This is a genomic window from Nonomuraea sp. NPDC048881 (assembly GCF_040649795.1).
In the GTDB taxonomy this organism is placed as follows: Bacteria; Actinomycetota; Actinomycetes; order Streptosporangiales; family Streptosporangiaceae; genus Nonomuraea.
Genome location: NZ_JBEZGC010000004.1, coordinates 229,342 through 449,488 on the forward strand (window position 1 = coordinate 229,342; position 220,147 = coordinate 449,488).

The 220,147-nt window shown below is 71.8% G+C and carries 211 protein-coding genes, 3 tRNA genes, 2 pseudogenes and 1 riboswitch (1 of these 217 cut by a window edge); of the genes and pseudogenes, 81 read left to right on the forward strand and 135 right to left on the reverse strand.

Features of this window, described 5'->3' with window-relative positions; genetic code table 11:
* The 4 genes from AB0C33_RS16125 to AB0C33_RS16140 form a co-directional block, all read left to right on the forward strand.
* Positions 1-981, forward strand: the 3' portion of a protein-coding gene (locus tag AB0C33_RS16125; protein ID WP_358288061.1) for a DUF2510 domain-containing protein. Its footprint begins 204 nt before the window's first position; only the last 981 of its 1,185 coding nucleotides appear in the window; the start codon falls outside the window, past its left edge; its stop codon occupies positions 979-981.
* 68 nt (positions 982-1,049) lie between these two features.
* Positions 1,050-1,643 (forward strand): oligoribonuclease, encoded by a 594-nt coding sequence (gene orn, locus AB0C33_RS16130; RefSeq protein WP_357978410.1) that lies wholly within the window; start codon positions 1,050-1,052, stop codon positions 1,641-1,643.
* Between the two features lie 68 nt (positions 1,644-1,711).
* Positions 1,712-1,787: transfer RNA gene (locus tag AB0C33_RS16135), tRNA-His, on the forward strand.
* A gap of 197 nt (positions 1,788-1,984) precedes the next feature.
* Positions 1,985-2,176, forward strand: a complete 192-nt coding sequence (locus AB0C33_RS16140; RefSeq protein WP_358288064.1) for a LuxR C-terminal-related transcriptional regulator — start codon at positions 1,985-1,987, stop codon at positions 2,174-2,176.
* Between the two features lie 12 nt (positions 2,177-2,188).
* On the opposite strand, the gene AB0C33_RS16145 is transcribed toward AB0C33_RS16140, so the two are convergent.
* The gene (locus tag AB0C33_RS16145) at positions 2,189-2,857 is read right to left on the reverse strand and encodes a pyridoxamine 5'-phosphate oxidase family protein (protein WP_358288067.1); all 669 of its coding nucleotides are present in this window, start codon (positions 2,855-2,857) and stop codon (positions 2,189-2,191) included.
* A gap of 87 nt (positions 2,858-2,944) precedes the next feature.
* Between AB0C33_RS16145 and AB0C33_RS16150 the strand changes: the two genes are divergently transcribed.
* Positions 2,945-4,201: an NAD(P)/FAD-dependent oxidoreductase gene (locus tag AB0C33_RS16150; protein WP_358288070.1), complete on the forward strand. Its 1,257-nt coding sequence runs from the start codon at positions 2,945-2,947 to the stop codon at positions 4,199-4,201.
* 18 nt (positions 4,202-4,219) lie between these two features.
* On the opposite strand, the gene lat is transcribed toward AB0C33_RS16150, so the two are convergent.
* From lat to AB0C33_RS16170, 4 genes are all read right to left on the reverse strand, one after another.
* Positions 4,220-5,488 carry an L-lysine 6-transaminase gene (lat, locus tag AB0C33_RS16155; protein WP_358288073.1) on the reverse strand — a complete coding sequence of 423 codons (1,269 nt, stop codon included), beginning with the start codon at positions 5,486-5,488 and terminating at the stop codon, positions 4,220-4,222.
* Between the two features lie 66 nt (positions 5,489-5,554).
* On the reverse strand, positions 5,555-6,097 hold the full coding sequence (locus AB0C33_RS16160; RefSeq protein WP_358288076.1) for an HdeD family acid-resistance protein: 543 nt from the start codon (positions 6,095-6,097) through the stop codon (positions 5,555-5,557).
* A gap of 58 nt (positions 6,098-6,155) precedes the next feature.
* Positions 6,156-6,803 carry a hemolysin III family protein gene (locus AB0C33_RS16165; protein ID WP_352325192.1) on the reverse strand — a complete coding sequence of 216 codons (648 nt, stop codon included), beginning with the start codon at positions 6,801-6,803 and terminating at the stop codon, positions 6,156-6,158.
* Between the two features lie 75 nt (positions 6,804-6,878).
* Positions 6,879-8,411 carry a penicillin-binding transpeptidase domain-containing protein gene (locus tag AB0C33_RS16170; protein WP_358288080.1) on the reverse strand — a complete coding sequence of 511 codons (1,533 nt, stop codon included), beginning with the start codon at positions 8,409-8,411 and terminating at the stop codon, positions 6,879-6,881.
* A gap of 67 nt (positions 8,412-8,478) precedes the next feature.
* Between AB0C33_RS16170 and AB0C33_RS16175 the strand changes: the two genes are divergently transcribed.
* Positions 8,479-9,282 (forward strand): fused MFS/spermidine synthase, encoded by an 804-nt coding sequence (locus AB0C33_RS16175; protein ID WP_358288083.1) that lies wholly within the window; start codon positions 8,479-8,481, stop codon positions 9,280-9,282.
* Between the two features lies 1 nt (position 9,283).
* Here the strand turns inward: AB0C33_RS16175 and AB0C33_RS16180 are convergent, their stop codons facing one another.
* Together AB0C33_RS16180 and AB0C33_RS16185 are read right to left on the reverse strand one after the other, a co-directional pair.
* Positions 9,284-9,961, reverse strand: coding sequence for a response regulator transcription factor (locus AB0C33_RS16180; protein ID WP_358288086.1), 678 nt, complete (start codon positions 9,959-9,961; stop codon positions 9,284-9,286).
* Positions 9,954-11,696 carry an ATP-binding protein gene (locus AB0C33_RS16185; protein WP_358288089.1) on the reverse strand — a complete coding sequence of 581 codons (1,743 nt, stop codon included), beginning with the start codon at positions 11,694-11,696 and terminating at the stop codon, positions 9,954-9,956. The genes AB0C33_RS16180 and AB0C33_RS16185 overlap by 8 nt, the downstream gene beginning before the upstream one ends.
* Positions 11,697-11,829: 133 nt before the next feature.
* Here AB0C33_RS16185 and AB0C33_RS16190 point away from each other — a divergent pair, with 133 nt between their 5' ends.
* Positions 11,830-13,197, forward strand: a complete 1,368-nt coding sequence (locus AB0C33_RS16190) for a serine hydrolase (protein ID WP_358288092.1) — start codon at positions 11,830-11,832, stop codon at positions 13,195-13,197.
* On the opposite strand, the gene AB0C33_RS16195 is transcribed toward AB0C33_RS16190, so the two are convergent.
* From AB0C33_RS16195 to AB0C33_RS16235, 9 genes are read right to left on the reverse strand one after another with little or no spacing between them, the layout of a single operon-like run.
* Positions 13,192-14,730 carry a glycogen debranching protein gene (locus AB0C33_RS16195; RefSeq protein WP_358288095.1) on the reverse strand — a complete coding sequence of 513 codons (1,539 nt, stop codon included), beginning with the start codon at positions 14,728-14,730 and terminating at the stop codon, positions 13,192-13,194. The two genes, AB0C33_RS16190 and AB0C33_RS16195, sit on opposite strands and share 6 nt — an antisense overlap.
* Positions 14,731-15,552: a carbohydrate ABC transporter permease gene (locus AB0C33_RS16200; protein ID WP_358288097.1), complete on the reverse strand. Its 822-nt coding sequence runs from the start codon at positions 15,550-15,552 to the stop codon at positions 14,731-14,733. It lies immediately after the preceding gene.
* Positions 15,553-15,562: 10 nt separating this feature from the next.
* Complete coding sequence (locus AB0C33_RS16205) at positions 15,563-16,492, reverse strand: sugar ABC transporter permease (RefSeq protein ID WP_358288100.1); 930 nt, start codon at positions 16,490-16,492, stop codon at positions 15,563-15,565.
* A gap of 3 nt (positions 16,493-16,495) precedes the next feature.
* Positions 16,496-17,785: a sugar ABC transporter substrate-binding protein gene (locus AB0C33_RS16210; RefSeq protein WP_358288103.1), complete on the reverse strand. Its 1,290-nt coding sequence runs from the start codon at positions 17,783-17,785 to the stop codon at positions 16,496-16,498.
* 34 nt (positions 17,786-17,819) lie between these two features.
* Complete coding sequence (locus AB0C33_RS16215; protein WP_358288106.1) at positions 17,820-18,575, reverse strand: SDR family NAD(P)-dependent oxidoreductase; 756 nt, start codon at positions 18,573-18,575, stop codon at positions 17,820-17,822.
* Entirely contained in the window at positions 18,572-19,768 is a 1,197-nt protein-coding gene (locus tag AB0C33_RS16220; RefSeq protein WP_358288107.1) for an NAD(+)/NADH kinase, read from the reverse strand. The genes AB0C33_RS16215 and AB0C33_RS16220 overlap by 4 nt, the downstream gene beginning before the upstream one ends.
* Positions 19,769-19,771: 3 nt before the next feature.
* Positions 19,772-21,328 carry an aminomethyl-transferring glycine dehydrogenase subunit GcvPB gene (gene gcvPB, locus AB0C33_RS16225; protein ID WP_358288109.1) on the reverse strand — a complete coding sequence of 519 codons (1,557 nt, stop codon included), beginning with the start codon at positions 21,326-21,328 and terminating at the stop codon, positions 19,772-19,774.
* The gene (gcvPA, locus tag AB0C33_RS16230) at positions 21,325-22,656 is read right to left on the reverse strand and encodes an aminomethyl-transferring glycine dehydrogenase subunit GcvPA (protein WP_358288112.1); all 1,332 of its coding nucleotides are present in this window, start codon (positions 22,654-22,656) and stop codon (positions 21,325-21,327) included. Before gcvPA ends, gcvPB begins: the two co-directional genes overlap by 4 nt.
* On the reverse strand, positions 22,653-24,599 hold the full coding sequence (locus AB0C33_RS16235; protein ID WP_358288115.1) for a beta-galactosidase: 1,947 nt from the start codon (positions 24,597-24,599) through the stop codon (positions 22,653-22,655). Before AB0C33_RS16235 ends, gcvPA begins: the two co-directional genes overlap by 4 nt.
* 112 nt (positions 24,600-24,711) lie before the next feature.
* Between AB0C33_RS16235 and AB0C33_RS16240 the strand changes: the two genes are divergently transcribed.
* The 4 genes from AB0C33_RS16240 (at position 24,712) to AB0C33_RS16255 (ending at position 27,362) form a co-directional block, all read left to right on the forward strand.
* Positions 24,712-25,350: a GntR family transcriptional regulator gene (locus AB0C33_RS16240; RefSeq protein WP_352326109.1), complete on the forward strand. Its 639-nt coding sequence runs from the start codon at positions 24,712-24,714 to the stop codon at positions 25,348-25,350.
* Between the two features lie 65 nt (positions 25,351-25,415).
* Positions 25,416-26,387, forward strand: coding sequence for a pirin family protein (locus AB0C33_RS16245; protein WP_358288118.1), 972 nt, complete (start codon positions 25,416-25,418; stop codon positions 26,385-26,387).
* 64 nt (positions 26,388-26,451) lie between these two features.
* Positions 26,452-27,000 carry a MarR family transcriptional regulator gene (locus AB0C33_RS16250; protein ID WP_358288121.1) on the forward strand — a complete coding sequence of 183 codons (549 nt, stop codon included), beginning with the start codon at positions 26,452-26,454 and terminating at the stop codon, positions 26,998-27,000.
* Positions 26,997-27,362 carry a hypothetical protein gene (locus tag AB0C33_RS16255; RefSeq protein WP_358288124.1) on the forward strand — a complete coding sequence of 122 codons (366 nt, stop codon included), beginning with the start codon at positions 26,997-26,999 and terminating at the stop codon, positions 27,360-27,362. The genes AB0C33_RS16250 and AB0C33_RS16255 overlap by 4 nt, the downstream gene beginning before the upstream one ends.
* On the opposite strand, the gene AB0C33_RS16260 is transcribed toward AB0C33_RS16255, so the two are convergent.
* The 6 genes from AB0C33_RS16260 to ngcE form a co-directional block, all read right to left on the reverse strand.
* Positions 27,355-27,693 carry a nuclear transport factor 2 family protein gene (locus tag AB0C33_RS16260; protein ID WP_358288127.1) on the reverse strand — a complete coding sequence of 113 codons (339 nt, stop codon included), beginning with the start codon at positions 27,691-27,693 and terminating at the stop codon, positions 27,355-27,357. The genes AB0C33_RS16255 and AB0C33_RS16260 overlap by 8 nt on opposite strands.
* Positions 27,690-28,760, reverse strand: a complete 1,071-nt coding sequence (locus AB0C33_RS16265) for a low temperature requirement protein A (protein ID WP_358288130.1) — start codon at positions 28,758-28,760, stop codon at positions 27,690-27,692. Before AB0C33_RS16265 ends, AB0C33_RS16260 begins: the two co-directional genes overlap by 4 nt.
* 84 nt (positions 28,761-28,844) lie before the next feature.
* A complete protein-coding gene (locus tag AB0C33_RS16270) occupies positions 28,845-29,384 on the reverse strand; it encodes a superoxide dismutase family protein (protein ID WP_358288133.1) in 540 nt (179 codons plus the stop codon).
* A gap of 87 nt (positions 29,385-29,471) precedes the next feature.
* Positions 29,472-30,326 (reverse strand): carbohydrate ABC transporter permease, encoded by an 855-nt coding sequence (locus AB0C33_RS16275; RefSeq protein WP_358288136.1) that lies wholly within the window; start codon positions 30,324-30,326, stop codon positions 29,472-29,474.
* Complete coding sequence (locus AB0C33_RS16280) at positions 30,326-31,243, reverse strand: sugar ABC transporter permease (protein ID WP_352352001.1); 918 nt, start codon at positions 31,241-31,243, stop codon at positions 30,326-30,328. The genes AB0C33_RS16275 and AB0C33_RS16280 overlap by 1 nt, the downstream gene beginning before the upstream one ends.
* A gap of 4 nt (positions 31,244-31,247) precedes the next feature.
* Positions 31,248-32,696, reverse strand: coding sequence for an N-acetylglucosamine/diacetylchitobiose ABC transporter substrate-binding protein (gene ngcE / locus AB0C33_RS16285; protein ID WP_358288139.1), 1,449 nt, complete (start codon positions 32,694-32,696; stop codon positions 31,248-31,250).
* 154 nt (positions 32,697-32,850) lie between these two features.
* On the opposite strand from ngcE, the gene AB0C33_RS16290 reads away from it, so the two are divergent.
* On the forward strand, positions 32,851-34,116 hold the full coding sequence (locus tag AB0C33_RS16290) for an alkyl sulfatase dimerization domain-containing protein (protein ID WP_358288142.1): 1,266 nt from the start codon (positions 32,851-32,853) through the stop codon (positions 34,114-34,116).
* A gap of 74 nt (positions 34,117-34,190) precedes the next feature.
* On the opposite strand, the gene AB0C33_RS16295 is transcribed toward AB0C33_RS16290, so the two are convergent.
* Together AB0C33_RS16295 and AB0C33_RS16300 are read right to left on the reverse strand one after the other, a co-directional pair.
* Positions 34,191-35,186 carry a hypothetical protein gene (locus tag AB0C33_RS16295; protein WP_358288145.1) on the reverse strand — a complete coding sequence of 332 codons (996 nt, stop codon included), beginning with the start codon at positions 35,184-35,186 and terminating at the stop codon, positions 34,191-34,193.
* A gap of 86 nt (positions 35,187-35,272) precedes the next feature.
* Positions 35,273-35,815, reverse strand: coding sequence for a sigma-70 family RNA polymerase sigma factor (locus tag AB0C33_RS16300; protein WP_358288148.1), 543 nt, complete (start codon positions 35,813-35,815; stop codon positions 35,273-35,275).
* Between the two features lie 91 nt (positions 35,816-35,906).
* Between AB0C33_RS16300 and AB0C33_RS16305 the strand changes: the two genes are divergently transcribed.
* The gene (locus tag AB0C33_RS16305) at positions 35,907-36,350 is read left to right on the forward strand and encodes an NUDIX domain-containing protein (RefSeq protein WP_358288151.1); all 444 of its coding nucleotides are present in this window, start codon (positions 35,907-35,909) and stop codon (positions 36,348-36,350) included.
* 100 nt (positions 36,351-36,450) lie between these two features.
* Here AB0C33_RS16305 and AB0C33_RS16310 read toward each other — a convergent pair whose 3' ends face one another.
* The 3 genes from AB0C33_RS16310 to AB0C33_RS16320 form a co-directional block, all read right to left on the reverse strand.
* Complete coding sequence (locus AB0C33_RS16310) at positions 36,451-37,086, reverse strand: hypothetical protein (protein WP_358288154.1); 636 nt, start codon at positions 37,084-37,086, stop codon at positions 36,451-36,453.
* A 161-nt stretch (positions 37,087-37,247) separates the two neighbouring features.
* The gene (locus AB0C33_RS16315) at positions 37,248-38,462 is read right to left on the reverse strand and encodes an aminotransferase class III-fold pyridoxal phosphate-dependent enzyme (protein ID WP_358288157.1); all 1,215 of its coding nucleotides are present in this window, start codon (positions 38,460-38,462) and stop codon (positions 37,248-37,250) included.
* Entirely contained in the window at positions 38,459-39,379 is a 921-nt protein-coding gene (locus AB0C33_RS16320) for a carbohydrate kinase family protein (protein ID WP_358288159.1), read from the reverse strand. The genes AB0C33_RS16315 and AB0C33_RS16320 overlap by 4 nt, the downstream gene beginning before the upstream one ends.
* 71 nt (positions 39,380-39,450) lie before the next feature.
* On the opposite strand from AB0C33_RS16320, the gene AB0C33_RS16325 reads away from it, so the two are divergent.
* Positions 39,451-40,035, forward strand: coding sequence for a TetR/AcrR family transcriptional regulator (locus AB0C33_RS16325; RefSeq protein WP_358288162.1), 585 nt, complete (start codon positions 39,451-39,453; stop codon positions 40,033-40,035).
* 50 nt (positions 40,036-40,085) lie between these two features.
* Positions 40,086-40,724, forward strand: a complete 639-nt coding sequence (locus tag AB0C33_RS16330) for a class II aldolase/adducin family protein (RefSeq protein WP_358288165.1) — start codon at positions 40,086-40,088, stop codon at positions 40,722-40,724.
* 23 nt (positions 40,725-40,747) lie between these two features.
* Here AB0C33_RS16330 and AB0C33_RS16335 read toward each other — a convergent pair whose 3' ends face one another.
* The gene (locus tag AB0C33_RS16335) at positions 40,748-42,316 is read right to left on the reverse strand and encodes a DUF885 domain-containing protein (RefSeq protein WP_358288168.1); all 1,569 of its coding nucleotides are present in this window, start codon (positions 42,314-42,316) and stop codon (positions 40,748-40,750) included.
* 23 nt (positions 42,317-42,339) lie between these two features.
* Between AB0C33_RS16335 and AB0C33_RS16340 the strand changes: the two genes are divergently transcribed.
* The gene (locus AB0C33_RS16340; protein WP_358288171.1) at positions 42,340-43,557 is read left to right on the forward strand and encodes a DUF4032 domain-containing protein; all 1,218 of its coding nucleotides are present in this window, start codon (positions 42,340-42,342) and stop codon (positions 43,555-43,557) included.
* On the opposite strand, the gene AB0C33_RS16345 is transcribed toward AB0C33_RS16340, so the two are convergent.
* Positions 43,551-44,153 (reverse strand): NAD(P)H-binding protein, encoded by a 603-nt coding sequence (locus AB0C33_RS16345; protein WP_358288173.1) that lies wholly within the window; start codon positions 44,151-44,153, stop codon positions 43,551-43,553. The two genes, AB0C33_RS16340 and AB0C33_RS16345, sit on opposite strands and share 7 nt — an antisense overlap.
* A gap of 54 nt (positions 44,154-44,207) precedes the next feature.
* Here AB0C33_RS16345 and AB0C33_RS16350 point away from each other — a divergent pair, with 54 nt between their 5' ends.
* The 5 genes from AB0C33_RS16350 (at position 44,208) to AB0C33_RS16370 (ending at position 46,700) form a co-directional block, all read left to right on the forward strand.
* On the forward strand, positions 44,208-44,558 hold the full coding sequence (locus AB0C33_RS16350) for a helix-turn-helix domain-containing protein (protein ID WP_358288175.1): 351 nt from the start codon (positions 44,208-44,210) through the stop codon (positions 44,556-44,558).
* A gap of 137 nt (positions 44,559-44,695) precedes the next feature.
* Complete coding sequence (locus AB0C33_RS16355) at positions 44,696-45,070, forward strand: roadblock/LC7 domain-containing protein (RefSeq protein ID WP_352352017.1); 375 nt, start codon at positions 44,696-44,698, stop codon at positions 45,068-45,070.
* Between the two features lie 3 nt (positions 45,071-45,073).
* Entirely contained in the window at positions 45,074-45,898 is an 825-nt protein-coding gene (locus AB0C33_RS16360) for a DUF4388 domain-containing protein (protein WP_358288178.1), read from the forward strand.
* Between the two features lie 32 nt (positions 45,899-45,930).
* Positions 45,931-46,302, forward strand: coding sequence for a roadblock/LC7 domain-containing protein (locus AB0C33_RS16365; protein WP_358288181.1), 372 nt, complete (start codon positions 45,931-45,933; stop codon positions 46,300-46,302).
* A gap of 26 nt (positions 46,303-46,328) precedes the next feature.
* Entirely contained in the window at positions 46,329-46,700 is a 372-nt protein-coding gene (locus AB0C33_RS16370) for a hypothetical protein (protein ID WP_352352019.1), read from the forward strand.
* Between the two features lie 42 nt (positions 46,701-46,742).
* Here the strand turns inward: AB0C33_RS16370 and AB0C33_RS16375 are convergent, their stop codons facing one another.
* The 4 genes and pseudogenes from AB0C33_RS16375 to AB0C33_RS16390 all read right to left on the reverse strand — a co-directional run bounded on the left by AB0C33_RS16375 (position 46,743) and on the right by AB0C33_RS16390 (position 50,558).
* Positions 46,743-47,618 carry an alpha/beta hydrolase gene (locus AB0C33_RS16375; RefSeq protein ID WP_358288184.1) on the reverse strand — a complete coding sequence of 292 codons (876 nt, stop codon included), beginning with the start codon at positions 47,616-47,618 and terminating at the stop codon, positions 46,743-46,745.
* A 285-nt stretch (positions 47,619-47,903) separates the two neighbouring features.
* Positions 47,904-48,332 (reverse strand): annotated as a pseudogene (locus tag AB0C33_RS16380) (hypothetical protein); the annotation flags it as partial.
* Between the two features lie 223 nt (positions 48,333-48,555).
* Positions 48,556-48,690: riboswitch (cyclic di-AMP (ydaO/yuaA leader) on the reverse strand.
* 165 nt (positions 48,691-48,855) lie between these two features.
* Positions 48,856-49,056, reverse strand: coding sequence for a DUF5302 domain-containing protein (locus tag AB0C33_RS16385; protein ID WP_352323331.1), 201 nt, complete (start codon positions 49,054-49,056; stop codon positions 48,856-48,858).
* A gap of 47 nt (positions 49,057-49,103) precedes the next feature.
* The gene (locus tag AB0C33_RS16390) at positions 49,104-50,558 is read right to left on the reverse strand and encodes an MDR family MFS transporter (RefSeq protein ID WP_358288186.1); all 1,455 of its coding nucleotides are present in this window, start codon (positions 50,556-50,558) and stop codon (positions 49,104-49,106) included.
* Between the two features lie 56 nt (positions 50,559-50,614).
* On the opposite strand from AB0C33_RS16390, the gene AB0C33_RS16395 reads away from it, so the two are divergent.
* The 4 genes from AB0C33_RS16395 to AB0C33_RS16410 all read left to right on the forward strand — a co-directional run bounded on the left by AB0C33_RS16395 (position 50,615) and on the right by AB0C33_RS16410 (position 53,303).
* A complete protein-coding gene (locus tag AB0C33_RS16395; protein WP_358288189.1) occupies positions 50,615-51,112 on the forward strand; it encodes a PadR family transcriptional regulator in 498 nt (165 codons plus the stop codon).
* 84 nt (positions 51,113-51,196) lie between these two features.
* Positions 51,197-52,183 carry a rod shape-determining protein gene (locus tag AB0C33_RS16400; RefSeq protein ID WP_358288192.1) on the forward strand — a complete coding sequence of 329 codons (987 nt, stop codon included), beginning with the start codon at positions 51,197-51,199 and terminating at the stop codon, positions 52,181-52,183.
* Positions 52,180-52,749, forward strand: a complete 570-nt coding sequence (locus tag AB0C33_RS16405; RefSeq protein ID WP_358288195.1) for a YetF domain-containing protein — start codon at positions 52,180-52,182, stop codon at positions 52,747-52,749. Before AB0C33_RS16400 ends, AB0C33_RS16405 begins: the two co-directional genes overlap by 4 nt.
* Before the next feature lie 89 nt (positions 52,750-52,838).
* The gene (locus tag AB0C33_RS16410; RefSeq protein WP_358288197.1) at positions 52,839-53,303 is read left to right on the forward strand and encodes a hypothetical protein; all 465 of its coding nucleotides are present in this window, start codon (positions 52,839-52,841) and stop codon (positions 53,301-53,303) included.
* 15 nt (positions 53,304-53,318) lie between these two features.
* Here AB0C33_RS16410 and AB0C33_RS16415 read toward each other — a convergent pair whose 3' ends face one another.
* From AB0C33_RS16415 to AB0C33_RS16430, 4 genes are read right to left on the reverse strand one after another with little or no spacing between them, the layout of a single operon-like run.
* Positions 53,319-54,533, reverse strand: a complete 1,215-nt coding sequence (locus AB0C33_RS16415; RefSeq protein ID WP_358288200.1) for an ABC transporter permease — start codon at positions 54,531-54,533, stop codon at positions 53,319-53,321.
* Complete coding sequence (locus AB0C33_RS16420) at positions 54,533-55,279, reverse strand: ABC transporter ATP-binding protein (protein ID WP_358288202.1); 747 nt, start codon at positions 55,277-55,279, stop codon at positions 54,533-54,535. The genes AB0C33_RS16415 and AB0C33_RS16420 overlap by 1 nt, the downstream gene beginning before the upstream one ends.
* A 59-nt stretch (positions 55,280-55,338) precedes the next feature.
* Positions 55,339-56,469, reverse strand: a complete 1,131-nt coding sequence (locus tag AB0C33_RS16425) for a peptidoglycan-binding protein (protein WP_358288204.1) — start codon at positions 56,467-56,469, stop codon at positions 55,339-55,341.
* The gene (locus AB0C33_RS16430) at positions 56,469-56,984 is read right to left on the reverse strand and encodes a hypothetical protein (RefSeq protein ID WP_358288207.1); all 516 of its coding nucleotides are present in this window, start codon (positions 56,982-56,984) and stop codon (positions 56,469-56,471) included. Before AB0C33_RS16430 ends, AB0C33_RS16425 begins: the two co-directional genes overlap by 1 nt.
* Positions 56,985-57,119: 135 nt before the next feature.
* On the opposite strand from AB0C33_RS16430, the gene AB0C33_RS16435 reads away from it, so the two are divergent.
* Positions 57,120-57,776, forward strand: a complete 657-nt coding sequence (locus AB0C33_RS16435) for a response regulator transcription factor (RefSeq protein WP_352352030.1) — start codon at positions 57,120-57,122, stop codon at positions 57,774-57,776.
* Positions 57,773-58,963: a HAMP domain-containing sensor histidine kinase gene (locus AB0C33_RS16440; RefSeq protein ID WP_358288209.1), complete on the forward strand. Its 1,191-nt coding sequence runs from the start codon at positions 57,773-57,775 to the stop codon at positions 58,961-58,963. Before AB0C33_RS16435 ends, AB0C33_RS16440 begins: the two co-directional genes overlap by 4 nt.
* 5 nt (positions 58,964-58,968) lie before the next feature.
* Here AB0C33_RS16440 and AB0C33_RS16445 read toward each other — a convergent pair whose 3' ends face one another.
* The 5 genes from AB0C33_RS16445 to AB0C33_RS16465 form a co-directional block, all read right to left on the reverse strand.
* Positions 58,969-59,916 (reverse strand): hypothetical protein, encoded by a 948-nt coding sequence (locus AB0C33_RS16445; protein WP_358288212.1) that lies wholly within the window; start codon positions 59,914-59,916, stop codon positions 58,969-58,971.
* Positions 59,913-62,333, reverse strand: a complete 2,421-nt coding sequence (locus tag AB0C33_RS16450; RefSeq protein ID WP_358288215.1) for an SMC family ATPase — start codon at positions 62,331-62,333, stop codon at positions 59,913-59,915. The genes AB0C33_RS16445 and AB0C33_RS16450 overlap by 4 nt, the downstream gene beginning before the upstream one ends.
* A complete protein-coding gene (locus AB0C33_RS16455) occupies positions 62,333-63,472 on the reverse strand; it encodes an exonuclease SbcCD subunit D (protein ID WP_352352034.1) in 1,140 nt (379 codons plus the stop codon). The genes AB0C33_RS16450 and AB0C33_RS16455 overlap by 1 nt, the downstream gene beginning before the upstream one ends.
* A gap of 10 nt (positions 63,473-63,482) precedes the next feature.
* Positions 63,483-65,237, reverse strand: coding sequence for an ATP-binding protein (locus AB0C33_RS16460; protein WP_358288218.1), 1,755 nt, complete (start codon positions 65,235-65,237; stop codon positions 63,483-63,485).
* Between the two features lie 91 nt (positions 65,238-65,328).
* Positions 65,329-65,955 carry a hypothetical protein gene (locus AB0C33_RS16465; protein ID WP_358288221.1) on the reverse strand — a complete coding sequence of 209 codons (627 nt, stop codon included), beginning with the start codon at positions 65,953-65,955 and terminating at the stop codon, positions 65,329-65,331.
* 225 nt (positions 65,956-66,180) lie between these two features.
* Between AB0C33_RS16465 and AB0C33_RS16470 the strand changes: the two genes are divergently transcribed.
* Together AB0C33_RS16470 and AB0C33_RS16475 are read left to right on the forward strand one after the other, a co-directional pair.
* Positions 66,181-66,960, forward strand: coding sequence for a hypothetical protein (locus AB0C33_RS16470; RefSeq protein ID WP_358288224.1), 780 nt, complete (start codon positions 66,181-66,183; stop codon positions 66,958-66,960).
* Between the two features lie 62 nt (positions 66,961-67,022).
* Positions 67,023-67,655: an L-threonylcarbamoyladenylate synthase gene (locus AB0C33_RS16475; RefSeq protein ID WP_358288226.1), complete on the forward strand. Its 633-nt coding sequence runs from the start codon at positions 67,023-67,025 to the stop codon at positions 67,653-67,655.
* A gap of 50 nt (positions 67,656-67,705) precedes the next feature.
* On the opposite strand, the gene AB0C33_RS16480 is transcribed toward AB0C33_RS16475, so the two are convergent.
* The 8 genes from AB0C33_RS16480 to AB0C33_RS16515 all read right to left on the reverse strand — a co-directional run bounded on the left by AB0C33_RS16480 (position 67,706) and on the right by AB0C33_RS16515 (position 76,120).
* Entirely contained in the window at positions 67,706-69,046 is a 1,341-nt protein-coding gene (locus AB0C33_RS16480; RefSeq protein ID WP_358288229.1) for a hypothetical protein, read from the reverse strand.
* Positions 69,043-70,059, reverse strand: a complete 1,017-nt coding sequence (locus AB0C33_RS16485; protein ID WP_358288231.1) for a LacI family DNA-binding transcriptional regulator — start codon at positions 70,057-70,059, stop codon at positions 69,043-69,045. Before AB0C33_RS16485 ends, AB0C33_RS16480 begins: the two co-directional genes overlap by 4 nt.
* The gene (locus AB0C33_RS16490) at positions 70,060-71,703 is read right to left on the reverse strand and encodes a glycoside hydrolase family 36 protein (protein WP_358288234.1); all 1,644 of its coding nucleotides are present in this window, start codon (positions 71,701-71,703) and stop codon (positions 70,060-70,062) included. It abuts the gene before it with no gap.
* 2 nt (positions 71,704-71,705) lie between these two features.
* Complete coding sequence (locus AB0C33_RS16495; RefSeq protein ID WP_358288237.1) at positions 71,706-72,515, reverse strand: carbohydrate ABC transporter permease; 810 nt, start codon at positions 72,513-72,515, stop codon at positions 71,706-71,708.
* Positions 72,512-73,381, reverse strand: a complete 870-nt coding sequence (locus AB0C33_RS16500; protein ID WP_358288240.1) for a sugar ABC transporter permease — start codon at positions 73,379-73,381, stop codon at positions 72,512-72,514. The genes AB0C33_RS16495 and AB0C33_RS16500 overlap by 4 nt, the downstream gene beginning before the upstream one ends.
* Complete coding sequence (locus AB0C33_RS16505) at positions 73,378-74,688, reverse strand: sugar ABC transporter substrate-binding protein (protein ID WP_358288242.1); 1,311 nt, start codon at positions 74,686-74,688, stop codon at positions 73,378-73,380. The genes AB0C33_RS16500 and AB0C33_RS16505 overlap by 4 nt, the downstream gene beginning before the upstream one ends.
* Positions 74,685-75,824, reverse strand: coding sequence for an aminotransferase class V-fold PLP-dependent enzyme (locus tag AB0C33_RS16510; protein WP_358288244.1), 1,140 nt, complete (start codon positions 75,822-75,824; stop codon positions 74,685-74,687). The genes AB0C33_RS16505 and AB0C33_RS16510 overlap by 4 nt, the downstream gene beginning before the upstream one ends.
* Before the next feature lie 222 nt (positions 75,825-76,046).
* A tRNA-Lys gene (locus AB0C33_RS16515) sits at positions 76,047-76,120 on the reverse strand.
* A gap of 101 nt (positions 76,121-76,221) precedes the next feature.
* On the opposite strand from AB0C33_RS16515, the gene AB0C33_RS16520 reads away from it, so the two are divergent.
* Together AB0C33_RS16520 and AB0C33_RS16525 are read left to right on the forward strand one after the other, a co-directional pair.
* Positions 76,222-77,061 carry a MoxR family ATPase gene (locus tag AB0C33_RS16520; RefSeq protein ID WP_358288247.1) on the forward strand — a complete coding sequence of 280 codons (840 nt, stop codon included), beginning with the start codon at positions 76,222-76,224 and terminating at the stop codon, positions 77,059-77,061.
* The gene (locus AB0C33_RS16525) at positions 77,054-78,433 is read left to right on the forward strand and encodes a VWA domain-containing protein (protein WP_358288249.1); all 1,380 of its coding nucleotides are present in this window, start codon (positions 77,054-77,056) and stop codon (positions 78,431-78,433) included. The genes AB0C33_RS16520 and AB0C33_RS16525 overlap by 8 nt, the downstream gene beginning before the upstream one ends.
* 6 nt (positions 78,434-78,439) lie before the next feature.
* Here the strand turns inward: AB0C33_RS16525 and AB0C33_RS16530 are convergent, their stop codons facing one another.
* Entirely contained in the window at positions 78,440-79,204 is a 765-nt protein-coding gene (locus AB0C33_RS16530) for a nuclease-related domain-containing protein (protein ID WP_358288252.1), read from the reverse strand.
* Positions 79,205-79,377: 173 nt separating this feature from the next.
* On the opposite strand from AB0C33_RS16530, the gene AB0C33_RS16535 reads away from it, so the two are divergent.
* Positions 79,378-79,968 carry a TetR/AcrR family transcriptional regulator gene (locus tag AB0C33_RS16535; protein WP_358288255.1) on the forward strand — a complete coding sequence of 197 codons (591 nt, stop codon included), beginning with the start codon at positions 79,378-79,380 and terminating at the stop codon, positions 79,966-79,968.
* On the opposite strand, the gene AB0C33_RS16540 is transcribed toward AB0C33_RS16535, so the two are convergent.
* The 3 genes from AB0C33_RS16540 to AB0C33_RS16550 are packed head-to-tail and all read right to left on the reverse strand — an operon-like array spanning position 79,927 to position 83,341.
* Positions 79,927-80,982: an acyl-CoA dehydrogenase family protein gene (locus tag AB0C33_RS16540; RefSeq protein ID WP_358288260.1), complete on the reverse strand. Its 1,056-nt coding sequence runs from the start codon at positions 80,980-80,982 to the stop codon at positions 79,927-79,929. The genes AB0C33_RS16535 and AB0C33_RS16540 overlap by 42 nt on opposite strands.
* The gene (locus AB0C33_RS16545) at positions 80,979-82,142 is read right to left on the reverse strand and encodes an acyl-CoA dehydrogenase family protein (protein ID WP_358288263.1); all 1,164 of its coding nucleotides are present in this window, start codon (positions 82,140-82,142) and stop codon (positions 80,979-80,981) included. Before AB0C33_RS16545 ends, AB0C33_RS16540 begins: the two co-directional genes overlap by 4 nt.
* Positions 82,139-83,341, reverse strand: coding sequence for an acyl-CoA dehydrogenase family protein (locus AB0C33_RS16550; protein WP_358288265.1), 1,203 nt, complete (start codon positions 83,339-83,341; stop codon positions 82,139-82,141). Before AB0C33_RS16550 ends, AB0C33_RS16545 begins: the two co-directional genes overlap by 4 nt.
* Positions 83,342-83,448: 107 nt before the next feature.
* Between AB0C33_RS16550 and AB0C33_RS16555 the strand changes: the two genes are divergently transcribed.
* The 3 genes from AB0C33_RS16555 (at position 83,449) to AB0C33_RS16565 (ending at position 86,740) form a co-directional block, all read left to right on the forward strand.
* Positions 83,449-84,024 (forward strand): GNAT family protein, encoded by a 576-nt coding sequence (locus tag AB0C33_RS16555; RefSeq protein ID WP_358288267.1) that lies wholly within the window; start codon positions 83,449-83,451, stop codon positions 84,022-84,024.
* A gap of 24 nt (positions 84,025-84,048) precedes the next feature.
* Positions 84,049-86,445: a hypothetical protein gene (locus tag AB0C33_RS16560; RefSeq protein ID WP_358288270.1), complete on the forward strand. Its 2,397-nt coding sequence runs from the start codon at positions 84,049-84,051 to the stop codon at positions 86,443-86,445.
* Between the two features lie 169 nt (positions 86,446-86,614).
* Positions 86,615-86,740: a hypothetical protein gene (locus tag AB0C33_RS16565; RefSeq protein WP_358288272.1), complete on the forward strand. Its 126-nt coding sequence runs from the start codon at positions 86,615-86,617 to the stop codon at positions 86,738-86,740.
* 42 nt (positions 86,741-86,782) lie between these two features.
* On the opposite strand, the gene AB0C33_RS16570 is transcribed toward AB0C33_RS16565, so the two are convergent.
* Complete coding sequence (locus AB0C33_RS16570) at positions 86,783-87,355, reverse strand: TetR/AcrR family transcriptional regulator (protein WP_358288274.1); 573 nt, start codon at positions 87,353-87,355, stop codon at positions 86,783-86,785.
* An 82-nt stretch (positions 87,356-87,437) separates the two neighbouring features.
* On the opposite strand from AB0C33_RS16570, the gene AB0C33_RS16575 reads away from it, so the two are divergent.
* Positions 87,438-88,598 carry an FAD-dependent monooxygenase gene (locus AB0C33_RS16575; protein ID WP_358288277.1) on the forward strand — a complete coding sequence of 387 codons (1,161 nt, stop codon included), beginning with the start codon at positions 87,438-87,440 and terminating at the stop codon, positions 88,596-88,598.
* On the opposite strand, the gene AB0C33_RS16580 is transcribed toward AB0C33_RS16575, so the two are convergent.
* The 5 genes from AB0C33_RS16580 to AB0C33_RS16600 form a co-directional block, all read right to left on the reverse strand.
* On the reverse strand, positions 88,567-89,511 hold the full coding sequence (locus AB0C33_RS16580; RefSeq protein ID WP_358288279.1) for a DMT family transporter: 945 nt from the start codon (positions 89,509-89,511) through the stop codon (positions 88,567-88,569). The genes AB0C33_RS16575 and AB0C33_RS16580 overlap by 32 nt on opposite strands.
* Positions 89,512-89,675: 164 nt before the next feature.
* On the reverse strand, positions 89,676-90,050 hold the full coding sequence (locus AB0C33_RS16585) for a VOC family protein (RefSeq protein WP_352319548.1): 375 nt from the start codon (positions 90,048-90,050) through the stop codon (positions 89,676-89,678).
* Positions 90,051-90,104: 54 nt separating this feature from the next.
* Positions 90,105-92,255 carry an accessory Sec system translocase SecA2 gene (gene secA2 / locus AB0C33_RS16590; protein ID WP_358288282.1) on the reverse strand — a complete coding sequence of 717 codons (2,151 nt, stop codon included), beginning with the start codon at positions 92,253-92,255 and terminating at the stop codon, positions 90,105-90,107.
* 167 nt (positions 92,256-92,422) lie between these two features.
* Positions 92,423-93,292, reverse strand: coding sequence for an EamA family transporter (locus AB0C33_RS16595; protein WP_358288285.1), 870 nt, complete (start codon positions 93,290-93,292; stop codon positions 92,423-92,425).
* A gap of 191 nt (positions 93,293-93,483) precedes the next feature.
* Positions 93,484-94,299, reverse strand: a complete 816-nt coding sequence (locus tag AB0C33_RS16600; RefSeq protein WP_358288288.1) for an SAM-dependent methyltransferase — start codon at positions 94,297-94,299, stop codon at positions 93,484-93,486.
* Positions 94,300-94,432: 133 nt separating this feature from the next.
* On the opposite strand from AB0C33_RS16600, the gene AB0C33_RS16605 reads away from it, so the two are divergent.
* Positions 94,433-94,777 carry a PRC-barrel domain containing protein gene (locus tag AB0C33_RS16605; RefSeq protein WP_358288290.1) on the forward strand — a complete coding sequence of 115 codons (345 nt, stop codon included), beginning with the start codon at positions 94,433-94,435 and terminating at the stop codon, positions 94,775-94,777.
* Positions 94,778-94,880: 103 nt separating this feature from the next.
* On the opposite strand, the gene AB0C33_RS16610 is transcribed toward AB0C33_RS16605, so the two are convergent.
* Entirely contained in the window at positions 94,881-95,432 is a 552-nt protein-coding gene (locus AB0C33_RS16610; protein ID WP_352319540.1) for a nucleotidyltransferase, read from the reverse strand.
* Between the two features lie 151 nt (positions 95,433-95,583).
* On the opposite strand from AB0C33_RS16610, the gene AB0C33_RS16615 reads away from it, so the two are divergent.
* A complete protein-coding gene (locus AB0C33_RS16615) occupies positions 95,584-96,069 on the forward strand; it encodes a DUF1360 domain-containing protein (protein ID WP_358288293.1) in 486 nt (161 codons plus the stop codon).
* Here AB0C33_RS16615 and AB0C33_RS16620 read toward each other — a convergent pair.
* On the reverse strand, positions 96,066-97,019 hold the full coding sequence (locus tag AB0C33_RS16620; protein ID WP_358288296.1) for a TIGR03557 family F420-dependent LLM class oxidoreductase: 954 nt from the start codon (positions 97,017-97,019) through the stop codon (positions 96,066-96,068). The genes AB0C33_RS16615 and AB0C33_RS16620 overlap by 4 nt on opposite strands.
* A 71-nt stretch (positions 97,020-97,090) precedes the next feature.
* Here AB0C33_RS16620 and AB0C33_RS16625 point away from each other — a divergent pair, with 71 nt between their 5' ends.
* Positions 97,091-97,240, forward strand: a complete 150-nt coding sequence (locus AB0C33_RS16625) for a GPGG-motif small membrane protein (protein WP_165959640.1) — start codon at positions 97,091-97,093, stop codon at positions 97,238-97,240.
* Positions 97,241-97,376: 136 nt separating this feature from the next.
* Entirely contained in the window at positions 97,377-99,158 is a 1,782-nt protein-coding gene (locus tag AB0C33_RS16630) for a SpoIIE family protein phosphatase (RefSeq protein ID WP_358288299.1), read from the forward strand.
* 28 nt (positions 99,159-99,186) lie between these two features.
* Here AB0C33_RS16630 and AB0C33_RS16635 read toward each other — a convergent pair whose 3' ends face one another.
* Genes AB0C33_RS16635 through AB0C33_RS16645 form a run of 3 tightly spaced genes read right to left on the reverse strand, consistent with a single transcriptional unit; the run spans position 99,187 to position 101,221 of the window.
* The gene (locus AB0C33_RS16635; RefSeq protein WP_358288302.1) at positions 99,187-99,927 is read right to left on the reverse strand and encodes a metallophosphoesterase; all 741 of its coding nucleotides are present in this window, start codon (positions 99,925-99,927) and stop codon (positions 99,187-99,189) included.
* Entirely contained in the window at positions 99,920-100,168 is a 249-nt protein-coding gene (locus AB0C33_RS16640; RefSeq protein ID WP_352352068.1) for a BON domain-containing protein, read from the reverse strand. Before AB0C33_RS16640 ends, AB0C33_RS16635 begins: the two co-directional genes overlap by 8 nt.
* 45 nt (positions 100,169-100,213) lie before the next feature.
* Positions 100,214-101,221, reverse strand: coding sequence for a DNA topoisomerase IB (locus AB0C33_RS16645; RefSeq protein ID WP_358288305.1), 1,008 nt, complete (start codon positions 101,219-101,221; stop codon positions 100,214-100,216).
* Positions 101,222-101,275: 54 nt separating this feature from the next.
* On the opposite strand from AB0C33_RS16645, the gene AB0C33_RS16650 reads away from it, so the two are divergent.
* Both AB0C33_RS16650 and AB0C33_RS16655 read left to right on the forward strand, forming a co-directional pair.
* Positions 101,276-101,542, forward strand: coding sequence for a hypothetical protein (locus AB0C33_RS16650; protein WP_352319527.1), 267 nt, complete (start codon positions 101,276-101,278; stop codon positions 101,540-101,542).
* A gap of 8 nt (positions 101,543-101,550) precedes the next feature.
* Positions 101,551-102,555, forward strand: coding sequence for an SDR family oxidoreductase (locus AB0C33_RS16655; RefSeq protein WP_358288308.1), 1,005 nt, complete (start codon positions 101,551-101,553; stop codon positions 102,553-102,555).
* 249 nt (positions 102,556-102,804) lie between these two features.
* On the opposite strand, the gene AB0C33_RS16660 is transcribed toward AB0C33_RS16655, so the two are convergent.
* The 3 genes from AB0C33_RS16660 to AB0C33_RS16670 all read right to left on the reverse strand — a co-directional run bounded on the left by AB0C33_RS16660 (position 102,805) and on the right by AB0C33_RS16670 (position 105,697).
* A complete protein-coding gene (locus AB0C33_RS16660) occupies positions 102,805-103,332 on the reverse strand; it encodes a GNAT family N-acetyltransferase (protein ID WP_358288311.1) in 528 nt (175 codons plus the stop codon).
* A 170-nt stretch (positions 103,333-103,502) separates the two neighbouring features.
* Entirely contained in the window at positions 103,503-105,218 is a 1,716-nt protein-coding gene (locus tag AB0C33_RS16665) for an ATP-binding protein (RefSeq protein WP_358288314.1), read from the reverse strand.
* Between the two features lie 71 nt (positions 105,219-105,289).
* Complete coding sequence (locus AB0C33_RS16670; protein ID WP_358288317.1) at positions 105,290-105,697, reverse strand: RidA family protein; 408 nt, start codon at positions 105,695-105,697, stop codon at positions 105,290-105,292.
* Positions 105,698-105,826: 129 nt separating this feature from the next.
* On the opposite strand from AB0C33_RS16670, the gene AB0C33_RS16675 reads away from it, so the two are divergent.
* Both AB0C33_RS16675 and AB0C33_RS16680 read left to right on the forward strand, forming a co-directional pair.
* Positions 105,827-106,207, forward strand: coding sequence for a helix-turn-helix domain-containing protein (locus AB0C33_RS16675; protein ID WP_358288320.1), 381 nt, complete (start codon positions 105,827-105,829; stop codon positions 106,205-106,207).
* Between the two features lie 208 nt (positions 106,208-106,415).
* On the forward strand, positions 106,416-108,242 hold the full coding sequence (locus AB0C33_RS16680; protein ID WP_358288323.1) for a transketolase: 1,827 nt from the start codon (positions 106,416-106,418) through the stop codon (positions 108,240-108,242).
* A 5-nt stretch (positions 108,243-108,247) separates the two neighbouring features.
* Here AB0C33_RS16680 and AB0C33_RS16685 read toward each other — a convergent pair whose 3' ends face one another.
* A complete protein-coding gene (locus tag AB0C33_RS16685; RefSeq protein WP_358288326.1) occupies positions 108,248-108,631 on the reverse strand; it encodes a ChaB family protein in 384 nt (127 codons plus the stop codon).
* 13 nt (positions 108,632-108,644) lie between these two features.
* Positions 108,645-108,926, reverse strand: coding sequence for a hypothetical protein (locus tag AB0C33_RS16690; protein ID WP_352319513.1), 282 nt, complete (start codon positions 108,924-108,926; stop codon positions 108,645-108,647).
* 38 nt (positions 108,927-108,964) lie between these two features.
* Between AB0C33_RS16690 and AB0C33_RS16695 the strand changes: the two genes are divergently transcribed.
* From AB0C33_RS16695 to AB0C33_RS16705, 3 genes are all read left to right on the forward strand, one after another.
* On the forward strand, positions 108,965-109,474 hold the full coding sequence (locus tag AB0C33_RS16695) for a shikimate kinase (RefSeq protein WP_358288329.1): 510 nt from the start codon (positions 108,965-108,967) through the stop codon (positions 109,472-109,474).
* Between the two features lie 12 nt (positions 109,475-109,486).
* Entirely contained in the window at positions 109,487-110,041 is a 555-nt protein-coding gene (locus tag AB0C33_RS16700; protein ID WP_358288332.1) for a GNAT family protein, read from the forward strand.
* Positions 110,042-110,146: 105 nt separating this feature from the next.
* Complete coding sequence (locus AB0C33_RS16705; protein WP_358288335.1) at positions 110,147-113,377, forward strand: serine/threonine-protein kinase; 3,231 nt, start codon at positions 110,147-110,149, stop codon at positions 113,375-113,377.
* 13 nt (positions 113,378-113,390) lie between these two features.
* On the opposite strand, the gene AB0C33_RS16710 is transcribed toward AB0C33_RS16705, so the two are convergent.
* The gene (locus AB0C33_RS16710; RefSeq protein WP_358288338.1) at positions 113,391-115,100 is read right to left on the reverse strand and encodes a protein kinase; all 1,710 of its coding nucleotides are present in this window, start codon (positions 115,098-115,100) and stop codon (positions 113,391-113,393) included.
* Between the two features lie 124 nt (positions 115,101-115,224).
* On the opposite strand from AB0C33_RS16710, the pseudogene AB0C33_RS16715 reads away from it, so the two are divergent.
* Positions 115,225-116,276 (forward strand): annotated as a pseudogene (locus AB0C33_RS16715) (alpha-hydroxy-acid oxidizing protein).
* A 50-nt stretch (positions 116,277-116,326) separates the two neighbouring features.
* Positions 116,327-117,433 (forward strand): winged helix DNA-binding domain-containing protein, encoded by a 1,107-nt coding sequence (locus AB0C33_RS16720; protein WP_358288341.1) that lies wholly within the window; start codon positions 116,327-116,329, stop codon positions 117,431-117,433.
* On the opposite strand, the gene AB0C33_RS16725 is transcribed toward AB0C33_RS16720, so the two are convergent.
* Genes AB0C33_RS16725 through AB0C33_RS16735 form a run of 3 tightly spaced genes read right to left on the reverse strand, consistent with a single transcriptional unit; the run spans position 117,404 to position 120,359 of the window.
* Positions 117,404-118,225 (reverse strand): carbohydrate ABC transporter permease, encoded by an 822-nt coding sequence (locus AB0C33_RS16725; RefSeq protein WP_358288344.1) that lies wholly within the window; start codon positions 118,223-118,225, stop codon positions 117,404-117,406. The genes AB0C33_RS16720 and AB0C33_RS16725 overlap by 30 nt on opposite strands.
* A complete protein-coding gene (locus tag AB0C33_RS16730) occupies positions 118,222-119,112 on the reverse strand; it encodes a sugar ABC transporter permease (RefSeq protein ID WP_358288347.1) in 891 nt (296 codons plus the stop codon). The genes AB0C33_RS16725 and AB0C33_RS16730 overlap by 4 nt, the downstream gene beginning before the upstream one ends.
* A complete protein-coding gene (locus AB0C33_RS16735; RefSeq protein WP_358288350.1) occupies positions 119,109-120,359 on the reverse strand; it encodes an extracellular solute-binding protein in 1,251 nt (416 codons plus the stop codon). Before AB0C33_RS16735 ends, AB0C33_RS16730 begins: the two co-directional genes overlap by 4 nt.
* A gap of 122 nt (positions 120,360-120,481) precedes the next feature.
* On the opposite strand from AB0C33_RS16735, the gene AB0C33_RS16740 reads away from it, so the two are divergent.
* The 3 genes from AB0C33_RS16740 to AB0C33_RS16750 all read left to right on the forward strand — a co-directional run bounded on the left by AB0C33_RS16740 (position 120,482) and on the right by AB0C33_RS16750 (position 123,928).
* Positions 120,482-121,237 carry an IclR family transcriptional regulator gene (locus tag AB0C33_RS16740; protein WP_352352086.1) on the forward strand — a complete coding sequence of 252 codons (756 nt, stop codon included), beginning with the start codon at positions 120,482-120,484 and terminating at the stop codon, positions 121,235-121,237.
* Entirely contained in the window at positions 121,234-122,178 is a 945-nt protein-coding gene (locus AB0C33_RS16745) for a sugar kinase (protein ID WP_358288353.1), read from the forward strand. The genes AB0C33_RS16740 and AB0C33_RS16745 overlap by 4 nt, the downstream gene beginning before the upstream one ends.
* A gap of 85 nt (positions 122,179-122,263) precedes the next feature.
* Entirely contained in the window at positions 122,264-123,928 is a 1,665-nt protein-coding gene (locus AB0C33_RS16750; protein ID WP_358288356.1) for a catalase, read from the forward strand.
* A gap of 35 nt (positions 123,929-123,963) precedes the next feature.
* Here AB0C33_RS16750 and AB0C33_RS16755 read toward each other — a convergent pair whose 3' ends face one another.
* From AB0C33_RS16755 to AB0C33_RS16775, 5 genes are read right to left on the reverse strand one after another with little or no spacing between them, the layout of a single operon-like run.
* Entirely contained in the window at positions 123,964-124,896 is a 933-nt protein-coding gene (locus AB0C33_RS16755) for a dihydrodipicolinate synthase family protein (RefSeq protein ID WP_358288359.1), read from the reverse strand.
* Positions 124,893-125,885, reverse strand: a complete 993-nt coding sequence (locus tag AB0C33_RS16760; RefSeq protein ID WP_358288362.1) for an ABC transporter ATP-binding protein — start codon at positions 125,883-125,885, stop codon at positions 124,893-124,895. The genes AB0C33_RS16755 and AB0C33_RS16760 overlap by 4 nt, the downstream gene beginning before the upstream one ends.
* Complete coding sequence (locus AB0C33_RS16765) at positions 125,878-127,821, reverse strand: dipeptide/oligopeptide/nickel ABC transporter permease/ATP-binding protein (protein WP_358288365.1); 1,944 nt, start codon at positions 127,819-127,821, stop codon at positions 125,878-125,880. The genes AB0C33_RS16760 and AB0C33_RS16765 overlap by 8 nt, the downstream gene beginning before the upstream one ends.
* Complete coding sequence (locus AB0C33_RS16770; RefSeq protein ID WP_357996617.1) at positions 127,821-128,780, reverse strand: ABC transporter permease; 960 nt, start codon at positions 128,778-128,780, stop codon at positions 127,821-127,823. Before AB0C33_RS16770 ends, AB0C33_RS16765 begins: the two co-directional genes overlap by 1 nt.
* The gene (locus tag AB0C33_RS16775) at positions 128,777-130,381 is read right to left on the reverse strand and encodes an ABC transporter substrate-binding protein (protein WP_358288368.1); all 1,605 of its coding nucleotides are present in this window, start codon (positions 130,379-130,381) and stop codon (positions 128,777-128,779) included. Before AB0C33_RS16775 ends, AB0C33_RS16770 begins: the two co-directional genes overlap by 4 nt.
* A gap of 138 nt (positions 130,382-130,519) precedes the next feature.
* On the opposite strand from AB0C33_RS16775, the gene AB0C33_RS16780 reads away from it, so the two are divergent.
* Complete coding sequence (locus AB0C33_RS16780) at positions 130,520-131,230, forward strand: FadR/GntR family transcriptional regulator (protein ID WP_358288371.1); 711 nt, start codon at positions 130,520-130,522, stop codon at positions 131,228-131,230.
* Here the strand turns inward: AB0C33_RS16780 and AB0C33_RS16785 are convergent.
* Entirely contained in the window at positions 131,227-131,811 is a 585-nt protein-coding gene (locus AB0C33_RS16785; protein ID WP_358288374.1) for an HD domain-containing protein, read from the reverse strand. The genes AB0C33_RS16780 and AB0C33_RS16785 overlap by 4 nt on opposite strands.
* Before the next feature lie 31 nt (positions 131,812-131,842).
* Here AB0C33_RS16785 and AB0C33_RS16790 point away from each other — a divergent pair, with 31 nt between their 5' ends.
* A complete protein-coding gene (locus AB0C33_RS16790; protein WP_358288377.1) occupies positions 131,843-132,691 on the forward strand; it encodes a DUF4429 domain-containing protein in 849 nt (282 codons plus the stop codon).
* Between the two features lie 66 nt (positions 132,692-132,757).
* Here the strand turns inward: AB0C33_RS16790 and AB0C33_RS16795 are convergent, their stop codons facing one another.
* Positions 132,758-133,018: a hypothetical protein gene (locus tag AB0C33_RS16795; protein WP_358288379.1), complete on the reverse strand. Its 261-nt coding sequence runs from the start codon at positions 133,016-133,018 to the stop codon at positions 132,758-132,760.
* Positions 133,019-133,145: 127 nt separating this feature from the next.
* On the opposite strand from AB0C33_RS16795, the gene AB0C33_RS16800 reads away from it, so the two are divergent.
* The gene (locus tag AB0C33_RS16800; protein ID WP_358288382.1) at positions 133,146-133,706 is read left to right on the forward strand and encodes an NADAR family protein; all 561 of its coding nucleotides are present in this window, start codon (positions 133,146-133,148) and stop codon (positions 133,704-133,706) included.
* Here the strand turns inward: AB0C33_RS16800 and AB0C33_RS16805 are convergent, their stop codons facing one another.
* The 4 genes from AB0C33_RS16805 to AB0C33_RS16820 all read right to left on the reverse strand — a co-directional run bounded on the left by AB0C33_RS16805 (position 133,707) and on the right by AB0C33_RS16820 (position 137,871).
* The gene (locus AB0C33_RS16805) at positions 133,707-136,046 is read right to left on the reverse strand and encodes a helicase-associated domain-containing protein (protein WP_358288386.1); all 2,340 of its coding nucleotides are present in this window, start codon (positions 136,044-136,046) and stop codon (positions 133,707-133,709) included. It abuts the gene before it with no gap.
* A 104-nt stretch (positions 136,047-136,150) separates the two neighbouring features.
* Positions 136,151-136,227: transfer RNA gene (locus AB0C33_RS16810), tRNA-Lys, on the reverse strand.
* Positions 136,228-136,268: 41 nt separating this feature from the next.
* Complete coding sequence (locus AB0C33_RS16815) at positions 136,269-137,192, reverse strand: nucleoside hydrolase (RefSeq protein WP_352352100.1); 924 nt, start codon at positions 137,190-137,192, stop codon at positions 136,269-136,271.
* A gap of 286 nt (positions 137,193-137,478) precedes the next feature.
* Positions 137,479-137,871, reverse strand: coding sequence for an OsmC family protein (locus tag AB0C33_RS16820; RefSeq protein ID WP_358288389.1), 393 nt, complete (start codon positions 137,869-137,871; stop codon positions 137,479-137,481).
* Positions 137,872-137,923: 52 nt separating this feature from the next.
* Here AB0C33_RS16820 and AB0C33_RS16825 point away from each other — a divergent pair, with 52 nt between their 5' ends.
* Positions 137,924-138,634, forward strand: a complete 711-nt coding sequence (locus AB0C33_RS16825; RefSeq protein WP_358288391.1) for a hypothetical protein — start codon at positions 137,924-137,926, stop codon at positions 138,632-138,634.
* Positions 138,635-138,684: 50 nt separating this feature from the next.
* Positions 138,685-139,458: an FAD:protein FMN transferase gene (locus tag AB0C33_RS16830; protein WP_358288394.1), complete on the forward strand. Its 774-nt coding sequence runs from the start codon at positions 138,685-138,687 to the stop codon at positions 139,456-139,458.
* 43 nt (positions 139,459-139,501) lie between these two features.
* Here the strand turns inward: AB0C33_RS16830 and AB0C33_RS16835 are convergent, their stop codons facing one another.
* On the reverse strand, positions 139,502-139,777 hold the full coding sequence (locus AB0C33_RS16835; RefSeq protein WP_352319467.1) for a hypothetical protein: 276 nt from the start codon (positions 139,775-139,777) through the stop codon (positions 139,502-139,504).
* A gap of 115 nt (positions 139,778-139,892) precedes the next feature.
* Between AB0C33_RS16835 and AB0C33_RS16840 the strand changes: the two genes are divergently transcribed.
* A complete protein-coding gene (locus AB0C33_RS16840; protein WP_352319465.1) occupies positions 139,893-140,273 on the forward strand; it encodes a phage holin family protein in 381 nt (126 codons plus the stop codon).
* A 10-nt stretch (positions 140,274-140,283) separates the two neighbouring features.
* The gene (locus AB0C33_RS16845; protein WP_358288397.1) at positions 140,284-141,615 is read left to right on the forward strand and encodes an aromatic amino acid ammonia-lyase; all 1,332 of its coding nucleotides are present in this window, start codon (positions 140,284-140,286) and stop codon (positions 141,613-141,615) included.
* Here the strand turns inward: AB0C33_RS16845 and AB0C33_RS16850 are convergent.
* A complete protein-coding gene (locus AB0C33_RS16850) occupies positions 141,557-142,540 on the reverse strand; it encodes a LacI family DNA-binding transcriptional regulator (RefSeq protein ID WP_358288400.1) in 984 nt (327 codons plus the stop codon). The two genes, AB0C33_RS16845 and AB0C33_RS16850, sit on opposite strands and share 59 nt — an antisense overlap.
* 241 nt (positions 142,541-142,781) lie before the next feature.
* On the opposite strand from AB0C33_RS16850, the gene AB0C33_RS16855 reads away from it, so the two are divergent.
* Positions 142,782-143,642, forward strand: a complete 861-nt coding sequence (locus AB0C33_RS16855; RefSeq protein ID WP_358288403.1) for an amidohydrolase — start codon at positions 142,782-142,784, stop codon at positions 143,640-143,642.
* A 193-nt stretch (positions 143,643-143,835) separates the two neighbouring features.
* The gene (locus AB0C33_RS16860) at positions 143,836-144,372 is read left to right on the forward strand and encodes a cysteine dioxygenase family protein (protein ID WP_352323951.1); all 537 of its coding nucleotides are present in this window, start codon (positions 143,836-143,838) and stop codon (positions 144,370-144,372) included.
* On the opposite strand, the gene AB0C33_RS16865 is transcribed toward AB0C33_RS16860, so the two are convergent.
* Together AB0C33_RS16865 and AB0C33_RS16870 are read right to left on the reverse strand one after the other, a co-directional pair.
* Positions 144,344-145,009 (reverse strand): hypothetical protein, encoded by a 666-nt coding sequence (locus AB0C33_RS16865; RefSeq protein ID WP_358288406.1) that lies wholly within the window; start codon positions 145,007-145,009, stop codon positions 144,344-144,346. The two genes, AB0C33_RS16860 and AB0C33_RS16865, sit on opposite strands and share 29 nt — an antisense overlap.
* Before the next feature lie 14 nt (positions 145,010-145,023).
* Complete coding sequence (locus tag AB0C33_RS16870; protein WP_358288409.1) at positions 145,024-146,196, reverse strand: MFS transporter; 1,173 nt, start codon at positions 146,194-146,196, stop codon at positions 145,024-145,026.
* A gap of 81 nt (positions 146,197-146,277) precedes the next feature.
* Here AB0C33_RS16870 and AB0C33_RS16875 point away from each other — a divergent pair, with 81 nt between their 5' ends.
* Entirely contained in the window at positions 146,278-147,249 is a 972-nt protein-coding gene (locus AB0C33_RS16875; protein ID WP_358289063.1) for a LacI family DNA-binding transcriptional regulator, read from the forward strand.
* On the opposite strand, the gene AB0C33_RS16880 is transcribed toward AB0C33_RS16875, so the two are convergent.
* Positions 147,212-148,462 carry an MFS transporter gene (locus tag AB0C33_RS16880; protein ID WP_358288412.1) on the reverse strand — a complete coding sequence of 417 codons (1,251 nt, stop codon included), beginning with the start codon at positions 148,460-148,462 and terminating at the stop codon, positions 147,212-147,214. The two genes, AB0C33_RS16875 and AB0C33_RS16880, sit on opposite strands and share 38 nt — an antisense overlap.
* Positions 148,463-148,521: 59 nt before the next feature.
* Between AB0C33_RS16880 and AB0C33_RS16885 the strand changes: the two genes are divergently transcribed.
* Positions 148,522-149,508, forward strand: a complete 987-nt coding sequence (locus AB0C33_RS16885) for an ArsR family transcriptional regulator (RefSeq protein ID WP_358288415.1) — start codon at positions 148,522-148,524, stop codon at positions 149,506-149,508.
* An 11-nt stretch (positions 149,509-149,519) separates the two neighbouring features.
* Here AB0C33_RS16885 and AB0C33_RS16890 read toward each other — a convergent pair whose 3' ends face one another.
* The 8 genes from AB0C33_RS16890 to AB0C33_RS16925 form a co-directional block, all read right to left on the reverse strand.
* Positions 149,520-150,380: a carbohydrate ABC transporter permease gene (locus AB0C33_RS16890; RefSeq protein ID WP_358288417.1), complete on the reverse strand. Its 861-nt coding sequence runs from the start codon at positions 150,378-150,380 to the stop codon at positions 149,520-149,522.
* Positions 150,377-151,258 (reverse strand): sugar ABC transporter permease, encoded by an 882-nt coding sequence (locus tag AB0C33_RS16895; RefSeq protein ID WP_357972963.1) that lies wholly within the window; start codon positions 151,256-151,258, stop codon positions 150,377-150,379. The genes AB0C33_RS16890 and AB0C33_RS16895 overlap by 4 nt, the downstream gene beginning before the upstream one ends.
* Before the next feature lie 54 nt (positions 151,259-151,312).
* The gene (locus tag AB0C33_RS16900) at positions 151,313-152,605 is read right to left on the reverse strand and encodes an ABC transporter substrate-binding protein (RefSeq protein ID WP_358288420.1); all 1,293 of its coding nucleotides are present in this window, start codon (positions 152,603-152,605) and stop codon (positions 151,313-151,315) included.
* A 123-nt stretch (positions 152,606-152,728) separates the two neighbouring features.
* Positions 152,729-153,502 (reverse strand): AMP-binding protein, encoded by a 774-nt coding sequence (locus AB0C33_RS16905; RefSeq protein ID WP_358288421.1) that lies wholly within the window; start codon positions 153,500-153,502, stop codon positions 152,729-152,731.
* Positions 153,503-153,860: 358 nt separating this feature from the next.
* Positions 153,861-156,215 carry a LuxR C-terminal-related transcriptional regulator gene (locus AB0C33_RS16910; RefSeq protein WP_358288423.1) on the reverse strand — a complete coding sequence of 785 codons (2,355 nt, stop codon included), beginning with the start codon at positions 156,213-156,215 and terminating at the stop codon, positions 153,861-153,863.
* A gap of 69 nt (positions 156,216-156,284) precedes the next feature.
* On the reverse strand, positions 156,285-157,709 hold the full coding sequence (locus tag AB0C33_RS16915) for a penicillin-binding transpeptidase domain-containing protein (protein ID WP_358288425.1): 1,425 nt from the start codon (positions 157,707-157,709) through the stop codon (positions 156,285-156,287).
* Between the two features lie 36 nt (positions 157,710-157,745).
* Positions 157,746-158,105 carry a MerR family transcriptional regulator gene (locus AB0C33_RS16920; RefSeq protein ID WP_352352118.1) on the reverse strand — a complete coding sequence of 120 codons (360 nt, stop codon included), beginning with the start codon at positions 158,103-158,105 and terminating at the stop codon, positions 157,746-157,748.
* 208 nt (positions 158,106-158,313) lie between these two features.
* Positions 158,314-158,952 (reverse strand): TetR family transcriptional regulator, encoded by a 639-nt coding sequence (locus tag AB0C33_RS16925; RefSeq protein WP_358288428.1) that lies wholly within the window; start codon positions 158,950-158,952, stop codon positions 158,314-158,316.
* A gap of 88 nt (positions 158,953-159,040) precedes the next feature.
* Between AB0C33_RS16925 and AB0C33_RS16930 the strand changes: the two genes are divergently transcribed.
* Positions 159,041-160,354, forward strand: coding sequence for a GH1 family beta-glucosidase (locus AB0C33_RS16930; protein ID WP_358288431.1), 1,314 nt, complete (start codon positions 159,041-159,043; stop codon positions 160,352-160,354).
* Here the strand turns inward: AB0C33_RS16930 and AB0C33_RS16935 are convergent.
* Complete coding sequence (locus tag AB0C33_RS16935; RefSeq protein ID WP_358288434.1) at positions 160,336-161,232, reverse strand: hypothetical protein; 897 nt, start codon at positions 161,230-161,232, stop codon at positions 160,336-160,338. The two genes, AB0C33_RS16930 and AB0C33_RS16935, sit on opposite strands and share 19 nt — an antisense overlap.
* 203 nt (positions 161,233-161,435) lie before the next feature.
* Here AB0C33_RS16935 and AB0C33_RS16940 point away from each other — a divergent pair, with 203 nt between their 5' ends.
* The gene (locus AB0C33_RS16940; RefSeq protein WP_358288437.1) at positions 161,436-164,459 is read left to right on the forward strand and encodes a M14 family zinc carboxypeptidase; all 3,024 of its coding nucleotides are present in this window, start codon (positions 161,436-161,438) and stop codon (positions 164,457-164,459) included.
* A gap of 126 nt (positions 164,460-164,585) precedes the next feature.
* Entirely contained in the window at positions 164,586-166,019 is a 1,434-nt protein-coding gene (locus AB0C33_RS16945; protein ID WP_358288440.1) for an aldehyde dehydrogenase, read from the forward strand.
* Positions 166,020-166,241: 222 nt separating this feature from the next.
* On the opposite strand, the gene AB0C33_RS16950 is transcribed toward AB0C33_RS16945, so the two are convergent.
* The 6 genes from AB0C33_RS16950 to AB0C33_RS16975 are packed head-to-tail and all read right to left on the reverse strand — an operon-like array spanning position 166,242 to position 173,501.
* Positions 166,242-166,994 carry an alpha/beta fold hydrolase gene (locus AB0C33_RS16950; RefSeq protein WP_358288443.1) on the reverse strand — a complete coding sequence of 251 codons (753 nt, stop codon included), beginning with the start codon at positions 166,992-166,994 and terminating at the stop codon, positions 166,242-166,244.
* A gap of 10 nt (positions 166,995-167,004) precedes the next feature.
* Complete coding sequence (locus AB0C33_RS16955; RefSeq protein ID WP_358288446.1) at positions 167,005-169,428, reverse strand: LuxR C-terminal-related transcriptional regulator; 2,424 nt, start codon at positions 169,426-169,428, stop codon at positions 167,005-167,007.
* A 37-nt stretch (positions 169,429-169,465) separates the two neighbouring features.
* Positions 169,466-169,894 carry an AMP-binding protein gene (locus AB0C33_RS16960; protein WP_358288449.1) on the reverse strand — a complete coding sequence of 143 codons (429 nt, stop codon included), beginning with the start codon at positions 169,892-169,894 and terminating at the stop codon, positions 169,466-169,468.
* Positions 169,895-169,950: 56 nt separating this feature from the next.
* Positions 169,951-172,365: a LuxR C-terminal-related transcriptional regulator gene (locus AB0C33_RS16965; protein ID WP_358288451.1), complete on the reverse strand. Its 2,415-nt coding sequence runs from the start codon at positions 172,363-172,365 to the stop codon at positions 169,951-169,953.
* 52 nt (positions 172,366-172,417) lie between these two features.
* The gene (locus AB0C33_RS16970; protein WP_352352129.1) at positions 172,418-173,164 is read right to left on the reverse strand and encodes an AMP-binding protein; all 747 of its coding nucleotides are present in this window, start codon (positions 173,162-173,164) and stop codon (positions 172,418-172,420) included.
* A 55-nt stretch (positions 173,165-173,219) separates the two neighbouring features.
* Positions 173,220-173,501 (reverse strand): hypothetical protein, encoded by a 282-nt coding sequence (locus AB0C33_RS16975; RefSeq protein ID WP_358288454.1) that lies wholly within the window; start codon positions 173,499-173,501, stop codon positions 173,220-173,222.
* A gap of 186 nt (positions 173,502-173,687) precedes the next feature.
* On the opposite strand from AB0C33_RS16975, the gene typA reads away from it, so the two are divergent.
* Together typA and AB0C33_RS16985 are read left to right on the forward strand one after the other, a co-directional pair.
* Positions 173,688-175,538, forward strand: coding sequence for a translational GTPase TypA (gene typA / locus AB0C33_RS16980; protein WP_358288457.1), 1,851 nt, complete (start codon positions 173,688-173,690; stop codon positions 175,536-175,538).
* A 332-nt stretch (positions 175,539-175,870) separates the two neighbouring features.
* The gene (locus tag AB0C33_RS16985) at positions 175,871-178,276 is read left to right on the forward strand and encodes a hypothetical protein (protein WP_358288459.1); all 2,406 of its coding nucleotides are present in this window, start codon (positions 175,871-175,873) and stop codon (positions 178,274-178,276) included.
* A gap of 3 nt (positions 178,277-178,279) precedes the next feature.
* On the opposite strand, the gene AB0C33_RS16990 is transcribed toward AB0C33_RS16985, so the two are convergent.
* From AB0C33_RS16990 to AB0C33_RS17000, 3 genes are all read right to left on the reverse strand, one after another.
* Positions 178,280-178,930 carry a DUF2461 domain-containing protein gene (locus tag AB0C33_RS16990; protein WP_358288462.1) on the reverse strand — a complete coding sequence of 217 codons (651 nt, stop codon included), beginning with the start codon at positions 178,928-178,930 and terminating at the stop codon, positions 178,280-178,282.
* Between the two features lie 21 nt (positions 178,931-178,951).
* Positions 178,952-179,644, reverse strand: coding sequence for a polysaccharide deacetylase family protein (locus tag AB0C33_RS16995; protein ID WP_358288465.1), 693 nt, complete (start codon positions 179,642-179,644; stop codon positions 178,952-178,954).
* A 112-nt stretch (positions 179,645-179,756) separates the two neighbouring features.
* Positions 179,757-180,062 (reverse strand): hypothetical protein, encoded by a 306-nt coding sequence (locus tag AB0C33_RS17000; protein ID WP_352324847.1) that lies wholly within the window; start codon positions 180,060-180,062, stop codon positions 179,757-179,759.
* A 172-nt stretch (positions 180,063-180,234) separates the two neighbouring features.
* Here AB0C33_RS17000 and AB0C33_RS17005 point away from each other — a divergent pair, with 172 nt between their 5' ends.
* Positions 180,235-181,170, forward strand: coding sequence for a sensor histidine kinase (locus tag AB0C33_RS17005; RefSeq protein WP_358288468.1), 936 nt, complete (start codon positions 180,235-180,237; stop codon positions 181,168-181,170).
* On the opposite strand, the gene AB0C33_RS17010 is transcribed toward AB0C33_RS17005, so the two are convergent.
* A complete protein-coding gene (locus tag AB0C33_RS17010; protein ID WP_352324845.1) occupies positions 181,167-181,754 on the reverse strand; it encodes a sigma-70 family RNA polymerase sigma factor in 588 nt (195 codons plus the stop codon). The genes AB0C33_RS17005 and AB0C33_RS17010 overlap by 4 nt on opposite strands.
* 248 nt (positions 181,755-182,002) lie before the next feature.
* On the opposite strand from AB0C33_RS17010, the gene AB0C33_RS17015 reads away from it, so the two are divergent.
* Positions 182,003-183,076 carry a PLP-dependent cysteine synthase family protein gene (locus tag AB0C33_RS17015; RefSeq protein WP_358288471.1) on the forward strand — a complete coding sequence of 358 codons (1,074 nt, stop codon included), beginning with the start codon at positions 182,003-182,005 and terminating at the stop codon, positions 183,074-183,076.
* Positions 183,077-183,086: 10 nt separating this feature from the next.
* Here AB0C33_RS17015 and AB0C33_RS17020 read toward each other — a convergent pair whose 3' ends face one another.
* A complete protein-coding gene (locus tag AB0C33_RS17020) occupies positions 183,087-184,055 on the reverse strand; it encodes an iron-siderophore ABC transporter substrate-binding protein (RefSeq protein ID WP_358288474.1) in 969 nt (322 codons plus the stop codon).
* A 97-nt stretch (positions 184,056-184,152) separates the two neighbouring features.
* Here AB0C33_RS17020 and AB0C33_RS17025 point away from each other — a divergent pair, with 97 nt between their 5' ends.
* The 3 genes from AB0C33_RS17025 to AB0C33_RS17035 are packed head-to-tail and all read left to right on the forward strand — an operon-like array spanning position 184,153 to position 187,012.
* Positions 184,153-185,181, forward strand: coding sequence for an iron ABC transporter permease (locus AB0C33_RS17025; RefSeq protein WP_358288477.1), 1,029 nt, complete (start codon positions 184,153-184,155; stop codon positions 185,179-185,181).
* Positions 185,178-186,221: an iron chelate uptake ABC transporter family permease subunit gene (locus AB0C33_RS17030; RefSeq protein WP_358288480.1), complete on the forward strand. Its 1,044-nt coding sequence runs from the start codon at positions 185,178-185,180 to the stop codon at positions 186,219-186,221. Before AB0C33_RS17025 ends, AB0C33_RS17030 begins: the two co-directional genes overlap by 4 nt.
* Entirely contained in the window at positions 186,218-187,012 is a 795-nt protein-coding gene (locus tag AB0C33_RS17035) for an ABC transporter ATP-binding protein (protein ID WP_358288482.1), read from the forward strand. Before AB0C33_RS17030 ends, AB0C33_RS17035 begins: the two co-directional genes overlap by 4 nt.
* Here AB0C33_RS17035 and AB0C33_RS17040 read toward each other — a convergent pair.
* The 7 genes from AB0C33_RS17040 to AB0C33_RS17070 all read right to left on the reverse strand — a co-directional run bounded on the left by AB0C33_RS17040 (position 186,942) and on the right by AB0C33_RS17070 (position 196,825).
* Positions 186,942-188,192 carry an MFS transporter gene (locus tag AB0C33_RS17040; protein ID WP_358288485.1) on the reverse strand — a complete coding sequence of 417 codons (1,251 nt, stop codon included), beginning with the start codon at positions 188,190-188,192 and terminating at the stop codon, positions 186,942-186,944. The two genes, AB0C33_RS17035 and AB0C33_RS17040, sit on opposite strands and share 71 nt — an antisense overlap.
* A 4-nt stretch (positions 188,193-188,196) precedes the next feature.
* Entirely contained in the window at positions 188,197-189,873 is a 1,677-nt protein-coding gene (locus AB0C33_RS17045; RefSeq protein ID WP_358288488.1) for a tetratricopeptide repeat protein, read from the reverse strand.
* Positions 189,874-190,126: 253 nt separating this feature from the next.
* Entirely contained in the window at positions 190,127-191,302 is a 1,176-nt protein-coding gene (gene ftsY / locus AB0C33_RS17050) for a signal recognition particle-docking protein FtsY (protein WP_358288490.1), read from the reverse strand.
* Positions 191,303-191,369: 67 nt separating this feature from the next.
* Entirely contained in the window at positions 191,370-195,071 is a 3,702-nt protein-coding gene (locus AB0C33_RS17055; protein WP_358288492.1) for an AAA family ATPase, read from the reverse strand.
* A 161-nt stretch (positions 195,072-195,232) separates the two neighbouring features.
* Entirely contained in the window at positions 195,233-195,427 is a 195-nt protein-coding gene (locus tag AB0C33_RS17060) for a hypothetical protein (protein WP_026214481.1), read from the reverse strand.
* Between the two features lie 190 nt (positions 195,428-195,617).
* Positions 195,618-195,926, reverse strand: a complete 309-nt coding sequence (locus AB0C33_RS17065; RefSeq protein WP_352324815.1) for an acylphosphatase — start codon at positions 195,924-195,926, stop codon at positions 195,618-195,620.
* Positions 195,923-196,825: a LysR family transcriptional regulator gene (locus tag AB0C33_RS17070; RefSeq protein ID WP_358288494.1), complete on the reverse strand. Its 903-nt coding sequence runs from the start codon at positions 196,823-196,825 to the stop codon at positions 195,923-195,925. Before AB0C33_RS17070 ends, AB0C33_RS17065 begins: the two co-directional genes overlap by 4 nt.
* 93 nt (positions 196,826-196,918) lie before the next feature.
* On the opposite strand from AB0C33_RS17070, the gene AB0C33_RS17075 reads away from it, so the two are divergent.
* Complete coding sequence (locus tag AB0C33_RS17075) at positions 196,919-198,073, forward strand: MFS transporter (protein WP_358288497.1); 1,155 nt, start codon at positions 196,919-196,921, stop codon at positions 198,071-198,073.
* Here AB0C33_RS17075 and mutM read toward each other — a convergent pair.
* The 8 genes from mutM to AB0C33_RS17115 form a co-directional block, all read right to left on the reverse strand.
* A complete protein-coding gene (gene mutM / locus AB0C33_RS17080; RefSeq protein ID WP_357973056.1) occupies positions 198,021-198,866 on the reverse strand; it encodes a bifunctional DNA-formamidopyrimidine glycosylase/DNA-(apurinic or apyrimidinic site) lyase in 846 nt (281 codons plus the stop codon). The genes AB0C33_RS17075 and mutM overlap by 53 nt on opposite strands.
* 108 nt (positions 198,867-198,974) lie before the next feature.
* Positions 198,975-199,694, reverse strand: coding sequence for a ribonuclease III (gene rnc / locus AB0C33_RS17085; protein ID WP_352324836.1), 720 nt, complete (start codon positions 199,692-199,694; stop codon positions 198,975-198,977).
* A gap of 256 nt (positions 199,695-199,950) precedes the next feature.
* Positions 199,951-200,130, reverse strand: coding sequence for a 50S ribosomal protein L32 (rpmF, locus tag AB0C33_RS17090; RefSeq protein ID WP_033409409.1), 180 nt, complete (start codon positions 200,128-200,130; stop codon positions 199,951-199,953).
* Position 200,131: 1 nt separating this feature from the next.
* The gene (locus AB0C33_RS17095; RefSeq protein WP_358288500.1) at positions 200,132-200,683 is read right to left on the reverse strand and encodes a YceD family protein; all 552 of its coding nucleotides are present in this window, start codon (positions 200,681-200,683) and stop codon (positions 200,132-200,134) included.
* Between the two features lie 72 nt (positions 200,684-200,755).
* Positions 200,756-201,232, reverse strand: a complete 477-nt coding sequence (gene coaD, locus AB0C33_RS17100; RefSeq protein WP_352324821.1) for a pantetheine-phosphate adenylyltransferase — start codon at positions 201,230-201,232, stop codon at positions 200,756-200,758.
* 14 nt (positions 201,233-201,246) lie between these two features.
* Positions 201,247-201,813, reverse strand: a complete 567-nt coding sequence (rsmD, locus tag AB0C33_RS17105) for a 16S rRNA (guanine(966)-N(2))-methyltransferase RsmD (RefSeq protein ID WP_358288503.1) — start codon at positions 201,811-201,813, stop codon at positions 201,247-201,249.
* A gap of 397 nt (positions 201,814-202,210) precedes the next feature.
* Complete coding sequence (gene recG, locus AB0C33_RS17110; protein ID WP_358288506.1) at positions 202,211-204,391, reverse strand: ATP-dependent DNA helicase RecG; 2,181 nt, start codon at positions 204,389-204,391, stop codon at positions 202,211-202,213.
* Between the two features lie 113 nt (positions 204,392-204,504).
* Positions 204,505-206,049 carry a DAK2 domain-containing protein gene (locus AB0C33_RS17115; RefSeq protein ID WP_358288509.1) on the reverse strand — a complete coding sequence of 515 codons (1,545 nt, stop codon included), beginning with the start codon at positions 206,047-206,049 and terminating at the stop codon, positions 204,505-204,507.
* Between the two features lie 199 nt (positions 206,050-206,248).
* Here AB0C33_RS17115 and rpmB point away from each other — a divergent pair, with 199 nt between their 5' ends.
* Entirely contained in the window at positions 206,249-206,434 is a 186-nt protein-coding gene (rpmB, locus tag AB0C33_RS17120; protein WP_043618345.1) for a 50S ribosomal protein L28, read from the forward strand.
* A 100-nt stretch (positions 206,435-206,534) separates the two neighbouring features.
* Here rpmB and thiD read toward each other — a convergent pair whose 3' ends face one another.
* The 3 genes from thiD to AB0C33_RS17135 all read right to left on the reverse strand — a co-directional run bounded on the left by thiD (position 206,535) and on the right by AB0C33_RS17135 (position 210,229).
* Positions 206,535-207,332, reverse strand: coding sequence for a bifunctional hydroxymethylpyrimidine kinase/phosphomethylpyrimidine kinase (gene thiD, locus AB0C33_RS17125; protein ID WP_358288512.1), 798 nt, complete (start codon positions 207,330-207,332; stop codon positions 206,535-206,537).
* A 30-nt stretch (positions 207,333-207,362) separates the two neighbouring features.
* Entirely contained in the window at positions 207,363-209,135 is a 1,773-nt protein-coding gene (locus tag AB0C33_RS17130; protein WP_358288515.1) for a hypothetical protein, read from the reverse strand.
* A 125-nt stretch (positions 209,136-209,260) separates the two neighbouring features.
* Positions 209,261-210,229 carry a thiamine-phosphate kinase gene (locus AB0C33_RS17135; RefSeq protein WP_358288518.1) on the reverse strand — a complete coding sequence of 323 codons (969 nt, stop codon included), beginning with the start codon at positions 210,227-210,229 and terminating at the stop codon, positions 209,261-209,263.
* A gap of 47 nt (positions 210,230-210,276) precedes the next feature.
* On the opposite strand from AB0C33_RS17135, the gene AB0C33_RS17140 reads away from it, so the two are divergent.
* Positions 210,277-210,510 carry an Lrp/AsnC ligand binding domain-containing protein gene (locus AB0C33_RS17140; RefSeq protein ID WP_125637145.1) on the forward strand — a complete coding sequence of 78 codons (234 nt, stop codon included), beginning with the start codon at positions 210,277-210,279 and terminating at the stop codon, positions 210,508-210,510.
* A gap of 75 nt (positions 210,511-210,585) precedes the next feature.
* Entirely contained in the window at positions 210,586-210,966 is a 381-nt protein-coding gene (locus tag AB0C33_RS17145) for a DUF3515 domain-containing protein (RefSeq protein WP_358288521.1), read from the forward strand.
* On the opposite strand, the gene AB0C33_RS17150 is transcribed toward AB0C33_RS17145, so the two are convergent.
* The 3 genes from AB0C33_RS17150 to AB0C33_RS17160 all read right to left on the reverse strand — a co-directional run bounded on the left by AB0C33_RS17150 (position 210,949) and on the right by AB0C33_RS17160 (position 213,831).
* Entirely contained in the window at positions 210,949-212,043 is a 1,095-nt protein-coding gene (locus tag AB0C33_RS17150) for a D-alanine--D-alanine ligase family protein (RefSeq protein ID WP_358288524.1), read from the reverse strand. The two genes, AB0C33_RS17145 and AB0C33_RS17150, sit on opposite strands and share 18 nt — an antisense overlap.
* 62 nt (positions 212,044-212,105) lie before the next feature.
* Positions 212,106-213,116 carry an NAD(P)H-dependent glycerol-3-phosphate dehydrogenase gene (locus AB0C33_RS17155; RefSeq protein ID WP_358288527.1) on the reverse strand — a complete coding sequence of 337 codons (1,011 nt, stop codon included), beginning with the start codon at positions 213,114-213,116 and terminating at the stop codon, positions 212,106-212,108.
* A 4-nt stretch (positions 213,117-213,120) separates the two neighbouring features.
* Positions 213,121-213,831: a lysophospholipid acyltransferase family protein gene (locus AB0C33_RS17160; RefSeq protein WP_358288530.1), complete on the reverse strand. Its 711-nt coding sequence runs from the start codon at positions 213,829-213,831 to the stop codon at positions 213,121-213,123.
* 80 nt (positions 213,832-213,911) lie between these two features.
* On the opposite strand from AB0C33_RS17160, the gene cofC reads away from it, so the two are divergent.
* Entirely contained in the window at positions 213,912-214,547 is a 636-nt protein-coding gene (gene cofC / locus AB0C33_RS17165) for a 2-phospho-L-lactate guanylyltransferase (RefSeq protein WP_358288533.1), read from the forward strand.
* Between the two features lie 53 nt (positions 214,548-214,600).
* Complete coding sequence (locus tag AB0C33_RS17170; protein ID WP_352324833.1) at positions 214,601-214,810, forward strand: hypothetical protein; 210 nt, start codon at positions 214,601-214,603, stop codon at positions 214,808-214,810.
* A gap of 65 nt (positions 214,811-214,875) precedes the next feature.
* Here the strand turns inward: AB0C33_RS17170 and AB0C33_RS17175 are convergent, their stop codons facing one another.
* From AB0C33_RS17175 to leuC, 4 genes are all read right to left on the reverse strand, one after another.
* Positions 214,876-215,175, reverse strand: a complete 300-nt coding sequence (locus tag AB0C33_RS17175) for an HU family DNA-binding protein (protein ID WP_352352161.1) — start codon at positions 215,173-215,175, stop codon at positions 214,876-214,878.
* 99 nt (positions 215,176-215,274) lie between these two features.
* Positions 215,275-215,502: a hypothetical protein gene (locus AB0C33_RS17180; protein WP_352352162.1), complete on the reverse strand. Its 228-nt coding sequence runs from the start codon at positions 215,500-215,502 to the stop codon at positions 215,275-215,277.
* Positions 215,481-216,068, reverse strand: a complete 588-nt coding sequence (gene leuD / locus AB0C33_RS17185; RefSeq protein ID WP_358288536.1) for a 3-isopropylmalate dehydratase small subunit — start codon at positions 216,066-216,068, stop codon at positions 215,481-215,483. Before leuD ends, AB0C33_RS17180 begins: the two co-directional genes overlap by 22 nt.
* Positions 216,069-216,083: 15 nt before the next feature.
* Entirely contained in the window at positions 216,084-217,469 is a 1,386-nt protein-coding gene (gene leuC / locus AB0C33_RS17190) for a 3-isopropylmalate dehydratase large subunit (protein WP_352319072.1), read from the reverse strand.
* Positions 217,470-217,532: 63 nt separating this feature from the next.
* Between leuC and AB0C33_RS17195 the strand changes: the two genes are divergently transcribed.
* Together AB0C33_RS17195 and AB0C33_RS17200 are read left to right on the forward strand one after the other, a co-directional pair.
* Positions 217,533-218,249, forward strand: coding sequence for an IclR family transcriptional regulator (locus AB0C33_RS17195; protein WP_352319070.1), 717 nt, complete (start codon positions 217,533-217,535; stop codon positions 218,247-218,249).
* A 58-nt stretch (positions 218,250-218,307) separates the two neighbouring features.
* Entirely contained in the window at positions 218,308-220,020 is a 1,713-nt protein-coding gene (locus AB0C33_RS17200; RefSeq protein WP_358288539.1) for a hypothetical protein, read from the forward strand.
* Positions 220,021-220,147: the final 127 nt, after the last annotated feature.

The following is a 220,147-nucleotide window of genomic DNA, read 5'->3' on the forward strand; positions in this document are numbered from 1 at the left end:
ACGCTCCAGTACGGCCGGCCCTCCTCCGGCCAGCCGCCCTACGGACAGCCCGCCGACCAGCAGCCCGCGCAGGGTCAGCCCCCCTACGGCGGTCAGCCCGCCCAGGGCCTGCCCGCCTACGGGCAGCCCACCCACCAGCAGTCCGCCTTCGGCCAGCAGCCCACGCAGCAGCCCACCCAGTGGGCCGGCGGTCCGCTGCCCGGCCCCGGCCAGGCGCCGCCGCCCAAGCAGGGCAACCCGCTGCCGTGGGTGTTCGGCGGCCTGGCCGCGCTGGTGGTGGTCGCGCTGATCGTGGTCGCCGGGATCTTCTTCCTCAACCGGGGCAGCAGTACCCCGGTCGCCTCGCCCACCACCGAGGAGCCGCAGCCGTTCCCGACGGCCGAACCGCCCTCCGCCGGGCCGCCGACCGAGCTGCCCCCGCAGGGCGGCGAGCTGCCGCAGCCGCAGGACGGTCGCATCACCGACCCGCGGAGCGGCCTGTCCTACCAGGCGCCCGACGGCTGGAAGGTGCCCGCGTACGGCGACGTCAACGGCGCCGACCCCTCCCAGCAGATGTGGACGAGCGGCGTGCAGGCCAGCTCGCAGGAGAACTACGAGGGCGACAAGGACTGGATCGGCAACGCCTACGCCGGCCCGCTGGCCGCGCTCATCCCCTACACCGGCGCCTCGGCGCTGGAGGACACCGCCAAGGCGCTGTTCATGCAGTTCAGCACCCAGTTCTACGAGCCGCAGCACACGACCAAGCTGATCGAGAACAAGGCCACGAAGATCGGCGACCATGACGCGTGGGTCATGCAGTTCCAGCTCGACTTCACCGCCGTCGCGGAGAAGAACGGCTACAAGTGGAAGAAGGAGAACGCCGCGATCGTGCTCATGGACCGCGGGGCCGGGCAGCGTCCGACGTTGTTGTACATCTCCGTTCCCGACAATCTGGGCACAGACGTGGTGGCGAAGGTTCTCGGCTCGCTCAAGCCCGCGTAAGCGGGGGCACTAGGCTGGTGGGGTAACAAGCGGGCGGATTGCTCCGAGCCGCTGGGCGAGGAGATCGAATGAGTGACGTGCTGGTCTGGATCGACTGCGAGATGACCGGGCTCGACCTGGGGCGCGACGCGCTGGTCGAGGTGGCCTGTGTCATCACCGACAGCGAGCTCAATCAGCTCGACGAAGGCGTCGACGTGGTCATCAAGCCGCCGCCGGAGTCGCTGGAGCAGATGTCGCAGGTCGTGCGCGAGATGCACACCGCCTCGGGCCTGCTGCCCGAGCTGCCGGGCGGCGTCACGCTGGCCGAGGCGGAGTCGCTCGTGCTCGACTACATCCGGCGGCACGTGCCGGAGCCGAAGAAGGCGCCGCTGTGCGGCAACTCGATCGGCACCGACCGCACGTTCATCGCCAGGGACATGCCCGGGGTCGACGCCTGGCTGCACTACCGCATGGTCGACGTGTCGTCGATCAAGGAGCTGGTGCGCCGCTGGTACCCGCGGGTCTACTTCGCGGCCCCCGAGAAGCAGGGCGGCCACCGCGCTCTCGCCGACATCAAGGAGAGCATCAGGGAGCTGCGCTACTACCGCGCGGCGATCTTCGTGGCGCAGCCCGGCCCCGACTCGGCGACCGCCCGGCAACTCGCCGAGCGGGTCAGCGGCTAATTGGATGGCGTAAAGACTCCCGAACCCCGCTACACTTTTCCTGTGCCGTCACGGAGCGGGCGGCCATGGTGGGTGTAGCTCAGTTGGCAGAGCGCCAGGTTGTGGTCCTGGATGTCGAGGGTTCAAGTCCCTTCACTCACCCCAAGCACACAGCCGGTCCCTCGGGACCGGCTGTTGTCGTTTTCTCCCGCCAACGCCCCCAAATCAGGACAATGCGAGTTATGCTCGCTGTCTACCGCTAACGCCGGAAGCACGGGGGCCATCGGCGATCAGACCGTCTGCGCGCCCCCGGAGGCCGGATGAGAGTCGACGACGCAGCGTTCGACAGTGTGATCACCTCCTTGAGCAAACGCGAGGCCGAGGTCATGGACCTGATCGCCTCGGGCCGGTCCAACGGCCAGATCGCCCAATGCCTGTTCCTCAGCGAGAAGACCGTGAAGAACCACGTCAACCGGATCTACGCCAAGCTCGGCGTCGACTCCCGGGTCACGGCCATCGGACTGTGGTTGTCGCTCAGGAAGGACGGCTCCTGACCCGGCGGGGGTTCAGGCGGTCGTGATCCGGCGACCGGTCAGGCGGGTGGGCCTGATCTTCAGGTAGTGCTGGCGCCGCCCGCCGGCCCACGGCTCGACGCCCGTGCTCGCCGCCTCGGCCTGCTCGTCCTCGGTCGTGACGTGGTGCAGCGAGCCGTGGACGAGCACGCTCCAGCCGCCCCGCGTCAGCTCCTCTATGCGATCGACCTCGAACGCGACCTCGTACTCGACGTCCTCCACACCCGTGCTCAGGTCCTCGTCGGTGCTGCCGCCCGCCGCGGTGCGGAACACGATCGCCCCCTCCGACATCCGGAAGTTCACCGGCAGCACGGTCAGGCCGTAGCGGCCCTCGAAGGCGATCCGGCCCACTCCCCCGGGCCGCAGCAGGCGCAGGCACTCCTCCTCCGCCAGCGGCACCAGCGTGGGGTGCGCCGAGGCCGGCCCCGCGCCGGCGGGCTCGGTCACCTCCCCGAGCAGGCCCTCCACGGTGGTCTCCAGCGCCTCGGCCAGGCGGGCCAGGGCCTCGCGCACCGAGATGCCGGACTGGTCCTCCAGATAGGCGACGTAGCCGACCGCCACGCCGGACCTCTCGGCCAGCTCCTGCCGGCTCAGGTTCAGCGATTCGCGACGTTCGGCTATCCGGCGGCCCAGGCGTTCCATCGTGGTCACTTGCTCAGACATACCGGTGCCCTACCCCGGATCTCCCCACCTCCCGGTGGTGTCTGTGGCTGAAATGGTTTAACCGATGCTCTGGGTGCCATATGGACCATGGAACGCAATCCGGGAAGGGACGTGGTCATGGTGCGGAGAGCGCGCGTCGTCGTCGTGGGGGCGGGCTTCGCCGGCCTGGCCGCGACGCGGGAACTGGCCAAGGGCGGCGCCCTGGTCACGCTCGTGGACCGGAACCCCTACTCGACCTTCCAGCCCCTGCTCTACCAGGTGGCCACGGCGGGGATGGGCACGTCCGACGTCTCCTACCCGATCCGTACGTTCGCCGCGAAGTGGCCGAACGTCCGCGCCCACCGGGCCGCGCTGAGCAAGGTGCACCCGGCCGACCGGCGGGTGGAGTTCGCGGACGGCTCCACCCTCGACTACGACTACCTGGTGATCGCCACCGGCGTCACCACCAACTGGGTCCACGTGACCGGCGCCGAGGAGAACGCGCTGCCGATCTACTCGCTGCGCGACGCGGCCGACCTGCGGCGGCATCTCCAGCACTGCCTGGAGGACACCGCGGCGGGCCGGCGCGAGAGCGCCCACGTCGTGGTGGTGGGCGGCGGCGCGACCGGCGTGGAGACCGCGGGCACGCTGGCCGAGCTGCGCCGCCGTACGGTGCCGCTGACGCATCCCGAGATCCGGCCCGACCAGACGAGCGTCACCCTGGTCGAGCGGTTCGACTACGTGCTGGCGCCGTACAAGCCGCGGCTGCGGGACGCGGCGGCCGAGGCGCTGCGCAGGAGAGGCGTCCGGATGCGCCTGGGAGCCACGGTGGCGGGCGTGCAGCCGGACGCCGTCATCCTGGAGGACGGGACGCGCCTGCCGAGCGACGTGACCGTCTGGGCCCTCGGCGTCACCGCGCCCAAGGAGGTGACCGACTGGGGGCTGCCGCAGGGCAAGGGCGGCCGGATCACGCTCACCGACGCGCTCAGCGTGCCCGGCCATCCGGAGATCTTCGTGGCCGGCGACCTGGCCGGACAGCCGGACCCGCTGCCCCAGCTCGCCCAGCCGGCCATCCAGATGGGCAAGCACGTGGGCAGGCAGATCCTGGCCGCGGCGCACGGGCGGCCGATCAGCCGCTTCTCCTACCGCGACCCCGGGATCATGGCCACGGTCGGCAAGGCCGAGGCGGTGCTCCAGCTGCGCAACGGGCTGACCATGCGCGGCCTGCCCGCCTGGCTGGCCTGGATCTTCGTGCACGTGGCGTACCTGCTGGGCGGGCGCAACCGGGTCAGCGTGCTGCTGAACTTCTTCTGGCGCTACGGCGGGCCGCGCCGCAGCGCCACCAGCATCGCCTCCACCGAGTGAGTGCCGAGCGAGCGGCGCTCAGAGCGCGGCCGACAGCGCGCCGAGGCCGTGTTCGAGGTCGGCCTCGGGGATGTTCAGCGCCGGGCGCAGGCGGACGGACCGGGGCCCGCAGGGCAGCGCCAGCACGCCGTGCTCCTCCCTGAGCCGGGTCACGTAGCCGTCCCTGGCGGCCTGGTCGGGCAGGTCGAAGGCGCACATCAGGCCCCTGCCGCGCACGCCCGAGACCGTGTCGGGGTGCTCGGCCTCCAGCTTGGTGAGCCGTTCGAGCAGGACGCCGCCGAGCGTGCCGGCCCGCGCGATCAGGCCGTCGCGCTCGATGATCTCCAGCAGGCCGCGGCTGCGGACCATGTCCACCAGGCCGCCGCCCCACGTGGAGTTGATCCGGCCGCTGAGCTGGAAGACGTTGTCGGCCACCAGATCGACCCTGCGACCGGCCATGATCCCGCCGACCTGCACCTTCTTGGCGAAGGCCACCACGTCGGGGGCCAGGCCGAGCTGCTGGTAGGCCCAGGGCGTGCCGGTGGTGCCGCCGCCGGTCTGGACCTCGTCCAGGACGAACAGGGCGTCGTGCTCGTGGCACAGGGCCTGCATGGCGCGCAGGAACTCGCCGCGCATGTGGTTGTCGCCGCCCTCGCCCTGGATCGGCTCGGCGATGAAGCAGGCGATGTCGTGCGGGTGACGCTCGAAGGCCGCCCTGGCCTGGGCCAGCGCGCGTTCCTCGGCGGCCTCGACGTCGCCGAGGTGGATGGCCGGCACGTCGATGCGCGGCCAGTCGAACTTGGGGAAGCGGTCGGTCTTGCCCGGCTCGGTGTTGGTCAGGCTCAGCGTGTAGCCGCTGCGGCCGTGGAAGGCGCGGGTCAGGTGCATGACCTTGGTGCCGAGGTCGCGGGGGCGGCCGGCGGCCTCGTTGCGCCGGCTCTTCCAGTCGAAGGCGGTCTTGAGCGCGTTCTCCACGGCCAGGGCGCCGCCCTCGACGAAGAACAGGTGGGGCAGCTCGGGGTCGCCGAGCACGCGGACGAACGTGTCGACGAAGTCGGCCAGGTGCTCGGTGTAGATGTCGGGGTTGGCGGGCTTGTTCCGGGCGACCTGGCCGAGCAGGGCGGCGAAGTCGGGGTCGAAGGGCGGGTTCACACCGAGCGGGGCGGACGCGAAGAAGGTGTAGAAGTCCAGGTAGCGGCGGCCGTTGCGGGCGTCCACCAACCAGGAGCCACGGCTGAGTTCGAGATCGAGGACGAGACGGTAGCCATCGACGAGCAGGTGACGGGCAAGGCGGGTGTGTACGTCCATGCCTTCTCCAATGTCGTGAGACAGGCCGGAGGTTCCATACAGGGAACCCGGTCGTATCCGTAAAATTTACGGTATTCCTGCCCCGCGAGTGAACTTCTTCAAACGAAGTGACAGCACAATCATCGCGATTCCATACAGGATCGCGAAAATGCCGATCAGCCAGACGAGGCTCAGCATTCCGGCGCCGGGCCAGATGATGAGCAGCACACCGAAGATCACCGACAGGATGCCGGCGATGATGAACATCCACTCGTTCTCGATGGACTTGCGCAGCCGCACGCCCGCCACGATCTCGGAGATACCGGAGACGATGGCCCAGAAGGCGATGAGGTAGAGCAGCGCGAGCGAGGTGATCCCGGGCCAGGCGAAGGCCATGATGCCGGCCACGATGCCGACGATGCCGGAGAAGATCAGCCAGGCCCGCGACCGGGCGCCGTGCCGGAAGGCGGCGAAGAGCTCGAAGACGCCGGAGACGATGGCGTACGCACCGAAGAAGATCACCAGCACCAGCAGAGTGATCCCCGGCCAGATCAACGCCAGCACACCGAAGATGATCGCGGCGATGCCACGGACGAGCAGCAGCCACCACGAACGCGAAAGTTCCTGCATACTGGTCTGCTTTCCGTGATTCGTGCGAAAAGAGACCAGTGCCGGGTCAAATGTCGACCTACATGTGGGAATAGACCACGATCGACACCGCGATGTACTGCACCAGGTACGCGGCGATCGTGCAGGCGTGGAAGACCTCGTGGAAGCCGAACCAGCGCGGCGACGGATCGGGACGGCGCAGCCCGTAGACGATCGCGCCCGCCGAGTAGAACACCCCGCCCACGGCCACCAGCACGACGGCGGCCACCCCGGCCCCTTCGAGCAGCTGCGGCATCACGAAGATCGCCGTCCAGCCCAGCGCCAGGTACAGGACGGTGTAGAGCCAGCGCGGCGCGTTCATCCAGCACACCCGGAACAGCACCCCGGCCAGCGCGCCGCCCCACACCACCGAGAGCACGGCGACCCTGGCCGCGCCGTCGAGGGCGAGCAGCCCGAACGGCGTGTACGTGCCCGCGATGATCAGGTAGATGTTGGCGTGGTCGAACCTGCGCAGCACCTCGGCCAGGCGCGGCCCCAGCGTGCCCCGGTGGTAGGTCGCCGAGATGCCGAACAGCAGCCCCGAGGTGATCGCGTAGACGCCGGCCGCCAGCCGGGCCTGCAGGGTCGGGCCGAGCGCAACGAGCACGAACCCGGCCACCAGCGTCACCGGCAGCGCCCCGGTGTGCAACCAGCCACGCAGCCTCGGCTTCACGGTGATGGTCGTCATGTAACCTACGGTACCGTAGGTTACGGATTGAGCTGAAGTGCCAAAGGTCACAAGCCTGTCCAGCGGGTCGAGCCGTCACAGGCCGTTCAGGAAGCGCACGGCGATCGGCACCGCGGCCGAGCGCCCCGATCCGCCGTTCCTGACGAACACGCAGAAGGCCAGGTCGCCCCGGTAGCCGATGAACCAGCCGTGCGACGTCTGGTCCTGCACCTCGGCGGTGCCCGTCTTGCCCGCCACGCCCTCCGGCAGGCCCGCCTGGCTCGCCGTCCCGTGGTCCACGACGGCGGCCATCATCTCCCGCAACGCCCCGACCACCCCCTCGTCCAGCTTGACGTCGGGGAACGGCTCGCCGTCCACGCGGCGCACGTCGTCCTCCGACAGCAGGCGGGGCGAGCGCCACGTTCCGCTCTGCACGGCGGCGGCCACGGTGGCCATGCACAGCGGGGTGGCCACCACCGTGCCCTGGCCGATGACGTCCAGGGAGAACATGTCCGTGTCGTCGCTCTGTTGCATCGTGCCGCACCGGCCGCCCACGCCGGTCGCCATCGGCCGGTCGAACCCCCAGCGGGCGGCGGTCCTGCGCAGGTCCTCCATGGACAGCCGGCTGGTGGCCTGCTCGACGAACGTGGTGTTGCAGGAGTAGGCGTAGGCGTCGGCGAAGGTCACGGTCCCCCGGTCCACGTCGCCGTCGTTGCTGATCGCCGCCGCGAAGTCCGGCGCGTACGAGGCCGGGCAGCCCATCTCGTCGCCCGTGGCGACCCCCTTCTCCAGCAGCGCGGCGGCGACGATCGTCTTGAACGTGGAGCCGGGCGGGAAGGCGTCGCGCACCGCGCTGAAGTTGTCCTCCAGCCGGTCGGCCAGGGCCAGGATCTCGCCCGTGCTCGGCCTGAGCACCACGATCGAGGAGTTCGCCACGCCGTCCAGGGCCCGCGCGGCGGCGGCCTGGACCGGCTGCGACAGGGTGGTGCGCTCGACGTTCGCCTTCGGCAGGCGGGTCAGCAGCGTCTTGTCGGGCCGTCCCGGCATCCGCGACACCAGCTCCAGCCCGTGGTTGGCCTTGGCGAACTCGGGCTTGAGCGGATTGAGGTAGGCGTCGGCGTAGCTGTCGTTGGGGATCTTGGCGCCCTCGCTGGTCACCAGCTCGGCCGCCGGGGCCTCGACCTCCTCCACCTCCAGCGTGCCGCCGTCCTTGAGCAGCGGGTGCAGCGTCTCGGGCGTCCACAGCACCCGCCAGGCCCGGTCGCGCACGCCCAGCCGCAGCGTGCTGTCGAACGGCCACGACCCGAGGTCCGTCAGCTCCCGCACGCCCGTGAAGCGCACCTCGGCCGACTCCTCCCCCGTGCCGCGCACCGGCCCCGGCGTGAGCCGGATCGACTCGACGTGCAGGTTCTGCGACAGCTCGCGGTGCCGGTCGAAGAAGTCGGCCGGCGGCCGGTCGACCAGCAGGGCCATGCCCGCGACGTCCCCCTTCCGCCAGGCGTCGAAGTAGGCGGCGGCGGTCTTGGCGGCGCTGCCCTTGACCTGCCCGGCGGCCAGAACGGCGAAGGAGCCCGCCCCCAATACCGCGACAACCGCGATGACGAGCACAATCAGCCTCTTGCGTCGCATACGGTTCTCCCAGGGAGGGATCAGCGTGGCACGTGGACAGCGGGAACCGATGCCTGGCCTTTATCCGGTGACGTTCGGCGAGGTCGAGCTTCTCCGGGACCTGGACAGGCAGGACGGCTGGGTGCTGTCCAAGGATGGCGTACCTCAGTCGTACGTTGACCTACAAGACCCGACATTTCTGGATTTCGAGTACGTCCGGCTCATGGCCGACGTCATCGACCTCCTGCAGGAGGGGCCGCTGAGCTGCGTCCACGTCGGGGGCGGCGCGTGCACGATCCCGCGTTACGTCTCGGCCACCCGCCCCGGCTCCCGGCACATCGTGATCGAGCCCGACGGCCTGCTGGTCAACCTGGTCCGCGAGCAGCTCGACCTGCGCTCGGTCCCCCGGCTGAAGGTCATCGTGGCCGGCGGCCGCGAGGGCACGGCCAAGGTGTGGGACGACTCGGCCGACCTGGTCGTGCTCGACGCGTTCACCGGCGCCACGATGCCGGTGGAGCTGGCCACCGCGGAGTACATGGGCGACCTGGCCCGCGTGCTGCGCCCCGACGGCACGCTGCTGATCAACATGGCCGACGGCAAGGGCCTGGCGTTCGCCAAGCGGCTGCTGGCCACGGTGTGCGACGCGTTCCGGCACGTGGCGCTGCTGGCCGAGCCGGGGATCATGCGGGGCCGCCGGTTCGGCAACCTGATCGTCGCGGCCTCACGCACCGAGCTGCCGCTCGACCTGCTGTCCCGGCGCGCGGCCGGCGGCCTCACCCAGGCGCGCTGCGTGCACGGGGAGACGCTGAAGAACTTCATCGGCGGCGCCCACCCCATCAAGGACGGCGACGCCGTGCTCGCCCCGGTCCCGCCCCCGGCCGTCTTCGGCTGAGTCAGCGCTCGGCCGGGCCGAGGTAGGCCAGGACGGCGGCCACCCGCCGGTGCACGTCGCCGCTGTTCTCCAGCCCCAGCTTGGTGAAGATGGCGTTCACGTTCTTCTCCACCGACGAGATCGACAGGTGCAGGGCACGGGCGATGCCGGCGTTGGAGCGGCCGTGGGCCATCTCGCGCAGCACGTCCCGCTCCCTCGGGGTCAGCGACTCCCCCTGCCCGCGGACCTCGCGCCTGGCCAGCAGGCCCTCGACCACCTTGGGGTCGATGACCGAGCCGCCCCCGGCGACCGCCCGGATCGCGCCGAGCAGCTCGTCGAGGTCGCCCACGCGGTCCTTCAGCAGGTAGGCGAACCCGGCCGTCCCGTGCTTGAACAGCTCGAAGGCGAACAGGGCGTCGGAGAACTGCGACAGCACCACCACTCCGGTGCCGGGGTGGCCGGCCCTGATGCGGTGGGCCGCGTCGATGCCCTCGAAGCCCGGCCGCCACTCGCCGCCGGGCATGCGGATGTCGGTGACGACGACCTGCGGCTCCAGCCGGCGCACGGCGTCCAGCAGCTCGTCGGCGTCGCCGACCGCGCCGACGACGGTCACCTCGCCGGACAGTTCGAGCAGCTGCCGGGTGCCCTCGCGCACCAGGTAGTGGTCGTCGGCGACGACCGTGCGGACGGGCTCAGGCATCGGCCGGCACCCACGCGTGCATGCGTGTCCCCTTTCCGGGCTCGCTGTGGAGTTCCATGCCGCCGCCCAGCGCGTCCAGGCGGTCGGCGAGCGTGGCCAGGCCGCGGCGGGCGGCGGTGGCCGGGTCGAAGCCCCTGCCGTCGTCGGCGACGGTGGCCCGTACCCGGCCCGGCGCCAGGGTCAGGCGTACCTCGATCCTGGCGGCGGCGGCGTGCTTGAGCGCGTTGGCGACGGCCTCGCTGACGGTGAAGTACATCGCGCCCTCGACCTCGTCGGCGAAACGGCGGGCCCGCAGCCCGGGGTCGGCGGTGACGGTCGTGGGCACCGGCAGCCCGGAGCAGCGTTCCTCCACGGCCTCCACCAGGCCGCCCTGGCTGAGGGCCGACGGGTGGATGCCGGCGGCCAGCTCGCGCAGGTCGGTGAGCGTCTGGCGGGCCTGCTCGCGCAGGCGGGCCAGCGCGTCGGGGCCGGCGCCGGTGACGCGGGCCAGCTCCAGCCCGGCGATGAGCGCGACGAGCTGCTGCTGCACGCCGTCGTGGATGTTGCGCTCGATCCGCCGCCGCTCGGCCTCCTGGGCGTTGACCAGGCGGGCGACCAGCCCGGCGCTCTGGATGGCCAGCCCGGCGGGCACGGCCAGGGCCTCCAGGAGGCGCCGGTCCTCCCGGTCGTACCGGCCGGCGCGGCGCGGGCCGAGCTCGATGCGTCCGAGGCCGCCGCGCACCGGCACGGCCAGCGCCGTCCCGCCCTCCTCCTCGCCCGCGGCCACCCGGGTGCCGTCGGCCAGCGTCACGGCCGCCCACCTGGCCTCCAGCCCGTCGCGGACGGCGGCGGCGAGCCTGCCGAGCTGCTCGACCGGCTCGGGCGTGGCCGCCAGCGCGGTGCCGAGGCCGGACAGCACCTCGTCCACGGTGGGCCGCAGGTCGAAGATCAGGTGCAGGCGGGAGCCCCGCAGGCCGAACCGGATGTCGAGCAGCCGGTGCCGCACGATCCCCACCAGGACGGCGACCGGCAGCGCCGCCATCACCGTGAGCAGGCCGATCACCACGGCGCCCCACAACCGGGCGTCCAGCAGGAACAGCAGCAGCACGCCCGCGAAGAGCTGGACGGCGGTGCCGGCGACCATCCAGGCGTACTGTCCGCGCTCGGCCCGCTCGCTGCGCCGCCAGCGGACCACGAGGCCGGCGAGGACGACGACGGCCGTCAGGAAGGTGAGGAGCTGGCCCAGCGCGCTGGCCAGGGCCGCCCAGATCGCCCCGGTCGTCAGCACGGCCGGCAGCTCGCCGGGCCGGGCCGGGTCGACGCCGAACAGCCCGTTTCCCACCGTGTGCATGGCGATCGCGACCCCGCCGATCCAGGCCACGGGCCGCCAGCGCCGGGACGGCAGGCGACCGTCGGGGAAGAGCAGCGGGACGAAGATCCAGGTCAGGCCGTAGAACGTGGCATAGAGCGCGGACAGCCAGACGACGACCGGCCCGCTGTAGTGGAACCTGACGGCCAGGCCGGTGCCCAGCGCGGCGAGTCCGAAGCAGGCGGCCGCGGCCAGGAACAGCCACCCGTACCGCAGATCGGGACGGCGGACGGTGAGCAGCCAGCCCAGCGCGGGCAGCACCAGGCCGAGGACGCCGAAGGCCCATTCCTGCGGCGGCGCGGGCAGCCCGGACCCCAGCAGCGCACCCGCCAAGGCGCCCCCGGCGCCGATGGTCGCCAGCGACCCGGCGAGCAGCCTGGAACTCATGAACCACCATCGTCAGGGGGAACCGAATGGGCGTCTATGAGGTTATCCGCACATTCGGTACGGACAGCCTCACCTGCGAGGACGGCGGCCCATATGGTGGGCGCGGGCCCGGCCGCGGCTGTTGGCTGGGCACATGTCTCACTACAGGTTCCCCGCACTGGCCACCGCCGTCATGGCCGCGGCGGTCACGGCGGTCACGGCCTGCGCGACGCAGCCCGTGCCAGCCCTGGCCACCATCACCGAGTCCGCCACCGCCACCGCCACGCCGACGACGAGCGCCGCGGTCGAGATCCCCGACACCCCCGTCGGCCGGCAGCTCCGCTGGCTGCTGGAGGCCGTCACCCGGCTGCCCGTCGGCGACGCCGAGCTGGCCGGGCACTTCGCGCCGAGCTTCCTCGACCACATCCCGCCGGCGCAGCTCAACCAGGCGCTGGCCGGGTTCGAGGACATGCGGCTGGACCGGCTGGACCAGGCCCAGGAGCGGACGTTGTCGGCGACCGTCACGGCGGGCGGCAAGGCGTTCACCCTCGCGCTCGGGGTGGACGGCACCGGGAAGGTCGACTACATCCAGTTCACCGGCGTCGCGCCGGCCAGTTGGCCGGAGCTGGACCAGCGGCTGCGCCAGGCCGCGCCGCGGGCCGGCTTCCTGGCCGCCGAGCTGACCGGCGACGGCCGCTGCCGCCCGGTCCACGCGGTGGCCGGCGAGAAGAGCTTCCCGCTCGGCTCGATGTTCAAGCTGTACGTGCTGGGCGCGGTGGCCGAGCGCATCAGGAGCGGCGCGTTCGGCTGGGACACCGAGTTGACGATCAGGCCCGAGCTGAAGAGCCTGCCGAGCGGCGAGCTCCAGGACCGCCCGGACAACAGCAAGGTGACGGTGCTGGAGGCGGCCCGGCTGATGATCTCCATCAGCGACAACACCGCCACCGACCTGCTGATCCACCAGGCCGGTCGCAAGGCGGTCGAGCGGGTCGTGCGCTCGTGGGGCGGCGACCGGCGCAACGTGCCGTTCCTGACGACCCGGGAGCTGTTCGTGCTCAAGGGCGCCGACTACCCCCGGCACGCCGAGCGGTACCTGTCGCTCGGCACGTCGGCGCGCCGCGGCTACCTGGCCGGGGTCGTGGACAAGGTGCCGCTGTCGAAGGTGCGGCCGTGGGCCGAGCCGCGCGACCTGGACCGGCTGGAGTGGTTCGCCACGCCCGCCCAGGTCTGCCGCGCCTACGCCGGGCTGGCCCGGCTGAAGGACGCCCGCGTCGGCGAGGTGTTGTCGATCACCGACGCGGGGCTGCGGCTGGACAAGAACCAGTGGCCCGTCGTGTGGCACAAGGGCGGCTCGGAGCCGGGCCTGCTGGCCATGAGCTTCCTCGCCCGTACGGCCGCCGGCCGGACCTACGTGGTGTCCACGACGGCCGTGAACCCGGACGCCCCCTTCCAGCAGGGCCCGGTGGCCCAGGAGCTGCTGGTGCTGACGCGGGGGGCGTTCGGGCTCGTCAAGTCCTCATAGGGCGGCGTGGGCGAGGTCGACGAACAGGGCCGAGGACCAGCCGAAGCCGGTCGTGGCGCGGCCCGCCCGCCGTCCTGTGAGGGGGTTCCAGTACTCGTACAGGCCGCCGCCGTCGCGCACCATGGCCAGGGTGCGGGCGGCGAGCTCGGCGGCGACGTCCGGGTGGCCGGAGCGGCGCAGGCCGTCGATCAGCAGGTAGTTGACGTTCAGCCAGACCGGGCCGCGCCACATGGCGTCGGGGTCGAAGCGCGGGTCGTCGAAGGCCACCGTGGGGACCGGCCGCTCGCCCCAGAAGGCGGGCGAGGAGAGGTCCTGGACCAGCCGGTCGGCGATCTCGGCCGGGAGGCGGCCAGTGAGCAGCGGCATGAGGTCGAGCGGCGTCCGCACGTCGGCGTCGGCCGCGCCGGCGACCTTGGTGACGAAGCGGCGGCCGTTCCAGCGGCGTTCGACCATGCGGTCCACGAGCGCCTGGGCCCTGGCCCGCCACTCGCCGGCGTCCTTGCCGAGCGCGGCGGCGATGTCGCCCAGGCGGTCGTACTGGAGGGCCAAGTAGGAGTTGAGGTCCGGGGGCTCGGCGCGCGGGCCGCCGTCCCAGATGGGGCTGTCGTCCAGGCCCGAGGAGTACGGGTGCAGGTACTCGGCCAGGCCGTCGCCGTCCGGGTCGGAGTGGGCGAACCACCACTGCTGCGACCTGACCAGCGGCTCGTAGACCTCGGCCAGGAAGCCCGGGTCGGGGTCCACCTCGTGGATCTTCCACACCGCCCAGGCGGTCAGCGGCGGCTTGGTGACGGGCACGACGTGCGCGATCGGCTCGCCGCCGACGTGCTGGGCCAGCCGGGCCAGGTCGGAGCGGGGCAGGTCGGTGGTCTCGGCGAGCACGCCGTGGTCGTGCACCACGTCGGGGATCAGTCCGTCGGGACGCTGGTTGTCGAGCAGGATGCGGATCTGCTCCCTGGCCAGGGCGGGGTCGGCGTGCCGCAGAGCGATGGCGTGGAAGTAGGAGTCCCAGTTCCACAGGCCGACGTAGCCGTACTTGGAGGGGATGAGGGATTCCCTGCCCTGGATGCGCACCAGGTTGACGGCCAGCGTCCACCAGGCCTGCTCGGCGCGTTCGCGCAGCTCGCCGGGGACGGCGGGCATCCGGGCGAACCACGCGGCCCAGCGTTCGGCGGCCTCGGCCAGCACCTTCGCGCCGTCGGTGACGGTCCGCTCGCCGGCCAGGGTGACGCAGCCGTCCACGGCGGCCTCGCCGCCGTCCCAGACGGCCCTGGCGCCCTCGCCGACCGCGACGAGGGTGTCGGGGTCGGCGAAGGCCAGGGTCACGTCACCGTCGAACTCCACCCGGTGGGGCAGGGCCCGGCGCACGCGCAGCTCCCGGGAACCGGCGTAGAACCGCAGTCCGGCGCGGACGGTCGTGTCGTCGAGCCGGGTCTCGTAGAGCGCCTCGGCGACGCGCAGCGAGCCGTCGTCGGCCGCCATGACGAGCAGCCGCGAGCCGCGCTCGGTGAAGGGACGTTCGCGCAGGTCCAGCACTTACTTTCCTCCCAGGCCGGAGGCGGCCATCGAGTTGATGATCTTCCGCTGCCCGATCAGGAACGCGATCAGCGTCGGCACCACGGCGATCGCCGAGGCCGCCAGGATCTGCCCGTAGTCGGTCGCGCCGTGCTGCTGGGCGAACTGGCTGAGCAGCAGCGGGACGGTGGCCAGCTCCGGCGTGTTCAGGAAGATCAGCGGGAACAGGAACGAGTTCCAGGACGCCAGGAACACGATGATGCCGAGTGCGCCCAGCCCCGGCCGGATGTTGGGCAGGACGATGCTCCAGAAGCACCGCCACCGGCCCGCGCCGTCGATCCTGGCCGCCTCCTCCAGCTCGATCGGCACCGCCCTGATGAACTGACGCAGCAGGAACACCGCGAACGGGTTCGCGATCGTCGGGATGATCAGCGACAGGTGCGAGTCGATCCAGCCGAACTTGGCCAGCATCAGGTAGAGCGGCACGATCGTCACCTGCGCCGGCACCATCTGCGTGGCCAGGAACAGCACGAACAGCACGCCCGAGCCCCTGAACCTGATCCGGGCGAAGGCGTAGGCGGCCATGGCCGAGGTGAGCAGGGTGAGCACCACGTTGAGCGCGGCGATGTAGAAGCTGTTCCAGTACGCCAGCCCGAACGGCATGGTCGACAGCGCGTCGGGATAGTTCTGCCAGGTCCAGGGGTTGGGCAGCCAGGCGGTCGGATCGTTGATCATCTGCCGCACGCCCTTGGCGGAGGTGAACAACATCCACACGAACGGGAACAGCATCAGCAGCCCGCCGACCGTGAGCGCGGCGTGCAGACCGATCTGCCGTGATCTCATGCGTACCGCCTCACGAGTCGTAGTGGACGAAGCGCTTCTGCGCGGCGAACTGGACCAGCGTCACGAGCAGCGTCAGCACCAGCAGGATCAGGGCGGCCGCGCTGCTCGGCCCGAACTCGAACTTCTTGAAGCCGAGATCGAAGATGTGGTACACGATCGTGCGCGCGCCCTCGTTGTCTTTGGGGTCCACCAGCACGTAGATCTGGTCGAACGCCTGGAACGAGCTGATCACCGCGACCACGCTGGAGAAGAAGATCGTGGGCGACAGCAGCGGCAGCGTGACCGACCGGAAGATCCGGAAGGAGCTCGCGCCGTCGATCCGGGCGGCCTCGACGACCTGCGGCGGGATGGTCTGCAGCCCGGCCATGAAGATCACCACGTTGAGGCCGAGCGAGGACCAGATCGTCACCACGGCGATCGCCACGATGACCCAGCCGGGGTCGAGCAGCCAGTCGGGGCCGCTGACGCCGAACCAGCTCCTGAGCGAGGTGTTCAGCACGCCGTTCTCGTCGCCGGCCAGGATGACCTGCCACATCAGGGCGACGGCCACCGAACTGGTGACGACCGGCATGAAGTACACGACCCGGTAGACGTTGCTGCCCTTGATGCTGTTCAGGGCGACCGCGATCAGCACCGCCAGGGCGAGCCCGAACGGCACGGTCAGCAGCGCCAGCTTGACCGTGTTCCACACCGCGCGGCCGAACAGCGGGTCGGTGAGCTGGGCGGCGAAGTTGGACAGCCCGGCCCACGACTTCTCGCCGAGCCCGTCCCAGTTCATGAAGGCCAGCACCACGGCGAACCCGAGCGGGATCACCAGGAACACCACCAGCGCGCCGACCTGCGGCGCGAGGAAGATCGCGGCCCACCAGCCGTCGCGGTCGCGCAGCTTCTTGGCGGGCCGCGCGGCGGTCTTGCCGCGCGGCCCGGCGAGCACGGCCATCCGCTAGCCCAGCTTGCCGTCGACGAGGGTCTGCAGCTCGGTCATGCCCTGCTCGAAGCCGAGCTTGCCCTGCCAGACCTTCATCAGGTGATCGTTGATCGAGGCGGTCAGGCCGGGCACCGCGACCTCTTCGGGGTAGTTCGCGAAGCCGGTGTCCCGCACGTCGAGGAACGTCTGGGCGTGCGCGGGGTAGTTGCCGGCCAGCACGACCTGCTCGGCGCCCTTGATCGAGGGCACCGCGCCGCCGTCCTTGAGCCGCAGGAGCTGGCCCTCCTTGCTGACGAACTCCGTCAGGAAGGTGAAGGCCTCCTTGGGCTGCTTGGTGCCCTTGTTGAGCGACAGGTAGGAGGCCGCCACGGCGCCGGGCATCGGCTCGCCGGTCTCGGACGGGAACGGGACGATGTCGTAGTTGTCCAGCTCGCCGCCCTTCTTGACGATGTCGATCACCCAGCGGCCGCCGGCGTAGAAGCCGACCTTGTGCTTGATGAGCTGGGTGTTGCCACTGTTGCTCGCGGGCTGCAGGTCCGCGCTCAGGAACGTCTTGTCCTGGTAGCCCTTGGCCAGCGTCTCCAGCGCCTTGCGGGACTTGGGGTCGGTGGTGGCGACGAACTTGCCGCCGTCCCAGACCTTGCCGCCGAAGCCGGAGATGACCGAGTACGTGGATCCGTACCAGTTCCAGTAGACGGACCCGCCCAGGCCCGCGGCCTTGAGCTTGGCGTTCATGTCCAGGTACTTGGCCATGGTCCACTGCTTGGACGCGTTGAGGGTGGCCGGGTCCTCGGTGATGCCGGCGGCCTTCAGGGCCTTCTTGTCGTACCAGAGGACCTCGGGGTTGGTGTCGTTCGGGACGCCGTAGATCTTGCCGTCCTTCTTGGCGCCGCCGTACACGCCCTCGAAGAAGTCCTCGGGCTTGCTCTTGGAGTCCGGGCCCGCGAGCTGGTCGTTGAGCGGCGAGACGACACCGGCGGAGACGAACTTGCCGATGTTGTCGTCGCCCACGAAGAACACGTCGGGAGCCGTGCCGCTGGTGAGCTGGGCGAGCAGTTTGGGGTGGTAGTCCTCGTACTTGGCGACGGACTCCAGCTTGAGCTTGATGTTGGGGTGACGCTGCTCGAAGTCCTTGGTGAAGGACTCGTAGAGCTTGACGTCCTCCGCCGATCCCCACGTGGACCAGCGGATGGTGACCTGCCCTGCGGCGGCGTTCCCGCTCACGCCTGGAACGTTCCCTCCACCGCCGCTGCAGGCGGTGGCGGCGGTGGCGAGCAGACCCAGTACGGCCAGCGCACGCTTCATGATGGGCTCCTTCGGGGGGGTGGTGCTGTTGGGGCTACGCGAGCCCGCCGCCGTCGACGACGAGAGCGGAACCGGTGATGTAACTGGCGGCGTCGCTCGCCAGGAAGAGGACGGCCTGGGCGATCTCCTCGGGGCTGCCCGAGCGGCCCATCGGCCGGTCGGCGGCGTCGGCCTCGAAGGCGGCCCAGTCCTCGTTGAGCTGACGGGCCTCGTCCCGCAGCATCGGGGTGTTCGTGTCGCCGGGGTTGACGGAGTTCACCCGGATCCCGGCCTTGGCGTGGTCGATCGCCAGCGCCCTGGTCATGTTGACGACGGCCGCCTTGGAGGCGCAGTAGGAGATCGCGTTCCCGCCGCCCTTGAGGCCCCAGCCGGAGCCCGTGTTGACGATCGAGCCGCCCTCGGTCATGAGCGGGATGGCGTGCTTGCACATCAGGAACACCGAGCGCACGTTGACCGCCATCACGCGGTCCCACTCGTCGGCGTCGAGGTCGAGCGCGGTGGTGCGGCGGATGATGCCCGCGTTGTTGAACAGGACGTGCAGGCCGCCGTAGGTGTCCACGGCCGTGCGGGTGACGCGCCGGCAGTCCTCCTCCGCGGACACGTCCCCCTGGACGGCCACCGCGGCCGCCCCCGTCCGCGTGATCTCCTTGGCCGTCGCCTCGGCCCCGGCGCCGTCGATGTCGGCGACGACGACCTGGGCGCCCGCCTCGGCGAAGAGCAACGCCGTCGCCCGGCCGATGCCGGAGGCACCGCCGGTGACGATCGCGACCTTGCCATCGAGCCTGTTCATCCGTAGAACTCCTCACTTGCCGCATAAATGCGATAAATCGTGCTTTCGCGGTACCCGGTGATCACCCGTACGTGCCCGGCCAGCTTCCGGTCCAGTTCCTGGTCCCCGCTGTCGGCCAGCAGCGGCCGTCCGCCGAGCCCGGCCAGCTTCTGCTGGGTGGCCAGCACGACCAGCCGGTCGCCGGACCCGTCACCGAGCACCTCGTCGAGCACCCGCGGCGAGACCTGCTGGTTGCCGCGGCCGAGCACGAAGCCCTGTCCGCCGATCACCGACAGCACGATGACCGTCTCCCGGCCGCGTACCAGCTCGAACAGCTCCCCCTCGGTCACGTCGGCGGCCACCAGGTCGGCGCCACCGCCCGCGCGGGCCTCGACCACGTCCACGCCGAGCAGCGTGGTGGCGAGCCCGAGCTCCCTGCCCACGGCCGCCGTGGTGGCGCCGGGGCCGAGCACGTAGCGCGCCCCCGGCCGCAGCCGGGCCGCGACCTCCCGGGCGATGCCCTCGACCGTGGCCGGAGCCGCGTCCGAGGAGCCCGCCTTGCGTCCCGACAGGGCCGCGCGGCCTGCCGGGACGCGCAGGCTACCGTAGAGCCGGGGGCTGACGAGCCCGCGGCGGTAGCGCTCCTCGTCCAGGTCGACCACCTCGGCCTCGACGCTGTCCGGCCGGGCCAGGAAGTCGGCGGCCACGAACCCGGCGGTGGCCGGGCTGAGCGCGAAGCACCCCGAGTACACCTTGACCCCGGCCGGGATCCCGAGCACGGGCGGCGCCTGGCCGCCCAGCTGCCGCACGGCGTCGAGCACGTCGCGCGCCGTGCCGTCGCCGCCGGCGAACAGCAGCAGGTCCACGCCGGCGAGCGCGGCGACGGCCGCCCGGGTGTCCGCGGCCGTGGTCGCGGCCGTGCTCATGCCATCGTCCTGGACGCCGGAGGGCGCCAGCTCGTACGGGACCGCGGCGGCGCGGGCGCTGTCCTCGCCCATCGCCCCCGCCACGGTCACCAGCCGGGCCCCGGGACGGCGGGCGAGCAGCGTGGCGACGGCCTGCGCGGCCCGCCGCCCTGCCTTGGGCTCGGCGCCCTTGGCCAGGGCCGCGCGCTGCACGTCGGCGCCGTCGCTGCCCTTGAGCCCCACGGACCCGCCCAGCCCGGCGACCGGGTTGACGACCAGCCCGATCACGCCGTTCCCTCCGGACGTCACGGCTCAGCCGCCCGCGGCCAGGTGCTTGCGCACGTACGCCCGCCAGGTCGGCGCCCACTGCTTGGGGTCGTCGAGCGGCGTCGGGTCGATCTTGTGGATCGTCTGGTTGTACGGCGCGCCCTTGACGAACTCCGGATCCCGCCGCGCCTCCGAGGCGACGTGCTCCAGGATCGCCGCGTACTCGTCCAGGTCCTCCCGCGAGTACGACTCCGTCGGCTCCAGCGTGAACGGCTCCGGCACCAGGTACGGGTGGTGGCTGGTCCAGTAGTGGACGCCGAAGTCGGCGGCGCGCACCCCGATCTCCTCCGAGTGCACCCCCGTCTCCTCCGACAGCTCCTGCCAGGAGTAGCGGACCTGCTCGATCCGGCGCTGGTTCCACGGCGCCGAGGCCCCGGGGATCTGCAGCACCTTGTGCATCAGGTAGTTGTTGTTCAGCGCCGATGTCTCGGCCACCTCGCGCAGCCCCTTCGCGCCCAGGGTCATGATCCAGGCGTAGGCGCGCACGATGTTCGGGGTGACGCCGAGGAACGGCCGGATCTTGCCGACGCTCTGCGCGGGCGTCTCCAGCCCGTAGGACTCGCCGTCGAAGGAGACGACCGGGCCGGGCAGGAACGGCTCCAGCTCCGGCGAGACGCCGCAGGCGCCGGCCGCCGGGCCGCCGCAGGCGTGCGGCGTGGAGAACGTCTTGTGCAGGTTGAAGTGGCACAGGTCGAACCCGGCGTCGCGGGCCCGGGTGATGCCGAGGATGCCGTTGGCGTTGGCCTGGTCGTAGCAGGCCAGGCCGCCGACCTCGTGCACCAGGTCCACGAACTCCTTGATCCGGGAGTTGTAGATGCCGGTGTCCTCGGGGTTGGTGATCATCAGAGCGGCCGTGCGCGGGCCGACGGCGGCGCGCAGGGCCTCGATGTCGGGCAGGCCGTTGGCGTCCGGCATGAGGGTGATGACCTCGTACCCGGCGACCTTGGCGCAGGCCGCGTTCGAGGGGTGCGAGAACATCGTGGTGATGACCTGGTCCCGGTGGCTCTCGCCGCGGGCGGCGTGGTAGGCCCTGATCATGGCGATGTTGGCGTAGATGGCCGCCGAGCCCGAGCCGGGCTGGAGCGACACCCGCGACATGCCGGAGATCTCGGCCAGCATGCGCTCCAGCCGCCAGTAGATCTCCAGCACGCCCTGCACGGTGTCCTCGTGCTGCAGCGGGTGCAGCTCGGCGATCGCGTTGGCGAACTGGTCGTTGACCTTGGGGCTGTACTTCATCGTGCAGGTGCCCTGGCCGATGTCGATGTTGAGGTCGACGCCCAGGTTCTCCTGCGACAGCCGCAGGTAGTGCCGCACCACGTGCGGCTGCGACATCTCGGGAAGCCTCGGCGGGGTGGCCCGGCCGACGCCCTCGGGCAGCTCGACCTTCGGCGCGCCCGGCTCGGGCACGGCTATGCCGCGGCGGCCGGGGCTGGACAGCTCGAAGATGATCGGCTCGTCCCAGCGTGCCTGGTGGAAGCGGCGCAGCGGCGGCTTGGGCGCCACCGGCAGTTCGGCGAAGGACTCGGCTCCGTGCCCGCTCATGCCTGCACAACCTCCTGTACGGCTGCCGCGAGCCGGTCGATGTCGTCGATGGTGTGGCGTTCGGTCACGCAGACCAGCACCGTGCGCTCGTCCAGCGGGACGCCGCCGTAGATGCCGCGCTCGCGCAGCCCGGCGAGCAGCGACGCGGAGTCGGCCACCTCGATCGCGAACTCGCGGAAGTGCACCGAGCCCGCGTGCCGGACGGTGACCGACCGGCCCAGGGCGTCCATCGCGTACCGGGTGCGGGCCAGGACGGTCTCGCCGAGCTCCTTCATGCCCTGCGGGCCCATGAGCGCGAGGTAGACCCCGGCCGTGATGCCCCACAGGGCCGCGGCCGTGCCCACCCATTCCTTGCCCTCTTCGCGCAGGGCGAAGGAGGTGCGGTCGTAGAAGACGTCGCCGAAGCCGTACTCGCCGGGGACCTTCGTCGGGGCGATGCCGAACAGGCGCGAGGGGAACTCGGCGACCAGCGGCTCGTGGTCCTGGGTGGCGATGTAGCCGGCGTGGCCGCCGCCGTAGTTCTGGTGGATGCCGAGCGACTGGATGTCGCCGCAGACGATGTCGGCGCCGTAGGAGGCGGGCGGGGCCAGCACGCCCAGGGAGATGGGGTCGGCGCTGACGACCAGCAGCGCGCCGGCGGCGTGCGCGTGGTCGGCCAGCTCCCGGCCACGGGTCTCGACGACGCCGTAGACGTTCGGGGTCTCCAGGTACAGGGCGGCGTAGGAGTCGTCCAGCGCGACCTCGCCGATCTGCCCGTCCTCGGCCACCGGGGCGAGCTCGATGGTGATGTCGGGGGCCAGGAAGTCACGCAGCTTGCTCAGCTTGTCGGCGCCGATCGCCCCGGTGACCAGCACCTTCGACCGCTTGGTGTAGCGGCAGGCCATGCGCAGCGCGGTGCCCGAGGCCTGGAAGCCGTCGTAGGTGGGGACGTTGACGACGTCCATCTCCAGCAGCTCGCCCATCATGCTGACGTACTCGAACAGGGCCTGGAAGCGGCCGTGGTCCTCGTACGGCTCGCCCGCGTACGCGGTCAGGAACTCGCTCCTGGAGTTGACCTCGTCGCAGACGGCGGGCACGTGGTGCGGGTAGCAGCCGTGGCCGAGGAAGCTGAGCGCCTCCTCGGTGTCGGTGTTCCGGGCGAACAGCCCCTTCATGTGGCGCACCAGGTCGCGCTCGGCGGTGAACGGCGCCGGCAGGTCGAGCGGCCGGTCGAGCCGCAGCTCCGCGGGGATGTCGGCGTAGAACTCGTCGACGCTCGACGCGCCGACCGCCGCGAGCATCTCGGCTCGTACGCCCGGCTCGGCGTTGGGTATGTACGGGTGCGTCACTTGTCTCCTTCGATCCTGAGCACGACGGCGTCGCGCGGGGCCAGCTCGATGCCGCCCCGCAGTTCGGCCCCGGTGAGCAGGTCCGTCCCCGGGTGCGGGAGCGTGACCGGCTGCGGGGCGGTGGTGTGGTTGAGGAGGAACAGGTGGCCGCCCCTCCTGACGGCCTCCACGCCCTGCGGCACGTCGATGCGGTCGATGCCGTCCAGCAGCGGCTCCAGCACCGGCGTCACGTCGTCGAGCAGGCAGCCGACGTAGGTGGCCGTGCCCTTGCGGGTGACGGCGGGCAGGCCGTCCAGGTCGCCGCCCTCGAACAGGGCGACGGGCTCGGCGCCCTCCAGCCTGATCCACTCGGCCCAGGTGCGGGCCTCGCCGAGGCCGGTGCGCTGGACGTCCCCGTCGGCGAGCGGCCAGAACTCCTCCACGGCGATGCCGAGCAGGTCGCCCAGCGGGCCGGGCGCGCCGCCCTCGTGCACCTGGTCGCTCTCGTCCACGACGCCGCTGAACGGGCCCACGACGAGCCTGCCCTGGTACGCCTCCAGCGCCTTGGCCTGCTCGGCGGTGCACATGTACAGGTTCGGGGCGATGACCAGCTCGTACGGCGACAGGTCCCGGCCGGGCGGCACCAGGTCGACCGCGATGCCCCTGGCGTGCAGCGGGGCGTACCAGGCGAGCAGCAGCTCCTTGAGCCTGAGCCGGTTGGACGGCATGGACTCGGGGGCCTCCAGGGCCCACCAGCTCGGCCAGTCGAGCACCAGCGCGACCTGGGCGCGGGTGTCGCTGCCCGCGACCTCCGACAACCGCCGCAGGTCGGCACCGAGCGCCAGGGTGTCCCGCCAGCCGCGGGTACGCGTCCCGCCGTGCGGCAGCATCGCCGAGTGGAACTTCTCGGGGCCGTACTTGGCCTGCCGCCACTGGAAGAACATCACGCCGTCGGAGCCGTGGGCGAGCGCCTGGAGGCTGTGCAGGCGCATCATGCCGGGCGGCTTGGGGACGTTCACCTCGCGCCAGGACACCGCGGACGGCGCGGACTCCAGCAGCAGCCAGGGCCCCTGCCGCAGCGAGCGCATGAGGTCGTAGCTGAGCGCCACCTGCACGTGCGAGGTCGGGTCGGCCGGGTCGGGGTAGGCGTCGTCGCTCACCAGGTCCTCGGCCGCGGCCCACTTCCAGTAGTCGAGGCCGTGCAGGATGCTCATGAAGTTCGTGGTGACCGGGACGTCCGGCGTGATCGCGCGCAGCGCCGCCTTCTCGGCCAGGAACAGCTCCAGGAGGGCGTCGCTGCAGAAGCGCCGCCAGTCGAGCACCTGGGCGGGGTTGACCGGGCCCGGGGCCGTCCTGGGCGGCTCGACCTGGCCGAAGGAGGTGTAGTGCTGGCCCCAGCAGGAGGTGCCCCAGGCGGCGTTGAGGCCGCCCACGGTCGCGTACCGCTCTTCCAGCCAGCGGCGGAAGTGGGCGGCGGACTCGGGGCAGAAGCACTCCAGCGTGTGGTCGGCGTACTCGTTGCCGATGTGCCACATGGCCAGCGCCGGGTGGTCGCCGTAGCGCTCGGCCATCGCGGTGGCCATCCGCACGGCGTGCTCGCGGTAGACCGGCGAGCTCGGGCAGTAGCCCTGCCGGGAGCCGAACTCCAGCCGCACGCCGTCGGCGTTGACCGGCAGCATCTCGGGGTGCTCGCGCACCAGCCAGGGCGGCGGCGTGGCGGTGGCGGTGGCCAGGTCGGCGGCGATGCCGTGCTCGTGCAGCAGGTCGATGACCCGGTCGAGCCACCCGAAGTCGTAGACCCCGCGCTCGGGCTCCAGGCGCGACCAGGAGAACACCGCGACGGTCGCCATGTTGACCCCGGCCTCGGCCATGAGCCGCGCGTCCTCGGCCCACACCTCCTCCGGCCACTGCTCGGGGTTGTAGTCTCCGCCGAACAGCAGCCCCGGTATCCGGGTCAGCCCCACTCGAACTCCTCGATCATGCAATGTAATATTTTGTATGCCGAATTCATAGTGCAGTATTTTGCATCACGTCAAGGGTTAAGATTCGGTTGTCCTGAACGAGAGGGAGTCCCCCATGCCGATCGAGCGGCGACCGTTGCGTGAGCAGATCAGGGAAGAGCTGCTGAGCCGGCTCGACCGGGGCGACTTCGCCGCCGGCACCGACATCAACGAGGCCTCCCTCGCCGCCGACCTGGGCGTCAGCCGTACTCCCCTGCGCGAGGCGCTGATCACGCTGGCGGGCGAGGGCGTGCTGGAGAGCAACCAGGGGCGCGGTTTCCGGTTCGCCCCGGTGAGCCGGCGCGAGTTCCGCGAGCTGTGCGAGATCGTGGCCGCCCTGGAGTCGCTGGCCCTCGACTGCTCCGACCCGGCCCACCTGCGCTCGATCGCCCCCGACCTGCTCAAGCTGGCCCAGGACTTCCCCGACAACGTGGCCGAGCAGCAGGTCATCGAGCGCCACGACGACGAGTGGCACGACCTGCTGCTGAGCGGCTGCCGCAACGAACGCCTGCTCGACCTCATCACCAGCGTCAAGGCCGGCATGCGCCGCTACGCGCACCTGATCGCCGGCGACGACGCGCCCCTGGAGCGCGAGGCCGCCGAGCACCGCCGCATCGCCGAGTTCCTGCTGGCCGACGAGCCGGCCAAGGCCGTCCAGGCGCTGCGCGACAATTGGATCAACGGCATGGAACGGATGATGTCCCGCATCCCGTGACGCGACGGAATAGTTGAAATCTCAACTTGGTTGCATGGGGCAGATCCCGCTGGAAGGAGCGCGACATGCCCGCCGTAACCGTTGAGAACCCGCTCACCCTCCCCCGCGTGCCCGCGCCCGTGGCGGGGGTCCCCGAGCGGAAGGTGCTCGCCGTCGAGACCGCGCCCAGCGGGTTCGAGGGCGAGGGCTTCCCCGTGCGCCGCGCCCTGGCGGCGATCAAGCTCGAATACCTCGACCCGTTCGTGATGATGGACCAGATGGGCGAGATCGACTACGCCGCCGGCGAGCCCAAGGGCACGCCCTGGCATCCGCACCGCGGCTTCGAGACCGTCACGTACATGATCGACGGCGTCATGGAGCACCTCGACTCCAACGGCGGCGGCGGCACGATCAGCAACGGCGACACCCAGTGGATGACGGCCGCCTCCGGCATCCTGCACAAGGAGGCGCCGCCGGAGTGGCTCGTGCAGAAGGGCGGGCTGTTCCACGGCATCCAGCTCTGGGTCAACCTGCCGGGCGCCAAGAAGATGATCGCGCCGAAGTACCAGGACATCGGGCGGTCCAGCGTCGCGCTGCTGAGCAGCCACGACGGCGGCGCGCTGATCCGGCTGATCGCCGGCGAGCTGGCCGGGAACAGCGGTCCGGGCAGCACGCAGACGCCGATCACGCTGCTGCACGCCACCATCACCCCGGGCGCGCGACTGACCCTGCCCTGGCGCAAGGACTACAACGCCCTGGCCTACGCCCTCTCCGGCCGCGGCACGGTCGGCGCCGAGCGGCGTCCGCTGCACGGCGGCCAGCTCGCGGTCTTCGACGGCTTCGGCAACCGGCCGGGCCTGACCACCCTGGGCGAGACCATCACGATCGAGGCCAAGGACACCCTCGACGTGATCGTGCTGGGCGGCGAGCCGATCGGCGAGCCGGTGGCCCACCACGGCCCGTTCGTCATGAACACCCGCGCCGAGCTGGTCCAGGCGTTCGAGGACTTCCAGGCGGGCCGCCTCGGCACGATCCCGGCCGAGCACGCCCACTCCTGACCGTCCTGTCGCGAAGGCCCGTGCGTTCCGCACGGGCCTTCGCTTTTTCTGGTAGACATTCATTGTGAAGGACGTACATAAATTTGACCAGGAGCCGGACGGCTCCCTCTTCGACCCACGGGCCAGGGCGGCCATGAGCGAGTTCGCCGGCGGCGGCGACACCGCGGCCTTCGAGGCGGCCGCCGCCGTGCGGACGGCGTACCAGGCGGTCGAGCGCATGCGCGCGCACGGCAGCGAGGGGCGCGGGCTCAGCTCGGGCGCGATGGACGTCCTGCTGCGCCTCGGCGCGGCGGGCGCCGGCGCCGGCATCAGCATCGGCGACCTGGCCCAGGCCGCCGGGGTCAGCTCGCGCAACGTGACCGGCCTGGTGGACACCCTTGAGCGCGACGGCCTGGCGCGGCGGGTCCAGGACAGCCGCGACCGGCGCTCGGTGCTGGCCGTGATCACCGACGAGGGCCGGGCGTGGATCGAGGCGTTCCGCACGCCGTCGCAGATGGCGATGCGGGCGATGTTCCAGGGCTTCTCGGCCGCGGACCTGACCACGTTGCGGCACCTGTGCCTGCGGCTGGCCGACAACGAGCAGCGGCTCGCGGCACACCTGGAGGGGCGATGACGGGCGCCCGCGAGGTCGTCAGGGCCTACCACGAGGCCAGGCTCCGCGGCGACGTGCCGGCCGCGGCGGCGTTGATCGGCGAGGACTTCTCCTTCAGGAGCCCGTTCGTCTCCTCCGCCGACCCCGCCGGTCACCTGGCCGGCATCGAGGCCCTGGTGAGCGTGGTGACCGGGATCGACCTGATCAGCGAGCTGTACGGCGAGTCGGAGGCGACCCTCGTCTACGACCTGCACACCGCCACGCCGGCCGGCACGCAGCGCACGGCCGAGCACTTCCGGCTGGGCCCGGACGGGCGGATCCGGACCATCATGCTGATCTTCGACGCCGCGGCCTGGCAGCCGATGGCGGCGGCGATCAGGTGAGCGGCAGAGCGGCGGCGGTCTGGCGCCAGATCCTGCCGTCCTTGACGACCAGCGTCCCGAACGTCGTGACCCGGTTCCCGCCCACGGTCATGACCGCGTTGTAGAAGATCACGTCGTCCTCGACGCGCAGTGACGTGATCTCCTCCACCCGCGGCCCGGCCGCCAGGTAGCCGGTGAACAGCTCGCGGATCTCCGCGGCGCCCCTGGCCGCACGGTCGAACCGGACGACCACCGCCTCGTCGTGGTACTGGGCGAGCAGCGCCGCCAGGTCGCCGTCGGCGATGGCCGCGAGCTGGCGGTCGAACACTTCCTGGGTCACTTCCTGGGTCACGGTGTGCCTTCCGGGGAGGGGCGCAGCAGGTCGTAGCCCACCTGCGCGGCGCCGTACAACAGCAGGAGCGGGAGCGCCGCCGCGACGGGCAGCGCCGAGGAGGCGAGGGCGAGCACGGCGGCGGCCAGCCGGACGGCACCCGCCCGGCGGTCGGCCGAGCACAGGTGCTGAAGGCCGAGCACGGCGAAGACCACGGCGGCCGGCACCCCGACGGCCCAGCTCGCCCCCGACGGGTGCATGATCGCGTGCTCGATCCCGATGCCGAACGCCACCAGGCCCATCGACAGCGGCAGGTGCGAGTACACCCACACCTGCCCGGCCAGCTTGGTGCGCAGCACGACGGACTCGTCGACGTGGTCGAAGTACAACCACCAGAAGGCCATCGCGATGGCCACCCCGGCCAGCGCGACCAGCAGCACGGACGGGGTGACCTCGTGCCCCTTGAGCCCGGTGACCACGGCGGCGACCACCTCGCCGAGCACGATCACGACGAACAGCCCGAACCGCTCCGGCAGGTGCTCGCTCTGCGGCGGGAGCCGGCTCTGGTGGCCGCGGCTGAGCAGCGGGGTGGCCAGGTCGATCACCAGCGCCACGGCCCACAAGGCGTACCGCTGCGGCGGATCGACGGCGAGGGAGGCCACCCAGATGACCGCGGCGACGCTGAACCCGGCCGCGTACCGCACGGTGAGCGGCCTGGCCTCGGGGACGTGCCGGCCGGCTCTGAGGTAGGCGACGACCAGCAGGATCCGGGCCGCGGCGTAGGAGATCGCGAACAGGGCCGAACGTTGCTCGATGTCGCTGACGCTGGCCGCCATCGTGGCCACCGCGAGGATCTGCGGCAGCGCGAGCAGGCGGTGGCTGACGTCGTCGGTGTCGAACCGGTTGGCGTAGAAGACGTAACCCGCCCAGGACCACCAGACCGGCACGAACAGGCCGACGAAGGTGAGGACGCGACCGGCGTCGGCCCCGCCGGCGAGCACGTCGGCCAGCTCGGCGACCGCGACGACGAAGACGAGGTCGTAGAGTAGCTCCAGCCAGGTGGCCCGGCGGTGCACCTGCTCGAACAACCGTAAACGGGGCGGCTGCCACTGGCGGCTAGTCAACGCGGGACCTCCACAATATGTAATTGTGTAATTATGCACGCCTTTCGGCTAGTGCAGCGTCAGGCAGGCCACCCGAGGGCCCGCCTCGCCCGCGTGGGCGCCGCTCTTCTTCGTGGCCTTGGCGTGGATGACCAGCGACTTCGGCAGGGCGGCGGGGTCGAGGCTCCAGGGATGGCGGGCCGTCGAACGGCCCGCGCCCGACCCGTCGGTGGTGACGTCGAGCCAGATCTCGCTGGCCGGGTCGGCGTGGCCGGGGTTGTGCTGGTAATGGCCGCCCGCGGCGTCGGGGTCGGCGCCGCAGGGCGCGGTGTGCAGGTGGGCGCCGTAGTGGTGGCGGGGCAGGAAGCCCTCCACGACCAGCGAGGTGCGGGTCTCGCCGCCGGTGGACTCGGCCGTGAGGCTGGCCTGCGCGCCCTCGGGGGCCAGGCGGCGGTCGTAGGCGATCGCCGCGGTGTCGCCGGAGGTGAACTCACCGCCGCCGCTCAGCTCGGGCGCGCCCGGCGGGCTCGGCTTGGTGACCTCCTGGAGCGGCGCCGGCGGCCCGGCGCAGGCGGCGGCCGTGAACAGGACGAGCAAGAGTGCGGGCACGCGCATGAGGGACCCTCCGGGTGTGCTGGCGGAAGGTCCCTCACTCTAACGAGTAGCCGTACGGCTACACGCCGTGTTCGGTGAAACTCACTTCAGCGCCCCCGAGCTGAGCCCGGACTGGATCTGCCGCTGGAAGATGATGTAGACCACCATCACCGGCAGGATCGTCATGCTCAGCGCGGCGAACAGGCCCGGCCAGTCCGCCTCGTAGCCGGCCCTGGTGGAGATCCGGGCGATGCCGAGCGTGAGCGGCCACTTGTCCGGCGCGCCGCCCATGAGCGCCAGGGGCAGCAGGTACTGGTTCCACTGCCCCAGCACGTTGAAGATGGTGATGCTGACCAGGCCGGGCTTGGCCATCGGCACCATGATCTGAAAGAACGTCCTGGTGTGCGAGGCGCCGTCGATCAGCGCCGCCTCGGCGACCGCCTCGGGCAGGGTGCGGAAGAACGCGGCCAGGAAGAAGATCGTGAAGGGCAGCGAGTACGCGATGTAGACGATGATCAGGCCGATGTGCGAGTCGAGCAGCCCGAACTGCTTGACGACGAAGAACAGCGGCCCGAGCGCCAGGAAGATGGGGAAGGCGAGCCCGGCGACGAAGTAGTAGTAGATCAGCTTGCCGCCGAGGAACTTGTAGCGGGCCAGCACGTACGCCGCCATCGAGCCGAACAGCATCGTGCCCGCCGTGCCGAAGAACACGACGATGACCGTGTTGAACATGTACTGCCCGACGTGCGCCTTGTCCCAGGCCCGGCCCCAGGCGTCCAGCCGCAGCGCCCCCGGGAGCTGGAGCGGGTCGCCGAAGATCTCGGTGTTGCTCTTGAACGAGGCCAGGAACGTCCACAACAGCGGCAGGATGATCAGCAGGGCCCAGACGGCCAGGGCGACATGGGAGAGCCCGCTCAGCACGCCGGGCCGCGGCCTGCCCGCTCCACGCGAAGCCATCAGAGCTCAACCCTTTCACGCCTGGTCGTGCGGAGCGTCAGCACGGCGAACGTCACGGTCAGGAAGAACAGCACCACGCCCATCGCCGAGGCGTAGCCGACCTTGTGGTAGTCGAAGGCGGTCTTGTAGATGGTGATGGGCAGGATGGTGGTGGCCCCGTCGGGCTCGCCCCGGTCGCCCGCCAGCACCTGGATCAGCGCGAAGCCGTCGAAGGCGGCGATCCCCAGGTAGATCCAGCCGACCTGGAGGGTGTCGCGCAGCAGCGGCAGCGTGATGGAGAAGAACAGCCGCACCCGGCCGGCCCCGTCGATCGAGGCGGCCTCGAAGTAGTCCTTGGGGATGGCGGCCATGCCCGCGGAGAACAGCACCACGTAGAAGCCGACCGCCTGCCAGACCATCACCGCGATGATCGACCAGAGCGCGAGGCCCGGCTCGGTGAGCCAGCCGATCGGCTCGGACAGCCCGAGCCTGGCCAGCGTGCCGTTGATCACACCGTCCTCGTCGGGACGGTAGATGGCCTGGAACAGCACGCCGACCACGGCCACGGCGAGAACCTGGGGGAAGAAGAACACCACCCGGTAGAAATTCGACCCCCACACCCCGCGCATTCCCGCGCCGCGGGTGCCGCCGCCGAGATTCAGCAGGAACGACAGGAACAAGGCGATGACGATCGTCAGGAGCGGCAGCACCAGCAGGAGAATTCCGTGATTGCGCAGGGCCTGCCAGAAATTGTCGTCCTCGAACAACCGGCCGAAATTGTCCAGCCCCACGTATCGGACGACCGAGCTGACGCCGTTCCAGCTCGTCAGCGAGAGCTGAAAAGCCTGCACATATGGGCTGATCACGAAGACCGTGTAAAGCGTGACCGGGACGGCCAGGAACCCGATGACGAATCCGTACTTGCGCAACCGCTCCATGTGCTCAGGCGCTCCGCGTCTGCTTGGTGACGGAGTCGTCCTTCTTGACGTCGTCGGCCTTCTTCTGCATGCGCTCGCAGAACTCGTCGGGGGTGATGCGGCCGGACATCAGGACGTTGGTCTGCTCCCAGCCGTAGTCGAACAGCTCCTTGTACCAGCCCTCGAACCGGGCGTCGGTGATGATGTTCTCGCCGGCCGCCTCCTGCGCCTTGGCGGCGCTGACCAGGCCGGGCGGGAACTCGGAGCTGTCGGCGGCGCCGGTCACCACCGTGAGGTTGTTGGTCTTCTTGGTGAAGCCCGCCGCGCCCTCCTTCGACAACATGATCCGCAGGTACTCCAGGCCGCCCTGCGGGTTCTTGCCCTTCGCCGCGACGACGAAGTTCTCGCCCACGCCGACCTGGATCGCGCCGTACGGCATCTTGTCGGAGGCGGTGACGTCGGGGATGGGGGCCAGGGCGTACTCGAAGTCGAGCGGGATGTCCTTGGTCATCTCGTTCTCCAGCCAGGAGCCGCAGGGGTAGAACAGCACCTTGTTCTGCAACTGCTTGACCTGGGTCTGGGTGTGGTCGAGGCCCAGGTACGCCTTGTCGCCGTACTTCTGCTGGACGTCCAGCCAGGCGGTGACCGCCTGCTTGACCGCCTCGCTCTTCCAGGCGTTGTCGACGAGGTTGTCGATGTCGATGATGACCTGGTTGCCACCGATCTTGGCGGCCGTGTAGAGGACGTTCCAGAGCTGGTAGTACGGGCCCTTCTTGCCGGGATAGGCGAAGAGCACGACGCCTTCCTTCTTGGCCGTCTCGCCGAGCGCGGTGAACTCGGCCCAGGTCTTCGGCACGCTCCAGCCCTTGGCGGCGAACAGCTTGGCGTTGTACCACAGCGCCCGGTGGGAGACGGTGTAGTTGAGCACCAGGTCCTTGCCGTCGAGCTTGCCGTTCTGCAGCACGAGGGGCGTGATCGTGTCGCGGACCTTCTTGGACGGGTCGTCGAAGGAGGGCGCGTCGTAGAGCGGGGTCAGGTCGGCCAGGTGACCTTCGGCGGCCAGCGCGGCCAGGTCGAGCGCCTCGGGACCGGAGTTGTTGATCACGTCGGGCATGTCGTTGCCGACGATGCGCGGCCGGAGCTGGGTGCCGATCTGCTGGGTGGCGGTGTGCTTGACCGTGACGCCGGCGTGGGCCTTCTTGTACAGCTCTTCGTGCAGGTCCTTGGCGTAGGAGTCGCCGTAGCCGCCGCTGAAGATGACCACTTCGAGCGGCTTCTTGACGTCGACGCCGAAGGGGTTCTTGGGGTCCGCCGACGCCGCGATCGACGTGGCGGGCGCCGCCGAGGGCTGGTCGCCGCCACCGCCGCTGGTCGCGCAGGCGCTCAGCAGGCTCGCGCCGGGCCCGGCCACGAGCGCGGTCAGGCCGATGCGGCGGAGCAGCTGACGCCGAGTGATCTCGCCCGGGTGGGTCATGGGGGCTCCCGAAGAGGATTCAGTTAGGAAAGTTTCCTAAACGTTTGCCCGAACGTACGAATGCCCGCCGACACGCGTCAAGGGGGCGCAATCGAGACGTGACCTTGCCGTGATCCCTTGCCTAGAACGACGTTCTAGAAGCAGGGTGGGTCACATGATTATCGAGTACGCGGACCGGGTATGGCGCGGCGAGTCTGACGACAGCATCGTGGACACCGGCATGGAGGGCAAGGGCGTCCAGACCGTGACGGAAGGCGTGGGCTGGTGGGCCGGGTTCGGCAACGCGATCGCCTTCGAGACCGAGGGCGAGCTGCTGCTCTTCGACACCGGCGGGCCGTGGGCCGCCGGACGCCTGCACGAGGACGTCCGCCGCTGGTCCCGGGCGCCCCTGACCACCGCGTTCTACTCACACGGGCACATCGACCACGTCTTCGGCACGGGACCGTTCGAGGAGTCGGGCCCTCGGGCCACGGTTTACGCCCATCAGGCGGTGATCGATCGGTTCGACCGCTACCTGCTGACAAATGGTTACAACACGGTGATCAACCAGCGGCAGTTCCAGAACACCCGCCTGCGCTGGCCCGCCGACTACCGGCGGCCCGACGTCACCTACACCGACGCGCTGACCGTACGGCGCGGCGGGCTGACCTTCGACCTGCTGCACGCCAAGGGCGAGACCGACGACGCCACCGTCGGCTACGTGCGCGAGCACCGGCTGCTGCTGCCCGGCGACCTGTTCATCTGGGTGACGCCCAACTGCGGCAACCCCCAGAAGGTGCAGCGTTACCCGCGCGAGTGGGTGCACGCGCTGCGCCGGATGGCGGCCCTCGACGCCGAGATCATGCTGCCCAGCCACGGCGCGCCCGTCTTCGGCGCCGACCGCGTGCGGCAGGCGCTGCTGGAGACGGCCGAATGGCTGGAGTCGATCATCACGCAGACGCTCGACCTGCTCAACGCGGGCGCCCGGCTCGACGAGATCGTGCATTCGGTGAAACCTTCCGAGCGCCATTCCGACCGGCCCTATCTGCGGGCCCGCTATGACGAGCCGGAATTCGTCGTACGCAATCTGTGGCGCCTTTACGGCGGCTGGTACGACGGCAATCCGGCCAATCTCAAACCGGCCCCCGAGGCGGCGCTGGCCAAAGCCGTGGCGGAACTCGTGGGCGGGCCGCACGCGCTCGCCGACGCGGCGCTCAAAGCCCTTTCCGAGGGCGACGAGCGGCTCGCCGGACATCTCGCGGAAATGGCCGCGCTGGCCGCTCCTGACGACTCGGGAGTACACGGGGTCAGGGCCCAGGTTTTCGCCGCCCGAGCGGCCGGTGAACAGTCGTTGATGGCGAAGGGCATTTTCACCTGGGCGGCCGCGGAATCCGCGGCCCGGACGGACGGGGAAACCCCGGCGCCCCTCGAAGGCGCATAGACGCCGCCGAGGCCGGTGCCGGGGTTCGCCGGACTCAGCCGGGGTTCGCCGGAGTCAGTCGGGGTTCGCCGGAGTCAGGGACGGGCCCAGCCCTTCTGCGGGCGGGCGGCCCGCGGAAGGGAGTCCTTGGGGACGTCGGCGGAGGCCACGGCGGTCACCTGGACCGTGTCCGAGGCGACCTTGATCGCGCTGTCGACGATCCAGTCGTCCTTGACGTGCTCCGCGGCCACTTCGTAACCGCTGCCGCTGCCGTCGGGGTTCGACCACATCACCTCGTACTCGATCTTGAGACCGCGGCGCGACAGCTCGGCCCTGGCGTGCGAGACGGGCTTGCCCACGAGCTTGACGCCCGCCACGCCGTCAGCGGCGATGCCCACCGTGCTCGGCGCGCCGGCGGCGTACCGTTCACCGGGCTCGGCCGGGCGGCCGATCGCGAAGATGACCTTGCCCCGGTACCCGGTCGGCATGGAGATCGTGCCGCACCACACCGACGCGCAGTTCTCGACGCTGCGAACGGTCACGCCGGTCCCCGGCGGGAAGTTCCCGGGGGTGGCGGGGCCGAACAGCATGCCCGCGTACTCGGGCGCGACCGGGATCTTCTCCACCGTGGCGTCCAGGCCGACGGCCCTGAACGCCTCGGTGTAGGCCGCCGCCTCCGCCTCGGGGTCGGTGATGACGACGTCGATGTAGTCGTCGCCGGTCTTGACGGTGACGGCGGCGTTGGCGTATTCGGTGACCGGGCCGAAGATCGGCAGCGTGACGGCGAGCACGGCGGCCAGCCCGGCCGCCACCGCCCCCAGCAGGAACATCTTGCGCGGCGCCCTGCGGCGCGGGCGCGCGACGGGCTCGCGCCCCTCGGCGGTGATCGGCTCGGACGTGATCGGCTCGGACGTGATCGGCTCGGACGTGATCGGCTCGGACGTGATCGACTTCATGAGCGCCCGCGCCCCCGCGCCGGACGCCTGCCCGGCGGGCACGCCCGCCAGCTCCTCGTCGCGCACCCGGGCGAGATCGGCGATGTTCACAACGAGCTCCTTGCCGCGCCTGCGCGCGGGATCGGCGACGTTCACAACGGGCTCCTTGTCGCGCCCCCTCGCGGGATCTGGGATGTTCACAACGGGCTCCTTGTCGCGCCCCCTCGCGGGATCTGGGACGTTCACAACGGGCTCCCTTCGAGGGCGACGGCCTGTGTGCGCTCGACCCCGGCCTCGGTCAGGCGGCGGGCGAAGCGCCGGCGGGCCCGGTACAGGCGGACCCGTACGGCGTTGCGGGTGATGCCGAGGGCGGTGGCGATCTGGCCCGTGTCCAGCTTCTCCCAGGCGACCAGGGCGAGCAGCTCCCGGTCGTCGTCGGAGAGCGTCTTGAACGCCCGGGCCAGCGGCGACAGGTCCTCGACGGACGGCCCGGCGACCACGGGTGCGGCTGCCAGTTCCGCCCGTAACGCCTCGGTGCGCCGCTCGTGGCGGCGCTCACCGCGCCGGTGGTTGGCCAGCACCTTCCTGGCCACGCCGTACAGCCAGAGCCGGGCCTCCTCCCCGCTCGGCACCTCCTCGATGCGCCGCCACGCGATCATGAACGTCTCGGCCACCACGTCGGCCGCGTCGTCGGGGTCGGGGCAGCGGCGCAGCGCGTAGCCGAGCAGGGGTCTGTAGGAGAATGCATAGATCTCCTCGAACCGGCTCTCGGGATCGGCTCCCATCCGGTCTCCTTACGTGAGCATCAACAACACTCACCCCATGTCCGGATTTTTGGCAGCATTACAGCTCTTGGCGGGAGGAGTCGGTTTGACGGTGAATCGCATCGTAGGCGTCGGCGTGCTGCTCACGGACCCGGACGGGCGCGTGCTGCTCGGCGAGCGGGTGAAGGCGGGCGAGCCCCTGTCGTGGTGCCTGCCCGGCGGGGCGGTGGAGCCTGGCGAGACCTTCGAGGCGGCGGCCGTCCGCGAACTGGCCGAGGAGACCGGCATCCGCGACGCCGGACCGCCGGTCGTCACCGGCATGGCCCTGGACCACCCGGAGGGAGCCGTACGGGTGACGGCGGCGGTCGCCATGCTCCGGGGCGCCGACGCTCCGGCGGTGACCGAGCCGCACGTCTTCCGTTCATGGCAGTGGTTCCCGTACGACGGGCTGCCGTCCCCGCTGTTCCCGGCGACCGCCCTCGTCCTGGCCGTCCCGGCCTCCGGCTCCGGCGACGGGCTCTACAGGATCACGCCGCCGTCCGTCGCCCGGCCGTGATCCCGGTCGTCAGGAGAAGACCTGCTGGAGAGATCGTCCGGCGTTCGCGCGGACGGTCCAGGCCACGAGGTGGTCGACCTCAGTACAGGCATCGATCCGCTCACGGACGTCGTCCGGCACCTCGATCCCACGCGCGTCCAGCAGATACAGCACGATTCTCCGTGCGGTCTCGTGACTGCCCTCTGCGTGGCCCACTGCGTGGCCCCTGCCGAAGTGTTGGTGGGCGAAGCGGCTGTGGCCCGGCCAGTCGGTGGACGCCATGATCTCCTCCAAGATGCGACGCGAACGCCTCGATGACCTTCCGCTCACGCCCGTGGATCATGACGGACATGACCGCGAGTTCGAGGTGGGCGGCGGCCTCTTGCGGGTCGGTGATCGCCGGTACGTCGTCGGGGCCCAGCACGTACGCCTGGAGGCGGTAGCCGGTAAGCCCGGTGTCGATCGGCTGGGAGTAGGAGGCGGCGGCTCCCCGGTCCGGACAGACGACCAGGACTGTCACGTCGCAGCGCAGCATCAGCCACTGCGCGGCGGCGTAACGGGCCAGTTGCCGGGGGTCTTTGGACTTGTCCTGCTGGATCTCCACGATGATGGCGTGCGCGGGGCTCTGAGGCGGGCCGAGCACGATGCCGAGGTCCGGCTCGATGTCGTCGGAAGGCCGGGTGTTGAACAGGCGGTCCTCCTGCCGGACCAGCCGCCACTTGAGGCCGGTCGGCGAACATCTGTCTGAGAGCGTCATGTCGGGGGGACGACATGACACTTATTGTCACACGGCGAGCGCTTAGTGTGACCATCTTCCAGAGCCGAAAGCGCCGTTCGCGGCGAGGTGAAGGCGCCGTCCGGGGGGTTCCGCAGGCCCACCCGGTGACCGGGCGAACGGGTGGGCCGTTCGGGTGAGGGTCAGGCGAAGTGGGTGCGGGTTTCGGTGAAGGCTTGGTCGGTGGCTTCCAGGGCGCGGGCCACGTCCTGCTCCGTCAGGGCCGCCGACATGAACCAGTTGTGCCACGGGTGCAGGTACACCCCGTGCCGCAGGCAGGCGTCGCTCCAGTACAGGGCCGTGGACAGGTCGGCGTCGCCGTCGAAGCTGAGCCACGGGATGGTCACCGGGCCGGTCTGGTTCACGACGAAGCCGTTGGACTTGGCCTGGGCGTACAGGCCCTCCCTGAGCTGGGTGCCGGCGCGTTCCATGGCGGCGATGCCGTCCGTGTCGCGCAGGGTCTCGATGGTGGCCTTGGCGGCGGCCATCGCCACGGCCGAGAACCAGAAGGAACCGGTCGTGTAGAGGGTCTGGGCGGCGCCGCGCAGGGCGTCGGTGCCGGTGACGGCGGCGATCGGGTAGCCGTTGGCCATGGCCTTGGACCAGGCGGTCAGGTCGGGACGCACCCCGTACGGCTCCCACGACCCGCGCAGGTCGATCCGGAACCCGGCCCGCACGTCGTCGATCACCAGGGCCGCTCCGATGCGGTCGGCCAGGGCGCGCGCGCCGCGCGCGAAGGCGGGCTCGACCAGCTCCTGGTCCTCGAAGGAGTCGTGCTTGAAGGGGGTGCAGATGATCGCCGCGACGTCGCCCTCGACGGTGGCGGCGGCGGCCTCCAGGGACTCCAGCGAGTTGTAGGTGAACTCGACCAGGTCGGCGCGCTCATTCGGGGTGGTGCCGGCGGTCGAGGGCGTGCACCAGGGGTCGGCGCCGTGGTACGCGCCGTGCGCCATCAGCACCTTCGTGCGCCCGGTGGCGGCGCGGGCGACCATGAGCGCCTGGGTGGTGGCGTCGGTGCCGTTCTTGGAGAACATCGCCCAGTCGGCGCTCGGCACGGTGTCGACCAGCAGCTCGGCCAGCTCCACCATGATCGGCCCTGGGCCGTTGAGGCAGTCTCCGAGCGCGAGCTGGCGCGCGGCGGCCTCCTCCACGCGCGGGTGCCGGTGCCCGAGCACAACCGGTCCCCAGCTGCACATGAGGTCGATGTACTCGCGTCCGTCCACGTCCCACTGGCGGCAGCCCTCGCCGCGCTGGAAGAACTGGGGGTAGCCGGGGGCGAAGATGGCCGCGTTGAGGTGCCCGTACATGCCGCCGGGGACGACCTTCAGCGCGCGCTCGCGGAGTTCGGCGTCAGTCATGCGAGAGTCCTTAGGGTGGATTCGAGGTCGGTGAGGCCGGCGTCGGAGCCGAGCCCGGTGGCCACGCGGGCCGCCGCGGCGGTGCCCCAGCGGGCGGCCTCGACGACGTCGCGGCCGTGCAGCAGGCCGGTCAGGAAGCCGGCGCAGTACGCGTCGCCGCACCCGGTCGTGTCGGCGACCTCCGTCTCCAGCGCCGGCACCCGCTCGGGCCCGCCGCCGGAGGTCAGCACGAGGCTGCCGGCCGCGCCGAGGGTGACGAGCACACCCTTGGGGCCGTCGGCGAGCAGGGTCGCGGCGGCGGTGGCCACGTCGGGGTCGCCGGTCATGAGCAGCGCCTGCGACTCGTTGGGCAGCACGTAGTCCACGTGGGGCAGGAACGCGCGGGCCATCGCCAGCAGGTCGGGCAGCTCCGACAGCAGGTCCATCGTGACGATCGTGCCGGCCGCGCGCACCTCGTCGAGGAGGGCGAAGAAGGCGGGGTCGCCCAGGCCGAAGGTGACGTCCATGCCGCCCAGGTGGATCGCGCGGGCGCGGCGCAGGACGTCGGGGTCCAGGTCGGCGAGGGTGACGCCGAGGTTGGCGCCGGGCACGTGGAAGCTGGGCCGGCCGCCGTCGGGACGGATGGGCAGGATCGAGGCGGCGGTCTGCTCGCCGGCCCTGCGGACCAGGCGGGAGGCGTCCACACCGCGTTTGGTGAGGACGGCCACCAGGAAGTCGCCGAGCTCGTCGTCCCCGATCGCGCCCATGGTGATCACGTCGTTGCCGAGTTTGACCAGGTCCACGGCCGTTCCGGCGGCGGCGCCGGCGGCGGTGAGGCGGATCTGCTCGACGAGTACGGTGTCCTGGCCCTCGGGGATGTGCTCGACGGGCCTGGCGAGGATGTCGACGATGTGCACGCCGACAGTGGCGACGGTCATGGACTAAATAGACAGACGTCCGAATAAAAAGTCAATATGGTGGGAGTCGCCGCGAGAAGAGGGGGATCCCGATGCCGAAGATCGTCGATCACGATGAGCGCAGGGCCGAGGTCCTGTCGGCGGCCCGCAGGGTGATCGTCAGGGACGGCATCGACGCCGCCACCACCAGGGCCATTGCCAAGGAGGCCGGCTACTCCAACGGCGTGCTCGCGCACTACTTCGCCGACAAGGACGAGATCCTGCTGTCGGCGCTGAGCCAGTCGCACCAGCGCATCAGGGAGCGGCTGACGCGCAAGGTCGAGGGCGTGACGGGCCTGGCCGCCCTGCGCGAGCTGCTGCTGGACAACCTGCCGCTGGACGCCGAGCGCACCCAGGAGAGCCGGCTGGAGGTCAGCTTCTGGAGCCGCAGCCTGGCCTCGGACCGGCTGGCGGAGGTTCAACGGGCCGAGGCCGACGAGCTGCGCGCCGCCGTACGGGAGCTGCTGGGCCAGGGCCGCGCGGCCGGCGAGGTGCGCGCGGACGGCAGCCTCGACGACCTCGCCGAACACCTGCTCGCCCTGGTCGACGGCCTCAGCCTGCACCTGCTCCTCTACCCGGGCCGGCTCACCCGCGTCGACCTCGAACGGCTCATGCTCCAGGCGCTCGACCGCCTCTGACAAGGGGAGGCACTGGAAGTATTTCGGACGACCGACTACTGTGCCCACCCATGAGCCTCCGCGAGCAGTTGTGCGAGTACGGCAGGCGCGCCGTCGAGCTCGGCCTGGTCATCGGCACCTCGGGCAACCTGAGCGTGCGTCAGGGCGACCAGGTGGCGGTCACCCCGTCCGGGGTGGCGCTCGACCGGCTGACCCCGGAGGCGTGCCCGATCGTCGACCTGGCCGGCCACCTGGTCGAGGGCGAGCTCCAGCCGTCGTCGGAGACCCCCATGCACCTGGCCGTCTACCAGGCGACGGGCACTCAGGCGATCGTGCACACGCATTCGGTGTTCGGGACGGTCGTGGCCACGACGATGACCGAGCTGCCGCCGGTCCACTACAACGCGCTGCTGCTGGGCGGCGTGGTCAAGGTCGCCGAGTACGCCACCTACGGCACGCCCGAGCTGGCCGCCAACGTGCGGGCGGCGCTGGCGGGCAAGCAGGCCGCCCTGATGGCCAACCACGGCGGGGTGACCATCGGGGCGACGATGGAGCAGGCGTTCGAGGCCACCCGCCTGCTGGAGTGGCTGTGCGAGGTCTACGTGCGCGGGCTGGCCGTGGGCAGGCCGGCGGTCCTGACCGACGAGCAGCTCGCCGCCGTCGTGGACCGCGCGGCCAACCCGCCGGCGTTCCCGCGCCGCCCGAGCTAGCCCGGGGAGCGCGAGCGGGCCGGTCAGGCCAGGGCGGCCTGTTCGGCCAGGCCCAGCGGCAGGCCGCCGGAGCCGGCGATCCGGTCGTGGAACTCGCGCAGCGACCCGGTGAACGACTCCCGGATGCGGTCGATCTCGATGGCCCCCGTCAGGTACGACGGCGCCTGCGTCGGCCAGGCGCAGTAGCGGTTCACCTCGCCCCGGGCGGTGCCGGGCGACAGCGACGCCTTGGTGGCCATGAACGTCTCGGCCTCCTCGATCGACATGTCCTCGCAGTGCAGCGCGGTGTCCACGATGATCCGGGCGGCGCGGAAGAGGCGGAAGTCCAGGTGGGCCAGCTCGGTGGCGGGGGTGTCGAAGTAGCCCTGCTCGTGCAGCACCTTCTCGACGTACAGGGCCCAGCCCTCGGTGAAGTACGGCGTCCTGAAGACCTTGCGGACGGTACGCGGGTTGTCCGCCATGTACGACAGGTGCCAGTGATGCCCGGGATAGGCCTCGTGCACGGCGATCGAGGGCATCTGGGCGCGCGCGTTGGTGCGCAGGCGCTGGCGTACCTGCTCCTCGGTGAAGTCGTCGGGGGTGTAGGGGACGAAGAAGATGCCCGTGCGCGAGCTGCTGAGCGGCGGCGGCGCCAGGTAGTGGGCGACGTACAGCACCGGGCGGGCGTACTCGGCCGAGGGCAGGACCTCGCACTCCTCCCCCTCGGGGAAGGTGACCAGCCCGCGCTCGCGGACGAACTCGCGGGCCCGCCTGGTCTCGGCCTCGTACTCGGCCCGCATGTCCGCCAGGGTCGGCGGGTGGTCGTCCATGAGGGACTCCATGGCGGCCCGCCAGTCCTCGGCGCCGGTCATGCCGAGGGCGACCCGGCGCATCCGGGCGTCCAGGTCGGCCCAGGCGGCCCTGCCCTTCTGGTGCAGTTCGGCGGCGCCGTACGTGAGCATCTCGCGCTCGCGCAGCAGGGTGGAGTAGAGCTTCTCCCCCATCCGCCAGGTGCCGCCGCACTGGAAGCCTTCGAGGAAGGACACCAGCGCGTCGAACGCGTCGGCGGCGGGTTCGGCGGCCTCGGCCAGCCGGGCGCGCAGCGTCTCGTCGCCGACCATCGCCGGGAGCGTGCGGGTGAGGAAGTTGCGGCCCGTACGGGCCTGGTTGAGCCCGCGCGTGACCAGCAGCGGCGCGGCGAGGTCGGGGTCCAGGTTGGCCTGGCAGGCGGCCAGCACGCCGGGCACCTCGGCCAGGCGGGAGATCGCGGCGGCGACCAGTTCGGGCTCCGGCTTGAGCCGCTGCTGGAAGGCGTTGAACAGCGACCCGAAGACGGCCGAGAGGTACAGGCCCGGGTTGCGCCGCCACTCGGGCCAGGATTCGAGCGCGACCGAGCCCCTCAGCTGGGACAGGACCAGGTCTCTGTCGATGGCGTCGTCGAGCGAGCCGGCCGGGGCGTCGGAGAGGCGGTCGATCCAGCGGATCTCTTCCCGGGCTCTGTTCTCCCAGGCGGAGGCGGTGAAATCGCCGAGGGTGTGGTCGTAGCCGTCGGCTCCCAATTGGCTGGCGACGACGGGACGGTCGGAAAAGTACCAGTTGAGAAACTCGTCCACCTACGCACCATATCCTGACGTTCATGCCCCTGCAGATCACTGGCGCGCTAGGCGACCCCGACCTCATCCGGCTCCCCTGGGACGTCCCGCTGGCCGACTGGCCCAAGCATCATCTGGTCGATCTGCCGCGCGGCATCTCCCGCCACGTCGTGCGGTTCGCCCGGCTCTCCGGCAAGGTCTACGCGATCAAGGAGATCAGCGAGCGGTACGCCAGGCGCGAGTACCAGCTCCTGTGGGACCTGGCCAGGCTGGACGCCCCGGCCGTCGAGCCCGTGGCGTACGTGACCGGCCGCGACGAGGGCCTGGACGCCGCGCTGATCACCCGGCACCTGCAGTTCTCGCTCCCCTACCGGGCCGTGATGTCCGGCACCCTGCGCCCCGACACGCTCACCCGCCTGCTCGACGCGCTCGCCGTGCTGCTGGTGCGCCTGCACCTGAACGGCTTCTACTGGGGTGACTGCTCGCTGTCCAACACGCTCTTCCGCCGGGACGCCGGCGCCTTCGCGGCCTACCTGGTGGACGCCGAGACCGGCGAGATGCACCCGATGATCAGCGAGGGCCAGCGGCTGACCGACATCGACGTCGCCCACACCAACATCTTCGGCGAGATGCTGGACCTGGAGGCCGGCGGGCTGCTGCACCCGTCGATCGACCCCATGGAGACCGCCGAGGACATCGTCACCCGCTACCACCGCCTGTGGGCCGAGATCACCGACAGCGAGATCATCGACGAGGTCGACTGGCACCGCGTGGAGCAGCGCATCCGCCGCCTGAACCTGCTCGGCTTCGACGTCGCCGAGATGATGGTGCGGCGCAAGGTCGGCACCGGCCGCCTGATCGTCCGGCCGAAGGTGGTGGACGCCGGCCACCACCAGCGCCGGCTGATCAGGCTGACCGGGCTCGACGTGGAGGAGAACCAGGCGCGGCGGCTGCTCAACGACCTGGACGGCTACCGGGTCGCCAAGGGCCTGCGCCACGAGGACGAGGCCATCGTCGCCCACCGCTGGCTGGCCGAGGTGTTCCACCCGACGGTCGACGACATCCCCGCGGAGCTGCGCGGCAAGCTGGAGCCCGCGCAGCTCTTCCACGAGATTCTCGACCACCGCTGGTACCTGTCGGAGACGGCGGGCGGCGACGTCGGGCTGGCCACGGCGGTGAAGTCGTACGTGGACAACGTGCTGGTGCACAAGCCCGACGAGAAGGCGCTGCTGCCCGACGACCCGGACGAGGACGATCAGTAGGCGACCGTGATGCGGGTGCGCGGGTGGGCGTGCTCCTCCAGCTCGTCGGCGATCGCCACCGCGTAGTCCTCGGCGGTGATGAAGCTGCGGCCGTCGGCGTCGCTGAGCAGGTCGTCGCGGCCGATCCGGTAGACGCCGGTGCGCTCGCCGGGCGCGATCTCGGCGGCCGGTGAGACGTAGGTCCAGTCGAGGTCGGTCACCTCCCGGTAGAGCCCGAGCGCGGCCCGCGCGGCCCTGGCCTCCTTCTTGTAGATCTCCGGGAAGCCGGGCGTGTCGACCAGGTCGAGGCCGGGGCCGGCCTTGAGGCTGCCCGCGCCGCCCACGACCAGCACCCGGCTCACCCCGGCGGCGCGCAGGCCGTCGATGAGGGCGCGGTTGGCGGCCAGGAACGGCGGCTCGGGCTCGGTGCCGTCACGCGGCGGGGCGATGGCGCAGACGACGGCGTCGTAGCCCTCGGCGAGCGTGGCGGCGTCGTGGACGTCGCCCTTGACGGGACCGCGGCGGCTGACACCGGTGACGTCGTGGCCGCGGCCGGTGAGTTCGGTGACGATGCGCTGACCGATCATTCCGGTCGCGCCGAACACGAGGATCTTCATGAGAAGCACAGTATCCAATGGATACTGGTTACTTCATCGTGCTATAAGTACCTTATGGATACCGGTGATGCCTTCGACCCGAACTGCCCGACTCGGCTGGTGCTCGACCGGATCGGCGACAAGTGGTCGGTGCTGGTGCTGCTCAGCCTCAGCGACGGGCCGATGCGCTTCACCGTGCTGCGCGGGCGGATCGGCGGGGTGACGCCGAAGGTGCTCACCCAGACGCTGCGGGCCATGGAGCTGGACGGGCTGATCACCCGCGAGGTCTTCGCCGAGGTGCCGCCGCGGGTGGAGTACGCGCTGACCGACCTGGGCCGCTCGCTGCACGCGCCGATCTCGGTGGTCGCGCGGTGGGCCGAGGAGAACGTGCACGAAATGCTCCGCCATCGTGAAAAAACCTCGTGAATTGATCATATTTCCGCACGAGTGATGCTTTTCTTCGTCCTGGCCGTATAAAAACGTATCCCTCGGTAAATCGCCTGCCTTCTGGTCTCTTGTGGCCCCCTACGCTTTCCCCGTCCCACGACGGAGGGAGGCTCGCGGTGCTGGGAGTGGACACCTGCCTGGCGGAGGTCATGTCGATACCGGGCGCGCTCGACGCCATGCTGGTCGACGGCACGAGCGGCATGGCGGTCGCCTTCAGCAGCGCGTCCGGCGTGGACGCCGACAGGTCCGCCGCCGCGCTGACCGAGGCGCTGCGCGCCACGACCGACGGGCTGACCCGGACGTGTCCCGGCGAGATCGTGCGCATCGACGACATGCTCGTCACCACCGACCGGGGGCACCACCTGCTCCGGCTGCTGGAGACGGTCTTCGAGGGGCCGCTGGTCATCTACGTCCGCCTCGACCCGGAACGGTCGAACCTGGCCCTGGCCCGTTACCGCCTGCGGGCCATCTCCGACCTGCTGACCACCTGAGCCATGGCCGCGCTCGACTCACTCCTCGCCGGACTCGCCCGCGAACGCGCGTCGGGGGCGCTCCGCGTGGGCCGGAACGGCACGATCTACCTGTCGGACGGGCGCGTGACGTACATGGAGTGCGCCCAGACGCCGGGCGTCGAGCGGCTGTTCGCGGCCAGGGGGCGGGTCCCGGAGTCGGCCCTGCGCGCCCTGCAGGCCGACGGCGGCCGCGCCCGGCTGCTCCAGGACGGCCCCGTCACGCTGGCCGAGCTCCAGTACGCCGTGCTCGGCGTGGTCCAGGACGCCGCCTTCTTCCTGCTGCCGGTGACCGGCGTGCGGCCGAAGTTCCGGCCCGGCGAGGAGCACTGGCTGGGCGGGCAGTGGTTCTTCGACGTCCAGGAGCTGGTGCGGGAGTCCGCCCGCCGCCGGGAGCAGCTGGCCGGCATCTGGCCCTCGCCGGAGGTGGACACCCAGCCCGTGCGGCCGGTCCCGCGCCTGCCCGGACACGGGGTGGCGCTCAGCCAGGTGCAGTGGGAGGTCGTCGTACGGGCCGACCACAAGGCGACCCCGCTGGAGCTGGCCCGGCACCTGGGCCGGTCGGGCTACTCGGTGCTGGTGGCCGTCAGGAGGCTGGCCGCCGCCGGCCTCCTCGTCCCGCCGGACCCGGCACGGCCCGCGCAACCCCGTCCGGACGACGGGGAGGCGCTGCCCAAGCGGGTGCCGGGCGCGGTGGCAGCTCCCGCCGGGAACGGGCGGGCGGGGGCCGCCGGGCCGGTGCCGACGGGCGATCCGACCGATCTGACGCTGCTGCTGCGGCTGAAGAAGGCGCTGGAGGAGATGCCGTGAGGTTCCCCTCACGACGCGGGAGGAGGCCACCCGTGGAGCTACGGCAAGAGGTCCTGGCGGAGATGGAGCTCCTGCGCGGCCGCACGCCGGACGTCACCGGCAGCGTCGCGTGCACCGTCGACGGCCTGCGGATCGCCTGCGACCTGCAAGGAGACACCGGCGAGCAGGTGGCGGCGCTGTCGGCGGCGCTGCTCGCGATGAGCGGCCGGATGCTGACCATGGCGGGCCGCGGGGCGTTCGAGGAGACCCTCGTGTCCGGCACCGCCGGGTTCGTGGCCTTCTACGCCGCGGGCCCCACGATCGTCCTCACGGTTCTGGCGGGACCCGGCGCCAACGTCGGGCTCCTCCGGCTGGAGGGCAGGAAGACGGCGGCCTCCGTGGCCGCCGTGGCACGCAAGCACTGACCATCCCCACCGAAGCGGAGGAAAGCATGGCAGGCATGGACGTCTCCCTCAAAGAGATGATGAGCATCGACGGCACGATCGGGGCGGCGATCGTCGACCACGGCAGCGGCATGGCGCTCGGCACGCTCGGCGGCTCGAAGGAGCTGGACCTACAGGTCGCGGCGGCGGGCAACACCGAGGTCATCAAGGCCAAACTGCGCACGATGGACTCGCTGGGCCTCAAGGACGGCATCGAGGACATCCTGATCACGCTGACCGCCCAGTACCACATCATCCGCCCGCTGACCGGTCGCAGCGGCAAGGGCCTGTTCCTCTACCTCGCCCTCGACCGCAACCGGGCCAACCTGGCCCTGGCCCGGCACATGCTCAAGGTCATCGAGGAGAAGCTGGAGCTCTGACCGGCCCGCGCAGCGAGGCTCCGCGGCGGGTCATGCGGCGGGTCACGCGGCGGGCTCGGGCCGGGCGGGCGTCGCGGAGCCGGTGTGGGCGGTGATCTCGGCGACGATCGCGGGCCAGAGGGCGCGGGGCAGGTCGTGGCCCATGCCGGGGTAGGTGACCAGGCGGGCACCCGGGATGGCGGCGGCCGTGGCCCGCCCGCCGGCGAGCGGCACGAGCTGGTCGTCCTCGCCGTGGATGACCAGCGCGGGCACCTTCAGCCCGCCCAGCGCGGACGTGCGGTCGCCGGAGGCCATGATGGCGGCGAGCTGGCGGGCCGTGCCGGCCGGGTCGTGGCAGCGGTCGAAGGCGAGCCCGGCCAGCCTGGTGACGCGTTCGCGGTCCAGCTCCCAGCCGGGGGACCCGAGCACGGCCCAGGTCGTCAGCGCGCCGGCGACGACCCCCTCGCGGTCGGTCGCGGGCTTGGCGAAGAGCACCGCGGCGGCCGCCTCGGTCGGCGGGGCCGCCTGCGGGCCGGGCGTGGACATGATCGAGGTCAGGCTCAGCACGCGAGCGGGGTGCCGGATGGCCAGCGCCTGGGCGATCATCCCGCCCATCGAGGCGCCGACGACGTGCGCCGCGGGCAGGCCCAGGACGTCCATGAGCCCGGCGCTGTCGTCGGCCAGGTCGTCCAGCACGTACGGCGAGGGCGCGCCCCATGCGGGCACGCCCTCGTCGTGGAGATGGGTGGACAGGCCCGCGTCGCGGTTGTCGAACCTGACGACGTGGTGGCCCTGCTCGGCCAGGAGTTCGCAGAACTCGTCGTCCCAGTGGATGAGCTGGGCGCCGAGTCCCATGATGAGCAGCAGGGGCCTGCCCGCGGGTGAGCCGAAGCTCTCGTAGGCGATCTCGATGCCGTTGGCGGCTGCGCGCTGGATCACAGCGACCAGAATGTCATTCTAGTCGCGAGGCGTAAAGAGCGGTCTGTCCGGAGATCAGTCGTTGAGGAGCTTGCGCAGGCGCTCGCCGCCGAGCACCACGCCGCCGCCGGCCAGCACGAGCACGCCGGCCATGACGGTGCCGCCCATCGCGACGGTCTTCCCGACCTGGCCGCCGGCGGAACCGGCCGCGTCCTCGGCGGGCTTGTCGGCCAGCACCTTGGGAGGCTCGGCCGGGTTGTCGTCGAACCTGCCCCACGCGCCGGTGGAGAAGGCCACGGGGTAGTTCTTCTTGCCCTTGCCGTCGCCCCACTTGGTGATGACGTAGTCGATCTTGATGTGGCCCTGGCCGCCGTTGCCGTCCACGCCGAGCGTGTCGGGGTTGAAGGTGCCGCCGGTCAGCTCGGCGAAGGTCTTGGCGTCGAGGTCGAGCATGACGCCACGGCTGGAGGGCTCGCCGGGGCCGCGGTCGCCCACGAAGAACGGCATCTTCTTGCCGTTGTAGGTCACGTAGCCCTCGGTCATGAGGGGCCAGCTCGGGCTGGCGGCCAGGCCCTTCTGCATGGGCTTGCCGCTGGCGGGGAGGCCGGTGTCGCCGGCCCGGCCGGAGGAGTCGTCCCAGAAGTAGGAGGCCTTCGTGGAACCCTTGAGCAGGATCTTCTGGTCGTCGCCGGTGTCGGCGTGGGCGCCGGTGGCGGAGATCGTCAGCGCGCCCATGGCGGACACGGACAGCAGGGCGAGAGAGCGCAGGCCAAATCGAGACATGAAGCAGTGAAGTCCTTCGCGAGGGGACAGGGGGAACGCGCGTGACTACGGTGCGTAACCGGGCAGAGCGCCGAAAGGGTGGTTACGCGGCGCGTGGGGGAAGTCAGGGAAGAGACCGCTCAGCAGGCGGTCGTCACTACACTGTCCGGGGGTACGACGAGGTGGTACATGCGTGAAGTCCTCTCCATCTCGCCTACCGGGTTAGCTGACGGGTTCGGGCGTGGAGATGCCCTACCGGCACATGGCCGGATTCACCCCAATGAGATGGGTCCCCGGTTCCCGACAAGTCGGGATTCGGCGCCAGCTGTCGTCCCTCTCCTGGTAGGGACTACGCCACCAGCTGGTAATTGGTTAAGACGGTACCCAGAGATTCGGACAAATACAAACGAATCGTCATGAACCGGGTAAAGATCTACCTATCGAGGTAAAGAGAAAGGGGGCACGGCATGCCGTACCCCCTGCTAAATCGGACCTTTCAGCCGCCGCTCTTGCGCCTGAAGGATCTTTTACTCGCTGCCGGACCGTGCGCCCCGTGGATCTTCGACGGGTCCACGCCCCTGCCACCCGCGGCCGAGTCGGCCTGCTGCCCGCGCTTGCGTTCCAACGCCTCGCGGAACTTGCGCTTCATCTCGTCCTCGGGAGTCTCGCTGACTTCCGGCTCCGGTGTTTCCGCCATGAGGACCTCCTGGTTCTGGGGACATCCACAGCTTCGCACGACGTCGCTTACGACGCGAAACCGGCCTCCACTCTGCTTTCCGCCGCGGGCGCCTGCTCCAGCCGCCTGCCAGGCATCATGACCAGCGCGACCAGGGCGATCACCGCGCCCGCCACGCCCAGCGACGGGATGACCACGGCCGCCGCCGAGGCGTGCGCGGCCGCGAGCCCGTGGACCGGCGCGTCCGTGGTGATGACCGACGTGTACGCGGTGCCGGCCAGCGCCAGCGCCACCGAGCCGCCGATCTGCCGGAAGAAGGTGAGGTTGGCCGAGGCCGTGCCGATGTACCGCGGCGCGACGGCCTGCTGCACGGCCACGGTCAGCCCCGACAACATCGGCCCCATGCCGAGCCCGAGCAGCGCCATCCACCCGGCCAGCAGCAGGCCGTCGGTGCGCACGGTGAGGTTCAGGCAGAGCAGGCTGCCGGCCACCAGCAGGAACGGCGCCCCGACCAGCCACGGCTTGTACGTGCGCGTCCTGGACATCAGCGTGCCCATGAGCGCGCTGCCCGCCACCATCGCCAGCGTCATCGGGTAGATCCTCAGCCCGGACTCGGTGGCGCTGACGCCCAGCGCCTGCTGGAAGTAGCGCGGCAGGAACACCACGCCGGCGTACATGCAGAAGGCGGTGAAGAACGAGGTCGCGTTGACCAGCGTGTACGTACGGTCCCGGAACAGGTGCATCGGCATGACCGGGTTCGCCGCCCGCAGCTCGACCAGCACGAACGCGGCCAGCAGGACCAGCGCCAGCAGGATCGGCCCGGCCACGGGCGGGGAGGTCCAGGAGTTGCCGTCCAGGCCCTTCTCGGTCAGGCCGAGCAGCAGGGCGCTGATGGCCACGCTGAACACCGCGATGCCCGCGTAGTCCGGCCGGCCCCCGCCGCCGGTGCCCGGACGGAACGGCAGCCGCAGCACCACGATCGCGATCAGCACGATCCCGAGCGGCACGTTCACGTAGAAGGCCCACCGCCAGCTCGCGTGGTCGGTGAACAACCCGCCCAGGAAGGGCCCGGCCAGGTACGTCAACGCCATCACGCCGCCGAGCGCGCCCTGCACGCGGGCGCCGTTGCGTCCGGGCGGGAACATCTCCATCACCAGGGCCAGCGACAGCGGCAGCAACGCGCCCGCGCCCAGCCCCTGCACGGCGCGGAAGGCGATGAGCTGGGTCATGTCCTGGGCGAGCCCGCACAACGCCGATCCGACGACGAACACCGACATCCCGACGAGCAGCAGCGGCTTCCTGCCGTGCTGGTCGGACAGCCTGCCGTACAGCGGCACGGTGACGGTGGAGGTGAGCAGATAGGCCGTGACCACCCAGGTGTAGAGCCGGGTGCCGCCCAGCTCGCCGGTGATGCGGGGCAGCGCGGTGCCGACGATCGTCTGGTCGAGCATCGCCAGGAACATCCCGCCGAGCACCGCCAGCAACACCAGCCCGTTGCCCTTGGTCTTCATGTCATTAGTCACAGGTGAAGATTGATATGTAAGAGCTGACATGTCAAGCCTTCGCTATGCTGGCGGGCATGTCCCTGCGGATCGCGCTCCTCGGCCTGCTCGCCACCAAAGGCCCGGCCAGCGGCTACGACCTGGCCAAGAAGTTCGAGCACTCGCTCAACCACGTCTGGCAGGCGGGGCACACGCAGATCTATCCGGAACTGGTCAAGATGGCCGCCGACGGCCTGGTGACGGTCGAGCACGAGGGCGCCCGGGGCCGCAAGATCTACGCCATCACCGCCGAGGGCCGCGCGCTGGTCACCGAGTGGCTGGTCGGCCACGACCCGTCGGCGACCGTGCGCAGCGAGACCGCCCTCCAGGCGTTCCTGCTGGCCCTGCTCGACACCGGGCAGGCCGTCGCCGTGGTCGAGCGCATCAAGGCCCACTTCCAGGCCCGCCTCGCGACGCTCGACTGCCGGCCCGGGGGCCTGTTCGGCCAGTACGCGCTGTCCCTCGGCCTGCACCAGGCGCGCTCCGGCATCGAGTGGGCCGACGAGACCCTGGCCGCCCTGCGGCGCGAAGGGTAAAACGGAACTCTGCGGTTCCTGGTGTTGCGTTGGAGAAGCGCCGGATATACACCCAGGCATGATGCTCAACCTCCCAGTGCGGCGATGAGCCTCCTGGGTCGTGACCTGGCGATCGACCTCGGCGCGGCCGGCACGAGGATCTACGCCAAGGGCAGGGGCATCGTGCTGGACGAGCCGTCGGTCGTCCTGCGCGACAGGCAGACGGGCAGGGTCGTCGGCTTCGGCGCCGAGGCCCTGGACGGCGCGGACGGCGCGGACGGCGAGACGTACTGGCCGATCAGCGACGGCCTGCCCCAGGACGGCGAGCTCGCCCGGCGCATGATCAGGCACTTCCTGCGCAAGGTGCACCGGCACCCGTTCCCCCGGCCGCGCCTGGTGATGGCCGTGCCCGACGAGTTCACGCCGATCGAGCGGGTGGCGCTGCGCGACGCCGGCTTCGAGGCGGAGGCCCGCGGGATCCTGCTGGTCAAACACGCGATCGCGGCCGCGCTCGGCGCGGGCCTGCCGGTCCGCGACGGCGCCGGGCACATGGTCGTCGACATCGGCCGGGACGCCACCAGGGTCGCCGTGCTCTCCTGCGGGGCCGTGGTCGCCGCCGGAACCGTGCGCGGCGGCGGGAACGCCGTGACCCGCGCGGTCGCCCGCCTGGTCGAGGACGAGCACGGCCTGCTGGCCGACGAGCGGGAGGCCGAGTCGGCCAAGCTGCGCGCGACGCGGGAGCCGACCGGGAACGTGCTGATCCGCGGCAGGGACGCCGGCACCGGCGAGGAGCGCGCGGTGGCGCTGCCCGCGGCGCGCGTCCGCGAGGCGGCCGTCCAGCCGGTCGAGCACATCGTGCGGGCCGCGGAGTACACCATGGAACGCTGCCCTCCCGAGCTGACCGCCGACCTGGGCGAGCGCGGAATGGTGCTGGTCGGCGGCGGCGCGCTGCTGCCCGGCCTGCGCCGGCGGTTGCAGGAGGGGCTGTCCATGCCGGTGCGGCGCGCGGAGCGGCCCAGCGACTCGGTGGCCCTGGGGCTCGGACGCTGCGTGGAGGACCTGGGGCTGATCGCCAAGCTGAGGCGCCGGTGAGCGACCTGTTCGACCTGGGGGTCTCCGTCGCCGACAAGACCGTCAGGACGATCGCCGTCTACGTGACGATCGCCGTGCTGCTCCGCATCGCCGGCAAACGCGGCATCGCGCAGCTCAACAACTTCGACTTCGTGGTCATGCTGCTGATGAGCAACGTCGTGCAGAACGCGATCATCGGTCCGGACAACTCGCTGATCGGCGGCCTGGTGGGCGTGGTGATCCTGGTGGCGGTCAACTCGGTCGTGGTGCGGCTGGCGGCGACCGTGCCCTCGGTCGGCAGGGTGTTCGAGGGCACGCCGGTCGTCCTGGCCCGCGACGGGCACTTCATCCCCTCGGCGCTGCGCCGGATGGGCGTCCGGCAGGCCGACCTCAACGTGATGCTCCAGCTCCGGGGGGCCGAGAGCGTCACCGACACCGACCTGGTACGCCTGGAGCCCGGCGGCTCGCTCCTGGTTCACCTGCGCCCCGAGGAGGAGGGAGCCGAACGCGGTGACCTGGAGGACCTGTGCCGGCGCCTCGACCGCATCGAACGCAAGCTGGACGAGCTGAGAACCGGCCCCTCCTGAGAATGCGCGGCCGGATTGCCTTTTGATATCGGCCATTAATATGGCGTTAATCCCCTGCGCCCGGAATTGATCTCCGATATCGTCCCAACGTGCGCCTGGCTGGTCGCTCGGTCGTGATGTCCGCGGTGCTTGTATGCGTCGCGGTCGCGGCAGCCTGTACCTCCGGCCGCCAGTCCTCCTTCGAGGAGGCGGCCAGGCAGCTCACCGCCGACACCGACACCCTGCTCACCAGCGCCGCGCTGCATGTGTCGCCGGCCGACCGCTCCGACGAGACCGAAGACCGCTCGTGCGTGCCCGGCCAGGTGCGCCGGCTCGTCCGGGCCGAGGGCGAGGCCGCCGACGCCCCCGACGGCCTGCTGCACACCCTCCAGGACATGGGCTACGACCAGATCGTCGAGGATCTCGACCTGCGTGACGAGACCCCTGTCGTCTCCGTCGTGCGCAACCCCCGGACGAACCTGACGTTCGAGCTCACCGTGCTCGACGGGCCGAACGTCAGGATCGTCGGCAGGACGACCTGCTACTCCCCCGCCCCCGAGGCCACTCTGTCCTGACCCGAGGCGCTTGTCTCAGGGCGCCGACAGCGCCTCCGTCGGCGACAGCCGGGAGGCGCGCACGGCCGGGTAGAGCCCGGCCACCGCGCCGATGAGCAGCGTGGCCGCCAGGCCCCCGACGGTCGCCCACGCGGGCACCACGGCCGGCCACCCGCGGGAGAAGGCGTAGGCGACGGTGACGCCGGCCCCCAGCAGGATCCCGCCCGCGCCGCCCAGCGCGGACAGCAGCAGCGACTCGGCGAGGAACTGGGTGCGGATCTGGCCGCGCGTCGCGCCGAGCGAACGGCGCAGGCCGATCTCCGCGCGGCGCTCCAGCACCGAGATGACCATCGTGTTGGCCACGCCGACGCCGCCGACGAGCAGCGCCACCGCCCCGACGCCGAGCAGCAGCCCGGCGAAGGCCTGGCTGGTCGCCTGCTTGGCGGCCAGCGCGTCGGACGGGCGGGAGACGTCCACCTCGTTGGGCGCCTCGGGGTTGGCCGTGCCGGCCAGGACCGACCGCACGTCCTCCAGCCTCGCCTCCTGCGAGCGGGTGTAGAGCGTGGTCGGATGCCCGTCGAAGTCCAGCCTGGACTCCGCGACCGGCCAGCCGACCAGGGCCGCGCTGTCCAGTTCTTCGGCCAGGGGCACCGGGTCGAGCAGCCCGACCACCGTGAACCGGATGCCGCCGATCACCACCTGCGTGTCGGGGGTGACCGTGCCGATGCCGAGCCGCTGGGCGGCGGCCGAGCCGAGCACCACGGCCGGGTAGCGTTCGGTGGCCGCGTTGAGCCAGGCGCCGCGGCGGACCGTCGCGCCCACGGTCGGCAGCAGGTCGAGGCGGGCGGCGATCGTGACCAGGCCGTTGGTCTGGGGCGTCGGGATCTCCTCGCTCCGGTAGACCTTGGCCTCGGGCACCTTGCCCGTGGACGAGACCGACTCCACCGGGCCGATGCGCTCGATCATCGCCTCGGCGTCCGTCGGCATCTGGGCCGCCTCGCCCAGGAGCGTGGTGCCGGAGGAGACGGTGAGCAGGTTCGTGCCCAGCGCGGACAGCGTACGGTCCAGCTCGGCGCTGGAGGAGGACGAGATGCCCACCACGCCGATCATCGCGGCGATGCCGATCGCGATGCCGAGCGCCGACAGGAACGCCCGCAGCGGGCGCGTACGCAGGCCGACCGCGCCCACCCGCATCACGTCGCGCGGGCGCATCCTGGCCGGGGAGAGCCGGGGACGCTCCAGGGTCGCCATCACGCCACCTCGGATTCGACGGGCTCGCGCACGCACCGGCCACCGCCCTCTTCGCCGCGCCCGCGCCGCTCCGCACCGGGTTCAGATGCCGAGTCGGAGACGATCCGGCCGTCTCGCATGCTCACCTGGCGGGGGAGGCCGGCGGCGATCTCCCGGTCATGGGTGATGATCACGATGGTGGTGCCGCTCCCGTTCAGCTCGTGCAGCAGGTCCATCACGCCGGCGCCCGACACCGAGTCCAGCGCGCCGGTGGGCTCGTCGGCCAGCAGCAGCGGCGGGTCGCCGGCCACCGCCCTGGCGATGGCCACGCGCTGCCGCTCGCCGCCCGACAGCTCGTGCGGCTCGTGGTCGACGCGGTGCCCGAGGCCGACGCGGCGCAGCGCCGTCCCGGCCCGGCGGCGGCGTTCGGCCGGCGGCAGGCCGGTGTAGATCAGGCCGTCGGCCACGTTGTCCAGGGCGGTGACCTTGGCGGCCAGGTGGAAGTGCTGGAAGACGAAGCCGATCGTGGTCGCGCGCAGCGCCGAGAGCTGGTTGTCCGACAGCTTGGAGACGTCGTGGCCGTCGATCTCGACGCGGCCCGCCGACGGACGGTCGAGGGTGCCGACGACGTTGAGCATCGTGGACTTGCCCGAGCCCGACGGGCCGACGATGGCGACCAGCTCGCCGTGCCGGACCTCCAGCGACACCGAGTCCAGCGCGGCCACCCCGCCCGGATAGGTCCTGGACACGTCGGTGAGCACGATCATGCTCCGCCCCGCACCCGCAGGGGACGGGGGGGTGGGTTCGGAGGGAGTCGGGGTGGGGGTCATTTCGGGATTCCCACTGTCATGCCGTCGGTGAGCCCGTCGCCGGAGATCTCGACGCGGCCACCGGCGAACAACCCGGTCCGCACGGCGACGTACCGCGACCTGCCGCCCTCCACCGCCTCCACCCCGAACCCGCCCTCCCGCAACGCGACCAGCGCCGACACCGGCACGGTCAGCACGCCCTTCCGCCGGTCGGCGGTGAACGTCACCTTCACCGCCGCCCGGTCCAGCCCCTTGGCGGCCTTGGCGTTCCCCAGCGAGACCTGCACCTCCAGGCGGGTCTCCGGGTCGGCGTTCTGCCCGTCACCGGGGTCGATGATCGTGGCCACCTCGGTGATCCGGCCGGTCACGTCCTTGCCGTCCGGCATGGTGACCGAGACCTTGGTGCCCTTCCTGGCCATCCGCTGGTCCTCGGCGGCCAGTTCGGCGGTGACGACCTTCTTCGTGCCCGTGTAGGTGAGGATCTTCTGGCCGGGGCCGGTGGGCTGGCCCTGCTCGGCCTCCAGGCTCTCCACCCGGACCTTGCCGGGGGCGAAGACGACCCGTCCCAGCTCCACCACGCCGGTCTCGTCGAGGCCGCGGTCCTCCTGCCACTCCCGCACCGCCTGGGCGGTGTCGTAGGTGTACTCGTCGTCCACGGTGAAGCCGTCGTAGCCGAGCTTGCGCAGGTTGCGCTCCAGGTTCTCGACGTCCTTGCCCTCGCTGCCGATCCGCAGGTCGCGGTAGGCGGGGGTGGTGCCGTACAGGAGCATGACCGGCTTGTTGTCCAGGCGGTACAGGGACCGGCCGCGGGTGATCAGGTCGCCGCTGTCCGGGAGCCAGGTGACGGTGCCGGCCTTCCTGGCCATGGCCGTGGTGACCGGGCCGTAGCCGAGCTCGCCGTCGGCGTCCCTGGTGTCGTTCAGCGTCTGGCGGGTGACCGGGGTGGTGGCCGGCGGCAGCGCGCCGGCCGACGCGGACGGGGCGGCGCCGCCGTCCAGCACCCCGCCTGGATTGACCGCCAGGACCGCCGCCCCCGCGACGGCGGCCACCCCGACGAGAGCGAGGACCGCCCGCCCGCCGCGGCGGCGGCGGGCGCGGGGGGAAGGGGCGTCCGGCTCGGCCTTTCCGTCGATGGTGGCCGTGTCCATCAAGAGCCCCCCTGTCCCCCGCCGATGTTCATCCGGCACTTCTCCTGCGCGGCCTTGAAGTCGGGGTCCTCGCCGACCTCGGGCGTGATGCGCATCATGCCGCCCTCAGGGTCGGGGAACGCCTCCACGCCGTTGTCCCGCATGCACTGCGCCTGCTTGCGCATGTTCTCGGCCTGCTTGGGGTCGCCGCCCTTGCCCAGGTTCATGCCCGCGGGCTGGAGCGCCTTGCAGGCGTCCATCGCCTTCTGGACCTTCTCCGGGCCGCCGGAGCCCTTGTCGAACTTCATCTGGATCCGGCCGTCCGGGCCGGGGTCGGCGATGTCCAGGCCCTGTTCACGCAGGCAGGTGGTGTACTTCACGGCCTGCGCGTTGCGGTCGGCGGTGGCCGGGGCGCCGGCCGTCGGCTTGGCGCCGGTGCCGGTCACCGACGCCACGTCCGATCCGCCTTCCTGGGCACCGCACGCCGTCAGGAACAGCGCGGCCGCGGCCAGCGCCATGAGGGATCGTCCTCGCATGAATGTCCTCCTCCATCGAAGGCCGGTGGCCTTACGAGGGGAGATGCAATACGCGGACGTGTTTCTCCAGCGTTTCCATCTCCGGCTTATCCGGATCAAATACCACCCGCGCAAGAATCGAGCCGGAGGTACGGAATGCGGGTGCTGGTGGTGGAGGACGAGCGCGTGCTCGCCGGCGCGATCGCCGAATGGCTGCGCGACGAGACCCACGCGGTCGACCTCGCGCACGACGGCGCGGCGGCGCTGGAGCGGATCGCGGTCAACGACTACGACGTGGTCGTCCTGGACCGCGACCTGCCGCGCGTGCACGGCGACGACGTGTGCAGGGAGCTCGTCGCCTCCGAGTCCGACGCGCGGGTGCTGATGCTCACGGCCGCCGCCCAGCTCGACGACCGGGTCAGCGGGCTGTCCATCGGCGCCGACGACTACCTGTCCAAGCCGTTCGCCTTCCCCGAGCTGGCGGCGCGCGTCCTGGCACTGGGACGGCGCTCACGGCCGGCCACTCCCCCGGTGCTGCGCCGGGCCGGGATCACGCTCGACCCGGGGCGCAGGGAGGTGTTCAGGAACGGGCGGTTCGTGCCGCTGTCGAAGAAGGAGTTCGCCGTCCTGGCCGAGCTGATGCGGGCGCAGGGCACGGTCGTCTCGGCCGAGCACCTGCTGGAGAAGGCGTGGGACGAGCACGCCGACCCGTTCACCGGCGCGGTGCGGCTGACGATACTCAAGCTGCGCCGCAAGCTGGCCGACCCGCCGGTGGTGGAGACGGTGCCGGGAGTGGGGTACCGGATCGCATGAGACTGCCCCACCCCACCCTCAGGCTGCGCCTCACCCTCGTGTACGGCGCCCTGTTCCTGGTGGCGGGGCTGGCCCTGCTGGGCGTCACGTACCTGCTGTTCAACCAGCAGCTCGCGCAGTCCTTCGAGAACCGGTTCGTGACCAGTGACGGCATCCGCAAGAACGTGATCTTCCTCAAGCAGGACGGCGTCGAGCTGGTCGGCCCCGCCGCCGTCAACTGGATGCGGCAGCAGGAGGAAGGGGTGCGGGAGGCCGCCGTGACCTCGCTGCTCACCCAGGGCGCGATCGCGCTCGTCGTGGTGTGCGGGACCGCCATCGGGCTCGGCTGGGTGGTGGCCGGACGCGTGCTGGCCCCGCTGCACCTGGTGACCGAGGCCGCGCGCAGGATCGCCGCCGCCCCCATGGCCGAACGCGGCCTGCACGAGCGCATCGCGCTCGGCGGCCCCCCGGACGAGGTCAAGACGCTGGCCGACACGTTCGACACGATGGTAGAGCGGCTCGACCACTCCTTCGACGGCCAGCGCAGGTTCGTCGCGAACGCCTCCCACGAGCTGCGCACGCCCCTGACGCTCAACCGGGCCCTGGTGGAGCTGGCGATGCACCGGCGTACCGCCTCCGACGACGTCAAGGAGCTGGGCGAGAGCCTGCTGCAGATCAACGCCCGCCACGAGCGGCTCATCTCCGGCCTGCTGCTGCTGGCCCGCTCCGACCAGGAGATCGCCGACCGCTCCCCGGTGGACCTCGCCGACATCGTCTCGCACGTGGTCGCCCAGACCGCCCGCGCCGCCGCGGAGGCGAACGTCGTCGTGAAGGAGGAAGCCGGGCCCGCGCCGACCGCGGGCGACGCGCTGCTGCTCGAACGACTGGTGCACAACCTGGTCGAGAACGGCATCCGGCACAACCTCGGCGACGGCGGCGGATGGGTCCGGGTGGTGAGCCGGACGGCGCCCGGCGGCCTGGCCGAGGTGGAGGTGACCAACAGCGGGCCGAGCGTGCCGCCGTACGACGTGCCGCTGCTGTTCAAGCCGTTCCACCGGCACGGCGCCGAACGGGTGGTCACCGGGATGAGCGCGGGGCTCGGGCTGTCGATCGTGCGCTCGGTGGCCGTCGCGCACGGCGGCGACGTGACGGCCCGCCCGCGCGAGGGCGGCGGCCTGGTCGTCACCGCCACCCTCCCGGCCGGCTGACCCGGCTACTGGTGGGCGGCCGTGCGCAGTGAGCGGTAGAGCAGGCGCGGGTCGCCCAGGTGGTGGCGGAGCAGCTTCTCCAGGCCGCCGATCGGGACCAGGTTCTGCGGGGCGCGCGGGTCCTTGTAGTCGACGCCGGCCAGCGCCGGCAGGGCCAGCGTGACGGCGTCGGCCAGCTCGACGACCTGCGCGGGGTCGAGCTCGGCGCTGGCCTCGCAGCGGGCGATCCCCGCCCACGGCGCCGTCGACTGGACCGGCAGCCGCAGGTACCAGGCGTGCCGGCGCCAGCTCGTGCCCATGAGGAACACCGGCGTGCGCTGCCCCGGTGTGAGCGCGGCCACCACGGCCGACTGCGGCTGCGGCAGGTACGCCGCGTGGTGCGTCTTGATGTAGCCGACCGTCCGGGGCAGGTGGGTGCGCCCCCGCAGCGGGCCGTCCACCAGCAGCAGGTCGTCGCCCAGCGACCGGTGGCGGACCGCGAGGTCCACCTCCAGCTGGGTGACCTGGCGTTGCAGGGCGAGCGACAGCTCCTCGAAGCTGGAGTCGGCGGCCTTGTTCGGCAGGTAGGAGGCGTGCGCGGTCTTGACCTCGGGCGCGTACGGCGAGGCCGAGATCAGCGTCCTGTTGACCTCGATCGCGGCCAGCTCGGCGCCCTCGCGCCCGCAGCGGACGATCCCGGCGGCGTAGGAGGCGGCGATCCCGGGGACGGGCATCGGCAGGTCGGGATCGTGCACCCACACGCGGGCGTCGATCCGGCGCACCCCGTCGGCGACCAGCAACGTCTCGGGGGCGGCGGCGCCGGGGCCCGGCGTGACCGGCTTCCAGTCGGCGGCCGGCCGCTCGATGTCGAGGACCAGCTCGGCGCTGGTGGCGCCCAGCTCGGACAGGGCCTCGACGGCGATCGCGGCGGCGTACCCCGGGTCCCAGGGGTCGACGGTGAAGCCCGGGTTCACGGCCCCACCTTGCGCACGTGCGAGCCCTTCGCGTCGCGCAGCACCTCGAAGCGCGCCGGCACCCGGTCGGCCAGCGCCGGGACGTGGGTGACGACGCCGATCATGCGCTCCTGACCGGCGGCCAGGCGTTCGAGGGTGGTCGCGACGGTGTCGAGGGTGGCCGGGTCGAGGGTGCCGAAGCCCTCGTCCAGGAAGATCGAGTCGAGCCCTCTGGCGACGGCCCCCGACAGCGCCAGGGCCAGGGACAGCGCGGCCTGGAAGGTCTCGCCGCCGGACAGCGTACGGGCGCTGCGCCGCAGGCCGGCCTCGCCGTGGTCGATGACCTCGATGTCGCCGGTGCGTTCGCCGAGCGCCAGCTCGTACTGGCCGTCGGACAGCTCCATCAGCGTCTCGGACGCCGCGGCGACCAGCACGGCCAGCGCCTCGGCGCACAACCACCGCTCGAAGGCGTTGGCCCGCAGGCGCAGCGCCAGCTCGTGGGCGACCTTGGCCTCGTGATCCTTCTCCGCGACGGCGGTCTCCAGCTCGGCGGCGCGCCTGCGTTCCTCGCGGACCCGTTCGAGGGCGCCGTCGGCCCGCGCGACCGCTCCGGCGACGGCCGCGCCGAGCTGGTCGGGGGTGGCGTTGCGCGGGACGGTGACGCCGTGCTCGGCCAGGCGTTCGGTCAGCCGGTGGCGTTCGGCGGCGAGCCGGGCGGTGGCCTGGGCTAGCTCCTGCTCCCGCTCGGTCAGGGCGGCGCGGGCGGCCTCGGCGGCCCGGTCGCGCCAGCCGAGCAGCTCGGTCCAGGCGCGGTGGAGGTCGTCGCGGGTGAGCGGCGGCGGGGCCTCGCCGGAGGGCGCGAGCACGAGCAGCCGGTCGCGGGTGGCCGAGAGGGTCTGCCAGGCGCTCTCGGCCTGCCGTTCGACCTGTTCGGCGGCGGTACGGGCGCGTTCGAGCTTCTTGCGCGTGTTGCGCATGGCCGTACGGGCCTCGGTGGCCAGGGCCTCGGCCTTGGCGATGGCGGCCAGGCGGCCTTCGATCTCGTTGCGGTCGCCGGGGGCGGGCAGCGCGGCCAGCTCGGCGTCGAGCCTGCCGGACTGCGTGGCCAGCATGGACGCCGACGTCTCGGCCTTGGCCAGGGCCGCCCGGCCACGGGTCGCGTGGTCGCGGGCGGCCGCCAGGGCGCGGTCGGCGGCGCCGAGATCGGCGGGCCGGTCGTGGTGGGGCAGCTCGGTGAGCGGGCGCAGGCAGAGCGGGCACGGCTCCCCCACGGCCAGCCGGTGGCTCAGACCGGCCGCGGTGTGGGCGTCGCGCAGCCGTTCGCGCTCGTGCTCGGCGGCGGTCAGGGCGCGTTCGGCGTCGGCGACCGCGGGGGTGAGGCGTTCCAGCGCCGTGGCGGCCTCGGCCGCCGCCCTGCGGGCGTCGGCGGCCTGGGCGGTGAGGCGCTCGCGGGCGTCGAGGGCGGCCAGCGCGGCCACCGGCTCGGCGCGGTCGCCCAGCGCGGCCAGCGCCTCGAACGCCTCGTGCTCGTCGGCCTCCACGGAGGCCGCCTCGGTCTCCAGCGCGGCGACCGCGTCGGCGGCCTCGCGGCGGGCCGAGGCCAGCGTCGGCACCGCGGGCGGCATGCGCAGCGCGGCCAGCGCCGACTGCCGCTCGGCCACGGACGCGCGTTCCTGCTCGGCCCGCCCGATGTCGGCCTCGCGGGAGCGCAGCAGGTCGAGGTCGGTGTCGATGGTGCCGGCCAGCCGCCGCAGCGCGGCCAGCCGGTCGGCCAGCTCGCGTTCGGCCTCGTCGGACGCGCCGGCCAGCTTGGCGAGCTGGTCGCGGGCGAAGGCGGCGGCGTTGCGCGCGGCCTCCTCGTCGCGGGCGGCCCGCTGCCTGATCAGCTCGTAGACGTCGGCGTCGAGGAGCTGCACCAGCAGGTCCTGGCGCTCGCGCGGCGCGGCGTGCAGGAACTCGGCGAACCGGCCCTGCGGCAGCACCACGCACTGGGTGAAGAACTTGTACTCCAGGCCGGTCACCCGCTGCACCTCGGGCGTGACGTTCTCGCCCTCGGCCAGCGGCTTCAGCACCATCTCGTACGCCGCGTCGAGCGGCGCCGCCGGGTCGAGCTCGTCGATCCTGGCCTCTTTGGTGCGGACGGTCCCCTTGGCGTCGCGGACCAGCGAGCGCACCACGCCGTAGCGCCGCCGGTCGCTCTCGAACACCAGCGCCACCTTGCCCGAGCTCGCCGACGGCGCAAGGGCGTGGGCGATGACGTTCTCCTTGCCCCAGCGCGGGACGGTGCCGTACAGGGCGAAGCAGATGGCGTCGATGATCGTGCTCTTGCCGGCGCCGGTCGGGCCGACCAGGGCGAAGTACTCGGTGTCGGAGAAGTCGACGGTGGCCGGCTCGCGGAAACTGCCGAAGTGGTCGAGGTGCAGCAGCAGGGGACGCATCAGCCGGTCACCTCGTCGTAGAGCCGGTCGAACAGGGCGGCGACCTGGTCGTCGTGGCGGCCGGTCGCGGTCAGGTACTCGCGGAACAGCTCGCGCGGGCTGCGCGCGGCCGACCCCGCCCGGCGCACCGCGGGCACCGGCCGGAACCGCTCGTCGAGGACGACGTCGACCGAGCCGGGCAGCAGGTCGCGCACCTGGTCGGACAGGCCGACGCGGGGCTTCTCCTCCACGATCACCTTGAGCCAGTCGTCGCCCGCCTCCAGGCCCTCCAGCTGCTCCAGCGTGCCGCGCACCGTGCGCAGCCGGCGCGCCGAGGCGAACGTCAGCTCCCGGACCACCGCGGGCCGCCCCGGCGTGACCTCCACCAGCAGCGCGCCCGGCGTGTTGCCCTCCTCGCCGAAGTCGACGGCCAGCGGCGAGCCGCTGTACCAGATCGGGCACGGGCCGGGGATCTGCTGCCTGCGGTGCAGGTGGCCGAGCGCGGCGTACTGGGTGGAGACCGGGAAGGCGTTGGACTCGAAGTAGTAGGAGAAGATCGACTGGGCCTCGCGCTCGCCACCGCCGAACGCGCCGCCCGGCAGGGTGCCGTGCGTGGTGATCAGGTTGACGGTGTCGCTCTGGAAGCCCGCGGTCAGCGCGCCGACCAGCTCGGAGATGCGGGTGGCGTAGTCGCGGTTGTGGTCGGCGGTGGTGCCGGTGAGCACCTCCGCGGCGCGTACGACATAGCGGTGGGACAGGAACGGCAGCACGCCCAGCCGCACCGGCTCCCCCGAGCGCGCGGTGAAGGCCAGCGTGCCGCCCGCGTCGGGGCGGCGGAAGACGCCCACCACGTGCATGCCGAGCTTGCCGAGCACCGGCCGGTAGACCTCGAAGAGCTGCGGGTTGTCGTGGTTGCCGGCCAGCACCACCACGTCACGGCCGTCGCCGCGCAGCGCCATGAGCGCGTTGAGCACCAGCGACTGGGCCTCCGGCGTCGGCGCCGAGGTGTCGAACAGGTCGCCGGCCACCACGACCGCGTCGACGTCGTGGGTGCGGGCCGCCGCGACCAGCTCGCGCAGCACGGCCCGGTGCTCGTCCATGCGGGAGCGGCCCTTGAGCACCTTGCCCACGTGCCAGTCCGCGGTGTGCAGGAATTTCACCGAGCTCCCTTCAGAACGGCGGAATGTCGTCTTCGACGCCCGGCAACCCCTGGAACGGATCGGCCGACGGGCTGGCCTTCGACGCCGCCTCGGCCGGCCGGGTCGCCCAGGCGGGGAACGGGAAGGCGACGGCCAGCGGCACCGGGATCTCCGGCTGGGCGACGAACATGGTGCCCGGTTTGGCGATCGTGGCGCGTTCCCTGACGGCCGGGGGCAGCCAGCCGTACTCGGAGCGGGCGGCCTCGGCCGGGTCGAGGCGGCCGGCGACGCGCACGGCGCTGTTGGAGACGATGCGGCGCTCGACCTCGGAGGCGGTCTGCTGGGCGCCGATGAGGATCACGCCGAGCGACCGGCCGCGCTCGGCCACGTCGAGCAGGATCTCCTTGATCGGCGAGTCGCCCTCGCGCGGCGCGTACTTGTTCAGCTCGTCGAGCACCACGAACAGCAGCGGCTTGGCCGTGCCCGAGGTCTCCTTGCGGTGGAACTCGCCGCGCAGCACCACGCCCACCACGAACCGCTGGGCGCGTTCGGGCAGGTTGTGCAGGTCGACGATGGTGACCTGGGCGTCGGACGTGCGCACCGAGTGGGCCCGGAAGAACGGCAGGTCGCCGCGGACGATCGGGGACAGCGGCTTGACCGCGCTGCGCAGCCTGCGCAGGAAGGCGTTGACCGTGCCGAGCGGGGTCTGGGCGCCGGTCCACTCGATGCGGGTGGCCTCGTCCTGCAACTGGTCGGACAGCAGCTCGACCAGGTCGCCGAAGGTGCGGCAGGCGGTGCCCCTGATCATGACCGCGCCGCCGTCGCCGACCGGCTCGGCCCAGGACTTCAGCCGTGCCGCCACCTGGCCCACCAGCAGGGAGTAGCCGGCGCGCTCGTCGTCGGCGTCGGCGAAGACGAACCGCAGCAGCTCCTCCTCGCACAGCTCGACCAGCGTCCAGTAGAACGAGCTGACGCCCTGGGTGCGGGCGGACACGTGCGGCACGCCGTTGGGGTCGCCGGGCCGCGGCGGCGCGAACACGTGCACGCTGCCGAACGGCTGGGCGGGCAGCCCGAGCCGGGCGTACGCGGCCCGCGCCTGCTCGTCGAGGCGCACGTTGTCGTGGTCGAGGAAGAGCAGGTCCTCGCCCTTGACGGAGAAGATCAGCGCCTTGGTGTTGGCCGACTCGGCGTCGAGCACGCCCGAGTTGAAGATCGAGTAGAGCAGGAACGTGGCGAAGGACGTCTTGGTGGCCACGCCGGAGACGCCGGAGATCGACACGTGCGCGCCGCGGGTGCCGTCGAGGAAGTCGAAGTTGACGTAGAGCGGCAGGCCGTCGCGGCCCATGCCCATGGGCACCCGGCGGTCCATCACGTCGAAGTAGAGCGCCTGGTCGCGGTCGCCGGCCCCGGCCAGGAAGACCTTGGCGCCCGGCAGCGGCGGCACGAACACCTCGGGCTCGACCCTGGTCACCCGCACCTCGGCCACCTCGACCACGGCGGCGGGCAGCGCGCCCTCGGCGATGAGGAACACGTCGGAGTCGTAGGCGGCGCCCTCGTGCCTGGCCTCGACCGTGGTCACCACGCCGGCGACCAGCACCGGGCCGTGGCCGGGCACGTCGCGCCTGGTGACCACGACGTCGTCGAGCTGGAGCACCTTGCCGGGCTCCAGGCCGACCCAGAACGACAGCGGCGAGGCGGCCTGGGTGCCCAGGACCCGGCCGACCGCCTCACCGGCCGCCATCGCCGCAGGAGACGCCTCGCGGCTCGCAGCCCCGTTGACCGTCACGAATCCCTCCACCACCAGACATGCCCTTCCAAAGGAGAGTAGTCGGGGGCCGGGGATGCGTCCGGCTCATTGCCGCCTTCGCCGCGCCGCGTCAGAGCGCGAAGGCCGCCTTGGTCCAGGCGAACTGGGCGTCGAGAACGTCGCCCAGCAGGCCGGCCAGCGCGGGATCGGCCTGCTGCGCCGACTGCCTCGGCCCGAGGCGGCCGCCCTCGGCGCTCCGCCCGGCCACCAGCAGCACCCGCGCGCCCGCCCGGTCGACCGCCAGGGCCGCGGCCGGCTCCCACGCGCCGTCCCGGTGCGCCACGGCGGGCCTGCGCGGCCCCTCCCGGTGCGCCGGAGGTCTCCACGCGGCCTGGCCCTCCGCGGGCGCGAGGGCAGGCGCGGGGGCGACGACCACCATCGCGTCGACCCGCATCGCCGTCGCCACCCGCCGCCGCGACTCGTCGAAGGCCGTCTCGGGCGGCACGGGCTGGGCCCGCATCGACTCGGCCATCGTGCGCAGCAACGCGGGCAGGTCGAGCTCGCCCGCCGGCGGAGCCAGCTCGTACTGCAGGTAGCCGACCAGTGGGAACGGCGGGTCGGGGAGGGTGTTGTAGCCGAGGAACAGCCTCGGCCATCCGGCCGACTCCGAGGGGCCGGTCAGCGCGCCGTGAGCCACCCGCCCGAGCTCGCCGCACCCGTGGTGGGGCAGGCCATTGACTGACCGCAACATCGCCATGCACGAATTGTTGCAGACCGATTACCTTCAGTTGCGCGTTCTCCACGAGAGCCCGGGGCCTCCGCCGTCCAGCGTGATCATCTTGATGGGAGCCATGGATACCACCCGGGTCCGACAGAACCGGCTCCGCACAGCACGTGTTGTCCGGATGTGGACGGTCCGGTCAACCTGTCGCATCCGTCCGCCGTCCCTTCTGTGTCACATCCGTCGCAAAGGGAAAACGTCGTGCGTCTGCCTCTGATCCTGCCCTTGGCCGTCCTGCTGTTCGCCACGCCCGCGCCCGAGAGCGGCACGGTGGCGGCGTACACGTGCAAGACCACCGGTACGAACGAGACGCAGATCGTCAAGATGGACATCAAGCTCACCGTGCCCGCCACCGCCTCCGTGGGCCGGCAGATGACCATCGGCTGGCGCGGCTCGTACGTCGAGGGCGCCGAGCTCCGCGCCCCCGCCGCCGGCCTGGACGGCGAGGTCAACCTCTACGCCTACGCCGCCGTCAGCGGGATCGACCGGCTGACCTCGGCGACGGGCGTCGGCAGCCCCGGCCTGATCGTCCCGGGGGCGGTCATCCCCCTCCCCCGGGAGACGGTCGAGCTGCGGACCACGCCCCGGGATCCGGGAACGGGCACGGTCCGGCCCGCGTCGGTGAACTTCGGGCCGACCCCGCAGCGGCGCCTGATCGAATGCGAACTCCAGGACAAGGACGCGCCGGCGTCGTACCCCCTGACCGTCACCGCGGGCACCGCCCAGAGCCCGGACGCCCCGAGCACCCCGGACACCTCAGACACCTCGGACACCTCGGACACCTCGGACACCTCGGACACGGAGGCCGCGCCCCCGGACGAGACCGCCGAGGACACGCCCACCGCCACGCCGACGGGCGGCGCGAACACGGGCGGCGGGGGCGAGGCGGGCCCCGACGGGCGGGCGCTGGTGCTGGCCGGCTCGCTGGTCCTCGCCGCCGCCCTCACCGGCTTACGCCTCCGCCGCCCGTCCCGCCCGTAGCCGATCCGCGCCCGGCACTCGTCCGTACGGGCCACGTGTCATGCGTGGAGGTACGTGCTCCTATGATCCGATGCGTGGCCAAGTACTTCGACCTGCACCCTGACAATCCCCAGCCTCGCCTGATCGGCCAGGTGGTCGAGTCCCTGCATGCCGACGGGCTGATCGCGTACCCGACGGACTCGTGCTACGCGCTGGGGTGCCGGCTGGGCAACAAGGACGGCCTCGACCGGATCAGAGAGATCCGGCACCTCGGCAGCGATCATCACTTCACCCTGGTCTGCAAGGACTTCGCGCAGTTCGGTCAGTTCGTTCATGTGAGCAACGCGGTGTTCCGGCTGGTCAAGGCGGCGACTCCGGGCGGGTACACGTTCATCCTGCCGGCGACCAAGGAGGTGCCGCGACGGTTGCTGCATCCCCGGAAGAAGACCGTCGGCGTCCGGATCCCCGATCACGTCGTCACCCAGGCGCTGCTGGCCGAGCTCGGCGAACCGCTGGTGTCGAGCACGCTGATCCTGCCCGGCGAGACCGAGCCCTCGACGCAGGGCTGGGAGATCAAGGAGAGCCTCGACCACATGGTGGACGCCGTCATCGATTCGGGGGAATGCGGCGCCACGCCGACGACCGTCGTGGACCTCTCACAGGATGAGCCCGAGATCCTTCGGCGCGGCACCGGAGACCCGTCCCTCTTCGAATAGGCCCGCCCGGCCGGCCGGCCACCCCTTCGGGAGGCCGGCCGAGCCCGCTCTCACCCTGGACGGCCGGGAGCGGTGACCAGGGCGCTCTGTCCCGGCGCGACCTGCGTGACCACGGCGGGGGCATCCGGGAAGCGGGCCTCCCAGCGGTAGGCGGTGTCGCCGGAGGTGTTGGTGAGCGTGGTGGCGGTCCTGCCGTCGTGCCGGACGGTGATCGTGCCGTCGCCCAAGGGGATGCCCGAGACCTCGGCCCAGGCGATGTCGTCGGGCAGGTGGGACAGCGTGGTCACGGCGTTCACGTCGGGTGTGACGCCGAGCAGGCCCTCGACGACCTGGCTGACGAGAGTGAAGGACACCTCCGGGTAGTCGCCGTTGAGCCCGCCCGCGACGTGCGGTTCCGCACGCCGGTCGAAGACGTGCCGCATCCAGCGCCAGGCGGCCGCGTTCCTGTCGTGGCGGAAGAAGGTGTCGGGCAGGTACGTGTAGGCCTCGATGTTGCGGGGACGCCCGGGGCCGGCGGCTTGGGCGTCGATGAAGTCGAGGTAGGCCTCGTTGCGCGGACCCGGCTCGATGAGGTCCTTGAGCGGCATGAACCAGCTGTTCTCGCAGCCCCATCCGGTGACGGGGGCGCCGTCCACGGTGTAGCCGCGCACCAGGTCCGCGGGGTTCTCGCCGACGCTCCAGACCTCGTTGAAGTGTCGCCTCAGCTCGGCGGCCCGGCAGGCGAAGTCCTCGCCGTCCAGGCCGCGGGCCCGGCTCAGGGCGCTCATCGCCAGGTATGCCTGGTACCGGGAGCCGACGGAGTCCCCCGCCTCCGCCAGGTGCTCGCCGGCCAGCTCGTTGTAGCTGGCCACGCCCTGGAAGATCCCCCTTCCGGTGGCACGCGGCACGATCTCCGTCACCGCGTTGCGGTAGTAGGACCACAGCACGGGATCCTCGACATAGGCGCGGTCCCAGGTCCAGCGGTAGGCGGCCGCGGCCTTCTCCACCAGCTCGTACACCGCGGGCAGCTCGCGGACGAAGGAGTCGGGGCCGCGGTAGTCGATGGACAGGTAGGAGCCGTCGAAGTTGAACGCCCACACCGGGTGGAAGCCGTGCTCGGGGGTGGCCGAGGCGGCGAAGCAGCGCAGCATGGTGAGGTTGGCCTCGGCCATGCCGAGCAGGTGCGCGCCGACGATCTGGTGGGCGAAGTCGCGGGCGTAGAAGCCGCTGCGGTGTGCGTAACCCGCCCAGTAGGAGGGCAGGTAGCGGCTCTGTCCCGTCCCCGCGGGCCGGTGCTCGTCGACGTCGACGGGGCCCCACGTGCCGCCCTCGTGCCGCAGGCGCAGCGCCCTCGCCCCGGCCCACTCGAACATCGCGACCAGCTCGGAGCTGGCCGAGCCGATGCGCATCATGGGCCGATGCTGGGACGGATCACCAGCTCCCCGGGCAGCAGCAGCCCCGCCTGAGGGGTCGCGCCGTCCTCCACCGTCTGGATCAGCCGGCCGATCAGCGCCCGCGCGATGCGCTGGAGCGGCAGCCGTACCGTGGTCAGGGCGGGATGGAGGAACGCGGTGAGGGGAAGGTCGTCGAAGGCGGCCAGAGCGAGGTCGGCGCCGATCTCGATGCCCTCCTCCCTGGCCGCGGCGTAGACGCCGAGCGCGAGCCAGTCACCGGCGGCCACGACGGCCGTCGGGCGGTTGCGGCCGCGCAGCAGCTCACGGGTGACCGTGACGAGCTCAGCGGGGCCGTCGCCCGGCGCGGAGAACTCCTGTCCCACCAGGCCGTGCCTGCGGACGCCGGCGCGGAAGCCCTCTCTGCGGTCCTCCATCCACGGTTGCGCGCCGACGGAGGCCAGGAAGGCCACGCGCCGATGCCCCCTGGCGGCCAGCAGCCCGACCAGCTCGATGACCGCCTGAACGCTGTCGACGTCCACCCATGACTGCGGCTGGTCCGGCATCGTCCTGCCGAACGCGGCGAACGGGAATCCCGCCGCGGTCAGGTGCGCGACTCTGGGGTCGTCACGCATCACGTCCGACAGCAGGAAGGCGTCCACGGTGCGGGCCGCGATCACCTCGTCCAGTGCCTGCTCCTGGCTCTGGCCCGGACGCGGCCGCAGCAGCAGGATCCGGTAGCCGACCTCACCGGCCGAGGCCACCACGGCCTCCAGGAACCCGCCCATCAGCGGGTTGGGGTTGGCGGGGTCGTCCACCGGCGTCGGGTAGGCGATTATGCGCCTGGTGCCCGACTTGAGGCTGCGCGCCGACTGGTCGGGCCGGTAGCCGAGCTCCTCGATCAGCCGGGTCACCCGTTCCAGCGTCTCCGGCTTGAGCCGCTGGGGGGCGTTGAGCGCGTTGGAGATCGTCTGGCGGGACACGCCCGCCGCGCGGGCGACGTCCTCGATGGTGATCCCACGGCGTGCCGCCACTCAGTCTCTCCTCACCGTCAGCAGGCCCCCCACGGGTACCTCGACCACGCTCGCGCCGGAGGTGAAGCGCAGCTCGCTCTCGCTCACGAGCCGCCCGCCGCAGTCGCGGACCTCGGCCGTCGCGACACCCCGCCCGTACAGGACGACGCGGGTGTCGGGGGCGGCGTTGGCCACGAGCAGCTCCGCGATCTCCGGCACGTCCACAGGCAGGGCAGCGTACCGGGCCACGACCTCGCTCTCCTCACTGTAGGCCCGCACCAGCGGGTATCCGTGCTCGACCCCGTGCGGTTCCAGCACGCCGAGCTGCAGCGTGGCGAGGTGGCGGCGGAAGACGCCCAGCCAGAACCGGATGGCGGCGAGCTGGTCGGGCCGCTGGGCCGCCAGGTCCACGGAGATCTGCGGCACCGAGAAGAGCACGTTGATCAGGTGGACCGCGACCTGCTCGGCGGACTCGTCCGGATGCCAGAGGATCATGTCCGAGTGCACGGCCTGAGGTCCGGCGGTCAGCCGCAGGTCGATCGTCCGCTGCCGGTTCTCCTGCGGGCTGAGCGGGCAGTCCACCGCCCTGACCATGTTCGCGTACGGCCACAGACCCGGGCTCGTGTACGGCTGGCGGTGCTCGATCAGCACGTCCGGCTTCGCCGCCCGGAGCCTGACGTCGAGCTCGCGCAGCAGCTCGTCCACCCCTTCGTCGGTGCCGAACCGGTCGACGAAGTCGATCTTGAGGCCGTCCGCGCCCCACTCCTCCACCGCTCGCGCCAGCTTGTCGACGAGGAACGCGCGCACCTCGGGGTGACGCGGGTCGAGGACGGCCGCGTCCATGTGGTCGAGGTAGCGCAGGAACTTCCCCTCGAAACGCTCGAACGCGGCGTTGTGCTTGCCCACGAACGGCAGCGCGTACCACAGCAGGTAGGCCATGCCGTCGCTCTGGACCCGCTGGATGTGCTGCCGGATGTCGGGGATGTTGGGCTCCCAGTCGCCGCAGAAGGCGTACCCCCGCGACCGGTCGGCCGTCTGCCACCCGTCGTCCACGATCATCGTGGCGCAGCCCAGCTCCTTCGCCAGACGGGCCTGGAGCTCCACCGACTCGCGCGAGACCTCCTGGTGCATGCTGTACCAGGTCGAGTACACGGGCAGCCTGGCCTGACGCGGCGTGGGCGGCAGGTCGCGGCCCTCCTGCCACCATCCGGCGACCTCGGTCAGCGCCGCGGAGAACTGCCGGTCCGACAGGTCCAGCCGGATCCGCAGCCCCTCGCCCTGCACGGTGAAGACGAACTCGCCGGTCTCCTCGATGACGCCGCCGGTGAAGCTGCCGGTCACCGAGGCCAGGGCCACCGTGCACAGGTTGGCCCCCGCCGTGCCGACGAGGCTGACGACGGGCGCGCCGGAGACCAGCCCGGCCGCCGTCGGAGAGCTCCAGATCGGCGGGATCCAGCGGGCGCCCGAGCCCGGCGTCCAGAAGGCCGCGGCGTCGACGCACGGCAGTCTCCACTGCGCCGCCTTCCCTTCGGGGGCGTCGATCAGCCAGACGTCCGGCGCGACCGGGGTGACCGTGATCGCCTCCGTACCGGCTATCGCCACCTCGACCTCGCCCGCGCGGACGACGGTCGTCTCCCCGAGGGCGTGCGGCTCCCAGATCTGCATGGTCAACCTTTCGTGGCCCCGGCCAGCAGGCCGGAGATGAACTGTTTCTGAAGGATGAGAAAGAGGATCATCATGGGCAGCGCGGAGATCGCGGTGCCCACCATGACCTGGCCGAAGTCGGTCCTGGCCAGCCCCTGGAGGGTGGCCAGCGCGACCGGCAGGGTGAACATCTCGGGCGTGCGGAGCGCGATCAGCGGCCACAGGAAGTCGTTCCACGCGCCGAGGAACAGGAAGACCGCCAACGCCGCGAGCGCGGGCCGCATGACCGGCACCACCACCCGCCACAGCACCCGGAGCTCCCCCGCCCCGTCCACGCGCGCCGCGTCGAGCAACTCGTCGGGTACGGCCTGCAGCGACTGCCGGATGAGGAAGATCCCGAACGGAACGGTCAGGTTCGGCAGGATGAGCGCCGGGAAGGTGTCGATCAGCCCGAGGTCGTTCATCATCTCGAAGATCGGGATGATGGTGACGCCGCCCGGGATCACCAGCGTCGACAGCAGCAGGACGAAGAAGGCGTTCCTGCCGCGGAACTCGAACTTGGCGAACGCGTAGCCCGCCAGCAACGCCACGACCAGCGCGATCGACGTCTGGACGGTCGCCACGAGCAGCGTGTTCCCCAGCACGCGGAGCAGGCCGATGGACTCCTCCAGCTTCGCGGTGTTCGCTCCGAGCTGGTCGCCCGGCGAGAACGTGGGCGTGGCGCCGAAGATGTCGGCGTTGGCGTGCGTGGCCGCCATGGTCAGCCAGTAGAACGGGCCGACGCACAGGGCGAAGCACGCGGCGAGCGCGAAGGTCAGCAGCCAGCCCTTCATTTCCTGCCTCCGGTGAGCTTGAGCTGCACCAGCCCGAAGCCGGCCACGATCAGCGTGAGCGCGTAGGCGATCGCCGAGGCGTAACCGAAGTCGAAGTAGCGGAAGCCGTTCTGGTACAAGTAGAGGGAGATCGTCAGGGTGGAGTTGTCCGGGCCGCCGCCGGTGAGCACGAACGGCTCGTCGAACAGTTGCAGCGTGCCGATCGCCGACAGCACGATCGTCAGCAGCAGGATCGGCCGCAGTTGCGGGACGGTGATCGACCAGAAGCGGCGGACCGCTCCCGCGCCGTCGACCATCGCCGCCTCGTACAGCTCCTTCGCGATGCTCTGCAGCCCGGCCAGGTAGATCACCGCGTTGTAGCCGCAGTAGTGCCAGGTCAGCGCGATGACGATGGCGATTCGCGCCCAGAAGGGGCTGCCCAGCCAGTCGATCGGGCTGACGCCGAAGAGGCCGAGCAGCCAGTTGAGCAGGCCGGAGTCCTTGCTCAGGATCACCGAGAACATCACGCCGTAGGCGACCAGGCCGGTCAGCGAGGGCATGAAGACGCCGAGCCGCCACAGGGCGCGCAGCCGTACGAGCTTGGAGTTGAGGCCCAGCGCCAGCAGCAGCGCGAGGATCAGCATGATCGGGACCTGGACGACGAGGATCAGCGCGGTGTTCCACAACGACGTCCAGAACAGCGGGTCGTTCACCAGCCTGACGTAGTTGTCCAGCCCGGCGAACGAGCGCGCCGCCCCGGCGCCGGTCGTCAGGCTGATGTAGGCCGCCGCCAGGATCGGATAGCCCTTGAAGCAGACGAAGCCGAGCAGCGCGGGCAGCACCAGGAAGTACGGAACGTTTCTCCTGGTGAGCAGGCGGGCGGTCATCCCGCGAGCTTCCTGCCGGACTGCTGGGACAGCTGCTGGGCCGCCTGGCTCAGCGCGGCGGCCGGGTCGGCGCCCTTCAGCAGGACCTGGGTCTGCGCGTCACTGGCGATCTTCAGCGCGCGGGCGTAGTCGCCGGAGTAGTAGGTGGCGTCCGCGCCCTCGCCCAGCGAGTCCACGAAGGTCTTGAGCGCGGGCTGCCCGCCGTAGTAGTCCGTCTTGGCGGTGAACCGCGGGTCGGCGTAGGCGGCGTTCAGCGCGGGGAAGACCCCGCCGTCCTTGAACACCTTGTTGATGACCTCGGGCCTGGTCAGCGCGTACTCAAGGAACTTGAACGCCTCCGCCTTGTGCGGGCTGGTTCCGGAGACCGACAGGTACGTGGAGTTGACGATCGCGGTGCGCTTGCCGCCCGGCACGACGGCCGGCGGCTGCATGACGCGCCAGAGCCCCTTCTGCTCCGGCCACATCTCGGGGATGTAGCCGACCGCCCAGGCCGCCCACGGCAGCACCGCCACCTTGTCCTCGCTGATCAGCTTCTTCCGCGTCCCCTCGCCGGAGGTGTCGGCGACGATCCCGGCGTCGTTCATCTTCTTGATCAGGGTCATCGCCTGCACGGCGGGCGCCGAGGAGAGCGTGACCGCGCCCTGACGGTCGAAGTAGAAGGCGCCCTGCTGCTGCAGCAGCGACTGGAAGAGGTCCATGTCCACGCTGCCGGCCGCCGGCTTGTTCAGGCCGATCAGGTAGGCGCCCGTCTTCTCCTTGAGCTTCTTGCCCGCCTCGATGGCGTCGTCCCAGGTCCTGATCGCCGCGGAGTCGATGCCCGCCTTGTCGAACAGGTCCGAACGGTAGAAGAACCCGACCGGGTTGACCTCCCACGGCATCGCGTACGCCTTGCCGTCCTTGCCGGTGACCGTCGGCCACAGGCCCTTGGCGAAGGCGTCCTTGTACTTGTCGGCGCCCAGCGCGCTCAGGTCCGCCAGCCCGCCGGGGAACTTCTCCATGTATCCGGGCAGGTAGTCGATGCCGATGTGCAGGACGTCCCCCAGGCCCTTGCCGCCCGCGGCCATCCCCACCGTGATCTTCTCCCAGATCGCGGGGTTCCCGACCACCTGGACGTCGACCTTGATGCCGGGGTTCGCCTGCTCGAAGTCCTTGGCCACCGAGGCCAGGCCGTCGGAGGCGGGCTTCCAGCTCCAGACCGTGATCTTCACGGGACCGGTGGACCTCTGGTCGCTCCCGCCCCCGCCGCCGCAGGCGGTGACGGCCAGGGCGAGAGTCGCGGCGACGACCATGACGGCAGGTCGGTTCATGACGATTCCTTTCTCGGGGGGTGCAGGGCGGCGGCCAGACGCTGTACGGCCTCGCCCGAGGTGGTGGCGTGGGGCGAGAGACGGATCCACTCGCCCCGCAGAGTCGTGGTGAGCCCGGCGGCGGCCAGCGCGGCATGGACGGCCGCCGGATCCCGGCCGGGCATCGTGAAGGACCCGATCCCGCTCCACTCCGCGGCGCCACGGCCGGCGCCGGGCGGCGCCGGTCCGCCGGCGCCGGCGGGCGCGTCCAGCAGCACCCGTGCCCCGGCGGCGCGGGCCGTGTCGAGCAGCTCACCCAGCCGGTCGGCCGTCCTGCGGCCGATCTCCGCGACGCCGGCCTCCAGGACCAGCTCGATCGCGACGCCCAGGGCGGCGACGCCGGAACAGTCGGGATTGGTCATCGTGTGCGCGGCCGCTCCCGCGAGCGGCGGCCGGGGCGCGGGGCCCGTCAGCGGGCCCTCGACCCCCGACCACCCGCCGAGCCCTGGCGCCATCAGCCCGGCGACGCGGTCGCGGGCCAGGAAGAGAGCCGCCCCCCATCCGGCGCGCAGCCACTTCTGCCCGCCGCAGACCAGCACGTCGGCGGCCTCCACCTCCAGCGGCACGGCGCCCAGCCCCTGGATCGCGTCCACGACCAGCACGCGTCCCGGCCCGAGCACCTCCTTCAGCGCGCCCAGCGGCGCGGGGTAGCCGGTGAGCGCGTCGACCGCGCTGACCGCGAGAGCCCGCACCGCCGCGTCCAGGTGCTCGGCCAGCACCTGCGGGGTGAGGCGCACGTCGTCGATCCACCGCACCCGGAGCCCGCCGCGCCCCTCGAACCGCAGCCAGGGGTAGACGTTCGCGGGGAACTCACCCCGGGGCACCAGCACCACGCCCTCTCCGGGCAGCGCGGCGGCGGCGGCGAACAGCCCGTGGCTGGTGGAGGAGAGGAACGCCACTTCGTGCTCGGCCGCCCGCAGCAGCCGCGCCGCGGCCGAGCGCGTCCGCGCCGCCTGCTCCTCGAACCAGGCCAGCGGCATGTCGCCGACGCGGCGGCGGGCCGACTCGGCAAGGACCGCCGCGACCGCGCGGGAGAGCGGCCCCAGCCGGGCGAAGTCGAGGTAGCCGGGTGGCTCCGCAAAAATTTGAACGTTCATATCCTCTGACGGCTCATCCAGGCATGACGAAGTGGGGAGTGTGCGGCTGACCGGGGATAACGGGGCTCAGCGATATGAACGTTCATATTACGCAGCTTCCTTCTGGCCGCAAGCAAAGATTGCATAACGGCCCGTGGAAGCAGGGGGCTCGCACCTTCGGCCAGAGCCGCGGGAAAATGCGAAAACCCCAGCTCAGCGTACTGAACTGGGGTTTTCGTGCGGTGCGCCGCCAGGGACTCGAACCCCGGACCCGCTGATTAAGAGTCAGCTGCTCTAACCAACTGAGCTAGCGGCGCTTGCAGAGAGGAATATACCGGTGATCCGCATGTTGGTCGAATCGACCTGGGTCGAGCTCCTGCCGCTAGAATAAAGTTCGGCCTGCAGACAGGGAGCATCGATGTTCGACTCGCCCGCCGACGTGACGGCGCGGCTCGCCGCCGTGGACTACCTCTCCGACGACGCCATCTCCACCTCGGTGTTCCTCGCCGCCGCGCTGGGCAAGCCGCTGCTGGTCGAGGGGCCCGCCGGCGTGGGCAAGACGCAGCTCGCCAAGGCCGTGGCCCAGGCGACGGGCTCGGAGCTGGTCCGCCTCCAGTGCTACGAAGGTCTCGACGAGGCCCGCGCCCTGTACGAGTGGAACTACAAGAAGCAGCTGCTCCGCATCCAGGCCACCAGCGCCGACGACGACATCTTCACCGAGGAGTTCCTGCTCGAACGCCCGCTGCTGAAGGCGATCAGGTCGGCCGCCCCCACCGTGCTGCTCATCGACGAGACCGACAAGGCCGACGTCGAGGTCGAGGGCCTGCTGCTGGAGCTGCTGTCGGACTTCCAGGTCACCATCCCCGAGCTGGGCACGATCGCCGCCACCCGTAAGCCGTTCGTGCTGCTGACCTCCAACGCCACCCGCGAGCTGTCCGAGGCGCTCAAGCGGCGCTGCCTCTACCTGCACATCGAGTACCCGACGCCGGAGCGGGAGCGTGACATCGTGCTCGCGCAGGTGCCGACCATCCGCGCCGACCTGGCCGAACAGCTCGCCAGGACGGTCGCCACCATGCGGGCGCTGGAGCTGAAGAAGGCGCCGTCGGTCGCCGAGACCGTCGACTGGGCCAACACGCTGCTGGCCCTCGGCCGCGCGGAGCTGGACGAGACGACGGTGGCCGAGACGCTGGGCGTGGTGCTCAAGCACGCCTCCGACCAGACGCGGGCGATCAAGGAGCTGGGGCTGCCGGATGCCTGAGCGCGGATCGCTGGTGGACCGGCATGTCGGTTTCGTGCACGCGCTGCGCGAGGCGGGCCTGCCGGTGTCGCTCGCCGAGGGGCTCGACGCGGCCCGCGCGTTGCGGGTGATCGACCTGAGCGAGCGGGAGTCGCTGCGCGCCGCCTACGCGGCCACGCTGGTCAAGAAGCCGGCCTACCGTCCCGGCTTCGACGTGCTGTTCGACCTGTGGTTCCCGTCGTCCACGACCGGCATGTACGCCCCCCGCCCCGCCGAGGCCCGCCTGGACCCGCGGACGGCCCCGGTGGACGAGCTGCGCGAGCGCCTGGCGGAGCTGCTCACCGGCAGCACGGACGCCGAGCTGCGGGAGTTCGCCCAGGCCATGGTCGAGCGGTTCGGCCGCCAGCAGACCACCGGTCCTGGCCGTCAGAACTGGTTCTCCTACAGCGTCCTGCGCGCCCTGTCGCCCGAGACGCTGATGGCCCGCATCCTGCAGAACGTGCTGGCCGGGCAGGAACGCGGCGGACTGGCCGAGAAGACCGTGCGGCAGCGCGTCAACGGCAACATCCGGCGGTTCGAGGAGGCCGTGGCCACCGACGTGCGCCGGCGCATCGCCGAGGACTCGGGGATCGAGCGCATCGCCCGCTCGGCCGTGCGCCCGCCGCTCGACCAGATCGACTTCCTCCGCATCACCAGGGCCGACCTGGCCAGGCTGCGCAAGGAGGTCCATCCGCTGGCCAGGCGGCTGGCCGCGCGGCTGACGATCAAGCACAGGAAGGGGCGCAGGGGGCGGCTGGACTTCCGGCGCACCGTACGGGCCTCGCTGCAGAGCGGCGGCGTGCCGCTGACCACGCACTTCAAACCGCCCCGGCCGCACAAGCCCGAGCTGGTCATCCTCTGCGACACCAGCGACTCGGTCTCGTCGTTCGCCCATTTCACGCTGCTGCTGACGTACGCGCTGCGGGAGCAGTTCACGAAGGTGCGGGCGTTCGGGTTCGTGGACCGGGTGGACGAGATCACCCGCTTCTTCGTGCCCGGCGCGGACGTCGTGGAGGCCATGACGCGGCTCGCGGACGAGGCCGACATGTCACGGTTCGGACGCACGAACTACGGCCACGCCCTGGAGGGCTTCGCCGAGCGCCACTCCGACGCCATCGGCCCGAGAACCTCGCTGCTGATCCTCGGCGACGCCCGCTCCAACTACCAGCCGCCGGCCCTCGACGTGCTCAGGCGCCTGACGTCCGGGGCCCGCCACGCCTACTGGCTCAACCCCGAGCCCAGGCAGCAGTGGGACACCGGCGACTCGGTCGCGAGCGAGTACGGCACCGTGGTCGAGATGCACGAGTGCCGCAACGTCGCCCAGCTCACCGCGTTCATCGAGACGCTGGCCTGACGGCGGTCAGACCTTCTGCAGCTCCCTGGCCGCGGTGCGGGCCAGCAGCTCGACCTGCTCGTCGGTGAACACCACGCCGTCGACCGCCTTGATGCGCCTGGCCACCAGGCGCGGCTTGAGCAGCGTGAGCCCCTCGCCGACCACGACGCCGCCGCGCGGCAGCAGCCCGCAGTGGACGGCCAGCATGGGCGAGATCGTGACCTCGATCCCGGTCTCGCGGGTCAGCAGCTCGGCGAAGGCCTCAGCGGTGTCCACCAGCGGTTTGGCCCACTTGGTGCCGTACTTCTCGCTGAAGAACAGCCTGCCGTTGTAGCAGCCGATCTCGGTGTCGGGGCTCCAGGACTCGTTGTCGATGACCCAGATGCCGGTCGGGCCGATCACGAGGTGGTCGATGGAGGCCTGGTCGCGGATCGCGCGGCCGTCGAGCACCTGGTAGCCGCGCCGGGCGAGCTGCCTGCGCAGCAGCCGGCCGGTGATCAGCTCGCCGCGCCGGGCGCCGCGCCAGACGGCCGTCGCGCGGAAGGAGCGCCAGTCGATGTACCAGTCGACGGCGGCCACGAGACCGGCGGTGACGGCCCCCCAGAACAGCATGTACTCCGAGCCGAACCGCAGCGCGAGCAGGATGCCGCCCACCGCGCCCACGCCCGCCTTGACGTACCGGGACCGGCGCCGGTTGGGCGCGTCCTCACGCCAGAACTTCTCGTACCACCACTGCGGGGATGAGCCTGTGTACTTCTCGTCCTGCTGCACGTAGATAGAGCCACCGGGCACGGCAAACTCCCCGAATGAGTAGAAACCCTCAGGATCTGCCACTCCGAAGATCCCTCGCCGGTCTAAGGCATACCCAAGCACGAACCAAGGTGAGCCTAAGGTGACGCAAATAAAACCTGCAAGACCGTCAACCGACCAGTCGGTATGCTATGGCGGGTGACAAGGGGGACGATGTGAAGGAAGAACCCGTCCGGCAGCGGTTGCTCGCCGAGGCGACCAGGCTGTTCGCGGCCCGTGGATTCGAGGGGACCTCGGTCCAGGAGATCGTCCAGGCGGCCGGCGTCACCAAGGGCGCCATGTACCACTATTTTGACTCAAAAGACGATCTGCTGCACGAGATCTACGCCCGTCTGCTCCGCATGCAGATGGACCGGCTGACGCGCATCGCCGACGGCCCCGGCACGGTCCGCGAGCGGCTGCACCGGGCCGCGGCCGACGTCGTGGAGACGACGACCGCCAACCTCGACGACTCCAAGATCTTCTTCAGGTCGATGCACCTGCTCGCGACCGAGAAGCAGAAGACCGTGCGCGCCGAGCGCCGCCGCTACCACGAACGTTTCCGCGACCTGGTGGCCGAGGGGCAGCGCACGGGCGTCCTCAGCGACCGGGTGCCCGCCGAGCTGGTCGTGGACTACTTCTTCGGCTCGGTGCACCACCTGGGCACCTGGTTCCACGCGGACGGGCCGCTGACCGGCGCCCAGGTGGGCAAGCACTTCGCCGACCTACTGCTGAACTCCCTCGGGGCCGGGGACGCCGGCGAGTGAGGCCAGCGCCTCCCGATGGTCGCCGGGCGTGCCGAGCGCGATCTCGGTGGCCTTGGCGCGCTTGAGATACAGATGCACGGGATGCTCCCAGGTCATCCCGATCCCGCCGTGGAGCTGCACCGCCTCCTCGGCGGCGTGCACCGCCACCCCGGCGTTCCACGACTGCGCCACCGCTACCGCGATGTCCCCGGGATCGGCGGCCGCGCCGCGGGCGGCGGCCCTGGCCCTGACCACGTCCAGCCAGAGGTCGGCCAGCCGGTGCTTGATCGCCTGGAACGAGCCGACCGGCCGGGCGAACTGGTGGCGCTCCTTGACGTAGGCGAGCGTCGTGTCCAGGCACCACTCGGCCACGCCGACCTGCTCGGAGGCCAGCAGCCCGGCCCCGAACCTCAGCACGCCGGCCAGGTCGCACTCCCCCACATCGCGGGCCGGCGCCCCGGACAGGGTGACGGTGGCGACCGGCCTGGTCAGGTCGAGCGAGGGCACGACCTCGACGGTGGCGCCCTCGACCTCGTACAGCCTGCCCTCGAAGGGGACGAGGAGCACGTCGGCCACGTCCGCGCCGGCCACCCCGGTGACGGCGCCGGACAGCCGCCCGCCCGCCAGCCGCACCGACGACCCGCGCTCCGGCCGGTACGGCGAGGCCGCGAACGACACGACCAGCGCCGCCGTCCTGCGTCCTTCGGCCAGCTCGCCGAGCAGGGCGTCACCGGTGGGCAGCAGCGCCTTGGTGGCCAGCACCGCGCTGGTCAGGAACGGCACCGGCGCCACGGCCCGGCCCAGCTCCTCCAGCACGACGGCCACCTCGCTGGCCGACGCGCCCGCGCCGCCCAGGTCCTCGGGCACCAGGAGCCCGGCGACGCCGATCTCGCCCGCCAGTGTCTTCCACAGGTCCAGGTCGTAGGGCTGCGACTCGACGCGCCCGAGCACCGCGGCGGGCGGGCAGCGGTCGGTGAGCAGGCCGCGCACGGCCGCCCGGAGCTCCTCCTCGACCTCGGAGTAGAGCAGAGTCATCGCGGCAGGTCCTTCCAGGGCACGTCCTTGTCGACGCGGGGCTCGGAGGGCAGGCCGAGCACCCGTTCGGAGATGATGTTGCGCAGGATCTCGGACGTGCCGCCCTCGATCGAGTTGCCCTTGGCCCGCAGGTAGCGGTAGCCGGGGCCGCGGCCGTAGAAGTCGACGTCCTCCGAGCGGCGGAACGTCCAGTCGTCGTAGCCCAGGTCGCGGCGGAGCTCGACGTCGAAGCCGGACAGCGCCTGGTTGAGCTTGGCGAACGACAACTTCATGCCCGAGCCCTCGGGACCGGGCTGGCCGGCGGCGAGCTGCTCGCGCAGCCGGGCCCCTGACAGGCGGGTGACCTCGGCCTCCACCCACAGCGCCAGCAGCCGCTGGTGCAGGTCGTGGGTGCGCAGCTCGGGGTGCGCGCGCCAGGCTTCCAGCACCGCGCCGACCATGCCGCCGCCGCGCCGGACGGGTGCGCCGCCGATCGCGACGCGCTCGTTCATCAGCGTGGTCTGCGCGACCCGCCAGCCGTCGCCGACCTCGCCCAGCCGCAGGTCGTCGGAGAGCCGCACGCCGGTCAGGAACACCTCGTTGAACTCGGCCTCGCCGGTGATCTGCCGCAGCGGCCGCACCTCGACGCCGGGGGCGTGCATGTCGCAGACGAAGTACGTCATGCCGCGGTGCTTGGGCACGTCCGGGTCGGTGCGGGTGACCAGGATGGCCCAGCGGGAGTGGTGGGCGCCCGACGTCCAGACCTTCTGGCCGTCGATCACCCACTCGTCGCCGTCCCGGACCGCGCGGGTGGCGAGCGTGGCCAGGTCGGAGCCGGCGCCGGGCTCGCTGAAGAGCTGGCACCAGATCTCCTCGCCGGTCCACAGCGGGCGCAGGAAGCGCCGTCTCTGCTCCGGCGTGCCGAACGCCAGGATCGTCGGCGCGGCCATGCCGAGGCCGATGCCCTGGACGCCGCTGTTGATCTGCGGCGTGCCGGCCAGCTCGTGCTCGACCACCTGCTGCAGCTCCCTGGCCGCGCCGAGGCCGCCGAGCCCTTCGGGGAACCAGACCCAGGCCAGCCCGGCGTCGAACCTGGCCCGCAGGAACTCCAGCCGGTCCCCCTCGGGGTCGTGCTCGCCCAGGAACGCGCGCACGCGCTCCTTGATCTGCGCTTCGTTCACATGAACCTCTTCAGCTCGCGATAGGCCAGGGACCGCTTGTGCACCTCGTCGGGACCGTCGGCCAGGCGCAGGGACCGGGCGCCCGCCCAGAGCGCGGCCAGCGGGAAGTCCTGGGAGACGCCGCCCGCGCCGTGCACCTGGATGGCCTTGTCCAGGATCCATTCGACGGTGATCGGGGTGGAGATCTTGATGGCCTGGATCTCGGTGTGGGCGCCCTGGTTGCCCACGGTGTCCATGAGCCAGGCGGTCTTGAGCACGAGCAGGCGCAACTGCTCGATCCTGATGCGGGACTCGGCGATCCAGTCCTGGACCACGCCCTGCTGGGCGACCGGCTTGCCGAACGCCGTCCTGGCCAGGGCCCGCTCGCACATCAACTCGACCGCGCGCTCGGCCATGCCGATCAGGCGCATGCAGTGGTGGATGCGGCCGGGGCCGAGCCTGGCCTGCGCGATGGCGAAGCCGCCGCCCTCCTCGCCGATCAGGTTCTCGGCCGGTACGCGCACGTCCTCGAAGATCACCTCGGCGTGGCCGCCGTGGTCGGCGTCGGTGTAGCCGAAGACGTGCATGCCGCGCTTGACGTGCAGCCCCGGGGTGTCGCGCGGCACCAGGACCATGCTCTGTTGCCGGTGCTTGGGCGCGTCGGGGTTCGTCTTGCCCATGACGACGAAGATCTTGCAGTTGGGGTTCATCGCGCCGGAGATGAACCATTTGCGGCCGTTGATGACGTACTCGCCGCCGTCGCGGACGATCGAGGTGGCGATGTTGGTGGCGTCGGAGGAGGCGACGTCGGGCTCGGTCATCGCGAAGGCCGACCGGATCTCGCCGTCGAGCAGCGGGCGCAGCCACTCCTCGCGCTGCCACTGGCTGCCGAACATCGACAACACTTCCATGTTGCCGGTGTCGGGGGCGGCGCAGTTGGTGGCGGTGGGGGCGATGCTGGGGCTGCGGCCCATGATCTCGGCCAGCGGGGCGTACTGGAGGTTCGTCAGGCCGGCGCCGTGCGCGCCCGGCAGGAACAGGTTCCACAGGCCGCGCTTCCTCGCCTCGTCCTTGAGGTCGTCGAGCAGCGGTGGCGGGCTCCAGCCGGCGTCCGCGGCCTGCTCCTCGAAGGCGGGCTCGGCCGGATAGACGCATTCGTCCATGAAGCGGAGCAGGCGCTCGCGCAGGTCCTCGGTGACGGTGTCGAAGGCGAAGTCCATGCCGGTGAGCCTACCGACCGGCCGGTATGGATGTCGACAGGTGGTTCCCCGCAAAAAGGGCCAGGTGGCCGTCAACCTGCGACGGGAGCGCCGCCTATCGTGGCGGCATGACCGCCAAGCTGCCCGCGCCCGTGGTGCTGGAGAACGACGTCGTGCGCCTCGAACCGCTCACCCTGGACCACGTCCCCGACCTGTTCGCCGCCGGCGGCGGGGACGACGAGCTGTGGCGCTGGCTGCCGATCGCCACCCCGCGCACCGAGGAGGACCTGACCAGGACGGCCCGCGCGCTCATCGGCGACGACCAGCACGTGCCGTTCGCGGTGATCCCCAAGGAGACCGGACGGCCGGGCGGCTGGACGACCTACATCGACGTGCCCGGCTTCGACGACAGCGTCGAGATCGGCTGGACCTGGTACGGCCGCGCCCACTGGCGCACCGCGGTGAACACCAACTGCAAGCTGCTGCTGCTCGACCACGCCTTCGGCCTCGGATTCAACCGGGTCCTGCTCAAGACCGACGTGCTGAACCTGCGCTCCCAGGCCGCCATCCGGCGCATCGGCGGCGTGCACGAGGGAACCCTGCGCCGCCACCGCAGAAGGCCCGACGGCACCTGGCGCGACACGGTCTATTTCGGCATCCTCGAAGAGGAATGGCCGGAGCACCGGGCTCGACTGAACCGCTGAACGGAAGGCGGCATCTAATCCCGCATGACTGATCGGCTGGGAGGCTACTGGCTCGGCGCCCGGCTCGACGGCGGCGGGCGGACCACCGTCCGCGAGGCCTACGACGAGTCGGGCGGTCGCCATGCCCTCCACCTGCCCGGACCGGGCGCGTACGCGACGGTCCCGCAGGTGCGCTCGGTGCACGCGGCGCGACTGGTCGAGGCGTGCCCGCAGGGCGATCCGCCGTATCTGGTCAGCGAGTACATCGAGGGGCCGACGCTGCGCCAGGTCGTCGAGCGGCACGGCCCCTTCGCCGGTGACGACCTCTACCGCCTGGCCGCCGCCACGGCCACCGCGCTGGCCGCGGTGCACGAGGCGGGCGCGGTGCACGGGTCGCTCACGCCCGACAAGATCATCTTGGGCGCCGAGGGGCCACGCCTGGTCGGGCTGGGGCTGGCCGACGCCGAGGCCGGCCCGGCGGACGACGTGCGGGCGTGGGGGCGCGTCCTGCTGTTCGCCGCGTACGGGCTCACCGAGCGATTAGGCAACGGGGAGCGCCTCGACCGGCTGTTACGCGGCCTGGTCGCCGCCGCGCTCCACGACGACCCCGAGCGCCGCCCGGACGCCCGCCACCTGCTCATGTCCCTGCTCGACGCCCCGCAGTCCCAGCTCGGCCGCCTGCTGCCGCCGGAGCCCGTCGACGACCCGCCGCTCGGCGTCCGCGCCGAGGCCCTCTACCTCCAGCTCTGCCGGGCGGACCAGGATCTGGTGCCCGAGGTCTTCCTGCGCCTGGTCGGGCTCGACGAGTCCGGCGGCGACACCGTGGCCCCCGCCCTCCGTGACGACCTGGTCGCCGGACGCGCCCCCGACGAGGTGGCCGCGATCGACCGGGTGCTGGAGGCGTACGGGAAGGCCGGAATCCTGACGATCGGCGACCGGGGATCCCTCACGATCACCTACACGGCCCTGCTGCGGGCCTGGCCGCGCCTGCACGAATGGCTGGACGGCGAGCGGGACGGCCTGGCCGTGCACCGGGAGCTGGCCAGGGCGGCACGGGCCTGGGAGGCGGGCGGGCGCCGCGAGTCCGACCTCTACCAGGGCGAACCCCTCGACCGGGCGATGGCCTGGGCGGCCGGCGGGCGGCGGCGGGTCACCCTGAGCCCCGGCGAGCAGACCTTCCTGGACGAGGGGCTCGCGCGGGCCCGCGGCGGCGCGCGCAGGCGCCGGAGGCTCATGGTCGGGCTGCTGTCCGGCCTGTTGTCGGTCGCGCTGCTGGCGGCGCTGCTCGCGGTGTGGCAGCGCGGGGCCGCCGACGGGCGGCTGGAGCAGGCGATGGCCAAGGTCGCCGCGTCGCGGGCCGAGGCGCTGCGGGTGGCCGATCCGGTGACCGCGCGCCGGCTGAGCCTGGCGGCCTGGCGGCTGGCCCAGGTGCCGCAGGCGCGGCGGGCGCTGACGGCGGCGGCCGCCGACCCGGCCGTGGACGTCTTCACCGACCCGCAGGCCGGGCCGCGCTCGCTGTACGCGATCAGCGACGACGGCTCCCGGCTGGCCGCGCTGACCGACGACACGGTGCGCGTCTACGACGTCCCCGGGCACCGGCGGCTGGCCGAGACGGCCGGTCCCGAGCAGAGCGTGCGGGCGATGGCCTGGTCCCCCGACGGGCGCACGCTGGCCTTCGTCGGCGTGGACCGGTCGTACCTGTGGGACACCGCGTCGGGGCAGGGCGTGGGGCCGCCGTTCGGGAGGGGGCTGGGGGCGCCGGGCGAGCAGTCGGCGTGGTTCAGCCCGGGCGGCGGGCTGCTGTTCGCGGCGGCCCGGCAGTCGGGCGAGCGGTGGGCCTGGGACCTGCGGGCCCGCCGAGCGGCCTTCGTCGGCGAGTACGTGGTGGCCGGTCCCGGTGACCGGGTGGCGCTGACGTTCGAGGGCCGGCGCTCGGCGATCAGGCGCGGCGGCCGCGTCACGCCTGCGCCGTGGCTGGACCGGATGCCGTGGGAGTACACGACGTTCGCGCCGGACGGCGAGCGGGTGGCCATCGCCGAGGAGACCGGCATCCAGATCTACGACCTGGACGGCGTGCCCGTGCTCGGCACCCGGCTGCGCCCCTCCCCCGGCCACCTGCGCTTCAGCCCGGACGGGCGGCTGCTGGCCGGGACGGACAACGACCGGGTGCGGGTGTGGCGCGTCCCCGACCGCGTGCTGCTGGCCGAACGCCAGGTGCCGGTGGGCGGCGCGGACCGGCCGCCGCGGGCGGTGCTGGCGGACGACGGGCGTACGGCCCGCGTGCTGGCCGCCGGCGGGACGGTGCTCACGCTGGACCTGGCCCGGTCGCCCGCGGCCGGTGATCCTGCGTCGGCGGTGTGCGCCCGCTACGGGGGCCTGTCGGCCGCGGACTGGGCCCGGCATCTGCCCGAGGTGCCCTACCGGGCGACCTGCCCCGGCTGACGACGGCTGATCGCGGCTGATCCCGGCCGATCCCGGCTGATCACGGCGTTACGCGAATTCTTCTCGAATTCGTGGCGTGGATCTTGAACCAACCCCCTTGCCGGGCGCGTAACCGTAGTCATACGGTCACCGTGAGCTGTTGGTCGAAGAGAAGGAGAGTTCCCCCCGTATGGGCAGGCATGAGGCACCCCCCAAGGACGAGTCGCCGGAGGCCGGGTCCGGCGCGGCCGACGGCCACCGGGAGCCTCGCGGCAAACACGCGAGGGACGGCGAGGACGCGGGCGGCGAGGAGTAGGCCGCCCGAGGCCACGCATGGCCGACACGGGCGCCGGCGGTCCTATCCGCCGGCGCCCTCGTCACGCAGCATGCCGGTCAGCAGGTCGCGCAGCGCGAGGGTGAGCTCCTCCACGGAGGGCACGGAGCCCGCGCCGGCGATCGCGTCGAACATCAGCCCCTCCCCGAAGGCCACGAGCTGGCGGGCGTGGCGCACCGGGTCCTTCGACCCCAGGGCGGCCAGCATGGCGGGCGCCGGGTCGCGGAAGCGGCGGCCCGCCCGGTTGTAGATCTCGCGCAGCTCGGGACGCCTGGTGGCCTCCAGGGCCAGCTCGTAGCGGGCCAGGGTGCGCCTGCGGTCGTCGAGCTGCACGCGCACCGCCTCGGCCAGCCGGGCGGGCAGGTCGTCGAGGGTGAGCGGCACCGGCTCGTAGGCGATCGCCATGGCCTTCATCTCCAGCTCGGTGAGCCGGGACAGGGTCAGCTCCAGCAGGGCGGCGCGGGTGCGGGCCAGGTTGGACGTGGACCCGGGCGGCAGCCCGGCCGCCTCGTCCACGGCGCGGTGGGTGAGGCCGCGCATGCCCCGCTCGGCCAGCAGGGTGATGGCCGTGTCGGCGACGGCGTCAGCTCGTTTCACGGACCGAATACTACAGGGGTAGTGCGAGCGAACTACAGGCGTAGTACGCTGACACTACAGACGTAGTAACCAAGGAGGCGTCATGCCCAAGGCTGTGGTGATCGGTGGCGGCATCGGAGGGCTGGCCTGCGGCGTGGCCCTGCGCCGCAAGGGGTGGGAGGTGAGCGTCCTGGAGCGGGCGGCCGCCGTCGAGCCCGTCGGGTCGGGGCTGGCGGTCGCCGCCAACGCGCTCAAGGCGCTCGACACGCTGGGGTTGGGCGACCGGGTGCGCGAGCTGTCCACGGTGGAGGGGCCGCTCGGCGTGCGGCGGGCGGACGGCCGCTGGCTGACGCGTACCACCACCGATCACGCCGACGCCCGGTACGGGGACTCGGTGGTCGTCATGCTGCGGGCGACCCTCATGGACGTGCTCGCCGACGCCCTGGAACCGGGCGTCCTGCGGCTGGGCGTCACCGTGACGGGCGTGGACGCCGAGCGCGGGATCGTCCGCACGGACGCGGGCGAGATCGAGGCCGACCTGGTCGTGGGCGCCGACGGCATCCGGTCGGCGACCCGGCGGGCGCTCTTCCCCGGCCATCCGGGGCCGGTGTACTCGGGGGTGACGGCGTGGCGGGCGCTCGTCCCGCGGAACGGGCTGGAGATCCCCCGGTCGGAGAGCTGGGGCAGGGGGCTGGTGTTCGGCGTCCATCAGCTCACCGACGACCTGGTCTACCTGTACGCCACCGACCTGTCACCCGCCGGCGCCGCCCACGGGGACGAGCGGGAGGAGCTGCTGCGCAGGTTCGGCGGCTGGCACGAGCCGATCCCGGCGCTGCTGCGGGCCGCCGACCCGGCCCGGATCATCCGCAACGACGTCCACTACCTGAAGACGCCGCTGCCCGCCCTGCACCGGGGCAAGGTGGCGCTGGTGGGCGACGCGGCCCATCCGATGACCCCGAACCTGGGCCAGGGCGCCTGCCAGGCGCTGGAGGACGCCGTGGTGCTCGCGCACGTGGCGGACGGCGACCTGGCCGCCTACACCGCCACGCGGCTGGCGCGCACGTCGGGGGTCGTGCGGCAGTCGATGACGATCTGCCGGGTCACCAAGCTGCGCAACCCGCTCGCGGTACGGCTGCGCGACCTCGCGGTGACCGCAGCGGGCCGGCTCAGCCCGGAGCTGATGCTGCGTTCGATGGACGACGTGCTGGCCTGGCGTCCGCCGGTGGAGGCGGTCACTGACCGGACGCGGGCCGCCGACCGGTGACCGCGCCCTCGGACGCCGTCTCGGAGGCAGCCTCGGCGGCCACGGTCGCCGAGGTGAGCACCGGGGGCACGGGCGCGGGGGCCGGGGCCGGCTTGGAGTGGTCGGGGGTGAGGCGGCCGAGGGTGATCGTGCCGCCGATGGTCAGCGCCCCGGCCAGCAGGGCGGGGATGGCCGTGGACGGACTGGCAGGCAGCGGTTCGCCGAGCAGGATCGCCCCCGCCAGCACCGACGTGATCGGGTCGATGACCTGGACGCCGGCGTAGGCGATGCCGAAGTAGCCGACCGCGTACGAGCGCTGGAGCAGCACCACCGCGCAGACCAGCAGCACCGGCACGGCCAGCGTGAACCAGTGGATCAGCCGTCCCCAGTCGCCCTCCAGCCCGCCGCCGACCACCCGGACGAACGTCGAGACGCTCGCCGTCACCACACCGGCGCCCACCGAGAGCAGCAGCGCCCGCGCGGGCCCGTGGAAACGCCGCGCGAGCACCTGCGAGACCAGCGCGATCGCCGCGATGACGCCCAGGAAGGCGAGCGCGGCGCCGCTGCTCAGCCGGGGCGTGACGTTGTGCTGCGGCACCAGCAGCATGAGCCAGAGCAGGCCCACGGCCACGGCGATCGAGCCGAGGATCTCCGCCCGGTACGGCCTGCGCCCGTACATGAAGGCGGCCAGCGGCACCGCGAACACCAGGGTGGCCACGCTGATCGGCTGCACGGCCACCAGCGGCGCGAAGCTGAGCGCCACGGCGTGCAGGCACGCCCCGGTGAAGCCGATGACGCCGCCGATCCACCAGCGGGGGCGCCGGACCAGCTTGAGCGAGGCGCCCGCGGCCACGGCCTCGTACTGTTGGAGGGCGGCGCCGAGCGCGTATCCCAGCGCTCCGGCCAGCGCGATGAGCAGCCCGATCCAGGTCATCGGCGCCCACGCAGGGGCAGGGGTCCGTGCAGGAGCATTGCTCCAGCTTAAGAGCCGAGCGGAGCACTACCATCATTCTTTAGGCTGATAATTCGCCCAATTGGGGCCGCCACCTGCACGAACTTGTGGCTGATCCTTGAGCCCCCGCAGGGGCGTCGCGGCCCCTACGATTGCTCGGGAACCACGCAGAACAGGTGGCCCTCCGGGTCCTGCAGCACGATCCAGCGCGTGCCCTCCTCGGTGACGCCCGGCTGGAACTCCGGCTTGACCGCCCCGAGCGCGGTGTACTCCTCGACCGCCTTGTCCAGGTCGGGCACGCGGAAGTCGAGATGGAACTTCTTGTCGGCGCTGGGCCACTCGCCCGGCTTGTAACCGGGGACGCGACCGAAGTAGATGTTCGTGGAGCCGTCGCCGATCGCCGCGTACTCCTCCTCCGAGTACTGGATCTCGAAGCCGGTCACCTCGTGGTAGAAGGCGGCCAGCTTCCGGGGGTCGTCGCAGTCGATGGTGAAGGCGATGAGCTTGGCTTTCGTCGTCATGCGTCCATGCTCGCAGGCGTACCTGTCATCTTCTGTCAGGTACGCCCGGCATGTTCAGCCGCGGCGCGTGGCGGCGGTCACCCGCTTGAGGATCCGGTCCCATTCCGTGCCGAACGGGTTGTCCTGCACCAGGTACGTCCAGGTGGCCGACGGACGCTTGAGGTCGGGCTCGGGGGCCTCGAACGACTCCAGCGAGCGGCGTTCGACCTCGGCCTGCAGCGCCTTGTACTCGGCCACGGCCTCCCGCTGGAACTCGTCGACCGGGCTCATCCGGCCCAGCGCGCGCAGGTGGATGCCCTCGCGCAGGTCGTTGAGGAAGGCCAAATGCTCGGTCCAGCAGGTGTCGATGGCGTGCAGGACGATCTGGCGGGCCGTCTCGTCCCTGGTGTCCTCGGGCAGCTCGGCCCAGCGCTCGGGGTCGGCCTCGGCCAGCGCCTTGGCGGCGGCGTCGCCGTGGAGGACCTTGTCGCGCCATTCGAGGATCAGCTCACGCTGGTGTTCGAGCAGGCGGGTGTAGCGCCAGGTGTTGCGGTGGATCTCCAGGTTGACGCCCTCGGCCACCCGCTGGGCGTGGCCCACGATGTACGCGCCGCGCCGATGGCGCACCAGGCCGTCGGGGTCGGGGGCGGGCGGCCGCTCGTCGGGGACGAACTGGGTGATCAGGTCGTCGGTCATGCTGACGAAGAAGACCGAGCCGCCCGGGTCGCCCTGGCGGCCGGCCCGGCCGCGGAGCTGGTCGTCGAGGCGGCTGCTGGCGTGGCGGCCGGAGCCGATCACGTAGAGGCCGCCGAGCTCGGCCACGCCCTCGCCGAGCCGGATGTCGGTGCCGCGACCGGCCATCTGGGTGGAGACGGTGATCGCGCCGCGCTCGCCCGCCCTGGAGATGATCGCGGCCTCTTCGGCGTCGTTCTTGGCGTTGAGGACGACCGGTTCCATGCCGCGGCGCTGCAGGAGCTTGGCGAGGTTCTCCGACTCGGCCACGTCGAGGGTGCCGATGAGGATCGGCCGGCCCGTCTCGTGCACCTCCTGGATCTCCTCGACCAGCGCGGCGTCCTTGTCGGGGACGGTCGGGTAGATGCGGTCGGGCTCGTCCTGCCGCACGCACGGCCGGTTGGACGGGATGACCGCGACCTTGAGGCCGTAGAACTCGCCGAGCTGCTCGTTGACCGCGACGGCGGTGCCCGTCATGCCGCAGATCTGCGGGTAGCGGCGGATCAGCCCCTGGACGGTGATCGAGTCGAGGATCTCGCCCTTCTCGCTCGGCGGCAGCGCCTCCTTGGCCTCCACGGCCGCCTGGAGGCCGTCGGGCCAGCGCTGCAGCAGCGCGACCCGGCCGCGCGAGGGGTTGATCAGCTGCACCCTGCCGTCGCGCACGATGTAGTCGACGTCGCGGGCGAGCAGCGCGTGGGCGTGCAAGGCGAGGTTGAGCTCGATGAGGGTGCCGGGCTCGTGCTCGTCGTAGAGCTCGACGCCGAGGATGTTCTCGACGCTGTCGGCGCCCTTGGGGGTGAGGTAGACGTTGCGCGCCTGCTCGTCGATCTCGTAGTGGTAGCCGCGGACGAGCGTGCGCACCAGCGCCGCCATCTCCGGCACCGCGCTGCCGGGGTCGGCCGCGCCGGCCATCACCAGCGGCACCCTGGCCTCGTCGACCAGCACGGAGTCGGCCTCGTCGATCAGCGCCACCTCGGGCGCGGGCACGACGATCTCGGCCGGGTCGGTGCGCAGCCGGTCGCGCAGCACGTCGAAGCCGATCTCGCTGACCGGCCCGTACGTGACGTCCTTGGCGTAGGCGGCCCGGCGCTCCTCCGGGGTGGAGTTCTGGTCGATCCAGCCCACGCTGACGCCGAGCGCCTCGTAGAGCGGGCCCATCCACTCGGCGTCGCGCCTGGCCAGGTAGTCGTTGACGGACATCACATGGACGCGCTTGCCCTGCAACGCGTAGCCGGCGGCGGCCATGGCGCCCGACAGGGTCTTGCCCTCGCCGGTCGCCATCTCGGCCACCTTGCCGTCGAGCAGGGCGAGCGTGCCCAGCAACTGCACGTCGTACGGCCGCAGCCCGAGGGTGCGGTCGGCGGCCTCGCGCACGACGGCGCAGAACTCGGCCAGATCGTCCATGGCCGGCGTCGGCAGCTCGTCGAGCTTCCCGACGCGGCCGGCGCGCTCTTCGGCCGCCTTGACGATCTTCAGATAGGGGCTCAGGTTCACGCCGCCTGGACGATCCAGGAGGTTTCTGAATATTCCCTTTATCGAGGCCACAGTTCCTCCAACGCACGTTTCGCCGGCGCCGTTCCGTTATGCCGAAATGAGAGAACGGAGCGACGATACGGCAAGCGTCGCCGTACCGGACCTTAACTCATCACGGGCCCTGGACCTCACATCTCCGTTTCCGCTTTCATCGCGAGAACGGCGACCGCGGCGAGCAGGAGCGCGCACCCGCCCCAGGCGAGCGGGGTCAGCCGCTCGCCGAACAGCAGGACGCCGATCAGCGCCGCCCCGGCCGCCTCGCCCAGCGAGATGATCGAGACCGTGGTGGCCGGCAACGCGGTGAGCGCCCGGAAGAACAGGCCGTAGGCCAGGGCGGTGGGCACCGCGCCCAGGTAGACCAGCAGCGCCACCGACGACACGGTCAGCTCGGGCAGCACGCCCGCCGGCAGGGCGAAGGGCGCCAGGCAGACCGCCCCGACCGCGAACCCGCCGACCGCGGTGCCCTGCGGGTCGGCCGCCCTGTGATGCCGGGAGAAGAGCGTCACGCCGGCGTACCCGGCCGCCGACAGCAGGGCGTACCCGATGCCGGACAGAGAGCGGGTCTGGACGACGGACTCCCAGGTGAGCAGGACGAGCCCGACCGGCGCGGCGGCCAGCGAGGCGCGGGCGACCGGGCCGAGCGGCTCGCGCAGCAGCAGCCGCCCGCCGAGGGCGGTGATGATCGGCGTGGCGCCCATGGTCACGACCGTCGCGACCGCGACGCCGGACCCGGCGATGGCCGCGAAGTACGCGGTCTGGTAGACGGCCATGCCGGCCCCGACCGGCAGGACGTGCCAGGTGAGCCGGCTCGGACGCGCCGCGCGGCGGGTGAGCGTGAGCAGGAAGGCGGCGCCGAGCAGGTAGCGCCAGAGCGAGACGCCGACCGGGCCGAGGTGGCCCGACTCGAACAGCAGCGCGCCGGCGGCGCCGCCGGTGCCCCAGGCCGTGGCGGCCACGGAGACGTAGACGGCGCCACGGCGGGCGGAGACAGGGGTCATGACAGGAGTTCTCCGGATGGAGTGGTGGGAATGGGCCCGTATGCGGGCAGCAACCACCCCCGGATCGGTCAGACCCGGAGAATCCTGAAACGCCGCCGCCCGCTAGGGGGCCGGCGGCGGGGAGCAGACGAGGAATCGACGCGGCATGGGCGCCACCCTAGCCGTCCGTCCGCCGCGAAGGCACCCGGGTTTCATGGCTTGCGGGCCACGCCGCCCAGCAGCAGCTCTTCCCACGGGGCCAGCGGGCCGGGCAGCCGCTCGTCGGGGTGCCATTCGGGGAAGTGCACGACCCCGGGCTCGACCAGCACGAGCCCGTCGAAGTACGCCTCGATCGCCGCGCGCTCGCGGAAGTGGCCGGTGCCCATGGTGGCCTGGAGCAGCGCCTCCAGGGCCTTGGCCTTGGGGTTGCCGGAGGCGAGCATGTTGGAGACGGCCAGGTGGCTGCCGGAAGCGAGTTCGGCGACGTACCGCCGGACCAGGCCGTGGGGGTCGTCGGCGTCGGGGAACAGGTGCAGCAGCCCGATGGCCAGCAGGGCCGTGGGCTGGTCGAGGTCGATCAGGCGGCCCAGCTCGGGGTGGCCGAGCACGGCGTCGACGTCGCGGGCGTCGGCGGTGATCGCGGTGGCGCCGGGGTTGCCGCTCAGGATGGCGCGGGCGTGCGGCTCGACCATGGGGTCGATGTCCACGTAGACGACCCTGGTACGGGGGTCGGCGAACTGGGCGACCTCGTGCGTGTTCTCGATGGTCGGCAGCCCGGCGCCGAGGTCGATGATCTGCCTGATGCCCGCCTCGCGGACGAGGAAGTCGACGATCCGGCCGATGAAGGCCCGGTTGCACCAGACGAGGTCGACCACCTCGGGCACGGCGTCCTTGAGCCGGCGCGCCACCGAGCGGTCGACGGAGAAGTTCTCCACGCCGCCGAGCAGGCAGTCGTGCACGCGGGCCACGCTGGGACGCGTGACGTCGACGCCCGGAGGGGCCCACTCCTGCGCCTCGCCGACGGTCATCCGGCCCCCTTTCCAGTGCGTGACGCGGATCGTAGCCGCCGCCACCGACGCTTTGTTGGGGGTTTACCGGAGTCTGTCCGGGTAGCGGAAGTCTTGCCCGAGAAAAGACGGAAGAAGAGAGGAAGAGAGCCCGATGGAGCTCTGGAACTATCGTCCTGACGTCTATGACCGCGGCCAGAGTCTGGATCTCGTGGGGTACCACGTCCAGGCGACCGACGGGAAGATCGGGTCCGTCGACGAGGCGACGTACGAGGTCGGCGAGAGCTACATCATCGTCGACACCGGTCCCTGGATCTTCGGCAAGAAGGTCATGCTGCCGGCGCAGGTCGTCACGCGCATCGACCCTCAGGAGCGCAACGTGCACGTCGCGCGCACCAAGGCCGAGATCAAGGACGCGCCCGAGTTCGACGAGGGCAGCTACAAGGAGACCGAGTACCGCACGCGGCTGGGTGACTACTACGGCCGCTACGGCGGGTGACCCTCGCAGTCTGCCCTAGAGGGAGGGCCGCGTCCGATCGGGGCGCGGCCCTCCGCCCGTTCCGGACCGCCCTCCTCAGGGCCGCCGGGTCAGGGCTGCCGAGTCAGGGCCATCGGCTCTCGCCGCTGGCCACCACCGGCTCGCTCAGCACGCCCAGCCGCTCCAGCAGCGTCACGAACGTCGTCGCGTACGGCGAGTCGGCCACCACCGCCACCACCCGCGGCCAGTCCACCTGCTCGCGCAGCGCCCGCACCTGGGCCAGCAGGGAGCCGTAGTCGCAGGCGTGCTCCGACAGCGGCAGCAGCCACGAGATGACCAGGTCGGTGGCCTCCAGCACGGGCACGATCACCGCCGACGCCTTCAACGGCTCGGCCCGGTCCAGCAGCTCCTCGGTGATCTCGTGGTCGGAGACCCGGAAGATCAGATCGACCAGCCGGCCCTCGTCGTACGCCTTGACCAGCCAGTCCTCCGGCGGTTTGGCGGTCTCGAAGCCCAGCCCGCGCAGGGCTTCCAGGGCGGCGGGCACGTCATGCTCGGTGAGCACGAAGTCCACGTCGTGCAAGGAGGGGGCGGCGCCTCTGGCGTAGGCCGCGCAGCCGCCGGCCAGCGCGAACTTCACCCCGGCGTCCTTCAGCCCGGAGCTGGCGCGCTTCAACGTGTCAAGGATGGCGTCAGTGACCGCATGACCATGGCTGCTCATGGTTCCGGGCTACCCTCACGATCGTCATGTAGACGTCGGGAACAGCCCAAGAGACAGCCCCGGGGACGGCGCGTAGAGGCAGGGGTTGAGGGTAGCGCCACACCCTATGACCGAGATGCTGGAGAAGACGGAACGGGCCTACGGCAACGGGCATGATCGTCCGCTGGGCGGCTACCTGGGCATCCTCGCCACGTACGGCGCGGGGGTGGCCGGGGCGGCGGCGGCCGCGGTGCTCACCAAGCGGAAGCTGCCCGAACGGGTCGGCGTCCTCGACCTCGCGCTCATGGCGGCCTGCACGCACAAGGTCTCCCGGCGCCTGGCCAAGGACCCGGTCATGAGCCCCCTGCGGGCGCCCTTCACCAGGTACGAGGGCCAGGGCGGCCCGTCGGAGGTCCAGGAGGAGCCGCGCGGGCCGATGGGCGAGCTGCTGGCCTGCCCGTTCTGCCTGGCCCAGTGGGCGGCCACCGCGTACGCCGTCGGCCTGGTCTTCGCCCCCAGGGTGACCAGGCTCGTCGGCGCCACGATGACCGCGGTGGCCATCTCCGACTGGCTCCAGCTCGGGTACGCCAAGCTGATGAAGTCGGCCGACTAGCGCACCCTGGGGAGCACCTCGCGTTCGTAGAAGTCGAAGAACGCGTCCTGCTCCGTGCCGATCTGGTTGACGTAGACCTCGTCGAACCCCGCGTCCACGTACTCCTTGAGCGCCCGCGCGTGGACCTCGGGGTCGGGGCCGACCGGGCTGCCGCCCACGGCCTCGTCCTCGGTGACCGACTCGGCGAGCTGTTCGAAGTGGCGCGGCAGCGGCAGGATCTGCGACGCCTCCCCCTTGATCCCCTGCGTGGGCCACAGGCGGTGGACGGTCTTGCGCGCGGTGACCTCGTCGGCGGCGTAGCACGCCTTGAGGCCGCCGAGCGCCGGTTTGCCCGCGCCGCCCGCCTCGCGGAACCGCGTGACCGACTCGGCGTCCGGGCCGGTGGAGATGTAGCCGTCGGCAAGCCGGCCGGCCATCGTCGTGGACTTCTCGCCGAACCCCGACATCAGGATGGGCACCGGCTCGTCGGGGAGCGTGTAGAGCCGGGCCGTGTCCACGCGGTAGTGGGCGCCCCGGTGGGTCACCAGCTTGCCGGTGAACAACTCGCGCATCAGCCCGACGGCCTCTTCGAGCATCTCCAGGCGTTCGCTGAGCGGGGGCCAGCGCGACTCGACGACGTGCTCGTTCAGCGCCTCGCCGGTGCCCACGCCGAGCCGGAACCGTCCGCCGGTGAGCGCCCCGGTGGTGGCGGCGGCCTGGGCGACGACGACCGGGTGCGTACGGATGAGGGGGCAGGTGACGGCGGTGGTGATGGGCAGGGAGGTCGCCTCGGCCAGCGCGCCGATCACGGACCAGACGAAGGGCGCCTGGCCCTGCTCGTCCAGCCAGGGGTGGAAGTGGTCGGAGATCCACAGAGCCTCGAAACCGGCGCGTTCCGCGGCTTTGGCCTGACGTACCAGTTCTTTGGGTCCGTGTTCCTCACACGACAAGAAATAGCCGAATGTCGTCATGAATCACCACCTGCCCGTTACGGCGGAGGAAAACATGTTACTGAGTCGCGCGTGGGGGCAGTTGCAGTCACATGGCTACTTTGCTTTGGATCATCGCCGTAATCCTCGTCATCTCCGGGATCTACGTGATTCTGGCCCGTCGCGACCTCCTCTGGGGGATCGTGCTCATCGTCCTCGGCTTCCTCGTGGGCCCGGGCGGGGTCAGCATCTTCAATGTGTAGGGCGCACGCCGCCCCGCACTCCGTCCGTGACAACCCGCTGGGCCGAACCTCGAGAACGGCCCAGCGGTCCACCTAATTTGGCCGAAATATCAGCACCACCAGCCCTCAATCCCGAATGATCGGGCATGGGGAGCGAGTGAGCAGATTTCCGCCGTTCAGCCGCTACGAGATGAACGCGGCTTCGGCACGGGTCCGTGAGCAACTTGTTCACGTCCGCCGCCACCTGCGTACCCAGGCCATCCTCGACGAGGCCACGGCCCGCCTGGCCACCCGGCTCAACATCCGCCCAGGCGAGGCCGCCGAGCAACTCGCCAGGATGGCCCAGCACAGCGGTCTGGACCTGACCGAGGTCGCGAAGGGCATCGAACGGCCGTCCGAGCAGGTGCTCGAACGGCCCGAGGTGCCCGAGTGGGTACGCGGCATGCTGGCGGGCGTGCACGCCTCGGCCCTCTTCCTCACCCCCGTCCACGACGACGCGGGCCGCGTCGTGGACTTCCTCGTCCTGGCTGCCAACAAGCACGCCAGGACCCCCGCCGGGCGCACGGCCGACGACCTGGCCGGGCGCCGCCTGCTGTCGGTCAGCCCCGGCGTGGCCAGTTCCGGCCTGCTGGACGACTACATCGGCGTGTACGAGTCGGGCGAGTCCCTGCACCACATGCCGCTGGAGTTCGTCGAGGCCATGGACTACCGGCTGTGGCCGGCGACCCTGGCCGTGCGCGCCGCGCGCGTGGACGAGGGCCTGCTGGTGAGCTGGCGCATCCTCGACGACGAGGAGCTGCTGGTCTCCGGCTGGGAACGCGCCCAGCGCCTGGCCGAGCTGGGCTGGGGCGAGTGGAACCTGGCGACCGAGCGCACCCTGTGGACGCCGCAGATGTACGAGATGTTCGGCCGCGCCCGCGCCGACGGCCCGATGCCCCTGGAGGAGCTGCCCGCCGTGGTGGTCGCCGAGGACCTCCCCGTCATGGACGAGCAGATCCGCACGCTGCTGGAGTTCCGCGAGGCCGTGGAGAACGAGTTCCGCATCCAGCACCGGCACGGCGTGCGCCACCTGTGCGTCTACAGCGAGCCGATCCTCGACGGGGACGGCGTGCCGGTCAAGGTCCGCTGCCTGGTCCAGGACGTCACCAAGAACCGCCGCAGGGAACGCGCGCTGGCCGTGGCGCACGAGCAGGCGACCAAGGAGAAGGAACGGGCCGAGCAGGAGCATCGGATCACCGTCCAGCTGCAGAACACGATCCTGCCGATCCGCCGGGGCCTCATCCAGCTGCCGGGGCTCGCCGTCGGCGTGCGTTACCTGCCGAGCGAGGACCTGGCCAGGCTCGGCGGCGACTGGTTCAAGGCCCGGCTGATCACCGACGGCCGCGTGCTGCTGGCCATCGGCGACGCCATGGGCCACGGCCTGACCGCCGCGAGCATCATGTTGCAGATGCGCTCGGGGCTGGCCGGCCTGGCGTACACCGGCGCTCCCGCCGGTCAGCTCGCCACCTGGCTGAACGACCTCATCGTGCACTCCAACGAGGACGTCACCGTCACCGGAACCGCGATCATCGGCCACTTCGATCCCGAGCGCCGCACGTTCGCCTGGACCAACGCCGGGCACCCCGCGCCCGTCCTCATCAGGGACGGGCACGGGCAGGCCATCGACGGGGTCACCGGCACGCTGCTGGGGGCGTTCGACGCGGCCGAGTACGACATGACCGTCACCCAGCTCGAACCCGGCGACACCCTGGTCCTGTACACCGACGGCGTCGTGGAGCGGCGCGGGCAGGACCTGGACGTCGGCATGGCCGCGCTCCTGCGGGCCTCGCGCTCGTGCGTGGGGGACGATCCCGAGCAGATGATCGACTGTCTGTTGCGGCGGCTCGGCGCCGACGACTCCACCGACGACGTGTGCGTGATCGCCGCACGCGTGTTGTGACGCCTCCCGCGGGGTCAGTCGTCCGGGGTCAGTCGTCGTAGTCGTTGCCCGGCTCCTCCAGGCAGTAGACGCCGTACGCCCTGCCGAGGACGGGCAGGGCGACGTTGCGCACCCGGATGCCGCCCGAGGTCATGCCCTTCTCCGTGCCCTTGTGGGCGTGCCCGTGCAGGATGAGGTCGGCACCCGCCGTGTCCACCGCCTCGGCCAGCAGGTAGCTGCCGAGGAAGGGGTAGATCTCCAGCGGCTCGCCCTCCAACGTCTCCTTGATCGGGGAGTAGTGGGACAGCACCACGCGCTGGTCGGCCACGAGCTCCTTGAGCGCGACCTTCCACGCCTCGGCGATGTAGCGCGTGTGGGAGATGAAGTTCTTGATCTCGCGCTCGCCGAACTCGCTGGCGCTCTTGCCGGCGAACCCGCCGCCGAACCCCTTGCCGCCGACCACGCCCAGCTTCCGGTCACCGCACTGGATCACCGTGCCGTCGTCGTCGAGCACGATGACGCCGGCGTCGCGCAGCTCGGCGGCGATCTCGTACTGCAGGTCGGAGTGGTAGTCGTGGTTGCCCAAGACCGCCACGGTGGGGATGGGCAGGCCGCGCAGCTCGTCGGCCACGACCCGGCCCTCCTCCAGCGTGCCGTGCCGGGTGAGGTCTCCCGCGACCATGAACACGTCGGCACGTTCCTCGATGCCCTCAAGCCTGCGCCGGTACTGGCCTCTGACGTCCTCGCCCAGATGGATGTCGCCCACCGCCGCGATTCGCAGGTCAGTCAAGATGCTCATCCTCCCCCAGCACCGAGACGTCGACCACGCGTATCTCGTTGTGCAGGTGCAGCTGGGGCGCGATCTCCCGCGCCACCTGGCCGAGCCTGTCGCGCTGCTCGGCTCCGCTCACCTGACCACGCAGGAACAACTGGTCGCCGCGGACGTCGACCCGGATGCCCAGCTCGTTCGTGCGTCCGTCCTCGGCCAGCGCCTGTTGGACGCGGGCCGCGACGTACTGCGGAGCTTCCATCGCTTGCCTCCTTCTATTGTCGCCGCATGCCCGGGGATTAACGGCTCAAACGGCGCGAATAAGGTCTATAACGGCCCGTTCCACCGTCCCGTGGGTGGCGAGCTGCCCGTAATCGGCGTCCGCTCCGAGCTCGGTGAGGGCCCCGGCGATCGTCCTGTCCTGGTCGTACGCCTCCACCACCCGCGGGTCCACGTACGACGCCCGCGCCACGGTCGGCGTGTTGCCCAGATACTCGGCCACCTCCCGCATCACCCGGGTCACCGCCCGCTTCCTGGCGGTGCCGTTCCCCCGCGCGTGCTTGGAGACCGCCAGGCCCACAGCGGCCAGGACGGTCGCGTGCCAGGTGCGGAAGTCCTTGGCGCTGACCTCGCAGCCGAGCAGTTCGCGCAGGTAGTCGTTGATGTCCTCGCTCTTGACGTCACCCCAGCCGCCCTCCGGACGGCGGTACCGGAGCAGTTCGCCCTCCGCGCCGAGCGCCTTGAGCGAACGCAGCACCGTGCAGGCTCCGGGGTCGGCCACCACGACCTCGCGGGAGATGTCCCCCTTGGCCTGGTAGGCGCAGGTCACGACGCCGTTGCTGCAGGTCACGTGGTCCATCCGCAGGGTGGCCAGACCGTAGGTGTCGTAGCTCTCGCCGCCGATCCTGAAGAAGCCGACGTCCAGCAGGCGGGCAGCGGCGGCCAGCACCCGGTCCCGGGTCAGGCCGCGGCCCTTGAGGCGGTCGTCCACGGCCTTGCGGAACGCGGGCAGGCGCTCGGCCACCTCCAGCACGTGGTCGAACTTCGCCTTGTCCTGCTGCTCGCGCCAGAGGTCGTGGTAGCGGTACTGCCGGCGTCCGGCCGCGTCCACGCCGACGGCCTGGAGGTGGCCGTACGGGGAGGGACAGATCCAGACGTCCTTCCACGCCGGGGGGATGACGAGCGACCTGATGCGCTCCAGCGTCGCCTTGTCGCGCACCGGCCGCCCGTCCGGTCCTTCGTAACTGAACCCGCGCCCGCGACGGCGCCGGACGATCCCCGGCTCACTCTGGTCACTGGGATGTAGCTCGGGCACGCAGGGCGGCTACCCAGCACGTTAGGCAACAAACAGGACGGGCAGGTGAGCGGCATGCCTGAGAACACGGATGACGGTAGATGGCACGAAGAGGGTGACCGGAAGGGCCACCCCATGGTGCCCGCCACACCGCGCGACGTGGTGCACATCAGGGTGGGATCGTTCATCCTGGTGTTCCTCTTCGCGTTCACGGTGCTGGGACTCATAGCAGGCGCGCCGGTGATGGCAGGGATCGCGATCGTGCTGTTCATCATCACGATCGTCGACATCGCCCTGGCGATCCGGCGGCAGAAGGACCGAAACACGGGAGAGGCAGGCTGACAACCGACATGGCATCCCTTCGAGGACGCGTGGTAGTGGTGACGGGCGCGAGCGGCGGGGTCGGGCGGGCGGTGGTGCGCGAGCTGGGCGCTCGCGGCGCTCGGGTGGCCCTGATCGCCCGCGGCACGGCGGGCCTGGGCGCGGCCGCCGTGGACGTGGGAACCGCGGGCGGGGACGCGAAGGTCTACGAGGCGGACGTGGCCGACTACGAGCAGGTGAAGGCGGCGGCGGAGCGCGTCGAGGCGGAGATGGGACCGATCGCGACCTGGATCAACACCGCCTTTTCCTCAGTCTTCGCCAAGTTCACCGATATTTCGCCAGATGAGTACGCTCGTACCACTTCGGTGACGTATCTCGGTTATGTGTGGGGAACCAAGGTCGCCCTCGACCTCATGGGCCCCCGCAACGCCGGGACCATCGTCCAGGTCGGCTCGGCCCTGAGCCATCGCGGCATCCCCCTCCAGTCGGCGTACTGCGGGGCCAAGCACGCCATCAAGGGCTTCACCGAATCGCTGCGCACCGAGCTCCTGGCCGACCGGAGCGGCATCGACGTCACGCTGGTCCAGCTCCCCGCGGTCAACACCCCTCAGTTCGAGTGGGTCCTGTCCAAGCTGCGGCGGCACCCCCAGCCCGTACCCCCGATCTACCAGCCGGAGGTCGCGGCGCGCGCCATCGTGTACGCCGCCGAGCACCCCGGACGCAAGGAATACTGGGTGGGCGCCAGCACCGCGGCCACCCTCATGGCCCAGCGCGTCGCCCCCGCCCTGGTGGACCGGTACCTGGCCAGGACCGGCATCCAGTCCCAGCAGACGGACGAGAAGCAGCCGAGCGGGGTGTCGAACCTCTGGGAGCCGGCCGACGAGGACAAGGACTACGGGGCGCACGGCACGTTCGACCGGCGCTCCCACGGCCACAGCCCGCAGGTGTGGCTCTCCCAGCACCGGCGGGCGGTGATGGTGGCTGTGGGGGGTGTGGCCGCGGCGGTCACGGTGGCCCGCCGGCTCGCTCGCTGACCGGGGGCCTTTCTCTGGCCCCCGCCCGGCACCTGGTTACCGGGTGGGCAGCGGGAGCCCATCCCGGACCAGGCGCGCAGCGACGTGTCCTCTGCCGATGTGCCGGCCATGCCCCTACCGTCCGACCTGGCAGCGGACCTACTCCTCCTCCACCAGCCGCCCCAAAGATCACTGGCCGGGCAACGGGAGCGTCCTCCAACCACTGCGATCTTCAGAGCCGCAGCACTCGGCTCCAAGGGGCCCCGCGGATCAAGGCAGTTCGGCTCGCCCCGGCAAGGCTCGCTCCAGCTCGATCAAAGCCAGCGCAGGCCCCTCCTCGAACTCGTGGTCGTGGGTCCTGCCGGTCTCGGTGAAGCCGTTCTTGGCGTAGAAGCGGCGGGCCTGGGCCGAGTCCCGGAGCGTCCACAGGTGCACGTCGTCGTACCCGGCGTCGCGTGCCGCGTCCAGGACGGCCCTCAGCAGAACGCCGGCGATGCCGCTGCCCCAGACGTCCGGATGGGCGAAGAAGGTATAAATCTCCGCGGAGCCGGGACGGGAAGTGGAGGCCCCGAACCGGGCGAAGGCCCCGGGCCGCTCGTTCAGGCGCGCCAGCAGGATCGGATCCCCGCCCTCGGCCAGGATGCCGTGCCACTTGCCGCGCCGCTCCTCGATCCCGGCCGCGGCGACCTTCGGCGCACACAACGGGCCGTGCGAGACGCCCCAGGACAGGGCGTGGATCTCGCCGAGGACGTCCCCGTCGCCGGGTTGCGCGGGGTGGACCGTGATCACGTCAGGCATGACCTGAACACTAGTGCCGGCTACCGTTGCCGACTCGGCCGGGGCTGAAGGGCCGATCCCTCAGCCCCACGGTCAGCCACCGCACCCCTTCAACGAGTTCACGAGAACGCATTCGCAGAAGGTGACGCACCGACGACATCCGGAACCAGGCCCGTCCGCTCATCCGGCTTTCAGGATTTGGACTTCGGAAATCTGGGCCCCGGCCCGTACTTCACGCCCGCTCCCCCACGCGCGTCGCCGATCTTGTCGATGATCTCGCGCTCCCGCAGACTGTTGAGCAGGTCCCGGGCCGCGTAGACATGCAGATCGAAGAGGCGGCGTATCGTCTGGTTGGTGACGAAGCCGTACTCCCGGACGTGCTCGATCACCTTTCGATCCATGTCGTCCACGTCGACATGTCGATACGAAACCGAGCGGGACATGGCCGCTAGCACCTCTGCTCGCAGCCGATATGTGGGGAACTGCTTGGAGGCGCTTCGCTTGGTGGGCGCGATCAGACTGTAGTCGTCAAGCATCATGCGCAGCACTTCCTGCGCTTCGACGGGCGCTCGCTGAATGATCTCAGCCAGCTCGAACGCGTCGATGCTTCTGCTGTGACGCAGGTGCGTCAAGGAGAGCAGGATGTTGATGTCCCTGCTCGCCCTCAGTGGCAGATCACTGATGAACCGCACGAAGGCCGCGTTCCCGATGCCGCCCGCGAGGGTCGCGCGGACCAACGTTCCGTGGTCCTCGAAGAGCGGTGGCTCCTTGCCGATTCTGAGCATCTCACGGTAGGCGCGGTCCACCCCTTGTCCTGTCCGCTCGGCGAGTTGCAGGACGGACACGGTCTCCGTGAGGAGCCGGTTCCTGGGAGTGGACGGATGGGTGAGGATGTTGGCGGGGGTCACTCCCGACACCAGGCCACCGGGGCTCGTGATGATCATTCGCTCGGGAGAGTGCTCGATGTCGACGGTTCCGCCGGTCTCGTACGACCGATGGATGAAGGCGTTGATGACCAGCTCTCGTGCGGCTTCGCTGGGATAGTCGGTGAGCTGGAGCTGCACACCACCTGCCAGATTGAGCGGCCACACCTCTCTACGGCTCTCCATGGCGTCGGTCATGGCTTGGATCGCCGCGATCAACGGCCTGGTTCCTCTCGTCCGCCCGGTGGCTTCGCTGCCCGAGGTGGGGCGGAACTGGTAGGAATAGCCATAACTCGGGATTACTCGCGGAATCAGCTCTTCATCCGCCAGCAGCAGCACTGCCGCATTCGTGACGCTTCCGTTGGGGGCGATCAGGCGAAGCGACTCCAGGAGAGCGCGGTCCGCCAGCTCGGCCAGATGATCGCGTCCGCTGGCGATCAGCAGCCGCCGTAGCCTCTCGAACTCCACCGCGCTCAGTTGGCTGACGCTGAGGCTGGAGGCGTCGGCCGACCAGTCGACCTGGCCGCGAGCGATCATGACCTCGCGCTGCTGATGCGGAGGGAACGGCAGGCACTCCTTGCCGAGACGACGGGTGGCGAGGCCCGCGGCGTTGCTGTGCGGCATCGCCCCCTGCGGGACAGTGATCAGAATCAGCCGCGCGCCTTCGACGACCCGCTCTTCCACGAAGGCGGTGATCGGTGGGCTCGTCCGGTCGAAGATCCCCTTCCGGACGCCCTCCACCGTGTAGCTCTCGGGCACACCGCGAAGTGCCTGGACACGGTCGGTCGCCTTGTCGTCGACCCCCAGGACGAGGGTGCCGCCGTGGGCGTTGACGAAGCAGACGAGGGCGTCGGAGATGAGATTGAACGTGGCCTTCGGCGACTCGGCCACCAGCTTGAAGTCAAGCGTCTCCGACTCCAGGGAGTCCGCCTTGACGCCCTCTCCGACCACAGCGAGCGCCGCGTCCACCTCGTGATGCTTCACTTCACTGAGGATAACTGAGAAGTGGGGTTTCAACGACGTTTCTCAGTTGCTCTCAGTACGTCGCACGTCCCTTACGGGAGGATCGCGGTGGCTTCGACCTCGACCAGGTGGTCCGGGACGGACAGGGCCGCGACGCCCAGCAGGGTCGCCGGTGGGGTCGCCGTCGTGCCCAGTTTCGCCTTCGCCCGGGAGATCCCGTCCAGGAGCGCGGGCATCTTGTCGGGGGTCCAGTCCACGACGTGGACGGTCAGCTTCGCCACGTCGTCGAACGACCCGCCGGCCCCGGCGACGGCGGTGGCGACGTTGAGGTAGCACTGTTCGACCTGCGCGGCGAGGTCGCCCGCGCCGACGGTCGTGCCCTCGGCGTCCCAGGAGACCTGGCCGGCGACGAAGATCAGCCTCGTTCCCGACGCGACCGCCGTCTGGTGGTAGACGTCGATCTCGGGCAGGCCCTCGGGGTTCAGCAGGGTGACGGGCATGGCGTGCGCCTCCTGACAGGGGGCCGGAACGCGCGTACGGCCCCCAAGACTCTCTTGTGGTTACTGAGGAACTGTAGGAGAGTGTTCGCTGACGTGGAAGAACGCACTTTTCAGTGACTGGGGAACCTCATGGTGACCAAGCAGTTCAAGGGCTCGGACGGCGCGGCGGACCTGAGGCGGGCCGACTCCCTGGCGCGGGAGATCTTCACGGACGTCGCCAACAAGTGGGCGTTCCTGATCATCGAGGCCATCGGCGAGGGCACCCTGCGGTTCGGCGAGCTGCGCGACCAGGTCGAGGGCATCAGCCACAAGATGCTCACCCAGAACCTGCGCATGCTGGAGCGCAACGGGCTGGTCGAGCGGACGGTGTATCCGACCGTGCCGCCGCGGGTGGAGTACACGCTCACCGAGCCGGGGCGGGCCCTGCGCGCGACGGTCGACGCGATGTGCGCGTGGACGCAGCGCCACCTCGGCGACATCGAGGCCGCCCGCCGCCGCTTCGACGCCTGACGCCGCCCGCGAACCGCCCAGGGACCGCCCAGACGGGGACCGCCCAGGGGAACCGCCCATAGGGGACCGTCCACACGGAAACCACGCACGCGCGGACCACCCAGGCGAGGGAGGTTTCAACTGCCGACAAATGGGGTCAGCTGACGTCAGGCCCGAGTTAAGCGCCGCGCAGGGGGTAGGCGGCGTGAAACTCACGAGGAGGGTCTTGATGCCTGAACGCGATCTCCAGTACTTGACCGAACTGGCCGCGCAGCTGCGCGTCGACTCCGTGCGCGCCGCCGCGGCGGCCGGTTCCGGACACCCCACCTCGTCGATGTCGGCCGCGGACCTGATGGCCGTGCTGTTCTCCTGCCACCTCAGGTACGACTTCGACCGCCCCGACAACCCCGGCAACGACCACCTGATCTTCTCCAAGGGCCACGCCTCCCCCCTTCTCTACTCGCTCTACAAGGCGGCGAAGGTCATCGACGACGAGGAGCTGCTGTCGTTCCGGCGCCGGGGCAGCCGGCTGGAGGGGCACCCCACCCCCCGGCTGCCCTGGGTGGACGTCGCGACCGGCTCGCTCGGTCAGGGGCTGCCGGTGGGCGTGGGCGTGGCCATGGCGGGACGGCTGGAACGGCTGCCGTACCGGGTGTGGGTGCTGTGCGGTGACAGTGAGCTGGCCGAGGGGTCCATCTGGGAGGCGGCCGAGCACGCCGGGGCCGAGGGGCTGGCCAACCTGGTCGTGATCGTGGACGTGAACCGGCTGGGGCAGCGCGGCCCGACCCGGCACGGATGGGACACGGGGGCGTACGCGCGCCGGTTCGGCGCCTTCGGCTGGCACACGATCGAGATCGACGGCCACGACCCCGGCCAGATCGACTTCGCGCTGGGGGACGCCTGCAACACCCGCCGGCGTCCCACCGTGATCCTGGCCAAGACGCGCAAGGGCGAGGGCGTCGTCGAGGTCGAGAACCGGGAGGGCGCGCACGGCAAGGCGCTCAAGGACCCCGACAAGGCCATCGACGAGCTGGGCGGGCCGCGCAGCGTCCAGGTGGACGTGCACCGGCCGGAGGGCGAGGCCGAGCCGTTCCACTTCGACCCGCGCCCGGCGACGTTGCCGGAGTACGAGGTCGGCGCGAAGGCGGCGACCAGGGCGGCGTTCGGCGCGGCGCTGACGGCGCTCGGCGCGGCCCGCGGCGACGTGGTGGCGCTGGACGGCGAGGTGGCCGACTCGACCAAGACCGAGGAGTTCGGCCAGGCGTTCCCCGAGCGCTTCTTCGAGATGTACATCGCCGAGCAGCAGCTCGTGGCGGCGGCCGTCGGCCTGTCGGTGCGCGGCTGGACCCCGTACGCGGCCACCTTCGCGGCGTTCCTGACCAGGGCGCACGACTTCATCAGGATGGCCGGCGTGAGCCAGGCGTCGATCCGGCTGGTCGGCTCGCACGCCGGCGTCTCGATCGGCGAGGACGGCCCCTCGCAGATGGGCCTGGAGGACCTGGCCATGATGCGGGCGGTGTACGGCAGCACGGTGCTGTACCCGTGCGACGCCAACCAGGCGGCGGCGCTGACCGTCGAGATGGCGGACGTGTCAGGGGTGTCCTACCTGCGCACCACCCGCGGCGAGACGCCGGTCATCTACCCGCCCGGCGAACGTTTCCCGGTGGGCGGCTCGCGGGTGCTGCGGCGCTCGCCCGACGACCGGGCCACGATCGTGGCGGCCGGGATCACGGTCCACGAGGCGCTGGCGGCGGCCGACGAGCTGACGGCGGCCGGCATCCCGGTCGGCGTGATCGACCTGTACTCGATCAAGCCGGTGGACGCGGCGGTGCTGGTGGAGGCCGCCACGACGACGGGCAACCTGATCACGGTCGAGGATCACCGGCTGGAGGGCGGTCTCGGCGACGCCGTGCTGGACGCCGTCAGCGAGCTCGGCCCGCGGGTGGTGAAGCTCGCCGTGACCGGGTTGCCCGGGTCGGCGACGCCTGAGGAACAGCTCGCGGACGCCCGCATAGACCGCCACGCGATTGCCGAGGCGGTCAAGCGGTTGTTGTGAAGGAACTAGCGGGCTTTCGCCGTGGCCTTCCTGTTGGCCTTCTTGATGGCGTCCACCAGCTCCTTCTTGGTCATCCTGGATCGGCCGCGCACCCCGAGCCTGGACGCCACGCCCTGCAAGTGCTCCTTGCTGGCGTTGGCGTCCACGCCCTCCTGGGTCCTGCCGGAGCGGTCGGTCGCGCCCTGGTCGGACGGTCCCTTCTGCCCCTTGGGCTCCCAGTGGTCCCCGACCTTCTCGAAGGAGTGCTTGAGTGCGGCGAACGCGGTCATGTGCGCGCGCCGCCCCTCTCCGTACTCCTTCACGGCGGAGTCGTGCGCTTTGATCCACGTGTTCTGTGCCTTCTTCGGCGAACGCTTGATGGTCGACGGCAGCTCGTCAACGGCTGGCATGTCGATTCACCTCCTACAGCGGCGGCTCGTCGTAGTGGCGGCGCTCCTCGTACACCGTGGTCCTGCGGGTCTCGGGCTCCTCGTAGATCTCGTGCCGGTGCACCGGCTCGTCGATCGGGCCGACCGCCCTGCGGGTGACGCTGATCCGGTAGATGCCGAACAGCAGCCCCGCCAGGCCACCGAGCATGAGGATGACGCCGACGACGTTGATGTCGAGACCGGCGAGGTCGAACTCGACGGCCCAGGTGAGGATCGCACCGAGCATGATGAGGATGATGCTTCCGGCGATGGTCATCAGATTTACCTCCTTGACACGAAGGAACCTCTATCCACATGTCGAAAAACAAACCAGTCGTGGTGATCGGGCTGATGGGATCGGGTAAGACGACCGCGGGCCGCCTCCTCGCCACCGCGCTGGGGATGCCGTTCACCGACAGCGACCCGTTCCTGGAGAGGGAGCACGGCGGCACGGCCGCGCAGATCGCCGTCCGCGAAGGGGCCGAGGCGCTGCACCGGTACGAGGCCGAGCACGTGCTGGCGGCGCTGGCGGGCGAGCCGAAGGTGATCGCGGCGGCGGCCAGCACCGTGGAGGACCCCCGGGTGCGTGAGGCGCTGCGCGAGGCGTTCGTGGTCTGGGTGGACGCCGCCGACGCCGTCCTGGCCCGGCGCATGAGCTCGGGCGCGCACCGTCCCGAGTTCCAGCCGGCGGAGATGCGGGCCCGGCGGGAGGGCTACTTCCAGCAGGTGGCGGACCTGACGTGCGACGTCGGCGTGCTGACCCCCGAGGAGGTGCGCGACGCGGCCCTGCGGAAAATGGGTTTGCCCGCCGATGAGCAGGACTGATACCCAGAGGGGATGTTCGCCGAGAAACCCACTTTGACGGGTGAGCGCGTCACGTTGCTCCCGGTCGGCCCCGAGCACGTCGAGGGCCTGATCACGTTGATCAGCGATCCGGAGGTGCAACGGCTGACGGGCTCGCACGGCGAGGTCGACCATGAGGTGGCCCGCCAGTGGTACAGCACGAGAGGCGAGCACGCCGACCGGCTCGACCTGGCCGTCATGGCCGGCGGCGAGTACGTCGGCGAGGTCGTGCTCAACGAGCTCGACCGGCACAACCTGTCGTGCAACCTGCGGATCGCGCTGATCGGCGCCCGGGTCTTCGGCAAGGGCTACGGCACCGAGGCGATCGAGCTGGTCCTCGGCCACGCCTTCGCCACCACGCCGCTGCACCGCGTCGGCCTCGGCGTCTTCACCTTCAACGACCGGGCGCGGCACGTCTACAAGAAGATCGGGTTCGTGGAGGAGGGCGTGCAGCGCGACACCCTGCTGTGGGAGGGCGAGTGGCACGACTCCGTGACGATGTCGATGCTGCGGCCGGAGTGGCAGTCAAGATCCAGAAGCCTGGCATAATGATCATGACGCATGGGTCCCCCGAGGCGCGCGGGGGACCTGTGGTCGTTCACCGACAACCAACGGCCGGTCCGGCGCATCTAAGCATCAGTGACGATGCGCTTGGTGCCTGGTGATCCCGAGAGGCTGGGCGGCTTCTGGCTGGCCGCCCGGCTCGGCGCGGGCGCGCGCGGGGTGGTCTACGACGCCTACGACGACGAGGGCCGCCGCTACGCGGTGAAGGTGCCCCGGGTCGAGGTCGAGCCGGTCGCGCGGGTGAGCTGCCCGCATCTGGCGGAGGTGGTCGCGTCCGGGGTCGATCACGGCGTCCCCTACGTGGTGAGCGAGTTCGTCGACGGGCCCGACCTGCGGCAGGCGGTCGAGCGGCACGGGCCGTACCGGGGCGAGGAGCTGGCGGCGCTGGCGGCCGCGCTGGCCGGGGCGCTCCGCGCGCTGCACGCGGCCGGGCTGACGCACCGCGACCTGCGGCCGGAGAGCGTGCTGCTGGCGGCGGGCGGCCCCAAGGTGATCGACATGGGGGTGGCGGTCGGCGGCTCGCTGGGGGCGACGTGCACGTACCTGGCCCCGGAGATCCTGACCGGCAGCGGCCACGAGACGGCGACGGACGTCTTCTCCTGGGGGGCCGTGGTGCTCTACGCGGCCACGGGCGGCGATCCGTTCTCCGGGCGGAGTCTCGGCGCAGTGCTGCACCGGCTGCTGACCGTCGATCCCGACCTGAGCGCCCTGCCCGACGGGCTGCGCGAGCTGGTCGGGCGGGCGCTGGCCAAAGACCCCGCCGCCCGCCCGGCGGCGGACGAGCTGCTGGTCGAGGCCGACCCCGCCGTGTTGCGCCCGCCGGCGGGCGTGGCCGGGCACCGGTCGCTCGGCGAGCTGGCCGAGCGCGTCTACGCCGGGCTCACGCCGCGCCAGCAGGAGGCGGTGCCGGGCCTGCTGCTGCGCCTGATGGACGGCGACGACCCGCACGACGAGGGCGGCGTGCTGGCCCCGCTGATGGACGCCGGGCTGCTCGTACGCCGGAGCGTGCGGGTGCCGCCGACCGAGACCGCGGTCGGCAAGCTCGTGGCGGTGCGCGACGACCGGGTGGCGCCGGCCAGCGCCGCGCTCTACCGGGCCTGGCCTCGCCTGCGCGGCTGGGTGGCCGACGAGCAGGACGGGCTGCCCGTCCACCGGGAGCTGCGCCTGGCGGCCGGCCGGTGGTCACGCCACCGGCGCGGGCACACGTACCTCTACCGGGGCGACCGGCTCGACACGGCGCTCGGCTGGGCCGCGGCCAAGCGCCGCCACCTGCGGCTCAACCAGCTCGAACGCGACTTCATCGGCGCGAGCGTGGCCATGTCCAAGCAGCGCAGGCGGCTGCTGCGGCCCTCGATGGCGACCCTGGCCGCCGCCCTGGCCGTCGCGGTGTCGATGTCCGCCGCCTCGCTCAACGGCGAGCGGGAGCTGCGCGGACACCTCCTGGAGGCCAACGCGCGGGCCGTGGCCGCCCGCGCCGAGGCGCTGCGCTCCTCCGACCCGCGTACGGCGATGCGGCTGAGCGTGGCGGCCTGGCGGCTGTCGCCGGTGTTCGAGGCGCGGGTGGCGTTGCAGGCCTCCCTGGCGCAGCCGGAGCTGGGCGTGTTCACCGACCCCGCGGCCGACGAGCGGGCCGGCTACCTGCTGCGCGGCGACGAGCTGGTCAGGTGGCGCGACCGCACGCTGACCGTCTGGGACGTGCGCAGCGGCCGGCAGCTCGCCGCGCACGCGCTCCCCGAGGGCAGCGCCGCGCTGAGCGACGACGGCCGGTACGCCGAAGGCCCCGGCGGGCTGCCCGTCGAGGTGGCCACCGGCCGGGCCCCCGCGACCGGGACGTACACGATCACCAGCGGCAACCGCACCAGGGTCTACCGGGGCGCCGAGGTGCTGCTCGACGTGCTCGACCGCCGGGTGGCGGTGTCCCGCGACGGGAGCCGGGCCGCGGTCTCCGACCTGGACGGACGGGTCGAGCTCTGGTCGCTGCCCGGCCGGGTCAAGGAGCGGGAGTTCACCGTCCGGCCGCAGACCGGGCCGGACCGGTCGGCGCCGCCCCTGTCGTTCAGCCCCGACGGCCGCACCCTGGCCGTCGCGGGCCGCGACGGCGTGACCCTCCTCACGCCCGGCGCCGAGCCGCCGCGGGAGGCCGCGACCGGCACCGCCGCCACCGCGTTCGCGGCGGAGGCGGGCGACGCGGCGATGCCCGCGGAAGGCTCCGCCGGCACGCCCGTGTTCAGCCCCGACGGCAGCCTGCTCGCCCTCCCCGGCCGGGACGAGGTGCGCCTGTGGAGCGTCGCCGAGCGGCGGCTGGCCGGCGCCTACCGCTTCCGCGGCGACCAGCACGGCGACCTGGCCTTCTCCGCCGACGGCCGGACCCTGCGCTACCTGAGCGGCCTGGGCTCGGTCGTCTCGCTCGACGTCTCCGGGCTGCCGGCGCCCTCCTCCGGCGTCCGCACCGCCGCGCTGTCGAGCGACGGCCGGGTGGCGGCCAAGGACGTCGGGAACGCCATCCGGCTCACCGACGTGGTGGCGCGCAAGCCGCTGGCCGAGATCGCCGCCACCGGCGACGTGGCCTTCGACGCGGCGGGCAGGCTGCTGGCCGTGGCGGGCGACCCGGTCACCGTCTGGGAGGCGTCGGGAGGCAGGAGGGTCGCCGTCATCGACGCGGGCGGCGACGTGCCCGCCGTGGCCCTGTCCCCCGGCGGCGACACGCTGGCCACCGCGCGCGGCCGGCTGCTGGAGACCTGGGACGTGCGCGCCGGCCGCCGGATCAGGGCCTACGAGGGCGCGGGCGACCTGGCGATGGCCTTCAGCCCCGACGGCTCGACGCTCGCCTCCGGCACGAACCTGCTCGACCTGCGTACCGGCGAGGTCACCCCGCTCGCCCCGGCCGCCGCCCGGCCCACCGCGCTCGCCTTCTCCCCCGACGGCCGCACGCTGGCACTCGGGCTCGGCGGCGGACGCGTCGAGCTGTGGGACGTACGCGGGCGCGAGCGGGCCGGCTCGGTCGAGACCGGCCCGGCCCCCGTACGCGACCTGCGCTTCTCCCCCGGCGGCGACCTGCTCGCGATCGACGCGGAACGCACCTCCCTGTGGGACGCCGGCACGCTGCGCGAGGTCGGCCAGGTCGGGTCGTGGGCCGAGGGCCTGGCCTTCAGCCAGGACGGCCGCAGGCTGCGTGGCGTGGCGGCGGACGGCAGCGTCCGCGAGAGCCCGGTGGACCCGGCGCTGACGGCGCAGGAGGTGTGCGCCCGCGCCGGCGGGCCGCTCAGCCAGGACGAGTGGAGCCGGCTGATCCCGGAGAGCGGCTACCAGGGCGGCTGCTGAGCCGGGCGGCCGGTCAGGAGGCGGGGTAGGTCTTGAGCACCCTGCCCTGGGGGTCGGCCACCAGGTAGCCGGTGCGGTAGGCGTCGCTGAGGTAGACGAGCAGCACCTGCTTGGTGCTGGTGAAGACGAAGTTCGGATCGACGATGAGGTAACGCGCGGTGGGCTTGCGCACCCCGAGGACGCTCTGGGCCTTCTTGAGCAGGCCGGGCAGGGCGTCCCAGTTGTACTTGGCCAGGTCGACGGCCGGGGTGCGGACGGTGGAGCCGGTGCCCTCGCGGGTGGCCTTGCCGTCGCGGTAGGCGTAGCGGTCGTAGACGGCCGGGTCGCCCTTGACCGGGGCCTCGGCGGAGATGAACGTCGGGTAGACGACCATCCGGACGACCTTGGTGCCGCCCATGACCGGCTTGAGCGCCTTGATCGCGGTGCGGATGCCGTCGGCGGTGAGCAGGTTCTCCGGCTGCGGCTCCGGCTCCTCGCTCGCCTTCGGCTCCTCGACGTCGGTGGTCTCCACCGGGGTGATCTGCGGTGTGTTCGGCTGGGTCGGCTCCTCAGCGCCGCGCACGCCGGGCAGCAGCGTGTAGACCAGCACGCCGGTCACCGCCAGCGCGCCCACGGAGGCCGTCACGGCGGCGACCGGCGAACGGCGGGCGCGGCGCGACGCCACGGTGCCGGCCTGCGAGAACGACGGCTCCGGCCCCCAGGGCTGCGGCGCCCCGGGCGGCACGGTGGCCCCCTGCCGCGCCCCGGGCGGCACGGTGGCCCCGTACGGCGGGCCTTGCTGCAGCGGGCCCGGCGACGACGGGAAGTAACCCTGGTGGAGCGGTCCCGAGGGTGCGGACGGGGGGCCGGGCTGGAGCGGGACCGGGGCGGGGGGCGGGTAGGCGGGCGGGGGCGAGCCGGGGTCGGCGGCGGCGGCGAGCATCCGGTCGAGGGTCTCGGCGTCGGGACGGCCGGCCGGGTCGCGGCGCAGCAGCGCGCCGAGCACGGGACCGAGCGGCCCGGCCCGCTCCGGCGGCGGCACGTCCTGGTTGAGCACGGCGGCCAGCGTCGCCAGCGTGGTGCTCCTGCGCAGCGGGTGACGGCCCTCGACGGCCACGTACAGCAGCATGCCGAGCGACCACAGGTCGGAGGCGGGGTCGCCCTCGTGCCCGTTGATGCGCTCGGGCGCCATGTACTCGGGCGAGCCGATGAACGACCCGGTCGCCGTCAGGCTGGTCGACTCGCGCACGGCGGCGATGCCGAAGTCGGTGAGCACCGAGCGGCCGTCCTCGCGCAGCAGCACGTTGGCGGGCTTGACGTCGCGGTGCTGGATGCCGACGGCGTGCGCGGCGCGCAGCGCGGACAGCACCTCGCGGCCCAGCCGGGCGGTCTCCCAGGGCGTCATGGGCCCGCGCGCGAGGCGGTCCGCGAGCGAGCCGCCGGTCACCAGCTCCATGACGATCCACGGGTAGCCGTCGCCGCCCGGATCGACGATGTGGTGGATGGTGGCGACGTGCGGATGGTTCAGCCGGGCCAGCGCGCGGGCCTCGCGCAGCACCCTGGCCCGCAGCTCGCGGGCGGCCTCGGGGTCGTGCTCCTCGAACGCGGGATCGGGCGGCCGGACCTCCTTCAGCGCGACCTCGCGGTGGAGGGCGGTGTCCCAGGCGCGCCACACCAGGCCCATGCCACCGCCGCCGAGCCTCTCGGTCAGCTCGAAGCGGTTGTCGATCACGCGTTTGTGCATGGGAAGCAGCGTAGGGCCGCGTCGCGGTCGCCGTCATCAGGGTGGTCGCGGCGGGGACGGGCGGGCTGGTTGGATGGGCGCCATGAACGCAGGCGATCACCAGCTCGGCATCTACCTGACGGGCATGCTCGAAGGCCGCACGCCGGAGCTGACCACCGATCTGTCGGCCCTGGAGGGCGCGGCCGCGCGGGTGCTCCCGCCCGAGGCGCTGGGCTACATCGTGCCGAGCGCGGGCAGCGGCTCGACCGCGCGGGCCAACCTGGAGGCGTTCGAGCGGCGCCGGATCGTGCCGAGGATGCTGCGCGGCGTCGCGCGGCAGCGTGACCTGTCCTGCGAGGTGCTGGGCACCCGGATGGCGGCGCCGGTGCTGGTGGCGCCCATGGGGGTGCAGACGCTGGCGCACGAGGAGGGCGAGCTCGCCACCGTGCGGGCCGCGGCCGCGGTCGGCGTCCCGTACGTGCACTCGACGGCCGGGACGCGCCGCGCTGGTACCAGCTCTACTACCCGACCGACCGGGACGTGTGCCTGAGCTTCCTGCGCCGGGCCAGGGCGACCGGCCACTCGGTGCTGGTGGTCACGCTGGACACGACGCTGCTCGGCTGGCGTCCGGCCGACCTCGACCGCGGCTTCCTGCCGTTCCTGGCCGGCACGGGCATCGCCAACTACCTGAGCGACCCGAACTTCGCCGGGGTCGAGAACCCGGTCGCCCACTGGGCGGGCATGTTCCCCAACCCGGGCCTGAGCTGGGACGACCTGCCGTTCCTGCGCGACCACTGGGACGGCCCGATCGTGCTCAAGGGCATCATGAGCACCGAGGACGCGCGCCTGGCCGCCGAGCACGGCGTGGACGGGATCGTGGTGTCCAACCACGGCGGCCGCCAGGTCGACGGCGCCCTGGCCGCGCTCGACGCGCTGCCCGGCATCGCCGAGGCGGTCGGCGACCGGCTGACGGTGCTGTTCGACTCGGGCGTGCGGACCGGGGCCGACGTGGTCAAGGCGCTCGCGCTGGGCGCGCGGGCCGTGCTGGTCGGCCGTCCCGTGCTGTACGGGCTGGCGCTGGGCGGGCAGGCGGGCGTCGAGCACGTGCTGCGCTGCCTGCTGGGCGAGCTGGACATCACGCTCGCCCTGTCCGGCTACTCCACGACGGACGAGCTGGGCCCCGACGCGCTCGCCTGAGTGCACATCGAGGTCCGGAAGTGACCGCGATTGCCCCTACCTTTGTCCCCATGGATCCCCTCATCTCCCAGCGCGCGCTCAACCGGGCCACGCTCGACCGGCAGCTGCTGCTGCGCCGCGGCGGCGGCAGCGTACAGGAGGTCGTCGAGCGGCTCGGCGGCCTCCAGGCCCAGACCCCCCACACCTGGTACGTCGGCCTGTGGAACCGCATCGAGGGGCTCAAGCCCGAGGACGTCTCCGGCCTGCTGGCCGGCCGCGAGCTGGTGCGGATCGCGTTGCAGCGCTCCACCATCCACCTGGTCACCGCCCGCGACTGCCTGGCCATGCGGCCGCTGCTGCAGGCCGTCACCGAGCGCATGACCCGTACGACGTTCGGCAAGCGGCTGGCGGGCGTCGACCTGGACGAGCTGGCCGCGACCGGCCGGGCGCTGCTGGAGGAGCGTGCGATGACCTTCGCCGACCTCGGGCGGGCGCTGGCCGAGCGGTGGCCGGAGCACGACCAGCACGCGCTCGGCCAGGGCGTGCGCTGGCTGCTGCCGCTGGTCCAGGTGCCGCCGCGCGGGCTGTGGGGCAGGAGCGGGCCGGTCGCGCACACCACCGCCGAGTCGTGGCTGGGCCCGGCGCAGGCGCCGCCGATGACGCCCGCCGAGCTGGTCCGGCGCTACCTGGCCGCCTTCGGCCCGGCCTCGGTGCAGGACGCGCAGACCTGGTCGGGCCTGACCAGGCTGGGCGAGGTCGTCGAGTCCATGGACCTGGTCCGCTTCAGGGACGCCGCCGGCCGCACCCTGTACGACCTGCCGGAGGCCGTCCGGCCGGCGGAGGACGTCCCGGCGCCGGTGCGGCTGATGTACGACTTCGACAACCTGTTCCTGTCGCACGCCGACCGCTCGCGGGTGATCAGCGAGCGCGGCGCGGCCGTCATGCAGGGGTCGTTCATGGGCACGAACGTGATCCCCCGGATCATCCTGGTGGACGGCGTCACCGCCGGCGACTGGACGGTGACCAGGGCCAAGGGCGTCTCCACGCTGAACGTCCACCAGTGGACGCCGATCGCCGAGCCGGACGAGGTCGAGCGGGAGGCGCGGCTGCTGCTGGAGTTCCTCGCCCCCGACGACGAGCACGACGTCTCAGTCCTTGACCGCCCCTCCAAGCCCTGACACGAGCCGCCGCTGCACCGCCACGAAGAAGATCAGCACGGGGATCGTCATCAGCGTCGAGGCGGCCATGATCCCGCCCCAGTCGTTCTCGTCGGGCTTGAAGAAGACGAGCAGCGCCGCGGGCAGGGTCTGGTTGTCCTTGGCCGAGACGATGAAGGTGCGCGCGAAGACGAAGTCGTTCCAGGTGGTGATGAAGGAGAACACGCTGGTCGCCACCAGGCCGGGCGCGACCAGCGGGAACAGGATGCGCCACAGCACGGTCGCGCGTCCGGCCCCGTCGATCATCGCCGCCTCCTCCAGCGCCTCCGGCACCCCGGCGACGAACCCGCGCAGCATCCAGATCGCGAACGGCAGCGTGAAGGCGAGCTGCACCACCACCAGCGAGGCCAGCGTGTTGAGCAGGCCCAGGTCCCGGACCACGAAGAACAGCGGGATCGTCAGCGCCTCGACCGGCACCATCTGCGCGACCAGGAACATGATCAGCACGGTCGTCCTGAACCGGAAGGCGAACCGGGTCACGGCCACCGCCGCGAGGAAGGCGACCCCGGCCGACAGCACCACCACGACGAGCGCCACGATCGCGCTGTTGAGCAGGTAGCGGGCGAAGTTCTCCCCGGTCAGCACCCGGACGAAGTTGTCCAGCGTCGGGTGCGAGGTCCAGGGCCTGACCTCCAGCGACTGGATCTCCCCGGCGGGCTTGAGCGCCGACAGCACCATCCAGTAGAGCGGGAACGCGGTGAGCAGGGCGACCGCCAGCGCGACCGCGTCGGGCAGAAGACGTCGTCGGTTCACAGGCGTTCCCCACTGCGCCGCAGCGCCCGGATGTAGAACAGGGTGATCACCAGCAGGATCAGCGTCATGACGACGGCGACGGCCGAGCCGAGGCCGTACTCGGAGGAGCCGAAGGCGATCTGGTAGGCGTAGACGTTGAGCACGGTGTTCTGCCCGGCCACGCCGCCGCCGTTGGTCATCACGTAGATCTGGGTGAAGAGCTTGAAGTCCCAGATGACCGACTGGATGACCACGATCGTGACCAGCGGCCGCAACATCGGCACGATGATCCGCCAGAACCCCTGCCAGGCCGAGGCGCCGTCGAGGGCGGCCGCCTCCAGCACCGAGGCGGGGACGGCCCGGATGCCCGCGTACAGGGTGATCATCACCAGCGGGAACGAGTGCCACACGACCGTCGCGCCGACCACGCCGAAGGTGACCCACCGGTCGTAGAACCAGTTGAACCCGTCGGTCCCGAGCACCTGGTTGACCAGGCCGAGGTCGGCGTCGAACAGGAACATCCACACGGTGGAGCCGGTCATCGCGGGGGCCGCCCACGCGCCGAGCGCGGCCAGCGACAGGGCCGTCCGCGGCAGCGGCCCGGTCCTGGTCAGCAGCACGGCCAGGGCCGCGCCGACCGCCAGCGTCGTGACGACCAGCGCCGCCGCGAACCCCACGGTCTGGGCCAGCACCTCCCAGAACCGCCGGTCGCCGAGCAGCGCGGCGTAGTTGCCGAAGCCGACGAACGTGCTCGGCTGCCCGCCGCTGACCTGCGCCTGCCGGTAGTCGAAGACCGACAGCAGGCCCAGCATGTAGACCGGATAGCCGAACATGGGGACCAGCACGGCCGCCGCGGGCAGCAGGTAGAGCCAGGGGCGCCCGCGGCGGACGGTCGTACCTCGGCTCACGAGCGGCCGAAGGCCGTCTTGACGGCCGCGGCCGCCTCGGCGGTGGCCTGCTCGACGGTGGACTGCCCGGTCGCGACCTTCTGCAGCATCGTGGGGATGACCTTGCCGTTGTCGATCTTCACCCAGGCGGGGTCGATCGGCACGAACCGGGTGCCCTTGGCCACCGTGTCCAGGAACGGCCGGACGAACGGGTCCTTGGCCACCAGCTCGTCGCGGGCCGAGGTGAGCGTCGGCAGGTTGCCCATCGCGTCGTACATCTTGGCCTGGTACGCCTTGCCGCCCAGCAGCTTGACGAAGTCCGCGGCCAGGGTGCGGTGACCGGCGTTCTTCAGCACGCCCAGGTTGTTGCCGCCGGCGAAGGCGGGCGCGATCGAGCCCTCGGCCGCGCCGGGCAGCGGGACGACGGCGTACTTGCCGGCCGCCGCGCCGGCGTCCACGGCCGAGCGGCTGAAGTTGCCGAGTATGCCCATCGCGGCCTTGCCGCCGGCGAACAGCTCGACCGTCTTGCCGCCGGTCAGCGAGACGCACGCCTGCGGCGGGCAGACCTCGTCGGTCAGCAGGTCCGTGTACGCCTTGACGCCCTTGCGCGACTGCGGCGAGTCGAGCGAGGTGATGTCGCCGCCGGCGTCCCAGACGAAGGGCAGGGCGCCGAAGGTGTACTCGCCGCCGACGGCTATGCCGTACAGGTCGGGCTTCTTCCTGCGGATCGTGCGGGCGGCCTCGGTCAGGGCGCCGATGGACGTGGGCGGTTTCAGGCCCAGCTCGTCGAAGACGTCGGTGCGGTAGTAGAGGGCCCGGATGCCGATGAACCAGGGCAGGCCGTACTGCTTGCCCTGGACGGAGGCCGACTTGACCAGGTCGGGGGTCAGGTCCAGGCCCTTCAGGTCGGCGGTGAGGTCGGCGAAGCCACCGGCGGCGGCGTACTCGGCGAGGTCGGTGTTGCCGTACTCGGCGACGTCCGGGGAGCTGGCCGGGTCGTTGAAGGCGCCCTTGAACTTCTCGTGCCGGGCGGGCGTGGTGGGGATGTAGGTGACCTCGACCTTGACGTCCGCGTGCGCGGCGGTGAACTCCTTGATCGCCTCGTTGACGACCTTGTCCTTGGGGGCCCGGTTGGGCTCGTCGAAGAGCCAGACGCGCAGCGTCCCCGTCCGCTCGTCGCCGCCGCCGGAGGCGGGAGCGGTCGAGGGGGCGCAGGCGGCCAGCGTGAGCAGGGCCGTTCCGGCCGCGGCAAAGTAAAGAAACTTCACTATTACCTCCTGCGCAGACACTAGGAATTCGCCCTGGAGTCGAGAAGACCTGTCAGGAGATGTTGTGCAGTGCACAACAGCGTGCTGCATTTCGCGAAATTTCATCGAATATGGTGACTTGCGTGCCTGACCGCAACCAGTCCGCCTCGCTTCGGCGCGCCCTGGCCGTCCTGGACCACGTACGCGGCCACACCGGCCTGTCGCTCACCCAGCTCGCCGAGGCCGTGGGCCTGTCCAAGAGCACGGTGCTGCGGCTGACCGTCCCGCTCGTGGAGGCCAGGCTGCTCGAACGCGACCGCAGGACCGGGGCGTACCGGCTGGGGCACGGCACCCTCCAGCTCGGGCAGGCGTACCTGGCCACGCTGGACCTGCGCGCGGTCGCCGCCGAGGAGTCGCACCGGCTGATGAGCGAGGTGCGCGAGACCGTCCACCTGGTCGTCTACGACCACCCGCACGTCGTCTACATCGACAAGGTGGAGAACGAGACGAACGTGCGCATGGCCTCGCGCATCGGCAGCCGCGGCCCGGTGCACGCCACGGCGGTGGGCAAGGCGATCCTGGCCTGGCAGCCGGAGGAGGCGCTGGCCGGGCTGGCGCTCGACCCGATCACCAAGCACACCATCACCGACCCCGACCGGCTGCGCGCCGAACTGACCCACGTCCGGCGGCGCGGCTACGCGGTGGACGACCGCGAGAACGAGCCCGAGGTGCGCTGCGTCGCCGCGCCGATCTTCAACCACAACGACGCCGTCGTCGCCGCCGTCTCGGTCTCCGGGCTCACCTCGCGGATCACCGCCGCGCGGGTGCGGGAGCTCGGGCCGCTGGTGGCCGGGGCGGCGTCGCGGATCTCCAGAAAGCTGGGCAGGCCGACCACATGACCGAACTGGTGACCTTCGGCGAGACCATGGCGCTGTTCGGCGCCCGGCGTACCGGGCCGCTGCGCTTCGCCCGCGACTTCGACCTGGGCCTCGGCGGCGCCGAGTCGAACGTGGCGATCGGCGTGACCCGGCTCGGCCACCGGGCGACGTGGGCCGGACGCGTGGGCGACGACGAGTTCGGCGACCTGATCCGGGCCACGCTCGCCGGCGAGGGCGTGGACGTGCGCGCGGTCACCGACCCGGACGCCCCCACCGGGCTGATGATCAAGGGCCGGCGCACGGCCGACCTCGTGGACGTGCGGTACTACCGCAAGGACAGCGCCGGCTCCCGGCTGCGACCGGCCGACCTGGATCCGGCGCTGATCTCCTCGGCCCGCGTGCTGCACGTCTCCGCGATCACCCCGGCGCTGTCGGCGTCGGCCCGGGAGACCGTGGCGCACGCCATCGCCGTGGCGCGGGCGGCCGGCGTGCTCGTCTCGCTGGACGTCAACTACCGGCGGGCCCTGTGGACGGCGCAGGAGGCGGGCGCCTGGCTGCGCGAGACGATCGGCGGCGTGGACGTGCTGTTCGCGACCGTGCCGGAGGGGCGCCTGGTCGCCGACGTCGAGGACCCGGCGGAGCTGGCCAAGGCGCTGGCCGCGCTCGGGCCCTCGTACGTGCTGGTCAAGTCGGGGTCGGCGGGCGCGCTGGAGCTGTCCGGCGGGGTGCTGCGGCGGGCGCGGCCGTACCGGGTGACCGAGGTGGACCCGGTGGGCGCCGGGGACGCGTTCGCGGCCGGCTGGCTGGCGGACTGGCTGGCCGGGGCCGCTCCGGAACGGCGGCTGGACAGCGCCTGCGCGGCGGGCGCGTTCGCGGTGACCTCGCAGGGCGACTGGGAGAGCCTGCCCCGCCGGTCCGACCTGGGCCTGCTCGGCCGGGCCGCCGACGACGTGAGCAGGTAGCCGCCCGAGGACGAGGTTTTGCCCGTTTTCGACCCGTTCTTGAGGGCAGCCGGGGAAGATCTCGTCCGGGGAGAGGAACAGTGCGATGACAGACGTCTCCAGCAAGGGTCCGCAGTCGAACGACGAGCGCGAGGTGCTCACCAACCGACAAGGGCATCCCGTCTACGACAACCAGAACCAGCGGACGGTCGGCCCGCGCGGACCGGCCACGCTGGAGAACTACCAGTTCCTGGAGAAGATCAGTCACTTCGACCGCGAACGCATCCCCGAACGGGTGGTGCACGCCAGGGGCGCGCTGAGCTACGGCTACTTCGAGGCGTACGGCAAGATCGGCGACGAGCCGGTCAGCCGCTACACCAGGGCCAAGCTGTTCCAGGAGGCCGGCAAGCGCACCGACGTGGCGCTGCGCTTCTCCACCGTGATCGGCGGCCGGGACTCCGCCGAGACCGCCCGCGACCCGCGCGGCTTCGCGATCAAGTTCTACACCGAGGACGGCAACTGGGACCTGGTGGGCAACAACCTGGCCGTCTTCTTCATCAGGGACGCCATCAAGTTCCCCGACGTCATCCACTCGCTCAAGCCCGACCCGGTGACCTTCCGGCAGGACCCGAACCGCATCTTCGATTTCATGTCCCAGACGCCCGAGTCGATGCACATGCTGGTCAACCTGTTCAGCCCGCGCGGCATCCCCGCCGACTACCGGCACATGCAGGGATTCGGCGTGAACACCTACAAGTGGGTCAACCAGCAGGGCGAGACGTTCCTGGTCAAGTACCACTGGATGCCCAAGCAGGGCGTGCGCAGCATGACCGCGGCGGACGCGGCGGTCGTCCAGGCGGGCGACCTCGGGCACGCGACGAAGGACCTGCACGACGCCATCGAGCGCGGCGACTACCCCGAGTGGGAGCTGCTGGTCCAGCTGATGACCGACGAGGAGCACCCCGAGCTGGACTTCGACCCGCTCGACGACACCAAGGTGTGGCCGGAGAACGAGTTCCCGGCCAGGCCGGTCGGCCGCCTGGTGCTCAACCGCAACGTCGAGAACCAGTTCGCCGAGAACGAGCAGGCCGCCTTCGGCACCGGCGTCCTGGTGGACGGCCTGGACTTCTCCGACGACAAGATGCTGGTCGGCCGGACGTTCTCCTACAGCGACACCCAGCGCTACCGGGTGGGCCCGAACTACCTGCAACTCCCGGTCAACCAGGCCAGGAACGCGCCCATCAGGACCAACCAGCGCGACGGCCAGATGGCGTATTTCGTCGACACCGGCGGTGAGGACCCGCACATCAACTACGAGCCCTCGCTGCGCGGCGGCCTGCGCGAGGCCGAGTACCCGACCCTCGACGAGGAGGGCCCGGTCATCAGCGGCCGGCTCATGCGCAGGCGCATCCCGCGGACCAACGACTACAAGCAGGCCGGCCAGCGCTACCTGCTCATGGAGCAGTGGGAGCGCGACGACCTGGTGCACAACTTCGTCGACGCGCTCAGCCAGTGCGACCGGCGCATCCAGGAGCGCATGGTCTGGCACTTCCTGCTCGTGGAGGACGACCTCGGCCTGCGCGTCGGCGAGGGCCTCGGCATCACCCCGGACGACGTCGCCCACCTGGAGCCGCTGGCGAGCCAGGACCTCACCGACGAGGACCGGGAGCGCCTGGTCAAGCTCGGGCGCAACGGGCCGCGCGACGTGGAGGGCCTGAAGATGACCCACTGCGTGCCGAACGAGCGGGCCGCCCACGCCGACGGCCTGTGAAAGGCGGCCCCTGACCCGCGGCGTCCGAGCGGCGGCTACAGCAGCCCGGCGGCGGCCAGCAGCTTGCCGACCCGGCCGGTCTCGTCGTCGTTCAGCGGGATCTGCGGCAGCGCGGTGAGCGGGCAGTCGATGACGCCCCGCAGGTGCAGGGCGGCCTTGAACGCGCCCAGCCCCGCCGAGCTGCCGCCCATGCGGCCCGCGCCGACCCGGACGATCTCGAACAGCCTGACCAGGCGTTCCTGCTCGGCCCTGGCCGCCGCCCAGTCGCCGCGGGTGGCGGCCCGGTACAGCTCGGCGTACCCGTGGGGGTCCACGTTGCCGAGGCCGGGCACGACGCCGTCGGCGCCCATCCACAGCGCGGAGTCCACGGTCACCTCCGACCCGGTGAGCACGCTGAACGGCGCCCGGCGGCCCAGGATGACCTGGCGCAGCCCGCCGTCGTCGCCGCTGGAGTCCTTGACCCCGGCGAGCGCGCCCTCCGCGGCCAGGTCGAGCAGCAGGTCGGCGCTCAGCTTGGTGTGCACGCTGACCGGCAGGTCGTAGGCGTAGACCGGCAGGCCGCCGCGGGCGGCGATCGTCCGGAAGTGGGTGCGGATCTCCTCGGGATGGGTGCGCGTGTAGAACGGCGCGGTCGCCACCAGCCCGGACGCCCCCGCCGCCGCCGCGACGCGGGCGTGTTCGAGCACCCGCGGCGTGGTCATGTCGATCACCCCGGCCAGCACCGGCACCTGGCCGCCGACGTGCCCGACGACCGTGTCCAGCACCACCCGCCGCTGGGCGTCGGTCAGGTAGGCCACCTCCGAGGAGGAGCCGAGCACGAACAGCGCGTCCACCCCGCCCTCCAGCAGGTGGTCCACCAGCCGGGTCAGGGAGGCGGCGTCCACCTCGTGGCCGGGGGTGAACGGGGTGCAGACCGGGGGGATCACGCCGGTCACCGTCGCGGCCCCGGCGACATCGGGATCTGTCATGAGTGCTCCTGGATCAGCTCTAGGTCGGTGGCTCCGGCCGCCACCGGGTGGTGGCAGTGGAAGAGGTGGTCGTCCCCGGCCCGCGTGGCGGCGGGCATCTCGGCCGCGCACAGATCGTCGGCCCGCCAGCACCGGGTGCGGAACGGGCAGCCGCTCGGCGGCCTGGTGGCCGACGGCACCGCGCCGACCAGCGGGATCGGGGTGATGGGCGAGATCAGCCCGGGGGTGGCCGAGAACAGCGCCCGCGTGTACGGATGCCTGGCCCGCCCCGGCACCGACCGCGCGGGCGTCTGCTCGACGATCCTGCCCAGGTACATGGTGACCACGCGGTCGCTCATCCGGCGCACGGTCTGGATGTCGTGCGAGATGAACACCATCGCCAGCCCGAGCCGGTCCTTGAGGTCGAGCAGCAGGTTGAGGATCTGGGCGCGGACCGACACGTCCAGGGCGCTGGTGGGCTCGTCGGCGACGACCAGCCGCGGTTCGAGCGCGAGCGCCCTGGCCACGGCCACCCGCTGCCGCTGACCGCCGGAGAGCTGGCCGGGCAGCGCGCCGGCGACGCCGGCGGGCAGGCCGACCAGGTCCAGCAGCTCGCGCACGCGGGCCTCGCGCTCGCCGGGGGTGCCCCGGCGGTGCACGTCGAGCGGGTCGCGCAGGATCCGCCCGACCGGCAGCCGCCGGTTGAGCGCCGTGGACGGGTCCTGGAAGATCAGCCCGACGCCGCCGCCGACGAGCGCGCGCCGCTCGTCCTGCTTCAGCGTCCACAGGTCGCGGCCGTTCAGGCGCACGTTGCCCGAGGTCGGCCGCTGCAGCCCGACCAGCACCTTGGCCAGCGTGGACTTCCCGCAGCCCGACTCGCCCACGATCCCGACGGTCTCGCCGGGCGCGACGGTCAGCGAGGCGGCGGTCAGGGCGTGCACGCGGTCCCGCGCGAACAGCCCTCCCGAGCGGGCCTTGTGCACGACGTGCACGTCGTTCAGCTCAAGCACGTGTCTCACTCCCTGCGAGTTCGACCGCCGGGTGGTGGCAGGCCACCGCGTGCCGCCTGGCCTCTCCGGCCAGCACCGGGGTCTGCGTACGGCACACGCCGGTGGCCATCGGGCACCGGTCGGCGAACCTGCATCCGGCCGGGAAGTCGGCGGGCGCGGGCACCACGCCGGGGATCTGGGTCAGCCGCTCGGCCCCCGACTCCAGCGACAACACCGAGCCGAGCAGCCCCCGCGCGTAGTGGTGGGCGGGCTCGCCGACCAGGGCGGCGGTGGCGCCGGTCTCGACGATCTGGCCGCCGTACATGACGACGACGCGGTCGGTGACGTCGGCGACCAGGGCCAGGTCGTGCGAGACCAGGATCAGCGCGAACCCCAGCTCCTCGCGCAGCCGCAGCAGCAGCTCGATGACCTGCGCCTGGACGGTCACGTCGAGCGCGGTCGTCGGCTCGTCGGCGACGATCAGCTTGGGGTCGCGGGAGAGCGCCATCGCGATCAGCACCCGCTGCCGCTGGCCGCCCGACAGCTCGTGCGGGTAGGCGGACAGGGTGCGGCGGGCGTCGAGTCCGACGAGTTCCAGCAGCTCGGCCGGGGTACGCCGGCCGCCCCTGCGGGTGAGCTGCCTGAGCTGGGCCCTGATGGTCATGGCCGGGTTGAGCGAGGACAGCGCGTCCTGGTAGATCATCGCCATCTCGTGGCCGAGCAGGCGGCGGCGGGCCCGGCGCGGCAGCGCGAGCAGCTCCTTCTGGTCGAAGCGCACGTGGCCGCCGACCCGGGCCTGGCGCGGTTGCAGGCCCATGACGGTCAGGGCGGTCAGCGACTTGCCGCAGCCGGACTCGCCGACCAGGCCGACGACCTCGCCGGGCCAGACCTCGAAGCCGACGCCGTCCACGATGTCCACGCCGGGGTCGAAGCCGATTCTCAGGCGTTCGACGCTGAGGATCGGCTGTCCTTGCGGCAGCGGGCGGGCGCGTCCGGCCAGCCGGCGGGCGGCCTCGGCCAGGCCGGGCAGCTCGACGACCTGGCCGGTGCCGGGGGCGGCCTGCTCGTAGGCGTCGTCCTTCTTGGGGGCGGCCCTGCGGACAGGGGCGGCCCAGGCGTCGGAGATGCCCTCGGACAGGATGTTCAGGGCCAGCACGGTGAGCAGGATCAGCAGGCCGGGGAAGACCGTGGCCCACCAGCCGCCGAGCAGCACCAGGTTCTTGCCGTCGGCGATGACGCTGCCCCACGACGGGTTCGGCGGGCGTACGCCGGCGCCGATGAACGACAGCGACGCCTCGAACACGATCGCGTCGGCCACCATCACCGTGCAGAACACCAGCACGGGCGCCGCGCAGTTGACCGCGACGTGCCTGAGCACGATGTACGGCGTGCGCGCGCCGATGACGCGCTCGGCGGCCACGTAGTCCTCGCCGTACTGGGCGATCACGTTGGCCCGCACGACCCTGGCCACGGACGGCATGTAGAGGAAGGCCATGGCCATGACCAGCACCGGGATGCTGCCGCCGAACACCGCGACCAGCACGGCGGCCAGCGCGATGCCGGGGAAGGCCATGATCACGTCGAGCACGCGCATGACGGTCTCGTCCACCACCCGGCGCGAGGTGGCCGCGACCGCGCCGACGACCGCCCCGGCGACCAGGGCGAGGCCGGTGGCGCCGAGGCCGATGATCAGCGACCAGCGGGCTCCGTACAGAAGCCGGGACAGGATGTCGCGGTTGGCGCTGTCCAGGCCCATCCAGTGCGCGGCCGACGGGCCGCCGCCGGCGGCCTCCTGGAAGTACGGCGAGTGCGGCGCGATCAGCGGCGCGAACAGGGCGGCCAGCACGACAAGGACGACGACGGCGACCGCCGGCCACGACGTCGCGGGCAGCCGCCGGAAGGCGACGCCGGGCCTGCCGGCCAACACGACCAGGCGTTCGGTGAGTCCGCTTCTCATCAGGCGGCACTCCTCAGGCGGGGGTTGACCAGCAGGTAGAGGATGTCGACGACCAGGTTGACCACCATGAAGCCGATCGCGATGGTGAGCACGACGCCCTGCACCACGGCCGGGTCGCCGTCGCGCACCGCGTTGATCATGAGCTGGCCCATGCCGGGCAGGCCGTAGATCGTCTCGATGACCACCGTGCCGCCGATCAGGTAGCCGATGCGCAGGCCGAGCACGGTCAGCGGGTTGATCAGCGCGTTGCGCAGCACGTTGCGGCCGACCACGACGATCATCGGCAGGCCGCTGCCGATCGCGGTGCGCACGTAGTCCCGGTCCAGCTCCTCGACCATCGACGTGCGGATGATGCGGGTGAGCTGGGCGGCGATCGGCAGCGACAACGACAGCGCGGGCAGCGTCATCGACTGCAGCCAGCCGGTGAGGGAGTCGGCGGGGTTGATGTAGCCGCCGGTCGGGAACAGCCCCTCGCCGACCGCCAGCCACTGGATCATCAGCAGCGCCAGCCAGAACGCCGGAGCCGCCACGCCGACCAGCGACACCACCCGGATCGCCTGGTCGGGCCAGCGGTCGCGGAACAGCGCCGCGGTCACGCCGAACACCAGCGAGAGCACGATCGCCACGGCCAGGCCGAGGAACGTGAGCTGCAGGGTCAGCGGCAGCGCGGTCGTCACCGACTCGACGACCGGCTTCTTGGTGAGCACGCTGGTGCCCATGTCGCCCTGGGCGAGGTCGGCGACGAAGCGCACGTACCGCAGCGGCAGCGGGTCCAGCAGGCCGTTCTCCTCCTGGAAACGGTGGATCTGCTCCGCCGTGGGGTTCGCGCCCTGGAAGTAGGCGTACTCGGGCTTGACGCCCGAGAAGCGCATCACGACGAACACGAACGCGACCACGCCCAGGACCAGCGGGATCAGGATGAGGAGCCGCCGCAGCAGCATCCTGAGTACGAGCGTCATGTCCTCTTGGCCTGCAGCAGGTTGATGCCGGGGTACGGCTGGGCGCGGATGCCGGAGAGCTTCTTCGGGTCCCAGGCGGTCATCAGCTCGTTGTGGACGACGGGATAGAGCACGGCCTGCTCGGCGACCAGGTCCAGATATTTGTGGATCTGCTCGCTCTTCTTGGCCTTGTCCGTCTCCTTGGCGGCCGCGTCCATCATGGCGAACAGCTTCTCGGCGTCCTTGCTGCCGTCCCAGTGGCTGTACTTCATCCACAGGCCGCCGGGCACGTAGTTGTAGTGCAGGATCAGGTCGGCGTCCATGCCGAACTGGTTGGGGTTTGAGGCCGCCGCGACCACCTGGTAGTCCTGGAACTGGTCCATCTTGGTGAACAGCGCGGCCGTGTCCTGCGGCTCCAGCGTGGTCTTGACCCCGACCGCCTCCCAGGAGGCGGCGATGGTGGGCAGGCAGTCGGCGATCCAGCTCACGTTGACGGCCATGAGGTTGACCGTCAGGTTCGTCACGCCCGCCTCCTTCAGCAGCGCCCTGGCCTTGTCGGGGTCGTAGTCGTAGACGACCGAGGCGCGCCGGTGGTCGGGGTGGCCCTCGTTGAGGAAGGAGCTGGAGGCCGTGCCGTGGCCCTTGAGCGCCACGTCGATCATCTTCTGCTTGTCGATGGCGTAGTGCAGCGCCTGGCGGACGCGTACGTCGTCGAAGGGCTTGGCGGCGGTGTTGAACATCAGGAACATGTGGTTCATGCCCTTGCCGCCCTCGACCGTGAGGCCCTGCTGCTTGAGCTGGTCGACGTTGGCGTACGGGATGTTGTCGGCGATCTGCGCCTCGGCCGAGCCGCCGGAGATCTTGGCCACCCGGGCGGAGGCGTCCACGATGGTCAGCCAGTTCATCTTCTTGACGGTGGCCGGGCGGGGGCCGTTGTAGCCGTCGAACGCCTCGAAGGAGGTGTTGGATTTGGGGTTGTGCGCCGCCTGCTTGTACGGCCCGGAGCCGACCGCCATGCCGCTCTTGGCCTTGTCCCACGCGCCCGGCTGGCTGAACACGTGCTTCGGCATGATCTTGGCGATGGTCAGCCGGGGCGCCGCGTCGGGGAAGGGGAACTTCAGGACCAGTTCCACGGTCCGGTCGTCCACCTTCTTCACCTCCTGGAGCCAGGGCTTGAAGAAGTTGCCGGTCAGCACGTTGTCGGGGCCGAGGATGCGCTCGAAGGTGAAGACCACGTCGTCGGCGGTGACCGGCTGCCCGTCGTGCCACTTGGCGCCCTCGCGCAGGGCGAACGTCCACGACGTGGCGTCGGCGTCGGCGGGCAGCGCCGTCGCCAGGGCCGGGTAGGGCTCCCGGGTGACCGGGTCGGTGTCGAGCAGCCCTTCGTAGACGTGGCTGATCCCGGCCATCGCGAACGCCGACGCGGTCTGCGTCGGGTCCCAGCTCTGGTCGTTGCCGTAGCCGATGACGGCGGTGATCAGGTCTTTGTTCGATCCGGCGCCGACCGAGCCGGTCGAGGCCGGGCCTCCGGAACAGGCGGAGAGGGTGGCCGCGATGAACGCCGCCGCACCCGTGGCCCCGCTGTAGCGCAGGAAGTCACGGCGGCTGAACTCAGAGCTCACGGATGCCTCCTGGGGGGAACAGGTAGAACGTAGGACATCCCATGTCCTATCTTGTGCGTAACGTGGACGCTAAACGCCAGAGCGTCTTGAGGTCAACAGAGGATTTCCGGAATGTTACCTACGATGAAAGGAAGCTTCATGGCCGCAGTCCCGCGTCCGGCACGTCCCAGCCGGGCCGTCGAGGCCCAGGAGGGCGTCAAGGACCTGATCGTCAGGCGCGGGCTGGTCGCGGGCGACCCGCTGCCCACGGAGTCGGAGCTCATGGAGGAGCTCCAGGTCAGCCGCAACTCCGTCCGGGAGGCACTGAAGGCTCTGCAGGCGGTCGGCATCGTGGACATCCGCCACGGCTTCGGCATGTTCGTGGGCCGGATGTCGCTGGCCGGGCTGGTGGACGAGCTGGCCTTCCACAGCCGCATCACCCTGCAGAACGGCCGCAACCACCTGGCGCACCTCATCGAGATCCGCGAGATCCTGGAGAGCGGGCTCGTCCAGCGGCTCATCGACCTCGGCCCGGAGGCCGACCTCGCCCCGGTGGCCGACGTCATGGCCCGCATGGACCACGAGTCGCAGGTCGGCGAGGTCTCCCCCGAGACCGACCGGCTCTTCCACGACCTGCTCTACCGGCCGCTCGGCAACCCGCTGGTCAGCCAGCTCCTCGGCGCCTTCTGGGACGTCTACCACCAGCTCCGCGACCACCTCGGCGCCCCCGACGAGCCGCCCGGCGACGTGGCCAGGCGGCACCGCGACATCTACGCCGCGGTGCTGGCCGGCGACCGGGCCGCCGCGGTGTCGGCCGTGTACGCGCACTTCGACGGCGTGCGCAACCGGCTGGCCCGGCTGGGGGGCTAGTCCGGGTAGCGGGCCACGCGCCTGGCCCAGGGCCGCCGCCATTCCTCGTACCACTCGGCGAACCACGGGTGGGGCGCGGCCAGCGGCACGATGTGGGCGACGGTCTCGTGGTAGTAGCGCTTCTGGAACCGCCAGTGGAGGCGCTGCAACTCCTGCACGTTGCTCACCCGGTCGGCCAGCTTCACCAGCACCGCCTGCGCCGGGGCCTTGGCCAGCGCGGCCAGGTGGTCGGCCTTCGCGCGCCCGGCGGGCCTGGTCACCCAGCGGACGAGCCCGGTCACCTCCGCGCCGAACCGCCGGGCCAGCTCCCGCTCGGTGCACGCGGTGTCCTCCAGCACGTCGTGCAGCACGATCGCGGTCAGCACGTCGGGGTCGCTCACCTGCGCTCCGGCCACCGCCACCTCCAGCGCCTCCAGCAGATGCTCCACGTAGGGCCGCCCGGTGGGACGCTGCTGCACGCCGTGCTGCGTCCGGGCGAAGCGCACCGCCTCGCGCAACCCTGTGACGGTCTGCGACGGGAGCGCCTCGGCCAGGGGGCCGGCGGCCTGGCCCCACGACATCCAGCTCGTGAAGATCTTCATCGGGCTCCTCTCGACGTCCTAGGCTGAGAATATGACCGAGATCGCCGTTCCCGACGGCTCGTGGACGTTCAACGGAGAGATGCTGCGCGTCGTCCCTGGCGGCGACAAGAACGTCCACGAGCTCCGCAAGGTGCTCGGCGAGGTCGCCGTGCCGCTGGAGGCCATCGCGACGTGCGCGTTCGAGCCCGGCCGCAAGGGCGGCCAGCTGCGCCTGCGCCTGCGCTACGGCGCCGACCCCCTGTCCGACCTCGTCGCCGGGTCGCTGGCCGCGCCCGCCGACCCGTACCGGCTGGCGGTGCCCAAGGAGCGCGCCGGCGCGGCCCAGTACTTCGCCGACGAGGTCCGCGACACCCTGGAGATCAACCAGACGCCCAGCGGCCCCTGCGAGCACTACCTGCTCCCCGGCCCCGCCATCCCCGTCTCGGCCACGGCGGGCGACGGCACCGCGATCTTCGACGGCGAGCGCGTACGCCTGGAATGGACGGGTTTCGCCAGCACGGAGAAGGAACGGGCGGGGTCGCAGGAGTTCCCGCTGGCCGAGCTGGTGGGCGTGGAGTGGAAACCGCAGTCCGGCCTCGGCTACGGCACCCTCCGCTTCCGGCTCAAGGGCGACGGGCCCGGCGCGTCCCCGCAGAAGGACCCCCACTGCGTGTCCTGGGGCATCCAGCGCTTCGGCGGCGCGACCGCGCTGGTCGGGGCCGCGGTGCTGGCCCGGCTGCCGCGCGAGCAGCCCGAGGAGCTGGAGCCGGCGGCCTCCGTCGGCGACGCCCACGACGCGGTGCTGCGCCGCCTGGCCGAGCTGGGCGAGCTGCACCGGTCCGGGGTGCTGACCGACGAGGAGTTCGCGGCGGCCAAGCAGGCCATGATCCGCCGGCTCTGACCGGCGACCGGCCGTGACGGCGGACGGCCCGGAGGACGAGCCCCCGGGCCGCGGCCGGTCAGGCGGCTATCGGGTCAGCACCATCAGCGTGAAGAAGCCGGTGTACTGGCAGAAGTACGACAGGTAGGTGCCCTTCGCCTTGAGCTCCTTGCCCTTGGCGATGCACTTGGCCTCACTGCTGTAGTCGCCGTACTTGATCCAGGTGGAGGCGGCGACCGAGGCGGCCGAGGTGGTGGCGGAGGCGGCGGGCGCCGTCACCGCGGTGCACGTCGCGGCCAGGGCGACGGCCGCGACGGAGGTGGCGGCGGCGCGGGTGAGCTTGGACATGGACGTCCCTTCGGGGGTCACGGGGTCATGGCGGAGAAAACTAGATCATTTCCCTCCAGCATGATCATAATCATCCGCCGGCCTAATCGGCTTGGCCGGCGTCCGTCCCCTGTGGGACGGTTGAGCGGTGTCCGACCAGCTTCCCCGTACCGTTGACGAGGCCGTCGAGGCGGAGCGGAACGGCCGCCGGCCGCGCTACCTCTACTTCTGGGGCCACCGCCCGGCCCGCGACGGCGGCCCCGGACGCGGCTGCCTGTCGCAGTGGTGGCCGGTCACCTTCACCGAGGGCGGCCACACCTTCGCCTCGGCCGAGCACTACATGATGGCCCACAAGGCGTGGCTGTTCGGCGACCACGACAGCGCCGGCCGCATCCTCCTGGCCGCGACCCCGGGCGAGGCCAAGAAGCTCGGCCGCACCGTGCGCGACTTCGACGAGGCCGTGTGGGACGCCCACCGGCTCGACATCGTCACCCGCGCCTCGCTCGCCAAGTTCGGGGCGCACCCGGACCTGCGGGAGTTCCTGGTCGGCACCCGCGCGCACGTGCTGGTCGAGGCCAGCCCGCTGGACCGGGTCTGGGGCATCGGCCTGGCCGCCGACGACGAGCGCGCCGCGTCCGCGGCGACCTGGCGCGGGCTGAACCTGCTCGGTTTCGCGCTGATGGCGGCCCGCGACGAGCTGGACGCCTGATCAGGTCAGCACTTTGGTGATCTTCGCCAGGTCCAGCAGCCGGAACTCGGCGGGCTCGTGGCACCACACGTCCAGATCCACGCCGCGCACCTCCGGGCCGCTGACGGTGAGCTCCTCGCCGTCGTGGACGATCCGGGCCGTGCCGTGGTACTGCAGCTCCATCGCCACCCGTTCGCGGGCCTTGGGCGACAGGGCTGTGGCGTACCGGGCGAAGAGGTCGCGCAGGCCGTGGTGGCCCGGCAGCGGCTCGCCGGCGGTGGTGGCCAGCCAGGCGGCGGCGCGTTCCGGACTGAGGACCCCCTGCTCGCGGCCGGACGGACGGGCCGGGGCGCGCCGGGGCGCGCGGCCGGTCACGGTGAGCGTGCCGTCGGCCTCGCGGGCGACCGGCGCGTACCCGGCCTCCCTGAGCAGGGCCAGGGTCTGCGCCGGGTCGAGCGCGCTGGCCAGGACGGTGGGGGCCAGCAGGCGCGGACGCAGCTTGGCCAGCCTGCGATGCGCGGCCAGCTCGGCCAGCAGGGCCTCGTCGTCGCCCACCACGCAGCAGCCCACCGCGACCACCTCGATCTCCCCGTGCCGCCGGGCGACGTCGTGGATCAGGTACGTCAGGGGCTGCGGCAGCGGGCCGGCGGCCACCTCCTCCAGGGCCGAGACGAGTTCGGCGGCGGTGTGACCGGCGTCCAGGGCGCGGCGCACCGAGGACGCGCCGAACCGCCACGAACCGCCGGGCTCGCGGTCGGCGGCCCGGTCGAGGACCTCCGTCAGGGCGGCGGCGGGCGGGCCGGTGACCACGGCGGTCAGGTCGGTCCCGAACAACGCCTGCCGCCGGGCGGCGGCCAGCAGCCCGGCGGCGGCCTCGCTCACCCGTGGCCCGGACGGCGTCCGGAGGGCCAGGCCGGGCGGGCTGAGGGCGTCCGCGCCGAGCAGGCCCAGCAGCCTCGACTCGGCCAGCACCGCGAGCACGACCTCGCGGCAGCTCGCCCGCTGCAACAACGGAAGGTGCCAGCTCGCGGCCGCCGCCACCTCCTCCGCGTCCGGCACGGCCGCCGCCTCTCCCGTCGCCGTTGCGCCCGGGAGCAGCCCGAACACCACCTCCCGGATGACGCTGGACGGTGTCCCGGTCCCGGCCGGGGCGAGCGGGGTGCGGGGCTTGCCGTCGTACCGGCGGGTCGGGCTGATCGGCAGCCGCCACCACGCCTCGGCCAGCGCGGCGTAGCGGTCGGCCGGCGACAGGCGCAACCACGCGTCGTAAGCCCTGGTCGGCGAGACCCCGGCAGGCCGGGTCTCGGTCGCGCGCCGGGTGCGCACCTGCGTGAGCGGGTTGGCGGCCAGCAGCCCGGCGGCGTGCACGAGGTCGAGCAGCAGACGGACCTCGTCCTCGGCGCAGCCCAGCCGGCCGGCCAGGCGGCGCACCTCCTTGACGCCGACGCCGCCGCCCTTCAGCTCGGGCAACGGCTGCGCCGCCGCGTCCTGCAGCAGGGCCGCGGCCCGGTCCAGGAGGCGGAGGGCGGCCACGGACGCCTCGTGCGCGACCAGGTCGGCGGCGACCGGCCGGGTACGGACCGCCGGCTGCTCGACCGGCAGGTCGATCCGGTGGTCAGGCCCGCGCAGCGCGAGCGCGACCTCCATGGGCATGACGTAGGTGCGCTCCCAGTCGACGCTCCAGACGAGACCGTGGTCGCGGGCCCACCGCGCCGGGGTCGCCGGCCGCCGCGGCTGGTGCTGGCCGCGGGGCGGGAACTCGTCGAGCACCCGCGCGGGTCCGCGTTCGAGGAAGTCGTCGAGCAGCTCGCGGGTGCCCGCCGGGGCGCGGGCGACCAGCCGGGCCAGCCTGCCGGGATCGCGGAGGGCCGTGGTGATCGACTCGATCAGCGCCGCTCTGCGCGGCGTGCCCGTGCCGCCCAGCCGCCGGTGCACGTCGATCAGCTCGGCCACGGTGACGTGCGCGACCACCCCGGCCAGGTCGGGCCCCAGCCCCAGGGGCGTCGGCAGCACCGCGGGCAACCCGGCGGCCAGGCGCAGCGCGCCGCCCTCGCCCCGCCGTACGAGCGCGACGCGTTCGAGCCGGTCGATCAGCCCGGGCAGGTCGGCGCCGGCGGTCACCAGGTCGGGCAGCGGCCGGCCGCTGCGGGCCGACACCAGGATCGCCTCCACCAGCAGCAGACAGGGCAGCGGTGTCCGGGACAGCGCCAGGTGCACGGACTCCGGCGCGTCGAGCCGCTCGGCCAGCTCGGCCGGCCGCCGCGGCGGCACGGGCCGCAACACGTCGGGCCGCGCCGCCAGCAGCTCGGTCAGCCGCTCGCGCCCCAGCCCCGCCAGCCATTCCGGAAACGTCTCGTCCACCGACCGATTGTCGCAAGCCGCGGGAAGCGAAGAGGCCAGGAAAGCGGAGAGCGAAGGGGCCAGGAAAGCAGCGAAACCGCCTGGTGAACCAGGCGGTTTCGGTGTGGTGCGCCGCCAGGGACTCGAACCCCGGACCCGCTGATTAAGAGTCAGCTGCTCTAACCAACTGAGCTAGCGGCGCAACAGGGTTAACTGTATCAGCCGCCGGACGGTGCCCGCACATCAGCCGAGCCGCTCCCCAAGCCGCCCGTACGCCCCCAGCACCAGGTCCCAGAACCCCTTCACGTCCACGGACGTCGCCACCAGCGCGTTCGCCGGCCGTCCGCGCAGGTCGAAGTCGGTGACGGTCATCCCCCGCGTGTACGTCCCGGCGGTCTCCACGTTCACCACGGCCGGCACGCAGGTGAACAGCGACGGATCCAGCACGTACGCCACCGCGCAGGCGTCGTGGATGGCCGGGCCGCCCTCGGCCGTCACCACGCCGTAGAACTGCGCGGCGGGCACCAGCAGCTCCGACAGCCGGCCGAGCGGCCGCATGCGGTCGAGCACGTCCGCGGTGACCAGGGCGGACAGGGTCACGTCGAGGCCGAGCTGGCGGACCTGCCAACCGGCCTCGAAGACGATCGCCGCGGCCTCGGGGTCGGCCAGCATGTTGAACTCGGCCGCCGGGTTGTGGTTCCCCCGGGTGTACGAGCCGCCCATGATCACCAGCTCCCGGGCCCACTCCACGACGCGGGGCTCGCGGCGTACGGCGAGGGCGATGTTGGTCAGCGGGCCCACCGCGACCAGCGTGATCTCGCCCGGCGCGGCACGCAGGGCGTCCACGATGAAGTCCACCGCGTGCCCCTCCGACAGGGGACGCACGGGGGCGGGCAGGACGACGTCGCCGAGACCGGTGTCGCCGTGGACGTGTCCGGCACGGACCGTGCGGTGCAGCAGGGCGCCCGCGCTGCCGGGCGTGACCGGCACGTCGCCGAGGTCGAGGAACTCCCGCAACGCCAGCGCGTTCGCGGTGGTCAGCTCCAGGTCGACGTTGCCGCCCACGGTGGTGACGCCCACGACGTCGAGGTCGGGGGAGCCGGCGGCGAGGGCCAGGGCGAGGGCGTCGTCGATGCCGGGGTCGCAGTCGATGAGAACTTTCTTCACACCACAGGACAATACGCATGGCCGATGGCAGGTGAGGCAGCGCCTGTGCCGGCTGCGGGCATGGATCGGGGCCGGGCAGTTCCCCCAAATCTGCCCGGCCCCGATCGGTGGCGGTCCAGGCCGACGTCTTCCCCCAAAAACGTCGGCGGTCCCGCACTCGCGGACCGCGGTCCCCCTCCGCGTCCGCATCGGTGAAGGTCTGTTGTGGCCTCTCGACCTGCTACAACGCTACCGAGACGAATGCAACGGTCGCGTCATAACGGGGTCGAATAAGCGTTTAATCCGACTAGGGAAGCTCCAATCGAACCTCTGTACCGTCCTGCAACGATCTGCTCACCGTGCAGTACTTGTCGTGCACCCGCCCGGCCACCGCCCTGAAGACCTCGTCGGCCGCCTCCGACGGCAGCTCCACGTCGTAGGTGACCGTCACCGGCCCGAGCTTGTTCGGCTCGACCTTCTCCGACTCCACCGTCATGGCCAGGCGCACCAGCCGGTGCCCGCGCTTGGCCGTGAGCGGCTCGACGGTCACGATGTTGCAGCCGCCCACCGCCGCGAGCAGCAGCTCGACCGGGGTGAACACGCCCTCGTCGTCGCCGCCGCCGATCTTCACCTCGGCGCCGCGGGCGTTCGTGGCCCGGAAACCGCCGTCTTCTGTCCGCTCAACACGCACGTTAGCCATGTTTCAGACCTTACTCAGAAAGCTCTCATGTTCCTTCAGCATCGTCGTAGACATGGCTAGTGAGGTGAATGCGAGTCACGGTCCCATCCTCTTCTGGTGCGGGGTCGCGGTCGCCGAGTTCGGCGCGATCCAGCCGGGGTTCGGCTACCCCTGGCGGCCCACCGCCTACGCCGCCGCGGCGTTGCTCGTCGCGCTCGGCTTCGTCACCGTCAAGGCCGCCGACCTGCTCCGCACCGAGCAGGCCCGGCAGCGGCTGCGGCTCGGCGGCTACCTGGCCGGCGCGCTGCTGGTGGCCCACGAGCTGAGCTCCACCGCGTACGTGACGGAACTCAGCCGCGTCGGTTCGCTGCTGCTGTACGCGATGGCGGCGGTCATGGCGGTCCGCAGCCACACGGTCGTCCCGCAGACCAGGGGCAGGGTGCTGATCGCGTCCGGCATGGACCCGGACACCCTGCGCACCCGGCTGGCCGGCGCGAGCACCAGGACGGACACCGTGGCCGTCTACCGGGCCGAGCGCGCCACCAGCGAGCTGCGCGACCTGGAGACCAGGTACGGTCTCATCCTCGTCACCGGCGCCGAGCACGACCCGAGGGCCAAGGAGCGCATCAGCGCCTCCGGGCTCAGCCGCGAGATCCCTGACATCGCCGAGCGCGAGGTGGTCGTCGAGGGCCCGCGCCCGTTCACCCGGTACGTCGGCGGCGCATTGTCACGCCTCGCGATCCCGAGATCACAGGTCCATTTCAAACCAGGGCAAAAGGTTTAGCCCCACGTTACGGCCGACGTGAGAGCGTGGGCAGCGGACAAGGAGGCCAGGTGACGATTTTCCCCGGAAGCGCCCGTGTCGACACGGTCATGGGCATGCCCGTCAGTGTGGACATCCGCACGGCTCTGCCGGCCCGAGAGCTCACCCCCCTGCTCGACGACGCCTTCTCCTGGTTGCGCTGGGTGGCCGACACCTTCAGCCCGGCCAAGGAGGACAGCCAGATCTGGCGCCTGAACCACGGCCTGACCATCAGGCAGATCCCCGAGCTCGTCGAGGTCCTGCACCGCTGCGAGGAGCTGGGCGAGGCGACCGGCGGCTGGTTCGAGCACCGGATCAACGGCGTGATCGACCCGTCCGGCTACATCAAGGGCTGGGCCCTGGAACGCCTGTCGCGGGCCCTGTGCAACGCGGGCGCCGGCGACCACCGCATCAACGCGGGCGGCGACATCAGGGTGCGCGGCTCGGCCGCCCCGGGCAAGCCGTGGCGCGTCGGCATCCGCGACCCGCGCACCGACGTCGTCAGGAAGGCGCTGTTCGCCCACGACCTCGGCATCGCCACCTCGGGCGGCGCGGCCGTGGTGGACCCGCGCACCGGGGAGCGCCAGCAGACGCTCGGCTCGGTCACCGTGATCGGCCCCGACCTCGGCGTGGCCGACGCCTACGCCACCGCCATGTACGCCATGGGCCCCACCCTGGCCAGGCGGTTCGCGGCCGACCTGGCCGAGGCCGGCGCGTACGACACCATGATCGTGCTCCGGGACGGCCAGGAGGTCAGCACGCCGGGCATCTCGGGCATCGCCGCGGGGGCGCGCCTGGCCGGCTGAGGCGCGGCCCAGGCAGCGGGTTTCAGGCGCCGGGGTTCAGGCGTCAGGCGTCGGGATGATCGCGCAGATATTCCAGGTAGATCGGGCGCAACGCCTCGCCCAGCTCACCCTCGCCCGCCGCGAGCGCGTCGCTGAGCAGCGCGGACACCCGGCTGAGGTCGTTGGCGGTCTCACTCTCGTGACCGCTCGCGGCCTCGGCGGCCGGGATCACCTTCAGCAGGTTCCACAGGAAGCCCAGATCCCCATGGCGTACGGCGTACCGCACCGCTCGGTCGTGCAACTCCGCCGCGGGCAACGAATCAAGACCATTAGCGTCCATCCCGCTCCCTTTCCCGACATGAGTCACAGGTAACCGCCGCCACAGTGCGTGCTCGATCGGCTTCGCGCGGTCGATCTATCGCGCCGGCGATCGCGAAGTGGGAGGATCAACCAGCGTGAGATTCATCATCAGAACCGTGGCCGCGGCCGCCGCCCTCTGGGTCGCCATCCAGCTCCTCGACGGCATCAAGATCACCGCCCCGGAGAACTCGGCCAAGTACTGGGGCGTCCTGCTCCTCGTGGCCCTGATCTTCGGTGTCGTCAACGCCATCGTGAAGCCGATCGTCAAGGCGCTGGGCTGCGCGGTCATCGTGCTGACCCTCGGGTTGTTCCTCCTCGTCATCAACGCGGCCATGCTGCTGCTGACGAGCTGGATCGCCGGCCAGTTCGACATCCCCTTCCACGTCGACAACTTCTACCCCGCCGCCTTCTGGGGCGCGATCATCATCAGCGTGGTCAGCTGGCTGCTCGGCCTGTTCATCCCCGACAACGACTGATCCCCTCCCCATGCAGCTCAACGGCGCCGGCCTGACCTGCGCCCAGGTGCACGAAGCCGCCCACGGCCGAGCCCGGGTCACGATCGGTCCCCTCGATCGGGCCCGGGCCTCGTGGGCCACCGCCCAGGGGCTGACCGGCCCCGTCTACGGCCGCAGCACGGGCGTGGGCGCCAACCGGGACGTCCGGCTCGACTCCCCCGGCCTCGACCTGCTGCGCAGCCACGCCTGCGGAGCAGGTCCCCTGGTGGCCGACGAGCGCGCGCGGGCCATGCTCGTCGTGCGGCTCAACCAGCTCGTCGCGGGCGGCTCGGGCATCGACCCGGCCGTGCTGCCCGTCCTGGCCGAGGCGGTCACGGGCGGGTTCACGCCGCCGGTCCGCACGTACGGCGCGATCGGCACCGGCGACCTGACCGCGCTCGCCACCACGGCCCTGTGCCTGCTGGGCGAGGTGCCCTGGCGGCGGGCGGGCGAGGAGACGGCCGGGCCGCGCTTCGCGCTCGCCTCCGGCGACGCGCTGCCCTTCATCAGCTCGGGCGCGGCCACGCTGGCCGACGCCGCGCTGGCCTGCCACCGGCTGGGCGCGCTGCTGGAGGCGGCCATCGACGTGGCCGCCCTGTCCTTCACCGCGGTGGACGCCTCCGCCGAGCCGCTGGCCGCCGCCGTCCAGGAGGCCAGGCCGCATCCGGGCCAGTCGCGCGTGGCCGGACGCCTGCGCGGCCTGCTCACCCACGAGCTGGCCACCCGCGTCCAGGACCCGTACGGCTACCGCGCCTTCGCGCAGGTGCACGGCGCGGCCGTGGACGCGTTGGAGCGTGCCAGCGCCACCGTCGAGACCGACCTGAACGCCGCCACCGAGAACCCGCTCATCACCGGCACCCTGGCCTGGCACAACGGCAACTTCCACTCGGCCCCGGTGGCCCTGGCCCTCGACGCGCTGCGCGCCGCGCTGGCCCAGACCGCCCAGCTCAGCACCGCCCGCCTGGCCACCCTCATGAACCCCGCCTACACCGGGCAGCTGCCCTTCCTGGCCGACCGGCCGGGCGCCTCCGGGCTGATGATCCTGGAGTACGTGGCCCAGGACGCCCTGGCCGAGCTGCGCCACCTCGCGGCCCCCGTGACGACCGGAACCGCGGTGATCTCGCTGGGCACCGAGGACCACGCCGGTTTCGCCACCCAGGCCGCCCGCCACGCGCTGCGCTGCCTGGAACCGCTGGAGATCGTGCTGGCCTGCGAGCGCGCCGCCGCCGTGCGGGCCCGCAAGGGGGCACGGCCCGACGGGCAGCTCACCGACGAGCTGGACGAGGCGCGGGCGGCGCTTGCGCGACCGAGCCCCGCTCCCTGAGCGTCGGCTCCTGGACCACCCGGCGGCGGCGGGTGCCGCCGTCGGCCGCGGCCGCGATGAGCCGCACCGCGGCCCTGACGATGCCGTCGATGTCCCAGTCGACGGTGGTCAGGCCGGGAGTGAGCAGCCCCGACATGGGATGGTCGTCGTAGCCCATGACCGACACGTCGCCCGGGATGGACAGGCCCAGCTCCTTGGCCGCGGCGTAGACGCCGTAGGCGATGGAGTCGGCGAAGCAGAAGACCGCGCTCGGCCTGGACGTGGAGAGGATCTCGTGGGCCGCCGAGGTGGCCGCCGCCAGGCCGTGGGGGGCCGTGACGACCTCGATGTCGAGCCCCAGCCGGTCGGCCTCGGCCAGGACGTGCACGTCGGCCGGACGGTCGGGGGTGCTGGCCTGGGTGGGCGTGAGCACGGCCACCCGGCGGTGACCGAGGCCGGCCAGGTGTTCCAGGGCCAGCGTGACGCCCCGGCGGTTGTCGAAGACGACCTCCCCGGCCGTGCCCGCCAGTGAGTCGCCGATCGCGACGACGGGCAGCGACTCGCACAGCTCGGCCCAGAACGGCGCGGCCGGGTCGACCGGCTGCACGATCATGCCGTCGACGCGCTGGTCGCGGAGCTGCTGGGCGAGCACGCGCTCACGGTCGGGGTCGCCGACCGCGTCGAGGATCAGGGCATAGCGGTCTTTCTCCCGCAGGCCCCTGCTGATGCCGACCGCCAGCGACTGCTGCCACAGGTCTTCGAGCGATCCGCAGAGCAGGCCGATCATGCCCGTGCGGCCGCTGGCCAGGGCCCTGGCGATGGGGTCGGCCTCGTAGCCGAGCTCGGCGGCGGCGGCGCGCACGCGCTCCATGGTCTCCTCCGAGACCTGCATGCCGCGCAGCGCATAGGAGACGGCCGCCGGAGACAGGCCGGTCGCGCGGGCCACTTCCCGAATCGTCGCTCTCTTCCGCGGCATCCCGCCAGCCTATTGCCTGCCACCGACAGAAGCCGGACTACCGCACGGGCTCGCGGGGTTCTTCTCGGACCGCCCTCGACGTGCGAACCGTTGACAAATAGGGCAGTGAAGCGGTTCACTGAACCGTATCACTGAAACGGTTCACCTGCTTGATTTCGCAGTACAGTTCGTTTACCTGTAATCTCAGTAGGAAATAGAGGGAGGTGTGATCGTGAGCATCGACGTGCACCAGCACCTGTGGACGGGTTCGTTCGTCGCCGCGCTGCGCGCTCGCACCGTCCCGCCCCGGCTCGACGGCTGGACGCTGCTGCTCGACGGCGAGCCGCCGTACGAGGTGAACCCGGCCGACCACGAGCACCGGGACACGACCGGGCTCGACCTGGCGCTGGTGTCGATGTCGAGCCCGCTGGGCGTGGAGTTCCTGCCGCCGGAGGAGGCGTGGCCGCTGATCGACGCCTACCACGAGGGCGCGCTCGGGCTGGGCGAGCCGTTCGGGGTGTGGGCGGCGACCTGTCACAGTGAGCCCGATCCTGAGCGGCTGGCCAAGGACCTCGACCGGGGGCTGGCCGGGCTGCAGATCCCGGCCACCGCCGTACCCGACGACCGGCTGCTCGACGTGCTCACCGAGCGGGACCTGCCGCTGTTCGTGCATCCCGGGCCCGCCGCCGTGCCGCCGCCGCCGGGGACGCCGCCGTGGTGGCCGGCGCTGGTGCCGTACGTGCAGCAGATGCACGCGGCCTGGCACCACTTCCACGCCGTGGTCCGGCCCCGGCATCCTCGGCTGCGGGTGTGCTTCGCGCTGCTGGCGGGGCTGGCGCCGCTGCACTCCGAACGGCTCATCGCCCGTGGCGGCACCGGGCGCGGCCTGGTCGATCCCGGTTTCTACGTGGAGACGTCCTCGTACGGGCCGCGCGCCATCGACGCGATCGTCCGCGAGCTGGGCGTTGACGTCGTCGTCAACGGCTCCGACGCGCCGTACGCCACGGCCCCCGACCCCGGCCTCGGCACCGCCGCCCACCACGCCATCCACTCCACCAACCCCCGCCGCCTCCTGGGCCTCCCCCCACCATGACCCCCACGAGCGAGCGCCGGCATATGGCGACCGAGCCCGCCTCACGGAGTGAGGCCATTAGACCCGCGAGGGAGCGCCGGCGTCTGGAGGAGCGTCGGGAGCGCAGCGACCAGAGCGGGGGAAGACGCCGGCATACAGGCGACCGAGCCGCCTCACGGAGTGAGGCAATGAGATACAGAAAGGAGACTCGTACGTGAGTGACATCCAGATCCAGGGCGGGGGCGTGTGTGCCGGGCTGCCGGAGCGCACGCTCGACCGGCGTGAGCTGCGCGACCTGGTCGACGAGCTGGCCGCCAACCCGCAGGAGTGGCGTGACATGGTCGACTTCCCGGCCGACGGCGGACGGCATTACGCCTCCCTGTACCGGGACGCCTATGTGGACGTCTGGGTGCTGTGCTGGCGTCCTGAGGACGACACGGGCTGGCACGACCACGACATCTCCTCGGGCGCGGTGCACGTCGTGCAGGGGGCGTTGCAGGAGTGCAATCCGCGCATCGGCGGCGAGCACCTGGAGACCGTGGTGCCGGCCGGTCAGTCGTTCTCGTTCGGGCCCGACCACATCCACCGGCTCGGCGGCGCGGAGGGCGAGAGCGTCTCGATCCACGCGTACTCGCCGCCGTTGTGGCGGCTCGGCCAGTACTCCATCGACGACAGCGGCGTCATGCGCCGGGTGTCGGTGAGCTACGCCGACGAGCTGCGTCCTATGGACGAGCCGGTGGCTGTGGCCTGAGCACGCAGCAGCTCCCGCACGCCTCGACGTCGGGCAGGGTGATCCACAGGCAGCACGTCCTGCGGAAGTAGCCGTCGTCGGCGGGCTCGACCAGCCCGTCGACCGGGCTGCCGAGCTCGGCGAGCAGGGCCATGTAGTCGCCCTTGACGATGCAGGTCAGCGGATGGGCGAACGCCTCGGCGGTCGAGCCCCACAAGGTGCGCTCGCCGACCTTGGCGAGCGCGCTGATGGCCTTGACCAGCGGCTGCTGCGCCTCGGCCAGCGACTCGCGGATGGGTTCGACGCCCGTGCCCCAGCTCACCCGGCTGGCGGCGATCGTCACGCCGGCGTCGGAGACCTTGAAGTAGGTGTCGGCCAGCCGCATGACGGGGACGCGGCCGTCGAGGGCCCAGCCGAGCGCCATGGGCAGGCTGTGCCAGTAGCCGAAGGTCTTCCAGAACAGCGCCGCGCCGACGTGCCGGGGCGCGTTCCAGCGTGCCGCCGTCTGCTCGACCAGGCCGGCCAACAGCGTGTACGGCTCCCGCGCCAGGTCGGCGGCGGCCGTCCAGCTCTCGTCGGGGTCGATGACGAGCTCTGGCTCGACCCCGATGACGCCGCCCCGGCCGTCGGCCAGACGCTGGAGAGCCTCGGTCAGCACGCTTCGTATCCCTTCTACAGGTTAGCCTTACCTAAGGTAGCAGGGCGTCCGGCGAACCATCCAGCCACCAGCTGAGCCCCGAGAACCCCGAGGCCGACCGTCAGCGGCACGGTCCAGCCGCCCGAGACCTCTCTCAGGTAGCCGAACAGCAGCGGGCCCAGCGCGGCCACGACGTACCCCACCGACTGGGCCACGGCCGACAGCGCGGTCACGCCGGCCGGATCGGCCGGGCGCAGGGCGATGATCAGCAGCGCCAGCGCGAACGAGGCCCCCTGGCCGATGCCGAGCACGATCATCCACAACCACGGCACGGTGGCCGGGGCCAGCAGCACGCCGAGGTAGCCGAGCACGGTCAGCACGCCGGCGCCCACCACGTACGGCACCTGCGAGGCCCGGCGGCCGGCCAGCACCGGCACCGCGAGCGAGGTCGCGACCTGGACCAGGTTCGTCAGGCTGAGCAGGTAGCCGGCCTGGTCGGCGGGCAGGCCGGCGTCGAGGAAGATGGTCGGCAGCCAGGCCAGCATGACGTAGAAGGTGAGCGACTGCAGGCCCATGAGCGCGGTCACGTACCAGGTGACGCGGCTGCGCAGGACGGCGCCGAACGGCCTCGGGCCGCCCTGCTCGGCGGGCCCGCCCCGGACCGCCTGCGGCAGCCAGAGCAGGGCCGCGAGCACGGCGGGCACGGCGAGCAGCGCCGAGACGCCGCGCCAGTCGAAGCCGGTGGCCCGCTCCAGCGGGATCACCAGGGCCGAGGCCCCGGCCGCGCCGGCCACCACGGCCGCGACATAGACGCCGGTGAGCAGGTTGACGCGCTCGGGGAAGTGCTGCTTGACGATGCCGGGCATGGAGACGTTCATGACGGCGATGGCGGTCGCGGCCAGCGCCGAGCCCAGGTAGAGCATGGGAACGCCGTCGAGCCCGCGCAGGCACTCCCCCGCCGCGACCACGAGCAGGCCGGCCAGCAGCGTCCTGTCCAGACCGATGCGCCGCGCGAGCAGCGGGGCCACCGGGCCGAACACGCCCAGGCAGACCACCATGACGGTGGTGATCGCGCCGCCGCCCGACGGCGACAGCCCCAGGTCTTTCATGATCTCGTCGAGCAGCGGTGACAGGCCCGCGATGGCGGGCCTCAGGTTGAGCGCGGCCAGCACGAACCCGGCCACCAGCAAGGCGTGTCGCAACGACATAGGGCACCTACTCTGGCACAGGCGTCTGACAACGTTGTCCGCCCGGGTGCAGTAGGACATGATCCATGCGTGAGACCGACGATGAAGGACGTCGCGGCGGCGGCGGGCGTGGCGCTCAAGACCGTCTCGCGCGTGGTCAACGGCGAGCCCGGCGTCCATCCGGCCACCGCCGAGCGGGTGCGGGCGGCCATCGACCGGCTGGGCTACAGCCGCAACGAGAGCGCCCGGGTCCTGCGCACGGGCATGACCGCCACCATCGGGCTGGTCATCGAGGACGTCGCCGACCCCTTCTACGCCGGTCTCAGCCGGGCCGTCGAGGACGTCGTCATCGACCACGGCTGCCTGCTGCTCAGCGGGTCCTCGGGCGAGGAGCCGGGCCGGGAGCGCGAGCTGGTCGAGACGTTCTGCGCGCGCAGGGTGGACGGGCTGATCGTCGTCCCGGCCGGTGACGACCACGCCTACCTGCGGGGCGAGCTGGAGGCCGGCACGCCCGTGGTGTTCGCCGACCGGCCGCCCGAGCCGGGGATCGAGGTGGACACCGTGCTCGCCGACAACGCGGGCGGGGCCGAGCAGGCCGTCCGGCACCTGCTCACGCACGGGCACCACAGGATCGCGTTCCTGGGCGACGATCCGGCGATCTACACCGCGGCGCGGCGGCTGGCGGGTTACCGGCGGGCGCTCGGCGGGCTGTTCGACCCGCGGCTGGTGGCGATGCGCCCGCCGTCGCTCGACGACGTACGGGCCGACCTGCGGCGCATGCTGGCCCTGGACGCGCCGCCGACCGCGCTGTTCACCGGGAACGGGCGGCTCACGGTGACCGCGTTGCGGGCCCTGGAGGGGCGGCCGCTGGCGCTGGTGGGGTTCGACGACTTCGAGCTGGCCGACCTGCTGCGGCCAGGGGTGAGCGTGGTGGCGCAGGATCCGGCCTGGATGGGCCGGGTGGCCGCCGAGCTGCTGTTCCGGCGCCTGCGCGGTGACGGCGGGCCGCCGGAGCACGTCGAGCTGCCCGTACGCCTCATCCCGCGCGGCTCCGGGGAGCTTCCCGTGACGTGACCGCAACAGAGGAACCAGCAGGGCCGGAGGGCTTGGCAGGGCGTAGGGGCCCAAGCAGGGCCAGCGCGACCAGGACGCCGGCCGCGCCCGCCGCGACGATCGCGCCCCCCGGCCCGATCGTCTCGCCCAGCACGCCGACCAGCGCCGCCCCGGCCGCCTGTCCCGTCATCAGCCCCGCCGACTGCAGCCCGAACGCCTGCCCGCGCCCCTCCTCGGGCACCGCGTCCACGAACCGCCGCTGCAACCCGAGCTGGTACGACAGCCCCGCGGCCGCGCACGCGGCCAGCACCGCGGCCCACCCCACGCCGGGCCCGAGCGCGAACCCCAGCCACGGCACCCCGAGCAGCACGGCGAGCGGCGCCGACAGCCGCTCCCGCAGCGGCGGCGCGGCGAACCTGCCCACGGTGAACTCCCCCACCGCCATCCCGGCCGCCGCCGCGGCGAGCACCACGCCCGCCCGCCCCTCACCGCCCAGGTAGGGCACGATCATCGCCTCCGCCCCGGCCAGGCACATCGTCGGCAGCCATCCGGCCAGCAGCAGCCCGCGCACCCGCCGGTCGGCCAGCAGCGACCGGTTCACCCGCAGCGTCTGCCGCACGGCCCCCGTCCCGCCGCTCCCCGCGGCGGCGCGGGCGGGACGGTCGGGCAGGCCGAACCGCAGGACCACCGCGCCGAGTGCCGACAGCGCGGCGGTGGCGGCCAGCGCGCCCGGCGCCCCGGCGAAGGCCAGGAACGCGCCTCCGGCCGCGAGCCCGCCGACCTGGGAGGCCGCCGAGGTGACCCCGATCACCGACCGGCCGAGCACGAACGCGTCCCCCGGCAGGACGTCCGGCAGCGCCGCCGACCTGGCCGCCCCGAACACCGGCGAGAACAGCCCGCTGACCAGCACGAGCGCCAGCATCCCCCACACCGGCAGCCCGGCGTAGGCGAGCAGCAGGCACACCGCCGCCCTGACCAGCTCGCCGGTCACCATCAGCGCCCGGGGCCGCAGCCGGTCGGCCAGCGACAGCAGGAACATCCCGCCCACGATGTACGGCAGCCACCCCGCCATGTACGCCGCCGCCGACAACCCCGGGGAGCCCGTCCGCGCGTACACCAGCACGGACAGGGCCAGCATCTTGATCGATTCCCCGGTGACCAGCAGCGCGAAGCTGCCGAACAGCACCCGGAACTCCTTGACCGCGAACACGTCGCCGTACGTCGCCGCTCTCACATCCCCGATGCTGCTGAACCGGCGCCCGGCCCGGCCATGGTTTCGGATATAACCGAAAGGTGGCACTGAAGATCCAGGTGACCCCGCAGGACCTGGTGGCCAGCAGGTTCGCGATCTCGCCGCTGATCGAGACCATGCACGCCCACTGGACGCTCGACGGCAGGAACGAGCCCGGCGTGCACCGGCGGTGGGTGGAGCGCTGGCGCGGCCCTTACCTCGACCTGGTGCGACGGCATCCGGCGCTGCGCGCGCTGGCGGCGATCAGCGGCAACAAGGGCTACGCGAACGTCGACTTCATCGCCCCGCCGCCGGCCGGGATGAGCGTGCCGTTCGAGACCGAGCTGGCCTCCATGCGCCGGACCCCGGTCGCCCAGGCGCACGAGGAGATCGCCCGGGTTCTGGCCGCGCTGCCGCCGGTGCCGGAGCCGATCCGGGACCTGCTGTTCTCGCCGCGGGTGGTGGAGGTGCTGGCCGACGCGTACGAGGCGCTGTGGCGGGAGATCATCTCGGTCGGCTGGCCGCGACTCCACACGATCCTCGAACGCGACGTGATCCAGCGGGCCGGACGCCTGGCCGCCTACGGCTGGGCCGCCGCGCTGGACGACCTGAGCGACCAGGTGCGCTGGCGTCCCGACGGGCACATCGAGGTGCGCCTGCACACCCGCCACGGCTCGCACGTGCTGGGCGGCGGGGGCCTGCTGTTCGTGCCGACCGCCTTCTCCGGCTCGGTCGGCGTGTACCTGGAGGCGGCCTGGCCCAACGCGCTGGTCTACCCGGCCCGCGGCACGGGCGCCGCGGTCGGCGTGCCGGACGGCGACCTGGCGCTGCTGATCGGCCGCACCAGGGCGCGCCTCCTCACCGAGCTGGCCGTGCCCGCGACGACCACCCACCTGGCCGCCCTGCTCGGCCAGAGCCTCGGCGCGACCGGCGGGCACCTGGCCGTCCTGCGCAGGACGGGCCTCGTCGTCGGCACCCGCACCGGCCGTTCCGTCCTGTACGCCCGCACGCCGCTGGGCGACGCGCTGGCCGGCCGGTCACCGGCGTAGCGGGCCCCGCGTCAGCCCTTCAGCGCGCCCGCCATCAGGCCGCGCATGAAGAACCGGCCGAGCAGCACGTAGATCAGCATGGTCGGGATCGAGGCCAGGACGGCCGCGGCCATCTGCTGGCTGTAGGGGGTGGCCTGGGCCCCGGCGATGTTGTTGAGCATGACGGTGGTCGGCCAGCTCTGCGGGCCGGTGATGAAGACGGCGAACAGGAAGTCGTTCCACAGGGAGGTGAACTGCCAGATGATCACCACCGCGATCGCCGGCCACGACACCGGGAGCACGACCGACCAGTACGCGCGCAGCATCCCCGCGCCGTCCACCCGCGCGGCCTCGATCAGCTCGTCGGGGATCGTGACGTAGTAGTTGCGGAAGATCAGCGTGCAGATGGGGATGCCGTACACGACGTGCGCGAGCACCAGGCCCGGGATGCCGCCGTAGAAGACGCCCTGCAGCCCGGTCTGCTCGTTCAGCCAGACCATGAGCTTGACCAGCGGGATCATCACGCCCTGGTAGGGGATGAACATGCCGAACAGGAACAGCGTGAACAGCACGTCCGCGCCGGGGAAGCGCCATTTGGACAGCACGTAGCCGTTCATCGACCCGAACGCGCACGACAGCAGCGAGCCGGGGACGGCCAGCAGCACGCTGTTCCACAGGCCGGGGGCCAGCTTCTCCCAGGCCACCCGCCACGCCTCGGTGGTCCACGTCCTGGGCAGGTTCCACGCCTGGCCGGGGTCGGCCTCGGTGAGCGGCTTGAAGCTGGTGGCCAGCAGCACGTAGATCGGGACGAGGACGACGACCACCAGGGCGAGCAGCAGGCAGAACCGCACGATCCCGAACCCGGTCCTGCGCCGGGCCGCGACGGCCGTCATGGCCTGCGCTCCTTGCGCACCGACCAGATCAGGTACGGGATCACGAAGACCGCCACGCTGAGCACGATGTACGAGGCGATCGTGGCCCCCTTCGCCGGGTCGTGCGAGTCGTAGACCGCCACCCACATGAACACCGCGGGCACGTCGGTGATGATCTGCTTGCCGGACACCGCCACGATGAGGTCGAAGACCTTGAGCGAGATGTGTCCCAGGATGATCAGCGCCGACAGGGTGACCGGCCTGAGCATGGGCAGCACCACGTGCCGGTAGACGCCCCACTCGCCGGCGCCGTCCACCCGCGCCGCCTCGCGCAGCTCCTCGGGGACGCCGCGGAAGCCCGCCAGGAACAACGCCATGACATATCCGGACATCTGCCAGATCGCTGGGAGCGCCATCGCGGCCATCCCCCAGTCCGGATCCCTGAACCACTGCCACTGCGGCAGCCCGATCGCGTCGAACAGCCGGTTCAGGCCGACCGCCCGCTCACCCGTCCCCGAGTTCATCAGCCACCGCCACACGATGCCGGTCGCGACGAACGACACGGCCATCGGGAACAGGTAGATCGCCCGGAACGTGCCCTCCCCCCAGATCCCCTTCTCCATGAGGAACGCCAGGAACCAGCCCAGCACCAGCGCCCCCGCCACGAACGCGATCGTGAACACGATCGCGTGGTCGACCGACAGACGCCAGCGCGCCTGGTCCCAGATGTCGACGAAGTTCTTCAGCCCCACGAACGTGCCCTCGGACACCTCATCGTGCTGGTCCGTCATGGCCAGGCGGAAGTTCCAGCCCAGCATGCCGTACACGAACACGCCGATCGCCACGATCGACGGCGCGACGAGGAGGAGTCCGGGCAGCCAGGTGCGTGCCCGCCTCACAACCGTTTCCCTTCGCGCGGGTACGGCGGGAGCGTCCCGCCGTACCCGCATGCGTCACTGAGCGTTGGCCTTGGCCGCGTCGGCCAGGCCTTGTTGCAGGCCCTTGACGTCCTTGCTGCCGATGAACAGCCCGACCGCCTCGTTGATCGAGGCCAGCCACGGCTGGCTCACCGAGACGCCGTGCTGGATGGAGCCGGCCAGCTTGTCGCCCGACCAGTCCTTCAGCGCGTCGGCCAGGTAGTCGGTGTAGAGCGACTGGTCGGCGTCCTTGCGGGCGGGGATGGAGCCCTTCTTGGGGTTGAAGGCGTCCTGGCCCTCCTTGCTCGCCGCGACCTTCAGCCAGGCGACGGCCCCGTCCCGGTTCTTGGCGCCCTTGGGCAGCGTGAAGCTGTCCGACAGCCACATGTAGGTGCCCTCGGTGCCGGGCGCGGGCGCCCAGTCGAAGTCCGTCTTGGACGTCTTGCCGAGGCCGCCCTCCGGCGGGTTGTGGAAGTAGCCGTAGGCCCAGTCGCCCATGATGTTGAACGCCGCCTCGCCGTCGGCCACCTGCTTGGCGGCGGGCTGCCAGTCGTCCTGCGGGTCGCCCGCGTACGACATGATCTTGGCGTAGTTCTCCAGCGCCTTCGTCATCTGCGGGCCGCTCCAGTCGGCGCCCGGCTTGAACAGCGCGTTGTAGGCGTCGGTGCCGAGCGAGCCGAGCAGCACGTTCTCCAGCAGGTGGGTGGCGGTCCACTCCGAGCCGACGGAGATCGGGATCTTGCCCTTGGCCTTGACCTTCTCCAGGTCGGCGATGAACTCCTCGATCGTCTTGGGCGCGGCCGCGATGCCGGCGTCCTTGAGCACCTTGGGGTTGAACCACAGGACGTTGGACCGGTGGATGTTGACCGGCACCGAGTAGATCTTGCCCTCGACGCTGATCTGCTCGACGAGCTGGGCGGGGAAGACGTCCTTGAGCTTCAGCTCGTCGTACAGGAACGTCAGGTCCTCCAGGTTGCCCGCCTTGATGTAGCCCTGCAACTCGGCGCCGGCGTGCCCCTGGAACGTGTCGGGCGGCGTGCCGGCCTGCAACTTCGACTGCAACAACGCCTTGGCCTTGTCACCCGAGCCGCCCGCCACGGCGGCGTCGAAGAACGTGTAGTTCGGGTTCTTGTCCTCGAATATCTTCTTCATCGCCGCGAGGCCGTCGGCCTCACCGGGGCCCGTCCACCAGGAGAAGACCTCCACCTGCTGCTTGCCGCCGCTCGACGAACCCGGCTCAGAAGTCTGGCCGCCGCTGCCTCCGCCGCAGCCCGCCAGGCCCAGAACGCCCGCCATCGTGATCGAGACGGCCGCTAACCACCGTCGCATCGCACACCATTCCCTTCGCGATCCCCCGAAGTTGGTGACCTTTGACAACGTTGTCAACAACGGCTATCAACCCACTTCGCGCGCGCCGACGTCAAGGGCGGGGCAGGTAACAGGTCCGCATACTCAGCCCACGCGCTCCAGCGTGCCGGCCGGCCCGGTGAGCACGGTGACGCCCGCGTCGTAGCCGGATCCGGGCAGGTCACCGGGGCCCGCGGCCACGACCAGCGCGCCTTTGGCCACGGCCAGGCCGACCAGGGCGGGCAGGTCGGCGCCGGCGCCGGGCGGCCACGTGCACAGCACGACGTCGGACTCCCTCAGGCCGACGGGCACGTCGAGCTCGGCCATCCTGGCCAGCAGGTCGGCATGGGTGAGCCGGGCGCCGCCGGGCAGCGCCAGCGCGTCCTGGCGCTTGGCGTCGAGGGCGGGCAGCGCGGTGGGCTCCAGCACGAGCAGGCCGCGGAAGTCGATCGTGTCGAGCGCCGGGCCGAGCGAGACCACCTGGCGCACGCGGGAGCCGTCGGCCGCCGCGATCGCCGTCTCCGCCAGGTCGGGGGTGGTGATCAGCATGCGGGCGTCGCACTCGCGCAGCAGCGCCGCCACCTCCTCGACGCCGAGCCCCGGACCGATCGGCGCGGCCACCCCGCCCGCCGCCAGCACGGTGTGCAGGGCCACCGTCTGGGTGCCGGTCGTGGAGACGTGCACCCCCACCACCTGGTCGCGGCGCGCTCCCCTGCGCACCAGCCCGGACGCCGCCCTGGTCACCTCGGTCACCAGGCTGCGGTAGCCGTAGACGTGGCCGCCGCGCAGATCGATGAGCGCCGGCCGCTCGCCCCGCTCGTAGGCCCGGCAGAACACCTCGTGGATCACGGTGCCGGAGGACGAGGCGGACGGCGTCATGCCCGTCAACGTACGGTCGCCCGCGCGCCGGCCGCATCCACCGATCTATGTAGAGCGGTGTGCATTTCCCCAGCCCAGGGCCGAGGTGGGCGGGCCCGAGCCCTGCGCGACTCGAGCCCGCTGTCACGCGCCCCGGAACCGGGCCCCCACCCCTCCGAGAAGGCCCGGCTCCGTCGGGACGCGTGACGTCCCTCGGTCGATCGGCCGCCGCGGCCCCCGGCGCGAGGACGGGAAGCGCGGGGCGCGGTCGATCACACGCAGAACGGTAGGCGTTCGGACCGGGGCGGCACATGCGCTGACATGGCCATTTGACGATGTAAGCGGCGGGCGGCGGCGATGTGTAGAGAACCCGCCGGGATCAGCGTCCGCCGATCACCCATGCGGCAATCTGTGTACGTGTGGAGAAGCCCAGCTTGCCGAGGATGTTGGCGACGTGCCGCGCGGCGGTGGCCGGGCTGATCACCAGTTCGTCGGCGATGGCCCGGTTGCTCAGCCCGCGGGCGACCAGCTCGGCGATCTCGCGTTCCCTGGCCGTCAGCCTGCTGTCCTGGGCCGCCGGGGCGACCGGCGCGGCCGGCAGCTCGGGCAACGGGCCGCCGAGCGCGCACGAGACCGCCTGGTCGGCCGTCATCGCCAGGCCCTCGGCCCACAGCAGCGCCACCACGGCCTCGCCCAGCCGTTCGCGGACGGGGGCCAGCAGCTCTTCGGTGCGGGCGTCGGGGCGGCGGTCGCGCAGCCCCAGGGAGGCGGCGGCCAGCAGGACCGCGCGCCGGTCGTCGCCCTCGGCCGCCACCAGGCGCGCCCAGGCCGCCAGCCGCCGGGCGATGCTGTCACGCAGGCCCGCGTCGCGGCTGAGCACCAGCGCCTCGGTGAGCCGCGCGCGGGCCTCGGCCAGGTCGCCCTCCTCCAGCGCGACGCGGCCGAGCCCGGCCAGGCAGCTCACGATCTGCTGCCGGGCGTCGATGTGCCTCAGCAGGCGCAGGCCGGCCTCGTAGTGCCGCCGGGCGGCCGACCGGTCGCCGGTGCGCCGGGCGATCTGGGCCAGGCCGACGTGCCCGTAGGACTGGCCGAGGTGGTTGTCCAGCCGTTCGCTCAGCGACAGGACCTCCTCGAACGCGCGCCGCGCCTCGTGCAGGCGGCCGGCCCGCAGGCCGAAGTCGGCCCGGGTGCCCTGGGCGAGCGACTCCAGGATCGGGTCGCCGCGCCGCCGCGCCGCCTCCAGGGCCGGGGTCAGGGACTCCTGGTCGCCGGTCGCCTGGGCCAGCATGATCAGGCCCACGGCCTCGCCGTAGGCGTCCTGGGCGTCGACGCACAGCGCCAGCCCGATCTGTACGCACCGCGCCGCGAGCCCCGTCTCGCCGGCCGCGAGCGCCAGCTCACCGCGCAGGATCATCGCCTGCCCGCGTAAGCCCTCGGGCACGTCGGGGGCGTCGAGCGCGAGCAGCCGGTCGAGCCGCTCGGCGATGTCCAGCCGCCGCCCGCTGGCCATGAGCAGGTAGCGCACGTCGGTCAGCAGTTGCAGGGCGGTCTGCGGCGACCCGCTCGCCACGGCCCAGTCGCAGGCCGCGCCCACCTCGGCCTTGAGCCCGTCGAACAGGTTGACGTAGCGCTCGAGCACGGGCCACGACGTGCGCGTGCCCGGCGCGAGGACGTCCTTGAACCGCCCGGCCAGCCCGGCGAGCGCGGCCAGGTGCGCGCGGCGCAGCGCCGCCTCCTCGCCGGACTCCGCGAGCCGCTCCAGCGCGTATTCGCGGACGGTCTCCAGCAGCCGGTAGCGGGCCTGGCCGGCGACCTCGCCGTCGAGCACCACCAGCGACTTGTCCACCAGGTCGCACAGGCGCGGCAGCACGTCCTCCTCGGGCAGGCCGGAGCCGGCGCACACCGCTTCGGCCAGGTCGAGCGTCCAGCAGGAGCGGAAGGCCGCCACGCGGCGCAGCAGCAGGCGTTCCTGGGGGCTGAGCAGCCGGTAGCTCCAGTCGACGGCGGCACGCAGCGTACGGTGCCTGGCGTGGGCCGTACGGGCGCCGCCCGCCAGCACCCTGAACCGGTCGTCGAGCCGCTCGACGAGCTGCCTGACCGACAACACCCGCACCATGGCGGCGGCCAGCTCGATCGCCAGCGGCAGCCCGTCGAGCGCCTGGCACAGCTCGATCGCCAGCGGCAGCGTCTCCTCGGTCAGCTCGAAGCCAGGACGCGCGGCGGTGGCCCTGGTCACGAACAGGCGCACGGCCTCGCTCTCCTCGCCGACGAGCGAGAGCGGCGGCACCCGCCAGACCGTCTCGCCCGGCACCCGCAGCGGCTCGCGGCTGGTGGCCAGCACGGTGAGCCGCGGGCAGGCGCCGAGCAGGTCGCGGCAGAGCTCGGCGCACTCGCCGACCACCGGCTCGCAGTTGTCCAGGACGAGCAGCACGCGGCGGCCGCCGATGGTGTCCGCCAGGTCCTCGGCGATGCCGAGCGCGGCGCGGACCCGCTCCCGCAGCTCGCCCTTCTCCACGTCGGCCAGCTCGACCAGCCACACGCCGTCGGGGTGCTCGGCGGCGACCCTGGCGGCCAGGCGCAGGGCCAGGCGCGTCTTGCCGATGCCCCCCGCGCCGCACAGCGTCACCACGCGCGAGACGCGGCCGAGATGGGCCAGCTCATCGAGATCGGACTCCCGGCCCACGAACAGGTTGGGCTCGGCCGGCAGGTTGCGGAAATCGGCGGTTCGCAGCATCACTGTGAGTGTGGCATCAACTACCGTTCGCGCCCAGACTCAATCGGTGGCGAACTCGGCGGCCCGCGGTCAAGCCAGCGCGGCCTCCAGCACCGCGCGGGCCACCTGCGCCACCGCGCCGGCCCGGGAGCCGGGGTGCTCCAGCACCACGCCGACCGCCACCTCCGGGGCGGTCGCCGGGGCGAACGCCGTGGCCAGCGCGTGCTCGCCGCCCGCCGTGGCGATCTTGGCGGCCACCTCGACGCCGGGGACGGCGACGGCCGCGCCCGGCCCGCCCGCGTGCGTCCCCGCGGTCATCATCGCGGCCAGGTAGCGGGCCTGGACGGTCGTCATGGTGGTGCGGTACGGCTGCGGCCCCGCCTGGCCGAGCAGCGAGCCGTCCGGCAGGCTCACCTCCTCCACCAGGTACGGCCGCATCAGCACGCCGTTGTTGGCCACGGCCGCCGACAACATCGCCACCATCAGCGGCGTCGCCCGGTCCTGGTCCCGGCCGACGGCCGACAGGGCGGTCCGCGCCCGGTCCATCCCCTGCGGGTACGTGCTGGGCGCCGGGGCCATCGGCACGCGCAGGTCGCCGTCGCCGAACCCGAACGCCTCGGCCTGGTCCCTGAGGATGTCCTGGCCGAGCTGCACCCCGATGCCCGCGAACGCGGTGTCGCACGAGGTCTGGAAGGCGCGTAGCAGCGTGGGCCGGGGCCTGCCGCACGAACCGGCGAGCGAGGCGGGCAGCCGCGGGCGGACGACGGCGTCCACGGGGGCCGTCGGCGTGTACTCCCCCGAGGCCAGCGCCGCGGCCGTGGTCACCACCTTGAACGTGGCCCCCGGCGGATAGACCTGGTCCAGCGCCCGGTTCAGCAGGGGCCGGCCGGGGGCGTCGCGCAGCCGGTCGAGGGCGCCGTCGAGCCGGGCGGGGTCGAAGGTGGCCAGCGTGTTGGGGTCGTAGGACGGGTAACTCGCCAGGGCGAGGATCGCGCCGGTGGCCGGGTCGATGGCCACGGCCGCGCCGGGCACGCCGGCGGCCTCCAGGGCGTGGTAGGCGGCCCACTGGGTGCGCTGGCCGATGGTCAGCCGCACGTCGGCGCCGGCCACGTCGCCGTCGCTGACCATCGAGCGCACCTTGACCTTGGCGTCGTCGCCGGACAGGACGCCGTCCTCGGCCTCCTCCACGCCCGTGGACCGGTAGAGGGACAGGTAGCCGGTCACGGGGGCGTAGAGCTCGCCGTCGGTGTAGACCCGCTGGAACCGGTACGGGCCGCCGCCGGGCGTCGGGCGGCTCCTGGCCACGGTCGCGCCGTCGTAGGTCAGGATGTCGCCGCGCGGACGGGCGAACCGGGAGATGAGCGAGCGCTCGTTGCGGCGGTCGGCGTTGAGCCCCCGCGTCCCGAACGCCTGGACGACCGTGATGTGGGCCAGCAGGACGAACAGCAGGGCGGCGCAGAGCACGGCCATGCGGCCCAGCGGGACGTCGATCTGCTTCGCCCTGGTTCCCGCCATGGTCCTTGGTCTAACAACCGGACCACCAAGGCAGGGCTACAGGACGCTGCGGTAGTAGGAAATCTTGCGGTGGATGTAGTTCTGGCGCTCGGCCAGGTTGGCGATCTGGGCCTGAACCTGCCGGTCGTGCTCCTCCAGGAGCCTGATGCGGTCGGGGATCGTGTCGTCGCCGCCGCGGACGAGCTCGGCGAAGCGCAGCAGCATGGCGATGGGCATGCCGGTGTCGCGCAGGCAGCGGATCATGCCGAGCCAGCCGACGTCCTCCTCGCTGAACCTGCGCTGACCGGCCGCGTTGCGCTCCACGCGCTCCAGCAGGCCGATCTTCTCGTAGTAGCGGAGGGTGTCGAGGCTGAAGCCGGTCTCCTCGACGACCTCGGCGGGGGTGTACACGCTCACGCGTCCCAGTCTTTCACCTGGAGCGCACTCCAGGTCAACGGCTTGACATGGAGTGCGCTCCAGGTCCGAGGGTCTGCCCCATGAACATCGCACTCGGCACCATCCCGTTCGGCACCGGCGTCGGCCTGCGGGAGACCTTCGCCATCCTCGACCGCTTCCAGGACGCGGCACCATGAGCGCACCCGTCTGAACGCCGTCGCCTGGGGGATCAGGGCAGGTGGTCGGCGAGGTAGCGGCGGACGAGCTGCTTGCACTCGGCGATCAGGTCGGCGTCGCCGCCGGGATCGGCCCGGAAGGCGAGCTTGAGCACGGCGTCGGTGGCCTCGACGGCGACCACGAGCGCCCGGTCGAGCCCGGGGCCCGCGGGCGCGTCGAGCAGGGCGAGGGTGAGGGCGCGCAACCGGTCGGCCACGATGACGTTGTTGTCGAGGGCGCTGTCGAGCGTGCGTTTGGTGCCCTCCAGCGGCGGCCCGCCCGGGGTGGGCAGGACCTCGCCGAAGTCGACCACCGCGAACCCGGGGGTGGTGCGCTTCATGTCGACGAACTCGTCGATGGCCAGGTCGACCAGGTCGGTCCAGTGGCTGAGATCGGCCTCGGCGATGCGCTGGGTGACCCGCTGGAGGAACGCCTCCAGGTTGCGCAGCGCGAGGGCGCGCACCAGGCCCTGCTTGTCGCGGAAGAACTGGTAGAAGGTGCCGATGGGGACCTCGGCGCGGCGCGCGACCTCCTTCGTGGTCAACGCCTCGTAGCCCACCTCGTCGAGCAGGAGCGCGCACTCGTCGAGCATCCGCTCCACCCGCTCCACGCTCCGGCGCTGGGCGGGACGGCGGCGCAAGGTACTCGTCATGCTCCCCATCCTGGCTTATTACCAGCAGGTACAGACCGGCCACTTTGCCGTCCGTTAACATGAGCCATACTCGCATAAAGGAGCCGAGATGTTCTTATGGGGTACGGCGACCGCCGCCTACCAGATCGAGGGCGCGGTGGCCGAGGACGGCCGGGGCGCGTCCATCTGGGACACCTTCGCCCACGAGCCCGGCCGGACCAGGGACGGCCACACCGGGGACGTGGCCTGCGACCACTACCACCGCTGGCGCGAGGACGTCGCCCTCATGTCCGGCCTCGGCGTGAACGCCTACCGCTTCTCCATCGCCTGGCCGCGGGTGCAGCCGCTCGGCGCCGGCGAGGTCAACCCCGCGGGCCTCGACTTCTACGAACGCCTCACCGACGGCCTGCTGGCGGCCGGCATCCAGCCCGTGCCGACGCTCTTCCACTGGGACCTGCCCCAGGCGCTCCAGGACCGCGGCGGCTGGACCGACCGCGACACGGCCGGCCGCTTCGCCGACTACGCCGCGATCGTCGCCGAGCGCCTGGCCGACCGCATCCCGCTGTGGATCACCCTGAACGAGCCGTTCGTGCACATGGCCTTCGGCCACGCCATGGGCATCCACGCCCCCGGCCAGGCCCTGCTGCTCGACGCCCTCCCCGTCGCCCACCACCAGCTCCTCGGCCACGGCCTGGCGGTCGCGGCCCTGCGCGCGGCGGGCGCGCGGCAGGTGGCCATCACCAACAACTGCACGCCGGTCTGGCCCGCGTCGCGGGAGGAGGCGGACGTCAAGGCCGCCGACGCCTACGACGTCCTGCACAACCGGCTGTTCAACGACCCGGTGCTGCTCGGGAGGTATCCGGATCTCTCGGCCTACACAGCCGACCTCGACTTCGTCCGCGACGGCGACCTGGAGACCATCTCCGCCCCCCTGGACGCCCTCGGCATCAACTACTACAACCCCACCCGGATCGCCGCCCCGCCGCCCGGCGAGGTGCTCCCGTTCAGCGACACCGGCGTCACGGGGTATCCCACGACCGCGTTCGGCTGGCCGGTCGTGCCCGACGGCCTGCGCGAGCTCCTGACCGGCCTCAAGGCCCGGTACGGCAGCGCGCTCCCGCCGATCCACGTCACCGAGAACGGCTGCTCCCAGCCCGACGAGCTCACCCCGCGGGGCACGGTCGAGGACCAGGCCCGCATCGACTACCTGCGCGGCCACATCGACGCCGTCATGGCCGCGCGGGCCGAGGGCGTGGACGTGCGCGGCTACTTCGTCTGGTCGCTGCTGGACAACTTCGAGTGGGCCGAGGGCTACCACCAGCGCTTCGGCCTGGTGCACGTGGACTTCGCCACGGGACGCCGCACCCCCAAGGCGTCCTACGCGTGGTACCGGGAGCGGGTCGCTCAGAACACCGAGACGTGAACGTGGTCGTAGTGGTTGGCGGTCACGCCGCCCCGGTCGGACATGGGGTCCCAGCCTCCGCCTGACCGGATGTCGTAGTAGCGCTGCTTCCAGATGATGTACATGACGCCGATCCGCGCGCCGTTCTTGATGAGCCATTCGGCCAGGGCGTCCCCGCGGTCGGCGTCGGCCCCGGAGGCCATGGTGCCGCCGCGGGACATCATGAAGTCGCAGGCCCGGCCCTTGCCGTGCTCGCCGGGGTCGCCGGGGCGCAGGCAGCCCACGCCGTACTTCATCGGGAAGTTCTGCATGATCTCGGCGCGTACCGTGATCATGCGCTGGGTCAGGCCCTCGGCGCCGCCGGGCTGCTGGAAGCCGTACTTGGCGAGCAGGCGCTCGATCTCGCGCCGCTTGCCCTGAAGGGTCCTGATCTCCTTCTTCAGCTTGTCGATCTTGTCGTTGGCGTTGAGCTTGGCCTCTTTGGACTTCGCGATGAGCTTCTGGATGCTCTGGACGCGCTCGGTCCGCTCGGCGGCCATGTACGACATGTTCGCCGCCTGCCCGAGCGCGATGGCCGGGTCGACGCTGAGGCCGAACAGCTGCATGCCGTCGAGGGGGCCGTTGACGTACGCCTGGCGCGCGATCTCGGCCACGCCGGCCTGGGCCGCGGCCAGGCGCGCCGCCAGGTCGCCGGAGGTGTCGGTGGCGTTCTTGGCCTGGATCCTGATCTCCTCCAGGCTCTGGATCTGGCCGCGGTAGAGGTCGTTGAGCCGGGACGCCTGTTTGGTGAGTCTGCGCAGCTCGTCGATGTTGGGATCGGCCGACGCCGGCTGCGGGGAGGCGAGCCCGAGCAGCCCGGAGAGGACGACGAAGACCGCGGCGAGCCGCCAGATCCTCACACCCGTCCCCTCCTCGCATAGACGGACCGAAACTATAGAAGATGATCTTGATGGCTGTCATCCGAACCAGCCAACTGACGCACCTTTGGCGAGGTACATGGTCCTTTGTCGGAAATAAGGAAGATCTAAAAGATTGGGCCTTGTGGAGGACTTGATCCCGGTCTGAGATGGCGATCGAACTCGTCTCTGCGAAGGGGCAGATCGTGTCTCGAACCATGACCATCGCCGCGGCCGTGCTCCTCGGCCTGGGCTCCTCCCTCGTCCCCCTCACCGCCGAGGCGTCGGTCGATCCGCTGCCGCCCGGCGACCGCATCGACCTCTACCAGGTGGACGGCGAGCCGGGCACCGCCCAGTTCCTGCGGGAGAAGGGCTTCGACGTCGTCCAGCACGACAACGGCGGCGACAAGGAGCACGTCGAGCTGACCGCCGCCCAGGCCGACCTGGCCGGGCTGGCCAAGCTCGGCCTGCGGCCCGAGCCCGTGCGCAACCCGCAGGGACAGAGCAACCTCCAGGCCGCCAAGGCCCAGGCGGCCGGCGGCTACACCGTGTGGCGGTCGTACTCCGAGCGGGGCGGCATCGCCGACCAGCTCAGGGCGATCGCGAACGCCAACAGGGACATCGTCGAGCTGCAGTCCATCGGCAGGACGCTCAAGGGCCAGGACATCCTCGCCGTCAAGGTCTCCACGGGCGCCCGGCTGCTGCCCGACGGGCTCAAGCCCGCCACGCTGTACTCGGCCACCCAGCACGCCCGCGAGTGGATCGCCGCCGAGGTGGACATGCGGCTGCTGAAGTACGTGATCGCCAACAGGTCGGCGCTGCGGGACCTGCTCAACCGGACCGAGCTGTGGTTCGTGCCGGTGGCCAACCCCGACGGCTACGACTTCACCTTCACCGAGGGCAACCGCCTGTGGCGCAAGAACCTGCGCGACAACGACGGCGACGGGAAGATCACCAACGGCGACGGCGTGGACCCGAACCGCAACTTCCCCACGAACTTCCGCTACGACGAGGAGGGCTCGTCGAGCATCCCGAGCAGCGAGACCTTCCGCGGGACCGGCCCGGCCAGCGAGCCGGAGACCAGGGCCATGGACGGCCTGCTCAACCGGGTCAGGTTCGAGATGAACCTGAACTACCACTCCTTCGGCCCGCTGCTGCTCTACCCGAGCGGGTTCCAGATCGCCACGAAGACCGCCGACAACCCGATCTACGAGGCCCTGACCGGCGACGACGACGCCCCGGCCGTCCCCGGGTTCGACCCCGACCTCGGCGCGGAGCTCTACACCACGAACGGCGACACCAACGACCACGCCCACGCCAGGTACGGCACCCTGTCCTGGACGCCGGAGCTCGACGAGGGCTGCGACGGCTGCGGGTTCGTCTTCCCCGACGACGAGGCGGCCGTGCAGGCGGAGTTCGAGAAGAACCTGCCGTTCGCGCTCGACGTCGCCAGGTCCGCGGCCGACCCGGCCGATCCGGTCAGCCATCTGGGCAACAGGACACCCGACTTCGTGCTCGACCCGTTCGAGTTCAGCTACGGCACCGACCAGGCCGTCCAGGTCACCGCCAAGCGGAGGATCGGCCCCGTCCTGCTCAACTACCAGGTCAACGGCGGCCGGACGAGGATCGCGCCGACCGGCGAGTGGAAGGGCGGCGAGCGGTACGGCAAGGGCTACGACCGCTACTACCACCGGCTGCGCGGCACGATCACCGGCACCCGGCCGGGCGACAAGGTCAAGGTCTGGTTCAGCTCGCTCGGCAGGAAGAGCGGCGACTTCACCTACACCGTGCAGGACGACATCGGCGGCAAGGTGCTCGTGCTGGCCACCGAGGACGTCACCGGCCTGAGCCCGGCCCAGGGCGGGACCGAGGCCAAGTACGCCGCCGACTACGTCAAGGCGCTCCAGGACGCCGGCTACACGACCGACGTCTACGACATGGACAAGATGGGCCGCAGGGCCCCGCACCCGCTCGGCGTGCTCAGCCACTACAAGGCGGTGGTCTGGGAGACCGGCGACGACGTCATCCCCCGCTCCCCCGGGCAGGTCGCCGGCACCACATCGAAGGGCGGCGTGGACACCGAGCTGGCGGTGCGCGACTACCTGAACGAGGGCGGCAAGCTGCTGCACGCCGGCAAGTACCCCTCGTACGCGGCCAACAACAACGGCGCGTACTACTACGAGCCCGACCAGCCCGGCCACCCCGAGTGCACGGTCCCCGACGACCCGCCGTGCATCCAGGTGTTCAACGACTTCCAGCAGTACTGGCTGGGCGCCTACGTCTTCTTCGACGACGGGGGCGCCGACCAGGCGAGCGGGCAGCCGTTCGCGCTGAAGGGCAACGGCGGCAGGTTCGACGGCTTCGCCGGCACGCTGGAGCCGAGCCACACCAACTCGTTCGTGGCCACCTCGGCCATCCTGCCCCCGGCGCAGTTCCCGCTGTTCGCGAGCTCGGCCCAGGTCAAGTGGGTACGCCCCGGCGGCCCCTTCGACCCCCACACCGGCTCCTGGGACGTCTACAGCGGCATCGCCGACGTCTCCTGGAAGCGGCTGACCACGACCGTGGACCTGACCGGCAGGAGCTCCGGCGACCTGTCGTTCTGGACCTCCTACGACACCGAGGCCGACTGGGACTTCCTGACGGTCGAGGCGCACACCGCGGGCGCCGACGACTGGACCACCCTCCCCGACGTCAACGGCCACACCTCGCAGAGCACCGGCGAGAGCTGCAAGGCCGAGAACAGCGGCGGCTGGCGGGTGATCCATCCGTTCACCCGGCACTACCAGGGCGCGGCCTGCGAGCCGACGGGGTCCTCCGGCGCGTGGCACGCCGCCTCGGGCAACTCCGGCGGCTGGCAGCAGTGGAGGGTGGACCTGACCCCGTACGCGGGCAAGCGGGTCGAGCTGTCGATCTCCTACGTCAGCGACTGGTCCACCCAGGGCGCGGGCGTCTTCCTCGACGACGCCAAGGTCACCCTGGACGGCGCGGCGGCCGGTGACACCTCCTTCGAGTCCGACCTCGGCGGCTGGGCCGTCGCCGCGCCGCCGGCCGGCTCGGCCCCGTCGATCAACAACTGGTTCCGCACCGACCAGGTCTTCGAGGAGGGCGGCGGCATCGTCACCGCGGACACCGTCTATCTGGGCTTCGGCGTGGAGAGCCTGACCGGGCAGGCCGCGCGTACGGACCTGGTCAAGCGGTCGATGCGGCACCTGCTGGGCGACCCCCGCTAGCGACGCCCCGGGGGGCGCGGCACACCGCTGCCGCGCCCCTCTTGCGCGCCCGGACAGAACATGGTTCGGTCGCCTTGAGGCGTACGCCCAGCAAGCAAGCATTCGGTCAAGCAGGAGGCTCACGACATGCGCCAGCACGACAAGCTGTTCATCGGGGGCGAATGGGTGACCCCCGCCGGCACCGGGACGATCGACGTCATCTCCCCCCACACCGAGGAGGTCGTGGGCCGCGTCCCCGACGGCGCCGCCGAGGACGTGGAACGCGCGGTGGCCGCCGCCCGCCAGGCGTTCGACCACGGGCCGTGGCCGCGCATGACGTTCGCCGAGCGAGCCGCCGTGATCGAGCGGCTGGCCGCGATCTACAACGAGCGCCAGGGCGAGATGGCCGCCCTGATCACCGAGGAGATGGGCTCGCCGATCACCTTCTCCAACCTCGCGCAGGCGCCGCAGCCGCTCGGCATGCTGCAGTTCTACGCCGGGCTGGGCAAGGAGTTCGCCCAGGAGGAGGAGCGTCCCGGGCTGTTCGGGCCGATCACCGTGCGGCGCGAGCCGGTCGGCGTCGTCGCGGCCGTCGTCCCGTGGAACGTGCCCCAGTTCGTGACCATGACCAAGGTCGCGCCCGCGCTGCTGGCCGGGTGCACGATCGTGCTCAAGCCCGCGCCCGAGACGCCGCTGGACGCGTACCTGCTGGCCGAGTGGGCGGCCGAGGCCGGGATCCCGGCGGGCGTGCTCAACATCGTGCCCGCCGGGCGCGAGGTGAGCGAGCACCTGATCTCCCACCCCGGCGTCGACAAGGTGGCCTTCACCGGCTCCACCGCCGCCGGCCGCCGCATCGCCTCCATCTGCGGCGAGCAGCTCAAGCGGGTCAGCCTGGAGCTCGGCGGCAAGTCCGCCGCGATCATCCTGGACGACGCCGACCTGCAGGCCAGCATGGGCTTCCTGGCCATGGCCACGCTGATGAACAACGGCCAGGCGTGCGTCGCCCAGACCCGCATCCTGGCCTCCCGCAGCCGGTACGACGAGGTCGTGGACGCCGTGGCGAACATGGTCAACTCCCAGCCCGTCGGCGACCCGGCCGACCCGGCGACCGGCATCGGCCCGCTGGTGGCCAAGCGCCAGCAGGAGCGCGTCGAGGGCTACATCAAGATCGGCATGGACGAGGGCGCCAAGGTCGTCGTCGGCGGCCTCGACCGTCCCCGTGACCGCGGCTGGTACGTCGCCCCCACGGTCTTCGCCAACGTCAGCAACGACATGCGCATCGCCCGCGAGGAGATCTTCGGCCCGGTCCTGGCGGTGATCCCGTACGAGGACGAGGCCGACGCCCTGCGCATCGCCAACGACAGCGACTACGGCCTGGCCGGCACGGTCTGGACGGCCGACGCCGAGCGCGGCATGAACGTCGCCCGCCAGGTGCGCACCGGGACCTACGGCGTCAACTGCTTCATGCTGGAGTCGAACGCGCCCTTCGGCGGCTTCAAGGCCAGCGGCATCGGCCGCGAGCTCGGCCCCGAGGGCCTGAACGGCTACCTGGAGTACAAGACGATCGCCCGGCTGGGCTGACGGCGGGCGAAGAGGGGCCCCGCGCGCCGCGGAGCCCCTCTTACGGGCCGGGTAAGGCACCCAGCGTGCCCCCGCGACGCCAGGTGCCGGATCCGCCGCCTACAGTCGGCGACTGCCCGGCTACTGAAGTATGTCCCACGGTCACCGCGAAGGCGGTTTCCGTCCCCGAGGACTTTTCTCCTGGCGGATCCTTTCCATCCGTCTTAGATAGACGGGTATTACTCACGAAAGGTTCGAGGAGATCCATTTACCGATACGCCGGATGAGTTCGGGGCTGGCGGCCGACTCCGCGTGCCCGTAACCCGGCTCGATCCACAGCTCCTTGGGCTCGCGGGCGCCGTCGTAGAGCTGGTGGGCGTGGTCCAGCGGGAAGAAGGCGTCGGCGTCGCCGTGCACGACCCGCAGCGGGGCGGGCGAGACCAGGGCGGCGGCCTCGTGCGGCGGCATCGGGATCGGGTCCCACTGGCCGCTGGCGATCCTGGTGCGCTTGGCCAGCCGGGCGGCGAACCTGCCGAACGGCTGCTCGATGGCCCAGTGGACCTGGCGCATGGGCTTGGTGCCCCGGTAGTACCAGCGCGCCGGGCCGCTGACCGCCGCCACCGCGTCCACCCCCCGGCGCAGCGCCGCGTGCCGGACGGCCACCGCCGCGCCCATGGAGAAGCCCACGACCGCGATCCGCCGGTAGCCGACCACGCGGGCATGCCGTACTGCGGCCTCCACGTCGAGGATCTCCAGGTCGCCGACCGTCGTCTCGCCGCCCGAGCGCCCGTGGCCGCGGAAGTCGAAGGCGAGCACGCCGCCGTAGCCGCTGAGCACGTGCGCGATGCGGCGGGCGGTGCGCTCGCGCCAGGATCCGGTGAAGCCGTGCGCCATGACGATCCCGATGTCCCCGGCCGCCGAGGGGGTGTGGGCGGCGTCGATGCGGACACCGTCCTCGGTCCTGAGCATCACCGGGAAATGTGGCGCGAAAGGCATGAATACCAGCTTATTCGTGGTGCGTTTCCAGGCCGTGCCCGGTGGCCCACACCGCGATCTGGGCCCGGGAGGCGAAGCCCAGCTTCTCCATGATGTTGGCGACGTGGCGGGCCACCGTGGCCGGGCTGATCACCAGCTTCAGCGCGATGGCCCGGTTGCTCAGCCCGCCCGTGAGCAGCGCGGCGATCTCCAGCTCCCGGCCGGTCAGCCCACCCTGCCAGGCCCCCGGCGACGGCCCGGACGGCCCCGCGGGAACGGCCTGGCCGGGATCGAGCACGCGCCTGGCGACCTCGTCGGGCGACTGCCGGGCCCCCTTGGCCCACACCAGCGACACCCGGCCCTCGCCGAGCCCGGCCCTGGCCCGCGTGAGCAGCTCCTGGACCGGGCCGGGGACGCCGTACTGGCCGATGGCCTCGCGCAGCGCGGTCGCGGCGGCGGCGGCCAGCACCGCGCCCTCCAGGTCGTCCTGCTCGGCCGCCAGCGCCGACATGGCCGTCAGCGCCCGCACCACGCCCCTGCGCTGGCCGGTGCGGGTGCTCAGGGCCAGGCTGGCGGCCAGGTGCAGCCGGGCGGCCGGATAGTCGTGCATCCGGGCCGCCACCCGGCCCAGCTTGGCCTGGCAGCGGGCCAGCTCGACCCGGTTGCCCATGTCCTCCAGCAGCGGCAGGGCCGAGGTGTGGCAGGTCATGGCGGCCTCCAGGTCGCCCGCCGCCTCGGCCACCGCGCCCAGGTGGGTCAGCGCCCTGGCCAGCGTCCAGTGGTGGCCGGCCTCCCTGGCCAGGGCCAGCGCCTGCTCGCCGCGCCGGCGGGCCTGGCGGAGCTGACCGCGGAACAGCGCCAGGTTGAGCTGCGCGATGCGGACCGTGGCCAGGTTGAACAGGTCGTCGTGGGCGGCGGCCGCCGCCTCCAGCTCCTCCAGGTAACGCAGCGCCTTCTCGCTCTGGCCGGTGCGGAAGAACACGGCCAGCGCCACGCTGTAGGTGACGCCCAGCCAGTGGGTGTACGGGTGCCTCTTCTGCTCCTCCACCCCCTGCACGACCAGCTCCTCGGCGCGGGCCAGCTCGTCGCAGATCTCCAGCCCGTACGCCAGGCCGCCCTTGGCCACGGCGACCACGTCGGAGGGCACCCGGGACAGGTCGAGGGCGAGCAGCCGCTGGTGCCAGCCGACGGTCTCGCCCAGCTCGCCGCGTACGGCCAGGATGGCCAGGGCGGCGCGGGCCAGGCGCAGCCCGAGCACCGGGTCGGCCGACTCCACCGCCCGCTCCACCGCCGCCCGGCAGTCGTCCATCAGCGCGCGGCCCCTGACGAAGTGCGGGACGCGGGCGGACCAGGGCATGCGCGGGTCGAGCGTGCCGGCCCGGTAGCAGTGCTCCATCTCCTCGCAGATCACCCGCAGATGCCGGTCGCGCAGCCGGGTCAGCTCGCCCGCCTCGGCCAGCCGCTCGGCGGCGTACTGCCTGATGGTCTCCAGCAGGCGGTAGCGCCCGTCGTGGTGGAGCACCAGCGACTTGTCGACCAGGCCGTTGAGCAGGTCGAGCAGCTCGGCCCTGGGCACGATGCCGCCGTCGGCGCACACCCGTTCGGCCACGGTCAGGTCGAACAGCCCGGCGAAGACCGACAGGCGGCGCAGCAGCACGCGCTCCTTGGGCCGCAGCAGGTCGTGGCTCCACTCGACGGTGGCCAGCAGGGTGCGCTGGCGGGCGGGCGCGGTACGGTCGCCCCTGGTCAGCAGGGTGAACCGGTCGCCGATGCGGTCGGCGATGCGGCCCGGGCTCATCAGGCTCGTGCGGGCCGCGGCCAGCTCCAGCGCCAACGGCAGGCCGTCGAGCGCCCGGCACAGGCGCACGACGTCGTCCATGCTGCCGGTCACCGACCGGGCCCCCGCCGCCAGCGCCCGCTCGACGAACAGCAGCACGGACTCGGCGTCGGGATGGTGGTCGTCGGGCAGCTCCAGCGGCGGCACCCGCCAGACCAGCTCGCCGGGGATGCGCAGCGGCTCGCGGCTGGTGAGCAGGAAACGCAGCTGGGGGCAGTCGGCGATCAGGCCGGCGACCAGCTCGGCGCAGCGGTCGACCAGATGCTCGCAGTTGTCGAGCACGATCAGCGCCCTGGCCTCGCGCAGCCGTACGCGCAGGCCGTCCAGCAGCCGCCCCGGCGCCTCGTCGCGGACGCCGAGCACACCGGCCATCTCGTTGACGATCAGCGCGGGGTCGGCCAGGCGGGCCAGCTCGACCAGCCAGACGCCGTCGGCGAAGCCAGGCGCGGCCCTGGCCGCCACCCGCAGCGACAGGCGGGTCTTGCCGATGCCGCCGACGCCGCTCAGCGTGACCACGCGTTCGTCGTGGACCAGCGTGCTCAGCTCGGTCAGGTCGCGCCCGCGGCCGACGAAACGGTTGGGCTCTGCGGGCAGGTTGTGCGGAACTGGCGGAGTCATGTCGGCGCCCAGGGTCAGCGGAGGATCACAGGTGCGCTCAGTCTCCACCTCCGGCCGACCGCGCGCGATCACTTTCCGTGGACTGTCCGCGACTGCGCGGATACGGATGCCGCCCGCCCAGCTCGGCCACGCTCATCACGATCCGCACCCGCGACTCCTCGGCCGCCTCCACCGCCTCCGGCACGTCGGAGATCATCACCCGGGCGCCGCTGGCCCGGATCCGCTCGCCCAGCCCGGCCCGGTCGAGGTCGGCGGGCACCGGCCAGACGACGCCGCCCGCCGCCATCACCGCGTCCGCCGCCACCAGCAGGTCGGGCCCCACGGGCAGGCAGACGAGCACCGTGTCGCCCGCGCGCACCCCTCTGCGCCGCAACTGGGCGGTCGCGATCGCCGACCGCTCGTCCAGTTGCTTCTCGGTGAACTCCACGCCCGTGCCGGAGTCCACCATGACGATGTGCTCATCCATGGCGTCCACGGTAGGGAGGGGGTCACGTGCCTACATGGGGCGGAATATGCAGATCCCTATGCAGAAGCGCTGGGGTGCTCGGCGGCCCACACCGCGATCTGCGCGCGCGAGGTGTACCCCAGCTTCTCCATGATGTTGGCGATGTGCCGGGCGACCGTGGCCGGGCTGATCACCAGTTCCTCGGCGATGGCCCGGTTGGACAGGCCGCGGGTGAGCAGGCCGGCGATCTCCAGCTCGCGCACGGTCAGCAACGAGTGCCTGACCGGCTCGGCCGGCGCGGGCGCCGGCGCCGCGGGCCGCTCCCCCGCCAGCACCTGGCGGGCGGCGGCGTCGGGGCTCATCGCCCGGCCGCGCGACCACAGGGAGGCCGTGCGGCCCTCGCCGAGCTTGGCGCGGGCGCGCGAGAGCAGCTCCTCGATCCGGATCGTGGCCGAGTGCTGGCCGATCGACTCGCGCAGCGTGGCCGCGGCAGCGGCGGCCAGCACCGCGCCGTCGAGGTCGCCCTCGTGCTCGGCCAGCACCGACAGGCCGGCCAGGCACCGGGCCACCCCTTGCCGCTGGCCGGTCTGCCGGCTCAGCGCGAGGCTGTCGGCCAGCCGCTCCCTCGCCGCGGCGAACTCGCCCAGCATGGCCGCGACCCGGCCCACCCTGGCCAGGCAGCGCGCCAGGTCCGAGTCGCTGCCCAGCTCGCACAACCACGGGACGGCCAGCTCGTAGCGGGACTTGGCGGTCTCCAGGTCGCCGCGGGCCTCGGCCACGGCGCCGAGCTGGGCGGCCATCCTGGCCATGAGCCAGCGGTGGCCGTGCTCGCGCGCCCGTGCCAGGGCCTCGTCGCCCAGCCGCTGGGCCTCGCGCAGCCGGCCCCTGGTCAGCGCCACCGCCGACAGCCCGGCCAGCCCCGCCGCCTGGTTCCAGGCGTCGCCCGACTCGGTGGCCTCGGCCAGGCCGCGCTCGGCGTGGTGCAGCGCCTCGTCGATGCGGCCCATGCGGAGCAGGACGACGACCACGAGGCTGTGCATGACGCAACGGGTGAACACGTTCTCCTCGCCCAGCCCCGCCAGGCTCTCCGTGGCCACCTCCAGCGACCGGCTGAGCTCGTCGCGGGCCTCCAGCCCGTAGGCGAGGTACGCCTTGCCCTGCGCGACCTGCCCGTCGGGCACGGGTTCGAGGTCGAGCGAGAGCAGCCGCTCGATCCAGCCGACGATCTCGGTCAGGTTGCCGGAGATGGGCAGCAGAGCGGTGCTGGCGGCGCACAGGCGCAGGCCCAGCCGCGCGTTGCCGGACTCGGCGGCCCAGTCGAGGGCGGCCCGCTGGTCGTCGAGGAGCTGCTTGCTGGCCGTCAGGCACTCCAGCCGCTCCGGCCAGGGCACGCCCGGCCGGACCATCTCGGTCGTGAAGTGGCGTTCCTGCAGGTCGCACAGGACGGTGAGATGCCGCTCGCGGACGTCCTCGCGCTCGCCGGCCCGCTCCAGCCGCTTCATCGCGTACCGCTTGATCGTCTCCAGCATGCGGTAGCGCCTGCGCTCCTCGTCGCACAGCACGAGGGACTTGTCGACCAGGCCGCCGAGGAGGTCGACGATCTCGTCCCGGGCGATGGGCCGCTCGGCGCAGACCTGCTCGGCCAGGTCGAGGTCGAAGTCGCGGGCGAAGACCGACAGCCGGCGCAGCAGCACCTGCTCCTTGGCCGACAGCAGGTCGTAGCTCCAGTCGACGGTGGCCAGCAGCGTGCGCTGCCGCGCCGGGGCGGTACGGCCGCCCGTGGTCAGCAGCGAGAACCGGTCGTCGAGCCGGTCGGCGATCTGCCCGGGGCTGAGCAGGCTCGTACGGGCCGCCGCCAGCTCCAGGGCCAGGGGCAGCCCGTCGAGCGCCTGGCACAGGCGGACCACGTCGGGCAGGCTGTCGGGGCCGAGCCGGGTGCCGGCGGCGGCGGCCCGGTCCATGAACAGCTGCACCGACTCGGCGTCGGCGTACCCCATCTCGGGCAGGTCGAGCGGCGGCACCCGCCAGATCAGCTCGCTGGCGATGCGCAGCGGCTCCCGGCTGGTGGCCAGGATGCTCAGCCGGGGGCAGCAGGCGACCAGCTCGGCGGCCAGCTCGGCGCACCCGTCGACCAGGTGCTCGCAGTTGTCGAGCAGCAGCAGGCAGCGCAGCTCGCTCAGCCGGGCGGTGACGGTGTCGAGCAGCGGGCGCCCGCTCTCCTCGCGCACCCGCAGCGCCCGGGCGATCTCCTGGACGATCTGCTCCGGACGGCTGACCCTGGCCAGCTCGACCAGCCACACCCCGCCGGGATAGCCGCCCACCAGCCCGGCGGCCACCCGCAGGGCCAGCCGGGTCTTGCCGATGCCGCCGACGCCGCACAACGTGACCACGCGCGTCTCGCCGAACAGCCCGCGCAGGTCGTCGAGGTCGCGTTCGCGGCCCACGAACCGATTGGGCTCTGCTGGAAGATTGTGCCGGGGGGCCTCTGGCATGTGTTCACCCTGCGTCGCCGAAGGATCACACTCTTCCACAGTGTCGCACTTTTCACAGGCCAAGCGAGCTGACGATCGCCCTTTCGTCCACAACGCGCAGAATGGGGTTTCCCAGCAGCCGCCTGGCGACGTCGTACGGCGCCACGACCATGGTGGCCCTGCGCTCGGCGGCCAGCACCCGGCAGCCGATGACGGTCGGCTCATTGGCGGCGATCACCACGTGGGCGCCGGACATCAGGGCCAGGTCGAGCACCCGCAGCCCCTTGAGCAGGTCGCCGGCCGCGTTGACGACGACGTCGTCCTTGCCGACCACCAGGCGGGCGGCCAGGTTGCGCAGGTCGGCGGCGAGCTCGTCGTGGTCGAGCACGCGGCCGCCGCCCGGCGCCAGCGCCGCGCCCGCCAGCGGGCCGAACTCCAGCGGGCTCGCGTTGAGCAGTCCGGCGAACGGCAGCGCGCCGGGTGAGGGGCGGAAGGCGTAGACCCGGTCCGCGGCGGGGCCGCCGGGCTCGCGGGGGCCGCGGGTGATCACCATGCGGACCGGGCCAGGGCCGCCCAGCACGGCGACGCCGCCCGCCCAGGCCACCGCGTGGACGGCCACCACCAGCGACGCGCCGAGCGGCAGGTCGATGAGGACGCGGTCGCCGTAGGCCAGCCCGTCGCGCCGCAGCCCGCCCGCCGCGCGGGTGACCCGCCTGGCGAACTGCGCGTACGACAGCACCTCGCCGGTCCTGACGTCGCTCACCGCCGGCTGGTCGCCCTTGCTCGGTGCCGAGCCCATAACCAGCTCTGTCCACGTCATGACGACAATGTAGGGACCGCGACGGCTCCTGCCATGCACACAAATGTGCAACCTGCTATGTACGTCCCGGCTCGCGCTCGTACAGCTCGGCGAGGGGGGCGAGCCGGTCGGCGGGCACGTTCAGGCGCAGGCCGGCGCCGGGCTCCTCCGACCAGGAGCCGCCCTCCCAGGCCAGCTGCTCCCGGGCCACCAGCCTGCTGCCCTTGAGCCGGCGCCTGATCAGGGTCTCGACCAGCCAGGGGGCCCGGCCGCCCGGACCGCGCTCGTACCCGAAGAGCCCCAGGAGCAGCGCGAACTGCCCCCACGCGGCGAGCAGCACCAGCCCTTCGTCCCTCACGGTTGCTCATTGCCCCGCCGCCCGTGGTCCATGCGGGACGCCGGGAATCAGACGGGCCGGCCGATGCGTTCACCCCTACAGCGCCGCAGACGCCTTGTCCCGCTCTTGTCACGAGAGGGGATCAACTAGACTTGGTGGGTCGCGACTTCGCGCGGCCGCCCCCACGACACAGAGCGAGAAGTCATCATGCCTTTGAACAGCCGCGACGACCTGCGGAACATCGCGATCATCGCGCACGTCGACCATGGCAAGACCACACTGGTCGACGCCATGCTCTGGCAGTCCGGGGCCTTCCGCGCGAACCAGGACGTCGACGACCGGGTCATGGACTCCAACGACCTGGAGCGCGAGAAGGGCATCACCATTCTCGCCAAGAACACCGCCGTCCAGCACGGCGGCATGACCCTGAACATCATCGACACCCCCGGCCACGCCGACTTCGGCGGCGAGGTCGAGCGCGGCCTTTCCATGGTCGACGGTGTGGTGCTGCTGGTCGACGCCTCCGAGGGCCCGCTGCCGCAGACCCGGTTCGTGCTGCGCAAGGCGTTCGCCGCCAAGATGCCGGTCATCCTGTGCATCAACAAGGTCGACCGCCCCGACGCCCGCATCAAGGAGGTCGTCGACGAGGTCTACGAGCTCTTCATGGACCTCGACGCCACCGAGGAGCAGATCGACTTCCCGATCGTCTACGCCTCGGCCAAGGCCGGCCGCGCCTCCATGAACCGTCCCGACGACGGCGGCATGCCCGACTCGGAAGACCTGGAGCCGCTGTTCGACATCATCAAGTCGACGATCCCGGCGCCCACGTACGACCCCAACGCCCCGCTGCAGGCGCACGTCACCAACCTCGACGCCTCCTCCTACCTGGGCCGCATCGCGCTGTGCCGGATCCACCAGGGCGTCATGCGCAAGGGCCAGCAGGTCGCCTGGTGCCGTACCGACGGCACGATCCAGAAGGTGAAGATCACCGAGCTGCTGATGACCGAGGCGCTGGAGCGCAAGCCGGCCGAGGAGGCCGGCCCCGGCGACATCATCGCCATCGCGGGCATCCCCGAGATCATGATCGGCGAGACGCTGGCCGACCCGGAGGACCCGCGCCCGCTGCCGCTGATCACGGTCGACGAGCCGGCGATCTCGATGACGATCGGCACCAACACCTCGCCGCTGGTCGGCAAGGTCAAGGGCTCGAAGGTCACCGCCCGCATGGTCAAGGACCGGCTCGACAAGGAGCTGGTCGGCAACGTGTCGCTGCGCGTGCTGCCCACCGACCGTCCCGACGCCTGGGAGGTGCAGGGCCGCGGTGAGCTGGCGCTGGCCATCCTCGTCGAGCAGATGCGCCGCGAGGGCTACGAGCTGACCGTCGGCAAGCCGCAGGTGGTCACCAAGGAGATCGACGGCAAGGTGCACGAGCCGGTCGAGCGCCTGACGGTCGACTGCCCGGAGGAGTACCTCGGCGCGGTCACCCAGCTCCTGGCCGTCCGCAAGGGCCGCATGGAGCACATGACCAACCACGGCACCGGCTGGATCCGCATGGAGTTCGTGGTCCCGGCCCGCGGCCTGATCGGCTTCCGCACCGAGTTCCTGACCGAGACCCGCGGCACCGGCCTGGTCCACCACGTCTTCGACTCCTACGAGCCGTGGTTCGGCGACCTGCGCACCCGCAACAACGGCTCGCTGGTGGCCGACCGGTCGGGCCCGGTGACCGCGTTCGCCATGCTCAACCTCCAGGAGCGCGGCACGCTGTTCGTCTCGCCGACCACCGAGGTCTACGAGGGCATGATCATCGGTGAGAACTCGCGTTCCGACGACATGGACGTGAACATCACCAAGGAGAAGAAGCTCACGAACATGCGCTCGTCCACGAGCGAGGAGACCGAGAAGGTCATCCCGCCGCGGACGCTCTCGCTGGAGCAGGCGCTGGAGTTCATCCGCGAGGACGAGTGCGTGGAGATCACGCCCGACGCGGTCCGCATCCGCAAGGTCGTGCTCGACGCCGCCGCCCGCGGCCGCGCCGCCGCCCGCGCCAAGCGCGCCTGATTCATTCTCTCCGCACCACGGCCGCGTGTCACCTTTCCCGATGGCACGCGGTTTCCGTGTCAGAGGGGCCTGTCAACGGGCGGCCCGAGCACGCGCGATGGAACGCCTCTCCCGGGTCACGGTGTAAAGAAATGTGGTCATGAGACCATCTGTGATAACACCGTGACCCTATGCCATAGAACATTTCGGCATGCCGGAGAATCATCCCAATTGTGGGAAAGCTCCGGATGGCACTTTCATTCGGGCTGGCTCTGGTGTCGTTCGGGGCGATTGTTTGGTGCACCATCGCAGCCAGACCCGTGACCGGGTCCGACAGGCCCAAGAGCACCGTCGTGACCAACCCCTGGGCGGCCGCCGCCGCCCGCGCCGACCCGGCCGCCGGATGGGCCCGTACGGCCGCCACCGAGGTCTCGGTCGCCCCGGCCCGCGCGGCCGACCTCGACGCCGTCCCCGAGGGGCGGATCGACCCCCGGCAGCGCCAGGTCAGGATCACCGTCAGGCACCGGCTGAACCTGCGCCCCGACGACCCGCTGGCCGAGGCGCTGCGCCAGGGCGGCGGCTTCCCCGGCACGCTGCCGCAGGTGACCGACTCCGGGTTCGGCGCGCTCAAGGCGGACGGCCAGAGCCTGGCGCCCACCACCCGGCTCGCGCCGCTCATCGTCTCCTCGCCGGGGCACGTCACGGCCGAGTTCACGGTGACGCTGCTGCGCCAGGTCAGGGTCGACGGGCTGCTCCGGCTCGACTTCGCCTCGCCGACCGCGCTCCCGCTGATCGTCGTGGAGCGCGCGGTCACCGTGCTGCCCGGCGAGTGGACCGTGCTGCGCGTCGAGGGCATCCAGCCGGAACGGCAGGAGCGCGGCCTGCTGCGGTTCTCCGTCGGCGCCTACCCGGTGAGCCTGACGCTGGCCCCCGGCTCCTACGGCTTCCCCGACGTCGCCGAGGAGGACGACTTCTCCTGGGCCACCGCGCTCGGCGTGCTCACGGCGTGCGCGCTGGCGGTGTTCCTGGTGCGCTCGCTCGGCCGGCGGTGGTGGCAGCGGGTGCCCAACAGGGAGCTGGTCGTCGGCCTGGCCATCGCCGCGCCGGCCCTGCTCATCCCGCTGGTCGCCGCGGAGTGGTCGCCGGTCGGGTACGTGATCCTGTTCGTCGCCGTGCCGGTGATGGCCCTGCGGCACGCCGGACGGGTGCTGCCCACCAGCCCGCCGTGGACCGGCCGGGACCTGCTCACGGTGACCGGGCTCGGCCTGCTGGTCGGGATCGGCATGCTGAGCTGGTCGTGGCTGCACGGCCAGCTCCCCGGGCGCGTGCTGCTGACCGGCGGAGCCGTCGCGGCCCTGGCGGCGGCGGGCGCGGCGGTCGGCTTCAGCGTGGACCTCGGGGTCAGGCCGGTGGTCGTCCGCCTGGCCGCGCTGTGGGCCGAGGCCGCGGTCGGGCTGCTGGCGCTGGCCCTGTGGCTGCGGGCGCTGCTGGATGGGGTGTACCCGCCCGACAGCGTCCGGCTGCTGCTGGCGCTGAGCTGGGCGATGATCCCCGTGGCGGCGGTGACCGTGGCGACCAGGCGGTGGAGCCGGAGCGCGGTGGTGGGCGCGGTCGTGGTGAGCCTGCTCGTGCAGGGCTGGCCCACGGAATGGCTGGACGCGGGGTCGTGGAGCCTGGCCGTGCCCCGCGCGGCCGTCCCGACGATCGGCAGCCTGCCGCTGGACCCGCTGGTCCGCGGGGTGCTCGGGCTGCTGCTGCTCGGGTTCGTGATGCTGGTGCTGCGGCTGTGGCGGCTGGGCTGCCGGGTGGCGGCCGTGCGCGACCCGGCCGCCGAGTCGACGATGGTCGTCGTGCTGATGGTGCTCTACATCACGCCCGGCGGCAGCACGACGCTGGCCGACATCGACGTGCCGCTGCCGCTGCTGGCGATCACCTCGCTCGTGGCCTGGCTGACCGCGCGCTGGCTGCTCGCCGGGCCGCCCGCGTCCGTCGTGGAGCCGGACACGCAGGAGGAGCACCGGCAGTTCGTCCGCGCGGCCCTGCACCGGCGCCTGCTGCTGCTCGCCGAGCAGGAGCTGTACCGCGCCGGACGGAATAGGCTGGCCGCGGACATGTCGATGGCCGAGTTCGACCAGCGGCGGCAGGCTCTGGAGTCGGCGCTGCGCGAGCACGGCCGCCATCCCGAGACCGCCTTCGCCACGGCGGCCGGCTGCACGCCCTGGCACAACGGCGTGTCGGCGTTCACCGTCAGCCTGCTGCTGAGCCTGCCCTTCGCGCTGGTCTACGGCCGGCCGGAGGGCGCGGACCTGACCAGCTTCCTCTTCGACGGCCGCTACCTGCTCACCCTGCCCGCGTTCGGCTTCCTGTTCGGCTACTTCTACCCGTGCGTCCGGGGCACCCAGCCGATGACCAAGGCGCTGCACCTGGCCGTCGCGGCCCTGCTGACCAGCCTGGCCGGTTACCTGTCGACGCTGGTCGAGCCGGACATCGGCGCCCTCGACAAGGCGCAGGTCGTGGCCATCGTGGTGGGGCAGGTGATGATGGTCTGCGTCGGGCTCGGGCTGTTCTGGGAGTGGCGGATCATGCACCTGGCCGGCGAGCCGTGGGCCAGGGTGCGCAACCTGCGCAGCGTGCGCAGCCTGGCCGCGCCGACCCTGGCCCTGGCGCTGGCCGTGGGCACGACGGCGGCCAGCTCGGCGGCCGGGCAGACGGTCGACCGCATCCTGAAGGGCGACCAGGTCACGACGGGCCAGCGGTGAGGCTCAGCGGCGCGGCAGCTCGCTGCCCCTGACGTGCGCGCACTGCCAGTCGATGAGCGCGGCGAAGTCGCGCCAGGCCCGCTCGACGCGCCCGCGCACCTCGGCCGTGTGCACCCACGGCTCCGGCTCGTGGCGGACGCCCGCGAAGAGGGACCTGTGGCGCAGCAGCTCGATGCGCGGATGGTCCTCGTCGAAGCCGCGCGGCCTGGTCTTCAGCCGGTCGCCGCCGATCGTGTAGCCGGCGTCGGCGAGCCGGGCGACGATCGACTCCAGCGGCTTGCCGGTGACCTCCTCGTCCACGGCCGCGCGGTAGCGGGCGATCTGGTCGGGGGCCTGGGTGTAGCGGCCGCCGGCGACGTACAGGCCGGCGGCGCTGATCTCGACGTAGTAGCCGATGCCGGGCATCAGGTCGACGAATGCGCCCTGATGGGTCTTGTACGGCGTCTTGTCCTTGGAGAAGCGCACGTCCCGGTAGGGCCGGAAGAGCTGGGCCGGGCCGAACTCGGCGGCCAGCTCGTCGGTGAGCTCCGTCATGGGCGCGCGGACCGCGTCCTCGTAGAGGTGCTTGTGGCGGGTGAAGTAGTGCTTGGAGTTGTCCGCCTCAAGGCCCTCGTAGAAGATGAACGCCTCGTCGGGGAAGCCGGTGAAAGCCATGGCCCAAGGGTGCCATGCCGCTCACCGTGCGGTGTACGTGCGGCCCGGCGTGGGCGGGCGGCCGTACAGTTCCGAGATCGTGACGAACGTGTAGCCCTTCTTGGCCAGCGTGTCGATCACCTTCGGCACGGCCTCCACCGTGGTGGGGTGGATGTCGTGCATGAGCACGATCGACCCGGCCTTGGCGGTGTCGGCCCGCCTGACCACGGCGGCGGGCTCGCGGTGCAGCCAATCGAGGGTGTCGACGTCCCACAGGATCTGGGCCAGGCCCTCACGGCGGGTCTCGGCGGCGACGGCCTCGTCGGTGCTGCCGTACGGCGGGCGCATCACCCGCATCTTGACCCCGGTCAGCCGGTGGACGAGCTCGTCGGTGTGCCCCAGCTCGTTGCGCACCCCCTCGCGGGACAGGCCGGTCAGCGACGGGTGGGACCAGGAATGGTTGCCGATCTCGTGGCCCTCGTCCACGATGCGGCGGGTGATCCGGCCGCCGCTGTCGGCGGCCACCATCTCCCCCAGCACGAAGAACGTGGCCTTGACGTGGCGCTGGCGCAACAGGTCGAGCAGCTTGCCGGTGTAGGGCCCTGGACCGTCGTCGAAGGTCAGGGCCACACACTTGATCTTGCCGCAGTCGAACCGGCGGCTGCGCGGCCAGTCGGCCTGCTGCGCGATCAGCCGCTTGGCCAGGACCTCAGGACTGACCTGTGGCCGGATCATGGCGGAATGTCGGCGCGGCACCGGCTGGGCGGCGCAGCTCACGAGAACGATCAGGACGAATGGCAAAGCCCAAATGCGCATGTTTTCCCCCGAAACACCGCACGCGGGGGCCTTACGGATAGTCCTGGACCGGTCTCCCCCGTAGTTCCCTGGCCAGGTCGTCCCACCAGAGTGGGATATCCGCGTGCAGCTCCTTGTAGCGGCGCGCCACGCGCATGGCACATCCAACCGGATCCGTACCCAGATGACGACGTTTAACCGGACCTTCCTGCCAACGGTAAAAACCGTCCCTGTAGTGCACGACGAGACCTATCCAGACCGAGATGGTCGCTCCGTCCCCCACCTCGTACGCGCTGGTGACTCCCAGCCCGTGCAGCTCCGCCTGGAGTTTCTCCGCCGCCGCGCGGGCTTCGGTCACACGCCACCCCCTGCCGACGTTTCCGTACACAACAGATGTACCCAGCAACGGGCATCAGCCGTCCAAGACATGGAGTAATCATCAAACTCCGCGGAGTCACGTGCAGGCAGTTCGACGTTATTGGTCGGCTTCCGCCGTTGCGCGGCCGGGCCGCCCTTGTTACGTTTCGGCCGTGCGCCGTGAGCGGGCACAGTCGCTGAAGCACGTCGCGGTACCGTACGACTCCGATCGGGCCTTCCTCGACCTCGTCGTGCCGCGCGTGCGAACCGCGCTGGACGAAGACCGGCGCGTGCTGGTCGTCAACCGCCCCGACCGGCTGGCGCTGCTGGCGGAGGCCCTCGACGGCGACGCGCGGCGCATCGACAGCCGCCCGGCCGGCGCCTGGTACGGCCACCCCCACCGGATGCTGGCCGCCTACCACGAGTACACGCGCGGCCGGCCCACCCTGGTCGTCGGCGAGCCCGTCTGGACCGATCTCAGCGAGCCGCGGATCCAGGACCTCATCCGCTACGACTCGGTCGTCAACGCCGCCCTGGCCGCGGCCCCGTCCGTCATGTTGTGCCTGTACGACCTGCGCGACGTCCCCGAGCCCGTCCGCGAGCTCACCCCGGTCGTCCATCCCCTGGTGCTGGGGGCGGGGGGTGAGGCGGCCAGCGGGCGGTTCGTGCAGCCCCACGAGCTGGTGCTGGACGGCGACGACGCGCCGTTCCCGGAGCCGGGCCCCGGGGCCTGCCTGGTGCGGTTCACGGCCCGCGAGCTCAAGCGCCTGCGCCAGGCCGTCGGCGACTACGCCAGGACGGCCGGCATGGACCGCAACCTCATCTCCTCGCTGGTGCTCAGCGTCTCGGAGATCGCCGCGAACTGCGTCGAGCACGGCGCCGGGTTCGGCACGATCACGATGTGGGTGGAGGAGCGCGACCTGGTCTGCGAGATCGCCGATCCCGGCGGGGCGCTCGACGACCCCCTGCCGGGCTACATACCGCCGGAGCCCGAGTCCCCGCGGGGGTACGGGCTCTGGATCAGCCGGCAGCTCTGCGACCGGGTGCAGCTGCGCGACGAAGGCGGCCTGTTACGCGTCCGCCTTCGCCTGTCCCTGGACTCTCCCTAGGCGGCGGCGCGGGGGGCGGGAAGGCGCACGGCGCCCTCCTCCCGCGCGTAGTCCTCCAGCATGCCGCGGAGCTGGCGGCGGCCACGGTGCAGACGGGACATCACGGTGCCGATGGGCGTCCCCATGCGCTCGGCGATCTCCTTGTACGCGAACCCCTCGACGTCGGCCAGGTAGACGGCCACGCGGAAGTCCTCGGGCAGGGAGCGCAGGGCGTTCATCACGACGCTGTCGGGCAGCCGGTCGAGCGCCTCGGTCTCGGCCGAGCGCAGGCCCGTCGAGGTGTGGGACTCGGCGGCGTGCAGCTGCCAGTCCTCGATGTCCTCGGCGGCCGACAACTTCGGCGAGCGCTGCTTCTTGCGGTAGTCGTTGATGAAGTTGTTGGTGAGGATGCGGTGCAGCCACGCCTTGAGGTTGGTGCCCTCACGGAACTGGTGATAGGACGTGTACGCCTTGGCGACCGTCTCCTGCACCAGGTCCTCGGCATCGGCGGCGTTACGGGTCAGGCGCATGGCGGAAGCGAACAGCTGCGACGTCACGGGCACGACATCGCGCTCGAACCAGTCCTGACGCTGCTCATCGGTCATAGTGATCAATTCATTCCCCCTTGCGCTATCCCCCGTTCGGCACAAGCCGCCTGACAGCGTTCCTCATCCTCGCAACTCCCAGGTAAGGGACGCGTTAGGAGAGTCCGCATAGGTCAGAAGGGGTTTGTCGTCCATCTGCTCGCGGCGTGCGTGGTCACGTCCACGGCCGGACAAGTCTCATTATCATAACACTACCCACCCAATTTCGTAGGAATAGTGGCCAGAGTCACAGGGGATAGCGTATGGACATGGAATCTGTGGACCGTCACGACACGGGGACACGTCGGTGGGTGGCGGAGGCCATCCGCAAGGTGGAGGCCGACGCCAACCGAAGTTGTGACACTCACCTGCACGTCTTTCCGCTTCCCTCGCACTGGGGCGTAAACCTCTATCTGAAAGACGAATCGGTGCACCCGACCGGTTCACTCAAGCACCGGCTCGCACGGTCCCTGTTCCTGTACGGCCTCGCCAACGGCTGGATCGGCCCGGCCACCACGATCGTGGAGGCGTCCAGCGGCTCGACCGCGGTCAGCGAGGCGTATTTCGCCCGGTTGCTCGGCCTGCCGTTCATCGCCGTCATGCCCGCGTCCACGTCGCCCGAGAAGTGCCACCTCATTGAGTTCTACGGCGGGAAATGTCACCTCGTCGCCGACCCCGGGGCGATCTATGACGAATCTCACCGGCTGGCCGCCGAGACCGGGGGCCACTTCATGGACCAGTTCACCTACGCCGAACGCGCGACCGACTGGCGTGGCAACAACAACATCGCCGAGTCGATCTATTCCCAGATGTCCATGGAGCCGCACCCCGAGCCCGCCTGGATCGTCGTGGGCGCCGGCACCGGCGGCACGTCGTCCACGATCGGCCGCTACATCCGCTACCGCCGCCACCCCACCCGCCTGGCCGTGGTCGACCCGGAGGGCTCGGCGTTCTACCCGGGCTGGGTCTCCGGCGACCCCGCGGTGACGGCCTCGGGGTCGCGGATCGAGGGCATCGGGCGTCCCCGGGTGGAGCCGTCGTTCCTGCCCAGCGTGATCGACCGCATGATCGCCGTCCCCGACGCCCGCTCGATCGCCGCCATGCACTGGACCCGCGAGGTCACCGGCCTGGACGTCGGCGGCTCCACGGGGACGAACATGGCCGCGTGCGTCGAGCTCGTCAGGGAGATGCGCGAATCGGGCGTCCAGGGCAGCGTCGTCACCCTGATCTGCGACCGCGGCGACCGTTACAAGGGCACCTACGACAACCCGGAATGGCTGGCCGGCCAGGGGCTCGACCTCGAACCCCACCTGGCCGACCTGCGGACGTTCCTGCCGCGCTGAGCGCCGGAGCCTAGGCGGCCTTGGCGGGGTCGACCGAGAAGGTCTTGGCCAGGTCGTCCAGGATGGCGTGGGCGCCCTGGACGCCCACGGCGCTCATCCAGGTCAGGTCGCTGACCTCGTGCTTGTCCCCCTTGAGCCGGCCCCACAGCGGGTTGCCGACGAACTTCTCCTTGGGGCCGTCGCTGGCCGGGTCCGGGTAGGTGGCGACGAAGATGTGGTCGGCGTCGAGGTCGGCGATGCGCTCCTGGCTGACGTCCACGGCGATGGCGTCGTCCTTGGTCGGCTGGCCCTCTGGGCGGGGGAAGCCGACGTCCTTCAGCACCACCCCGGAGTACGACTTCTCGACATAGAGCCGGACGGTGGGCTCACCGGCGAAGCGCACGATCGAGACGGTCGGCAGCTTCCCGCCCGCCTTCTCCTTGATCGCGGCCCCGATCGTGGCCGCGCGCTGCTCGAACGCCTTGATCCGGGAGTCGGCCAGGTCCTCCTTGCCCAGGGCGCGGCCCATGAGGCGCAGGTTCTCCTTCCAGATGGCGCCGGTCGTCTCGCTGAAGACCGTCGGCGCGATCTTCGACAGCTTGTCGTACAGGGCCTCGTGCCGGACCTTGGCCGAGACGATCAGGTCGGGCTTGAGCGCGGCGATCTTCTCCAGGCTGGGCTGCTCCAGGGTGCCGACCGGGGTCGCCTCCTTGCCGTACTGGGCGACGAGCGGGCCGAGGTAGTCGGGCAGCTTGGTGTCGATCGACCGGTAGGTGGTGTAGCCGATCACGGGGGTCTCCAGGGTGAGCACCGCGTCCACGAAGCTCTGGTCGAGCGCGACGACCCGCTTGGGCTGGCCGGAGATCTTGGTCGAGCCCATCGCGTGCTCGATCGTCCTGGCCGCCGGGTCGGCCGACGGCGTGGCCGCCGGCTCCGTCGAGCCGCACGCGGCCACCCCCGCCACCAGCAGCACACCGGCCAGCACCCGCCACGCTCTCATCGGAACCCTTTCTCGAAGTAAGGCGAACCTAAATTAGGTTAGCCCTGCCTAACCTGGCATACTTCACCACGATCGGGCAAACAAGGGGAGGAAACTGGTGACCGCGCTCGCGCCCCGCCTCCACGGCATCCGGCGCCGGCGGCTCGTCCTCCTGCTCCTCCTCCTCGCCGCCGTCGCGGCCGGGGTGGTGCTGAGCATCACGGTCGGCTCGAAGTCCGTACCGCCGGGCGACGCCTGGCAGGCTCTCACCGCGCCCACGGGCAGCGAGAACGACATCATCATCCGCTCGCTGCGCGTGCCGCGTACCGTGCTCGGGGTGCTGGCCGGGATCGCGCTCGGCGTCGCGGGCGCCCTCATGCAGGGCCACACGCGCAACCCGCTGGCCGACCCCGGCCTGCTGGGCGTCACGCAGGGCGCGGCGTTCGCCATGGTGGCCTCGATCATCCTGCTCGGCGCCTCCAGCCTGCTCGCCTACATCTGGTTCGGCCTGGCGGGCGCGCTGGTGGCCAGCGTGGCGGTGTTCGCGCTCGGCATGACGGGCGGCAGGGGCGGCCCCACCCCGGTCACGCTGGCCCTGGCCGGCACCGCGGTCAGCGCCCTGCTGTACGCCATGACCTCGGCCATCGTGCTCCTCGACGAGCAGGCCATGGACGTCTTCCGCTTCTGGCAGTCCGGCTCGATCGCCGCCAGGGGCCCGGACGTGGTCTGGCAGGTGCTCCCGTTCATCCTCGCCGGCCTGCTGCTGGCCCTGGTCAACGCCCCGGGCCTGAACGCCCTGTCGCTCGGCGAGGACGTCGCCCGCTCGCTCGGCCAGAACATCGCCCTGACCAGGACGGTCGGCGTCGCCGCCGTCACCCTGCTGTCGGGCGCGGCGGTGGCGGCCTGCGGCTCGCTGGCGTTCGTGGGCCTGATCGTGCCGCACCTGGCCCGGTCGCTGTCGGGCACCGACCACCGGTGGCTGCTGCCGTACTCGGGGCTGGTCGGGGCGGCGTTGCTGCTGGTCGCCGACGTGATCGGCCGCGTGGTCGCCCCTCCGGGCGAGCTGGAGGTCGGCGTGGTCCTCGCGCTGATCGGCGCGCCCTTCTTCGTCGCCCTGGTCCGCCGCAGAAAGCCGGTACGGCTATGACCGCGCTCCCCCTGCGCCTCGGCGCCCTGTCCTGGCGGCTGCGTCCACGCGCCGTCGCCGTCGGCGTGACCGGCCTGGCGCTCCTGGTCGTGCTCATGGCGCTGAACATGCGCATCGGCGACCTCCCGATGAGCCTGGCGGAGGTGCTCCAGGGCACCTTCGACGTCAACAGCCCGGCCCACTTCGTCATCATGGAGCTGCGCCTGCCGCGCGCCCTGACCGGCGCCCTGGTCGGCGCCGCGCTCGCGCTGTCGGGCGCGATCATCCAGTCCATCGCCCGCAACCCGCTGGCCAGCCCCGAGATCCTCGGCGTCACGACCGGCGCCTCGGTCACCGTCGTGGCCGGCGTGGTGGCCAGCGGCAGCGTCTACGGCGGCACCAGCGGCCTGCTGGCCGACCTGGGCATCCCCGCGCTCGCCCTGCTCGGCGGCCTGCTCGGCGCGTCCGTCGTCTACGGCCTGGCCTGGCGGCGCGGCCTGGACGGCTACCGCCTGGTCCTGGTCGGCATCGGCGTGGCCGCCGTGTTCACGAACGTGAAGTTCTGGCTGCTGACCGTCGGCGACGTCAACGACACCGGCCGGGCCATGGTCTGGATCAGCGGCTCGCTCAACGGCCGCGGCTGGGAGCACGTCGTGCCCGTGGCGCTCGCGCTGGCGGTGCTCGTCCCGGCCACCCTGCTCGGCACCCGCTCGCTCGACGCGCTGCGCTTCGGCGACGACGTGGTCACCGCCCTCGGCGTGCGCGTGAACGCGGCCCGCGCCCTGCTGATCCTGGCCGCCGTGCTGCTGGCGGCGGTGGCCACCGCCTCGGCCGGGCCGATCGCCTTCGTGGCCCTGGCCGCGCCGCAGATCGCGCTCCGGCTGACCCGCTCGGCCCGGCCGCCGCTGCTGTGCTCGGCGGTCACCGGGGCCGTGCTCACCGCGGGCGCCGACCTGATCGCCCGGACCGTCTTCTCCCCGATCGAGCTGCCCGTCGGCATCGTCACGGCCGTGCTGGGCGCACCGTACCTGATCCACCTGATCTGGAGGGCACGCAAATGAGGCTGCAGGCCGCGGGCGTCAAGCTCGGCTACGGCGACCGGACCATCGTGGACGGCCTCGACCTGGGCGTCGAGGCGGGCACGGTGACCACCATCATCGGCCCGAACGGCTGCGGCAAGTCCACCCTGCTGCGCGCGCTCGGCCGCCTGCTCAAGCCCCAGGGCGGCCAGGTGCTGCTGGACGGCAAGCGCATCGACGCCATCCCCACCCGCGAGGTGGCCAAGATCCTCGGCGTGCTGCCGCAGGCGCCTTCGGCCCCCGAAGGGCTCACCGTGGCCGACCTGGTCGCCAGGGGCCGGCATCCGCACCAGACGTGGTACCGGCAGTGGTCCTCCGACGACGAGTCGGCCGTCGCCGCGGCGCTGACCATGACCGGCCTGGCCGACCTGGCCGAACGCCCGCTCGACGAGCTGTCGGGCGGCCAGCGGCAGCGGGCGTGGATCTCCATGGCCCTGGCCCAGGGCACCGACCTGCTGCTGCTCGACGAGCCCACCACGTTCCTCGACCTGGCCCACCAGGTGGAGGTGCTGGAGCTCGTCCGGCACCTGCACGAGCAGGCCGGCCGCACGGTCGTCATGGTCCTGCACGACCTCAACCTGGCCGCGCGCTACGCCGACCGGCTGGTGGCCATGCGCGCCGGCAAGGTCGTGGCCGCCGGCGCCCCGCACGAGGTGCTGACTGAGGAGCTGCTGCGCGAGGTGTTCGAGCTGGACGCGAAGGTCATCGAGGATCCGGTCGCGGGGACCCCTCTCGTGGTGCCGATCGGGCCGCTCGCAGCCGCGCGAGGCTGACCCGGCGCATCGGCGACAGCGCCACGCCCGCCGCGATGGCCAGCCAGCTCACCCCGGCGAAGGCCATCAGCGCGTACGCGTTCCGCACCGCCGACTCGAACACCCCCGTGACCAGCGAGGCGATCGGGATGGAGAAGAACGCGATCATCCTGGCCGTGCCGAGCACCCGTCCGAGCAGGTGGTCGGGGACGAGCAGCTGGCGTACGGTCATGCTCGCCACGATCGAGGTCCCGGCGGCCGCGAACTGCCCCATCCAGGCCAGCCCGATCAGCACCGGCCCCCTGGCCGGGATCATGGCCAGCATCGACAGGCCCCCGGCCACGATGGCCCAGCAGATCAGCGGGCCCGGCCGGCACCTGGACACCAGCCTGCCGCCCAGCACCGCCCCGAGCACCGCGCCCGCCCCCTGGAAGGCGTAGACGACGCCGATCTCCCCGGGCGTGAACCCGTGGTACGAGCTGAGGTAGTACACCAGCCCCGCCAGCAGCAGCCAGACGCCGAAGTTGCAGGCCGCGGCGGACAGGGCGGTGGTGAGCACCACCCGGTCGCCGCCGGTCAGGAAGCGCAGGCCCTCGCGCATGTCGGCGACCACCGACCACCCCCGCACCGCCGCAGCGGCCGCGGGCGCGGTCCTGATCAGCGAGATCAGCAGCGCCGACAGCAGGAACGTGCCCGCGTCGGCGTAGACGGCCACCTGGTAGCCGAAGTTCACCACCAGCGCGCCGCCGATCACCGGCCCGGCCATGTTGACCGCGTGCTCGCCGATGTGCAGCCGGGCGTTGGCCTGCGGCAGCCGCGCCACCTCCACCAGCGAGGGCACGATCGACCGGAACGCCGGCTGGTAGAGCGGGTCCACGCAGGCCAGCAGGAACGCCACCACGTAGATCGGCCACAACCGGGACACACCGGCCGTGACCAGGACGGCGAGCACGACGGTGACGGCCCCCGACGCCAGGTCGCCCAGCACCAGCACCCGCCGCCGGTCGAACCGGTCGGCGATCACCCCGCCGAACATCCCCAGCAGCAGGTACGGCAGATACTCGGTCACGTAGACCAGCCCCGTGCCGAGCGCCGACCCGGTCAGGTCGTAGACGAGCAGCGGCAGGGCCAGCCGGTAGATCCAGGTGCCGAGCGAGGAGGCGAGGAAGGCTCCCAGGAGGAGCCAGTACCGGCCGCCCATCCCCTCACCCCTCGGCCAGCGCCCGCCCGACGTCCGGATCGCCGGGGGCCAGCTCGGCGGCTCTGAGCAGGTCCTGTCTGGCCTCCTTCGCCCGTCCCAGCTCCCGGTGGACCATCGCCCGGTTGAACAGCAGCTCGGCCGTCTCGGTCAGCTTCAGCGCGCGGGTCAGGTCGGACAGCGCGCCGTCGGGGTCGCCGCGTTCGAAGGCGAGCACGGCCCGGCTCCCCCACGCGGCGGCCAGGTCGGGATCGATCTCCAGCGCGGCGTCGAAGGCCGCGTACGCCTCCGGGTGGCGGCCCTGGGCCGTCTCCACCTGGCCGAGCACGCAGAACAGGTGGGCGTCGCGCGGCCGGAGCGCGAGGCCGCGCTCCACGTCCCGCCTGGCCTGCTCGTACTCACCGTGGAGGGCGAGCAGGCCGCACCTGTTGACGTACGCGGGCGCGAAGTCGGGGTCGAGCTCCAGCGTGCGGTCGAGGTCGGCGCGGGCGCCGTCCAGGTCGCCGGCCGCGAACCGCAGCTCCGAGCGGTTGTAGTACGCCTCGGGGAAGGGCGGGCTGAGCCGCATGACGGTCTCGTAGTCGGCCAGGGCCTCCTCCGGTCTGCCCAGCTTGTTCAGCAGGTTGCCCCGGTCGAGGTAGTAGTCCGGGTAGCCGGGATCGGCGTCGATCGCCGCCGTGTAGTCCGCCAGCGCCTCCTCGTGCCGGCCGGCCCCGGCCAGCAGCTGGGCCCTGTTGGCACGCAGCACGAGCCGGTGGACCGGGTGCTCGTCCGCCAGGTGCTCGTCAGCCAGGGCGATGGCCTGCTCGACCAGCCGCAGCGCGGCGTCCGGACGGCCGGCGCGCAGCTCCACCAGGGCCTTGCCGTTGAGGTCGAAGCCGAGGTGGAAGGCGCGTTCGCGGGGGTCGGGCAGCAACGACGTGATCGTGACGGCCTCGTTGATCCACGCCATCGCCTCGCCGGGGTCGCGGCGGGCGGGGTCGTGGTGGCGTACCAGGATCATCGCGGTGGCGTAGGCGACGGTGGCCCGGTGCTTGGGGTCGGTGCTGAGGCGCCTGGCCCGGTCGTAGAGCTCGCGGGCCTCCTCCTCGCGCTCCACCGCCTCCAGGGCCGCGGCAACGCGCTGCACGAGGGTCCGCCACCCTTCGGGGTCGTCCTCGTACGCCATGCCGCGCAGCGCCTCCGTGCCCGACTCCACCATCGCGTGATGGAAGCCCTCGTCGCGGTAGCGGTCGAAGTCGGCGCACAGCGGGCCCTCGCCGGGCGACGACGGGCCCTCCTCGACGCGCAGCAGCCCCGGGTCGAGCCGGCGGCGCAGCACCTCGACCAGCTCGCGGTCGGTGTGGTCGGCCTCGCCCAGGTTCGACACGACGAGCGTGAGCGGCCCGGTGACGACCAGCAGCTCGCGGACGAACTCGGCCAGCCCGTTGGCGATCCTGAGGCTGCGCCGCGCCCCCGGGATGAGGATGCGCTGCCCCCTCGGCAGGTCGTCGGCCAGGGAGCGCCTGCGCACCGGCACGAGCGGCCGCAGGCGGGGCGCCGCGACCCGGAGCTCCACGTCGTATGCGGCGACCAGGTCGGGCCGCCGGTCGAGCGCCTCGGGGACCAGAAGGTCGAGCAGCGCGGCGGCCAGCGTGTACGGCCCGGCTGCCCGGCGGTCGGCGTCCAGGGCGATCGTCCTCACGACCGCCCCTTTCCCAGCGGTCGGCGTTCCCGCGTGGAAACGCCGACCCAGAGACAGGTCAAATGCCGTGTCGCGGTGAGGCGAGCGTGGAGGGCCTGACAGTCCCGGGACGATGGACGACGATCTTCTTCATGGGCATCCCTTACGTGATCGCGGATAACCCGAACATGTCAGCACAAAGCTAACTAGCGACTCAAGACTTTTCTGGTAAGGGCCATTTCGGCATGAATTAGGACATGGCCGATAAACAGGGTCAGTCGCCCAGGATCGCGTCCACGAAGACATCCGGGTCGAAAGGCGCCAGATCGTCGGGCCCCTCGCCGAGCCCCACGAGCTTGACCGGCACGCCCAGCTCGCGCTGCACGGAGATCACGATGCCGCCCTTGGCGGTGCCGTCGAGCTTGGTGAGCGCGATGCCGGTGATGTTGACCACCTCGGCGAACACCTGGGCCTGGCGCATGCCGTTCTGGCCGGTGGTGGCGTCGAGGACGAGCAGCACCTCGTCGACCGTGGCCTTCTTCTCGATGACCCGCTTGACCTTGCCCAGCTCGTCCATCAGGCCGGTCTTGGTGTGCAGGCGGCCCGCGGTGTCGACGATGACCACGTCGACCTTGTCCTCGATGCCCTTGGCCGTGGCGTCGAAGGCCACCGAGGCCGGGTCGCCGCCCTCCGGCCCGCGCACGGTCTCGGCGCCGACCCGCTCGCCCCATGTCTGGAGCTGGTCGGCCGCCGCCGCGCGGAAGGTGTCGGCCGCGCCGAGCACGACCGTCTTGCCGTCGCCGATGAGCGAGCGGGCGAGCTTGCCGGTGGTGGTGGTCTTGCCCGTGCCGTTGACGCCCACGACCAGCACCACGGCGGGCCGCTCGCCGTGCTTCTGCACGTGCAGGCTGCGGTCGAGGTCGGGGTTGACCTGGGCGAGAAGCTGCTCGCGCAGCAGGCCCCTGACCTCGGCGGGCGTGCGGCTGCCCAGCACCTTGACCTTGGTGCGCAGCTCCTCGACCATCGCGCGGGTCGGGGCGACGCCCACGTCGGCGGTGATCAGGCTCTCCTCGATCTCGTCCCAGACGTCGTCGTCGAGCCGATCGCGGGACAGCAGCTCCAGCAGGCCGCGGCCGAGGGCGCTCTGCGAACGCGCCAGACGCGAGCGCAGCCGCACCATCCGCCCGGCGGACGGCGGCGGCACCTCGACCTCGGGGGCGATGACCATCGGCTCGGCCGGCTGGACCGGCGGCGGCACCGTGGTGACCGCGCCGTCGGCCTCCTCGACCGGGCCGGCGGGCCGCTTCTCCTCCTCGGGAAGCGGCGGCGCCTCCGGCGGCGGCACGGGCGGCGCCGCCTTGCCACCCGGCCTGAACAGCAGGAAGAGGCCGCCGGCCGCCAGCAGGGCGACGACGGCCACGATCACTATGACGCCGAGGTAACCATCCACAAGATGTCAGTTTTCCAGATCGACCGGCATGGTCATGCCCAAGGCACACGGATGATGACAGGCCGGATCAGGCGGATTCGCGCTCCCGCAGGCGCTGGCTGACCACCTGCGTCACGCCGTCGCCGCGCATCGACACGCCGTAGAGGGCGTCGGCGATCTCCATCGTGCGCTTGTTGTGGGTGATGACGATGAGCTGGGAACTCTGCCGCAACTCCTCGAACAGGGTCAGCAGCCGCTGGGTGTTGGTGTCGTCGAGGGCGGCCTCGACCTCGTCCATCACGTAGAAGGGCGAGGGCCGCGCCTTGAAGATGGAGATCAGGAACGCCACCGCGGTCAGCGATCGCTCGCCGCCCGACAGCAGGGACAGCCGCTTGACCTTCTTGCCCGGCGGCCTGGCCTCGACCTCGATGCCCGTGGTGAGCATGTCGGTGGGGTCGGTGAGCACGAGCCGCCCGTCGCCGCCGGGGAAGACCCGGGTGAAGATCTGCTCGAACTCGCGGGCGACGTCCTCGTAGGCCGAGGCGAACATCTGCTCGACGCGGTCGTCGACCTCCTTGACCACGGTCAGCAGGTCGCGCCGGGTCTTCTTGAGGTCCTCCAGCTGCGAGGTCAGGAAGGCGTGGCGCTCCTCCAGCGCGGCGAACTCCTCCAGCGCCAGCGGGTTGACCTTGCCGAGCTGGGTCATCTGCCGCTCGGCGGCCCTGGCCCGCTTCTCCTGCTCCTCCCGGACGTACGGGACCGGCGGGTCGCCCGGGACGGGCGCGTCGGGGCCGTACTCGGAGACCAGCGCCTCGACCTCGACGCCGAACTCCTCCATCGCCCGCTCCTGGAGCTGCTCCAGCCGCAGGCGCTGCTCGGTGCGGGCCACCTCGCTCCCGTGGACCCGGTTGACCAGCTTGTCGAGCTCCTGGCCCAGCTCGCGCACGCGCACGCGGACCTGCTTCAGCTCGGCGTCGACGGCGACGCGGGCGAGGTCGGCGTCGTCGCGCTCGCGGGAGGCGAGCCGGATCGACGAGGCGAGCGCCCCGAGCACCTGCCTGGCGCCCTTGCTGACCGCCTCGGCCAGCACGGCCTGCCGCCTGCGCCTGGCCCGCTGAGCGGCGGCCTGGGCGCGTTCCTGGCGCTCGCGCTGGGCGGCCCGCAGCAGGCCGTCGGCGCGGCCCTCGATGCCCTTGACGCGCTCCTCGGCGGTGCGCACCTGCAGCCGGGTGTCCATCTCGCGCTGCCGGGCCGTCTCGCACGTGGCGGCCAGGTCGTCGCGCAGGTCGGTGGTGGGCTCGGTCTCCAGCTCCTGGGCGTATTCGGCCTCGGCCAGCCGGATCTCCAGCTCGGCCAGCTCCTCCAGCCCCTCGGTGCGGGAGTCCTGGGCCGCGGTGACGCTGCGGGCCAGGCGTTCGGCCTCGGCGTGCGCGGCGTGCGCGGCGGCCTCCAGCTGGGCCAGCCGCCTGGCCGCCGCCGCGTTGCGCTGGTCGGCCTCCCGCTGGCGGGCCCTGACCTGGTCGAGGACGCCCTGCGCGGCGCTCACCCCGGCCTGGGCCGCGGTCACCGCGCTCTGGGCCTCGTTGACGTGCGCCTGGGCCGCCTCGACGGCCGTCTGGGCCGCCTGCTCGGCCTCGATCGCCTGGTCGAGCGCCTCGGCCGTCGCCTCCGCCGTGGCCTCGGCCACCCGCAGGTCGTGCACGGCCTCGTCGAGCGCCGCCCGCACCTGCAGGACGGAGGTGCCGCCGGCCGACCCGCCACCGGCCAGATGGGCCCCGAGCACGTCGCCGCCCTCGGTCACCACCCGCAGCTCGGGACGCCGCCCCACCAGCTCGCGGGCCGCTTCGAGGTCGGCGACCACGACGACCTTCGCCAGGACGTGGTCGAGCGCCGGCCGCAGCTCGTCGGGCACGGTGACCAGGTCGGCGGCCCACCGCCCGCCGTCCGGCGCGGCGGGCCGGGATCGCGCAACCTGGGAGTGGTGCGCGGTGTCCGAAACTCCGGTCTCTGCCACCAGCAGCGTGACCTGCCCCGCGTCGGTGCTGCGCAGCAGGCCCAGCGCCTCGACGGCGGTGTCGAGCGTCTTGACCGCGACGGACTCGGCGACCGGGCCGAGCACGGCGGCGACGGCCAGCTCCGCGCCCGGCGTGACCTGCATCGAGGCGGCCAGCGGGCCCAGCACCCCGGCCAGGTCGGCGTCGAGCAGCGCGGCGCCGCCGTCGCCCTTGGCCAGGCCCAGCTCCAGGGCGTCGCGGCGGGCCCGCAGCGCGGCCACCGAGCGCTGGGCCTCCTGGTCGGCGGCGCGGGCCGTGGTGACCCCCGCCTTGGCGGCCTGGACGGCGGCCCGCGGCGCGCCGAGCCCGGCCTTGGCCTCGTCGGCGGCCACGCGGGCCGCGTCGGCGGCGGCCCTGGCCTCCTCGACCACGGCCTGCGCGGTGGCCAGCTCCTCGGCCAGCGCCGGATCGGCCGCCGGCTCCTCGGCCCGCTCGTTCTCCAGGTCGGCCAGGGCCTGCCGTTCGCGCTCGGCGGCGTCGGCCACGGCCTTCTCCAGCCGGCCGATCTCCTCCTCGGCCGCGCGTGCCCTGCTGCGCACGGAGTCGACCTGGCCGCGCAGCCTGGCCAGGCCCTCGCGGCGGTCGGCGGCGGCACGGGCGGCCATCGCCAGGCGCCGCTCCTCCGCGCCCAGCTCGGCCTCGGCCGCGGCCCGCCGCTCGACGGACTCCGCCAGCAGCTCCTGGGCGTGTTCGAGCTCGGCCCGCAGGATGTGCTCCTGCTCGCGCGCCTCGCCCGCCTCGCGTTCGAGGTCTTCGGGGTCGCGGCCGCGGCGTTCGATGGCGGCGGCGTCGAGGGCGTGGCGGTGGCGTTCGGCGGCGAGCTGTTCCAGGCCCGTGATGCGCTCGCGCAGGGAGGAGAGCCTGAAGAAGGTCTCCTGGGCGGCGCTCAGCCGGGGCTGGGTCTCGGCCTCGGCGGCCTCCAGGGCGGCCTCGCGCTGCTGGCCCTCGGCCAGCTCGGCCTCGACCTGGTTGCGCCGGGCGGTGACGGCGGCCTCGTCGGCGGCCTCGCGTTCGAGCGTGGCGCGCAGGATGCACAGGTCGTCGGCGAGCAGCCGCAGCCGGGCGTCGCGCAGGTCGGCCTGGATGACGGCGGCCTTGCGGGCGATCTCCGCCTGGCGGCCGAGCGGCTTGAGCTGGCGGCGCAGCTCGGTGGCGAGGTCCTGCACCCGGGTGAGGTTGGCCTGCATGGAGTCGAGCTTGCGCAGCGCCTTTTCCTTGCGCTTGCGGTGCTTGAGCACGCCCGCGGCCTCTTCGATGAAGGCCCGGCGGTCTTCGGGGCCGGCGTGCAGCACGGCGTCGAGCTGGCCCTGGCCGACGATGACGTGCATCTCGCGGCCGATGCCCGAGTCGGACAGCAGCTCCTGGATGTCGAGCAGGCGGCAGGTGTCGCCGTTGATGGCGTATTCGCTCTGCCCCGACCGGAACATCAGCCGGCTGATCGTGACCTCGGTGTAGTCGATCGGCAGCGCGCCGTCGGAGTTGTCGATGGTCAGCGTCACCTCGGCCCGGCCGAGTGGCGGCCTGGAGGAGGTGCCGGCGAAGATGACGTCCTCCATCTTGCCGCCGCGCAGCGACTTGGCGCTGTGCTCGCCCATGACCCAGGCCAGGGCGTCGACGACGTTGGACTTGCCCGAGCCGTTGGGGCCGACGACGCACGTGATGCCGGGTTCGAGGCGCAGGGCGGTCGCGGAGGCGAAGGACTTGAAGCCGCGCAGGGTGAGGCTCTTCAGGTACAAACGCCGACCCTCCTCCCCGGCCTCGGCTGAACGGGCTTCGGAAAAGCCTACTGGTCCCGGCCGCCGCTCGTGGGCATGTCGATGACCAGCGCTTTTTCACCAGGGAAAATAACAAGGGACGCCTCTTCGAGACGTCCCTGGGTCTTGCGCTCCGATCACTCTCAGGTGAGTGCCGGCTCGCGCTCCTGCAAGCGACTGAGCGCTTCGTCGCGGGTTTGCGCCGCAAGAGCGTCATTCGTGGCCTGAAGTCGGATGAGTTCTGCCTCCAGATCCCGGATACGCTGCTGCAAGCGGCGCATCTCCGAGACCATCCGAGGGTCAGGACCGCCGACGTGGCCGAGTAGAGCCTTCGCCATGGTAAAGGGTCCTCCACGCTGAGTGACCAGACTGGTTCGCGCACTTCTATTCCGCGGGAGGGGTGCGCGTGGTACTTAACAAGAGTCGCACCGGCAGTGTGGGCGGTCAAGTCGATCCAACCGCAACGCCCTACTGATAGGCACTCCCGACATACAACTATACCCTATTTGGGCCGTTTAGCAAAAGCGACTACCGCTCTACAAAACCGCCCAAACTACCTCGGGGTTCGCTCCATCGTTCCACTACTCCATCGACCCTTCCCGGCGTGTCGCAACCTTTGAGCAGCTCCAACAGCTTGACGCACGCCTCCCGCGGGCCCTCGGCGACGACCTCGACCCGGCCGTCGTCGGTGTTCCGCGCCCAGCCGGTCAGGCCGAGCTCCAACGCCCTCGCGCGCGTCCACCACCGGAAGCCCACCCCCTGGACCCTCCCCCGCACCCAGGCGGTTACTCGGACGTTTTCCGAACCTTTGTCGCCATTACTCTTCGTATCCGTCATGCCGCCACCGTCTCATGCCGCCGTACGACTTCCATGGCCAACTCGTTGAAGGCCAGGATCGAGGCCGTACGTCCGGCGCGCAGCCAGGCCAGGCCCAGGATCGACGGAGGCAGGCCGTCGACCGGCACGAACGCGATGTCGGGACGGCGATGGTGGTCGGCGCTCGGCTTGCAGAAGAGCATGCCGCCGCGGTTCAGCGCGACCTGCGTCAGGCCCTCCTGGGTGGTGGCCACCGAGCCGGCCCGCGCGATCGGCCGCCCGGACGGGGTGAGGGTGGGGGCGATGTGCTCCTGCCAGCGGCGCGGCGCGGGGTCGTCGAGGCCGAACAGGGCGACCGAGGCCAGCTCCTCGGCGTCGACGCCGGCGCGGCCGGCCAGCGGGTGGCGTACCGACAGCCCCAGCTCGACCGGGCAGTGGTTCAGCTCGGCGCCGCCCTCCAGGTCGGGCTCCTCCAGCGGCAGCAGCGTGAACGTCAGATCCACCCGCCCCTCGCGCAGCTTGCTGAACGGGTCGGAGAGCGGCACCTCGACCAGCTCGACCATGCAGCCGGGATACCGCCGCTCGAACGCCGCCACGCTGCCGGTGACGATCTCGGTCGGCGTGGCCAGGAACCCCACCCGCAGCAGGCCCGTCACCTCCCGCGCCGAGGCCGTCGCCCGCGACACGGCCGCCGCCATGCCGTCGTAGGCGGGCCGCAGGTCGGCCAGGAAGCGCCGGCCGAGCGGCGTCAGGCGCACCCGCCTGCTGGTGCGGTCGAACAGGCGGCCGCCGATCCGGGTCTCCAGCGACCCGATGAGCTGGCTCACCCGGCCGGGCGACAGATACAGGCGCTCGGCCGTGCGCGCGAAGTGCAGCTCCTCGCTCAGCACGACGAAGCACTCCAGTTCCCTGAACTCCATGCCACTCCCCGGACGCGATCGCTTAGCCTGCCTAAAGCAAGGCTTCGAGCTTCGTCATTGTTCCGTCCCCGGCCGATGAGGAGGCTGAACGGCATGACGACTCTTGAGACCTCCACTGTCGCGCGGGCCCGCTGGCTCGCCGTCCTCGCGGTCGCGGTGGGCACCTTCACCATCGTGACCAGCGAGATGTTGCCCGTCGGCCTGTTGACCTCGATCGCCTCGACCTTGGGCGTGTCCGACGGCACCGCCGGGCTGATGGTGTCGCTGCCGGGGCTGGTCGCGGCCGTCTCGGCCCCCGTGCTGGCCCTGGCCACCCGGCGGCTGGACCGGCGCGTCCCCCTGCTCGGCCTGATGGCGTTGCTCGCGGTGGCCAACCTGGCGGCGGCGTTCGCGACGAGCTTCCCCGTCATGCTGGGCGCGCGGGTGCTGACCGGGATCAGCATCGGCGGGTTCTGGGCCTTCGCGGCCGGGCTGGGCCTGCGGCTGGTGCCCGAGCGCTCGGTGGGCAGGGCCACGTCGGTGATCCTCGGCGGCGTGTCGGTGGCCTCGGTGCTCGGCGTGCCGGCGGGCACGCTCATCGCCTCGGCGGCGGGGTGGCGCACGTCGTTCGCGGTCATGGGCGGGCTGGCGCTGGTGCTGCTCGGGCTGCTGGCCGCCGTGCTGCCGCCGATGCCGGGCGAGGACGCCTCGGGCGGCGCCCGCGCGCCGCTGCCGGGGGCGCTGCGGGTCGTGCTGGCGGCGACCGTGCTGATCATCACCGGGCACTTCGCGGCCTACACCTACGTCCGGCCGTTCCTGGAGCAGGTCGCGGACGCCGGTCCCGGCCTGGTCAGCGTCGCCCTGCTGGTGTACGGCGCGGCCGGCGTCGTCGGCAACTTCGTCGCGGGCGCGAGGGCGGCCCGCGACCCCAAGCCGGTGCTGATCGTCCTGGCCCTGCTCATCGCCGCCTCCACGGCGGCGCTGGCGCTGGTCGGGCTGCCCCTGGTCATGCTCGTCGTGTGGGGCCTCGGTTACGGCGGCGTCGGCGTGGCGCTGCAGCTGTGGATCATGCGCTCGGGCGGGGGCGAGCTGGGCACCGCGCTGTTCGTGGGGGCGTTCAACGTCTCGATCGCGCTCGGCTCGTTCGTCGGCGGCCGGGTGGTGGACGGCGTGTCGATCTCGTCGGTGATGTGGCTGGGCGCCGCGCTGGCGCTGCTCACCGCGGCTTTCGCTGGCATTTGGGGCAGGAGTACGACGACCGGTTCATGAACGCCTCGCGCCTGATGGGCGTGCCGCAGCGCGAGCACGGCAGGTCGCGGCGGCCGTAGACCTCCAGCGAACGGTCGAAGTAGCCGCTCTCGCCGTTGACGTTGACGTAGAGGCTGTCGAAGGAGGTGCCGCCCTGCTGGAGGGCGGCGCCCATCACCGTGCGCACGCCGGCCAGCAGCTCGGCGACCTTCGGACGGGTCAGCGTCTCGGTGGGACGGGCCCAGTGGAGCCGGGCGATCCACAACGCCTCGTCGGCGTAGATGTTGCCGACGCCGCTGATCAGCGACTGGTCCAGCAGCGCCCGTTTGATCTCGGTGCGCCTGGCCCTGAGCCGGCGGGTGAACTCCGCCTCGTCGAACGACGCCTCGAACGGGTCGGGCGCGATGTGCGCGATCGGCGCGGGCACGCCGCCGACGAGCGGGGTCAGCATGACATGGCCGAACGTGCGCTGGTCGACGAAGCGCAGGTCGGGGCCGCCGTCCTCGAAGCGGAGGCGGACGCGCAGGTGCTTCTCGGGCGGCGTCTGCGGATCGACGACGAGCAGCTGGCCGCTCATGCCCAGATGGGCCAGCAGGGCCTCCTCGCCGCCCGACAGGGGCAGCCACAGGTACTTGCCGCGGCGCTCGGCCGACAACACCGTACGGCCCTTCAGGCGGGCGGTGAACTCGTCGGCCCCGGGGACGTGCCTCCGGATCGCGCGCGGGTGGAGCACCTCCGCGGCGGCGATCTCGCGGCCGACGACCCATTGCGCCAGGCCGCGCCTGACGACCTCGACCTCTGGCAGCTCAGGCACCGTGCACCCACCGTCCTCTCGACTTCCCCGGCCGCCGGGCATGCCGCGGCGGGGACGGATCCGCAGTCACAACGCCGGACGCGGGCCGGGGCTTCCCGTGCGCCGGGGTCAGCTCGCGGGCTGGCTCTCGCGCTGCTCGCGGCGGGCCCGGATGCGCGTCCAGGCCGCCTCGGCCGCCTGCTGCTCGGCCTCCTTCTTGCTGCGCCCGCTGCCCGAGCCGTAGGACTCGCCGCCCACGCGCACCATGGCCGTGAACGACTTGGCGTGGTCGGGGCCGCTCTCCTCGACGTGGTACTCGGGCACGCCGAGCGCCTCGGAGGCGGTGAGCTCCTGCAGGGACGTCTTCCAGTCGAGCCCCGCGCCCAGCGACGCCGAGCGCACGATCAGCGGGTCAAACAGCAGGTGGACGACCCGGAACGCCTCGTCGAGGCCCTTGTCCACGTAGATCGCGCCGATCAGCGCCTCCAGCGTGTCGGCCAGGATCGAGGACTTGTCGCGCCCGCCGGTGCCCTCCTCGCCCCTGCCGAGCCGCAGGAACCGGCCCAGGCCCAGGTTGCGGGCGACGTCGGCCAGCGCGCGCATGTTGACCACGGCGGCGCGCAGCTTGGCGAGCTGCCCCTCGGGCAGGTCGGGGTGGTTGCGGTAGAGGGTGTCGGTGACCACGAGCCCCAGCACCGAGTCGCCGAGGAACTCCAGGCGCTCGTTGGTGGGCAGGCCGCCGTTCTCGTACGCGTAGGAGCGGTGCGTCAGCGCCCGCTCGAGGATGTCGGGGTCGAGGCCGACGACCAGGACCCGCTGCAGCTCTTCCCTGGCGACCTCCACGGCCACCGGCTTAGGACCTGCGCCCACGTGTTTCCTCCTCGGACATCTTCACAAGGCGGCCGCGGAAGATGCCCGAAAACGTGGTGGGCGTCGGGGTAACGGGTAGCCCCGGCGTCCACCACGGCCGCGGGCGAACCGCCGCCGTACGCATCTACAGACGTTAACGCCGACCGAGGCACAATGGCACCCGGTCGGCATCACGTCAACTGCTGACGGTGAAACCCGCCCAGAACAACGGCGGGCGGGCCTGCTGTCAGTGTGATCAGGCGGACGGCTCGATGACCTGACGACGGTTGTAGGTGCCGCAGGTGGGGCACGCGATGTGCGGCTGCTTGGGCGAACGGCACTGCGGGCAGCTCACCAGGGCGACAGCAGTCGTCTTCCACTGGGAGCGACGGGCGCGGGTGTTGCTCCGCGACATCTTTCGCTTCGGGACGGCCACGTCACTTCTCCTGATCGTTATCGTTCTCGGAAACCAGACCTTGCAACGACGCCCAGCGGGCATCGATCTTCTCGTGCCGGTGATCGTCGCCGGCCTCGGCCAGCTTGATCCCGCACTCCGTGCAGAGCCCCTCGCAGTCCTCGCGGCACACGGGGCTCAGCGGCAGTGCGAGCACCACCGCGTCACGGAACGTCGGCTCGAGGTCGAGCAGCTCTCCGTCGAGCAGCGAGTCGTCCTCCGAGGCGTCCTCGTCGGAGTAGAAGAACAGCTCCTGCAGATCGACCTCGATGTCCGAGGTGATCGGGTCAAGGCACCGCGCGCACTCCCCGGCGAGCGGGGCGTGCGCCGTGCCCGAGACGAGCACGCCTTCCATCACTGCTTCGAGCCGGAGGTCCAGCTCGACTTCGGCGTCTTTGGGGACACCGATCATGTCGACGCCGAGGTTAGCCGGTGCCGGAAGGGACAGGGTCATCTGCCGCATCGTGCCCGGTCGCTTCCCCAGATCATGAGTGGAGAGCACCCAAGGGGAGCGGGGGTCGAGGTGCTGAGTCATCCTGCTCTCGCTAGGCATGGCGAAGACGCTCGCCGTCGTACAAGGCCGAAATGAAAGGATACCAGGTCGCGGTCAGCCCCTGAGACGCTCGATGAGCAGCTTGTGCACCAGGTCAGGGACCAGGCCGGACACGTCGCCACCATACCGCGCGATCTCCTTGACCCGGCTGGAGGACAGGAAGGAGTACTCGGGATTGGTGGGCATGAAGAGCGTCTCGACGCCCGAGAGACGGTAGTTGAGCTGGGCCATCTGCAGCTCGTAGTCGAAGTCGCTGACGACCCTGATGCCCTTGACGATGGCGGGGATGTCGTTGTGCTTGCAGAAGTCCACCAGCAGGCCGTGGAACTTCTGCACCTTGACGTTGGGGTACTCCTTCGTCACGGTCTGAAGGATCTCGATCCGTTCGTCGACCGTGAACAGGCTGCTCTTCTCGATGTTGATGAGGACCGCCACGACCACCTCGTCGTACAGGCGGGCCGACCGGCCGATGATGTCGAGGTGGCCATTGGTGATGGGGTCGAACGACCCCGGGCAGACAACGCGGCGCAAGACGCCTCCCAGGTCTACGGGTTCCCGGCGGCGCGACCGTACCAAACGGATGCTTCGCCGTATCTACGGACCCTCTCCTCAACATAACCTTCCGGCCACATCAAGGACTTTCCCCTCGTTTCCCGCTCGAATGCCACCAGCCCCTCGTCCATCAGCCAGCCGTTGTCGCGCAGCAGCTCCAGGACCCGCGTGACCTCGCCGTCACCCAGCGCGTACGGCGGATCGGCGAAGACGATGTCGTACGGCTCCTCCGGCGGCCGGGCCAGGACCCGCTCGACCTTGTCGGCCACCAGTTCCGCGCCTTCCAGGCCGAGAGACCGGATGTTGGCCCTGATCGTCCGGATCGCCTTGGCGTCGGACTCGACGAGCAGCGCGTGGGCCGCGCCCCTGGACAGCGACTCCAGGCCCACGGCGCCCGAACCGGCGTACAGGTCGAGCACGCGGGCCTCGCGCAGGCCGTACAGGGAGTCGAGGGTCAAGAAGATGCCTTCCCTGGCCCTGTCGCTGGTCGGCCTCGTGCCCCGCCCCGGCGGCACGGCCAACCGCCGCCCACCCGCGCTCCCCGCGATGATCCGAGTCATAAGGCCCATTGTTCCGCATGTTCGCCCAGGTCAAGAGTGGACAAGTGTCGGCCTCGACTGCGCAAGGGTGATTCACATCGGCCGGATCGGCCCGCATGATGAGTCTGCGGCCTTCAAGGTGACCCACATGAAGGCCGACCGGCGTGATCGTGAGCCCTTCCGCACGCCGGTTCCCTCGGCACCTGACCCGAGGGTGGGCCCAGCCGGGGACGGCATTCGGGGGGAGGCCGTCCCCGCGGCTGGGCCTTTTAAGATCTTTATCTTTTACGGCTTCGCGTGGTTTTCCCACTCGCCGTACTTCGGCTGACGGCCCTCCACGCAACGCCCTCTGACCCTTCACCGGCTCGCCGCCGTCACGCGAGCCTTCGTCGGCCTGTTCCGTGGTTCTCCGGGCCCCTCACGTCTTCTCCAGGTACTCGGCCTTCTCGTCCTCCAGCAGGCGGGCTATCTCGGCGCGCAGGCCCTCATGGTGGGTCAGTTCGGGATCGTCCGACAGGAGCTGTGCGGCTTCGTCCCGCGCCGCGCTGATGACGTCCTCGTCGCGCAGCAGTTGCAGGAGCTTCAGCGAGCTGCGCTTGCCCGACTGGGCCGCCCCCAGGACGTCGCCCTCGCGGCGCTGTTCCAGGTCGACGCGGGACAGCTCGAAGCCGTCGAGCGTGGCGGCCACCGCGTCGAGGCGGGCGCGGGCCGGGGTGCCCTCGGGGAAGTCGGAGACCAGCAGGCACAGGCCGGGCAGGCCGCCCCGGCCCACCCGCCCGCGCAGCTGATGGAGCTGGGAGACGCCGAAGCGGTCGGCGTCCATGATGATCATCACCGAGGAGTTGGGCACGTCGACGCCCACCTCGATGACGGTGGTGGCGATCAGCACGTCGAGCTCGCCCTTGGTGAAGGAGCGCATGATCGCGTCCTTCTCCTCCGGCGGGAGCTTGCCGTGCAGGGTGCCGACCCGCAGGTCCTGGAACGGGCCCTGGGTGAGCAGCTCGGCGACCTCCAGCACGGCCAGCGGCGGACGGCGGTCGTCGTCGCCCCCCGCCGCCGCCAGGTCGCCCTCGTCGCCCTCCAGGTCGCCGATCCGCGGGCACACGATGTACGCCTGCCTGCCCAGCTCCACCTCCTCGCGCACCCGCTGCCAGGTGCGTTCGAGATAGTGGGGCTTCTCGGCGGCCGGCACGACGTGCGTGGTGATGGGCGCGCGCCCCGACGGGAGCTGCGACAACGTCGAGACCTCAAGGTCGCCGAAGACCGTCATGGCGACCGTGCGCGGGATCGGGGTCGCGGTCATCACCAGCACGTGCGGACGGCCCCCGCCCGCCTTCTCGCGCAACGCGTCACGCTGCTCCACGCCGAAGCGGTGTTGCTCGTCGACCACGACCAGCCCCAGATCGGCGAACTGCACGTGCTCCTGGAGCAGGGCGTGCGTGCCGACCACGATGCCCGCCGTGCCCGAGGCCGCGTCGAGCAGCGCCGCACGCCGCGCCGCCGCGCCCATCGAGCCCGTCAGCAGCGTGACCGCCGTGCCGCCGAACATGCCGCCCTGGGCCAGCTCGCCCAGCATGTTCGTGATCGAGCGGTGGTGCTGCTGGGCCAGCACCTCCGTCGGGGCCAGCAGCGCGGCCTGGCCGCCCGCGTCGACCACCTGGAGCATCGCGCGCAGCGCCACGACCGTCTTGCCCGCGCCCACCTCGCCCTGCAGCAGCCGGTGCATCGGATGCTCCAGCGCCAGGTCGGCCGCGATCTCCTCCCCCACCTGCGCCTGCCCCTCGGTGAGCGAGAACGGCAGCCGCCCGTCGAAGTCGGCCAGCATGCCGTCGGAACGCCTCGGACGCGGCCTGGCCGGCCACGCCGTGGCCGCCTGGCGGCGCTGGAGCAGCACCGCCTGCAGCACGAACGCCTCGTCGAACTTCAGCCGCTTGCGCGCCCGGCCCACGTCGGCGAGGTCCTTCGGCCGGTGGATGGCCACCAGCGCCTCGGCGAGCGGCTGGAGGCCGTGCCTGGCCCGCAGGTCGGCGGGCAGCGGGTCGTCGAGCGGGCCCAGCGTGTCGAGCACCACGCCGACCGCCCGGCGGATCGCCCACGGCGTGACGTCCTTGCCCGCCGGGTAGATCGGCACCGGCGCGGACGCGAACTCCTCGGCGCTCGCCTCGGCCTCCTCCTCGAACAGCTCGAACTCGGGGTGCGAGAGCTGCCAGCGCGGCTTGGAGCGCGCGCCGAACAGCCCCACCTTGCCGGCGAACATGCCGCGCCGCCCCGGCTTGAGCCGCGACTCGGCCACATGGGAGCCCTTGCCGAAGAACGCCAGGTAGATGCGGTTGCCGTTGCCGTCGACGACCTCGGCCTCCAGCCACGTGCCGCCGCGGTTGCGCATGGGCTTGCGCATCAGCCTGGTCACCTCGCCGACCACGGTGACGTGCTCGTCGACCTCCAGCGCGTCGAGCGAGGTCAGCTCGCCGCGCTCGGCGTAGCGGCGCGGGTAGTGGCGCAGCAGGTCGCCGACCGTCTCCAGGCCGAGCACGCTGTGCAGCAGCTTGGCGGTCTTCGGGTCGAGCGCTTTGGTCAGGGGCTCGTCGAAACGGCTCACGGGATCCAGTTCTACCGCCTGCGGCCGACAGGAATCCCGCACCGGGCCCGGGAGTCGCCCGCGGAAGGGGCCGCGCCGGGCCCCGGAGTCGCTCGCGGAGAGAGTTCGCGCCGCTACTCGACGCCGATCAGCAGCGGGTAGCCGCCCTGCTCGCCGTCGTAGACGACCAGGTCGACGTCCGGCCGCGTGCGCCGCAGGTGGTCCTCCAGCCGGGCGGCCAGCCGTTCGGGCAGGTCGGCGCCCGTGACCAGGGTCACCAGCTCGCCGCCGCCGGCCACCATGCGGTCGATGATCAGCCTCGCCACGCGCTCCAGGTCGCCGCCGATCACCGCCACGTCCCCGTCGATCAGGCCGAGCACGTCGCCCGGCCGGCACACGCCCGCGCTGGTGAACGCCTCCCTGTCCGCCACCGCCAGATGTCCGTACCTGGTGTGGCCGGCGGCGTCCGTCATGGCCACCACGTCGTCGTCGAACCGGCGCAGCGGGTCGTGCACGGCCAGCGCCGACAGCCCCTGCACGGTCGCCCTGGTCGGCAGGACGCTGACGGCCACGCCGTCCTCGCGGGCGATCTCCGCCGCCGCGACGGCGATCGCGAGGACGCCCTCGTCGTTCGGCAGCACGGCCACCTCGGCGCCCGCCTGCCTGATCGCGGCCAGCAGCTCCGGCAGCGCGGGCCGGGTGCCGGGCGCGCGGCGCACCACGACCGCGCCGCTCTCCTCGAACAGCGCCGCGATCCCGTCGCCGGCCGCCACCGCCACCACGCCCCTGCCCGCCCTGCCCCGGTGCGTGCGCTCGGCCAGGTACGTGATCCTGACCCGGTGCGGACGTCCCGCCCGCAGCCCCGCCTCCACGGCCGCCCCCGCGTCGGCCACGTGCACGTGCACGTTCCACAGGCCCTCGCCGCCCACCACGACCAGCGACTCGCCCATGGCGTCGAGCTCGTCGCGCAGCGCGGCCACCGCGCGCTCGTCGGCGTCCAGCAGGTACATCACCTCGTAGCCGGCGCCCACCTCGGTCATCGGCGTGACCCGCCCGGTCGGCGCCGGCACGTCGTAGTGGTCGCTGTAGGAGTCGGTGAGCACGGCGGCCAGGGTCTCCAGCACGATCGCCGCCCCCGCGCCGCCCGCGTCCACGACCCCGCTGCGGGCCAGCACGTCGAGCTGCCCCGGCGTGCGGCGCACCGCGGCCCGCGCCTCCCGCGCCGCCTGCCGCGCCACCTCGCCCGCGTCGCCGTCGGCGTCCCGGGCGGCGCGGGCGGCCGACTCCAGCACGGTCAGCACCGTGCCCTCGACCGGCCTGGCCACGGCCTCCCTGGCGAGCGTGGCCGCCCTGACCAGGCCGGCGCGCAGGTCGGAGCCGTCCTTGAGCACCTCGGCCAGCCCGCGCAGCGCCTGGCTGACGATGACCCCCGAGTTGCCGTGCGCCCCCACCAGCGCCCCGTAGGCGAGCGTCTGCCACACCACGGCCGCGTCGACGTCGTCGGGCAGGGACTCGACGGCCTCGGCCGCCGACAGCATGGTCAGGTGCAGGTTCGTGCCGGTGTCGCCGTCGGCCACGGGGAACACGTTGAGCGCGTCGATCTCCGGTCTCGCCCGGCCGAGGGCGTCGGCGGCCAGGCGGGCCCAGCGGCGCACCGCGGGCGGGTCGAGGGCCTTCATCTGCGCTCCTTCGACCTCCCCGCATGCGCTACCTTGTTGGAGGAGAATATCCCCGCACCGGCCCCCGTCCAGTGCTCTGGTTCGCGCCCAATGGTGTGGATCAGATATTCTCGTCTGGCTGGCCGGTTGTCCCGGCATGCCCTCCGCCCGGAAAGCATCAGCGGACAGGGCTACATCGACTGTTATAAGGAGCGATACCGTGGCTTCCGTCTGCGATGTCTGCCGCAAGGGGCCGACCTTCGGCAACAACGTGTCCCACTCGCACCGCCGTACCCGTCGTCGTTGGAACCCCAACATCCAGACGGTCCGCGCGGTCGTCGGCGGCACGCCGAAGAAGCTGAACGTGTGCACCTCGTGCATCAAGGCGGGCAAGGTCACCCGCTAGTTCTCGTCTTTCGCGAAGCCCGCCGCTCCTGATCACTGGAGCGGCGGGCTTTCGTCGTGCCCGCCCCCGGCCCGCCCCCGCCATGGGACGGGCTCAGGGGTCAGCGCCAGCGCCAGGCGTGGTCCACCGGGCCGATGCCGGAGCCCAGGGGGAAGCCGCGGGCGATCGCGCCCGTCACGTACTCCTTGGCCCTCCCCACCGCCGTCGGGACGTCGTCGCCGAGCGCGAGCCGGGACGCCAGGGCCGAGGCCAGGGTGCAACCCGTGCCGTGGGTGTGCCGGTTGTCGAGGCGTTCGGCGGCGAAACGGTGCTCGGTCGTGCCGTCGGTCAGTAGGTCGACGGGGGCGCCGGGCAGATGGCCGCCCTTGATGAGGGCCCAGGACGGCCCCAGCGCGAGCACGGCGTCGGCGGCCCTGCGCAGGTCTCCCTCGTCCTCGACCTTGACGGAGGTGAGCTGCTCCACCTCCCACAGGTTCGGCGTCACGACCGTGGCCACGGGCAGCAGGCGCGTCCTGAGCGTGTCGACGGCCTCGGGGGCGAGCAGGGAGTCGCCGTGCTTGGACACCCCGACGGGATCGACCACCAGCGGCGCGTCATAGGCCCCCAGCACCTCGGCCACCGTCTCCACCAGCACCGGCGAGGCCAGCATGCCGGTCTTGACCGCCTGCGCCCCGATGTCGCCCAGCACGGAGTCGAGCTGCGCGCGCACGGCCTCGGGCGGCAGCTCCCAGTAGCCCTGGACGCCCAGCGAGTTCTGGGCCGTGACGGCGGCGATCACGCTCATGCCGTGCACGCCCATCGCCATCATGGTCTTCAGGTCGGCCTGGATGCCCGCGCCGCCTCCGGAATCGGAGCCCGCGACGGTCAGCACACGTGGAGGGGTCGTCATGAACCCCATCCAACCACTCGACCGGCACCAAGCAGGCACTCAGCCGATCGCGCACTCCCCGCCGACCAGCCCGCACGCGCCCGGCTCCTGCGCCTTCCCCGTCGCCGAGTACGTGACGCTCACCGAGTCCCCGGCGGCCAGCGAGCCCGACAGGTCGATGATCAGCAGGTCGCCGTCCTGGGTCCAGGAGCCGCCGTTCACGTCCATGACGCGGCCCTCGACCGGGAGGGAGAAGGTGGCGTTCGCCAGCGGGGCCGGCGACTGGTTGGTGACGCGCAGCGTGGCCGAGTACGAGGTGAGCCGCTGCTTGACCGTCTGCCGCACGTTGACCGAGCCGCCGCTGCCGCCGTACCCGGACGTGGAGGTGGTCGCGGGCGCGGGGCTGCTGCCCACCGTGGGGACGACGCCGGTGTCGGAGTTGCCCAGGGGCGTGCCGTTGTCGGTCGGGGCCTCGGAGATCGTCTCCTCGGCCGGCGGCTCCGGCTCCCGCGTCGGCTTGGCCGAGGCCTTCGTCCGCGTCCTGGTGGGCGTGGGGGTGGGGGCCGTGCTGCGGCGCGGGACGCGGTTGCCGACCGTGGGGGCGGTGGTCGTCGGGGCGTCGGAGGGCGTGCTCGTCTCCTCGTCCTCCGTCGGCTCCTCGGAGGGCTCTTCCTCCTCCGTGCCGGGGTCGGAGACCGCGGCGGTCGAGGGGCTGGTGCTGGTGTGGACGGCGGCGCAGCTCGCGTCCGCGCACTTGCCGGGGTCGTCCGAGGAGCTCATGAGCTTCACCCCGGCGACCGTGCCGCCGAGCACGACGGCCACGGCGGCGACCGACAGCAGCGCCATGCGGCCCCTGCCCTTGCCGCTGCCGCCGCCGGCAGGCGGGTTCAGGCCGTCGTCGTCGCCACCGCCGCCGCCCCTGGAGGACTTGCGCCGGCCGCCGCGGCGGCGGCCACGGGACTCGCCGGACTCGTCAAGGTCGTCGAGGTCCTGGTCGGAGGACCAGCCCGAACGCAGGAAGCCGGTCTCGGCCTCCGCCCAGGCGGGCGTGTGCGCGGCGGTCGGCTCCCCGGCCACCTTCACGTCACCGGGCTCCGGCGGCCTGGCGTGGAAAGCGGTGTCGGACTCGGCGGGCACGTCGAACCTGGCCGTGTTTCCGGGCTCCGGCACGTCGAACCTGGCGGTGCCACCGGGTCCGGACATGTCGAACCTGGCCGTGCCACCCGGCTCCTGGGCGTCGAAGGGGCCGGTGTTCCCGCCCTGCCTGTCGAAGGGGCCGGTGTTCCTGCCCTGCCTGTCGAACGGGCCGCTGTCAGGGCCCTGCGCGTCGAACGGGCCGGTGTTCCGCCGGGGGGCGTCGAAGGGGCCCGGGGTGCGGCCGGAGGCGTCGAAGCTCGGCGGCGGCCCGAAGGCGGACGTGGCGTCGGGCTGGGAAGAGGGGCCGACGGCGTCCCAGTCGGCCGGGCGGGCGAACGCGCCCGTCACCTCGAACGGCCCGGCCCCGTTCGGCTCGGGGTAGGGCGACCCGGAGAACTGGGGACCGTTCGGCGGCGGAAAGGGGCCGGAGGGGGCGTCGGACGGCGGGAACCCTGGGGCGGCGTCGGCGGGCACGGCGAAGGCACCCGTGGTCTCGAACGGCTCGGGCTGCCTGCCGCTGCGCTGCGGCGGGCCGTCCTCGCGGCGCGGCATCGGGGCCCACTGCCCCGTCACCTCGACCTGGTCCGGCAACGCCGGCCAGCCCGGCGCCTCGGCCGGGTCGTCGGGACCCCAGAAAGCGCTGCCGTTCCCCCGTTCATCCCCATCGTCGGATCCACCGGTGCCGTGGCGGCCCATGGCTGCCCTTTCTCGCGGTTACAGTGGCCGCCAATCTTCATAACACCTTTACTACGTCCTTGTCACAACAATCCCGCTAGTCCTACCCTAAATCCGGAAAATTTCACGTAAATCGGGACAAGTCATCACCGAAAGTGATCCCAGCCGCCCTGTCCCACCTGGCGGCCGTGCACCAGCACGCCTTCCCCCTCGACCACCCGGCCCACGACCTGCCACGACGGCGGCAGCCGTACGTCAGGCGGGAAGACCGCGGCGAGCGCGTGATCCTCACCACCCGTGAGCACCCATTCGAGCGGATCCTGCCCCAGCTCCTCGGCCGCCGCCGCCACCGGCTCCCCCACGGCGAACGACCCGGGATCGAGCTCGACGCGTACGCCACTGGCCGCGGCCACGTGCCCGAGGTCCTGCACCAGGCCGTCGCTGACGTCGAGCATGGCGCTCGCGCCCAGCGCGGCCGCCCGCGGCCCCTCCTCGTACGGCGGGCAGGGCCGCCGGTGGGCGGTCACCGCCTCCGCCAGCACGCCGGAACCCGCGGCGACCCCGGCGGCCAGCAGCGCCAGCCCCGCGGCGGCGTACCCCAGCCGCCCGGCCACGGCCACCACGTGTCCCGGCCGCGCCCCGGACCGCGTCACCGGCGCCCGCCCGCGCAGGTCGCCCAGCGCGGTCACCCCGATGACCACCAGGTCCGACCGGGTGATGTCGCCGCCGACCACGCTCGCGCCGACCACCGCGCACTCCTCGCGGAATCCGTCGGTCAGGGCGTCCAGCCAGGCCACCGGCAGCTCGGCGGGGATGCCGAGCCCGACCACGATGGACGTCGGGACGGCCCCCATGGCGGCGATGTCGGCCAGGTTCTGGGCGGCGGCCTTGCGGCCCACGTCGCGCCCACCGGACCAGTCGAGCCGGAAGTGCCTGCGCTCGACCAGCAGATCGGTCGAGACGACCACCCGCCCGTCGGGCGCGGCGACCATGGCGGCGTCGTCACCCGGGCCGAGCATGACCCCCTCTCCCTGGGGCAGGCGTCCGGCAATACGATTGACGACACCGAACTCGCCGAGATCTCCGACTGTGATGACGCACCTCCTGACGCACACAGGGTACGGTGGCCCTTCGGCGTGATCCAATCGCCCGGGAGGACGTGATGGTGCAGGCCTACATCCTTATTCAGACCGAGGTCGGCAAGGCCGCCGCCGTTGCCGAGGAGATCTCCGGAATTCCGGGGGTCACCCAGGCGGAAGACGTGACGGGGCCCTACGACGTGATCGTCCGCGCTGAGGCGCGCAACGTCGACGAGCTCGGCAAGCTGGTCGTGGCGCAGATTCAGGCGGTGGAGGGGATCACGCGTACTCTTACGTGTCCGATCGTTCATATCTGACACATTCGAGGTCTGGGTTCCATGCGCGCCGCCGCCGTTCTGTTCCTTCTTCTGGCACTCGCCGGCTGCGGTGGCGTGGTACAGGTCGATCCGCCCAAGCCTTCGGGGGAGGCTGCGGCGGCCTGTGACAAGCTCGCGTCCCTGCTGCCCAAGACGCTCGACGGCGCCGAGCGCGGCACGTCGGAGCCGGCCTCGCCGTACGTGGCGGTCTGGGGGGAGGCGTCCATCGCGGTGCGCTGCGGTGTGCCGCGGCCTGCCCGGATGGCGCCGACCGACCAGCTCCGGGAGATCGACGGGGTGGGCTGGTTCGCCGATCCGGACAAGCCCACCCTGTTCACCGCGGTGGCCGCGCCCACGTACGTGGAGGTCACGGTCGGCGGCGACCACGCGGCGCCCGACGTGCTGGCCGAGCTGTCGGGGCCGATCGGGCGGGCCGTGTCAACGCAGGCCGGGTGAGCGCGACAGCGCGAGCTGGATCAGCCGGTCGACCAGCTGCGGGTACGACAGCCCCGAGGCCGCCCAGAGCTGCGGCGCGACCGACAACGAGGTGAACCCGGGCATCGTGTTGATCTCGTTGAAGATCAGCCGGCCGTCGGGCGTGTAGAAGAAGTCGACCCGGGACAAACCCTCGCAGTCGAGCGCCTCGAAGGCCCGTACGGCCATCGCGCGCAGCTCCTCCGCGGTCTCGGCCGGGATGTCGGCCGGCACGGTGAGCGACATCTGGTCGGGGTAGTACTTGGCCTCGAAGTCGAAGAACTCCTGGCCGCCCTCGACCTTGACCTCGCCCGGGATCGACGCGGCGGCGGGCTCGTCGCCGAGCGACTCCAGCACCGCGCACTCGATCTCGCGGCCCTCGATCGCGGCCTCGATCAGCACCTTGGGGTCGTGCACCCGGGCGGACTCGACGGCCGCCTCCAGCTCGGCGCGGTCGTGGGCCTTGGAGATGCCCTGCGAGGAGCCGGCCCTGGCGGGCTTGACGAACACCGGGAAGCCGAGCTCCTCGGCCTCCTTCAGCACGCACTCGCGGTTGAGCCGCCAGTCGCGGTCGCGGACGACGACGTACCGGCCGATCGGCAGCCCGGCGGCGGCCATCACGGTCTTCATGTGGGCCTTGTCCATGCCGACGGCGCTGGCCAGCACGCCGGAGCCGACGTAGCGGACGCCGGCCATCTCCAGCAGGCCCTGGATGGTGCCGTCCTCGGCGAACGGGCCGTGCATGACGGGGAAGACGACGTCGACCGTGCCGAGCTCGACCGGGATGCTCCCGGGGTCGTAGGCCACCAGCCCGGCGCCGCCGCTGGGCAGCGCGAGCGCGGCTCCGGAGGTGTCGACCGCGGGCAGCTCCCCGGCCTCGATGGCGAACCGCTGGTCGGACGCGGCGAGCACCCACCTGCCGTCCTGGGCGATCCCGACCGGGATCACCTCGTACTTACTCCTGTCGATCACATCCAGCACGCTGCCCGCGCCCATGAGGGACACGGCATGCTCAGAATTGCGACCTCCGAAAACGACGGCGACGCGTGGCTTGCTCATGACGTCCGAATCTACCGGGGTGTCCCCCTGACAGCGAGTCGAGCGCGCGGTGGCGTCCGGATTCACAGGCCGTACCGTTCGGGTTTGGGCGAGCGGGACATGAGCAGCATGCCCGCCTCCGACGGCGACATGCCGTCGTGCACGACCCCGACGACCACCTCGGTGATCGGCATCTCGACGTCGTGCTTCCTGGCCAGCTCGAGGACGGACTCGCAGGACTTCACGCCCTCGGCGGTCTGCCTGGTGGCGGCGACGACCTCGGCGAGGGTCATGCCGCGGCCCAGGTTCTCGCCGAAGGTGCGGTTGCGCGACAGCGGCGAGGTGCAGGTGGCCACCAGGTCGCCCATGCCGGCCAGCCCGGCGAAGGTGTGGGGGTCGGCGCCGAGCGCGGCGCCCAGGCGGGAGATCTCGGCCAGGCCCCTGGTGATGAGCATGGCGCTGACGTTGTCGCCCATGCCCATGCCCGCCGAGACGCCCACGGCCAGCGCGATCACGTTCTTCACCGCGCCGCCCAGCTCGACCCCGACCACGTCGGTGTTGGTGTACGGCCGGAACCACGGCGGCAGGTGGCAGGCGGCCTGGAGGCGTTCGGCGACCGACTCGTCGGTGCAGGCGACGACCGTGGCGGCGGGCTGGCGGTGGGCGATCTCCTTGGCCAGGTTGGGCCCGGACACCACCGCGACCCGCTCCTCGGGCACCTCGGCGACCTCGCGGATCACCTCGCTCATGCGCTTGGTCGTGCCCAGCTCTACGCCCTTCATGAGGCTGACCAGGACCGCGTTCGGCGGGATGTGCTCGCGCCAGGCGGTCAGGTTGGGCCGCAACATCTGCGAGGGCACGGCCAGGACCACGAAGTCGGCGCCGTCGAGCGCGCGCACGGGGTCGGTGGTGGCGTGCAGCGCCTCGGGCAGCGTCACGCCGGGCAGGTAGTCGGGGTTGGCGTGGTCCTTGTCGATCGCCTCGACCAGCTCCGGCCTGCGCCCCCACAGCGTGACCTCGTTGCCCGCCTCGGCGAGGACCATGGCGAACGTGGTGCCCCACGAGCCCGTGCCGAGAACGGCTGCCTTTGTCATGCCATCACCGCCTGGCGGGATCGTAGGGAGTTTCCGGGGCCTTCTCGCCGCGCAGCTCGGTCAGCTGCTCGGTGATGGCCGCCATGATGTCGGCGGTCGCCTCGCGCAGCACACTGGCGCGCAGGGGCTGCCCCTCGTACTTGGACAGGTCGACCGGCGGGCCGACGGTGACGTGGAAGGTCTTGCGCGGGAACAGCCTGGGCCTCTTGGCGCCGTACGGGAGCAGCTCGTGGGCGCCCCAGTGGGCGATGGGGATGACCTGGGCGCCGCTCTCCAGCGCCAGCCGGGCGGCGCCGGTCTTGCCCACCATGGGCCACAGCTCGGGATCGCGGGTGCAGGTGCCCTCGGGGTAGAACAGGATGGCCGCGCCGTCGCGCAGCCGCTGGGCCGACGAGCTGAGCGACCTGGCCGCCTCGCTGCTGCCCCGCTCGACCGGGATGGCCAGCAGGCCGTTGAGCGCCCGGCCCAGGAAGGGCACCTTGAACAGCACGGCCTTGGCCAGGATGACCGGCCAGCGGCCGTTGTTGAACAGGAAGTGCGACAGCAGGACGGGATCGCTCCAGGACAGATGGTTGGCCGCGATGATGATGCCGCCGGTGCGCGGGAGTCGCTCGCCGTTGCGCCAGTCCTTCTTGACCAGGAGCCACGACAGCGGCTTGACCACCGCTACGGCGAATGACTCCCAGAAACGCGAAGGTCGCGTGGGGCGGCTCATGGTCTCCTCCAACCCGTACGGTGTGCGCCCCAAGTCTCCCGGTTGGCCGCTTGGGATGTCGAGGCGAGATGCTTAAGCCTATGAGCAACCGCTGGTCTCTGGTCATTCCGGTGAAGACGCTGGTCGCGGCGAAGACGCGGCTGGCGGCCGCGACGGGTCCCCACCGTACGCGGCTGGCCGTGGCCGTGGCCTGCGACACCGTGGCCGCGGCGCTGGCCTGCCCGGCGGTGGCGCGGGTGATCGTGGTGACCGCCGATCCGGCCGCGGCGGGGCCGCTGGGGGCGCTGGGCGCGGAGGTGGTGCACGACCCCGACCGCGGGCTCAACACCGCGTTGCGCACGGGCGCGGCCCATGCCGTCCGCGTCGCGCCCGGTGAGGCGGTGGGGGCGCTCCAGGCCGATCTGCCGGCCCTGCGACCGGCCGAGCTGGCGACGGCGCTGGCCGCGGCGGCCGAGTTCGACCAGTCGTTCGTGCCGGACGCCCAGGAGGTCGGCACCACGTTCTACGGCGTGCTGGCCGGGCGGCCGTTCACGCCGCGGTTCGGCGGCGAGTCGCGGGCCAAGCACCTGGCCGGCGGCGCGAAGGAGCTGTGCGTGCCGGGGATCGACTCGCTCCGGCGGGACGTGGACACCCCCGACGACCTGCGCGCGGCCCTCGCCCTGGGCCTGGGCCGGCACACGGCGGCGGTGGTCGCCGACCTGTGGCCGGGCGCGTGACCCTCCGGGCCGCCTCTCGCCCGCCGGACGGCGGTCGGCTTAGGCTGGACGGCGTGCAGGCGACGGTACGCAGCTTCGACGAGGTCACCCGTTCCGGCTCGGTCTTCCTCGACGACGGGACGGTGCTGGAGTTCGGCACGCGCGCCTTCGACGCGGGGCCGCTGCTGCTGCTGCGCACGGGGCAGCGGGTGAACCTGGCGACCGACGGCGGGCAGATCACCTACATCACGCTGTCGACGTTCCCGATTCCCGCGCCCGAATGACGACGCGGTCCCGGAAAACAGCGAACGCCCGGGCGTGGGCCGCCCGGGCGTGATGTCCGCTGAGACTATTTCTTCTTGCCGATCTGCTTGCCGCCCTCGTTGACCAGGTCCTTGAATTCAGAGCCGGGACGGAACTTGGGCGCCCAGCTCTCGGCGACCTTGATCTCGGCGCCGGTCGACGGGTTCCTGGCAGTGCGGGCGGGCTTGTTCACCATCTCGAACGCGCCGAAGCCCGTGATGGAGACCTTGTCCCCGCTCGCCACGGCCTTCTGGATGGCCTCGATGACCGCGTTGACGGCCTCGGTGGCCGTCCTTTTGTCGCCCACCCGATCGGTGATGGCGTCGACGAGCTCTCGCTTGTTCATGAAAGTCCTGCTCCCCCAGTGACGGCTCGGGGTTCCAGCTCTCGAGTTCGACGTAGAAACCCCTTACGCGCTCGAAAGTAGGCGGGATCGCGGGGGAACTCAATCACCCTGCGTGTTTTCCCCCTCGCGTGGCGTGTCGAGGGCGCCCAGAAAGGCGTCGAGCCGGGCGGCCGCCCTTTCCGGATCGCGCTTGGCGAGATCGCAGATGGACAGGTAACGGCGGGCCGCCCGTTCCTTGTCGGCGGCGGGGAGCATGCGGACGCGGCGGTGCGCCTCGCGCAACCGCCGCGCCAGTTCGTCGTCTTCTAGACGGTCGTCGGCAGCCATGGCTGCCGACCATTCTCGTACGCGGCCACGTCGTCGGCGTGACGCAGGGTCAGGCCGATGTCGTCCAGGCCCTCGGTGAGGCGCCAGCGGGTGTAGTCGTCGATCTCGAACGGCACGACCTCGCCGGCCCAGCGGACCTGGCGTTCCAGCAGGTCGACGGTCACCTGCAGCGTCGGGTCGGCCTCGACGGCGGCCTGCAGGGCCTCGACCTTCTCGGCGGGCAGGACGACCGGCAGCAGCCCCATCTTGGTGGAGTTGTTGCGGAAGATGTCGCCGAAGCGGGCGGCGATCACGGCGCGGAAGCCGTACTGCTGCAGGGCCCACACGGCGTGCTCGCGGGAGGAGCCGGTGCCGAAGTCGGGACCGGAGACCAGGATCGAGCCGCCCTCGTAGGAGGGGTCGTTCAGGACGAACGTCGGGTCCTCGCGCCAGGCGGCGAACAGGCCCTTCTCGAAGCCGGTGCGGCTGACCTGCTTGAGCCAGACGGCCGGGATGATCTGGTCGGTGTCGACGTTGCTGCGGCGCAGCGGCACCGCCGTACCGGTGTGGGTGGTGAAGGCGTCCATCGGTCTGGTTCTCCCTTACAGGTCGGCGGGGGCGGTCAGGCGGCCGGTGACCGCGGTCGCGGCGGCGACCTGCGGCGACACCAGGTGGGTGCGGCCGCCCTTGCCCTGGCGGCCCTCGAAGTTGCGGTTGGAGGTGGAGGCGCTGCGCTCGCCGGGCTTGAGCGTGTCGGGGTTCATGCCGAGGCACATCGAGCAGCCGGCCTCGCGCCACTCGGCGCCGGCGGCCTTGAACACCTCGTGCAGGCCCTCCTGCTCGGCCTGGAGCTTGACCAGCATCGACCCGGGCACGATCAGCGTGCGGGTGCGGACCTGGCGGCCGCGCAGGATCTCGGCGGCCGAGCGCAGGTCCTCGATGCGGCCGTTGGTGCACGAGCCGACGAACACGGTGTCGACCTCGATCTCGCGCAGCGGCGTGCCCGCGGTCAGGCCCATGTACTCCAGCGCGCGCTCTGCGGCCGAGCGCTCGACCGGGTCGGCGAAGCTGTCGGGGCTCGGCACGGACTCGCCCAGCGGCAGGCCCTGGCCGGGGTTGGTGCCCCACGTGACGTACGGGGTCAGCGTCGAGGCGTCGATCTCCACGACCTTGTCGAACACGGCGTCGTCGTCGGTGCGCAGCGACTTCCAGTACTCGACGGCCTGGTCCCACAGCTCGCCCTCGGGGGCGTGCGGGCGGCCCTTGAGGTAGGCGAACGTGGTCTCGTCCGGAGCGATCACGCCGGCGCGGGCGCCCGCCTCGATGGACATGTTGCAGACGGTCATGCGGCCCTCCATGGAGAGCTTGCGCACGGCCTCGCCGCGGTACTCGACGATGTAGCCCTGGCCGCCGCCGGTGCCGATCTTGGCGATGATCGCCAGGATCAGGTCTTTGGCGGTGACGCCGGCGGGCAGCTCGCCCGAGACCTCGATGGCCATCGTCTTCGGCCGGTAGGCGGGCAGCGTCTGGGTGGCCAGCACGTGCTCGACCTCGGAGGTGCCGATGCCGAACGCGATGCCGCCGAAGGCGCCGTGGGTGGAGGTGTGGGAGTCGCCGCAGACGATCGTCATGCCCGGCTGGGTCAGGCCGAACTGCGGGCCGATGATGTGCACCACGCCCTGGCCGGCGTCGCCCATCGGGTGCAGCCTGATGCCGAACTCGGCGGCGTTCTTGCGCAGCGTCTCGACCTGGGCCTTGGAGACGGGGTCGGAGATCGGGCCGAGCACGGTCGGGACGTTGTGGTCCTCGGTGGCGATGGTGAGATCGGGCCTGCGCACCTTCCGGCCGGCGAGACGGAGTCCGTCGAACGCCTGCGGACTGGTCACCTCGTGAATGAGGTGCAGGTCGATGTAGAGCAGGTCGGGTTCGCCCTCCGCACGGCGGACGACGTGCTGCTCCCAGACCTTCTCGGCCAGTGTGCGGCCCATGATCTCCTCCTTGAGATTGCCTCCGACTTGCTTTCTCATATGTCGAGACGGCAGTATCGGTGTATGGACAACTCTAGCGGAGTCGGAGTACTCGACAAGGCCGTTCTTGTACTCAATGCCCTCGAAGCGGGTCCCGCTTCCCTGGCTCAGCTCGTCCAGGCCACCGGCCTGGCCCGCCCCACGGCCCACCGGCTGGCCGTCGCACTTGAGCACCACCGCATCGTGAGCCGCGACACCCAGGGCAGATTCGTGCTCGGGCCGCGGCTCGCGGAGTTGTCCACGGCGGCCGGCGAGGACCGGCTGCTCGCGGTGGCCTCGCCCGTGCTGATGCAGCTGCGCGACCTGACCGGCGAGAGCGCGCAACTCTACCGGCGCCAGGGTGACGAGCGGGTCTGCGTGGCGGCGGCCGAGCGGGCCAGCGGCCTGCGCGACACCGTCCCGGTGGGCTCGGCGCTGCCGATGACGGCCGGCTCGGCGGCCCAGATCCTGCTGGCCTGGGAGGAGCCCGACCGGCTGCACAGGGGCCTGCGCGGCGCCAAGTTCACCGCCGCCACCCTCGCCTCCGTGCGCCGCCGCGGGTGGGCCCACAGCGTCGGCGAGCGCGAGCAGGGGGTGGCCAGCGTGTCCGCCCCCATAAGGGGCAGCGGAGGCAAGGTGATCGCGTCCGTCTCGGTCTCCGGGCCCATCGAGCGGCTCACCCGGGCGCCCGGCCGGTTGCACGCCGTGCCCGTCATGGCGGCCGCCGAACGCATCACCGAGGCCATGCGCCGCACGTCATGATCGGCGAAAGCTCGTATTTCGGGGGCCGACTGCCTCGCGGGCGCACTAGCCTGAGTGCGTGACAGATCGCATCGAGGTAGCCGCCACTGAGCTGCGACCCCTGCTCGAAGAGTTCATCCTGTGGGCGCGTTCCAACGCGCCCGGAAGCGACCCCGAGCTCGTGGGGCCTGCCGCACTCTGGCACCGTCTCGCCTTCTCGCCGGACCTCGGCACGTGGAAGCGTTCCGACCTGCGCAACCTGCTGCTCGACCGCATGCCGAAGGTCGTGGAGGATCCCGACGCCGCCGCCGACGGCATGCTGCCCGCCGTCGACGCGTACCTGACGTTCCTCTCCCAGACCGGCAGGCTCGCCAAGGGCTCCGACTCCCTCGCCGACCTGCAGGCCGAGCTCGACGACGTCGAGGACGAGTTCGTCGAACTCATGGAAGACCTGCTCGACGACGACGGCGCGGGTGACGACGAGGAGGAGACCGGCGACCTGGGCGACTTCGAGGCGTTCGCCGACGAGCTGGCCGAGCTCGACACGATCAGGCTGCGCCCCGACTCCGAGCTGGCCGCGGCCGCCCGCCGGTCCCCGCTGGTCGCCAAGGCCCGCGACCTGGCGCTGTGGGTCGGCTCCGGCCGCCGCGTCGGCGAGGACACCCTGCTCACCGACGCCGAGGTGGAGGAGGCGCTGGCCGCCGTCGGCCTGCCCAGGCCCGAGACCGACGGCCCGGTGGCCGAGGCGGTCCCGCAGCTTTGGAACATCTGGAACCTCGCCGTCGACCTGGAGTTCCTCGAACCGGGCGAGGGCAACACCGTGGCCGTCCAGGACGACACCTCCGAGTGGCCGTTCGACGACGACGAGGACGTCCTCGACGCCTGGATGCTCGGCCTGCACTCGGTCGACTACGGCGACCCCGAGCTCGACGACGACGACCTGACGATGGCGCTGGCCGGCCTGACCCGGGGCCTGCTGGTCAGGCTGCTGCTGGCCGGCGGCTCGCGCGAGCGCGACGACCTGGCCCGCGAGCTGGCCGAGGCCGCCGCCGACCTCGACGAGCTGGGCGGCGACGCCTGGGAGGCGGCCGGCGACCCGCTCGCCCCCGCCATCGACTGGCTGACCGGCTACGGCATGGTCGAGGTCGAGGGCACGACCGTGCGCCTCACCCCGCTGGGCACCGAGGGCGTCGTCCACCTGGTGGACGACGCCGACATCGAGGTCGACGCCCGGCCCGCGATCGAATCCATGAGCGCCCACGAGCTGCTCGCGCTGAGCGCCGAGCTGCCCGAGGACGAGGCCGACGCCGAGTTCGCCGCCTGGATGCAGCTCAGGGAGCCGGCCAAGGCCGCCGAGGAGCTGCTCGACGCGGCGGCCGAGGACGAGAGCGACGCCCTGATCCGGGTACAGGCGGCCAGCGTGGTGGGCACGCTGGGCGAGGCCGCCGTCCCGGCCTGGCAGGAGGCGCTCAAGCAGCCGTCCCTGCGGCCCTACGCGGCGACGCACCTGAGCCAGCTCGGGGTCGAGGGGGCGCCCGAGCCCACCCAGGACGACACCCACTGGCTGATCCTCGACATGTGGACGATCTCGGCCGGGCTGGGGCGTTCGGAGTTCGTCAGCAGCCTGCGGGACATCGGGCCCGACATGGTCAACGGTCTTCTCGAGGTGATCTGGAAGATCCCGCACGCGCACGTCGAGGAGCTGCTTGACCTGATCTCCCAGGTCCACCCCGACAAGCAGATCGCCAAGGCGGCCCGCCGCGCCCTGTTCAAGGCCCGCTCCTCGGCCTGATCCCACCACGGCCAGGGCCCCGCGCGATCCGCGCGGGGCCCTGTTCCGTCTTCGAGCGTCCCTTGGGTTTTCGAGCGTCCCTGGGAACGCGAAAAACGCCCCGGTGCTTGACGCGCCGGAGCGTTTT

What these genes read in the sequence shown, in the direction of transcription:
- AB0C33_RS16845 (WP_358288397.1), top strand. Translation starts at nt 140,284, where the DNA reads ATGCAGCTCAACGGCGCCGGCCTGACCTGCGCCCAGGTGCACGAAGCC.
- AB0C33_RS16165 (WP_352325192.1), bottom strand. Translation starts at nt 6,803, where the DNA reads ATGACGACCATCACCGTGAAGCCGAGGCTGCGTGGCTGGTTGCACACC.
- AB0C33_RS16905 (WP_358288421.1), bottom strand. Translation starts at nt 153,502, where the DNA reads ATGACGCCGTCCGCCTCGTCCTCCGGCACCGTGATCCACGAGGTGTTC.
- AB0C33_RS16170 (WP_358288080.1), bottom strand. Translation starts at nt 8,411, where the DNA reads ATGCGACGCAAGAGGCTGATTGTGCTCGTCATCGCGGTTGTCGCGGTA.
- AB0C33_RS16300 (WP_358288148.1), bottom strand. Translation starts at nt 35,815, where the DNA reads ATGGGAGCCGATCCCGAGAGCCGGTTCGAGGAGATCTATGCATTCTCC.
- AB0C33_RS16755 (WP_358288359.1), bottom strand. Translation starts at nt 124,896, where the DNA reads ATGACAGATCCCGATGTCGCCGGGGCCGCGACGGTGACCGGCGTGATC.
- AB0C33_RS17030 (WP_358288480.1), top strand. Translation starts at nt 185,178, where the DNA reads ATGACCGCGCTCCCCCTGCGCCTCGGCGCCCTGTCCTGGCGGCTGCGT.
- AB0C33_RS16490 (WP_358288234.1), bottom strand. Translation starts at nt 71,703, where the DNA reads ATGCAGATCTGGGAGCCGCACGCCCTCGGGGAGACGACCGTCGTCCGC.
- AB0C33_RS16795 (WP_358288379.1), bottom strand. Translation starts at nt 133,018, where the DNA reads ATGTCCAAGCTCACCCGCGCCGCCGCCACCTCCGTCGCGGCCGTCGCC.
- AB0C33_RS17180 (WP_352352162.1), bottom strand. Translation starts at nt 215,502, where the DNA reads ATGGCTGCCGACGACCGTCTAGAAGACGACGAACTGGCGCGGCGGTTG.
- AB0C33_RS16900 (WP_358288420.1), bottom strand. Translation starts at nt 152,605, where the DNA reads ATGCGACGGTGGTTAGCGGCCGTCTCGATCACGATGGCGGGCGTTCTG.
- thiD (WP_358288512.1), bottom strand. Translation starts at nt 207,332, where the DNA reads ATGGGGTTCATGACGACCCCTCCACGTGTGCTGACCGTCGCGGGCTCC.
- AB0C33_RS16820 (WP_358288389.1), bottom strand. Translation starts at nt 137,871, where the DNA reads ATGGCTAACGTGCGTGTTGAGCGGACAGAAGACGGCGGTTTCCGGGCC.
- AB0C33_RS16955 (WP_358288446.1), bottom strand. Translation starts at nt 169,428, where the DNA reads ATGACTCCGCCAGTTCCGCACAACCTGCCCGCAGAGCCCAACCGTTTC.
- AB0C33_RS16790 (WP_358288377.1), top strand. Translation starts at nt 131,843, where the DNA reads ATGACCGAGATCGCCGTTCCCGACGGCTCGTGGACGTTCAACGGAGAG.
- AB0C33_RS16960 (WP_358288449.1), bottom strand. Translation starts at nt 169,894, where the DNA reads ATGGATGAGCACATCGTCATGGTGGACTCCGGCACGGGCGTGGAGTTC.
- AB0C33_RS16575 (WP_358288277.1), top strand. Translation starts at nt 87,438, where the DNA reads ATGCCCAAGGCTGTGGTGATCGGTGGCGGCATCGGAGGGCTGGCCTGC.
- AB0C33_RS16180 (WP_358288086.1), bottom strand. Translation starts at nt 9,961, where the DNA reads ATGCCTGAGCCCGTCCGCACGGTCGTCGCCGACGACCACTACCTGGTG.
- AB0C33_RS16620 (WP_358288296.1), bottom strand. Translation starts at nt 97,019, where the DNA reads ATGACGACATTCGGCTATTTCTTGTCGTGTGAGGAACACGGACCCAAA.
- AB0C33_RS16910 (WP_358288423.1), bottom strand. Translation starts at nt 156,215, where the DNA reads ATGCTGCGAACCGCCGATTTCCGCAACCTGCCGGCCGAGCCCAACCTG.
- typA (WP_358288457.1), top strand. Translation starts at nt 173,688, where the DNA reads ATGCCTTTGAACAGCCGCGACGACCTGCGGAACATCGCGATCATCGCG.
- AB0C33_RS17175 (WP_352352161.1), bottom strand. Translation starts at nt 215,175, where the DNA reads ATGAACAAGCGAGAGCTCGTCGACGCCATCACCGATCGGGTGGGCGAC.
- lat (WP_358288073.1), bottom strand. Translation starts at nt 5,488, where the DNA reads ATGGACGTACACACCCGCCTTGCCCGTCACCTGCTCGTCGATGGCTAC.
- AB0C33_RS16325 (WP_358288162.1), top strand. Translation starts at nt 39,451, where the DNA reads ATGCCGAAGATCGTCGATCACGATGAGCGCAGGGCCGAGGTCCTGTCG.
- AB0C33_RS16450 (WP_358288215.1), bottom strand. Translation starts at nt 62,333, where the DNA reads ATGCGTCCCCTGCTGCTGCACCTCGACCACTTCGGCAGTTTCCGCGAG.
- AB0C33_RS17020 (WP_358288474.1), bottom strand. Translation starts at nt 184,055, where the DNA reads ATGAGAGCGTGGCGGGTGCTGGCCGGTGTGCTGCTGGTGGCGGGGGTG.
- AB0C33_RS16190 (WP_358288092.1), top strand. Translation starts at nt 11,830, where the DNA reads ATGTCTCACTACAGGTTCCCCGCACTGGCCACCGCCGTCATGGCCGCG.
- AB0C33_RS16475 (WP_358288226.1), top strand. Translation starts at nt 67,023, where the DNA reads ATGATCCGATGCGTGGCCAAGTACTTCGACCTGCACCCTGACAATCCC.
- AB0C33_RS16565 (WP_358288272.1), top strand. Translation starts at nt 86,615, where the DNA reads ATGGGCAGGCATGAGGCACCCCCCAAGGACGAGTCGCCGGAGGCCGGG.
- AB0C33_RS17195 (WP_352319070.1), top strand. Translation starts at nt 217,533, where the DNA reads ATGGACAACTCTAGCGGAGTCGGAGTACTCGACAAGGCCGTTCTTGTA.
- AB0C33_RS16625 (WP_165959640.1), top strand. Translation starts at nt 97,091, where the DNA reads ATGGCTACTTTGCTTTGGATCATCGCCGTAATCCTCGTCATCTCCGGG.
- AB0C33_RS16780 (WP_358288371.1), top strand. Translation starts at nt 130,520, where the DNA reads ATGGCCGCAGTCCCGCGTCCGGCACGTCCCAGCCGGGCCGTCGAGGCC.
- AB0C33_RS16670 (WP_358288317.1), bottom strand. Translation starts at nt 105,697, where the DNA reads ATGCCCGTCACCCTGCTGAACCCCGAGGGCCTGCCCGAGATCGACGTC.
- AB0C33_RS16550 (WP_358288265.1), bottom strand. Translation starts at nt 83,341, where the DNA reads ATGGACTTCGCCTTCGACACCGTCACCGAGGACCTGCGCGAGCGCCTG.
- AB0C33_RS16525 (WP_358288249.1), top strand. Translation starts at nt 77,054, where the DNA reads ATGCCTGAGCGCGGATCGCTGGTGGACCGGCATGTCGGTTTCGTGCAC.
- AB0C33_RS16930 (WP_358288431.1), top strand. Translation starts at nt 159,041, where the DNA reads ATGTTCTTATGGGGTACGGCGACCGCCGCCTACCAGATCGAGGGCGCG.
- AB0C33_RS16945 (WP_358288440.1), top strand. Translation starts at nt 164,586, where the DNA reads ATGCGCCAGCACGACAAGCTGTTCATCGGGGGCGAATGGGTGACCCCC.
- AB0C33_RS16640 (WP_352352068.1), bottom strand. Translation starts at nt 100,168, where the DNA reads ATGGAAGCTCCGCAGTACGTCGCGGCCCGCGTCCAACAGGCGCTGGCC.
- rsmD (WP_358288503.1), bottom strand. Translation starts at nt 201,813, where the DNA reads ATGACTCGGATCATCGCGGGGAGCGCGGGTGGGCGGCGGTTGGCCGTG.
- AB0C33_RS17150 (WP_358288524.1), bottom strand. Translation starts at nt 212,043, where the DNA reads ATGAGCAAGCCACGCGTCGCCGTCGTTTTCGGAGGTCGCAATTCTGAG.
- AB0C33_RS16580 (WP_358288279.1), bottom strand. Translation starts at nt 89,511, where the DNA reads ATGACCTGGATCGGGCTGCTCATCGCGCTGGCCGGAGCGCTGGGATAC.
- AB0C33_RS17065 (WP_352324815.1), bottom strand. Translation starts at nt 195,926, where the DNA reads ATGACGGATACGAAGAGTAATGGCGACAAAGGTTCGGAAAACGTCCGA.
- AB0C33_RS17035 (WP_358288482.1), top strand. Translation starts at nt 186,218, where the DNA reads ATGAGGCTGCAGGCCGCGGGCGTCAAGCTCGGCTACGGCGACCGGACC.
- AB0C33_RS16200 (WP_358288097.1), bottom strand. Translation starts at nt 15,552, where the DNA reads ATGAGATCACGGCAGATCGGTCTGCACGCCGCGCTCACGGTCGGCGGG.
- AB0C33_RS16400 (WP_358288192.1), top strand. Translation starts at nt 51,197, where the DNA reads ATGAGCCTCCTGGGTCGTGACCTGGCGATCGACCTCGGCGCGGCCGGC.
- AB0C33_RS16420 (WP_358288202.1), bottom strand. Translation starts at nt 55,279, where the DNA reads ATGATCGTGCTCACCGACGTGTCCAGGACCTATCCGGGCGGGGTGGCC.
- AB0C33_RS16185 (WP_358288089.1), bottom strand. Translation starts at nt 11,696, where the DNA reads ATGAGTTCCAGGCTGCTCGCCGGGTCGCTGGCGACCATCGGCGCCGGG.
- AB0C33_RS16700 (WP_358288332.1), top strand. Translation starts at nt 109,487, where the DNA reads ATGTTCGCCGAGAAACCCACTTTGACGGGTGAGCGCGTCACGTTGCTC.
- AB0C33_RS16650 (WP_352319527.1), top strand. Translation starts at nt 101,276, where the DNA reads ATGCCTGAGAACACGGATGACGGTAGATGGCACGAAGAGGGTGACCGG.
- AB0C33_RS16925 (WP_358288428.1), bottom strand. Translation starts at nt 158,952, where the DNA reads ATGACGAGTACCTTGCGCCGCCGTCCCGCCCAGCGCCGGAGCGTGGAG.
- AB0C33_RS16465 (WP_358288221.1), bottom strand. Translation starts at nt 65,955, where the DNA reads ATGGCGATGTTGCGGTCAGTCAATGGCCTGCCCCACCACGGGTGCGGC.
- AB0C33_RS17115 (WP_358288509.1), bottom strand. Translation starts at nt 206,049, where the DNA reads ATGAAGGCCCTCGACCCGCCCGCGGTGCGCCGCTGGGCCCGCCTGGCC.
- AB0C33_RS16440 (WP_358288209.1), top strand. Translation starts at nt 57,773, where the DNA reads ATGAGACTGCCCCACCCCACCCTCAGGCTGCGCCTCACCCTCGTGTAC.
- AB0C33_RS16655 (WP_358288308.1), top strand. Translation starts at nt 101,551, where the DNA reads ATGGCATCCCTTCGAGGACGCGTGGTAGTGGTGACGGGCGCGAGCGGC.
- AB0C33_RS16875 (WP_358289063.1), top strand. Translation starts at nt 146,278, where the DNA reads ATGAAGGACGTCGCGGCGGCGGCGGGCGTGGCGCTCAAGACCGTCTCG.
- AB0C33_RS16890 (WP_358288417.1), bottom strand. Translation starts at nt 150,380, where the DNA reads ATGACGGCCGTCGCGGCCCGGCGCAGGACCGGGTTCGGGATCGTGCGG.
- AB0C33_RS16395 (WP_358288189.1), top strand. Translation starts at nt 50,615, where the DNA reads ATGTCCCTGCGGATCGCGCTCCTCGGCCTGCTCGCCACCAAAGGCCCG.
- AB0C33_RS16555 (WP_358288267.1), top strand. Translation starts at nt 83,449, where the DNA reads ATGACCGCCAAGCTGCCCGCGCCCGTGGTGCTGGAGAACGACGTCGTG.
- AB0C33_RS16710 (WP_358288338.1), bottom strand. Translation starts at nt 115,100, where the DNA reads ATGCACAAACGCGTGATCGACAACCGCTTCGAGCTGACCGAGAGGCTC.
- AB0C33_RS16745 (WP_358288353.1), top strand. Translation starts at nt 121,234, where the DNA reads ATGACCGAACTGGTGACCTTCGGCGAGACCATGGCGCTGTTCGGCGCC.
- AB0C33_RS16600 (WP_358288288.1), bottom strand. Translation starts at nt 94,299, where the DNA reads ATGACCGTCGGCGAGGCGCAGGAGTGGGCCCCTCCGGGCGTCGACGTC.
- AB0C33_RS16320 (WP_358288159.1), bottom strand. Translation starts at nt 39,379, where the DNA reads ATGACCGTCGCCACTGTCGGCGTGCACATCGTCGACATCCTCGCCAGG.
- AB0C33_RS16340 (WP_358288171.1), top strand. Translation starts at nt 42,340, where the DNA reads ATGCCCCTGCAGATCACTGGCGCGCTAGGCGACCCCGACCTCATCCGG.
- leuD (WP_358288536.1), bottom strand. Translation starts at nt 216,068, where the DNA reads ATGGACGCCTTCACCACCCACACCGGTACGGCGGTGCCGCTGCGCCGC.
- AB0C33_RS17010 (WP_352324845.1), bottom strand. Translation starts at nt 181,754, where the DNA reads ATGACCGATGAGCAGCGTCAGGACTGGTTCGAGCGCGATGTCGTGCCC.
- AB0C33_RS16995 (WP_358288465.1), bottom strand. Translation starts at nt 179,644, where the DNA reads ATGATCCGGCCACAGGTCAGTCCTGAGGTCCTGGCCAAGCGGCTGATC.
- AB0C33_RS17155 (WP_358288527.1), bottom strand. Translation starts at nt 213,116, where the DNA reads ATGACAAAGGCAGCCGTTCTCGGCACGGGCTCGTGGGGCACCACGTTC.
- AB0C33_RS17095 (WP_358288500.1), bottom strand. Translation starts at nt 200,683, where the DNA reads ATGACTCAGCACCTCGACCCCCGCTCCCCTTGGGTGCTCTCCACTCAT.
- AB0C33_RS16150 (WP_358288070.1), top strand. Translation starts at nt 2,945, where the DNA reads ATGGAACGCAATCCGGGAAGGGACGTGGTCATGGTGCGGAGAGCGCGC.
- AB0C33_RS16680 (WP_358288323.1), top strand. Translation starts at nt 106,416, where the DNA reads ATGCCTGAACGCGATCTCCAGTACTTGACCGAACTGGCCGCGCAGCTG.
- AB0C33_RS16210 (WP_358288103.1), bottom strand. Translation starts at nt 17,785, where the DNA reads ATGAAGCGTGCGCTGGCCGTACTGGGTCTGCTCGCCACCGCCGCCACC.
- AB0C33_RS17060 (WP_026214481.1), bottom strand. Translation starts at nt 195,427, where the DNA reads ATGGCGAAGGCTCTACTCGGCCACGTCGGCGGTCCTGACCCTCGGATG.
- AB0C33_RS16690 (WP_352319513.1), bottom strand. Translation starts at nt 108,926, where the DNA reads ATGACCATCGCCGGAAGCATCATCCTCATCATGCTCGGTGCGATCCTC.
- AB0C33_RS16245 (WP_358288118.1), top strand. Translation starts at nt 25,416, where the DNA reads ATGCCCGCCGTAACCGTTGAGAACCCGCTCACCCTCCCCCGCGTGCCC.
- AB0C33_RS16785 (WP_358288374.1), bottom strand. Translation starts at nt 131,811, where the DNA reads ATGAAGATCTTCACGAGCTGGATGTCGTGGGGCCAGGCCGCCGGCCCC.
- ngcE (WP_358288139.1), bottom strand. Translation starts at nt 32,696, where the DNA reads ATGACCCACCCGGGCGAGATCACTCGGCGTCAGCTGCTCCGCCGCATC.
- AB0C33_RS16835 (WP_352319467.1), bottom strand. Translation starts at nt 139,777, where the DNA reads ATGGACGCTAATGGTCTTGATTCGTTGCCCGCGGCGGAGTTGCACGAC.
- AB0C33_RS16495 (WP_358288237.1), bottom strand. Translation starts at nt 72,515, where the DNA reads ATGAAGGGCTGGCTGCTGACCTTCGCGCTCGCCGCGTGCTTCGCCCTG.
- AB0C33_RS16585 (WP_352319548.1), bottom strand. Translation starts at nt 90,050, where the DNA reads ATGACGACGAAAGCCAAGCTCATCGCCTTCACCATCGACTGCGACGAC.
- AB0C33_RS16215 (WP_358288106.1), bottom strand. Translation starts at nt 18,575, where the DNA reads ATGAACAGGCTCGATGGCAAGGTCGCGATCGTCACCGGCGGTGCCTCC.
- AB0C33_RS16360 (WP_358288178.1), top strand. Translation starts at nt 45,074, where the DNA reads ATGGCCGCGCTCGACTCACTCCTCGCCGGACTCGCCCGCGAACGCGCG.
- AB0C33_RS16280 (WP_352352001.1), bottom strand. Translation starts at nt 31,243, where the DNA reads ATGGAGCGGTTGCGCAAGTACGGATTCGTCATCGGGTTCCTGGCCGTC.
- AB0C33_RS16310 (WP_358288154.1), bottom strand. Translation starts at nt 37,086, where the DNA reads ATGACGCTCTCAGACAGATGTTCGCCGACCGGCCTCAAGTGGCGGCTG.
- AB0C33_RS16385 (WP_352323331.1), bottom strand. Translation starts at nt 49,056, where the DNA reads ATGGCGGAAACACCGGAGCCGGAAGTCAGCGAGACTCCCGAGGACGAG.
- AB0C33_RS16990 (WP_358288462.1), bottom strand. Translation starts at nt 178,930, where the DNA reads ATGGCTTTCACCGGCTTCCCCGACGAGGCGTTCATCTTCTACGAGGGC.
- gcvPB (WP_358288109.1), bottom strand. Translation starts at nt 21,328, where the DNA reads ATGAGCGGGCACGGAGCCGAGTCCTTCGCCGAACTGCCGGTGGCGCCC.
- AB0C33_RS17015 (WP_358288471.1), top strand. Translation starts at nt 182,003, where the DNA reads ATGGAATCTGTGGACCGTCACGACACGGGGACACGTCGGTGGGTGGCG.
- cofC (WP_358288533.1), top strand. Translation starts at nt 213,912, where the DNA reads ATGAGCAACCGCTGGTCTCTGGTCATTCCGGTGAAGACGCTGGTCGCG.
- AB0C33_RS17070 (WP_358288494.1), bottom strand. Translation starts at nt 196,825, where the DNA reads ATGGAGTTCAGGGAACTGGAGTGCTTCGTCGTGCTGAGCGAGGAGCTG.
- AB0C33_RS17140 (WP_125637145.1), top strand. Translation starts at nt 210,277, where the DNA reads ATGGTGCAGGCCTACATCCTTATTCAGACCGAGGTCGGCAAGGCCGCC.
- AB0C33_RS16595 (WP_358288285.1), bottom strand. Translation starts at nt 93,292, where the DNA reads ATGACCCCTGTCTCCGCCCGCCGTGGCGCCGTCTACGTCTCCGTGGCC.
- AB0C33_RS16275 (WP_358288136.1), bottom strand. Translation starts at nt 30,326, where the DNA reads ATGGCTTCGCGTGGAGCGGGCAGGCCGCGGCCCGGCGTGCTGAGCGGG.
- AB0C33_RS16330 (WP_358288165.1), top strand. Translation starts at nt 40,086, where the DNA reads ATGAGCCTCCGCGAGCAGTTGTGCGAGTACGGCAGGCGCGCCGTCGAG.
- AB0C33_RS16765 (WP_358288365.1), bottom strand. Translation starts at nt 127,821, where the DNA reads ATGAGAAGCGGACTCACCGAACGCCTGGTCGTGTTGGCCGGCAGGCCC.
- AB0C33_RS16560 (WP_358288270.1), top strand. Translation starts at nt 84,049, where the DNA reads ATGACTGATCGGCTGGGAGGCTACTGGCTCGGCGCCCGGCTCGACGGC.
- AB0C33_RS16240 (WP_352326109.1), top strand. Translation starts at nt 24,712, where the DNA reads ATGCCGATCGAGCGGCGACCGTTGCGTGAGCAGATCAGGGAAGAGCTG.
- AB0C33_RS17160 (WP_358288530.1), bottom strand. Translation starts at nt 213,831, where the DNA reads ATGAGCCGCCCCACGCGACCTTCGCGTTTCTGGGAGTCATTCGCCGTA.
- AB0C33_RS16145 (WP_358288067.1), bottom strand. Translation starts at nt 2,857, where the DNA reads ATGTCTGAGCAAGTGACCACGATGGAACGCCTGGGCCGCCGGATAGCC.
- AB0C33_RS16825 (WP_358288391.1), top strand. Translation starts at nt 137,924, where the DNA reads ATGGCTAGTGAGGTGAATGCGAGTCACGGTCCCATCCTCTTCTGGTGC.
- AB0C33_RS16675 (WP_358288320.1), top strand. Translation starts at nt 105,827, where the DNA reads ATGGTGACCAAGCAGTTCAAGGGCTCGGACGGCGCGGCGGACCTGAGG.
- AB0C33_RS16415 (WP_358288200.1), bottom strand. Translation starts at nt 54,533, where the DNA reads ATGGCGACCCTGGAGCGTCCCCGGCTCTCCCCGGCCAGGATGCGCCCG.
- AB0C33_RS17040 (WP_358288485.1), bottom strand. Translation starts at nt 188,192, where the DNA reads ATGGGCGGCCGGTACTGGCTCCTCCTGGGAGCCTTCCTCGCCTCCTCG.
- AB0C33_RS16520 (WP_358288247.1), top strand. Translation starts at nt 76,222, where the DNA reads ATGTTCGACTCGCCCGCCGACGTGACGGCGCGGCTCGCCGCCGTGGAC.
- leuC (WP_352319072.1), bottom strand. Translation starts at nt 217,469, where the DNA reads ATGGGCCGCACACTGGCCGAGAAGGTCTGGGAGCAGCACGTCGTCCGC.
- AB0C33_RS17075 (WP_358288497.1), top strand. Translation starts at nt 196,919, where the DNA reads ATGACGACTCTTGAGACCTCCACTGTCGCGCGGGCCCGCTGGCTCGCC.
- AB0C33_RS16160 (WP_358288076.1), bottom strand. Translation starts at nt 6,097, where the DNA reads ATGCAGGAACTTTCGCGTTCGTGGTGGCTGCTGCTCGTCCGTGGCATC.
- AB0C33_RS16510 (WP_358288244.1), bottom strand. Translation starts at nt 75,824, where the DNA reads ATGAACGTTCAAATTTTTGCGGAGCCACCCGGCTACCTCGACTTCGCC.
- AB0C33_RS16540 (WP_358288260.1), bottom strand. Translation starts at nt 80,982, where the DNA reads ATGACTCTGCTCTACTCCGAGGTCGAGGAGGAGCTCCGGGCGGCCGTG.
- AB0C33_RS16870 (WP_358288409.1), bottom strand. Translation starts at nt 146,196, where the DNA reads ATGTCGTTGCGACACGCCTTGCTGGTGGCCGGGTTCGTGCTGGCCGCG.
- AB0C33_RS16950 (WP_358288443.1), bottom strand. Translation starts at nt 166,994, where the DNA reads ATGCCTTTCGCGCCACATTTCCCGGTGATGCTCAGGACCGAGGACGGT.
- AB0C33_RS16255 (WP_358288124.1), top strand. Translation starts at nt 26,997, where the DNA reads ATGACGGGCGCCCGCGAGGTCGTCAGGGCCTACCACGAGGCCAGGCTC.
- AB0C33_RS16915 (WP_358288425.1), bottom strand. Translation starts at nt 157,709, where the DNA reads ATGGCGGGAACCAGGGCGAAGCAGATCGACGTCCCGCTGGGCCGCATG.
- AB0C33_RS16615 (WP_358288293.1), top strand. Translation starts at nt 95,584, where the DNA reads ATGACCGAGATGCTGGAGAAGACGGAACGGGCCTACGGCAACGGGCAT.
- AB0C33_RS16965 (WP_358288451.1), bottom strand. Translation starts at nt 172,365, where the DNA reads ATGCCAGAGGCCCCCCGGCACAATCTTCCAGCAGAGCCCAATCGGTTC.
- AB0C33_RS16205 (WP_358288100.1), bottom strand. Translation starts at nt 16,492, where the DNA reads ATGGCCGTGCTCGCCGGGCCGCGCGGCAAGACCGCCGCGCGGCCCGCC.
- AB0C33_RS16430 (WP_358288207.1), bottom strand. Translation starts at nt 56,984, where the DNA reads ATGCGAGGACGATCCCTCATGGCGCTGGCCGCGGCCGCGCTGTTCCTG.
- AB0C33_RS16685 (WP_358288326.1), bottom strand. Translation starts at nt 108,631, where the DNA reads ATGCCAGCCGTTGACGAGCTGCCGTCGACCATCAAGCGTTCGCCGAAG.
- AB0C33_RS16500 (WP_358288240.1), bottom strand. Translation starts at nt 73,381, where the DNA reads ATGACCGCCCGCCTGCTCACCAGGAGAAACGTTCCGTACTTCCTGGTG.
- AB0C33_RS16425 (WP_358288204.1), bottom strand. Translation starts at nt 56,469, where the DNA reads ATGGACACGGCCACCATCGACGGAAAGGCCGAGCCGGACGCCCCTTCC.
- AB0C33_RS16750 (WP_358288356.1), top strand. Translation starts at nt 122,264, where the DNA reads ATGACAGACGTCTCCAGCAAGGGTCCGCAGTCGAACGACGAGCGCGAG.
- AB0C33_RS16605 (WP_358288290.1), top strand. Translation starts at nt 94,433, where the DNA reads ATGGAGCTCTGGAACTATCGTCCTGACGTCTATGACCGCGGCCAGAGT.
- AB0C33_RS16435 (WP_352352030.1), top strand. Translation starts at nt 57,120, where the DNA reads ATGCGGGTGCTGGTGGTGGAGGACGAGCGCGTGCTCGCCGGCGCGATC.
- orn (WP_357978410.1), top strand. Translation starts at nt 1,050, where the DNA reads ATGAGTGACGTGCTGGTCTGGATCGACTGCGAGATGACCGGGCTCGAC.
- AB0C33_RS16695 (WP_358288329.1), top strand. Translation starts at nt 108,965, where the DNA reads ATGTCGAAAAACAAACCAGTCGTGGTGATCGGGCTGATGGGATCGGGT.
- AB0C33_RS16970 (WP_352352129.1), bottom strand. Translation starts at nt 173,164, where the DNA reads ATGACGTGGACAGAGCTGGTTATGGGCTCGGCACCGAGCAAGGGCGAC.
- AB0C33_RS17130 (WP_358288515.1), bottom strand. Translation starts at nt 209,135, where the DNA reads ATGGGCCGCCACGGCACCGGTGGATCCGACGATGGGGATGAACGGGGG.
- AB0C33_RS16770 (WP_357996617.1), bottom strand. Translation starts at nt 128,780, where the DNA reads ATGACGCTCGTACTCAGGATGCTGCTGCGGCGGCTCCTCATCCTGATC.
- AB0C33_RS16290 (WP_358288142.1), top strand. Translation starts at nt 32,851, where the DNA reads ATGATTATCGAGTACGCGGACCGGGTATGGCGCGGCGAGTCTGACGAC.
- AB0C33_RS16370 (WP_352352019.1), top strand. Translation starts at nt 46,329, where the DNA reads ATGGCAGGCATGGACGTCTCCCTCAAAGAGATGATGAGCATCGACGGC.
- AB0C33_RS16315 (WP_358288157.1), bottom strand. Translation starts at nt 38,462, where the DNA reads ATGACTGACGCCGAACTCCGCGAGCGCGCGCTGAAGGTCGTCCCCGGC.
- AB0C33_RS16720 (WP_358288341.1), top strand. Translation starts at nt 116,327, where the DNA reads ATGGATCCCCTCATCTCCCAGCGCGCGCTCAACCGGGCCACGCTCGAC.
- AB0C33_RS16660 (WP_358288311.1), bottom strand. Translation starts at nt 103,332, where the DNA reads ATGCCTGACGTGATCACGGTCCACCCCGCGCAACCCGGCGACGGGGAC.
- AB0C33_RS16480 (WP_358288229.1), bottom strand. Translation starts at nt 69,046, where the DNA reads ATGATGCGCATCGGCTCGGCCAGCTCCGAGCTGGTCGCGATGTTCGAG.
- AB0C33_RS16350 (WP_358288175.1), top strand. Translation starts at nt 44,208, where the DNA reads ATGGATACCGGTGATGCCTTCGACCCGAACTGCCCGACTCGGCTGGTG.
- AB0C33_RS16505 (WP_358288242.1), bottom strand. Translation starts at nt 74,688, where the DNA reads ATGAACCGACCTGCCGTCATGGTCGTCGCCGCGACTCTCGCCCTGGCC.
- AB0C33_RS16345 (WP_358288173.1), bottom strand. Translation starts at nt 44,153, where the DNA reads ATGAAGATCCTCGTGTTCGGCGCGACCGGAATGATCGGTCAGCGCATC.